This is a genomic window from Bacillus sp. 205(2023), assembly GCF_037027485.1.
Lineage (GTDB): Bacteria > Bacillota > Bacilli > Bacillales > Bacillaceae > Bacillus > Bacillus halotolerans.
Window position 1 is genome coordinate 113,887 of sequence record NZ_JAXCHF010000002.1, and the last position, 230,686, is coordinate 344,572.

Here is a 230,686-nt window from a genome sequence, read left to right on the forward strand (position 1 = left end):
GTCACGCCGGTGGAGGCGCAGACTTTTGACAGTTCCTCCACCGCTATGACATAAGCCAGGTAGTCACTTCCGATTCCGCCGTAAGCTTCAGGCCACGGAATCCCCGTTAATCCTAAATCCGCCATTTCCCGAAACAGGTCACGATCGAAGCGTTCTTGTTCGTCACGTTCTGCCGCTGTGGGTGCAACCTCATGCTTCGCAAAATCACGAACCAATTTCCGAATCATTTCGTGTTCTTCTGTTAATGAAAAATTCATCGCTTTTCCCCCATTGTCATATCAGCGCCCAAGACAGATTGAGCCAGAAGCTCCGCGACGTCATACGTTTTGACACGATCTTCCGCTTCTTTTGCCTTTGTGCCGTCCCCAAGCATCGTGAGGCAGTACGGACAGCCGGAGCTGATTACCGACGGATTGACTGCCAGCGCTTGCTCTGTTCTGGCGACATTAATCCTGTTGCCTGACTCTTCCTCCATCCACATCAAGCCTCCGCCAGCTCCGCAGCACATGCCGATTTCCCGGTTTCTCTCCATTTCAATAAGCCGCACACCCGGAATGGCTTTTAAAATTTCTCTCGGCGGATCATAGACTTCGTTGTACCGTCCCAAGTAGCACGAGTCGTGGAAGGTGATCGTTTCATGAACTGGGTGCTGCGGTTTTAGTTTCCCGCTCTTCACAAGATCGGCCAGCACTTCCGTATGATGATACACTTCGCCTTCAAAGCCGAAATCAGGATATTCGTTTTTAAATAAATTGTATGCGTGCGGATCAATCGTAACGATTTTTTTCACATTATTTTTTTCAAATTCCGAGATATTCTTTTCGGCCAGTTCTTGAAATAAAAATTCATTTCCGAGGCGGCGCGGGGTGTCCCCTGAATTTTTTTCTTTGTTGCCGAGGATCGCAAAGGTCACACCTGCTTGGTTCAGCAGTCTTGCAAAGGAGATGGCGATCTTTTGGCTTCTGTTGTCGTATGAACCCATGGAACCGACCCAAAAAAGATATTCGAATTCTTTTTCCTCTTTTTTTAATTCTTTTACTGTCGGAATATCGGCATCTGGGGCTGCGTCGCGCCAATTTTCACGTTCCTTGCGGTTGAGGCCCCACGGATTTCCCTGCCGCTCAATACTCGTCATCGCCCGCTGTGCGTCACTGTCCATTTTTCCTTCAGTCAGCACGAGATAGCGGCGAAGATCAATGATTTTATCAACATGCTCGTTCATGACGGGGCACTGATCTTCACAGTTCCGGCAAGTGGTGCAGGCCCAAATTTCTTCTTCGGTAATGACATCGCCGATTAAGCTCGGACTGTAATCAAGCGCGGCGGCGGCTTCCTGTGATCCGCTCCCAGAGGCTGCCGCAGCCAGCTGGTTCCCTTTCGTATGCCGGAATGCTGCAGCCGGCACCCATGGCGAGCGCGAAGTGACGGCAGCGCCTTTTTCTGTGAGGTGGTCCCTGAGGCGTAAAATTAAATCCATCGGCGACAGCATTTTTCCGGTGCCTGTCGCAGGGCACATATTGGTGCAGCGGCCGCACTCGACACACGCATACAGATCAATCAACTGGGACTGCCTGAAATCCTCAATTTTTCCCGCTCCGTAGCTTTCTTTCGTTTCGTCTGTGAAATCAATTTTTTCGAGCTTTCCGGACGCTTCAAGCCTGTTGAAAAAGACGTTGGCAGGACCGGCAATTAAATGAGCGTGCTTTGACTGCGGCACATACACTAAAAAGCTCAGTAAAAACAGCAGATGCACCCACCATGCGATATAGAAAATCACCGTAGCGCCCGTCTCCCCGACGCCGCCAAGCAAAAACGCGATGCCTGAAGCGATCGGCTCGCTCCAAGAAAGCCCGTGATCATGCCAGATCAGATTCATTGCGTTCCCCAGTAAAACCGTCAGCATTAAACCGCCGATAAAAATGAGAACAAGTCCAGATTTAAAGCCTCGTTTCAGCCTGACGAGCTTTTCGATATAGCGTCTGTAAAATGCCCAGCCAACCGCAATTAAGATCAGAAACGTAACGATTTCCTGAAAAAAAGTGAAGGCGGGATAGATCGGGCCAAGCGGCAGATTTCGATCTGGGACCAGCCCTTTGATGATAAAGTCAATCGCTCCGAACTGAACCAATATAAAGCCGTAGAAAAACATGACGTGAATGATGCCGCTTTTCTTATCCTTGAGCAGTTTTTTCTGCCCGAATACATTCACCCATATGGCCTGAAGCCGTTCCTTGATCCGTTTATCGAACTGTTCCTTTTGGCCAAGCCTGATGTAAGCAAGCCTTGTTTTGACCAAATAGACAAACAAATAAACAGCGTAAGCGGTTACAATCAGAAATAATAATGCATTGACAATGAGAAAGCCACTCATTCCAATTCCCCCTTTTTACTGATGAAGACCGTGATCCCCTGCCCCAAAATCTGTATAAGATTATCTTTATGATAAATAATGAATGAGTGTTCAGTCAATAATTAAATTCCTGCTGTTCGGGCACACTACCTACAACTACGGAAAGGAGTGCCGGGATGAAGGTATTTTTCGTGATTCTCATCGTTGTCATCATACTATTGGCTTTAATCCTGCTGGATATCTTTAAGGGCCGCGCCGCATACAAAAAGAAAGCGTACGAGCCTGTTTTTTCAAAAAAGAAAAGTGATATCGAATTGATTCACTGCGGCGCTGATCTTGTTGAACGGATGATGGAGGATATACGCGATGCCGTCTCTTCCGTTCACGTGATGTTTTTCATTATGAAAAACGATGAGGTCAGCCACAATATGTTCACACTGCTGAAAACAAAAGCCCAGGCCGGCGTATCGGTTTATTTGCTTCTGGATTGGTCGGGCAGCCAAAAAATTAAAAAACCGGCGCTGGAGACGATGAAAAACGCCGGCGTTCACGTTCATTTTCTGAATCGGCCCCGTTTCCCTTATTTCTTTTTTCATATACAAAAACGAAATCACCGGAAAATTGCTGTGATGGATGGAAAAGTCGGCTATGTCGGCGGGTTTAACATTGGTGAGGAATACCTTGGGAAGAAGGCGAAGTTCGGCAATTGGGAGGATTATCATCTGCGTATGACGGGAGAAGGTGTCCGAGATCTTCAAACGCTTTTTACAGCCGACCTGAAACGAAATACCGGATCAGCCGAACTGGGTCCGGATGTTTGGCCTGAGCTTCCCCAAGGGAATATCCCTCATAAGATTTATGCGACTGACGGCTATTCTCTTGAAAAAACGTATTTGGCAAATATCGCACAGGCAAAAGAGCGCATTACGATTTGCACGCCATATTATATTCCGACTAAACCGCTTCAGCAGGCTTTGGTCAAAGCAAGAAAAAATGGTGTAGACGTTACGTTGATTGTGCCGATGAAATCAGATCACCCGCTGGTCAGAGAAGCTGCTTTTACATATTATTCGGACCTGCTGGATGCCGGCTGTCTCATCTACCGTTTTTACCAAGGGTTTTATCATGTGAAAGCCTTGATCATTGACGATCACTTCAGCATCATCGGCACAGCCAATTTTGATCAGCGCAGCCTGTTTTTAAATGAAGAGGTAAACGTTGAAATTGATGATGTTGCATTTACAAAAGAAGTCTATGCCACGATTGAAGAGGATATTAAAAAGTCGGAGCTGCTGACAAAAGAAAATTTCAAAAAGCGCACGTTCAGGCAGCGACCGGCGGAATGGCTCGGTAAAGCATTATCTTATTTTTTATAAAGGAGAGTTCCTATGATTTTCAGATTCGGGTTCGTCTCAAATGCGATGAGCCTTTGGGATGCGTCTCCCGCCAAAACACTGACATTCGCCCGTTATTCAAAGCTGCCCGAGGATGAGAGAAAAGAAGCCCTTTTGGCTGTGACGAAAGCCAACTTGCGCAATACCATGAGAACCCTTCACTATATCATCGGCCACGATATTCCAATGTACCGTTTTTCCAGCTCAATTGTGCCGCTGGCTACTCATCCTGACGTGATGTGGGACTTTGTGACGCCGTTTCGCAAGGAGTTCCGTGAGATTGGAGAGCTCGTGAAAAAATACAATCTGCGTACAAGCTTTCATCCTAACCAGTTTACCCTGTTTACGAGCCCTAAAGAATCCATTACAGCAAATGCAGTAACCGATATGGCTTATCACTACCGCATGCTTGAAGCGATGGGGATTGCAGACCGCTCAGTTATCAACATCCATATCGGCGGCGCTTACGGAAACAAAGAAAACGCTCTGAAACAATTTCATCAAAACATGAAAATGCTTCCGAAAGAGATCAAACAGCGAATGACGCTGGAAAATGACGATAAAACGTACACCACGGAAGAGACGCTTCAGGTCTGTGAACAAGAGAATGTTCCGTTTGTCTTTGATTTTCATCATTTTTACGCAAATTCGGATGATCATGCGGACCTGAATAAAGCACTGCCCCGGATGATCAACACATGGCAGCGGATCGGATTGCAGCCGAAGGTCCATCTTTCCTCTCCAAAATCGGAGCAAGCGGTGCGCAGCCATGCGGAATATGTAGACGCCAACTTTTTACTGCCGCTTTTGGAGCGCTTCAGACAATGGGGAACCAATATTGATTTTATGATCGAGGCGAAACAGAAGGACAAGGCGCTTCTCCGGCTGATGGATGAATTGAGCTCAATCCGCGGCGTGAAACGGATTGGCGGCGGCACTCTGCAATGGAAATCATAAGTGTGCAAAAACAGGTTTACAGTTTGTACACATTGGGAACATACGCTATATAAGACAAGAATCAATGGAGGAGAAAGAACATGAAAAACATCAAGTCTCTAAAAGTAGCCGCACTGGCATTTACTTTAAGAAATTTGATTCACCTATATAAAATGTGCCATTCCGGAAGCCACGAGGTTTATATTTACTCAAAGAAAACGATGTGCAAAATCAAAAGCTTAATCGAGCTGGAAACGTTCCGTATGGCTCATAATGAAAAAGAATATCTGATTGTGGTGGAAGGAACAAAAGCGTCTCAGCTGGTTGAAAAGTTTCAGAATATGATTGAGCCCGCTGAGAGAGAAGCGCTCTAACTTACATAAAAAAGGATAGACAGTGATGTCTATCCTTTTTCTTATGCTCGTTTATAATGCAGCTGCACCGCCTGTCCAAATCGTTTCATATCGGTTAAACACAGCTTTGTTTCGGTATTTTGTTCATGAAACAGCGGAATGCCGCTCCCTAATACAACCGGGATGACAGTGATGATGTATTCGTCGATGGCGTCCTCTTTCATAAAGGTATTCACCAGCTCTGCCCCGCCCGCGATCCAGATGTTTACGCCTTTTTGCTGTTTTAAGCGGCCGGTGAACGCTTTGATGTCTTCATCGATAAACGTCACGTGTTTATCATGATAGCTGTCGGGCGTTCCCGTAAACACGTAGCATGTTTTATCCTGGTACGGAAAATCAGGTGTGAGAATTTTGATGTGTTCGTATGTGCTCCGCCCTAATATGACGGTATCAACAGTCTGATAAAATTCACTGTACCCGTTATCACCCTCGCCTTCAAATTCATCCAGCCAGTCGACGCTCCCATCCTCTCTCGCGATCATCCCGTCTAACGAAACAGCTATGTACAGCACATTTTTTCTATCCATACTCTCCTCCTATTGCTGCACCATCTCTCCGAACTGTGCATGATGCAGTCTGCTGTAAATACCGCCGGCTTCGATCAGTTCCTGATGCCGCCCTTGTTCCTCGATACCGTTTTTTGTCACGACGACAATTCTGTCCGCGTGTTTGATCGTCGCCAGTCTGTGGGCGATCACCAGCGTCGTGCGCCCCTCCGACAATTCTTGAAGCGCCTTTTGGATCGCCGCTTCTGTTTCTGTATCAAGGGCAGAAGTTGCCTCGTCCAGAATCAGGATAGATGGATTTTTCAAGAACATCCTCGCAATTGAAAGGCGCTGCTTTTGCCCGCCGGAAAGTTTTACGCCGCGTTCTCCGATGACAGTGTCCAATCCATCCGGCATGTGACTGACGAGTTCTTCCAAGTGAGCCTGCTTCACAGCCTGCCAGATTTCCTCTTCTGATGCGTCCAAACGGCCATATGCAATATTCTCTCTCAGTGTGCCCGAGAATAAGAAAACGTCCTGCTGCACAACGCCAATCTGCCCGCGCAAGGAAGACAGCGTCATGTCTTTAGTGCTGATGCCGTCAATGGTAATGTCGCCTTCTGACGCTTCATAAAAGCGCGGAAGCAGACTGCAAAGTGTTGATTTCCCCGCTCCGGACGGACCGACAAACGCTACCGTTTCCCCCGCCCGAATGGTCAGGTTAATGTCATGAAGGACATGTTGATTCTCATCATAGCCAAACGAAACATGCTGATAGCGGATATCGCCTTTCAGCCCGGAAACGTCTCTCGCCTCAGGGGAATCCTGAATATCCGGCTCTGTCTCCATCAGTTCCATGTAGCTTTTAAAGCCGGCAATTCCCCGCGGATACATTTCAATAATGGCGTTAATTTTGTCAATCGGCCGAAACAGGACATTCGTTAATAGCACAAACGCCACAAATTCTCCGTATGACAAGGAGCCTCGGATGACAAACCACGTACCGCACAAGAGGACAAACAGCGTGACAAACCGTGTCAGCATATAGCTGATGGAGCCGTTTTTCGCCATGATTTTATATGATGACAGCTTAGTGATGCGGAATCGCTGATTGTTGACAGCGAAGCGCTCTTTTTCAAACGATTCATTGCCGAACGCCTGAACGAGCCGGATGCCGCCGATATTATTTTCTACCCGCGCACTGAAGTCTCCGATATCCTTGTTCAGCGTCGTAAACGCTTTGGTCATTTTTTTGTTGAAGTAAAGCGCAAGCCAAATGACAATCGGCATGATAATAAACGTCAGCAATGCCAGCTGCCAGTTAATAAACAGCATAACCCCGAACGCCCCGAGAATCGTCATAATGGCGATGAACAAATCTTCTGGACCGTGATGGGCGACTTCGCCTATGTACATTAAGTCGTTCGTCAGCTTCGACATTAACGTTCCCGTCTTGTTGTTGTCGTAAAATTTGAAGGACAGCTTTTGCAGATGGTCAAATAGCGACTTTCTCATATCGGTTTCAATATTGATTCCGAGCATATGCCCCCAATACGTAACGACATATTGAAGAGCCGAGCTGAGCGCGTAAACCGCGAACAATCCGATTGAGGTCGCGATGATCAGGCCCCAGTCTCTCCCCGGAAGCAAGGTATCAATAAAATAATTGACGATCAAAGGAAAACTCAGCTCCATTAAGCCTCCTGCAATCGCCGAGAAAAAGTCGAGAAAGAACAATGTTTTATATGGTTTATAATACGCAAAAAATTGCCGCAGCACCTTATCTTCCCCCAATGCACTAATAACTGATAAGATTTCTCAATTATACTATACACTGGCTGTTTTGAAAGACAGTATTTCTTTTTTCTTACAGAACACTTGAAAAGAGACGGGCAACTGATTCCTTTGTCCGGTCGGCCATTCCTCTTTTATAAAAGCCGACAGGGCTAAGCTTCTCACTTTCCAGCATATCCTCTTCGAAATGGTCTTCCAGGGTGCGGATCGCTTCGGCATCCGTGAAGAAAACGTTCACTTCAAAATTGAGCTGAAAGCTGCGCATATCCATGTTTGCGGTTCCGACCGAGGCGAGATCGCCGTCAATGATTATCACTTTTTGATGCATGAAGCCTTTTTGATAGGAATACACCTCAATCCCTTCTAGAAGCAGCTCAGGGAAATACGATCTCGACGCGTATTGCGTTAAAAAGCTGTCATTCGTCTCCGGCACCATAATCCGCACCTGAACCCCTTTTGTCGCCGCGGCTTTCAAAGCCGTACGGATGGATTCATTCGGGACAAAATAAGGCGTGGCGATCCACACAGATTTCTGCGCTGCAGAAATCATTTCATAGTAGAGGTCACTCATGCTTTCCTTCATGTCAGGCCCTGTCGCGACAATTTGATAAATGCCTCCTCCCTCCACGGGGACTGGCGTATTGTATTCTTTTTGATCAATTAACACTTCATTAGAGACATATTCCCAATCCAGCATAAAGATGGCGTGAAGCGTTTGCACAATTTCTCCTTCCAACCGCAGATGAGTGTCTCTCCAAAAACCGATAATCGGGTCTCGACTGATATATTCCTTCCCAACATTCAATCCGCCGACAAAGCCGATTTTTCCGTCTATGATCACGATTTTACGGTGATTTCGAAAATTCAATTTCTGATTGAAGAACCCGTATTTCAGCGGAGAAAAAGGAACGATGTCCACGCCCGCTTTCTTCATTTTCATAATATCTCTTCCTGCCAATTTGATGCTGCCCGCAGCGTCATATAAAAACCGCACCTCGACACCCTGACGCGCCTTTTCCATCATAATCTCCATCATGCCGCGGCCAAGCATGTCCGATTTGAACATGTAGTATTCGATATGCAGATAAGATTCCGCTTTCCACATTGCTTTGAAAATATCAGGAAAGGTTTGTTCCCCGTTTTTCAAAACCTTCACCTTGCTTTTCGTGTTGATATTCATATGTGAAGCCCTGATGGAATAGGTAAAAAACCTTTCCTGATTGTCCTTCAATCCGGTCACTTCAGGCGTTTCCTCCATGTCAAACTGCTTTCGAAGCTTCTCCCTGTTGTACATTCGTTTTGTTTTAAACAGCTTTCCTTTTACATACAGCTGTCCGGAAAACAGATAAAACATGTAGCCCGCGATCGGAAAAAAGACTAGAATATGTATCCATAACAGCGTGTGCTGTGACGTTCGATTTTCAAGGATTAACGAATAAATGCTGAACAAAATAATGCCGGCATAGCAAAGCAATCCTCCGTAAAACTCAAGTCTGGAAACCGGAAAAACCCATATGATGTATGCCCCGATGAGCATGATATATAAAAAGAAAAACTCCAGTCTCCTTTTCAGCATTTGTCCCCTCTCCATTCCGATCCGATTACCTTCGTATTTCCTCTTATTTCTAACCTTTAAACCTTTCTATGAAAAAAGCCTCTCCGCGCACGGGGCGGAAAGGCTTACGAGGAGGCTTCCTGTGATTGGCCGGAAGTAAAGTTCTTGAGCAAATCTGGCTTCAGCGAGTAGCTGCTTTTGATTTTATGTTTAAAGAAGCCGACAGCCAATCCCGTGATGGCAATGGACAGGATGGAGCAGAGGCCTTTTTGCAAACCGACGGAAAAAATCCCGGCCAGCACAACGGCTAAATCGAAGGCGAAATTAACCGTCCCCGGATTCCACCCGTATCGCTTTTGCATAAATAAAGCGAGAATATTGGCGCCGCCAAGGGATGCCTGATGATAAAACATGAGCGACAGGCCGAACCCGATCAATGCTCCGCCGCAAATCGCGCCGGCAAACGGGGAAAAAGAGACGGGCGGAAGCCAGTGATCAGCGCTTGTAAAAAGGGTCAGTGCTGTTACTGCAAATATGGTGGATAAAGTGAAGCTGGCACCCATTCTGATAAAAGAAAAGACATAAAACGGGATATTAATCAGAAAGAAGATAATAGCAAACGAGGAATGAAACACGTACGTCAGGCTTAGAGAAAGGCCGGCTGTGCCGCCGGTTAATACATGAGAATGTCTGAGAGTCAGAACCCCGGCGCTAGTGATGAGGCAGGCCGTTAAAATGAGGAACATCCGTTTCATTCTTCACTCTCCTTTTTCGAACATATTGTTATTTCCAAATACAAAAATATCAGTATTCCTTGCCGCCATGCAATTGTCTTGTAAGAAAATATCTTAGGTTTTTATTTTTTCCTATAATGTAAAGAGAAGATGAGAAATCCCCCTTTTTGGCAAAGGGGGATGGTTTTACGGATGCTGTATGTGTCGTTTCGAACGCTTGCGATATACGACATAGCTGCGGGTCAGGTATTTGAGCGGCAGGCTGAACACGTGAACCAATCTCGTAAATGGCCACATGATAAAAATGACGTATCCCATGAGAATATGAAGCTTAAACCATAGCGGAACACTCTCCATTAAAGAAGCGTCCGGCCTCAACAAAAAGATCTGCCTGAACCACGGCCCGACTGTTGTCCGGTAATCGAATCCTTTCGAATCAACGTTGAGAAATGTGGCTGCAACCCCCGAGACCATCACAAACAGCAGCAAAAACAGCGTGAGAAAATCGGAGGGCGAGCTGGTTTTGCGGATTCTTTTATCAAACAGCCTTCTGTATGTCAGGATGAAAAGTCCAATTACTGCAGCAATTCCCGCCGGCAAGCCGACGCCAATCGCCATTTTGTGATACACGTGTTCTGTGATGCCGATTGCACGATATACACCTTCGGGGATGAGAATGCCCATAACGTGTCCGCCGATAACAAACAGCATCCCCCAATGAAAGAGCGTGCTGCCCGCCGCAAGCTTTTTCTTTTCTAACAGTTCGCTTGATTTGGCGGTCCAGCCAAACTGGTCGTGCTGATAGCGGTAAATATGCCCGCCGATAAATATCGTCAATACCATATACGGCATGATGACCCACAGGATCTGCCCGCTCATGTCCGAACAGCTCCTTCGCTGCTTTCACACAAGCCGATTTCCTCAAGTGCGGTAAGCAGTGCATCCAGCAATACGGCATATAAACTTTGGTTTTGATCTAAACGGGATGTCAGCTCCCGCAAATTAGACAGATACTTCTCAAATATGCTCTTGGCTTCCTTCATCTCCGCAATGGCGGCGAATTCCAGCATAAGCGGCAGGTAATCGGGAAGCTCTTTGTCTGTCGGGAGGAAGCCGGATTGCTCATAAGTATTCTTTAACTGCAGCAATTCAATGCCACGTTCCCTTTGCTCACCTGAGTTAAAGTAGGTGACATACATATTCGTTTTTTTCCCGAAGTCAAACGTGTATACATAATGTTCAATCAGGGCCTGCGGGGAAAAGCATGCTGATGACTTTACAAAGTGAAGCAGTTTCTCCCGGATATGCTGATTTTCGATTTCATTGATCAGATCTTCCCATTCGGGATGTTCCGCTCTCCACTCTTCATCCGGATACGAAAGAAGATAAGAAAGAGCCGAGAATGTGATTTGTCGGTCTGTGGTGTTCATCGTGTTACACCTCATTTTTCTTTGGTTATATACAAGAGCCGGGACCGCCTGAAAATGATAAGCCGCAGCTCCCTTGTTCAGCGTATAAATCAGAAATGTCTTCACGGTGACTGCTCGGAATCACAAATCGGTCATCGTATTTGGCGATCGCAAGCAGCCGATACATGTCTTCAATTTGCTGTTCTGTTAAGCCGACACTGGAGATCAGTGCCGGGTCGATGGATTTATTCGTCTGGACCGCTCTCATATACTGGCGCATGACAGACATTTTCTTTAATGTCGACCGAATATGATCTGTATCACCGGCCGTTAATAGCTGCGCCAAATAGTCAATCGGAATCCTCATTTGGTCGATAGCCGGAAAAATGTCTTCCGCTGTTTGCCGGCTTCCCTCTCCTTCAAAGAGATTCATGATCGGACTCAAAGGAGGAATGTACCAAACCATCGGCAATGTCCGATACTCCGGATGAAGCGGCAGGGCAATTTTCCAGTCGATAATCATCTTATAAATGGGCGATTGCTGTGCAGCCTCTATCCATTCTGTCGGGATGCCCTGTTCTTTTGCTTGTTTAGCAACCTCGGGATCATTCGGATCAAGAAACACTTCTAATTGAGAATGATAGAGATCCTTTTCATTTTCTGCAGATGCCGCTTCCTCCACCTTATCCGCGTCATACAGCATGACGCCCAAATAACGGATTCTCCCCACACATGTCTCTGAACAGATGGTCGGCAGTCCCGCCTCCAAACGCGGAAAGCAAAGTGTGCATTTTTCCGCTTTGTTCGTTTGCCAGTTAAAATAGACTTTTTTATAAGGACAGGATGAAACACAGTATCTCCATGAACGGCAGGCATTTTGATCCACGAGCACAATGCCGTCTTCCTCGCGTTTATACATGGCGCCAGACGGGCAGGACGAGACACAGGCCGGGTTGATGCAGTGCTCGCAGATGCGCGGAAGATACATCATAAAGACTTCATCGAATTCTGTTTTGATAGACTCCTCCATCTTTTGAACGTTCGGATCTTCAAGTCCCGTAATATGTCCGCCCGCCAGATCATCCTCCCAGTTCGGCCCCCATTCAATATTCATAAAATCTCCTGTCAGCGACGATTTTGGCCGCGCTACGGGCTGATGTTTTTTCTGCGGACTGTTAGTCAGCGTTTCATAATCATAGTTCCAAGGCTCGTAGTAATCATCAATGGTTGGCTGATTCGGATTATAGAAAAGATTTGCAAGACGGTTGGTTTTCGGGCCTGATTTCAGCTCGAGCTTTCCTTTTTTTAAGGTCCAGCCGCCTTTATATTTGTCCTGATCCTCCCATTGCTTCGGATAGCCGATACCTGGCTTTGTTTCTACATTATTGAAATACATATATTCGGCACCGGAACGGTTTGTCCATGTGTTTTTGCAGGTCACGCTGCACGTGTGGCAGCCGATGCATTTATCTAAGTTCATGACCATTCCGATTTGCGCTTTAATCTTCAAGCCAATCGACCTCCTTCAGCTTGCGGATGACCACATTCAGATCGCGCTGATTCCCCGTAGGGCCATAGTAGTTAAAGCCGTAGCTGAGCTGAGCATAGCCGCCGATCATCTGTGTCGGCTTGACGTGAATCCTTGTCGGACTGTTATGGGTGCCTCCGCGGTTATTGGTCAGTTTTGTGCCGGGCACGTTGATGTGGCGGTCTTGGGCATGGTGCATAAACGCCATTCCTTTTGGTATCCGGTGAGACAGAACCGCTCTGGCTACGACAACACCGTTTCGGTTAAAGCATTCAATCCAATCGTTGTCTTTGATATCCGCATCTGCTGCATCATCTTTATTCATCCATACTGTCGGCCCGCCGCGAAATAGCGTAAGCATCGGCAGAGAATCAAAATACATGCTGTGCACGGACCATTTATTATGCGGCGTTAAATAATTGAGAACGATTTCTTTGCCCTCTTGATCAGGCCGTTTGCTTAAGAAAGGGTGATGCTGGAGGATCGGTTTAAAGGTCGCCATCGTTTCCCCGAACTCCATCATCAGCTCATGATCGACATAGTAAGACTGTCTGCCCGTCAGCGTCCGCCAAGGGATTAATTTTTCCACATTTGTCGTAAACGGCGAATACCTGCGCCCGCCTTTTTCCGAGCCTGTAAATGCCGGAGATGTGATCACCGTTTTGGGCTGAGCCGTGATTTGTTCGAACGTAAAGCATTCTTCCTCCCGCTCTTCAGCCAGATCTTTCAGCTTCAGATTGGTGATGTCTTCAAGCGATTCCCATGCTTTTACGGCAACTTTTCCATTCGACGTGGACGAAAGGGTTAAAACGGCTTCTGCCGCCTGCTTGGCCTCGCTTATATTCGGACATCCCTTTGCGACACTGTCTGAGGTGACTTCTCCCAGCCTTTTTTTGAGTGATTCGTATTCATCGGCAATCGACCAGCTCATTCCTTTTGTTCCGCTTGGTTTTAAGGCGGCGTTTGGGCCGAGCGCGGTCATTTTATGAAAGATTTGCTTGTAGTCCCTTTCAACGACTTGAATGTTCGGCATCGTTTTCCCCGGGACGGCTTCGCATTCGCCTTTGCTCCAGTCCTTAATTTTTCCGAGAGGCTGCGCCATTTCCTGCATCGTGTCATGGAGGAGCGGTGCGGCGACAGCTTCTTTTACCGGCTTCATATCAACTTCGTCCGCGAGATCGGAGACGGCTTTTGATAAAGCCTTGAAAATATCCCAGTCTGACTTCGATTCCCAAGGAGCCGAAATAGCCGGGGCAAAGGGGTGGATAAACGGATGCATATCAGTGCTGCTGAGATCGTGTTTTTCATACCATGTCGCCGCCGGAAGCACGATATCGGAATACAGCGCGGTACCGGCCATTCGGAAATCGAGATTGATTAACAAATCGAGCTTTCCTTCCGGTGCCTGCTCGCGCCACTTGATTTCTTCAGGACGGATGCTGTCGCTGTCGTCATTCATCAAGCCGTTCGTCGTTCCCAAGAGATGCTTGAGAAAATATTCATGCCCTTTTCCCGAACTGGAGATCAGATTCGCCCTCCACACGAACAGGTTTCTCGGAAAATTCGCTTCATTGTCAGGATCTTCAATGGCAAATTTCAGTTTTTTCTCTTGAAGCTGGCGGGCCACATAGTCAGCAACATCTTTTGTTGTCTCCGCCCCCGCTTTTTCAGCTTCTTTGTACAGGTCAATTCCGTTTTTATCAAATGTCGGATAAGACGGAAGCCACCCGAGTCTTGCCGCCAGCACATTGTAGTCGGCGTGATGCTTGTAGCGGGAGGATGCCGCGATCGGAGATGCTAAGTCACTGACCGGCTGATCCTCGTAGCGCCACTGGTCAGTCGCAAAATAGAAAAAGGAAGTGCCGTTTTGCAGCTTTGGCGCCCCCTCCCAATCCTTAGCGTTGGCGATTGTCTGCCAGCCTTCAGCAGGGCGGAGTTTTTCCTGTCCCACATAATGAGCCCAGCCTCCGCCATTAACACCTTGGGCGCCTACTAATAACACAAGATTTAACACAGCGCGGTATATCGTATCGGAATTGAACCAGTGATTAATGCCCGCTCCTACAATAATCATCGAACGGCCCTCTGTATCGATCGCATTTTGGGCAAACTCTCTGGCAATGTTAATGACCATCTCTTTTTTGATCCCTGTCACCTGCTCCTGCCAGGCTGGCGTAAACGGCTCAGGGTCGTCATACGAGCAGGCTGATTTTTCCCCGATCCCCCGATTCACGCCGTAGTTAGCCAAAATCAAGTCAAATACGGTTGTGACATACACATCTTCATTGTCCAGAGCCAGTTTTTTTATAGGCAGATCTCGCTCTAGCACTCTGTTTTCCTCATTTGAGAAATTAGGGATTCGAACCGTGCCGATTTCGTCCTCTATGCCGAGCACCGAAAGCCGGGGTTCAATCGATTCGCCTGTTTCTTCATCTATCATGTGCAGGTTCCATTTCTTTTGGCCGTCCCAGCGGGAGCCCATTGTTCCTTGCGGGATCGCGAATGCGCTTGTACGTTCATTCCATACCGCAGGCTTCCACTGATCATGCCCCGTCTGCCGCCCGATGTCCTTTGCATGAAGAAAACGCCCGGCCGTATACATGCCATCCTCTTTAGTTAGAGTGACATAGAACGGGAAATCCGTATATTGCTTTGCATACTCTATGAAACGCTCTGTCTTCTGATTAACGTAAAACTCCTGCAGGATCACATGACCCATCGCCATCGCAAGCGCGCCATCTGTTCCTTGGCGGATGCTCAGCCAGTCATCTGCAAATTTAGAGGATTCCGCGAAATCCGGGCTGATTGAGATGACCTTAGCGCCTTTATAGCGGGCTTCTGCCAAAAAATGCGCATCCGGCGTCCTCGTTAACGGCACATTGGAGCCCCATGTGATGATATAGCCTGAGTTGTACCAATCACTGCTTTCCGGGACGTCTGTCTGGTCACCCCAGATTTGCGGGGATGCCGGGGGAAGATCCGCATACCAATCATAGAAACTGAGCATAGGGCCGCCAATCAAAGACATAAACCGCGAGCCTGACGCATGACTGATCATGGACATAGCCGGAATCGGAGAAAACCCGATATTCCGGTCAGGGCCGTATGTTATAACCGTATACAGCAGAGAAGCAGAAATCAGCTTCAGCACCTCCGGCCATTCAGCGCGCACAAAGCCGCCCTTTCCCCGCGCCTGTTTATAGGACTTCGCTTTATCCGGATTTTCAACGATCGATTTCCATGCTTCCAAAGGGTTTTGATGAGCCTGCAATGCTTCCCGCCACAAATTGATCAGGACACCGCGCACGTATGGGTATTTCACACGGAGCGGGCTGTAGATATACCATGAAAAACTGGCCCCTCGCGGACAGCCTCTCGGTTCGAAATCAGGCATATCCGGTCCGGTTGATGGGTAATTCAAGTTTTGCCCTTCCCACGTGACGATGCCGTTTTTCACGTATATATTCCAGCTGCAGGACCCTGTGCAGTTGACACCGTGGGTGGAGCGGACGACCTTATCGTACTGCCATCTGTTTCTGTATACATTCTCCCAATCACGATCTTCATAGGTTGTTTGGCTATGTTTATTTGATTGATGCTCAATAGGAGAGAAATAGTTTAATCTCCTAAACAACGGACTCATTTTCTTTTTTTTCATGAATATTTCACTCCTTCCGAGTCAGGTATTCTAAATTCACTATATACAGAGGCAGGATGTTTCCTTGTGAACTATGTCACACACTCCCCTTTTTTCACAGAAAGTTCACATGAGGAAGAAGGAATGGAAATACCGAACAAAAAACCCGGTTCCTTTTAGGAATCGGGCTCAGCGTTTTCGTCCTGAGATCTATGCATGTATCGCAAAAACAGCTCATAAGAGAAAAAGACATTTTGCTGGAGCATCACCAGAAAATTCATCTGCAGCTGCGGATAATAGGACATGATTTTCTTTAATATGTAAAAAGGGATATTGAGCATAAGAATGTCTTCGGATGTTCGGACTGAAATGAATGGAGATAAGAACATCCCGCCTTTTTGATCAATGGGAAACACATCGCCTTTTTCCCACAGCGCCACGGTTTGCGACCCTTCAGGCAGCCTGCTGTCAATAAAACGAATACTGCCTTTTAATACAATATAAATGGATTGAGAATGGAGAAAAGATGGATCCTGATCACATGAACCGCGGATAAACGTCCCGTTATTCAGCAATGTTTCGACAATGGATAGAGGCACTTCATTAAACATAGGAAGTTGTTTCAAAAAAAATAAATAGTCACACTGATTCATAGGGAAGCCTCCTGTGCTAAGGATAGCTTTAGTGTAGCCCGGCCGATCCATGACAGCAGTGATATATTTCACAGATGATATGATGAATGTCACTTATTGGCGTATTTTTGCTTTTATAATGAAACAAGAAAGGAGTGTTTCGATGAAGGCGCTTATTCCGAAGCAGCACGGCGCTTGGGCCATGCTGCTGATTCCGTTTTGCCTCGGTATGGTGAAGGGAGGAGCGGTTCTTTGGCATATCCCCCTATTTTTGGGCTGGCTTTTTCTTTATTTGGCTGTTTATCCTGTTACGCTGGCATTAAAAAAGAAACAAATCAAACCCTATCAAAAGTGGATAATTTCTTACAGTTTTCCAGCCTGCAGCTTTTTGCTTGCCGCCGTCATCCATAAGCCGTCTTTTATCTGGCTTGCCTTTTCTTTGCTGCCGCTGTTTCTCATTCATGTGTATTATGCCCGGCAAAAAAATGAACGAGCGCTGCTGAATGATTTTGCGGGCGTCTTATTCTTTTGTACAGGCGGACTCGCCAGCTGCTGGCTGGGGACGGAGACTCTTGACGGCTGGGCATGGTTTATTTTCGCACAATCTGCTTTGTTTTTTATCGGAAGTTCATTTTATGTGAAGTCGGTGATCCGGGAGAAGAATAATAGAGTATTTGCTTACTGGTCGTGGGGCTATCACCTGATCCTCCCCTTACTTTCCGCAGCTCTCGGAGGTGGATGGGCCGTTCTCGCCTTTATCCCCAGCAGTTTGCGTGCATGGTTTTTTCATGGAAAGAAGTGGCCTGTTCAAACGATCGGCACTCTTGAAATCGTCAATGCGTGCTTCTTTTTCGCCATCATGTGTATTTGGCTGACAAGATAAAAACAAGGACATATTGCTGTCCTTGTTTCCTCTTAATCAATATTACAAATCTCTAACGGGCAATTTTCGCACTCAATCTCACACCGTAAATAGTCCCGCTGATGCAGTACTATCTTTCCGGAATCCTCTATTGAAATAACCCCTTGTTTGCGGAGATCCCCCAGCATGCGGTTGACGCTCTCTCTTGCAGCTGCGCAAAATTTTGCCAAATCCTGGTTTGTCAGGGCAATGTTAATGAGAATGCCGTCACTCCGGTTCACCCCATAGCTGTTTGACAAGCGGATAAGGGTGGAGTAGAGCGCCCCTTTTTTGCCATGAAGAAGAAGGTCTCTGATTTTGGATTGAATTTTGCGCAAATGGGTGCTCATCCATTTCATAAATTCAAATGTCAAAGCACCGTTGTGGATAAGTTCCTTTTCAAGTCTGCTCTTATTGATGACGAGCACTTCGCCATCCTCCAGCACTTTTGCACTGAGCATATATCTCGGTTCTTCTGTGAAAAGTGTTAATTCACCGACAATATCATTTTTTTGGCAGATTCTAAGCGTCAGGTCTTTGCCGTCAGCCGTCAGCTTCCCGATTTCAATGAGTCCTGACTGAATCAGATAAAGCTCTTCTGCATCCATTCCTTCTCGAAACAGGTATGTGTGTTTTTCGATTTTTCTTTTTGTGCTGATGGATTCCAGCAATTGATGAAGATCACTGGAAATAAGATCCTTATCAGATGTTCGAACAGAGAGAAAGTTCATGAGCTCACCTCGAAGAAAAGTCACGTTGTGTATCTATTGTAACGTGAAATCATTTGCGCTTTTCAGAAAAAACTTACAATCTCGTGAATTCCCCAATCGCCGGCAGCCCGTCAGTTTACGCTGTGCCGGCTTCTCTCTGTGTGTGTTTTCATTCTTTCCTGCCAATACATCCATATGACAATGACAAAGCTTGCTAACGCGACTTCCGAAAGCGCCATAAATCCGATGGCGTATTGTCCCGTCGCCTGAAATACACTCGCCAGGATCAGCGGAGGGAAAAAGCCGCCTAATCCGCCCATGGCAGACACAACTCCGTTGGCGATTCCCGCCTGCTTAGAAAAATAGAAAGGAACCAGTTTAAAAACCGTCCCGTTTCCAATCCCGGAGCACACCGCAACCGTTAACGCCCCAAAGGCGTAAATGCCGATCGTCGGCGAAAACGACAGGATGACGCCCGATAATGTCAAGCCGGCAAAGACAAACATCAGGATGCGGAGCGGACTCACTTTATCAGCCAGCCACCCGCCCGCCGGCCTGAGCAGCGTGGATACAGCAATAAAACCTGCCGTCCGCAGCCCGGCATCCGCAGGACTCAGATCAAACTGCTCAACAAGAAAGTTTGGCAGATAGATTGTAAAAGCGACAAAGGCGCCAAACGTAATAAAATAAAAGAGACTCAGAAACCACAGCACATGATTTCGGTAAACGGCTTTGATTTGAGTCTTTACGGACACCTTCACTTTCTTCTCATGCCGGTCACCGAAGAAAAAGTGCAGCAAAGCAAATAAAGCCAGCAGAACCATATACATTTGCACCGTACTTTTCCACCCCGCCGCTTGAGCAATCACGGGAGCTGCAAATGTAGTGATCGCGGTTCCGATATTCCCGGCACCGTAAATACCGTTTACAACGCCATGTTTTTCTTTAGGATAGTACTTCGGAAGAGATGTAACCCCAATGGAAAAAACGGCTCCCCCAATCCCTAAGAAAAAACCGCCCGCGATTAAATCAAACAGGGAATCTGCAATACTGATCCAAAATACAGGGAATAAAAGCAATATAAAGCTAATCATAAAAATGATCCGCGCGCCAAACCTGTTGGTCAAATACCCCAGCGGAATGCGGAGAAGCGATCCTAATATAACGGGTATGGCCGTTACCAGGGAGATTTCGCCTTTGCTCAAATGAATATCTAATGTGATTTGGGAAATAAGTGACGAAATCAGCACCCAAACCATAAACCCTGCCACCAAGCTTAATGACTGCAGCGATAATTGAAAGTGTTGACGGTTAATCATTCGGCTTGCCCCTTTCACTGATTCAATAATCAGCCTTATCATACAAAAACTCGGCGAAGAAGATTGTGAACTATATCACACGATTTTTTAACAAAAAAGGACAAAGCCCTCAGGCTTTGTCCTTTCAGCTTGATTACATTTTTTCAGGAGCCGATACGCCGATCAATTGAAGCGCGTTGTTCAGCGTGATTTGCGTTGCTTTCATTAAAGCTAAGCGCGCACGGCTTTTCTCTTCGTTTTCAGGATCGATGACTTTCTCCGCATTGTAGAAGCTGTGCAGAGCTGAAGCCAAGTCATAAATATAATTCGTCACACGGTGCGGAATTCGTTTTTCCGCCGCTTCCGCCACTGCCTCCGGGAAACCGCCGATTGTTTTCAGCAGATCATATTCTTTTTCTGATTGAATAGGGCTGAAATCAAGATCTGCCGCCGGCTTAAGTCCTTGCTCTTCCCCTTGGCGAAGCATGCTGCAAATGCGGGCATGTGCGTATTGCGCATAATACACAGGGTTTTCGTTAGATGTTGATACAGCAAGATCCAAGTCAAAATCCATATGCGTATCAGCGCTGCGCATCGCGAAGAAATAACGCACGGCATCAAGGCCGACTTCGTCAATCAGGTCGCGCATCGTTACCGCTTTCCCCGTTCGTTTGCTCATTTTCATTTTCTCGCCGTTTTTGTAAAGGTGCACGAGCTGAATGATTTCTACTTCCAACGTTCCTTTTTCATAGCCAAGCGCTTCGATTGCCGCTTTCATACGCGGGATGTAGCCGTGGTGGTCGGCGCCCCATACGTTGACCAGCTTATCAAAGCCGCGGTCAAGCTTGTCCTTATGGTACGCGATATCAGGAAGCAGGTATGTGTATGTGCCGTCCTTTTTGATCAGTACGCGGTCTTTGTCATCTCCGAACGTTGTGGAACGGAACCAAGTCGCACCGTCTTCCTCATAGACATGGCCTTTCTCACGCAGCGCGTCCAGCGCCTTATCGATTTTTCCGTTTTGGTACAGTGATGTTTCAGAATACCACACGTCAAACGGCACGCGGAAGTTTTCCAAGTCTACGCGAAGCTTCTCCAGCTCGTATTTCAAACCGTACTCACGGAAAAATGCGAGGCGTTCGCTTTCTTCTTCGTTGACGAAACGGTCGCCATATTCCTCAGCGAGACGCTTTCCGATTGAAATGATATCCTCACCGCGGTAGCCGTCCTCCGGCATCGGTTTTTCCAGTCCAAGCGCTTCAAAGTAACGGACTTCTACAGAAAGCGCCAGGTTGTTAATCTGGTTTCCAGCATCGTTAATGTAGTATTCGCGGCTCACATCGTAACCCGCTTTTGCAAGCACATTGCACAAGGAATCGCCGACAGCCGCACCGCGCGCGTGGCCTAAGTGAAGGTCCCCCGTCGGATTTGCAGATACAAATTCCACTTGAACGCGTTCGCCGTTTCCGATGTTTGTTTCTCCATACGCGTCTCCCGCTTCCAATACAGACGGGATCAGCTTCGTTAAATATTGATTGTTCATATAGAAATTGATAAAACCAGGACCGGCGATATCAAGCTTTTCAATAGAAGCCTTTCCTTTATCAAAAGTAGCGACAATTTCCTCAGCGATTTGGCGCGGCGCTTTTTTAGCGATTCTCGCGAGCTGCATCGCCATATTTGTTGAATAATCGCCGTGTGTTTTATCCTTCGGTGTTTCTAAAATGACATTTGGAATCTGGCTTTCATCAGCCAGCCCCGCTTTCAGAACGGCTGCTTTGATTTCTTCTTTCAGCACGTCCTTCATCTGTTCCGCAATGTTCATGCGTGAGTTCCTCCCTCATACGTGATCGTCATATTATGTAAATGCTGCTGCTCGTCTCCGACATGCATATCATATGCGATACTGATACGGCCTTGTTCTTCGCCGAGATCAGATTGAATCGATTTTGTGCTCGTTTTCAGCTCAAGCTCACCAAATGACATTTTATATTTGGCGATTGTGGAAGCTCCAGTTACGAAACGCTGGTTCATTTTGACAGCGCCTGATCTCATGACAAGCACTTCGCCTTCGCTTACTTTTACAATCGTTTTCACTTTGCCTAAGTCGTGTTCTTCATAATAAGATAGATACACTTTATTCTGTTTCACATAGTAAAATCCGGCGGTGCGGAATTCGATCACTTCTTCGTTTCCGTCATCCTCGATCACAGATTTCACATGGATTGTTATCGGTGTCTCTTGCTTCATTCTGACACGTCCTTTTCATCTTTCCACTTTGACTTGAATAGTATAATCATTCGGTTTGTAAACTTCAACTGCTTCTATCTTACCATCATTGCTCATCAGATTTGAAGATAAACCTCAGAAAAAGCAATTCCTTTATAGAAGAGAAAATCATACCACTGATTACCTTTAGGAAATATTACATTTTTCCGAATTCTACCGTTTGTAATTCACATTTTCTTCAAAATATATGTATTGAAATGGTAATTTGATAGTTTTAATATAAAAGTACATCAAAGATCTGCTAGAAAAACAAAAAAGGGAGGATTCAATTATGAAAAAAGCTGTCATTGTAGAAAACAAAGGTTGCGCGACATGTTCAATCGGAGCCGCTTGTTTAGTGGACGGACCTATCCCTGATTTTGAAATTGCCGGTGCAACAGGTCTATTCGGTCTCTGGGGATAAGGTTCTCCGGAAAAGGGCATAGTAAATTACTATGCCCTTTTTAACTAAAATACAAATTTTAACTAAAATCTACATCTTGGTTATACATACACAGTGATTTTTATATTTGAATCATATGTATAGGGGATGGTATTTTGTTTATAGAGCAGATGTTTCCATTTATTAATGAAAGTGTAAGAGTCCACCAGTTGCCTGAGGGCGGCGTGCTGGAAATTGACTACTTGCGTGATAACGTCTCGATCTCTGATTTTGAATACTTAGATCTCAACAAAACGGCTTACGAGCTTTGTATGCTGATGGACGGTCAAAGAACGGCTGAACAGATTTTAGAAGAGCAATGCGCAAAGTATGATGAGTCGCCGGAAGACCATAAGGACTGGTACTATGACATGCTCAGCATGCTTTTGAACAAGCAGGTCATTCAGCTTGAAAACCGGCCCCGCTTTCACAAAATCGCCACCAGCGGAAGCAATGAATTTCCGATGCCGCTGCATGCCACCTTTGAGCTGACGCACCGCTGCAATTTAAAGTGCGCCCACTGCTATTTAGAAAGCTCGCCGGAAGCGCTCGGCACCGTATCCATTGATCAATTTAAGAAAACGGCTGATATGCTGTATGATAACGGCGTTTTAACGTGTGAAATCACAGGCGGCGAAATTTTCGTCCATCCAAACGCCAATGAGATTCTTGAATATGTGTTAAAGAAATTCAAAAAAGTCGCCGTCTTAACCAACGGAACGCTGATGCGAAAAGAAAGCTTGGAAATGTTAAAAGCCTATAAGCAAAAAATCATCGTCGGCATATCACTGGATAGCGTACAGTCCGAAGTGCATGATTCATTTAGAGGGAGAAAAGGCTCTTTTGCCCAAACCTGTAAAACGATAAAATTGTTGAGTGATCATGGTATTTTTGTCAGAGTCGCCATGTCGGTTTTCGAAAAAAACATGTGGGAAATCCACGATATGGCCCAAAAGGTGCGCGATCTCGGGGCGAAAGCGTTCTCTTACAATTGGGTTGATGATTTCGGAAGAGGCAGAGATATTGTCCATCCGACGAAAGATGCCGAACAGCACCGCAAATTTATGGAGTACGAGCAAAATGTCATTGATGAATTTAAAGATTTGATCCCGATCATTCCGTATGAAAGAAAACGTGCGGCGAACTGCGGCGCCGGCTGGAAATCTATTGTGATCAGCCCGTTCGGAGAAGTACGCCCGTGCGCACTCTTCCCGAAGGAATTTTCATTGGGAAATATATTTCATGATTCATATGAAAGCATTTTTGACTCCCCTCTTGTCCATAAATTGTGGAAAGCGCAGGCGCCGCGGTTCAGCGAGCATTGCATGAAAGACAAATGCCCGTTCAGCGGCTATTGCGGAGGCTGTTACTTAAAAGGGCTGAACTCCAACAAATACCACAGAAAAAACATCTGCTCCTGGGCGAAAAATGAACAATTAGAAGATGTGGTCCAGCTTATTTAGGAGGGAAACAATTTGTCACCAGCACAAAGAAAAATGTTACTGTATATCCTTTCATTTATTTTTGTCATCGGCGCGGTCGTCTACTTCGTAAAAAGCGATTATTTGTTTACGCTGATTTCTATCGCCATCGCCATTATTTTCGGTATGCGCGCGCGGAAGGCTGACTCGCGATGAGCATTTTGGATATACACGATGTATCCGTGTGGTATGAGCAAGACAACGTCATCTTAGAAAACGTAGATTTACATTTAGAAAAAGGCGCCGTTTACGGACTGCTTGGGGTAAACGGCGCCGGAAAAACAACGCTGATCAATACGCTGACAGGGGTAAACCGCAATTTCAGCGGGCACTTTACGCTGTGCGGCATTGAAGCGGACGCCGGCATGCCGCAGAAAACATCAGATGAGCTGAAGATCCGCCGCTACTTTGCTGCCGATTATCCGCTTCTATTTACAGAAATTACGGCGAAGGACTATGTTTCTTTCGTTCATTCTTTGTATCATAAAGATTTCTCAGAGCAGCAATTTAACAGTTTGGCAGAGGAATTTCACTTTTCCCAATACACAAACCGGAGAATTTCCGAGCTGTCCCTCGGCAACAGGCAAAAGGTTGTGTTGATGACCGGGCTATTGCTCGGGGCTCCCCTGTTTATTTTGGATGAGCCGCTTGTCGGCTTGGATGTGGAGTCAATAGAAGTTTTTTATCAGAAAATGCAGGAGTATTGCAAGGCAGGCGGAACGATTTTGTTTTCTTCCCATTTGCTCGATGTGGTGCAGAGATTTTGTGATTATGCGGCCATCCTTCATCACAAACAGATCCGGAAGGTCATTCCGATTGGAGAGGAGACTGATCTTCGGCGTGAATTTTTTGAGGTGATCGGCCATGAATAACCTGTTTCCGATTCTGTCATTGCTGTTCAAACAGCTTTACGGCCGCCAAGGAAAAAAAGACGCCATTCGCATCACCGCAGGGCTTGCCGTTCTGGCCTTGTTTGAAATCGGGCTGATCCGCCAGGCAGGCATTGATAAATCAACCTTAGGAAAAACATACATCACGCTCGCGCTTCTGTTTATGAATGCGTACATGGTGTTTCTCTCTGTTACATCCCAATGGAAGGAATCTTACATGAAGCTGAGCTGTCTATTGCCGATCTCTTCCCGGAGCTTCTGGCTCGCTCAGAGTGTGGTTTTGTTTGTTGATACTTGCTTGAGAAGGACGCTCTTCTTTTTCATATTACCGCTGTTCTTATTCGGAAACGGAACGCTGTCAGGAGCACAAACCCTGTATTGGCTCGGCAGATTTTCGTTTTTTACTGTCTATTCGATTATTTTCGGCGTTTTGTTAAGCAATCTTTTCGTCAAAAAAAGGAGAACGGCACTCCTGCTGCATGCGGCGGCATTTACCTGCGTGTGCTTCAGTGCGGCTTTGATGCCTGCCGTAACAATCCCGCTATGTGCGATTCATATGCTCTGGGCTATTGTGATTGACTTCCCTTCATTTTTGCAGGCGCCTCAGCAGCAGAGCAAAATGCATTCTTTTATGCGGACATCAGAATTTTCATTTTATAAAAGAGAATGGAACCGGTTTATTTCCTCCAAAGCGATGCTGTTAAATTATATCGTGATGGGAGCATTCAGCGGCTTCTTTTCGTTTCAGATGATGAACACCGGCATTGCCGATCAGCATGTCGTCTATATCGTAATTAGCGCTCTCCTGCTGATTTGCTCACCGATTGCTTTATTGTATTCTCTTGAAAAAAATGACCGGATGCTGCTGATCACACTTCCGATTAAACGCAGAACGATGCTTTGGGCGAAATATCGCTTTTATTCCGGTTTATTGGCCGGCGGGTTTATTTTGATTGCCATGATAATGGGCTTGATCAGCGGCCGACCGATTTCACTTTTGACTTTTTTGCAGTGTATGGAATTGCTGCTGGCAGGGGCTTATATTCGGTTAATTTCAGATGAAAAAAAGCCGTCCTTCAGCTGGCAGACGGAGCAGCAGCTCTGGAGCGGTTTCTCTAAATACCGTTCCTATGTATTTTGTATTCCTCTTTTTTTAGCTACTTTAACAGGCACTGTTATTTCCTTGGCAGTCATTCCGATTGCCGGGCTGATCATTGTCTATTTACTGCAAAAACAGGATGGTGGTTTCTTTGATACAAGCGGAAAAAGAGAACGGCTTGGAAGTTAACCTGCTGACGACTGATCAATTTTCAACCATCTCGATTGCCGCGAGCTTTCTGAAGCCGATCGAAAGCGCGGCGGAACCTGAAGAAGAAACGATCTATTTTTATGGCGCGGCTGCACACCAGAAGCAAAACATCATCGACACTTTCGGCTATGCCGCCGGCCGCCGCTTCATGTATTCAGCAAATCTCTTTTTTGACCGGCAGCTGAAAACGTACGGGACCCGCATGATTCATCCGTTATATGCTGAGGGATTTCATACAGATGCCGTTCTGAACACCTTTGTTAACATGTCCTCCTTTCCGGCTTCTCTTTCTGCCAGCGCAGCGGAAAAGGCAAAAGCTGAACTGCTGCTGAAAATGGAAAAGACATTCGCTGACCCGTTCTCCTATTCAGCAGCCCGTCTGGCGGAGGAAGCCTTTGGAAACCCGATGTACGGCACTGCCATGTTTGGCCGGAAAGACAAGCTTATGGCTGTGCATCCTAAACGTTTTCTGGATGCGTCGGAATTTATCGCTGATTTATTTTCTCAGCAGAAACAGCTGAACATATTAGGAAACATACAATCCTGTGATGTTCAGAGTCATGCCCCACAGGCGTCCGCCATGTCTGCTGTAAGAAAACCTGTGAATCAGCATATTTTCGAAACAGAGACACGCAGCACAGCAGGTCCGTCCGTTATGACACTTGGCTTTGACTGCGGGGACATGAAAGATGTCCGCGATTATTTAGCCATCCAGCTGATAGACGGATTGCTCGGCAAGTACGGCCATTCCGCTTTATTTCGGCATTTTCGCGAAAAAGATCTGGCCGTTTATCATGTGATCACCCGCTATGACATTATGAGCAATATGCTGCTTGTTTCCGTATGCACTGACCAGCTTCATGAAAACGAGATTCCTCCAAGAGTTTTGGAAGCTGTATCGCGCTTCCACGCGGATGAACCGGAATTAAAAAAGGCACAACAATTTTTAATCAATGAAATCCTGCTGCAATTTGATTCTCCTGAAGGACTCTTAGCCTATATGGGAATTCTGCGCCGTTTCTCTTGCAAAAAAGAAGACTTGCTGGACAGCATCTCAGCGGTCACGTGCCGCGATTTGCTGCAATTCATCAAAAATCTTACATATATCGGAGCTCATGTAGTAAGGGGATGAGAGATATGGAAAAGGAAGCCTTTTTTCAACAGCTGGATGAACGAACCGATATCAGATACACAGACAAGGGAATGAAAATATTCAGGTTACAGTTTCCCCGCGCCCATTTAAGATTGTGCAATGTCAAAACCGGCTTTGGAAGCCGGGATATCCGTTTACAGTCAGAAACCGGCGGCCGGATGCTGCCATATGGCACAGCGCACTTTTTAGAACATCTCCTCTTTTGGCATAACGGCCGGAACCTGTATAGTGATTTTTTTGAACACGGCGCGCTGTTAAATGCGTTTACCACTTACACTGATACAAATTTCATGTTTACCTCATTGCCGGATCGGCTCAGACAAACCATTCCAATCCTGCTTGACGCTTTATGGAACCACTCGTTTGACGAGCAGATCATTGCTCAGGAAAAAGCCGTGATTACAAGTGAAATCGAAACGGCGCTTCTCAACCACCGGCTTCATTACCATTATCAGCTGATCCAGATGCTATCTCCTGCCTCACCAGCCGCAGTCTTCCCCGCAGGCAGAAAAAAAGACATTGAGGCTCTGACGATCTGTGATCTGCAGGAAGCCTATGCTGCCGCCTACCAGCCCCATCGGATGACGCTGTTTCTGATTGGCGGCCCAGAAGATGCGGAAAGTCTTTTGCCTTCTCAGCTCAGGCTGGAAAAGCGTTCTGGCAGCCGCTCTGACAGAAAGATCGTCCCTGCGTGCCCTCCCCTCTCACCAAAAGAGGTAAAGGGTGATCTGGAGCGGCCGGAAGACACTTGGACCGGAATACAAATCGGGGCGCTCCCAGGAGAAAACGGACTTTTGACCTTGAAGCTGTACTGGGACATTGCCTCTCGCATCCTGTTTCACATGGATTCGCCGTTTTTTCAAGAGATCCGGCAAACGTACCGCTTGAATATCCAAAGCCTATCAGCGGATGTTCACTTATCAGAGGATGGCGGCTTTTTGATCCTTCACAGTAAAGGGGCGCATTCTTCCGCATACATCGATGCGGCATCTTACTATATCACGCAGCAGAAAAACCGTACCGAAGCCTGGCTTGAGTACGGCAAGGATTCTTTAGTCAACGCGATCATCTATGACAGTGATTACGCGCGTAAATGCTTTGAATGGGCGGCAGAGTGTGAACAGTACGATTGCTCGTTTCTCGGCCTTTACCGCACCATTCAGCAGATGAATTCTCATGATTTCTTGGCTCTCATTGAAGCAATGGTTTCTTCTCACAAAGCAGTCATTCATGTACCCCAGAAAGAAGTGATGAGACAATGAAAAAAAGCACTGTCTTTACTTTATTATTGCTGCTTGCGGCCATGGCGGCTTATTCCTTCGGCTGGTTTCACTCAGGTGCCGAAGCCGCGGGCCAATATGTACAGCTGATCAAAAATGACGCTGCCCGCCTTGGGCTGTTGGCTTGTGCAGCTTCCGTACTGATGCTGCCCGCCTTTTTGTATCTTCACTACGTGACGCAATCTGTCAAAAACATGACAGCAGCTTTTCAGAAACTCACACAGTCTCATCAAAGCTGCTGTGACTTTCAGCATCGCAAGCTGTGCAGCCGTTATGCCGACGATGTAAAATCGCTGCGCGACAGCTATAAGGGCATCCGCCAATCATATGTGATGGCTGCTGTATTGTATCAGGTTATCGTTTTCGGCTGCATGTTTGAAATCGTCAAGGCCGTTCCCTTCAGCTTTCACACTGCCCCTGCCGTTACAATGGGGCTTGCGGTGTTACTGATTTTGTATTTATTGTTTTATATGCGAACGTACTTGCTGCAGCTTTTTCAGCATGGAAACCTGTTCAGAAAAGTGCTGGTGGGAGTGCTGACAGGAGCCGGGATTTGGTGGATGCTCAGTTTTACTATAAGTGAACTGGTGTTTCTGATCATCTTAGCTGCCATCCAGCAGATCGGATCTTTTGTTTATAAACGATTCTCTTACCGCAGCCCTACTTCTCTCGATCTATAAAAACATCTACATTGCAATCGCGGACGGACCGGCGCCAATCGGAATGACCGTCACGGCTGACTCATCACTCGTGCGGTACACGGTCACTCATTGTCGCCGGGCTTTGTCGGATGTTACTGTTAGGTCATAGACATTAGGAAGAGACACGTTTGCAATGATCCTTTGTGCAGCAGTATTAACGACATATACATTGTTAATGAGAAACGGTTCACTATAAGGCTCTAGAAAATAAGCCCTAGTACTATCCAAGAAAATACAATTGTCCTCAAAGTTTCAAATAGACGGTCAAAGTCACCTCCCCTGCTCAAGGGTGACAAACTGATCTCTGTTACACCCTTCGGCCCCAGTTCACCATTCATTACGTCTGTACTCCATGTAACCGCAGCGACTGCTTCCGCAGGATCAACGACAAACCCCTCCGGAACTTCAATCGGCACTTGAAATAGCACTTCACTGCTGGCATCTTCATCATAAAAACAGAAACAATTTTCCTGTAAAACAGAAAAATCATTCTTTTTCATGATTTCACATCTCTTTTTAGAAATGCATAGTTGATTAAATCGCAATGTCACTCGGTGAAACGCCAAGCGATATGACAGTTTCCACAGAATAATCATCCGTGTTGTAAACAGTGATGCTTTGCTCTATAAAATTTGTTGCATACAGAAATTCGCCATTCGGGGTAAACGCAAAGTCTCTTGCCGATTGCGGAAGATTTCCTATTACGCCTGCACCACTTGGGCTGACGGAATATAGATTGTAAGTGAAACCATCAAACAAATACACCCCTGATCCGCTCTTAAACATTCGATATTCACCTTCATACTCCAGCTCTTGGGTGCTGCTGATCGTAAATGTATTTAAATCAATCACCGTCAAATAATTGAAAAAGAATTCTTGTTCTAATACATAAAGGTAACGTTCCGGCCAACCCGTTTCTAGGGCATTTACGATAAGATCCCGCTCAATGATTCCTGTCACTTCACCTGTGTTTAAGTCCAATCTTTGCACTGAACCGAAACCAAGCAGATACGCGAACAATCCATTTGGATCAATTGCAACATCAAAGCCTTCAAAAGGAATAGACCTTTCAATAGTTAAGGTATCAATCCCTATCACATCTATGGCACCACCGGCGACAACATAAAAAAATTCGTGTCCAGGTATAAAAGATATGGATTCCGGCGGCTGATCCAGCAAAATAGAAGCTGTAACACTCAATGTGTCTTGATTGATGACAGAAATGACACGATCATAGTAATGCAAAACAAACACAGAGGTGTTATCTGGCGTCTTTTCTACCCTTGTAGGTTGGTATGGAAGAGAAATCGTCGTCACAACAGTATGAGTGTTTGTATCAACCACAGAAACCGACTGATCATCTGGATTCGCTGTAAACGCATAAACAGGCTCCGGCTCAGGCTCCGGGGCGAGCACAATCGTTCCCGTCACCGATAAAGGACTGCCGTAAAATGGCGGGACGACAACAAGGTTCTCGATCGTAATGTCACTGACATCCGGACAATCATCCGGTTCATCAGAATAATAGACAACTTGATCGATCTCTGCATTGTGAATGACAGAAACAGCCCCCTCCCCTTGTCCATATTGGTTTCGCACAGGTGAGACACTGACAAGAAGCGTAACGGTTCCCTGCAGGCGGACTGCAAATTGAACACCGATTTCATCAGGCTCAGGCCCCGTCTCAATTAAGCAACGTTCACTGACACAAGAAAGGCTGTCTGCATTCCACGTGACGTTTGCAACAGCTTCAGCCGGATCAACGACAAACCCCTCAGGCAATTCAATCGGCGCTTGAAACATGGCTTCACGACTGGTTTCTTCCTCACAAAAACATAAACAATCTTGTGCAGCTTCTGCTTTTTCTTTAAAGGAAAGCTTGTTTTTCCTCATTTCATCACTTCCTTTTCAGACATACACTGCTCACGCAGATACAACAGAATATGGAAGGTGAATGTGTTTGCTTGTACAAACAGCCGAGGGTAAAAGCTGTTTTTGAAGAAATTCCGGCCACCATGCGGTGTAACGAAAGAAAAGATTGCGGTTTTTTTGCGCTTCTCACAAGAATGATGATGATAAAATATGACATATATAGAATAATGAAGGGAGGGATTTTCAAACGTGACAAGTGTCATATCTTCTTCTTCCGTTGGAGAAAAGATTAATGAATGGTATATGTACATACGCCGATTCAGCATACCGGATGCGGAATATTTACGAAGAGAAATCAAACAAGAGCTGGATCAAATGGAAGAAGACCAGGATCTTCATTTGTATTATTCACTGATGGAATTCCGGCACAACCTGATGCTTGAGTATCTTGAACCGTTAGAAAACATGCGGATAGAGGAACAGCCGCGACTGTCCGATTTGCTGCTTGAAATCGATAAAAAACAGGCTCGTTTAACCGGACTGCTTGAATACTACTTTAATTTCTTCAGAGGTATGTACGAACTGGACCGCCGGGAATATATATTAGCCATTCAATTTTTTAAAAAAGCAGAGAGCAAACTGACTTTTGTGAAAGATAAAATTGATAAAGCTGAGTTCTTTTTCAAAATGTCAGAAGTTTATTACTATATGAAGCAAACTTATGTGTCCATGGACTATGCACGTCAAGCCTTTGAAATATACAATGAACAAACTACATATGATATCAGAATGATTCAATGCCAGTCCCTGTTTGGAGCTAACTTTTTGGATCTGAAACAGTATGATAAAGCAATTGCTCATTTCCAAAAAGCTTATACACTTGCTGAGGCGGCGCAGCAGCCGCAGCTAATGGGAAGGACGCTTTATAATATTGCACTTTGCAAGCAAAACCAACACAGTCTTGAATCAGCGATAGAGTATGTAAAAAAATCTATTCATGTATTTGAAGAATCGAAAATGCTTCCTTCACTGCCACAAGCTTTTTTCCTAATTACACAAATTTATTTTAAATTAGGTAAGATTGATAACGCTTGTGAATATCATAAAAAAGGAAGAGAATATTCAATAGCTGCCGGAGACACTGTGTACGTAATGGAGTTTGAATTTTTGGAATCTTTATACTTGTCTGGACCTGATGAAGAAGCAATAGAAAAATGTTTTGTTTTCCTTGAAAGTAAAATGATGTATGCTGATATTGAAGACTTTGCACTCGATGTTGCTAAGTATTATCATCAGCAGGAAAATTACAAAAAAGCATCTACTTATTTTTTAAAGGTTGAAGAAGCAAGACAGCACATTCAAGGGGGGGTGAATTTATATGAAATGGAAGTATAAATTATTACTCGCTTGTTTAGCTGTGAGTGCTGTGTTTGTCACAGTAGAAGTATCAAATTCATCTACAGAGCATTTTGATGTTGCACAACGTGCTATGATCTAAGACCGCCTTTATCGGCGGTTTTTTTCGTCCCCTCTTTCCACCTTGTATAAGATGTTTGCAAATCATGGGAATAAAAAACATCCAGACAAAGTCTGGATGTTTCTCTTATTTCACAAACCCAAGCAGCATTTCACGAATGATTTTGCTGGCTGTGTTTGCCGTTTGCTCTGAGTGATCGTAAATCGGAGCTACTTCCACTAAATCTGCGCCCTTCACGTTTACTTCTGAGCGCGCGATTTCATGCACGGATGCAAGCAGTTCTTTAGACGTGATGCCGCCTGCGTCAACGGTTCCTGTACCCGGTGCGTGAGCAGGGTCTAATACGTCAATGTCGATTGTGACATATACCGGACGGCCTGCCAGCTTCGGAAGAACCTCTTTCAGCGGCTCAAGCACTTCAAACTTAGAGATGTGCATGCCGTTTTCCTTTGCCCATTCGAACTCTTCTTTCATACCGGAACGGATTCCGAATGAATACACATTTTCCGGGCCGATTAATTCCGCCGCTTTACGGATCGGCGTTGAGTGAGAAAGCGGTTCTCCCTCATAGTCGACGCGAAGATCCGTATGTGCATCAAAATGAATAATCGCCAGGTCAGGAAATTTCTTGTACATTGCTTTCATGACAGGCCATGACACGAGATGCTCCCCGCCCATACCCATCGGGAATTTTCCTTTTTCTAAAATGCTGTCTACATATTCTTCAATCATATCAAGACTTTTTTGCGGGTTGCCGAATGGCAGCGGAATGTCACCGGCGTCAAAGAAGTTCAGGTCCGCCAGATCACGGTCCAGATACGGGCTGTATTCTTCAAGGCCGATTGACACCTCGCGGATTCTTCCCGGGCCAAAGCGTGATCCCGGACGATAGCTCACCGTCCAGTCCATCGGCATGCCGTAAAGGATGGCGTCCGCCTCTTCCCACTCTGGACGGCTCGCGATAAATACTTTTCCTGAATAAGCTTCATCAAATCTCATCTATAAAACCCTCGCTTTCCTTTAAAAAAGCGCAAGATTCGCTCCTGCGCCATACATTCTTTATTTAATCAGGTCACTCACAAATTTCGGCAGAACAAACGCCGCTTTATGAATATCTTTTGTGTAATATTTCGTGTCAATATCAAAGAAACGGCTGTCTTCCACTGCAAGCGGATCATATGTTTTCGAACCGATTGTAAATGTCCACAAACCGCTTGGGTATGTCGGAATGTTCGCCGTATACAGCTTCGTAATCGGGAAGATTTCCTTCACGTCACGCTGTACATTTGTGATCAATTCCGGTGTGAACCATGGGTTGTCCGTCTGCGCGACAAAAATGCCGTCTTCTTTCAGCGCCTTCGCGATTCCGGCATAGAACCCTTTTGTAAACAGGTTTACCGCAGGTCCGACTGGTTCAGTTGAATCTACCATAATGACGTCGTATTGATTTTCAGATTTCGCAATGTGCATAAATCCGTCATCCACCTGCACGTCAACACGCGGATCGTCAAGTTTTCCCGCAATAGAAGGAAGAAACTTTTTAGAGTATTCGATAACCTTGCCGTCAATATCAACAAGTGTCGCTTTTTTCACGCTCGGGTGCTTCAGAATTTCTCTGATGACGCCGCCGTCACCGCCGCCGACTACAAGCACATGCTCCGGATTCGGGTGCGTAAACAATGGCACATGCGCCACCATTTCGTGATAAACGAATTCGTCTTTTTCAGATGTCATCACCATGCCGTCCAAAAACAGCATGTTGCCGAACTCTTCTGTTTCCACCATTTCTAAATGCTGAAACTCAGTTTGTTCTGTATGTAATGTTTTATTAACCTTCAATGTAATGCCAAAGTTTTTCGTCTGCTTCTCTGTGTACCAAAGTTCGCTCAATTGTCATCTCCCTTTCAAGGCTGTATTCATTTATTGTAAGCGTCTTTTCAGCTTTTATTCCCGGTTGAAATCGCATTTTCACCTAAGGAAAAAGTATAGAGGATGGCGGGAAAAAAGTAAAGATGCGTCCTGTCACGCGATGTTTAAAAACAATCTTTTTTTCTCATAATAGTAGAAACATAAAAAAAGGGGGAACCATTGTGGATGCAATGACAAATAAACGGCTGAGACTGACGCTCAAAACCGTTCGCGCCTTTATCTTTCTTGGGGCTTTCGCGTGCTTAGCGGCAGCTGCTGTGTTTATGACTGTCATTTTGATAGCCAAATACCAGGGCGCTCCCTCGGTTCAAGTGCCGCAATCCACGATTTTGTTTGCGAGCGACGGCTCAAAACTCGGGGAGACGAACTATGGCGAAAAACGCTATTGGGTCCCCTTAAAAGACATGAATCCGACGATTGTAAAAGCGACGGTGGCGATTGAAGACCAGAACTTCTATGATCACCATGGCTTTGATTATAAACGCATGGCCGGTGCGGCGCTGGCCGACTTAAAAGCGCTGGCCAAGGTGCAGGGCGCAAGCACCATTACCCAGCAATATGCGAGAAACCTGTATCTTGAACACGACAAAACGTGGAAACGCAAATGGAATGAGGCATTCTATACCATTCGTCTGGAACAAAACTATTCTAAGGACGAGATATTAGAAGGCTATTTAAATACGATCTACTACGGCCACGGCGCCTATGGCATCGAAGCAGCGTCCCGCCTCTATTTCGGCAAGCATGCCAAAAACCTGACAGATGCGGAGGCGGCGCTTTTGGCCGGTATTCCGAAAGGCCCTTCCGGCTATTCGCCTTATGTCAATGAAACAAAGGCCAAGGATCGCCAAAAAACAATTGTGCGGATGATGGAAAAGCAGCGGATGATCAGCCGCAAAAAAGCGGACGAGCTGATCAAAGAGCCCCTTTCCTATCAGCCGTTGAATAAACACGCCATCAGCAGAAAAGCGCCTTATTTCTATGATAATGCGATGAGAGACCTGGAAAAAAAACTCGGCATGACGCGGGAGCAAATTGAAACGAGCGGGTTAAATGTGTATACAACCGTGAATAAACGGCTTCAGCGCATTGCCGAGGAGACCATTACCGAAACGGTTAACGCCGGTTCTGACATTCAAGTCGGATTTTCAGCCATTGATCCACGCACAGGAAACGTTCTCGCTCTTGTCGGCGGCAGGGATTATCAAAAAAGCCCGTTTGACCGGACGACACAGGCGAAACGCCAGCCCGCTTCGACAATCAAACCGTTACTTTATTATAAAGCGATTCAGAGCGGGTTTACGCCAGTGACACTGATGAAAAGCGAAGAAACCGAGTTTCAAATCGATGCAAAGGGAGAAACCTATTCTCCAAGCAACTATAACGGTTACTACGCAAACAAACCGATCACGCTTCTTCAGGCCCTGGCGCTGTCTGACAACATTTATGCTGTGAAAACCCATCTCTTTCTCGGAATGAACAAGCTCGTTCAGGCGGCAAAGGAATTTGGCATCACCGCGCAGCTCCAAGCGCTGCCATCCTTGGCCCTCGGCACGGAGCCGGTGCGCCCGATTGAGATGGTCAACGCCTATGCCATGCTGGCAAATGGCGGAAAGAAAATCGAACCGACCTTTATCACGAGGGTGACTGATGCGGCCGGACATGTACTGTACGAAAGCCCGAATCAGCAGAAACAAGTGCTGGATGAAAAAGCTGCCTTTGTGACCGCTAATATGATGACAGGCATGTTTGATACAGATTTAAACGGCTATACATCCGTGACAGGACGGACAATCGCGGATCGCCTGACTAGAACCTATGCGGGAAAATCAGGCACAACAAGCGCAGACAGCTGGATGATCGGCTTCAATCCGAAGCTGGCTGCGGGTGTATGGACGGGCTATGACAAAAATAGCACCATCGACTCAGTCGCAGAAAAAAACTATGCCAAAACCATTTGGGCGGAGTTTATGGAGGATGCGCTCAAAGGAGAACCAGAAACAGCCTTCAAACCGCCAAAAGGCGTGACCGGCGTCTATATCGATCCGGCAACAGGCTACTCCTCCGGCCCCGGCTGCGCAGCCAAGCATTACACGTATTTTGTGAAAGGCACAGAGCCAGCGAATGTGTGCTACGGCTCAGAGCCTGTCAAACAAACAAAAGACCAGCATCCAGTCAAGGAAAAGCACGCTTCCCCGAAAAAGTGGTGGGACAAATGGCTGGGACGGAATCATTAAAAAATAACCCGGCTGCCTGAATGCCGGGTTATTTAATATGGTTCTTCCATTATCCATGGGAGCAGCGTCACGCAGTCAAGCTGGAGAACGGGTTTCGGGAATCCTTCGGGGATAAAGTGGTCATATCTCGGCACTTCAAATGATATATACCAGTTACGGTCCGGATCCCATTCTTTTTTCCCTTCTACAATACGTCCGACCATAAAATAGCTGGCCACATAAAGATGACGGTCACCCTCCTGTCCAAATTCATTAATATCCGTACAAACAGACGGCTGAAGACCAAAATCCTCAAACATTTGCGCCTTCTCACGCGGCAGTGTTTTCATTACTTCCCGGTAATTTTCACAGAGAAGACACCCGCACATATCTTCAATATCTTTCGCATACTGCCTTCTCGTTTCCTCCACGTCCGCTTCAATGACCCAATCCTCATGGTTTGAAACATGATATCTCTCCTATCTGCCAAAAAAAATGAAAAACCCCGAGTCTTGGTTCGGCTCGGGATTTTCCATGTCCTATTTCTGTATCACCAGTTTACTCAATGTTCACAGAAAATAATTCAAATTTTCTAAAAGTTCACAGAAAGTTCACAAATTAATTTTCTTCTTGAAGCAGGCCTTTTTTCAATTCATCAGAAGAGCGTTCCCACAAGCCTTGGTCATGGTTTTTCAGAAATTCGCCAAGCACTTGCTTCGAGCTGTCATCCATTTTATCAATGATAATGTTCCGTTTCATCGATTTATCCATCAGATTCACATGCTCCGGGAGCGATTTGTAGCCTCTTCTGATGCTTCTGTCGACCGTCAGTTCACAGGCTGTTACCCCTGCGTAATAAGGGCCCTCTTCTCTTCTGTCAATCGTCACCCACACAAGCCAGTATGGTTTTCCGTTTGGAACATCTTCTTTATTAGGCAGAAATTTAATGCCTTTTTCAACGACGCTGCGGGCGTGCATCGCGCCGATATCAACGAACGCTTCTTTTTCCTCTACATCAACGAATACAGGTGAAATATTATCCAGGCTGAGTGCGCCTACGCCAAAGCCGCCGTGTCCGTCTGTCGGATCACTTTTGATAATATTAAACCCGATTGATTTTTTCTTTTTTTCTTCCATGAGTTCTACCTCCTACAAAAGCGGTTGAAATATCGCTGAAAACAGCTGTAAAATCCGATCTCTTCCGGCATTTAGCATTGGCCAAAGCACGTAGGATCCGAGCGGTGTCACAAACAGTACCAAAAAGACGATAAAGCCGTAGCTTTCCGCTTGCGTCATCTTGGCACGCGCCCCCGGCGGGACGAGATCTTCAATAATACGATAGCCGTCGAGCGGCGGCAGCGGCAGCAGATTAAATAAAAACAGAACGAGGTTCAGCTGTATCCAGATTGAAAAGAACTGGTCCAGTCCTGTACTGAATGCCGCAAGCAGTTCCATTCCGTAAGCATGCATCAACACTAACAAAGAGAAACCGATAAACGCAAGAATCAGGTTACTGATCGGCCCGGCAATGGATACGAGTACGCCGGCCAGACGAGGCTTCTTAAAGAAACGGCGATTGACGGGAACAGGACGAGCCCATCCAAAGCCGGCCACCAGGATCAAAATGGTTCCGAACGGATCAAGGTGTTTGATAGGATTAAGCGTCAGTCTTCCTTCTTTTTTCGCCGTATTGTCACCAAATTTATATGCGACATAGGCGTGAGCGAGTTCATGTATTGTAAACGAAACAATTAAGGTAATGACCAAATATGGCATTAGAGACAACGGGTAATATAAAAAACGGTCCAAGTGAGATGATCCCTCTTTCTAAAAATGCAAGAATTTACTTTATTCAGTATACTATAAGAAGCCTCTTTTCCTAAAGAGAGGAAACGATATAAAGGAGGATTCACACCTATGCCATACGTAACCGTCAAAATGCTTGAAGGCCGTACAGACGAGCAAAAACGCAATCTAGTTAAGAAAGTAACAGAAGCCGTGAAAGAAACGACCGGTGCCTCTGAAGAAAAAATTGTTGTCTTTATAGAAGAAATGAGAAAAGACCATTACGCGGTCGCAGGCAAACGCCTCAGCGATATGGAATAATCTGATATTAAGCCGGCGCTTCGCAAGCCGGCTTTTTCATCTCTATTTCGTCATTTTTTCAATAATAGCTAAAAACGCTGCCTTCTCTTCAGCAGTCAAACGTTCAAACATGCCGTCAATCAGCTGCTGGCGATTTTGAATCATCTGAAGAGCCGCTGCCTGCCCCGATTCAGAAAGCGTAATCCAAACGGTGCGGCGGTCATTGTTATTTCTGGATCTCTTAATAAACCCTTCCTGCTCTAAGTGATTCAGAGCGGTTGTGGTGGCAGACGGAGACAGCGTGACCTCTTTTAGAATGTCCTTTATGGTGCAGCTCCCGTGTCGATATATAATCCGCAGAATAAATCCTCTTACATTATTCACATGTTTCGGAACGGTGGCTTCATCTAATAGTTTCGTGCTTTTCAAATATTTTGTTAGTGCGTGATCCAGCAAATTTGCTTCCAGTTTGTCATGATCCATGTAGATTTCCCCATTTCGAGATGCATTCATAACATACGAACGATATGATTACTTATTATTTTACTGATACCAGATAGGGAAAGTCAAAAAAGCAAACAGCGAATTCGCAACTTTTCTCCTACATGCTTCGATTTTTCACCTGTTCGACAATATTCTCTTTAAATACCTGAAAAGGAACTTGTTCACTCTTCTGATGTCCGAATTGACGGACGTTTACCGCCTTTTCACTCACTTCCTGGTCCCCAAGCACCAGCATGTACGGGATTTTCTGCATCTGTGATTCTCTGATTTTGTAGCCAAGCTTTTCATTGCGTTCATCAATATTGGCTCTTATCCCGAGCCGCTGTAGCTCAGACTGCACCTTTTCGCAGTAGTCCAAATGAACGTGAGAAACCGGTATAATTTGGACCTGCACCGGCGCAAGCCAGACTGGAAAAGCTCCGCCAAAATGCTCGATCAGAATGCCGAAGAAACGGTCAATTGAGCCGAATACCGCTCTGTGAATGACGACGGGACGAACCTTTTCATTGTGCTCATTAATATATGTTAAATCAAATTTTTCCGGCATTTGAAAATCAAGCTGGATTGTGGCGCATTGGTGGCTCCGCTTCAGAGCGTCTTTAATATGAAAATCGATTTTCGCTCCGTAAAACGCTCCATCCCCTGCGTTTACTTCATAAGGAAGACCCAGATCCTCAAGGACGTGTTTCAAGGCGTTTTCAGACATTTCCCACACGCTGTCTTCACCTGATGAATCCTCCGGGCGAGTGGAAAGCTCAACCGTATACTCGAAACCGAATGTGCGGTATACCTCGTCAATCAGCCGAATGGCTTCTTTAATTTCACTCTCGATTTGATCCTCCCGAACAAAGATATGCGCGTCATCCTGGCAGAACGTCCGGACGCGGAGCATTCCGTTTAGAGCACCGCTGTATTCATGGCGGTGCACCTGGCCGAACTCCGCCATACGAATCGGCAGATCACGATAGGAGTACAGGCTGTTTTTAAAGATGAGCATATGGCCGGGACAGTTCATCGGCTTCATTGCAAATGCAGTCTGATCTACTTCCGAAAAATACATATTGTCGCGATAATGGTCCCAGTGCCCCGACTGCTCCCATAACCGCTGATTCATCATAAACGGCGTACGCACCTCGGCGTAGCCGGCATTTGTTTGCAGTTCACGCGAAAAGCGTTCCAGCTCATTGCGGACAATCTGCCCTTTTGGCAAATAAAACGGCATTCCCGGAGCTTCTTCCGAGAACATAAACAGCTCTAATTGTTTTCCCAGCTTGCGGTGATCCCGTTTCGCTGCTTCTTCCAGCACATGCAGATGCGCCTCGAGATCTTTTTTCTTTTGAAACGCAACACCGTACACCCGCTGAAGGACTTCATTTTGGCTGTCTCCTCGCCAATAAGCACCCGACACCCGTGTTAATTTGAACGCCTTGATCATTCCTGTTGAAGGAAGATGCGGCCCGCGGCACAGGTCAACAAATTCTCCCTGCTGATACAGCGTCATTTTCTCCCCGCGCGGAATGTCTTTCAAAATCTCCAGCTTAAACGGCTCGCCTTTTTCTGCAAAAAGCGCTTCAGCCTCCTCGTAAGAAACCTCTATTCGCTTGATATCCATATTTTCGTTTATAATATGCTTCATCTCTTTTTCGATGGCCTCTAAATCTCCGGAAGTCAGACTCCGATCAAGCTTCATATCATAATAAAATCCGTCTTCAATGACAGGCCCTATTCCCAAGGACGCTTGGCCGTACAGCCGTTTCACTGCCTGAGCCAGCACATGCGCTGATGTATGGCGAAGCACCTGCAAGCCTTCTGGAGAATCCAGTGTGATAATTGAAAGCTCAGCATCTTCCTCCAGCTTGAAGCTGACATCAACGAGCCGGCCATTAACCTGTCCCGCTGCTGCTTTCTTTTCCAAACTGGAGCTGATGGACGCAGCCGCCTCTTTGACTGTAGTGCCTTTCGGATATTCCTTTACCTGTCCGTCCGGAAGCTGAATACTTACATGTTTACTCATTTCAAACACTCCTTATTAATTGTTGTATATAAAAAAACACACCCGTCCCTCTGTAAGGGACGAGTGTGTGATTAACCCGTGGTTCCACCCAAGTTCCCAACGAACTTTCATGTTCATCGGCTCGGTGCTGTAACGCAGCATAAACGGCATTGGATACTGATTGTTCCCCAATGCTGCTCCAAGGCGGTAAATGATATTCCTAAGCTGGGAAGCTCGCACCTTTCCTCCCCTCTCTGAAAACCGTAAATATCATTCATGTCCTTTTCATCGCATTTCTATATGTATATAAAAAAACACACCCGTCCCTCTATAAGGGACGAGTGTGTGTGATTAACCCGTGGTTCCACCCAAGTTCCCAACGAACTTTTATGTTCATCGGCTCGGTGCTGTAACGCAGCATAAACGGCATTGGATACTGACTGTTCCCCAACACTGCTCCAAGGCGGTAAATGATATTCCTAAGCTGGGAAGCTCGCACCTTTTCTCCCCTCTCTGAAAACCGTAAATATCATTCATGTCCTTTTCATCGCATTTATTGACTCATATAAAAAAACACATCCATCCCTCGCAAGGGACGAATGTGTTAAAATTCGTGGTTCCACCCAAATTCCCAACAAACATACATGTTCGTCGGCTCGGTGCTGTAACGCAGCATGACGGTATCAGATACTTAATTTCCCCGATACGGCTCAAAGGCGGTAAGCTGCTTTCTCTGCGTTAGGAAGGTTTCAGCTGATCCTTCCCTCTCTGGAAACCGTAAAAAGCATCTCGTGTCCTTATCAGTGCCTGTTTGAATAATTTCATATATCTTACTATATATTCCTTGAAAAGACAATGGACGATTTTAAGATGATGCAGAAGCGGACGTTTCTTTATGAAAAGTCAGAAACCGCCACACAAGGAATGCGGCAAGACTGTATGCCGCGCCCATCATCAAAAACGTAAACCCAGCTCCGGTGTACCAAGTGGCGGACAGATGAATGACCACTCCGGAAACCGCTACGCCAACCAATGCCCCGATTTGCCGGTTGGCATTTAAAGCTGCTCCTGCGATATTGGCATGCTCCTGTCCCGCTGTCTTCATAATCACAGCCGTCATGGCAGGAACCGTAATGCCGACACCAAGATTCATGACAGATGTCAGAACCGCAAGCTGCCAGTAAGGCAAATCCGGAGAAACCAGGACAAATAACAGCAATGCCATGATGCAGCTGACAGCCATTGAAACAAACATAAGAAGCCCCGCTTCAAAACGGTTCGCCAGCCGGGCAAACAGCAGATTTCCGACCACAAAGACAGCCATCATCGGCAATAGTTCGACTCCCGCTAAAAAGGAACTTGCGCCTCTTGCTTCCTGCAAAAATAGACTCAGCATAAACATACCGCCGAAAAGAGCAAAATTCAGCAAAAACCCAACGAACTGCGCTGCCGAGAAACGTCCATTCTTATATAATGACGCAGGAAGAATAGATGTTGCCGAAAAAATTTCTCTCAGAAGAAAAAGCACAAACGCCAAAACCGCCGCCGCGAAAGCACCGAGAATGGAGAGCGAACTCCAGCCTATTGAAGCGCCCTGTATCAGCGCAAATGAAAGAAATCCGAGAGCCGCCATTCCAAGCAGATGCCCTGTGATATTCACCCGGCTGCCTTTTCCCGGGAAACTGCTGAGCGTTCGATAGGCGCAAATAAGCGCCGCAACCCCTAACGGCACATTGATCAGAAAAATACTCTGCCACCCTGCCGCATTCACCAGAACACCCCCGATAAAAGGCCCCAGTCCGGAGGCGGCGGAGACGAGAGCGGCCCACAAGCCAAACATTTTGGCCCGAACCCGTTCATCGGGGTAAGAGGCAGCCAAAAGGCTGAGTGAACTCGGCATAAACAAAGCCGCGCCAAGACCCTGCAACAGCCGGCCTGCGATCAGCATTTGGCCATTTGCTGATACAGCGCATAGACATGAGGCAAGAACAAAAACGGCCAAACCCAGCATATAAATGGTCTTTGAGCCGTAACGGTCAGCCAGCGCACCGCCGGCCAGCAGAAGCGAAGCAAATGTAAGCATGTACCCGTCTACAACCCACGTCACACCTGAAATTGAAAGAGAAAGAACGTTTTTCATATCAGCAATTGCAATATTCACCACGGTCACATCAAGCGTAGCCATGAGAAAACCGAGAGCGAGCACGATTAACACTGAGATGCTTGTTGATCCTGATTGATGTAAAGGCCCGCTGTTTTTCATTGCCATTGCCCTTTCAGCTGATGATGTACCCAATCATCGATTTTTTCGAGGTCATAAAGTTTCCCGATTCTGTTCATGACACCCTGCAAGGTTTCTTCCTTCATCAGCGAAGCCCATTTATCCTCAATGTCGCCCATTACCGTCTCCAGCACACAGGGATTTCCGCTCTCAAATACAGATGGCAAAAGGCCTTTTCCTTGATACATGGAACCTCTTCCTTCAACAGCTTGATAGACATCATAGAGGGTAATATCCGTCAAAGGCTTCGTCATCGTAAAGCCTCCCTTCGTACCTGGTATAGACTCTGCCAAACCAGCCTGCACCAAAGTTCTCATCAGCTTTTTCAGATAAGACGGAGACATGTGCAAGCGCTGGCTGATCGCCTCTGATGTTAAAGAAGCCTGCACGGGCAGCCGTGACAGTAACAGAAGTACAGAAACTCCCTGCTCCATTCCCGATTTCATTTTCATTATGTCCCCTCCCGATTCATTATGGATAACTATTATCCACAATAGATCCATTAGCAGGTTTTGTCAATAAAAAAAGCAAAAGAAACGATTCATTTCTTTTGCTTGGTATGGTTAACAAATCTGCTTCAGCTCTTCTATGTATTGAAGCGCTTCGTCATATTCTTCATTGGTATACTTTTGCTTGCTTTTGATTGTAAATACTTTCTCTTTCTTTTCCTCAGCCTCAAGCCCGTCAAAGTAAAGAATCGTGGAGACCAGCTCTAAAAACCGTGATGAACGGTTGTTTACACTGTCAATATAGTGCTTGATATCAGGCATATCAAGATCGGCGTGGTCTAAAAACGCGGAGCCCGTCTCTGTCAGCGAATAACGGTATTGAAAGTAGCCGCCCTTTTTTTCCTTTACCTCATGCAGGAATCCAAGGTTGCACAGCTCTTCAATTTGGAGCGTCAGTTCCTCCGAATACGGCCCGTAAAAGTGAAAATCATATTTCTCATAGAAAGGAAACTGCATTTTCTTCGCAATATAAATCATTTTTTGCAGCTTCTTTCGCCCGATGATTTCTCCAGAATCCGAGAACACCTTCATCAGTTTTGCATGTTCTTTCAACAAATTCCCGACATCTCCTTTTTCCTTCTTTACCAATTTCTATGTCAGTCCCAGCAGCTGCCGGATTTTCATTTTCGCTTCCGGGTGTTCAGTGCCGTCACAAATCAGGTCCTTCGGATAGTACAGTTTGTGGTCCGTCCGCCGCTTACCGGAGATGGATTCCACAATGGCCGACTGTCTGGACAGCTCTTTAATTTGACCGTTTTGCGTCAAGAGATGGATCGGCAAACGCTCCTCTTCCTCTCCTGGACGGTAAAAATCGTATGGCAGATCTGAAGAAGAATCCACGACCAAATAATAGCTCGGATCGATTCCAGCCTCTTTGAATAATGAGGTCAGCTCAAAATAGGCCGACATCTCTTCATTCGGATTAAATTCAACGTATTGGAACAGCTGGCGGTTAATGAATCTGCGGCACAAATCGGATAAAATCGGGTCTTCTTCATCCTCCCAGGCCTGGAAATAATACAAAATAATAGATTCATCCAGCCTCAAATAATCCTCCAGCGTCAGTTTCCCTTCAAAAATAGAATAGAAATGAACCGGAGCATGAGTGAACACATAACCTTCATCATGGAGCTGCTTCGCTCTGTGGAGAATCTTCGTTAAAATAACCTCCGCACTTCTCGTCACAGGGTGGAAATAGACCTGCCAGTACATTTGGTAGCGGCTCATAATATAGTCTTCTACAGCGTGCATTCCGCTTTGTTTAATGACGATTTGATCCTCACGCGGGCGCATCACCCGGAGAATCCGCTCCATGTCAAAATGGCCGTAGCTGACGCCCGTATAGTAAGCGTCGCGCTGCAGATAATCCATGCGGTCCGCGTCAATCTGACTCGAAATCAGGCTGACCACTTGTTTGTTTTTATATGTTTTGGCAATGACTTCAGCAACATCCTGCGGGAAACGCGGGCTCACCTTTCTGAGCACCTGATTAACCTCTGTGTCTCCCAAAATGATATCTCTTGTAAAATCTTCGTGGTCAAGATGAAAGACTTTTTCAAATGAATGCGAGAACGGCCCGTGCCCGAGATCATGAAGCAGCGCCGCGGACAAACAGAGTTCGCGCTCACTGTCATCCCATTCAGGACGGCCTTTAAAGACATCATCAACCATTCTCCTGACAATTTCGTAGACACCGAGAGAATGGTTGAACCGGCTGTGCTCAGCGCCATGGAACGTCAAGTACGTCGTGCCGAGCTGCTTGATTCTGCGGAGACGCTGAAATTCGCGGGTTCCGATCAGATCCCATATCAGCTTGTCCCGTACATGGACATAGCGGTGCACCGGATCTTTAAACACTTTTTCTTCTGATAATTTTCCATTTGGATACGCCATCGTCATTCCCTCTTTTTTTTAGCCGTGTTTCTATTATATCGACTCTATTCTTTGAAAACATCCTTGAATTTGTCCGGCGATTTGTTCCATCTTTCCGAAAATCACATGATGTGAAGCAAAAAAGCCTGACCAGAGGGCCGAGGCTGTGAAAAAATATGTTTTTACTTTTTTAATTTCTTTTTTACTTTGTCAATCAGCTCATCCTCTGTCGGAGCTGACAGCGGGCGATTGTTCACAAAAGCAAACGATTTTTTCCGTCCGGGCCCGCAATAAGATTGGCACCCTACCTCAACCTTTGCGTCCGGGTCTACTTCTTTTAAACGCGGCAGCAATGTTTTGATATTAGTGGCTTGGCAATCATCACACACTCGAAATTCATTAGCCATGACGTACGCTTCCCTTCATTTCTATGTTCATCTATGTTTTAAACCTAAAATCGCTTTGTCGAAAAAATCACATCACTCCTCATTGTACAAGGATTCGACTGTTCCTGCAAGCCGCTTCAGCCTCCGTATCTCCTATTCTTCCAGCCAATTTGTATAAATATTTTCCAATCTGGACATTCTAATATCATGAAAAGAAAAATGGGAGTTGAGATAAATGACAAAACAGCGCCAGGACGCTTGGTCAGAAGAAAATGATTTGCTTTTAGCCGAAACTGTGCTTCGGCATGTAAGAGAAGGCAGCACTCAGCTGAATGCCTTTGAAGAGGTCGGCGATAAATTAAATCGGACGTCCGCAGCCTGCGGATTCAGATGGAACGCGGTGGTGCGCCATCAATATGAAAAAGCGCTTCAGCTTGCAAAAAAACAGCGGAAACAGCGCATGAGAGCCCTCGGAAACGGGCAGCCTGCGAAGAAAAGACTGTTATATCAGCCTCCTGCGGTTGATCCCGAAACAATTCAAGAAACTGCAGTACAGGAGGAGCAGGTGAAACCTGAAACCCCGACTGCCGAAAATGAGAAGCAGGCTTTGATGTCAGGCGAGCACATGCCTTTTGTGGATGACAGCTTTAAGGAAGAGTTAGCTAGTCTATCACACTTATTGTCTCCTCAAACGTCTGCGCCTGAGATGACGATGAATGATGTCATCAGATTCCTGCAGAATTACGAAGGCAACCATGAGCAATCCTCAGCTTTAAAAATGGAAAATGAGCGTTTAAAGAAAGAAAATCAAGAATTACAAAGCAAAACAGAACAGCTGGAAGCAGAGGTTCAAAAACTTGAAAAAGATCAAAAAACGATCCAGGAAGATTATGAAACCTTGGTAAAAATCATGAATAGAGCCAGAAAACTAGTTTTATTTGAAGATGATGAACATGCCTCTCCGTCCTTCAAAATGGACCGGAACGGAAATTTAGAAAAAATGGCGGAATAGCTTTTAAAAACCCCAAAACGATGTCATGTTTTGGGGGTTTGCCATTAAAAAATCCCCTTTTCCTTTTAGAAAAGAGGATTTTCTGTTTTTGCGGCGGCTCCGTTAGTCTTGTAAAATGAGCCCAAGCTTATGCTAATCTATTAAGACACATGAGCCGCTTCAGCTGGCTTTTGCTTGCGAGGCGCCCCTGAAATGACCAGAAGCCCTAACAGCATCAGCACGATGCCGAGCCATGAGGAAAGAGAAAGCATTTCACCTATGAAAAACACACCCAGCAGTGAGGCGGTCAGCGGCTCAGCCAGGGACAGTGTAACCGCTGCCGAAGCCGGAACTCCGGTGAGCCCTTTTGCAAACAAAAAGTAGGCCGCGCATGTCGCAATTAACCCGATGTAAAGGCTCGTTCCCCATCCTTTTGGGGTCAGCATCCAAGAGAGATCCGACTGCCACAATAGCGGCATCAGCAATATGGCGCTGAGCATAAAGACAACAGCTGAGGTAGCTCTCGGCGGCTGTGTTTTCATCATTGATTTACTGATCAAGGTATAACCCGCAAAAGATGCACCTGCTCCAATCGCCATGAGAACCCCTGACACATCAATCCGAACATTGGAGCCGTCTGAAAACAGGAGCCAGCATCCCGCCAAAGCCAATACAGTTGCAATCCACCAGGAATTTCGCGGACGTTTTTTCAAAACGGCCCATTCTAAGCTCCCGGCAATAATAGGCGCACTGCCGATGGCAATCACTGTCCCAACTGCAATCCCTGTTTCTTTTACGGCAGTGAAAAAAAGCGGCTGATAACAGGCCATACAAATCGCTGCTAAAAACACGGGAGGCCATGACCAATTTTTCACGTGAAGCTCTCGGCTGATCCAGACCACAAGAAGCATTGCGCTGCCGCCTACCAATAATCTGACCGCTCCGAATGCCAGCGGGGTGGCGCTTTCTGGAGCCAGCGCCTGAACAGTGCCGGTTGTTCCCCAGAAAAAAGCCGCGATCAGCACAAACAGGCTGTAAACATTCCCTTTCATTTGCCTCTCCCCTTTGTATGCAGATGCTGCTGTTATTTTATCGCTTTTTTTGCTGCAATTGTTTTCTGTTTATAAGAAAGATTTATCTGAAAACAAGATGATAGGCGAAAAAAAAGCATGCCAGCCGTATCGGCTGACATGCAAACGGCGTTCATCCAAACACCTTTTCATTCCGTTCTGTCATCCGGACAAGATTTTTCTCAAATTCCAATTCCTCGTCAATGGACAGTCCGGCTGAGTAGAGGTGGGTGCTTAACGCTTTTAATTCCGTAAGCAAAGCAAGCATTAAATCCTGTACGGAGATATCGGTATGCAGAAGCTCACTTAACGATGCCATGGTTTCCGGACGTATATCCGGGTAGACGCCTTTTTTGTCGTTTTGTTTATCCTTCAGGGCGGCTTGATAGAATCGTCTGATCAGATCTGCCCTCTCGCTGCCGCTTTTATCTGCACAGAGATAAATTTGAACGGCTGCACCGCCGCGAAGACGTCTTTGAGAAATGCCGGCGAACTTTTTGCCGTCAATGCTGAGATCATAGCTGCCTGGACAATAGGAGCCCTCAATTTCATAGGCTTCAATCTTTGCCCCGTACGGCTTGAGCATCCGTTTCATCAGTTCCACCATTGCTTCGTATCCTCTGTCTATATCGATGCCCTTCTTTTGGTCCTCGAATATGAGAGAAATATTTAAAACGCCTTCATCCAAAACAACAGCCAGACCGCCGGAATTGCGGACGATGACGCGGTATCCCTCATTTTCCAGCAGGGCAATGCCGTCCTGCAAAAACGGGAGCCGCGTATCCTGGATACCGAGGACAATCGTGTCGTGGTGCACCCAAGAGCGTGCTGTCGCCGGCGACACGCCTTTTCCTACAGAGGCGCACAGCGTATCGTCCATAGCGAAGGAATGCTTCGCGTCAAATAAAGGGCCGAGACTGGATTGGTCAATGACTCTCCATGTCGGCTGCATCAGTAAATCAATCGGTTGGTTTGCCATCTATGTAAAACCCTTTCATGTTAGGCTTATGAACGAAAACTATTATATCATTTCAGCCGTGATGATTGAAAATTGCTTTTCAGCATCGTAATGAAAATTTCTTTATTTTTTGTATTCTCCATGAGAGGAGAATGAATATAAGACAGCTTGCGCTTTAATGAGAAATCTTTAATGTAGAGAATTGAAATGTCACGGTGGATCAAATCCTTATGCAGCACGCTTCTTGATAAGACCGATAAACCCATACCGCTGATCACCGCTTCTTTTACACCTTGATTGCTGCTGATGGTGAACATCGACTTCGGCCGCAGTCCGTTCGAGCTGAGCACATGATCGAGATATTCCCTTGTGCCGGAGCCTTTTTCCCTTGTCACCCACGCTTCATTTTGCAAATCGCTGATTGAAATGTCTCTTTTTCCGGCAAGCGGATGCTGGTTCGGCGCTGCGATGCACATTTCATCCTCCATGAACGGTTCAATTTCCAGTTCATTCTCGTCCGTATGTCCTTCAATCAGCCCGATATCAGCCTGAAGCATTCGGACACGTTCGCTTACCTCCTTTGTATTGCCAATCATGACGTCCAGATTCAGCTCAGGATACAGCTTTTGCAGCTGGGCAAGAAGCGGCGGAAGAATATACTCTCCGATTGTAAAACTGGCGGCTATTTTCAATTCACCTTTTACATAATGATGGTGCGCGTAAATTTCAGCCTTGGCCTGCTCGTAGAGAAATACCATTTGCTTTGCCCTTTGATACAAAATGTCCCCTGTCGGTGTTGTCGTAAAATGCTTCGGCGACCGATTCAGCAGAGCCGTTTGAAATTCTTTTTCAAGATTTTTAATATGCAGACTGACGCTGGGCTGGGAAATCATCAGCTTTTCTGCTGCTTTTGTGAAATTTTTTTCTTCCACCACTGCGATAAAGGTTTTCAGCACGTCGTAATACAAAGGCCCCACCCCTGTCATGAATAAGATTTATAATGATGATCAGTTTTCTTTATTTTACTCATATCATCTGTTCTGGTAAAGAAGGCGCAAAAAAAGCAGCCCTCTGCGAGAGAGCTGCCATCGCTTTTCTTACAGTGCTTGTGCCGCTGTAATTAATGCAAGATTGTAAACATCTTCAGCGTTACAACCTCTTGAAAGATCGTTAACAGGCATATTTAAGCCTTGCAGGATTGGTCCTACAGCTTCAAAGTTGCCTAAACGCTGAGCAATTTTGTAGCCGATGTTTCCTGCTTCCAAGCTTGGGAATACGAATACGTTCGCGTCTCCTTTGATCTCGGAATCCGGCGCTTTTTTCTCAGCTACAGATGGAACGAATGCAGCGTCAAATTGGAATTCGCCGTCAAGCGTTAATTCAGGCGCTTTTTCTTTCGCGATTTTCACAGCATCCGCTACTTTTTCTGTTTCATCAGATTTTGCTGAACCTTTTGTAGAGAAGCTGAGCATTGCTACGCGAGGATCAATGTCGAACATTTTTGCCGTATTGGCGCTTTCGATCGCGATTTCTGCAAGATCTTGGCTGTCTGGTGCAATGTTGATCGCGCAATCTGCGAATACGTACTGCTCATCGCCGCGTGCCATGATGAAGACGCCTGAAGTCTTTTTCACGCCTTCTTTTGTTTTGATGATTTGAAGAGCCGGACGGACAGTGTCAGCGGTTGAATGAGCCGCTCCGCTCACAAGACCCGCTGCAAGGCCTTTGTACACAAGCATTGTGCCGAAGTAGTTCTCGTCTAAGAGCGCTTTTCGAGCCTGTTCTTCTGTTGCTTTGCCTTTGCGGCGTTCCACGAATGCCTGTACAAGATCTTCCATGCCTTCATATGTATGAGGATCATAAATATCAACGCCGTCAAGCGTCACATTCAGTTCTTTTGCTTTTGCTTGGATCTCATTTTCATTGCCGATCACAATCGGATTCAGCACTTTATTGTCTGCAAGCTTGCTGACCGCAACTAAAATACGTTCGTCCAAGCCTTCAGGGAATACAATTTTAACGCCTTTTCCAGCTACTTTTTCTTGCACTGTTGAAAATAAATCTGCCACAATAAACCCTCCTCAAAAAGTTACAAAAACGCTTTCTTTTACTAGCATACTCTTCTTCCAGTCAAATTCAAACAGCCAACTTTTATTATAGCGCTTTCATCGAAAAATCTTATTTTTCTAACTAATTTAAACAACTGATTCTTTCCTTATATGTTCTCTTATTTTTGAGGAGATATACGAATCGGATGTTCAAGGTTTCTCCACAGTAGAATCGGATAAACTATGATATAGTGAAGGCATTAACGAAAAGATAACAGGAGTGAAGATAAATGAGTGAACAGCAAATGACAAATGAAGCGGCTAAAACGCTGGACGGCTGGTATGCGCTTCATGATTTCCGCACAATGGACTGGACTTCCTGGAAGCTGCTGTCCAGTGACGAGCGCCAGTCTATCATTCATGAATTTACAGGATTGCTTGAAAAATGGGGAGTCGCCCAAAAAGAAGGGAAAGGCTCGCAAACCCTTTACAGCATCGTTGGCCAAAAAGCTGATTTTATGCTGATGATTCTTCGCCCTACAATGGAAGAATTAAATGAAATTGAGCTCGAATTCAACAAATCAAGACTTGCTGAGTTCACCATTCCGGCTTACTCCTACGTGTCAGTTGTTGAACTGAGCAACTATTTAGCGAGCGGCGACGGCGACCCGTATGAAAATCCGCATGTACGTGCGCGCCTTTACCCTGAACTGCCGGAATCAAAATATGTATGCTTCTATCCAATGGATAAAAGAAGATCCGGCAATGACAACTGGTACATGCTTTCTATGGAAGAACGAAGAAACTTGATGAGAAGCCACGGCTTAATCGGACGCAGCTATGCTGGCAAAGTGAAACAGATCATCACAGGTTCAGTCGGCTTTGACGATTACGAATGGGGCGTTACGCTGTTCAGTGATGATGTGCTTCAATTCAAAAAGCTTGTATATGAAATGCGTTTTGACGAAGTCAGCGCGCGCTACGGCGAATTTGGCTCGTTCTTTGTGGGCAACCGCCTTTCGCTTGATACACTTCCTCAATTCCTATATGTATAATTTCTCCTCCCGCCGCAGCTGGCGGGAGTTTTTCGATTCCTCTTTGTCAGAATTTAAATAAAATTTGCTATTTTCTCCGTTTTTTTTTACGATGTAGATAATAATCCAATTTTTTCAAAGGGGTGCAGTTATTTGTCAAAACGAACCGCATTTATTATGGGAGCCAGTCAAGGGATCGGAAAAGCAATTGCTCTGAAATTAGCAGACCAGCATACCGTCGTCATCAATTCGCGAGTCTTGGACAATATTGAGCCTGTCAAAGAAGACATTTTGGCCAAGCATCCTGAAGCGAGTGTCATTGTCCTTGCGGGTGATATGTCTGACCAGCAAACGAGAGAGGAGATTTTTAAAGAAATCGAATCTCAATGCGGACGGCTTGATGTTCTGATTAACAATATCCCGGGCGGCGCGCCTGACACATTTGATAACTGTAATATAGAGGATATGACGGCCACGTTTACACAGAAAACTGTTGCCTATATTGACGCTATCAAGCGTGCCGCCTCTCTGATGAAACAAAACGAGTTTGGCAGAATCATCAACATTGTCGGAAATCTGTGGAAAGAACCCGGCGCCAATATGTTTACAAACAGCATGATGAATGCCGCTTTAATTAACGCCAGTAAAAATATTTCCATCCAGCTTGCTCCTCACAACATTACTGTCAACTGCCTGAATCCTGGTTTTATCGCTACAGACCGTTACCATCAATTTGTGAAGAATGTGATGGAAAAGAACAGCATATCCAAACAAGAAGCCGTAGCACAGATTGCTTCTGGCATCCCGATGAAACGGGTCGGATCAGCCGAAGAAACCGCAGCGCTCGCCGCGTTTCTCGCTTCCGAGGAAGCCTCCTATATCACCGGTCAGCAAATTTCCGCTGATGGCGGCAGCATGAAAAGCATATAAAAAAATCCCGCTTTTTAGCGGGATACTTCTTCTAATGAAGCAAACGGCAGGTTCAGCTTTTGAATCCTCATGACAAATTCCCGCAGATCCTCCTGCTTCGATACCATTGATATTCTGACATGACGTTTTCCGTTGCTGCCGAAAATCTCGCCCGGCGTTACGACAACATGGGCCTGCTCCAGCAGGTAGTCAGAGAATTGGTGAGAAGACTCAAACATTTTTGGAATTTCAGCCCATACATAAAATGTTCCTTTTGGTTTTTCTATCTTCCAGCCCAGTTCTTTTTCACAAAGCTCCGTAAAAAAGTCAATCCGTTCCGCATAGATGCGTTTCAAGCGATCTGTTTGTTCCGGATCTCCTGACAGCGCCGCACTGGCCGCCTGCTGCAGTCCGCCGAACATGCCGACAAAGACGTGATCCTGAAATTCATTGACCGCTTGAATGATCTTTTCATTTCCGACGGCAAACGCCATTCTCCAGCCGGCCATGTTAAATGTTTTTGAAAACGAATAAAGCTCCGCGCCCACAGTTTTTGAGTCCTCCGCCTGCAGGAAACTGGCCGGTTTTTTATCAAACTCAAATGCGCCGTACGCAAAGTCATGGATCAAATGAATCTGGTGCTCTTTTGCAAATGCGGCCGCTTTTGCATAAAAAGCCGCATCCGCCACAGCTCCCGTCGGGTTATTCGGATAGTTCAAAAACATCAGTTTCGCTTTTTGTAACACAGCGGGTTCTATTTTCTCAAAGTCAGGCAGATAGCCGTTTTCTGCGTGCAGCGGCATTTCGTGCAGCTCTGCTCTTGCCATTGTAATACCCGAAAGATATTCAGGATAGCCCGGGTTCGGGACCAAAGCGATATCTCCCGGATTGAGCAGGCATTGTGTCAAAACATACAAGCCTGCTTTTCCCCCGCCAAAGAGCGCCACTTCTGTTTCAGGATTGATTGTCACTCCGTATTCTCTTTTATAGAAAGCGGCAATCGCTTCCTTCAGAAAGGGATAGCCTCTGAATGGCCCATACCCGTGGAAAGAAGGGTTCACAGCCGCCTCCTGCAATGCCTGCACGATATGCGGCGGAGTAGGAAGGTCAGGGTTCCCCTGTCCAAGATTAATGACTTGCGCCCCCGTTTTTTCCATTTCTTTTACCTTTTGAAAAACGAGAGAAAATTCTTGCCTTGGAAGTGTCTTGATGACGTCGGACGGTGTTATTTCCATCTGAAAGACTCCTTATAAGTGAATTTGCTCAGTTTTTTTATCCCGTTCCAAAAAAGATTTGTTCACCAGCTTCGTATGCAAAAACAAACCGCTTACCATGATAACAATCAGCCCCATGATGACAGGAGCCTCTAACACGTTGATAAGCATGGAACCAATCGAAATGCACAAACCAATGGACGCTTCAGCCACCGAAAAAATACGCCCTTGAATCTGGTTCGCCGCGTTTTCCTGAACTTTAACCTTTGCAAGCACTTCCCCATATTCCATGGCGATGAAAAAGAGAATGGCAGCAATGACAGATACAGCGAAAATGGGCGTGAATAAAAACAGCGCCAGCGAGACGATTGATAAAATGGTAAAGTACATCAAGCCTTTATTGTTGTTAAAGCCCCACTTGCTGACAAGCGCCGCTCCGATGAAACCGCCGAAGCCGATACAGAAGGTAAGGATAAAGTTGCCGATCTCCCCGTCACCCAAAAAGCGGCTGACAATCGGAAAATAGCTGTACACGATCCCCCAAAGCATTGCCATCGTAATCATCGTAAACATGGCGTTTAACACGAATGAATTGGTTTTGATTTCCTTCAGCCCTTCTTTAAAAGACTGAAAAGCTTCTTTTATATTTTCAGACTGAATTGGGACAAATTGCAGCTTAATTGGCCTGATAAAAAACGCTGAAACCAGGTATGTCACACCGTTAAAGGCAACAGCCATCTCTACAGACCCGGCTAACAGGAATAACCCCCCGGCGGCCGCCCCGACAATGATAGAAATGGTCGTGGCTTTAGCGAATAAGGTATTGATATTTTTAATATCTGATTCCAGAGAAGACATGACCGCGAGACGCGCCGGATTAAAAAATACGCCGCTCCCGTAAGAGACAAACAGCAGGGCAAGAAAAATCAGCGGATACTCGCCTTTCGGGAGAAAGGTGAGCCCCAAAAAGATGATGCCCCTGATGATATCCGTCCACAGCATAATTTTAATCCTGTCCAATCGGTCAACGAGCACTCCTAAAAATGGCTGAAACACCATCGGAATGCTTCTGACCGCGATGACTCCCGACGTCACCCAATAATCGTGATAATATGTAGACAAAATGAGCAGGGCCGGGAGAACACAATAGTCTCCCATAAACGAAAGCGCCTGCCCGTAAAGCAAGTATTTAGAATTTGGCTTTAACTGTTTCATACCGGCAGCACATACTTCGCAGTCAGCTTTGCATGCTGCTGGATGTGTTTAATTGAATCGGCTACATCCTGTGAATTGCTGCCTTTCAGTTCAAATGCGGCAATGGAATTGAAGGCTTCAAACAGGCGCAAATCAACAGACGTACCTGGTGCCGCAGCCGAGAAAGAAACAAGTTCCGTATCTCCCTTCAGCAGCCCGTCCGGAATGTTGATGGATTCAACGATCATATCCTCCGCCGCTTCAGGAAGCTGCCCGTTTTGTTTGAAATGCTCCGGGTACAAATGACAGTCGGCGATATAGCAAGGTTCTTGCTCCAGCAATCCATCCGGAAGATCGGCGTCTTTTCCGAAACAGAGAACATCCAGCAATAATTGCGCCATGTCGACGCCGAAGACCTTTTTAATATTCGGAATCATATTCCATCCGGCGAACCTGGCCGCAGACTCTATTAAACCGGCTTCTCTATTTTTCATTAACTTGATTTCTGTATGTGTCGCGCAGTTTTCCAGCCCAAGCCCTTCATTTGCTTTTTTGGCCGCTTCAATAATGATCTTTTTCGCTTCATCATCCAAGATGGACGGCGTGATATGCGATGTTTCCGTAAATCCGATTTGCGGTGTTTTGTCATGAATCGCGACTGGAAAATATTCTCCGTCCGCCATGATCCCTTCTATGCTGATATAGTCGGAGTATCCCTCGGTTTGATACCAGTCCGGGTATTCTCCCTGTAAAAATTCCTCCGCAATAAACGGGGCTTCAAACGTAACCGCCTTCGGCACATTAATGGATTTCAGGTAGTCATTGACTTTGTTAAACTCGGCTTCTGCTGTTTTGGTGTCCGTAATCAGCGTCACGCCGATTGAACTCGCCAAATATGTCGGTTTTAAGATGAGCGGCGTGCCGATCTCTTTCAGCGCGGCGCGGAAATCTTCAAGGGTTGTGACGCGTTTGTTTTTGATTGTTTTGACCCCGGCTTTATTAAACGCTGACCTCATTTTATTTTTATCTCTGGCATTTTCGGCAGCTTGTACACCCGCTCCTCTTAAGCCGAGACGTTTACAGGCTTTCGCCATCGGAGCGATGAATAATTCATTGTTTGTTGTGATGGCTTCCGCTCCAAACATTTCGGCAACCTTGACGATTTGCTCGACTACCTCTTCTTCGGGTTTGTCATGATCCTCATGCGCCCAGTAAATGGAATCGGGATGCTCGAAATCTGTGATACTCTGAAAATAATCTTTATCCTTTATGACCGCGACCGAGTATTTTTCAATAAGTGCCGCATGGGAAGCTGTAATGGCAAATGGTCTCGGAATAAAGCTGACCAGGTTATATTTTTCAGCAGCGCTTTGATAAAACATATGCGGCGGGCAGCCTCCAAGATCAGCGATAACCAAAACTGTTTTTCTCTCCATATGTAAAACACTCCTTCTCTCTCTATTGTGCGGTATATCCTCCGTCTGCGGTGATGGCGCTTCCGGTCATGTAGCTTGATAAATCAGAGGCTAAAAACAGCATAACGTTTGCTATTTCTTCAGGTTTTCCGAGTTTTAGCATCGGATTCACCTTCGCCTTTTCTTTCTTGATTTCTTCAAGTGTGCCTTCGTTATTTTCCATAAAGGATTTCTCATTTAATGGCGTATCAATAATCCCCGGACATACACAATTAACGCGGATTTGATGTTTGGCGTAATCAACAGCCATTGACCTTGTCAGCTGCAACACGCCGCCTTTGCTGGCGTTATATGCCGGGATATCAGGCCATGCCACGACTCCGCCGACAGAGCACGTATTAATGATATTGCCCTTGCCGGCAGCCAGCATATGCTTGAGTGCGTGCTTGCTCATTAAAAACATGCCCGTCAGATTGACTTGGAGCACCTTATTCCAATCGCTCAGCTCCATCTCATGAATAGGCGCCACGATTTCGATCCCCGCATTATTAATTAAAATATCTAATCCTCCGAATGTATCGATTGCCGATTGAACAGCGTGCTGGCAGGCCGCTTCGTCTGTTATATCTGTTTGCACAAAGTGCAGCCGGTCATTATTTTCTTGCCGGACCATGACTTCTCCCTGTGCTGCATCAATATCCGCCACAACCACATTTGCCTGCTGGTTCAAAAAAGCTTGAACCGCGGCATAGCCGATGCCTGATGCCCCTCCTGTTATGAGGACGGTTTTATCGGTGAGGTTCATGATGATTCATCCGCCTTTATCTTTTTCGTTTTTGCTCTGTTGTAGCGCGGCGGAAAGAAGATGTTAATGGATTGAGATTCTTTTTCAGAACGGTTGATGGCACCGTGGTCTTCACGAGGTTCACAGAAATAGGCGGTGCCGAATGTCATATCCACTGTGCAGCCTTCAACGGTCATATCATATCCGCCGCCGATGCAGATGCCGATTTGTTCATTGCGATGTTTATGGAAAGGCATTTCGCCGCCGTTTCCAGGAATCTTGGCCAGCATAATTTCTATCCAATCCTCAACAAAGAACGTGACTTCCATGCCAGGCAATAAATCTCTCGTTTTGAAAATATTCAAAAAGTAGTCTTCAGGACTTGTATACGTTTCATCAGCTTTATACCGTTTAATATCAATGGCAATGACTTCTTGGTCTGTTTCATTTCTTGCTCCGTGAGGCACATGCGGCGGCGCGATATATGCTGATTCCAAGGCTGTCATTTTTTTTGTGACGTTTCCGACAGTCATGGACAGCTCGCCTGAAACGACCATGCCGATTTGGACTTCCTTGTGGTGATGCGGTTCAACGTTAGTATGCGGGGGAACGTAAGACATTAGCACTTCAGTATCGCCGCGGACGGTGGAATACTGTCTTACTCCGTTCTCCCACTCTATTAATTTTGGTGTCGGGAAATAAATCTCCTTCACATCTTGTTCAGTTTTCATAATCAACGTCTCCTTTTCCGAATAATGACCAGCTCATAGGAATGCTTTTAAATGTCTTAACAAATTTGAGCCCGTATTTTTGTCTTGCCAGTTCATTGGTTAAAGCAATGTCAGAAAGACCTTCTTGTACTTTTTTTGCTGCGGCGCTGGTTGAGTTGACCAGCTCGAACCTGACGTCTTTGCGGGTAAAATATTTAATTAAATTGATAGGTGATGGGTGTGAAACAATAATAGATGTGTCAAGCATGTCGTCGCTGAATGTGAAATCAGGACGGACAGCCAGGCCGTACATCGGTGTATCGCACCTGAAGATTTGCAAAAGCTGCAAATCCGGCCTCATGTAGAAATGTTTAATGCCGTCATAAGCATGTGGAACGATGGTGTATTCAAGCGGGCTTTGAAGAGTCCTTTCGATGCATGATTCAAATGTATCATGCAAAGATAATTTACTGTTTAGCCCTTGGAGAAGAGTAAAATTAGAGATGAAATGTTTTGCTGCGTACTCACTGCTTGTCCCTTCTGGGCCGAGCGTGTTGACTGTAATCAGTTTTGATATTGAATAAGCTTTGTTTTTTGTCTGAATGCTATTATCCAATATAATCATGAGCACCAACCAATCTTTTAAATTTTAAGTAAATTTTATCCAGCGGCAATCGAACTGTCAACATTTTTTGAAAATACTGATAATTATTCCCATACAAACAGAAAAACCCTTAAGAAAGGGTTTTTTGTTATAGGAATTTAGAAACTTTGTTTATTGGGATAAGGAATGATCTGCTTTCTGCTCATGCTTTCCGTACTTTTTATATGCGAATACACTGAGCACAAAACCGAGCACTGTAATGATGGCGCAAATCAATCCGACAGCTGCATACCCGTATCCCACATATACAGGTCCCATCAAAGCAGAACCTAATGTCACAGCCAAATTTGAGGCAAGGCTGTAAAACGCCATAATTTTCCCGCGATGACGCTCTGAGCAATCACTCAAAATGGTGCTGAGCAGCGTCACCGTCAAGCTTTGCATTAACCCCCAGATGAATAGACTGATGATTAGCAGAGGCATTGATGCGGGCGCATACGCGATACAAGCCAGCAGAACGCTGATGACCGCCAGCGCAATGATCAGGGAGCGCATTTTTCCAATGCGGTCGGCAATCTTACCTGTAAAGACACTCATGGAAAACCCGATGCCATAAATCATAATAAATAAGCCGGCAGCCGTATTGCCTCCGGTAAAAACGTCCTGTAGGTAAGAGCCTAAAAACGAATACATACCGTAAAAACCAATCATATTGCACAAAGTGATTATGATATAAACGGGAACACGCGGCACTTTAAGCGCGTCTCGAAATGTCCCCGCCGGCTCGTCTTTTTCCTCCTGGACGGCGTTTTTATTATCGTTATGGCGGCGCATTTCAAATAGGACGAGCAAAACAACAAGTGCACCCATCAAGGCGAAAATCCAGAATGTCCATCTCCAATGTAAGACGCCGCCTATAAATGATCCGATCGGCACACCGAAAATCAGTGCAAGCGACCAGCTTGATACGATCAGACCCATCACTTTGCCCCGATATGTATACGGAACACGATCCCCGACAACTGCGTAAGCGGTCGGGACAAACGCACCTGCCGCCAACCCTGAAAGCGCACGGCCTAAAAAGAAGAAAAAGATATTTTGCGCCAAAGCGCATATCACGGTTCCTATAATAAAGATCACAAGTCCCAGCATTAAACTCAGTTCTCTCGAGTATTTATCCCCTAAAGGCACCAGCAGCGGGGCACCGATAAAGATCATGATCCCATATATACTGATAGATAGCGCAAGCACGCTGACATCTGAGTTGAAGGCATCTGCTAAATCAGGCAGCAGCGGTGAAATGACAAGCTCTTCAGATCCAGCCGCAAATACGCCCATTGTTAAAGCCAGCGCAAGAAATAGCGGAAAATGATGTTTTGATTTGATGTGATTGTTTTGTTTACTGTTCATTCTCCCTTAACACCTCTTCCGGAATCTTAAAATAAAGTTGAATTATAGTTTAGCATCCTTTATTTACAATTTACAATTCGAACGAAAATAATTTTCTTTTTATTATTTTCATTCAAATATGAATAAGGGATTTCTTGTTTCAAATTTAAAATAAAACAAAAACATATCTTGGGATATGCTATAGTAATGCATTTGTTAAGGCGGGTCAGGTGATGAATCAAGGTTATTCAACAGTTAGCCCGATTTCGGGAGGATTCATCCTTCCATTTGCTGACTGGTCAACTGTGTTTATCGTGCTGGCCGGGATCGGGTGTTTTTATTTTTGTCACGGTTCTGACCGCATTGCCTGAATCACTGCCTGAAAGCTGACCACATTTCGGCACTTGCTTGGCGGCCGGGCGTTTATGGGTTTTGCCTTCAGCCAGGCCTTTATCGGGACCGGCATGTTTGCGTATATTTCCAGTTCGCCGTTTGTCCTGCAAAACATATACGGTGTGTCGGCTTAGATGTTCAGCATGCCGTTTGCCATCAACGGCGCTCGCCGGTGTAGCCGGGGAAGAAAACGCGTGGCCGATGGCGTTGAGTATATTCGGCTTTGATGCGCTCGCGATATTGTCCTATGTGTTTCTTGTCAGACGTAACGCGTAAAAAAGCTCTCCGGTCTCCCGGAGAGCTTTTTCTATTGCGCTTCTGTTTGCTCTTTTTTCAGCGGTTCATTTTGTAAGCGCTTCTTGATGCTCAGATGATAGTACGCATAGCAGAAAATAATGATTGGTACACCGCAGTACAAGCCGATTCTTTGATCTGGGATGAATATAAGGCTTATCAATACGCATCCGTATAATACAAACCCAAGAATCGGCACCAACGGATAAAGAGGGGTTCTGAATTCCAGGTCGTTCACGTTCCCGCCTTCAGCGAGGAACCGCCTGCGAAAGAAAAATTGCGAGGCGCAAATGGACATCCACGCGACAACTGTCACCATACCCGAGATTGATATGCACCATAAATACACGGTTTCTGCAGCCATGACGCTAGTCAGCAGCGAACAGCCGGAAATCCCAATCGTAACCAGCAGGGCATTGATCGGCACCCCTTTTTTGGTCAGTCTCGTTAAAAGGGCGGGGCCCATTTTGTTTGTTGAAAGCGACCACATCATACGTGAGGCTGCATATAAACCAGAATTGGCAACAGATAAAATCGCCGTTAATATGACAAAGTTCATCACATCAGCCGCAAATGGGATGCCGATTTGATCAAGCACCGCTACAAACGGACTCTCAATCACCCCAGCCGTTTCATACGGAAGAATGGCAACCAAGACGAACATAGCCAGCACAAAGAAAAACAGCGTTCGCCAGATGACATTTCGAATGGACTTTGGCAGTGTCTTTTCCGGACTTTCACTCTCCCCTGCCGCAATTCCGACCAGCTCCGTCCCCTGAAATGAGAAATTGACCATAACCAGCGTAAACATAACAGCCAGCACGCCATTTGGAAACAGTCCTTTATCAGTCATGAAATGAGATAGAAAAGGCGTTTCCTGACCGCCTTTAAAATCAATCAAGCCAAACACGGCGCACCCGCCGATCACGATAAATAATATGATCGCTGTCACTTTGATGCTCGAAAACCAAAATTCCATTTCTGCAAAGCTTCGGACAGACAGCGCATTAATCAAAAAGATGATGACACCGAAAACGAGACACCATATCCAGATCGGCACGGAGGGCAGCCATCTTTGCATCAAAATGCCCGCTGACGTTAGCTCCAAGCCGACTGTATTCGCCCAGCTGAACCAATACAGCCAGCCAATCATAAAGCCTGTCGACGGCCCCAAAAACTTTGTGGCGTAGGCTTGAAACGATCCGGCCACCGGCATGGCGACAGCCAGCTCCCCTAAACAAAGCATGACCAGATACATTAAAAATCCGCCAATCATATAGGCAACAATGGCTCCGAGAGGACCCGCCTGGCTGATCGTAAAGCCGGAACCTAAAAACAGACCGGTGCCGATGACGCCGCCCAAGGCAATCATAAACAAATGCCGGCTTTTCATACTGCGCTGCAATTCATTTTTATGATCCTGCATCATCCTTCTCCCTTCGGCTCTTTTGTGCTGATATTCATCCGATAGCTTTGCAAAAGGTGAACAGTGGTCTGCTGTATCAGATCAGGCAATACATGAAATGTGTACGGCTTGTATACTCTTTCAGTCCATTTATGTCCGTCTTTTCCGTATACACCCATGTTAATGGAAGGAATGTTCAGTTTCCGTATGTCTTTAAACGGAATGGTTCCAATCATCTCCCATCCCGGGAAGTTTCTGATAAAGGAATCAATTTCGTCATCGGTTTCATGCAGCGATAAAAAGCTGCCGTCTGCCAAGTAAGGGAAAAACTTTTTGAAAACAAAGGTTTCGCCTGTCGTTTCGGCGATTTTGTCCACCGCTTCTTTGATCACATGCTGCAATAGCTGGTCTCTTGTGCTTTCTTCTTTTAAATAGTTATGCGGTAAATAAGGAGGAGCATAAAACAGAATGACTTTTGCGCCCTGATCGGGATCAAGCTTTTGGAGTTCTTCAATTGCATGAAAACATCTCATGCGCAGTTCAAGGTGCTCATTGGCTTTGAATGCTTGCTCTATACACTGCTCAGGATCAACGCCGCGGCTTCTTAGCTTTTCCATGTATTGATCCAGACTGAAGACTTGAATATCCCAAGACAAATGTCTCTTCGGAAGATTTGTTCGCTTCAGATATTCTTCATAATACTCTGATAATTTTCGTTCTGTGTTCCGGCACGCCTCCTCAGCGACTTGGGTAAGCTGGTCCATGACTTCCTTTGCTGTTTTTTCATAGATAAAATAATTGAAATACAAATAGCTGCTGACGGCGGTTTGGACGTTATAGGATTCTTTGTTATCACGCTGGTACAAGCAGGATGGGGGCAGAACCAATTCGCCTTCAATCTTTTCTGCTAAATGAATATTGTTGTGGATGCGTCTTGTGATTTCAGAAGAAATGAGATTTGGATCGATGCCCGCAAGCGTGTCTCCGACATGCACTTCCCGGCCGGATATATAAAAGCAAGGCAGCAGCTTTCCCGCGGCTCCGGTATAGATATATCTTGTTGAATCACCATCGTACAGCGGCGTAATAAAATCGGTATTAATGGCAGCCAAATACTGAATCTGTTTCTCCTTTTTTAATCGGTTCAGCTCAGAAATACTGGCGAGAATACCGGCATGCTGACTTTCTTCATCCGGGTTTGCCATAAATAATAGATTTCCCGGCAATGCTTTGGGGTTCTCTGAAAAGTGCAGGAGATTGGACAAATGCACCGCGATGCCGCTTTGCATGTCGACAGAGCCTCTGCCGAACATCCACTCACCCGACTTGGCGTCCCGCTGAACGTCTTCATCAAAGTCATAGTTGGAGAAATACTCAGCCAATTTTCCAGAATCAAAAGCGATATCCTTAAGCGGGCCGAAATCTTCAATTCCCACCGTATCCAAGTGGGCGTGATAAATGACAGTATTCCGGCTTTCCCCGCTGCCTTCCACAAACGCAAAAATATTTTTCCGGTTGTACGGGTCATTAGGAATAGCCTGTTCCCATACATGGCAAGGATGTTCCTGAAAGTAAGGATAGCTCATGATGACTTCTTTGATAAAATCTGCTTTCGTCCCTTCGCCGATGGTGCCGTTTACACTGCTGAGGCTGACCAAAGACTTTGTCAGTGTCTCAACCCGTTCTGCCGGCGGCATGTGACTGATTTTTGTATAGAGCATACATCATCCCCCTCATCCAAACATGTAAATAGTGCGATCTAAAAACAATCGCACTATTTCGGTTTTCTCAATTAATACGCTTCGGACGTTGTTTTCGCCTGCATATGAAGAATTAAATAATCCGGACCTCCTGCTTTTGAGTCTGTTCCGGACATATTAAACCCGCCGAATGGCTGATAGCCGACAATAGCTCCGGTACAGCCTCTGTTAAAGTATAAGTTTCCGACATGAAAATCCTCGCGAGCCCGTTCAATGTGCGCACGGTTTTTCGTCAGCAGAGCGCCTGTCAGTCCGTATTCTGTATTATTTGCAATCTCAAGCATATGGTCGAAATCACGCGCTTTGCAGATGGCAGCAACCGGACCGAAGATTTCTTCCTGCATGAGACGCGCATGTTCATCAACATCTGCAAAGATCGTCGGCTGAATAAAGTAGCCTTTTGAATCATCGCCTTCTCCGCCGGCCAAAAGCTTGCCTTCAGACTTGCCGATTTCAATATAGCTCATGACTTTATTGTAGGAAGCTTCATGAATCACAGGCCCCATATACGTATCAGGATCTTCCGGACTTCCGACTGTCAGCGTTTTGGTCAGCGCAACTGCTTTTTCTACGACTTCATCATAGACATCCTGATGAATCACTGCACGGGAACCCGCTGAACATTTTTGCCCTGAGTACCCGAATGCGGAGTAAACGATAGAAGAGGCAGCAAGATCCAAATCGGCATCTTTGTCGACAAGCACTGTGTCTTTCCCGCCCATTTCAGCAATCACTCGTTTCAGCCATTTTTGGCCCGGCTGCACTTTTGCGGCACGCTCATAAATCCGGCAGCCGACCGCACGGGAGCCTGTAAATGATACAAATCTTGTTTTAGGGTGTTCTACTAAGAAATCACCAATTTCCGCTCCGTCTCCCGGAATGTAATTGAGAACGCCGTTTGGCAAACCCGCTTCCTCCATTACCTCGACAAATTTAGCAGCCACTACTGGCGCAGCATCTGCCGGCTTCAACAGGATCGTATTCCCCGTGACAATCGCAGCCGCAGCAGTCCCTGCCATAATGGCAAGCGGGAAATTAAATGGCGAAATGACAATGCCGACGCCAAGCGCTTCATAATGATATTGATTGTACTCGCCTGCCCGGCTCTTTACAGGAGCCCCGTCCTTCAGTTTTAAGATTTGGCGCGCGTAGTATTCTAAAAAGTCTATTGCTTCCGCTGTGTCAGCATCTGCTTCCTTCCACGGTTTTCCCGCTTCCTTTACAAGATAGCTTGAAAATTCATGCTTTCTTCTGCGCAAAATGGCCGCAGCTTTAAAAAGAATATTCGCGCGGTGCTCCGGTCTTTGTTTTTTCCACGATTCAAATGCCTGTAACGCCGATTGCATCGCTTTTTCAGCAAGCTCTTGATTAGCCGTTGAGGCGTAGCCGATCACTTCTTCCTTATTGGCCGGATTAATCGAAACAATTTTACGATCCGTTTCGATCTTTTCTCCATTAATGACAAGCGGATAATGCTTGCCGAGCTGAGTATTTACAAAGTCCATTGATTCTTGAAAGGCTGTTTTATTCTTTGCTTCCTTAAAATCAGTGAATGGTTCGTGCGCATATGAAACGGTCATATGTAATCCCCCTCGTTATGTAATATGTCTTCCTACGAAATATAAAAGCAAGATTCGTACCAATATTTCGTCTTTTCACAAAAAAACTTGTAGAATCACAGAGAACTTTGTCAGAAATCTAAACATTTTTCCTTTTATGAATATAACGTGCAAAATCACTTTGCGATTTTCATGCCATACGCAAACAAAAACGCAAAATAATTTTGCGGAAGAAAGGGGGATTATCCCCCCTAAACCCATCCGCGGAATTGAGACGCCTCTGCAGATTTTCTGATGCCCGTCATGTAAGCCGCCAAGCGCATATCGACTTTGTGTGCGGCCGCGGTCTGATAAATCGTTTCAAATGAATTGACCATCACGTTTCTCAGCTTTTCAGCAACCTCTTCTTCTGCCCAATAGTATCCTTGGTTGTTTTGAACCCATTCAAAGTAAGAAACCGTTACGCCGCCGGCACTCGCCAGTATATCCGGCACCAGGAGTACGCCTTTTTCATTCAAAATCTTTGTCGCGTCGATTGTCGTCGGCCCGTTAGCCGCTTCGACCACAATTGAGGCCTTAATGTTATGGGCGTTTTTGGCTGTAATTTGATTTGAAATAGCCGCCGGCACTAAAATATCGCATTCTTGTTCGAGCAGCTCTTCATTTGTGATGACATCTGTAAATAAATTGGTGACCATTCCGAAACTGTCCCGCTTATCGAGCAAATAAGGAATATCGAGGCCCTCCGGGTTGTACAGACCGCCGTGGGCATCCGAAATCCCGATAACCTTGGCGCCGGCATCATGCATAAATTTAGCCAGAAAACTGCCGGCGTTCCCAAAGCCCTGTATGATGATTCGCGCGTTTTGCAGCTTGATTCCTTTTTTCTTAACCGCTTCTTCTATACAAATGGTTACGCCTTGAGCGGTTGCTGTTTCCCGGCCCTGTGAGCCGCCTAAAACGAGCGGTTTTCCTGTGATAAAACCCGGGGAATCGAATTCCCGAAGCCGGCTGTATTCGTCCATCATCCACGCCATAATTTGCGAATTGGTGTATACATCGGGAGCGGGAATATCCTTTGTCGGGCCGACTAACTGGCTGATGGCGCGGACATACCCCCGGCTCAGCCGTTCCAATTCTCCAAACGACATCGTCCGCGGATCACAAATAATGCCTCCCTTTCCGCCGCCGTACGGCAAATTCGTGATCCCGCATTTGAGCGTCATCCAAATCGATAACGCCTTTACTTCCTCTTCATTCACCTCGGGATGAAAACGCACGCCCCCTTTTGTCGGGCCGACCGCGTCATTGTGCTGTGAACGATAGCCTGTAAACACTTTCACACTGCCGTTATCCATTTTCACCGGAATTCGTACAGTGAGCATTCTCATCGGCTCTTTCATTAATTCATACATTCCGCTCGGATAGCCCAATTTCCGCAGGGCTTCCTTTATGATCGCTTGCGTAGACAGAAATAAATTGAGAGCTTCTTTTTCTTCATCCTTTGTGATTTGTTTTTCTGACATGTTTTTTCACCTCATCATATTTTTATCTTCAGAAAAATGTAAGCGCTTTTAAAATAATGCAATAGATCAATTCCTTTCTTGATTGGGTTCACCCTTATCTACATGCAAGATTCGTACCAATTTTTTAACCATACAAAAAAAAGAGGCTGATATCACATCAGCCCCTGATCATTTCTATTGATATTAACGAGGGTCGATAACTAGCTGTGTTTCAGCATAAAAACTGCCGATTCCCAGACCGTTTACCACATCCCCTTTAATCGTGTATGTGCCTGCACGCGGAAGCGTTTTGCGCACCATGACGAGATCGAATTCAGACGTCCCTAACAAATCAAGAGTAAGCGGGAGCCTGACCGTTTTTCCATCGTTTAAAATCTGTGTTTCTTTCAGTGTTCTTCCATTCACAGAATCTCTTGTTGTCGCGTGGAATCCGTCAGGAAATTGAAACTCGACTGCCCCCAGAGAAAGCACTGCGTTTGGTTTATAAGTCACTTCAATATCTGAAGTCGTCCATTCTTTTGTACTGTTTACGGTTTTTGCCTCAATTGATGCAGACTGTGCATGCGCTTGGCCTGAAGGAAGCAAGATTGATAGCAGGACAGCTGAACTGATGAAAAATGAAGATACGAATGAAGTTCTTTTTAACATGACATTTCCTCCTCAAATCACGGTTGGAATTTGGCCAGAGCGTCCTCTGCAGAAAAAGCGTTTTACCGTAACTCGCGAATTACCATTTCTTTTTCTTAAAAGTTAATCTATCACCATTTTCCATGGAAGTAAATGTTTTTTAAGGAATATTAACACTTTGAATGATGTAATAAATTCATCCTATTTACACAAGATTCTAATAGACTGTTTCTGATCCGTATCTAGTAAAATATGCGCCTGTTACCCCTGTCTTTTGTCCTGATATCAAAACAGGACAAAAAAAGTCGAAGATGCCTGATGATCTTCGATGGATAACTGCTCTATGATTTATTTAAATTCGGTATTCCAGTTAAAACCGATTGTCTCATCATTCCATGGGATTCTTTTTTCATCGGGCTGATCAGGGTTATACGAGGTTGTCGTAAAATAGATAATTGTCAGCGGCGTTTCGCCCAGCACTCTGTATCCGTGAGCGACGCCTTTTGGAATCAATAACAGCATCGGGTTATCTTCTCCCATATAATAGACATCGGTTTCTCCTTTTGTTTCTGAATCCTCCCGCAGGTCGTAAAGGACAACCTGAGCGTGGCCTGTCGGGAAGAACCAGAGATCATCCTGCTTCTCGTGATAATGAAACGCTTTAATCACACCCGGATAGCTTTTGGACCAAGACGCCTGCCCAAAATGCTCAAGAAGGTTCTCATCATCGCGAACCAGTTCGGCAAAAAAACCTCTGTCATCACAATGCTTTGTCAGTTTCTTAACCTTGACTCCTTCAATCACGCGCACTGCTCCTTTCCTGCAAAAATTCCCGTAAAGCTTCCCGCCAATGGCGCGGGCGTATGCCGGCTTCTTCAATGGCCCGGTGGCTCAGCACAGAGTAAGCCGGCCGGGGTGTCGGATTCCCGTATTCCTCTGTCGTCACGGGCGTAATCGTTGTGTTCAGCCCGCTTTCTTCCATAATGGCCTTTGCGAACTCATACCAGCTGCATATGCCTGAATTGCTGACATGGTAGATGCCCGGCGGATGACTGAACAGCTTGATGACCGCTTCCGCCAAATCCTTCGTATAGGTCGGCGAGCCGATTTGATCGTTCACAACCCGCAGCTCTTGTTTTGTTTCTGCGAGCTTCAGCATCGTATGAACAAAATTGCTGCCGCTTTGTCCATACACCCACGATGTTCTGATGATCGTGCTGTCGGTTCTTGCTAACTGGATCAGCTCTTCTCCTAGTTTTTTACTTTTACCGTAGATGGTGTTCGGGTCAAGGTGGCCGTCTTCCCTGTATGGCTGGGTCCCCTTCCCGTCAAATACATAATCCGTGCTGATATGAACATATTGCGCTCCGATGCGGGATGACTCCAGGGCAGTGTAATAAGCGCCAACTCCGTTGATCAAGTATGCTTTATCCAGCTCCGTCTCGCATTTGTCGACGGACGTAAACGCGGCGGTATTGACCACGATATCCGGCTGATAATGCCCCAACGAATGCCGTACAGAACGCTGATCGGCGATGTTCATCATCTGCTTTGTTAACGCAATGACCTCATATCCGGCTTGCTTCAGCTGGCGGCACAGCTCCAAGCCAAGCTGTCCGCCCGCGCCGGTTACCAATACCTTTGTCAATCGAATCACCTTCTCATCGGTCATTGTCTGTATACCAGCGAATCGTGCGCGCAATGCCTTCTTCAAACGGTACTTCCTGCCGCCAGCCAAGCTCATTTTTCAGCTTTGACGCATTGATCGCGTAGCGCCGGTCATGCCCTTTTCGGTCTTCGACGTGAGCAAACAATTCCTCACAGCCCAAATGTTTCATGATGATACTCGCCAGCTCTTTATTCGTGCGTTCATTTCCGCCGCCGATATTATACACCTCACCGTCGGTTCCTTTTTCTAAAATAAGCTTGATGGCGCGGCAATGGTCCTCTGCAAAAAGCCAGTCTCTGATCTGAAGCCCGTCGCCGTAGAGCGGAACCGGCAAGCCTTGTTTTGCATGGCGGATAATCGTTGGGATCATTTTTTCACTATGCTGATATGGTCCGTAATTGTTGCTGCAGCGTGTAATAATAGCCGGCAGTTTGTGTGTTTTCACATACGATAGAACAAGAAGGTCAGAGCTCGCTTTGCTCGCGGAATAAGGGTTGTTAGGAGAAAGCGGCGTGGTTTCCGTAAATGCGGGATCATTCGCTTCTAATTCCCCGTACACCTCGTCTGTTGAAATATGAATCAGCTTTTTGGCTTTTCCTTGTAAGACTGCCTCAGCCAGACGATATGTGCCCATGACATTCGTTGTGATAAACGGCTCTGCTTGGGAGATGCTTCTGTCTACATGCGATTCCGCGGCGAAATGAATCACGGCGTCATAGGTCTCGTCAAACGCCCGGTCGATATCCTCCTGAATGCTGATATCCCCTTTTACAAACCGAAACCGGCTGTTTCCCTTTAGTTTTTCGATTTCCTGCGGGTGGCTGGCATACGTTAATTTATCTAGAACGGTAATGCGCGCATCCGTTTCCTTCAGCATGAGCTTTGTAAACGTGAGCCCTATGAATCCGGCCCCGCCTGTAATGAAATATGATTTTGCCATAGCTATTCGTCCTGTCCTTTCTGTAAAGCCTGATGTACCAGCCGGGAGGCGAGATAAAGCGATTCGTGTGTTCCTGCATCGACCCACCAGCCCGATAACACATCATACGTAAGCTTGCTGTTTTCAATGTATAAATTATTTACATCAGTGATTTCCAGCTCGCCGCGCTTGGATGGTGATATTTGTTCAATATACGAAAACACTTCTGCATCATACATGTAAATGCCGGTTACACAAAGGTTGGTCGGCGGATGTGCAGGCTTTTCAATAATGGATCGAATGTGTTTGTTTTTCTCATCAATCTCAGCAATCCCAAAACGTTCTGGATCATCCACTTCTTTCAGAAGCACTTTCGCCCCTTTTCCCTGCTGTTGAAATCGCTCCGTATAAGGCTTTAATGAATCTTCGAATATATTATCACCTAATAATAAAATGAAAGGCTCCTTTCCGGTAAAGCGTTTTGCATATGATAACCCATCTGAAATTCCCGATGCAGCGGGCTGCACTTGATAAGTGACGGAGACGCCAAGCTCCTCCCCGCTTCCCAGCAGCTTATAAAACTGCGGCATGTGCTCTTTTTGGCTGATGAGTAAAATCTCTTTAATTCCGGCTTCCTCAAGCTTCATTATCGACCAGTAAATCATCGGATAAGGGCCTACAGGAAGCAAATGCTTGTTGACGGCTTTGGTTAAGGGCATAAGGCGTGAGCCGTTTCCTCCGGCTAAAATGACACCTTTCACATTAACACTTCCTTACGTGCATTTTTATATCTTATCATCAAGCAAATCATAAAGAATGGCTGATACCCGTTTCATTCCTTTTCCATCTACGAGCGGCCTTCCTCCCTCGTGCAGAGAAAGACGGAGAGGATAGCTGCTGAATATTTGAGACATATGATAAGCAAGCTTTTCGACGGATACATTCTCTCCCAGGCCGAGATCAAGAACGGCGCCATGTTCCGCAAATTTTGCAGCGGTTGCGGTTTGATGGGCAACCTGAGAAAGCACGAGGCACGGCACGCCGATACAGATCGCTTCATAAAGCGAGATGCCGCCGGCGACAATGGCTGCATCTGCTTGTTTCATAAACACAGCCATTTCATTTGTCTGCTCGATTAGTGCGTATTGGGGTTTGTTTTGAATCAATTTACGGACCGCCTCTTGATGCGGTGAAGCGCTGCCCATGATAAAAATCATTTTCTTGTCTTTCCTGTCCGGGAGCTGACCGGCCGCTGCTATCACTTTAAAAACAAGCTGCTTTGGATCGCTTCCTCCTAATGCAACAAGGATATTGCGGCAGTCTTCCTTAAGTGCGTAATCAGCTCTTGCGGCTTGAAAGGCAGGGTGGAGAATAAGATAATCCGGGCCTTCATAGACACGGGCGTTTCCCTGATCGTAAACCTTGCTTCTGACATCGCCGTAAATTCCGTTAATGACCGCATCACTTTGACCTATCGCTTTCTCATTTTTTTCTTCGAACAGAACGATTTTGGCATCTGTTCCTGCTTTTATTTTTGTTAATAAATCGACAGGTGCACCAAGGATATCGAATAAAAGCAGATCGAGCTTTTTATCGTTTATTTCCCGGAGAATACATTCATTTTGCTGAAGCTCCGGTTTTACGATGACCTGCCAGTACTCTTCTTGAAGAAATTGTTCAGACTCGTCATTTGTGTAAAACGTAATGGAACAGCGTTGTTTGAGTTCTTCCGCAAGCCTTTTCATTCGAACGACGTGCCCCATTCCTTTCTCGAACCCGCCGTCTGCGAATATCCCGATATGCATGCTACTCAACCTCTTTTTGCTTTGTCATACCGTTCATCGCCGCCAGATCAGGGTGCTGGTTCAGCAGGCTGATTAACTCTGCAGCCGAGACATCAGGGCGCTCGCCTGCTTTTTGATAGAGGGCTGAGACCAATTGATAGTCTTCCTCCGTATCGACGGTCAGCCGATATTGAGGAGCGCAGAGCTGTTCCGGAGCCTCTAAAAACTGCAAACGGTAAAGATGGGGATGTTTCCGGACATACAAGGTGACATGCTCTTGGTATTTATCCTCCAGCATTTTGATGCCGCTGATATCGAGCAAAAGCTTGGCGCTCACCGCTTCACCGCAAATGCCTAACGGCGTGTTCAGGATATACGTATAATCCGCACCTTGATCAAGATGAGCTGAAATCATCATATCGAGCAACTCTGGATCGACAAATGGATTATCCCCCGTTAAGCGGATGACGACTTCCGGTTTCGCAGCCTTTATGACTCGCGCAAATCTGTCGAGAACCCGTTCCTCACTGCCGCGGAAAACGCGAATGCCGTTCTTGATGCAGTGTGCCTCTAATACATCGTCGGCTTTTTTGTCAGATGTAGCGATGACAAGATTATCGCGCTCCTTTTGATAGAACGCGCTTTGCCGTACGCGCTGCACGAGAATATCGAGTAAATGCTCCGAGCCAAGCGGACGCAGTACTTTTCCAGGAAGGCGTTCCGATCCCATTCTCGCCTGCACGATAAAAAGTATGTCATCCATGGGACGGGCTGTCCTTCGTTAAAATATCTTCCCATGTAATGCCTGTGTCTGCCGGGATGTCCCTTACCGCACGCACGCCGCCGGTCAATAGCTCAAAAAATCTCGGGTGCAGCCCCTGAGGCTTTTGTCCGGGGCGGAGCACGGCAATATTGTCTTCGCTGAAGGCATCCCCTTTTTGAATCGGAGCCGTTGTGAAAATTCCCCTGTATGCAAATTTTCTGATCTCACCCTCAATGGCAGTTGTTGTTTTGTATGAACTGCCCAGCAGCTTTTCAGAAACTGGCTTCCTGATGCCTAGTTTCAGCTCGGCTTCTGTTTCCCTGATGGCCTTGACCATTTCCTTTAATTCATCCGGATTTAATGCAAATGAATGATCAGCCCCCGGCAGGTTTTTATCGATAGTAAAATGCTTTTCTATCAGTCTGGCGCCGAGCCGGACCGCGGCACATGGCGCTTCTGTCGGGTGCTCGCTATGATCCGAAAAACCGATGGGCGCATCCGGAAAAGCGGCGGCAAGCATCGGGATCACACTGAGGTTGCTGTATTCAGGCGGTGCAGGGTATTTCGCCACACAATGCATAATGGCAATTTCGTGGTTGCCCTCTGCTCTGATGGTGCGCCAAGCCTCATGAATATCAGCAATTTCCGCTCCGGCTGTCGAAAAAATCATCGGCCTGTTCATGCGGGCGACGTACTTGAGCAGCGGGAGATGGTTAATTTCATAGGATGCGATTTTAAAAGCACTTGGAGAAGTGGAAAGCAGCAGATCAGCTGATCCTTCATCACACACCGTGCTTAAAAAAATCACCTGTTTCTTGCGACAGTAGTCCAAAAGCGGATCAATCCACTCCGCGGGCAATTCCATGGACTGAACGAGAGAAAAAATTGATACATCATTGCCCGCAGCTGTTTTGTATAATCCAGGATCTTTCTGATACATCTTATCAGCTTGGAACATTTGAAATTTAACGGCATCTGCACCCGCTTCAGCCGCGGCATCAATCAGTGCAAAGGCCTGATCCAATTTTCCGTCATGATTAATTCCTGCCTCAGCAATGATAAAAACGGGAGCATCTTTGCCGACAGTTTTGTTCGCGATCTGAAAATCCGCCATTATTTCGCCTCCTTGCCCGGCCAAATGTGGTAATAGTAATATGATTGAACAGCGGTGAAGCCCATTCTTTCATATAGGCGGATCGCTCTGACATTATGAAGCTGCGTCCCCGCTGTTACCGTTTTATGCTTCAGCGTCTCCGGTTGTTCTATGAGATGCGCCAATAAATGAAACGCGATACGCTTGCCTTCATACCCCGGCTTCACAGCCATCAAATCAAGCACATACTCATCACCTTTTGATAAACCTTGCAGGTAGCCGATTATTTCCCCATTATATTTAGCGGCAATATTGATATCCGCTCTCCCCATCAGATTGTTTCGTGTCCACTCTTGAAAGATTTTGTTCGCCGCCTCACGGCTGAGATAAGGATCTTGAAAATATCTGCTTTTCGTAAATGCGTCGCTGGCTAACCGGCAAATCTCTTCGGTGTCTCCAGGCTCAGGCTGAACCAGTTCAAAAAATGGCGGCGTTTTTTCATATATAGACGGGGTCTTCGCCAGTTTAAGCAAACTGCCGACAAAATAAGAGGACGGCTGCTGCTGAATGACATGTACTGCCCCGATATCCTCTGCCGGTACACGCACAAACACAAAATCCGTTTCATCCGTTTGCCGAACAGAATAAAAGGCCTGAAATAGCCGTTTCAGCTGTCCTGTGCTGTTAGCCGCGAGAAGCTTTACATTCATGACTTTTTTCTGAAGCATTTTGCTTTCCCAAAGGGCATCTTCATACAGCATCACGCCTTGAAGCTGGCTGTTTTCAAATAGGCCGAGCGAAAATTGATACGACCCGTCAAGTGTCATCTGTTTGCTTTGGAGAAATTCCATAATCGCCTCTTTGGAAACATTCTCTTTTATCGTATACACCTAACCAGCCCCTTTTGCGATGTCCCGCACGGCCTCTATCACGTCGTTGACATCTTCGTCAGACATTGATGGATACAGCGGGAGTGACAGGGTGCGTTTGTAATACTTCATGGCGAGCGGGTAGTCTGTTTCCTCAAATCCGAATTCCTTTTGATAATACGGATGAATATGCACTGGGATAAAATGAACACTGGTCCCGATATTGTATTCATCCTTTAGAGCCGTAATCATTTCATCCCGAGTGACGCCGGCCTGTTTTTCATCAACTTGCAGGACATATAAATGCCAGGCGTGCCGTCCTTCGTTGTGAACAAACGGCGTGATCAGCCCCGGGATTTGCTGAAAAGCGGCTTGATACTGACCTGCAATCTCTTCTCTCCGTTTTTGCATGTCATCCAGCCGTTTCAGCTGATGAAGCCCGAGCGCCGCCTGCAGATCAAACATGTTCATTTTGTAGCCGGGCGACTCGACCTCATAGTACCAGCTGCCATTTGAAGAATAACGGTTCCATGCGCCTTTGCTCATGCCGTGAAGGCTCAGAACCCTGATTTTGTCGGCAAGCTCCTCATCATCCGTCGTCAGCATGCCGCCTTCCCCTGTCGCCAGGTTTTTGGTCGCGTAGAAGCTGAATGCTGTCGCATCCCCGATGGAGCCGATCATTCTCTGCTTATAAGTGGTGTATACTGCGTGCGCCGCATCCTCGAGCACAAATAGACCGTGCGTTTGGGCAATGGCTAAAATTGCGTCCATGTCACAGGACTGCCCGCCAAAGTGGACGGGTACAACGGCTTTCGTCCGCGGCGTGACCGCCGTCTCAAGCTTTTCCGGATCAATGTTAAGCGTCTTTTCATCTATATCCGCAAACACCGGCGTTGCTCCGGTATGAATAATCGTATTGGCGGTTGAGCTGAACGTCAGTGGAGTGGTTATGACTTCATCACCCGGTCCGACCCCTTTTGCTTTTAAAGCCAAAAATAAAGCAGCGGTACATGAATTCAGCGCCACGGCGTGCTTAGCTCCGACAAACGCGGCAAACTCTTTTTCAAACTGCTGAACCTTCGGGCCTTTGGAAAGCCATCCGGATTCAAGCGTTTCTGTGACCTCCTGAATTTCTTCCTTTCCGATCAGCGGCAAGGAATAAGGAAGAAAATGATTTCTCTTTTGCACCATTTCTTTGCGCTCCTATCGTTTTATTCAGAATGATCCCGCCTGTAATCAACCCCTGTTTTTGCTTTCAGTTCCGAAAACAAGGCGAGCGTCGACTCAGTAACCGGGTAATTGGAAGCCGTAAATGACAGACGCGCCGCTTCTGCCTTCTGATACATGGCGGGATTTTGAAGAACCTCAATCAGGGTGCGCGCTAATTCCTCCGGTTTTTCAAATATAAAATCGCCAAGAGACTCGTAATACGGATACGTGCGGTTTCCGGTCGATTTCCCGATCAGTGCGGGCTTTTGAAACAGCATGGCCTCAAGGCCCACCGTTGAGGTTTGTGTCACAGCGGCGTCAGCATACGCCAGAATATCGTACAGATCCATCTCTTTTTTGATGACTCTGCAAGCTTTATGTTTTTTTGCCGCCGCATGATACAGATCCAGCTTGTTTTTTCCGATTTCCCATGGGTGAGGTTTAATGATGATTTGCAGCTGTTTTTGCGTGGTAAGCTCCGCTAACACACTTGAATAAAATTCCTCGGAAAAGGGCTGTGTCGCGATCAAAACGATTTTTTTAGACGGGTGAAAGGCCAGCTTTCGATAAAATACTGACATGTCCATAGGTGTCCTGTTAAAGATTTCGTCAAAGCGGGGATGTCCCGTTATGAGAATCTGTTCTGGTTTGCAGCCTTTTTGCTGATACCAACCAGCTTCATATGCGCCAAAAACAGCCTGATAGGTTGTAAAAACGGGCAAGAAGGCTTCATCACCCATCAGCGCTCCATGCTGAAGGCAGATGCTCACGGCCCCTCTCCTTTCGCACATAAGAGCGAGCACCCTGCTGTAAATGTCTTCTGTCGTTCCTACAACAGCAGCAGAAATGTTCTCTTTCTTGAATAAAGCATCTACTGTGTCAATGGCTTCCATGAACAAAGGAATATCCTTGAAAAGCCGTTCACGAAATGCTTGATCACCGAATGCCGGGTGGTCATCATAAGCCGAAAGTATCGAAAAAGCCTTTTCAAGATACGGCTTCGGATCGCCTTTTTCACATGAAGCAGCCACTTCAGGCTTGCTGATCACAGGCAAATCGCAATAATTTGGCATACTCCATCTTGCCAAAACAGCTGTTTTTTCAGGATCAAATTGGTAGTAATTAGCGTTTACAAAACGAAGGTGATCAAAATGCAAGATCACTTTTCCCTTAACAGGCGCGTCATTTGTTTTGGCAATGCTCTGTTTTTTCTCTTCAAAAAACGTCTGAATCTGACTTTCATCGATATGCTGATCCGCAGGCCCGAATAATTCCGGTTCTTCTTCCATCATCACTCTCAGCTCAGGGCTGATGTATTGGTAAAAATTACTAATAAGCCCGAGCGGAATCCCCTTGTAGCGAAGCCTGTCAAAAAGCTCCGCATACTTCCGGTACAACACCCAATAATTGCTTAAATAGGCCGACAAACTCTCACCCCATTCCAAGCTTTTTTAATGATTCACGCAGTTCGCGGCAGTTGCGCTGCGGAGGAAGATTCCGAACGAACTCGTTTTTTTCTGACTCAAACAGCTGAAAATGAATGGATTGGTCTGTAATATAGTTCAGATCAAGCTCCTCGGCCAGCGGGTAAAACGGATAAAAATGATTGACTCTCCAAAAGAACCGGGCATCACCGATCCGGTAAAACGCCGGGCTTTCATCCCAATAAGAGCCAAACGCCTCCTTCACCTTCTCAAGCACCGAATACCTGTGCATCACCGAGCAATGGTCAATTGCGCACGGAGCGTTCCACGTTACTTGACTGGCGGGCCTGACAGTTTCTTTTATAATGTCTCGATTCTGGTTTAAGTGATAGGTTTTCGAGCTTGAGTAGATCACAGCCTTTTCCGGGTGATCATCGAGTTCACGCACCATCTTTAACAGCCGATCCGGCATATAGATGTTGTCATCCGTCGCATAGGTGATATATTCACCCTCTGCCATCTCAATCGCTTGATTGATCAGGGCCGCGTATCTCGTTTTTTCCGTTCTTTCCTTCACTCCAGATACATCGCTTTGATAGAAATGCACACGGTTATCATTCAAAAAGGGACGGATTTCATTCAGCGTCTCTTCATTTGAGTTGTCATCCATAATAAACAATTCAAAATCAGAAAAAGTTTGTGAGAGTATGCTTGAAATGGACTTTGCCACATAATCGCTTTTGTTATAGCTCGTCATAATCACTGAAACTTTCGGCAAATCCTACACCTCCTTCTTGAATTTTCACACCTGAAACTAACGTTATCTTATGTTGCTTAAGCGCAAGTTGCGCTAGGAATACAGACCAATATGCGAAAAGATTGTGTACGTCCATTGAAAAAACAGTGATCGGCCAGAGAAATCGGCACGCTCACTGTTCTTTTTTTCAGCATATTCCAAGCTTTGGCCTCATAAGGTGAAAGAGATAAAAATCGCACTAGCGACTAAGATCGTTTGTCATCGGAGGTGAGTCATCTCGGATCGTTTATTTATACATCCAGAACATGTTCTGAATGGTTTTCATAAAAAGGAGGAACGATATGAAACCGAAAAAAAATCAATATCAGCAAATGCAGGGATATGATATGCAGGGGTATTCGCCTCAATTCGGCCCAAATCCGTACCCGCAGCCGCAAGGGCAAGGCCCGCAAATGCAAGGCCCACAAATGCAGACTATGGGACAAATGCAGCAAATGCCTATGCAGCAGGGGCAGCAAGGCTTCGGATTCCCCACTCAGCAGCAAGGCCAGGGCGGCGGGTTTCAAATTCCATCGGGGCCGACGCCATCGGGCGGCCAAAACATTCCCGGCATGCTGCCTGTCGAGGAATCATATATCGAAAATATACTGCGCCTGAACAGGGGAAAAACGGCTACCATCTATATGACATTTGAAAACAGCAAAGAGTGGGGATCAAAGATTTTTCGCGGCGTCATCGAGGCTGCGGGCCGGGATCACATTATTATCAGTGATCCAAAGACAGGAACCCGCTATCTTCTGCTGACGATCTATCTTGATTACGTTACCTTTGATGAAGAAATTGCATATACGTACCCATACTCGATGTCATCCTATTCGCCAAGATAAAGAAAAAAAGCCAATCACTCATAATCATGAGGATTGGCTTTTTTATTTATAGATATTTGACGGCTGCGACAACGATCATGATCCAAGAAATAATGAACGCCACACCGCCAAGCGGCGTGATTGCCCCGAGAATGGAAATTTGCGTCACGCTGAGGATGTATAAGCTTCCGGAAAACAGCACAATCCCCGCAAACATCAGCCAGCCGGCTGTTGTGACGCTGCCGATGCCAGACAGTTTATCCGCAAGAAACGCGACAACAAAAAGCCCCAGCGCGTGATACATATGATACTGCACGCCTGTGTGCCAAACCTGAAGATATTTATCAGGAATTTTCCCTTCTAATCCGTGTGCGCCAAATGCCCCAAGGCCCACGGCAAGCATGGCATTAATAGCGCCTAATATGATAAATACTTTCATCTATTCTCTCCCGCCTTTTCGTTAAACTCATATCAATTATCATATCGCACCTGTATGAAAATTCAATGTTTGTTCTCTGATGACACGAGATTGTCGGATTTTCTCCTGCGCCATAGCTGAAACTGATCCATCGCTATTGCAGCAAGCGTCCCTAAGACAAGCCCGTTGCTTAACAGAGAAATAAACACCGGATGCATATCCTTTAATGCACTTTCTGGCACAAACATAATGCCGACACCTGTAAGCAGTGAAATGCCGATCACAGCCCGCACTCTTTTCAGCTCTGATTTCTCATAGGAATCAAATTCAGTAAACGCCAAACCAACCATTGCCGAGAACACAACAAAGTTTACCGCGAATCCAACGGGTGACGGCAGACTCGCAAACGCATTCATAAAAAACGGAATCACGCTGATGAAAACGACCAGCATACTGCCGAGGACAAACGGCTTTTTAGAAGGCATCTTTGTCGTTTCAATAAAACCCGCGGCTCCCGAAATCGGAACCGGTGCAATGGCTCCAGACAAACCGCTCAGCAAATGGCTGAATGCAGCCGCAAAACCGGCAGGGCGCTCATGACGCTTTCCATCTGTCTGTTTGCCGAATTTTTTCACCGCAATGTCCACAACCTTCATACTTGCCAGCATGTTAACGATCAGCAGGATCGTAATAAAAACCGAGGTGATGGCTAGGCCGCTGTTAAATAACGGAGCACCGAACGGAAACAGAGACGGCAGCTGAAACAGCCGATCCGGCATTTCGATCGGTTTCGCAACGCCCGCAGCCGCAAACAGCACCCATCCGCCGAAAAGGGCTAATAAAATAGAATATTGCTTTAAAAAAACGATATTAGAATTTGACATGATAAAAGCTGCGGCGACGACAACCAGCGCGAGGACAAATACAAGACCGTCCACGCTGTCTTTTAGATAGCCGATGCCGAGAAGCCCTTTTATTATCGGCTGGCTCAGCTGCATGACGAGCAGCAGCAAATAGACCCCTGTCACAACCGGAGTAAACAAGGCAGCAAGCCGATCAATGACCTTGAAGACACTTAACAAAAAGAAACATACAGCGCTTACAAGAAGCGCCCCCTGCAAGCCGCGCAATGTTTCGCCATATGTCGCAAACACCGTTCCGGTCAGGCCGCCGTAGATCGTATACACTCCCCACCACAAGCCGGCAGGGCTTTCATTTATAGGCAGCCGGTGTCCTTTCAAACACTGAATAACTGCGGCAATTCCCAATACAAAAAAAGTGCTTTGAATCAGCCGTGCAGAATCTGAATGATCCAGATGAAACGACTGGGCAACCGCCACCGGAACAACAATCGCCGCGGCAATCATAAACGCTGTCCATTGCAGAGCGCCAAGAACCAATTTCACGTAAGCTCAACCTTTCTGATTAAAAATCAAATAAAGACTCTCCGTTTCCATCCTCTTCTTGCTTATCTTTTTCCTGCTTCCGATATTTGTTTAATCCCGCGCTGCCCATCATCTTTTCCATCAGCAGCTGGTCTGTCGAAGGCGGCGCCGAAGGACTTGCCGTGACACTCGGCTGAATGCGCGGCGTGCTCCCCGTCTCCGGCTGATCCAGCACGACGTCGCACAAAGAACGAACGACCGCCACGTGACGCTTCAGCTCCTCATCACCTTCAGCCGTCTTTGCTTTCTTCAATTCCTCTTCCATCTTCTGAATCAAAGCGGATATATGAATGTTCATAAAAAATCCTCCAAAAATAAAATGTAGTCTCCCTGCATTTTATCAAATTCCCGCGGCAAACGCAGACAAGAGTTTGTTATTTTTTCTGACAAGCGCCTCGCATTTGACAAGCAGAAGACATTTTTCACATAATGAATCACCATGACCTGCAGGAAGGAGAGAGAATATGAACAGCATCCCCTCTATTGTCAGCAGCCATCAAGCATTTTTCGCGGCAGGGCATACGAAATCAATTGACTCAAGACTGGACGTCTTAAAGAAATTGAAACACACCATCAAAGCGTATGAAGCAGACATCACAGCCGCTCTCTATCAGGATCTTCACAAATCTGAACAAGAAGCATACTCAACGGAAATCGGCATCGTTCTGGAGGAAATCAGCTTTGTGATGAAACGGCTGAAAAAATGGGCCAAGCCGAAAAGAGTCAAAACGCCATTGACCCATATCGGTTCCAAAAGTGTCATTATCCCCGAGCCGTATGGCACCGTCTTGGTGATTGCGCCATGGAACTATCCCTTGCAGCTGGCGCTTTCTCCATTGATCGGAGCCATTGCGGCCGGAAACACGGTCGTTCTCAAACCCTCAGAATATACGCCAGCTGTTTCGGCTGTTCTTTCCGATCTCATCCGCGACGTTTTTCCGGATCATTATGTCGCTTTGGCGGAAGGCGGGCCGGACATCAGCACAGCTTTATTACAGCAGCCGTTCGACTACATATTTTTTACGGGAAGCGTCGCCATAGGAAAAGTTGTCATGGAAGCGGCGGCCAAACAATTAATTCCTGTCACCTTAGAGCTCGGAGGCAAAAGCCCCTGCATCGTGCATAAGGATGCTGACATCAAGCTTGCCGCCAAACGCATCGTCTTCGGGAAATTTACGAATGCGGGCCAAACCTGCATCGCACCGGATTATTTGCTCGTTCACGAAGACATCAAAACAGTGCTTGCGGAAGAAATGAAGCGTGTCATTGGCGAGTTTTACGGACCGCAGCCCGAACTGAATCCGGCTTATGGCAAAATCGTCAGTGAACGCCACTATCAGCGGCTGCTGAGCTTTCTGAAAGACGGCGTCGCGCTAAGCGGCGGCCAAGCAGATCACAGGCACCACAAAATAGCGCCGACCATTCTCGATCAAGTCACAGAAGATTCCCCTGTGATGCAAGAGGAAATTTTCGGGCCCATTCTTCCGCTGTTTACATATCGCGGCATCGATGAAGTCATTGAGAAAATCAAGTCGCGTCCCAAGCCGCTCGCCCTGTATGTGTTTACGAAAAACCAAACAACTGAACGAGAGGTATTAGAAAACCTGTCGTTTGGCGGCGGCTGTGTCAACGATACGTTAATGCATGCCGCGACACCGTATTTGCCATTCGGCGGCGTGGGAGAAAGCGGAATCGGCAGCTATCACGGATTTGACAGCTTTAATACATTTACGCATAAGAAAAGCGTCGTCAAGCAAACGAACCGCTTCGACTTCGCTTTCCGTTATCCATCCTCCAAAAACGGCTTGCGTTTGATTCGAAAAATACTCAAATAAAAAAGCGCAGGCCATCTGCGCTTTTTATAAATCCTTTATACACCAATCAATCGGAGCCTTACCCATTTTCTCCAAGAAGGCATTTGCCCGTGAAAATGGCCTGCTGCCAAAAAATCCGTTTCTTGCTGAGAACGGGCTGGGATGCGTCGATTCAATGATAAAATGCTTGGACGTATCGATCCGTTCTTTCTTCATTTGGGCATGCCGGCCCCACAATATAAAGATGATCGGCCGCTCTCTTTCATTCAGCACGTCAATCATCCGGTCAGTCAGCCGCTCCCAGCCTTTTCCCTTATGGGAATTCGCCTGTCCGCGCCGCACCGTAAGCACGGTATTCAGCAAAAGAACCCCCTGCTTCGCCCAGCTGACGAGCGACCCGTGATTCGGTATGCTGCAGCCGATATCATCCTGAAGCTCGAGAAAGATATTTTTCAATGAAGGCGGCTGCTTCACGCCCGGCTTTACGGAGAAGCTTAAGCCTTGCGCCTGTCCAGGCCCGTGATACGGATCTTGGCCGAGAATGACCACCTTGACATCATCGTACGGCGTATAGTGCAGCGCATTAAAGATATCGCGGCTGTCCGGATAGACCGTCTCCTCCATGTATTCCCGCTTCAGCATTTCTCTCAGCTCTTGATAATACGGTTTTTCAAACTCTTCCTTCAGCTGTTCCCACCAGCTGTCCTGTAAAAGCTGTTTCAAGATGCAAACCTCCTTACGAACGATGAAGTCTGGAATAGACAGGTTTGCCATCCCAAACAATCTCACTTTGTGCTTCCCGCCTCTTCATCTCAGGCTCTTCAAGCAGGACGGCAAAGTTTTTCGTCGGCAGTTCCCCTAGTCCGTGCTTCTCGCTTAAACGATCCAAATATTGCTTCCTCTTGGCGCCAAGGTCTGCGGACTGATTGTCTCCCGCGTCACTGAATGCATATATCACACTGGCACAAGGCACACGCTTGACCCGGTAATCCTTCGCTGCACGCAAGTAAAAATCCCAGTCCCAATAATTATGCACATCAGCATCGAAATACCCGATCTCATCGTGCAGGAAACGTCTGTACATGCTGCCCGACGGCACGTAGGTCGAGAACACTCTCATATCCTCATAATCAGCGGTATACGCAAATAACTTCCGCGAAACCGGATATCTTGTCCCTTCTCTCTCTTCAAACGACACAATTTCGGCATCAGAATGAACGAAATCTGCCGTTTCCATTTCTTTCGCCATTCTTTCCAAATGGCCCGGCGTGAAGAAATCATCATCATCACAAAGCATGATACAGTCGCCTGACACCTCTTTGACACCCGCATTTCTCGCGGCCACATGGCCTGAGTTCTTCTCTAAATCAATCACAACAATCGGCAGCTCCGGATACAGTGCTTTGGCCCGCTCAACCGATTCCCCGGCATCATTGACAATAATGACTTCATACGGCTTCATAGTCTGCTGCGAAATCGACTCCAGCAGCTCGCACAAAGCCGGAATCCGATTATAGGTCACAATTACGATAGAAATCTTCATGATGCTCTCCTTCTCATTTTCATAGTCATGTACTATTAAAACATATATTGGACGGGAGATCAGTGGGAAGATCCTACCGAACTGTGAAATGGAAACTACAGAAACAGCAAAGTGACGCCTACCAGAAGCACCATAATCAGCATCAGATCTGCGCATACACGAACGGCATCTTTCAGGCGGACGCCATTCGGCAGGACGAGATGCCACAGCTTCGATTGATAGACCGGCAGCAGCACCAATGCGTAAGAAAGGCACAAAAAAGTGAATGCCGGCGGAACAAAAGCACAGCCTGCATCGTCCCAATCCCTCACAATTTTAGAAACACTCGTTCCATCTGATAAGAACAAACCAATCAGCAAGGCCAGCAGAACAAAGGACCCCAATTGAACATCAAACAGACGCATGCGTTGGTAGCAAGCAAGCCTGAGCGCCCAAAACCAGCCTATAGAATAAAAGAATAATAGAAAAATGATTGCACCAGCAGTAAAAACAACATCTGGCAGCCTATCGAGCAAAAAAACAAGCGGTACGGACACAGCCATAACCAAAAGCATGGAGGCACCCACAAACAAAAATACAGCCACATGAATAACAAAACCATATAAACAAGAGCCGAGTCTCATGACAATCCCCCTTACTACATAGAAATTCTATGTATATATCTAAAAAATCAGGCAAGCTGGCGCCTGCCAAAATAACAGCCTATTCGTCCGCACGCCGGAAATAACAGCGTAGCACAAGCACACGCCCCTATAAACCAAGGTGTCAGCAAAGATTGAAACAGCGCAGCAGGAACGAGATCAAACAGAAAAACAAACATAAAAATAACGTTCGGCACCATGGAAATAAGAATCGTATGCAAAACAAGCCGTTCACCCCGTTGCCCGAACTCCCTGACGCCTTGGTACCCAATCAGCACCCAATAGAGAATATAAGCAGCTAAAATCAGCCACATAGAAACAGAAATGCCTTTCCACACTGCATGAACAAAGGGAGATTCTAACCATGCATGCAATGCCGTAATGGTAATACCTGCTGCAAATAAAGCACTATTGCAGAAAAGATGGAATAATAAAAACGTACGGGCGGATACAGGCTGTTCTTTCTGAAAGGAAGACACAATCTCATCCGGTGTGCCAAATTCCCGAAGCAAACATTCCATGGCTTCCGCCTCATTCTTCCCCTCTTGAATGGAGTGAAACAAGTGGTGTTCAATATGGTTTTCGATCTCTTCGATCATCGCTTCACAATCAGAAACCCCTTTAAGCCCGTTTTTCACTTTATATAAATAAGTCTCTTTATCCATTCTGTCCGCCCCGCTTCAGCATTCGGTCCATCATGGCTGAAAACATGCTCCATTCCTTTGTGCGCTCTGCCAGGATCTCTCTGCCGTCTTCTGTAATCCGATAATACTTACGATCCGGGCCTTTCTCCTGCTTCTCCCAATAGGAAGAAATATATCCTTGCCGTTCAAGTTTATGAAGGGAAGGATACAATGTTCCCTCTTTCATCTGCAGTTCATGATCGCTGCGGCTTCCCATCTCTTTTACAAGCTCATAGCCATACATCGGCCTCTCACTCAGGAGCGTTAAAACCAATATCACGGTGCTGCCTTTAATCAGCTCACGATTTAACATGACAAAACCCCTACCTAGTTTTCTTATGTAGCATTTTACGAAATCACCCTGATATTGTCAATTGATTCCTATAAACCTTTCATATTGTGATAAGCAGAAAATCTAACTATAATGAGATATAAAACATTGATGGAGGTTCAACACATGTCTATGCATAAAGCACTCACGATTGCCGGCTCCGATTCCAGCGGCGGCGCGGGAATTCAAGCTGATTTAAAAACATTTCAAGAAAAAAACGTATACGGGATGACGGCCTTAACGGTGATCGTCGCGATGGACCCAAACAACAGCTGGGACCATCAAGTCTTTCCGATCGATCCTGACACGATTCGCGCCCAGCTCGCAACGATTGTAGACGGCATCGGTGTGGACGCCATGAAAACAGGAATGCTGCCAACCGTTGAAATTATTGAGCTTGCGGCGAAAACAATCAAGGAAAAACAACTGCAAAACGTCGTGATTGATCCGGTTATGGTTTGCAAAGGGGCAAATGAGGTCCTTTATCCAGAGCACGCGCAAGCCCTGCGTGAACAATTGGCACCGCTCGCTACCGTGATTACGCCAAATCTGTTCGAAGCCAGCCAGCTCAGCGGCATGGGCGAATTAAAAACGATTGAAGACATGAAAGAAGCGGCGAAAAAAATCCACGCCCTCGGTGCTCAATATGTTGTGATTACAGGCGGAGGCAAGCTGAAGCACGAAAAAGCTGTAGACGTTCTGTATGACGGAGAAACAGCGGAAGTCCTTGAAAGCGAAATGATTGATACGCCTTATACACATGGCGCCGGCTGTACGTTCTCCGCAGCGGTGACAGCAGAACTCGCAAAAGGTGCGGAAGTCAAAGAAGCGATTTACGCGGCGAAAGAATTTATTACTGCTGCGATTAAAGAGTCCTTCCCGCTGAATCAGTATGTCGGACCTACGAAGCATTCTGCATTGCGCCTGAATAAGCAATCATAAGCGTAACAGGCTGCCTTATAAAGAGGCAGCCTGTTTTTATGTTCAATCTTACATATTGGGACGCTCTGTCGCATTCCATTTCACATCTTCGTAACCGCCCGCCTCAAAAATGTCTATATCACAAGAGTCTTCGTGCGTTTCATCTGCCGCTTCCATCCTTTTATTCGGTGCAAGAAAGTAGTGCTCTTTAGCAACAGAAAAAACTGCCGATCACATCGGCAGCCTGTTTATTTGGTTTTTAAATTGTTCGCAGATGACCTCAAAAATGTTTCTATCGACTGAACAAAAAGTGCATATTCCTTCATTTGTTCATATGCCCGTGAAAGGGTTTCTGCCGCTTCACTATGCGGCGATGTTCCCCTAAGCATTTTTTTTAGCTGAAGAAGCACATCCTTATATTCTTCCCGCTTATCCTCAACATGATCCGCAGCCTTTTCTAAACATTCCGGTGTTATCTTCTGTTCATGTATATTCAAGAAAACAACTCCTTTTACAGAAAAAAATAGTAGGTTATCGTTGAAGAATAGCACAGATGGCACAGATTTCACATAAGAAAATAGGAGGATTTTCTACATAAGTGTCCAAATTCCGACTTTCATTTCAGATTTTCCATTTGATCTCGCTGTCACTTCATCATTTCCCGGGAAAGGAAAATATCTCGCACTGAATACCTGTTCCCCATGATTGATAAAGACTTCCACAGATGACGCGTCGATAAACATGTGCACTGTGTGCAGATTGCTGATTCGGCAATGTCTCGCTTCTGTTTTTGTACCGTCAAAGCTTGTGCGCGTTAGCGTGATAAGCCCTTCTTCCTTCTGGAAAGAGAATGTGGCAGTGGCGCGGATATCGATTTCAAAACCAGACTCCGTATTAATGTCTTCAATCAAAATCTCAGCTCTTTCAGGATTTTCAACTGGCAGTGTACCAGACGATCCATACATATTGATTTGAACTTCCTGCCCATTTTTCCGCATCGCTTTCAGCTCGGGAAGCGGCTGCTGAATCAGCTTCTCCCCTGATAGCGCCAGCTGTCTCGGCAGCGTCATACAGTGAATCCAGTGATAATCTTTCGTCGGATGATCCTTCTCATCCTGATCAGGTACAGCCATCCACGCAAACAGTATCCGGCGTCCCTGATCGTCTTCAAGTGTTTGCGGCGCGTAAAAATCAAAGCCTTGATCAAGCTCCGTAAACGCAGCATGCATCAGCCCCGTTTTTTCATAATCGAGCCGGCCTACAAAATATCCAGATTGATACACATTTTGATAATGATAGCCGTCAGCTTCAAGTCCTTGGGGCGAGACAATCAGCACTTCGGAGCCTTGAAGAGAAAACAGGTCAGGGCACTCCCACATATACCCGAAACCGTTCAGTCCGTTGAGCCCGGCACCTGTTATCGGGCCGAGAAACACCCATTCTGTCAGGTTATCGGAAGTAAACAAAACAGCTTGGCCTTTCATGTTCTCCGTTTGTGCACCGATCACCATATACCATTTTCCTTCATGCTCCCACACCTTCGGATCGCGAAAATGAGCTGTATAGCCTTCCGGAAGGCGGGCGACAACACCTTTTTTCTCAAAGGTCAGGCCATCATCCGATACAGCAAGGCACTGATACGTTTCCCGATTCCCATCCTGATCCCTGACATTTCCTGTGTAAAACAGATAGAGCCGGTCATCTTTGACAACAGCGCTGCCCGAGTAGCAGCCGTTTTTATCAAACCAATCACTCGGAGCCAGCGCAATCTCTTCCCGCTTCCAATTCACAAAGTCGCGTGTCGTATAATGCCCCCAAAACTTTGCGCCGTGCCCCGTCTGAAACGGCTGCCACTGAAAAAACAAATGATAGACTCCTTTCCAATACACAACGCCATTTGGATCATTCAGCAAACCAACCGGAGGCATGATGTGAAAGTGCTGGCGGTGCGGATCGCTGTCAGCGATATGTTCTTTTTTCTCAACTTCTTCATAAGCCCGGCGACGCAGCTCCTGATCATGTGCTGTCATTTTTTTCTCTCCTCATCTTCGTTAATTTTCATGACAAACGCCGCAATAAATGCTGATACTGCTGCAATAACCATTCCAATCATATAGTTTACTAGATTTCCAAAGCCAAACGGTGCTGCAATGGCGATCATCGGAATGCCTGTTAACCCGTAAGCGTTTGCAGCCACATGTGTAAATACGACATACGCGCCTCCCAACGCGCCCCCGATCATCGCGGCGATAAACGGCTTCCGGTATCGAAGGTTCACCCCGAAAATGACGGGCTCTGTAATGCCTAGAAAAGCAGAAAATGCCGCCGGAAGAGCGATTTCCTTTGTTTTTGCCTTTTTCGCTAAAAAGAAGACGGCAAGGCCTGCCCCGCCTTGGGCGACATTCGCCATAGACCAAATCGGCAATAAATAGTTCCTGCCAAGATCTGAAATAAGCCCCGCCTCAATCGCATGGAAGCTGTGATGAACACCTGTCAGGACGATCAGTGAATAGGTGCCGCCGAAAAGAAGGCCTGCGACAAAACCGGCATGATCGTACACATATGTTAAAGCAACAGTAATACCGGAGCCAAGCGCTCTTCCTAGAGGACCGATGGCAATAAATGCGACAAACCCGGTGACAATGACAGTAACAAAAGGCGTAACAAGCAAATCGACCGCATGCGGAACCGCTTTTCTTGTCCATTTCTCTACCTTGCTCATGACGTAAACAGCCAGCAGAACAGGGATGACAGTTCCCTGATAACCGAGAAGCGCGATATCAAACCCGAAAAGATGCATATAATCAGGTGACGCTTCCGCCAGACCCCATGGATTCAACAGAGTGGGGTGTATCATGATTCCCCCGATGACCGCTCCTAAATACGGATTGCTTCCAAACTCTTTTGAAGCGCTGACCCCGATCAAAATCGGCAGAAAGATAAATGCCGCGCTTGAAAACATATCGAGGAGCTGCAGCAGCGCAGAGTCCTTACTCATCCAATGAAAGGCATTGACCATTCCCAATAACCCCATTAACAGGCCGCTGGCTACGATGGCTGGAATGATCGGCACAAAAATATTCGAAAGCGTTTTCGCAAATCTCGCCGCAGGGTTCAGTTTCTCTTTAGCAGCATCCTGGTGATTCACATGTTCTTCACGCTCTACATCGGCTTCCTTAGAAAAAGCGTCATACACTTTATTGACAAGGCCTGTTCCAAAAATAATCTGGTATTGGCCTGAACTGCTGAAAGCGCCTTTGACGCCTTCAAGCTCTTCTACTTCCGATTGGTCAATCTTTGATTCATCCCTGATCACTAAACGCAGCCTTGTCGCACAATGAGCCGCGCTGATGATGTTTTCTTTTCCTCCGAGAAGCTCAATGAGGCGTTTTGCAGTCTCTTTTTCATTCATCTATTTCTCCCCCTTTTATAAACAAAAAAGACCTAAAATTCGCCAACGAATAAAGGACACAGCGATCCTTTTTCATTTACGCAAATTTTAGGTCTTGCCTGCTTTACCAGTCACAATCCCGCATATTCGAATGAAGAATACGCTTTCATCATAATTGATGACAGCGTTTTCGTCAACTGTTTTTTTAGATAAAAAGTGATGTAAAACATTTAGACAAAAAGTCGTAAATATTAATTGTGAAACATTTCACAATACCGTGCTATACTATGCTCATCTATCAAAGAAAGCAGGAAAAGACAATGGAAACTCAAGCATTGCAAAAGGTTGAACAGTATGCTTTAAGAAAACAAAACATATTCGTTTCAAGCAAAATCCGTTATTTGCTCAGATCCATTTTAGCCAGCATGTTTATCGGTTTTGGCATTACAGCCGCAAGCAAAACAGGCAGCTATTTCTCTATTGCTGACTCACCGTTTGCCTTTCCGGCTGCCGCTGTGACATTTGGAGCTGCTATTGTATTAATTGCCTACGGAGGCGGGGATTTATTCACCGGCAACACCTTTTATTTCACTTATACCGCACTCCGGAAAAAAATCCGCTGGCGCGACACCCTGTACCTGTGGGTTTTCAGCTATACCGGCAATTTGATCGGAGCCGTTTTGTTTGCGATTCTTATCAGCGCAACCGGGCTTTTTGAGGGGGCATCCCATTCCTTTTTGATTCATTTGGCAGAGCACAAGATAGAGCCGCCTGCCTCAGAGCTGTTTTTCCGAGGAATGCTGTGCAATTGGCTTGTATGTCTCGCTTTTTTCATTCCGATGTCTCTCAAAGGAGAAGGGGCAAAGCTGTTTGCCATGATGCTTTTCGTTTTCTGCTTTTTTATTTCCGGTTTTGAACACAGCATTGCCAATATGTGCACTTTTGCGATCTCACTTTTGATCGATCACCCTGATACAGTCACACTGGCGGGAGCAGTGAGAAATTTAATTCCTGTTACACTCGGCAATCTGGCCGCAGGAATTGTGATGATGGGCTGGATGTATCACACGCTGAATGCCGATCAATAAAAAAACTTCCAGAGATCACTCCCTGCAAGTCAAAACGGTTATTCCGAGAGATCTTGAAGACGCTGGACATGCAGCGTGATATAGCCGGCCTCGGACTCCGGCAAATGTACTTGATATTCATTTTTCAGAAACTCCGCCAGCTCCAGCGCACATTGATAGGCAAATGAATACTTTTTTTGGATGAAATAAAGCATCTCTTCGTCCATGACATGAAACGCTTCATTTGATTCCAACCGGCTGACCGCGTATCGCAAATGCGTGACAAGGCGTTGATAGGAAATGCTGTTTTCATCCACCTTTCGATTAAAGTAGTTTTCTATTTTCTCTATCATTTCTTTGATCATCGTCGTATGCTTCAGCGCTGAATACATACTCTCTGCATCCATCTTTGCCGTATGGATGTGAAGGGCAATATAACCCGCTTCATCTTCAGGCAGAGACACGCCCAATGTCTCTTTTACATGTCCGATCGCCCACAGGCCGATCTCGTATTCTTTTTTATAGAGCGCCTTTATCTCATGCAATAATTTATTTTGCACAAGCAGCCCATTTTGAATCCTTTCGATTGCAAAGGACAAATGGTCAGAAAGCGCGATATGAATATGGTCGCTCAGCGGCGCCGCGAGCTCCCCTTCCGCATAGCTGATGATATCCTCAGCTATGTCAATATGCTCCTCAGGCAGTGTTTGCAGGATTTGCTTGAATTTTTCATTCTCGTCGTGCACGACAAAAATCTTTTCTGCTTTATTCATAGGGATGAGATCATTTTTCTTTTTTTGAAAAGCGATGCCCGGACCCATAACGATTTTTTCCTGATCATCCTCTTTGATTAAAGCCGCATTGTTGTTTAATACCTTATAGATTTTCAAGAGGCTCTCTCTCCCGCCAATTAGCTTTTATGACTGGGATTTTACCTCCTTTTGACCGCCATGTAAAGATGCGGGCCGGCCCTCTCCTGCTTTGGCGATTCCTTGAAGGCTTGCAGACATCTTCTTTTATAGAGAGCGGCGGCTTTCGCTTTCTGTTTTTCTTCGTCATTAACAGCCATCCGCCATTCATAAAACGAAACCAGTCCTGCGGCTTGGACCGCCGCTTTTCTTTGATATGTACGCTGAGCCGAATAAATAGCGGCAGTCGCATGTTTTCGGTCCGGCGCCACCCAGTTCATCAAAAAGACCATCCACACCCGTAAAGATACAAGCAAACGTTTCATAAAAAAACATCCCTCCGCTTCTTTTTGGTAGGCAGCCTTTTTAGCAGCCCGTTTTTTCAGCCGCAGCTCACAGGAAAAGACGGCCGATTTCTTTTCTCGCAAACTAGCAGCTCTAGCAAAACTCATGACTCTATGATAGACCGTGGAAAGAGAATTCTTTGTCACAATATGAGTGAAAAAACAAACTAGTTTTAAGAAGTTTTGTTGAAAGCTGAAAGAAATGAAATGAAAATTGGAGAACCGCTTTAAAAAGCTTATACACAAGTTATCCCAAAGATAAGAACAACTTAATCACAAGAGATATCCACATGTCCACAAACCCCATCTATATTTTGTATAAGAACATATATTCCCAACTATATATATACACAGCTTTATTCACTTATACACAGGGTTCTGTGTATAACTCCTTCCTTATACACAACCAAAATCCAATAAATGGTCCAAATGACACAAGGATTTTTTTGAATTTTCAAGAAATATATACTAGATCATCACCATTTTTTCTAAACACAAAGGGGGAAACACATTGAAAAACGGGATTATTCGTTTTCTGCTTCTAGGTTTGGTTTTATTCTTTACGTTATCCACAGGCATTACAGGTGTACAGGCAGCACCGGTTTCTTCAAAAGGATCGGCGGATCTGGAAAAGGCCGAGGTATTCGGTGATATTGACATGACAACAAGCAAACAAACAACGGTGATTGTGGAATTAAAAGAAAAATCCTTAGCAGAGGCGAAAGAAGCGGGAGTAAACCAAACGAAAAGCAAGCTCAAAAACGCCCGCTCAAAAGCAAAAAATAAAGCCGTGAAAGCGGTGAAAAACGGAAAAGTAAAACGAGAATATGAGCAGGTATTCTCCGGATTTTCTATGAAGCTTCCAGCTAATGAAATTCCAAAACTTCTAGCAGTAGATGACGTTAAAGCTGTGTACCCGAACGTCACTTACAAAACAGACAATATCAAGGAGAAAGACATCACCATCTCCGAGGACGCTGTCTCTCCGCAAATGGATGACAGCGCGCCATATATCGGAGCAAATGATGCATGGGATTTAGGCTACACAGGTAAAGGCGTCAAAGTGGCTGTTATTGATACAGGGGTTGAGTACAATCACCCTGATCTGAAGAAAAACTTCGGACAATATAAAGGATACGATTTTGTAGACAATGATTACGATCCGAAAGAAACACCGGCAGGCGATCCAAGAGGCGGAGCCACTGACCATGGAACACACGTGGCCGGAACTGTCGCTGCAAACGGTACGATTAAAGGCGTAGCGCCTGATGCAACACTTCTCGCTTACCGCGTTCTCGGACCGGGAGGAAGCGGCACAACAGAAAACGTCATCGCCGGTGTAGAACGTGCAGTTCAGGACGGAGCAGATGTGATGAACCTGTCTCTCGGAAACTCGTTAAACAACCCGGATTGGGCGACGAGCACAGCGCTTGACTGGGCCATGTCAGAAGGCGTTGTCGCCGTTACATCAAATGGCAACAGCGGACCAAACGGCTGGACAGTCGGATCGCCAGGCACATCCAGAGAAGCGATTTCTGTCGGCGCAACGCAGCTTCCGCTCAATGAATACGCCGTCTCATTCGGCTCTTACTCTTCAGCAAAAGTCATGGGCTATGACAAAGAAGAGGACGTCAAGGCGCTTCACAATAAAGAGGTTGAGCTTGTCGACGCTGGCCTCGGCGAAGAAAAGGACTTTGAAGGAAAAGATCTGAAAGGCAAAGTGGCACTCGTCAAACGGGGCAGCATTGCTTTTGTGGATAAAGCAGATAACGCAAAAAAAGCAGGCGCCATCGGCATGGTTGTGTATAACAACCTGTCCGGAGAAGTTGAAGCCAATGTGCCAGGCATGTCTGTGCCAACGATTAAGCTTTCATTAGAAGACGGCGAAAAACTCATCAGCGCCATGAAAGCAGGCGAGACAAAAGCAACATTTAACTTGACGGTCTCAAAAGCGCTCGGTGAACAGGTTGCCGATTTCTCATCCCGCGGCCCTGTGATGGATACTTGGATGATTAAGCCGGATATTTCCGCGCCAGGCGTCAATATCGTCAGCACCATTCCTACACATGATCCTGACAATCCATATGGCTACGGGTCAAAACAAGGAACAAGCATGGCATCACCTCATATTGCCGGAGCGGTTGCCGTCATCAAACAAGCTAAACCGAAATGGAGCGTTGAACAGATCAAGGCTGCCATCATGAATACCGCCGTCACATTAAAGGATGGCGACGGAGAAGTATATCCGCATAACGCTCAAGGCGCAGGCAGCGCAAGAATTATGAACGCGATCAAAGCCGACTCGTTCGTCACACCGGGAAGCTACTCGTACGGCACATTTTTGAAGGAAAAAGGAACCGAAACGAAAAAAGAAACCTTTACAATTGAAAACCAATCTTCCATTAGAAAATCATACACGCTAGAATACTCAATTAACGGAAGCGGCATTTCCACATCCGGCACAAGCCGTGTTGTGATTCCGGCTCATAAAACCGGAAAAGCCACTGCAAAAGTAAAGGTCGACACAAAGAAAACAAAAGCAGGCACCTATGAAGGAACAGTCATCGTTAGAGAAGGCGGAAAAACCGTCGCCAAGGTTCCTACATTACTGATCGTAAAAGAGCCGGATTATCCGAGGGTAACGTCTGTCTCAGTTAATGAGGGCTCTGAACAAGGCACCTATGAAATTGAAACCTACCTTCCTGCGGGAGCGGAAGAGCTGGCATTCCTCGTCTATGACAGCAACCTTGACTTTGCAGGCCAAGCAGGTATTTATAAACATCAAGATAAAGGCTATCAGTACTTCGACTGGGACGGCACGATCAATGGGGGCACAAAGCTTCCAGCCGGTGAATATTATATGCTCGCCTATGCAGCGAACAAAGGAAAATCAAGCCAGGTTCTGACCGAAGAGCCGTTTACTGTTGAATAAAAAGCAGCCCTGCCGAGAAACATCGGCGGGGCTTTTTTCATGCAGGCTTTAGCGGCTTCATGCCTCAGCAAACGCCTCCTGTAAAAGGCGATAAGAATGAAGTTTATCCTCAAATCGGTTCGTAATGGTCACCGCCATGATTTCCTCTATACCATAAGCCTTACTCAAGGACACCAGCTGTTCCTTGACCTGTTTTTTCGTACCGACAATCATTCGGTTTCTGTTATCAGCAATTCTTCTTTGTTCATAAGGAGAGTACGTATTTTGCCGGACAGCTTCATAATCAGGAACGCCTTCTAAAGGTATGCCCTGCTCACCCGCCAAGAGAGTAAAATCAAGCACTGCCCCCAGCTGCTCCGCTTTCTCCTCTGTATCCGCACATAGAACAAAAACAGCAACTGCCGCCCGAGGTGTTTCTCCTAACACAGACGGCTTAAATCGTCTCATATATTGTCTGACCGTATCCTCCCCGCCCTCGCCATTGATAAAATGGGCAAACATATAGCCGGCACCCGATTCAGCGGCGAGCAGCGCGCTTTCTCCAGATGAACCGAGCAGCCACACATCAGGCGCAGTTGAAATATGCGGTGCAGTCGTTAAATTAGGAAACCGGTGACTGTCATCCGCCAAATCATGCAAATACATGGTCAGCTCCTTGATTTGCTGCGGGTACTGATCGGCATTGCGTTTCCCGCCGTCATTCAGCGCCCAAGATGCAATCGGCATTCCTCCCGGCGCTCTGCCTAGGCCGAGATCAATTCTTCCCGGTGTCAGCCCCTCCAGCACACGGAAATTCTCCGCTACTTTATAGGCACTGTAGTGCGGCAGCATGACACCTCCTGATCCCACCCTGATCCGGTTCGTTTTCGCCGCAATGTGGCTGATCAGCACCTCTGGACTGGACCCTGCCAGACGCTTTGAAAAGTGATGCTCTGAAACCCAAAATCTCTTATACCCAAGATCCTCAGCCGCCTGAGCAAGCTCAACAGTTTCCCGTAATGCCGTTTCTGCAGAGCTTCCCTCGGACACCGGAGATTGATCTAATATACTTAATGATAACATCCCTACCACCTCGTCCTCATCGTATCACTGATCCATTATTTTTTCTTCTAAGCCGCTCACACTGTTCCTCAGTGTCCCCCGATCAATCGTCATTTATTTGGTTATCTTGTCTCTATTTGTCGGAATATGTTACACGTGAAACATAAAAACCTCTCCGCCAGCGGAGAGGTTTCACATTTAGTTCTTATTAAAGCCTTTTTTCTTCACATATTCATTTAAGTACGTACGCGGTTTCTGCTTCATAAAGTTCAGAATTTGGTCAGACCACGTTTCCACCCGCTGACCGTTTGTTCTTTCTCTATAATAATCAGAAATGGTTTTGTCATATGCACTCATATGTTCACGAAAATCATCGTCATTCACGTTATACGTATTTTCATGATAGACAGCCTGCTTCGGCAATCTCGGTTTTTTGCCAGATAAGTTGGCAGGATGTCCTACAGCCAGGCCAAAAAGCGGGAGCACATGGTCAGGCGTTTTCAGCACCTCTGTCACCTTGTCCAGTTCATTCCGAATGCCTCCGATATAACATATGCCAAGCCCCATTGATTCTGCGGCGATGCTCATATTTTGAGCCGCAAGCGCAGCATCAATTAAACTGACCATAAACATTTCCGTATTTTCCAGCAGCTCAGAAATAGGTTCGCCTTTTTCTTCAGCCAGTTTTTGATGACGGTACAAGTCCGCACAAAACACAAAAAAGTGCCCGTTATTTTCTACATAAGGCTGATTCCCCGCAAGCACAGACAGCTCACGTTTTTTCTCCGGATCGGAAACACCGATAATCGAATAAGCCTGTACATAGCTGGACGTAGGCGCAGCCTGCGCGCTTTTCACTAATGTATCAATTTCCTCAGCTGTCAGAAGCTGATCAGTAAAAGATCGGATCGACCGATGGTTTAAAATGGTTTCAATTGTGTTGTTCATCACAAGGACCTCCTTATCTGTTTATCATATCCCAAAAAAAGTGAAGTCAAAAGTGAAATGCTCTGAAACAAAAAAGACAGCCCTTTAAAGGCTGTCTGCATTTTATGAATTAAACAAATAACTTCTGTATCTCGTCAACTGAACACTCGCATTATACACAATGCCGAAACCGATTAACGTGGCAAGCGTCGAGCTCCCCCCATAGCTGACAAACAGCAGCGGAATCCCGGTAACAGGCATAATACCGATATTCATCCCGATATTCTGGAATGTGTGGATAACAATTAACGCCGTATAACCTACGCAAAAGAAAGAAGCAAAACGGTTGAATGGATGGATCTTGTCAATCAAAACGACAAGTCTATAGATTAAGAAGAAGAACATGATAACAACAATGGCACAGCCTAAAAATCCGAAGCTTTCTCCTAAAATAGCAAAAATAAAGTCAGTTTGTCCCTCTGGTACATAAACCTTCAAGTTATGAACACCATTTCCGATAATACCGCCTGAGCCGATAGCCATGACGGCCTGATCAACCTGCCAGCCGCTATTTGCATCTTCCTGAGTTGTTCCATTTGAATCAGAAACCCAAGATGTAACCCTGTTAATTTGATACTCTTGAATACCCACTGACTTAGCGACATCAGGAAAATTAATCATGACTAACAACGCAAGAGAAATAAGTAAGATACCTGAACCGCCAATGATCGCGATCAGCTTCCAGTTTACTCCTGACATAAAGACCATGACAATCACAATGAACATACAGATCCCAGCTGTACCAGCATCCTGCAGAAGGATAAGTCCGATTGGCACTACTGCAACGCCTGCTATCTTCAACAAAAGATAGACATCATCTCTAAGTGAACGAACTTTTTTAGGATTCGCCTTAGATATAACCGAGGCCACCATCATCATGAGCCCTATCTTCATAAATTCAGAAGGCTGCAACGTAACAGGTCCAAATTGGAACCAGCTCTTTGCACCATTTTTCACAGGGGCGATAGACTCAGGGCTGATTCTTAATATCAACAGCAATAAGATTCCAAATATAAACACATATAAACTAAGTTTTTCTAACTGCTCTAAATCGAAATAAAGTAGTGCCGTTATTGCAACAATGCCCAATACATAATAGACGATTTGTTTCTTCCAAGCACCGTCTCCATACTGCCCAAACTGACCGGCAGCATAAATTGATACTACGCTTATGATAAAAAACACACCTAATATAAAAATCAAATCCCCCTGGTAGAAGGGGCTTTGCTGTTTCTTATATCGACTCATTCTATCCCGCCTTACATTTTCATCGGAAAATCACTAATGTTTATTATACATGAACCACGTTCAAGATGACACGTGAAGCTCGTTTCCTTTTTTGTTTTTTGCGCGCATTTGCGGCGCTTTTTCAGCTACACGAAATATGACGTATCATAAACCGAAATGTTTCGATTGACACAAAACTTTTCAAATGAAAAAAACCCTTTGTAAAAAGGGATTAAAAGAAATCCATTAGAAATGGAGACTTTGGCTGTAAGACGTCATCAAGCCTTTTAATTTCTGATAGTGGTCCTTTTATCATGCCTGTTTCGTAAAGGAAACGAGCACTACGTGCGCCGAGGAAGAAGGCGGTTAAAGAAGATATGTTGCATTCTATTAGATGGCCAGACGAATCTTCGGGGATATTCTGCACCCGCTGAGAGTCAATGCGGAAAGTTTGTTGATTCCACGGCGCCCATTGATCCGTTACCTTAAAGTCAAAGGGCGCGGTTAACCGAGATTTTGGATACTCCCGCAAAAAACCCTCAACATCAACAATGCGCGCCATACTGTAAGGATATATCTCTTGCTTGATCCGGGGCTCCGCGGTTAAAAAATCAAGCTCTTCTTCCACTCTTACAGTCAATTCCACTTCATTCAGCATCGAATCGTGCTGGCAAATAAAATTCCACAAACCTCTCTGTGCTTCTCTGTTCAAATAGACAAATTCCACTACTCGCATCGTTTTGTTTTTGATGTCATACACAAGATATCCACAAGGCACTCCCTCTCCGGAGAAATACACAGCCTTCATTCCATGGATCTTCTCTTTCCAATGCTCCTTTGAACGCTTCAACAACCCATTGTGCGTTTTTCTGTATTGATTGTAGATGGCATTCACTGTATCTGTTTCATCTTTTTGAATCCTTCTCATGCACCCTGGGGCGTCGTCTAACTTTTGCAGCTGTCCTTTAAGATAGGTCAGACGTTTTTGATAGAAACAGAGCTCCCAGCCAAACTTGCGATAAAAAGAGATCAGGAATGGATGCAAAAAACTGATGGTTTGGTTTTCTTTCTTCATGATCGATAAAGCGTTTAGGATTAGCTCCTTTACGGTTCCTTTTCTTCTGTCTTCAGGCCAGGTTGCCACCCCGGCAATACCGCCCATCTTTATCTCCTGCTCCTCCAGCATGACAGAAAAGGGAACCATGTGAAGCTTAGAGAGGAGCTTCTCTTGTTCTTTGATTCCAATGATGTAATGGTTCTCTAAAGCTTTTACTTTCTCTTCTCGTTCCTCATCACTGAGTTCTTTCTGAAAAGCATATTCAGACATACGAATCACTTCTCTCCAGTCTTCTCTTTCAAGCTTTATTACATGATACATCTACATCCCCCCTGTTTTAAAAAGAAAGCTCCGTACATTCTCCTATCATACGAACCTTTAAAAATAAGACGATAGTTCTAACACATTTTTACGAAATCACGTATCAATTTCTGGAAAACATGGTATAATAATTGTAACAAAATGTTCACAAAACAACCACAAAACAGACACAATTCATTTCCTCTACTTCATTTTTGTAAACGCTGTCACAAAATGAAAGGAGACGGGTATGATGGACATGTTTTTTGCTTATTTATTGGTTGCCAGCGCTACTCCCCTCTTTATTTGGCTCGATAACAAAAAAGTCGCACTCTCTGCTATTCCGCCAATTATTTTAATGTGGGTATTCTTCTTCTTTTACGCAACAGAAAGCCTTTCTCCACTCGGACACACTCTCATGATTATCCTGTTTGCCGTCAACGTCATTGTCGCTCATATCGCGGCCTTTATCATTTATGGCCTTCCTTACCTTCGCAGAAAGCGAAGCAGCAGCTGAAACAGCAAAAACCCTCTTCGGACGAAGAGGGTTTTTGCTTATTCGTTGTGGCCTGAGTGCTCTGAGTGTTCAGCGCCTCCAGGAGGATTTCCGTCCATATGGTCACCGTGATGATAGTGAGCCGCGAAAATCCAGATAGATCCAAGCACGATAACGATCGCGCCGAAGAATCCGAACAGCGTGTTTCCGACTTGGATACCGCCGTTTTCGCTCTCTGTCATGTGCATGAACATGAGAAGCTGGAGCGCCGCCTGAATGAAGGCGAAGCCGAAAATGATCCAAAGTTTTGCTGATGGACTCAATTCAGTATACACTGCAACCCATAGAGCCAGCAGGGTCAAAACAATAGACAGTGCAAAACCTACAATGTGCTTCCATGGAAAGTGACTGTGTTCAGCAGATTTGTTTGCCATTTTACAGACCCCCCAATCCCATGAGATAGACACCTGTAAAGATGAAAATCCATACAACATCTAAGAAGTGCCAATACAAGCTTGAGATAAAGATTTTAGATGAAGTTTGCGGAGTTAAGCCGCGTTTCTTCAACTGAATCAGAATTCCTGTAATCCAGAAAATACCGATTGTTACGTGAGTTCCGTGAGTTCCAAGTAAAACAAAGAATCCAGACCAGAACGCACTTGTACCGAGAGATGCTCCTTCATGTACATAGTGGACAAACTCGTTGATCTCACAACCGACGAAGCCGGCGCCGAGAAGAAGAGTAATAATTGTCCAAATGACTACGCCTTTTAAACTTCCGCGGCGCATTTCATGAACAGCGATCCCGCAGGTAAAGCTGCTGATAAGCAGCAAGAACGTCATAATCATTACCAGATTCACTTCAAACAGTTCGTCCGGTAAGACACCTCCTGCTGTTCTGTTTTGAAGAACGAAGAAGGTTGCAAATAGTGTTGAGAACAACACAATTTCTGCCCCTAAAAAGATCCAAAACCCGAGAATATTAAGTCTGCCGGTTTCAGATTGATATTCCATAGGCGCGTTAGAATTGCCGTGTTCTGCATGTTCCATAACTCACGCCTCCTTATTCGGAAATCTTTCTTTCCGTCTCTTTTATTTCATCAACACTAACGTAGTAGCCATTGTCGTATTCGAATGAACGCAGAACCATGCAGAGCAGGACTCCGATCAATCCGACTACGCCCATCCAGTACCATTCAAAGACAAGTCCAAAGCCGGCGATACCGAAGGCAACAGACATAAAGAACGGTCTGCCTGAGTTGCTTGGCATATGGATTTTCTTGAATTTGCTTTCAGGGTATAATTCAGTTTTTTCTTCTTTCATATGCAGGAATGCATCTTGAGATTTGACTTCAGGAAGCACCGCAAAGTTGTAGTGCGGCGGAATCGCAGATGAAGTCGCCCAATCAAGCGTACGTCCCACACCCCATGAATCTCCGCTGATTTCCCGAGTAGAGTAACGGAAGCTGTAGTAGATGTTATAGCAAAGGATTAAGAATCCTACACCCATCATGAAAGCTCCGACTGTTGAGATAAAGTTCAATGTTGTCCAGCCGTCATTCGGTCCGTATGTGTAAATACGGCGAGGCATGCCTTGAAGCCCCAAGAAATATTGCGGGAAGAAACAAATATTGAACCCGATCATAAAGATCCAGAAGAACCATTTTCCGATTTTTTCGTTCAGTTTGTGGCCGAACATTTTTGGATACCAGAAAATAAATCCAGCGAAACAAGCAAATACAGTACCCGCGATCAGCACGTAGTGGAAGTGAGATACCAGGAAGTACGTATTATGGTATTGATAATCCGCTGCTGCCATCGCAAGCATAACCCCTGTAACCCCGCCGATAACGAAGTTAGGAATGAACGCAAGCGCCCACAGCATAGGCGTTGTAAAGCTGATTCGGCCTTTATACATTGTAAAGAGCCAGTTAAAGATTTTAACCCCGGTCGGAATCGAGATTGCCATTGTCGTAATTGAGAAGAATGAGTTAACGGACGCACTGTTCCCCATTGTGAAGAAGTGGTGAGTCCAAACTAAGAAACTCAATACGGAGATGGCGATAATAGAACCGACCATCGCTTTGTAACCAAACAGTTGTTTTCTTGCAAAGCTTGAGATAATTTCTGAGAAAATACCGAACGCCGGAAGAATAACGATATATACTTCAGGATGTCCCCAAATCCAGAAAAGGTTGGCCCAAAGCATCGGCATACCGCCTGCTTCCAGTGTGAAAAAGTGAGCGCCGAACAAACGATCAAATGATAATAGTGCTAAAGCTACTGTAAGCACAGGGAAAGCAAACACGATAATAACCATTGTGATCAGTGTTGTCCATGTGAACATTGGCATACGCATCAGTGTCATGCCTTTTGTTCTCATTTTTAAGATTGTGACCATAAAGTTGATCCCTGTCATCAGGGTACCGATACCGGCAATCTGAAGTCCGAGGAGGTAGTAGTTCTCACCCGGCCCAGGGCTCATGTCGTTACTTGCAAGCGGCATATAACTTGTCCAGCCTGCGTTCGGAGAACCTCCGATAACGAAAGAAATATTGAAAAGCATAGCCCCTACGAAGAACGTCCAGAAGCTCAGGTTGTTCAAGTAAGGAAATGCAACGTCGCGAGCACCGATTTGAAGAGGTACAACAACGTTAATAAGACCGATTAAAAACGGCATCGCCATGAAGATAATCATGATCGTACCGTGAGTCGTAAAAATTTCATTATAGTGGTTTGAGTCTAAAAAACTGTTATTCGGAAGCGCTAGCTGGGCACGCATCATTAAACCGTCGACACCGCCGCGGAATAACATAATTACAGCAGAGATAATATACATGATTCCGAGTTTTTTGTGGTCAACAGTTGTTATCCATTCAGACCAGAGCCATTTCCATTTCTTGAAGTAGGTAAGTACAACAATGATGGCGATGGTAGATAGTGCAATGGAAACTTGTGCGCCCAGAATTAATGGGTCACCTGTTACAAAAAATTCATCCCATTTAAATTTCATGCGGGCTTCCTCCTTTCCTGATCAATATCATTCTTCTGTATCATCAGACTTCTTAAATTCATTTTCCTTTACGTTTTCAAACGGATCTGTTTTAGAGTGCGGTGAAACGGCTTGATAGCCAAGGCGTTTGCGGGCCTCCATCGCGTATTCTGCGTCTTGTCCGTGATCAACGTATTTTAAGTGAGTAGAAGAGAACGTTAATTCGTCCACATTTTCAGGAAGCATCAATTGATCATACTTCTCTTTTGTCAGCTTAGGAGCCTCATTTTGAGTCTTTTTCACCCAGCTGTTAAAGTCTTTTTCTGTTACAGCATTCACATCAAACTCTTGGTCGGCAAAATGTTCACCTGTGAAGTTCGCGTTGCGGCCTTCATAAGTTCCCACTTCATCAGCCTGTAAGTATTGATCCATCAGCATTCCTGCCATCGCGTATTTTTGTCCTCCAAGCTGAGGAATCCATAGCGATGCCATTGAATCTGCAGATGAGATTTTAAACAAGATCGGGCGGTCGACAGGAATGTTTAAGTAGTTGACCGTTTCAATATCCTGTTCAGGGTAGCTGAATACCCATTTCCAGTCTACCGAAGTAGCGTAAACAACAAGAGGCTCTTTATCCTTTGTTGCTTCAGGAGCTTTTTCTAACGAATATATCGTCTGTACGGTTGGCACAGAAAGTGCGATGACGATTAAAATTGGGATCACTGTCCAGACTACTTCTAAGAACGTGTTACCGTGAATTTCTGGGTTATAAGATCCATTATCTTTGCCTTTACGGTCGCGGTATTTTACTAAAATAATGGTAAATAGAACAAAGACGACCCCGACAATAAACAGCATAAATCCGATAGATAACAGGATTAAATCACTTTGCTGATCAGCCACAGGCCCTTTCGGATCTAGTACTGAAGCATTGCTGCATCCCCCAAGGACGAAAACCACAGTTAACAGCGCTAATACAAGTAACGGTTTTATTGCTCTGAACAAGAAGATCACCATCCTTCCTATTGATGTAATAAATCTGAAGTGCATACTTCCTCAAAATCTTTTCTCTACTTTGTTATGCTATCAAAAACTTCACTTATTAGCTTTATTTTTTTATAAACTTCAGCCCATTTTCGCTTAAATGTCATAAAATCGACAAAAATTGCTCCAACTTTATTCATATCTATCGCTTAAGATGAAAAGTTTCTAGTTATTTCCGCATATAAGTAAAGAAAGATGATGAAGAACTAATTCTACTGACAAATAAAGGTTTACCACAATAAAAAACCAAGGTCAATCAAAAATTTCATTTTGTTAAACTTTCTACAAGGGAATTAATTTTTCCTTGCCTAGCATCTTTTCACACGATTACCATTTTAACGCAACCAATATTGAAAGAAAAGGCTCAATAGACCGGCGATATGCTCTGAACTGATCCCGCTTTTTTATTAGCACATTCAATTGTTTATCTTATACAAAAAGGAGGAATGATATAAGCAAATAAATTTAAAATAGGATGTGTTGCATGATGAGTTTCATAATTTCACTTATCGTCGCTATTATTATCGGATGGGTTGGCAGCCTGTTTGTAAAAGGAGATATGCCCGGAGGAATTATCGGGTCGATGATCGCAGGTCTTATCGGTGCCTGGATCGGCCACGGGCTGCTTGGAACATGGGGACCGCACCTTGCCGGATTTGCCATTATCCCGGCGATTATCGGTTCAGCCATTGTTGTATTTCTAGTAAGCCTCTTAGCAAGAAAAAGAGGATAAGAGCGACAGAGCCCAAAGCGTCACGTTTTGGGCTCTTTTTTCAATAGTAAAAAGCCTCTCCCTTAACGGTTGAGGCTTTTTACTTGTTTGACGCCTAAACAATGGATAAACCTGTTGAAGGCCTGTTTTCCTTCGGGTGTCTGTTTAAATACGCCGGCATGTTCAAGAATGCGTGCAAATACATGGCCAAGCTCTTCTTTTATAACCTGTTCCGCATTCTCTTTTGTTATGGTTCTTCTTTCCATCAGACGAAGAGCCCAATCCTTATGTTTAGCCGTCAGCTCATTTTCTTCTAATGCTGTTTTCGGATCAGCAGAGCACAGGGACGCTGCCGTTGCTTTCATTTCTTCCTGTAAACGGCCCGGCAAAATCGCTAAGCCCATAACCTCAATCAGGCCGATATTTTCTTTTTTAATATGATGAACCTCCTGATGAGGATGGAAGATTCCTAATGGATGCTCCTCATCCGTCCGATTGTTTCTCAGCACGATGTCGAGTTCATATGAGCCTCCCCTGCGTCTTGCAATCGGTGTGACCGTATTATGTGGCGTATCCCCTGTGAAGGGGACTATGCCGGCTTTTTCATCTGAATATCGCTGCCATGCACGGAATATATGGTCCGCTGCGTCAGCCACAATATGCGGATCGTCTCCCTGAAGCCTGAGCACAGACATCGGCCATTTCACTAAGCCCAGTGACACGCCGGGATAACTGTTTAATTCATATCTGTCCGTCATTTCGGCACGCGCCATCGGAAAATCGTGCGCCCCGCCCTGAAAATGGTCGTGGCTTAGAATGCTGCCTCCGACAATCGGCAGGTCTGCGTTTGATCCGATAAAATAATGCGGATATTGCCCGAGGAATGAGAGCAGTCTTTCAAATGTCTTTTTGCTGATCTCCATCGGTTCATGCTCACCCTTTAAAACGATGCAATGCTCCGGATAATACACGTATGGCGAGAACTGCAAATACCATTGCTCGTCTCTGAGAATAACAGGAATCATTCTGTGATTCTGCCGGGCCGGATGGTTCACACTTCCCTCAAAGCCGACATTTTCCTTACAAAGCACACACGGCGGATAATCCGTCTGCGTCTGTTCTTTGGCAGCCGCAATCGCCTTCGGGTCCTTTTCGGGCTTTGACAGGTTAATTGTCATTTCCAGCTCGCCATATTCGGTCGGCACCGTCCAATGAACGTTTTTGGCGATTCTGTCAGACCTGATATAATAGACATCCTCTGCATACTGATAAAACTCTTTTGTCGCCTGTTTCGGTCCGTATAACGCCTTTGTCTCTTCAAACTTGCGGATGACCTCAGACGGAGGCGGGACAAAACAGCCCATCAGCTTTGCACTGAGCAAATCTCGATAGATGTCTGTATTTGCTTCTATACGGCCGGTTTCTGCCGCCCACTTGTAAATGGGAGAAAGCAAGTCAGGAAGACGCTTGCTCTGCTTAATGAGTGTGCTTGAGACCGGCTGGGGATGTTTGATGTCCAGCGCTTCATAAAGTCGGTTTCTCGTATATTCCTGATCCCAAATCGATATCAGCTTTCGTTCCAGCCCATACTCTATCAGCTGTTCCAGATGTTCAAAAATGCTCATGTGTCACTCCCCCTTTAATTCTCTCGCTCCTTCTCCAATATCAGCGACATAAAAATCCGCTTTCAGTCCTGTTTTTTCTTGATATTTGTCTCCAACCTTTTGGATAAAGTCATCAACAAATTCATCCTTTACAATACTGATCGTGCAGCCGCCGAAACCCGCTCCCGTCATTCTTGAGCCGATCACTCCTTCTTGCTCCCACGCTGCAAATACGAGCTCATCAAGTTCCGGGCATGTCACCTCGTAATCATCCTTCAATGAAAGGTGGGATTCCTTCATTAACCGCCCGATTTCGTGAATATTGTTTTCTTTAAACATGTCGGCTGTCTTGATGGCGCGGTGGTTTTCATATACGGCATGCTTTGCGCGGCGTCTGTTCGTTTCATTTTGGATCAGGCCAGAGTGAGCGTCGAAGTCAGAAGGCTTGATGTCGCCAAGTGATGTAATGTCGAGCTCCTTTTGCAGATCCAGGAATGCGTCACTGCACTCTTGGCGTCTCGCATTATAGCTTGAGTCCGCCAATGTCCTTTTTTTGTTCGTGTTCGCAATAACCAGCGCAAGCCCGGAGACATCGAGTTTGCTATATTCATAGTCCAGCGTATCGCAGTTCAGTAGGATCGCATGATGTTCTTTCCCCATTCCGATTGCGAATTGATCCATAATTCCGCAATTGACCCCGATAAATGTGTTTTCCGCATGCTGTGCCATTTTGACAAGCTCCAGCGCCTCGAGTTGAGGATGAAAATAGCTTTGGAGCACGACCGCCATCAGCAGCTCAATGGAAGCGGAAGATGAAAGCCCTGCCCCGTTTGGAATATTCCCTGAAAACACGATGTCAAAGCCATGCGGAATCGAATAACCCCTTTGCTGAAATTCATATATGACGCCTTTCGGATAATTGGCCCAGTCATCTTCTTTTTGATAACGGATGCCGTCAAGACTGCATTCCTTTATGCCGGTTTCCTGAAAGTTGTCCGAATACAATCTGACCAGCCCGTCTTTTCTTTCTGCAACAGCAGCATATGTACCCATGGTCAGCGCGCACGGAAACACGTGCCCGCCGTTATAATCCGTATGTTCTCCAATCAGATTCACTCTTCCCGGTGCGAAAAAAAACCGTAATCCCTCTTTCTCTCCGAATACACTTGCAAATATCCCCTTCAATTCTTCCCGCATGTGCATCACCTTTCATGGTTTTTATTATTTGTTTCCCGGTCTTTCTGTAACGAAAACGGAAGATCATATGCTGCCGCCCTTGTCATACCCCTTCTTCTTTTGTCTTTTTAAAGACGAGCCATTTGCTTGCGACATAGTTGACGACAACAATCACCGCATTGTCGAGTATTTTGGCCAGCGTTTCATTTGTATGGAACTGTCCGACAAGGATGATCATCATGCCAAGGTCTATGCCGAGAGACAGCACCCGAACGCTGCAAAAGGCAGTGAGCTCTTTCAGCAGGCTTTGCAGGTCATCTGTCTTCTGCTGAAACACATATACTTTATTTGTGATGTAAGCAAACAGAACAGACAAAATCCAAGCAGCTACTGTTGCAGCTTTATAATCCACATTCATGATCTCTACCAATATATAAAAGCTGGCGATATTCACGATTGTCGTGAAAATCCCCATAATGATATACATAATCATTTCTCTATACTTCACCGATGTTCCTCGCTTTCTGAAAAACTTTTCAAATTTCTTAGCTTTGCGTATTCGCGGTTAAAAGTAACAAAAACGGAAAGCGCGTCAAAAAAGCTGCGGAATGTGGCCGGATGGCCCAATACACGCGATTGTTTGATGATTCCGTCGAGCACCGCACATATTATTTTAGCCGTATACTCAGGATCAATACTGTCGTCAACCAGCTTTCTCTCCTTCAGCCAATGAATATATGACGTATTTTCTTCCACCCACAATTCGTATAGCCCTACATAAGCCTTGCATTTTTGGACAGCTTTAAAGGTCGGCATATTCATTGCAAACGAGGTGATGTCCCATGATGGTTTATTTTTGTAGTAAGAAAACAGCAGCTCTGCGGCATGTTTTGCAGCCTCATGCAGCGTCAGCGGTTTCACAGATGTCCGCTCGATTTCATCCAGGTAGCCGCTGATAATCTGTTTTTTCATTTGATGATTTTCGAAGATATGCTGCAGGAAGTCTTCCATGTTGTCAAAATGAACATAAAATGCGCCTTTACTGTACCCGGCAGCTCTGCTGATTTCTTCCACAGACACAGGGTCATACGCTCGGTCAATCAATAGATTCAGGCCAGCCTCTATAAATTTTTCAAATGTTTGCTCTCTTTTAATTTGAAATTTGTTTTTTTTCATATTTTTCTCCAGCCGGTATGATTACCCTTATCTTACACCGGATCAATCTTTTGCGGTATTTATTTCTTTCCAGAGGTATGCTATTCGGTTGTTAAGGGGTCATATTTAATAGGCAATAGGATTTATTTTCATTTACATACTATCCAGTCAGTATTTAATTGTTTATTATTATAAATAAGGTCCATTGGTTATATTAGTCAATTTTTTAGGGAATAGGTAGGTGATTTTTCCTTCAGTTTGTGAACACCGAGCAACTATGTGTGAAATTTGTTGTACTCGCCTCATCATCGCACCGGCTTGTCTTTTATTGCCAGGATGTTGCAGGAAAACATTTTATACAATTGGAGGTTACTATGAAAACTCAAGTTAAAAAAGATTTGGACAAAGATTGGCATATGTTGATTCAAGAAGCTAGATCCCTTGGGTTAGGCATTCATGATGTGAGGCAGTTTTTAGAATCTGAAACAGCGATGAGAAAAACCAATCACAAAAAAACCGTCCGCCAAGACTAATCCGGACAGGCGGATCTTTTACCTCTGGCTTTTCTATCATCTGATCTGAGTTTTCACCATTTCCTCTATTCGATAGCTTATATACTGCGCCGATTTTGAGGACAAACGGTGTTTCAGCCTAAAATATGACAGACAGCTGGTGATGCGGTCACCTCTTGGCACATGCATTGTCATAAAGAGGTGATGCGAACATGAAACCGGACTTTAGAAAAAGAGCAGCTTTGCATAGGCTGCAATTGGTGAGGTTTTGAAAGCAAACTTGTTTATATGCGGCAGCTGGAAAACCTTCGCCCGTTTTATACCCCCGCGTCTTATCTTCACGTTTCCTGCTTTTTTCGTCCACTTTATGATCCTGAAGAATAAATCAGACTTTCTGTACATACCTATTGGTGTACCTTTATGCTTATTTTTCAGCAGAATAAAAGGAGGAAAGCCATGTACAGATCGCAAGCTGATTACCAAAAGATTGCTGGGTCTCCATCTTTTCAAGCCTTTTTGAAGCAGAAACGGGCCTTTATTGTTCCAACTGCGATTTTCTTTTTTGTCTTTTATTTTTCACTCCCTGTTTTAACGTCTTATTTCACCTTTTTGAATACTCCGGCAGTTGGTGCTGTTTCATGGGCTTGGCTGTTTGCCATCGCTCAATTCGCTATGACGTGGACACTCTGTACGGTGTATTCCCGAAAGGCAGCTCGTTACGACCGATTTGTAAACGCTTTAAAAGAAGAGCTGAAGGGTGAACAGACATGAACCTGACAGCGTTTCTGTTATTTGTAGCGATTGTCGGTCTAACGCTTGTGATTACGTATTTTGCCGCGAAACAAACAAAAACGACGAGTGAGTTTTATACGGCCGGCGGCGGGCTCACCGGTGTTCAGAATGGACTGGCAATTGCCGGCGACTACATGTCTGCCGCGTCGTTCCTCGGCATTGCCGGAATGATTGCGTTATATGGGTTCGACGGATTTTTTTACAGCATCGGTTTTCTTGTCGCTTATCTCGTTGTCCTCTATATCGTGGCGGAGCCGCTTCGGAATCTCGGAAAGTATACGATGGCGGACATGATTGCGGCGCGTTTTAAAGAAAAGAAGATCCGCGGTGTCGCCGCTCTCAATACCATCGCCATCTCTACCTTTTATATGATCGCTCAGCTCGTGGGGGCAGGGGCGCTGATTAAACTGCTGCTCGGGCTCGATTATACCGCGGCCGTTCTGATTGTCGGAGTGCTCATGACCATTTATGTCGTGTTCGGCGGAATGATCGCGACGAGCTGGGTTCAGATTATCAAAGCCGTTTTGCTGATGGCCGGCACCCTCGTCATCTCCATCATCGTTTTTTCTAAATTCGGTTTTAACCTTAATACAATGTTTGAGCAAATGAAAACCGCTACTCCGCTTGGCGCTGATTTTTTAAATCCAGGGAACAAATACAAGGTCCCGCTTGAAACCCTGTCGCTGAATTTGGCACTTGTGCTGGGGACCGCCGGCCTTCCGCATATCTTAATTCGCTTTTATACAGTTAAGGATGCCAAAACTGCCCGGGCATCAGTCGTTTCAGCAACATGGATCATCGGTGTGTTTTACATTATGACGGTATTTCTCGGATTCGGCGCGGCCGCGTTTGTCGGTTTTGACGCGATTACAGCGGCCGATCCAGCGGGAAACATGGCGGCGCCGCTTCTGGCTAAAGCACTCGGGGGAGATTTCTTGTTCGCGTTTGTATCAGCCATCGCCTTTGCCACGATTTTGGCAGTGGTGACAGGCTTGGTGCTGTCTGCCGCTTCAGCGTTTGCCCATGATATCTACAGCCAGATTATCAGAAAAGGAGAAGCAACTGAGAAAGAACAGATGAAAGCGGCCAGATGGGCATCTGTCGCCGTGTCAGTGCTGTCTATCATTCTTGCGATTTTTGCTCAATCCTTAAATGTCGCCTTTCTTGTCGCATTGGCATTTGCCGTTGCCGCCAGCGCAAACCTTCCGCTGATTGTGTTTACTGTGTTTTGGAAAAGATTCAATGCCTCAGGCGCATTATGGGGCAGCCTGACTGGGCTGATCAGTGCTCTTGTCCTCGTGTCGATGAGCCCGAGTGTGTGGGACCCGGCCGGAGGTGCTATTTTTGTAGGCGAGCCGCTTATCCCGCTGTCTAATCCGGGCATCATTTCGATTCCGCTCGGCTTCCTCGGTGCGTGGCTTGGAACGCTTATGTCTTCTGATAAAACGGCTAATGAAGATACATTTGCAGAAATACAGGTGAAGGCGCATACGGGAATTCATATGGATCAGGATTAAAAAAGGCTCTCTAAACAGATTTTTGTTTAGAGAGCTTTCTTAGGTTACGTTTTCTGTTGTTCCTGAGAAATCGCGTTTTCAAATACTTCCTTGCCGGCTGCTCCCGGAATCACGGTGTCGCCGATGACAAAGGTTGGTACGGCTGTAATGTCAGCTTCTTCATAGGCGTGCTTCAGAGCTTGCCGCTGAACGTCCTGATATGTTCTTGCTTCCAGCGCAGCTTTGAATAATGCTCCGTCTAAGCCAACTTCCTCCGCCAGCTTCGTCAAGATATCAATCTCCCCGATGTTTTGGCCCTCTTGGAAAAATGCTGCAAATACACGGGTATTGTACTCATGTCCTTTGTTGTATTCTTTGGCAAAGTGAAAGCCTTCAAAAGCCAAGTCTGTATATGGGTGAGGCGAGACGTTTGGAAATTTGATATCGACTCCCAATTTCTCCGCCATCGGTCTGATCGAGGTTTGCCACATATACTTCTTGGAAGGGTCGTTTACAGGATCAAGCTGCGGTGAAGGACTTGGACGCAATTCAAACGGCATCCACTCGACTTCAACATCCTTTCCTTTTATCGCCTCTTCAAAAGCGGCTTTTCCAATGAAACAAAATGGGCAGACGTAATCTGAATAAACTTTTATTTGTACTGTCATGATTGTCTCCTTTCGTATAGGTTGATTTTAAACTGTAACAATAAAAGTTACAACTGTTTTTTAAAAAAGAAGCCTGCATGGCTTCCTTTTACGATTCAAGCAACCGCTGAGCGATATATTCTCCTTTTTTACACCCGCCGGGAATTGCATATAAAGCAGAACCAATCGTTTGCGTATATTCATTTAACGCATCCTTTGCCGAAAGTGCCTTCAGCATGGGAATGAACTGATTGTCGGGATTTTTTTGAAAGCTGATAAACAGGAGACCTGCATCCATATAACCGGTTTTGGAGTCAATGCCTTCCGTGTAAGAAAAAGCTCTTCGCAAAATTTGTTTCCCTGTAGATTTCGCAAGGCTGACGTGCGAATTTGACGGAATTTGATTCAGCTTGACGGGGTCTGTTTCCTTTTTTTGGCCAAAAGGCGCCCCGGAGCTTTTTCTGCGGCCGAAAGTATCCTCTTGATCCTTCAGGGAAGAGCGGTCCCAAATTTCAAGGAACATTTTGATTTTCCGAAAAGCCATATAAGTTCCGCCTGTCATCCAGTCAGGCTCGCCAGACTGAATCCACACGATCGAGTTCATCAATGTGTCATCCTTGGTGCTTTGGTTCCCTGTTCCATCTTTAAACCCAAATAGATTGCGCGGCGTTTCTCCATTTTTGCCCCCGCTTAAAAAGCCTTTGTTTATAAAGCGGACTTCACAGGTTCCCACCGCTTGATTCAGCAGGTTTCGCAGCGCGTGAAACGCCACTTGTTCATCATCTGCGCATACTTGGATGCAGATGTCTCCGTTTCCCTGCTTCGCATCGAGATTGTCATTCGGCATCGCCGGAAGAGCAGCAAGGTGTTTCGGTTTCTTGCCTTTCAGTCCGAAACGATCCTTTCCATCTTTTTCGAAAAAGTCAGGCCCGAAGCCAAAAGTAACCGTTAAGTTGGAAGGCGGTAAATCAGCCGATTCACCCGTATCCTGCGGCGGCAGATATTGATTTTTCTGCTCGCTCGACATTTTGTTTCCTGACGTCAGCATTTGTGTCAGGCTGGTCCAGTTTCTGAATAACGTGATGATAGCGCTTTTCTCCTTCGCCGTCACATCAAGCGCGGCAAAATACACGTACGTCTGATGGGCAGTGGTGATTCCGGCCTGATGCTTTCCGTAAAATGGAACAACCTGGTCATCCTCTTTTTCGTCCTTCTTCGATGGCTTAGCCGCGGTCTGAACAAGCGGAGCGAGACCGCCGAGGCCGCTGGCGCCAATCGCCACGGCCGCCCCAGCCATCGCTCCCCATTTTAAAATGTCCCGTCTGTGAATTTGTTCTGGCTTTTTCTGTTCATCGCTCATGCTGTTACAAAACTCCTTTTATAGCACATTCGCAATCTTCGACATGGTTTCAGAAAGAGTCGTCAGCTTTGTGCTCAGCTCTCTGATTTGATCTTCACTTAATTTATCATAAGACGTATAGGCCTGATCATTCGTTTTGTATTTTGCCATTAAAACTTCAAATTCGCTGAATTCGGTATCCAGCTTTTCCGTCAGATCAGAGTGGTCTTTTACGAGCGCGCTTTTCACAGTTTGATACACAGTCTCGGAGCCTTCAACATTTGCCATAAGATCGACTAAATCGATTCGTGAGTAGCGCTCCTCTTCACCCGTAATTTTAGAAATACCTGCTTCGTTCAGAAGCTCCATCGCGCCAGCCACAATTTGTTCAGGCGTTAAAGTCAATGATTCAATCGAACCGTCAAGCTCTTTTACATCCTTGACAAGCTGGTCAGCCGTTGCCTTTTCCCCGGAAATATTTTTATCCTTCCAAATGGCTTTCTCAAGCTTGTGGAACCCTGTCCATTTGTCTCCTTCTTCTACATCGTTTTCACGGGCATCAATTTTCGGATCAAGATCTCCGAGGCTTTCGGCAATCGGTTCAATTCTTTCGTAATAGACGCGCGCTTTCGCATATAACGTCTTTGATTTTTCAATATCGCCTGCATTCACAGCAACTGTAAATGCTTCCGTCGCCTTCACAAGCTGATCGCTCTGCTCTTTGACGTAGTCTTTATATTCATCTGCCGCTTTTGCCAGCTGATCGCTTGCCTTTTTGCTGCTCTTCTTCGCTTCTGTCAGGTCTTCTAAGGACGCTTTCAGTGACTCGGATTCTGTCTTGATTTTGTCTGTATCCGGTTTGGATTTTTGTGCTTCTGTGTAGATTGGCTGAAGATGCTTTTCGATTTCTGTGTATTCGAACGGATAGTCGCTGCGAATATCATTTTCAAAAGAAAGCCAGTAGCTGTTTAATTCTTTCCCCTTCTTTTGTATCTCTTTTTGATCGGCTTTTTCAGCTGATTCATTCAGTTCGGAAATCATGTTCTCCATTTTATCAACGGAAGCTGCGATCTCTTTGCTTACTCCGCTTTTATCAGATGACGCTTTTTCTTTAGTTGACGAAGTGTCATTGGCTCCGCATCCCGCACACAGTGCAAGGATGCATCCGGCTGTTACAGCAATCTTTGTGATATTCATTTTGTCAGTTCCTTTCCGTTTGTATAATGTTTTGCCGCTTCTGAGATAAGCGCAATCAGTAAAAATAGCAAAATCAGCAATTGCGGAATCGTACTGTACACGGACGGATAAATTCCGAGAACGGACACAGACGGCAGCCAGCTTTCTGCGTCAGACGGAAGAATCCCCGCGAGCTGCAGGCTGTGGACGCCCGTTCCGAGAAATTTCACGCACATATACAGGACAACCGCCATTGACAGCAGAAAAAACGGCTTCAATGGAATGCGCATTCCGAGCTTCATCATAAGAACACCGACGATGACGAGAACGACAAGCCCCGCGGCTGTCCCGCCGATCAGCTCAGTGAGAGAGAGCTTTCCAACAAGGCCGATGAAAAAGATGACTGTTTCGAGCCCTTCCCTCACGACTGCCAGAAATGCAATGAGCGCAAAGGAAAGCAGGCTTCGTTTTTTCAGCGCCTGTGATTTCCGGATATTGATTTTTTCTCTCCACCTGTCCATCGAGGCGTTTCTATGCAGCCACACCCCGACATACAAAAGCATGACAGCGGACAGCAAGCCGGTGATTCCGCCTAGCAAGAAATTGTTTTCTCCGAATACATTCGAGGAGAACAGGAGGGTGACGCCGATTCCGGCTGCTAAGGAAACGAACATGCCTGCTGACGCGCCGCCCCAGATCCAAGCGGAAGAACGGGTGACACGGGCTTTTTTTGTCATGGTCAAAAGCGCCCCGATGACAAGCAGCGCCTCCATTCCTTCTCGAATTGGGATCAAGGCCGCGTCCCACCAGCTGTAGCTGCTCGAAGCAATCGGCTCAAGCAATTGAATCATTTCGTCAATCTGTTTTATGACCTGATCGGGATGGCTGTCGATTTCAGCCTTCATGAGTGCCAGATTTTCCTCCGATATGGTATACGCTTCTTTGGATTGAGATACGACGTCTCCTTCTACGGCCAGCCAAGATGTGATTAAGTTGTCGATAGCGGCTGACGCTTCACCCATCTGTTTTTTTTCTATCAATTGTTTTGTGTCTTTTAAGCTTTGAATATAGGCTGTTAAGGACGTCCTTGATTGACCCGAGGATGCCTTCTTCAGTACAACAGCCTGCTGGTAGGTTTCTAAGTGAGAAGAAAGCTCTTCAAGCTGTGTTTCGAGTTTGTTCGCGTCTTGATTAATGAAAGAAAGAGAAATCATAGCGGTATTCGAGTCCATTTTGCTGTGGGATGAAAGGTTTTCCTTCTTAATAGATGGTTCTTCCTTTTTCCACGCCGATTTGAAGGTCTCAAATGTTTGCTGTGCGGCATCTATATCTCCGTCTCGTACAGATTTGATCATTTGCTTGTTTAATTCAAGCAGGGAAGCAATCGGATCATTTTCCGCATGCACCGCCGAACCGAAAAACATCAACAAGCTGAGTAATATAAGTGTCAGCCCCCGTGCCATCATGTTCCTCCTATAATTGAAAATGATTATCATTGTATATCATAATCATAGCCAGTTCCCGATCTTTGTCAATGAAAATTTGAAGGTCTGAAAACCTTGGCGGAACAGCAAAAAGGCTGCCCTTTATAGGACAGCCTTTTGAAGGCAAATCGGGTTATCTTCCGGTCTTATATGTGTGAATAACATCGTAAAATTTGCGTGCGGCTTCTTCCGGATCCTCCGTCAGACTGATTGCGCTGATCATACTGACACCATCAGCCCCCGCTTCGATGACGGGAGCGGCATTTTCTATTGTGATGCCGCCGATGCCGACAATCGGAATGCTGATGCCTTGACGTCTCACCGCTTCAATCAGAGACACACCCTGTACAGCTCTCGTATCCTTTTTCGTTTCCGTCGGATAGATCGGCCCGAGACCGACATAATCTGCTCCATCCTCCTCGGCTTGCTTCACCTCAGACATCGTATGGGCGGACACGCCAAGAATCATATCGCCAATGGCGTCACGGACTTCTTTTGCTTTCGCATCCTCTTGGCCGATGTGCACACCGTCTGCCTTCAGCATCAGTGCCAGCTCCACATCATCATTGACAATAAAAGGGACTCCGGCTTCACGGCATGCCGCCTGAACCTTTGCGGCGAAGGCAATCCTTTCCTCTCCTGTCAATGCGCCCTCGCCCTTTTCACGAAACTGGTACAGAGTGGCACCGCCTTTTAATGCGTTTTGCACGACTGCCACAGGATCGGCTTTCGTATTGTTTGAACCCATAATGAAGTAAACAGATAATAGCTCTTTCATCATTTCCCGAGAAATACGTGTCATGAGACTGTCACCCTTTCTATTGTCGCTAGCTCTAGTACATCCTGTTCAGAGACAGAAGACAGCTTGTTCAGCAATTCTATCTGAAAACTCCCCGGACCTTTGTCAGCTGTCTGGTGCGCGGCAAGCTGAGCCGCAACACCATATGAGGAAATCGCAGCGATGGCAGCGAATAACGGATTTTTTTCCACTGCACAAAATGCACCGACAACTGAAGTCAGAAGACATCCAGCGCCTGTCACCTTCGTCAGCAGCTTGTGGCCGTTATGAAGAGTGTATACGTTAGATGCGTCGGCAATTACATCGACTTCCCCAGTAATCGCAATGACCGTGTTCAGTTTTTGCGCCGCCTGTTGAGCCAGACGGATGCTGTCGCCTCCGCCTTCACCGGCATCGACTCCTTTGATCATCCAATCCGAAACACCGACGGTATGTGCAATTTCCGCGGTATTTCCCCTGATCGCAGAGAGGCGCACCTCACGAATCATCTCACGTGCCGATTCAGTGCGGAACGGTGTCGCTCCAGCACCGACGGGATCAAGAATGACGGGTACGCCATGTTCATTCGCTGATTTACCCGCAATGATCATAGCTTCGACGGTTTCTTTGCTTAGCGTTCCGATATTTAAAACGAGCGCACCCGCGATTTTCGCCATGTCGGCGACCTCTTCCTTCGCATAAGCCATTACGGGTGATGCACCGAGGGCGAGCAGGCCGTTCGCTGTAAAATTTGTCACAACATTGTTTGTTATACTGTGCACCAGAGGGCTATGCTTCCGGACGGCTGTTAGACGTTTTGCTGCTGATTGTGCATCCATATTAGCATCATCCTTTACTCTCTCTTTTTTTCGGATCCCACAAATACGATTTCGTATGTTCAAGCCAAGCTCTTGCCGCAAAGGACAAATAGCGGTCCTTTCTCCATATAATCGCAAGATGCCAAGGGATGACCGGATCGACAAGCGGAATGACTTTGACCTTTTCCGGATCAAGGCCGCGGCATATGCGTTCCGGCAAAAGTCCAATCCCCAGGTTGGCTGACACCATCTCACTGATAAAATCCCATTGTGAGGTTTCGTAAATGATATGGGGCCGGAATCCGGCCTTGATACATTCCATCATAATTCGATTGTGGAGAACAAAATCCTCCCTGAAGAAAATAAAAGGCTCTTCCTTCAAATCCTGTAATCGGCTCTCTTTCTCACCCGCCAGCCGGTGGGAAGGGTGTACGACAAGCATTAATGTTTCTTTTACGATCGTAAATGAATGAAAAATGTCTTCGTTTGCGGGGAGAACAACAACACCGATGTCAAGAGAACCGTCCCCAACGCCTTCTTGGACTTTGATAGAGCCGTCCTCAACAAGCTGAAAGGTCACATTCGGATAATTTTCCCGAAAATCGCCGAGCACTCTCGGGAAAAAACCTGAGCCGATCATCGGCGGCAGTCCGATTCGCACATGCCCCTTCTTGACCTCCATAATATCATTTAACTCGGATGTCAGGTTTTGAAATGATTTAATGATTTCCTGCGCCTGCACATACATGCTATGGCCGGCGTCCGTCAGCTCCACCTGTCTGCCGTTTCGGTAAAAAAGCTCGATCCCAAGCTCTGCTTCTAAATTTTTGATCATTTTCGATATCGTCGGCTGGGAAACATAAAGTGATTGGGACGCCTTCGTAAAACTTTTCAGACGGGCGACCTCCAGAAAGTATGTTAAATGGCGGATATCCATGAACTTCACCTCTTCTATAGACAAAAGGAATACTTATTATGCTTTATATATATTTTACCTATAGAGAGACCTTATGTACAATATGAATATAAGGGAGGCATCAATATGAAAAAACTGTTGCTAACCGTTATTCAAATCGCTCTGTTATTTATATTTGCTCGGCTGATTAATTGGGTGACAGCCCTTCTTCATATAAATATTCCCGGCAGTATAATTGGGATTGTGATTCTTTTCACATTATTACACTTTAAAATCATCAAGCTTGAATGGATAGAGCTTGGCGCGGCGTGGCTTCTTGGGGAGCTGCTTTTATTTTTTATCCCGTCTGCCGTCGGAGTGATTGAATACGGAGACATTATGTCAAAATTCGGTGTCAGCATTTTGCTTGTTGTCATCATCAGCACGTTTGTCGTGATGGTGTCCACAGGAACGCTTACACAAATCATTGCAAAAAGAAAGGAGAAAAAACATACGTGTTCATCGGAATTGTAAGTTTGTTATTAACGGTTTTGGTGTATGTAGGAGCAAAAAAAGTATATTCGCGTTTTCCGCGAGTCTATACGTCGCCGCTATTGGTGACGCCCGCTGTGTTAGTCGGTCTGCTGCTGCTGGTGAATGTCCCGTACGAGACATATAATCTCGGCGGTGAAGTGCTGACCGATATGCTTCAGCCGGCTACCGTGGCATTTGCGATCCCGCTTTATAAATATTTCCCTGTTTTAAAGAAATACGCAGTGGAAATTATTTTAAACGTCGCCTTCGGCTCATGCATCGCGATTATTTCTACAGCTCTTATTGCGAAATGGCTTCACCTCGGAACCGGCTTGATTGACAGCCTCGTTCCAAGATCAGTGACAACGCCGATCGCGATGAACGTATCTGAAATGATCGGCGGAATGCCTGCGGTCACAGCTATATTTGTCATTTTGACTGCATTGTTCGGCACCGTCATCGGGCCGATGGTCATCCGCTATTTCCGCATTGATAACGAAATTGCGCGGGGCGTGCTGCTCGGCACAAGCGCACATGGAGCGGGCACATCCAAAGCATTTGAGCTTAGCTCAGTGTCCGGCACGATTTCCAGTGTGTCGATGATCTTAGCTGCGATCATGACGCTTTGCGCGGCGCCGTTTTTGCTTTCATTTATGTAGGAAGAAAAAACTGTCCTGGCAAGGGCAGTTTTTTTGTGTCTCCTTCCATTGAAAAGCTGGGAATTTACAATATAATGTAATTTGTGGATACTAAAGGAGGAGCCCTCATGCGCAGTTTGCAGGTGAAACGGCATTACGCCGCATTAAAAGGATTTTATTTATTTGCTTTCCTGGGCACAGGCAGTATCTTTCCGCTGCTCAGTATGTATTTAACAAAGGAACAGCATGTAAGCGGCTCACAAGTCGGCTTGATTATGTCACTCGGCCCGATTGTGATGATCTTTTTCCAGCCGTTTTGGGGTATGCTGAGCGATTATACGCAAAAAACAAAAAGCCTGCTTGCGGTTTGCACCTCGGTAACAGGTGTCATCGGGCTCGGCTACATCGCATTTGACGGCTTTCCGCTGTTTATTCTGATTGCGGCCTGCTTTGCAGCCTTTCAGAGCACAATCATTCCATTGTCAGACAGCATTTCTTTACGCTACACACAACAAACAAACGGAAACTACGGCGGAATCCGCCTGTTTGGTTCTCTCGGCTTCGGCACTGCGGTGTTTGTCATGGGACAGGTGACGAATCAGCTGTACCCCATCCACGTCATCTTTATCTTTGGCTGTGCCTTTCTGTGCATGGCAGCCATATTGGCCTCACAAATGCCGGGCCAGCAGAAAACAAAAACAAAGATCAATATCCGCAAAGGGTTCCGGGAGCTGGTCAGCAACAAAACGTTCCTCATCTTTATGATCATCACCTTTACGACATTTGCACCAAATTTAGCGAACAATACATACTTCAGTCTGTTTCTCGACAAAAGCGGCGCGTCTCTTTCCGTCATTGGCCTTTTATTTTTTATCGGAGTGATCTCAGAAATTCCGTTTATGAGGTTTGCGCAGAAATTCATAGATAAAATGGGATTGCTCAATGTCATCATACTGTCCGGCGGGGTTTCATTATTCAGATGGACGCTTTACTTCACAGAGCCTTCGTTATGGATCATTTATGCGACGGTATGTCTCCAAGGCGTTTCTATTGGTTTATTTATTCCGGCGGCGCTGCAATACGTCAAAAAGATTACCCCAAGCCATGTGGAGGCGACAGCGCTAACCATGTACGCCGCCATCGGCAACGGATTCGGCAACTGGTTCTGTACGTTTGTTGGCGGATACATTTTTGACTACGTTTCCATCTTCGCGGTCTATCTGCTCTTCGCCATTCTCAGCATAGCGGGTGCAGGGCTGACATTATATTTAATAAAAGCAGAAAAAAATAAACATACGCTTCATCAGCCGGCTGTTACTTTTAAACCATAACGACTATAATGAATAAAAAGAAAGGAAGTGTGCTATGAACGGGCAAGAGCGGAGCAGCATTTCGAAAGGATTACAGGTTGATATTGTCTTGAAAGCGGATCAAAAAACAGGAAAACTGACGCGAGGCACAGTGAAGGATATTTTGACGAAATCAAGCTATCACCCGCACGGCATTAAAGTCCGTCTGGAAGATGGCCGTATCGGACGCGTCCAGCAAATCATTTCTACATAAAAAGCTGCCCTGAACCGGGGCAGCTTTTTTCTTTTTATTTTTTCTGCAGAAAGACAACTTTTAAGTAATTGCCTTCCGGATATGCTGACATCGTTTTAAAGTCCTCCGGCAATGTAAATTCCTCTATGATCGTATAGCGTTCATTTGTTTCTTTGAACGCGGCATCGATAAAGCCTTTGAATTTCTTCATTCCGAAGGCGCTGCTGTTTGTAGAGGCGACAATGATGCCCTTGTCGGCTGTAATGGCAATCGTTTCCTTCAGCAGATTTTTATAATCCTTGGCCGCGCTGAAGGTGCGTTTTTTTGTGCGGGCAAAGGATGGCGGGTCGAGAACAATCAGATCAAAGCGCAGATCCTTTTTCGCCGCATATGAGAAGTATTTAAAAACATCCATCACTTTAATATCGTGCGCCTCGTAATCCAGCTTGTTCACGCTGAATTGCTCGATCGTTTTGGCCAGGCTTCGATTTGCCACGTCCACGCTTGTTGTTTTCTCCGCTCCGCCTAACGCTGCCGCCACTGAGAACGCACCCGTATAAGAAAACGTGTTTAAAACGTTTTTTCCACTGGCATAGCGGTCTCTGATCGCTTTGCGCACATGTCTTTGATCTAAAAAGATGCCTGTCATGGCGCCTTCGTTTAAATCTACCGCGTATTGTATCCCGTTTTCTTGAATGATGATCGGGAACTCGCCTCTTTCTCCCTTCACGAAGTCATCATCCTCGACATACTGTCCAGCTGTATCGAAGCGTTTCTTTTCGTAAATCGCTTTATATTCAATATCCAGTTCATCCAGAGCGGCAATCAGCGTTTCTTTAAAAGTGTAAATGCCTTTGCTGTACCATTGGAGCAGCAGGTACCCGTCATAATAATCAACGGTTACGCCGCCGATGCCGTCGCCTTCACCGTTGAAGAGACGGAAAGCCGTTGTATCAGGCGCCGCAAAAAGGTTTGCACGCGCTTGTACCGCTTTTGTTAATTTGCTGAGGAAAAATGCTTGATCGATTTGTTCATTTTTATTGCGGGTAAGCGTCCAGCCGACCCCTTTGTTTTGCAGGCCGTAATAGCCCCTTGCGAGAAACTCGCCGCTTTCAGACACGACATCAACGAGGTCGCCTTCTTTGACGTGCCCCGCACTGCCGGTGAGAGCTTCCTTTTCGATGAGCGGATAGCCTTTTTTGATTTTTGCAGCATGTGCTTGCTTTAGGGTGAGTAGCTTCATATATGTTCGTCCTCTTTCTGTTTGCTTTTTCTTATCGTACCACAAAACGCCAAGATGTCTTCATTGACAGAAAGGAAAGGTTTTTCTACGATAGACAAAAAGAGTTTCTAGGAGGAACAGCATGGCAAAACGAATTGACCATACAGGCATTATGGTAAGAGATATTAACGCGTCCATTTCATTTTATGAAGAGGTTCTCGGCATGAAATTGAAGGACCGCATCACTCATACGAACGGTATTATCGAGCTTGCTTTTCTTGGCTTTGAAGATGGTCCGGAAACAGAAATCGAACTGATTCAAGGCTACAGCAGCGAGCTTCCCGCCGAAGGTAAAGTGCATCACATTGCCCTGCTGACTGATGACATCGCGGCCGAATATACAAAAGCGGAAAGAATGAATGCGAAATTTATCGACGAAGAGATCACAACACTTCCAAACGGGTATCGGTATTTTTATATCGAAGGTCCTGACGGCGAGTGGATTGAGTTCTTTCAGCGGTAAGAAAAAAGAACGTGTCTCTGTTTGAGGTACGTTCTTTTCTTATCTATACCAATTCATATACGTAGTTTCATCGCAAAACATGGCCTCCCAGCCCATACGCTGAACCATGTCATGAATGTTTTCATCTTTCGCAAGAAAAACATTCATGAATGAGTCGTATACACTCATAAACACAAAATCCATTTTCTCATCAGTCAAAATGAGCTCTGCGGCGGCTTCATCAAGAACTTTCCGCAAGTTAGCCTCAGTTGTGTCCAGAAAGCCGCTGTTTTCCACAATTGGTTCTGAGTAATAAAACCGATTGGACCCGTTGTAACGAAGCACTTTTACCAAACCGGGAATATGAAAATTTGAAATATGGTCCTCACTGGGATAAAAGAGATTTCCTTTTAAGTTCACATGTAAAAGTTCAGCCAAATCCTCTCTCGCGTACTCATCCCTTAAAGCAAATATCGATGTCTTCAAAGCCAGCGCCAGCTCTGCATGTGTTTGGAATCCGCATGAAGACATGATCTCTTTCCATGTAACTGCTTTTCCTTTTTCCCTTACTTCTTGATCATTTGGATAAATATGCTCATACTCATTTTTTCTCTTAGCTTTTTCCCACCCTTCAGGCATTTGAATAAAAGGAGAAAATAAAATAGCAGCTGATGTATATTCAACTGGTATTTGTTTTAAGATTGGTGATTCGTCATCTAACCATATGTATTCTAGCATGGGCACCCCCTTTACATATTCTAACATTTACTTATAGTTGATAGAAGATCATCAGCCCTTTAACAGCTGATGATCTATTACAGCTTACATCACGTCACATTTTTATCCCCGGATTCAACCGCACTCTCTTCCTTCCATTTTTGATGATCCCATATTCTGAAAAACGGGTAGTAGATCGCACATGTAATGAGCAGGTTCACCAGCTGCATGACCGCTCCAGATACTTTTCCGCCTGTCGCCAGGTACCCTGATATGAGCGGCGGCATGGTCCATGGCACGGCGATTCCGGCGGGCCTTGCCACCAGTCCGGTGCTCATGCCGATATAAGTGGCGGTAATTGTGAGGAGCGGGGCTATGATGAACGGAACGATAAGGAGCGGGTTCATCACAATCGGCATGCCGAAAATGATCGGCTCGTTGATGTTAAATAGCGCAGGACCAATCCCTAATCGGCCGAGCTGCTTCATCTGTTTGCTCCGGGACCGCACAAGCATTGTGAGTACAAGCGCCAGCGTTGCTCCGCTTCCGCCGACATTGATCCAAATTTGAAAAAACTGAGTCGTAAAAATACTCGGCAGCGCCTCGCCCGCTTGAAACGCGAGACGGTTTGCATCCATGGCGCCATACCAAATCGGCGCCATAATACCGCCGATGATCGAAGCGCCGTGAATGCCGCACGCCCAAAGCAGCATTTGCACGAATTCAGCGATCAGACTCCCGCCGAGGCTGCCCCCAAGGATGGAAAGCGGCGTACCGAGCAGGTCTCCGACGACATTGTGCAGGCTTTCAAAAGGCGTCATTTCAATCAGAAGACGCGCCAGCCATATAAGAAATACGATAATAAAGCCGGGAATCAGCGCGACAAATGATTTGCTTACCGCCGGCGGCACGCCGTCAGGCATGTTAAACACAATATTTTTTTGAATGATGTACCGATAGACTTCAGTCGAAAACAAGGCGATGATCATGGCGACAAACAGTCCCTTGCTGCCGAGCAATGTAATGGGAATTCCGCCTCCGACCATGATTGATTCTGTTGAGCCATCCGGCGTAAAAGGCACCTCGAACGGCGTTGCCAATAAGAAGGCTGCAATTGAAATCGCTCCGGCCGACAGGGCATCAACACCGTAGCTTTCCGCCAGCCGATAGGCGATCCCGAAAGCCGCAATCATTGCCATAATATCGAATGAAGCATTGACAGGATAGCCAAGCTTATCCGCCCACTGTTCCCCAAACACACTCGTCATAAAATCAGCATAACCGGGAATCGGCAGACTGGTTAATATCAAAAAGACAGAACCGATAATAATCAGCGGCATGGTCAAAACAATTCCGTCACGCAAAGCGCTGAGATGCCGCTGCCCGGCAATTTTCCCAGCGACAGGCATGATTTTTTCTTCCATCACCCGAGTGAACGCGCTCATCTGAAAAGCCCCCTTTTTTCACTGCTTTGTAAACAACCTTTGCAATGTTTTCTTTATCTTATTTTGAAAACGCTTACAAATTCATGCGGAAAATTTCCGCTTTCTGCGGAAAAAATCTGCATTCTTCTGAACAACCCTGTCAATGAAAAAATCTTTCCTTCTTATTATCAAAATCACATTTTCCTCCGATATATATATCAAACATCATAGAAAAAGGAGAAGAACCATGAAAAACACGTTTTGCAAACTTGTTGTATCAGTCACTCTGTTTTTCAGTTTTCTCGCCCTAGGACCTCTTGCACATGCAGAAACCAGCAGCGAGAAAGAGGTCATTGTGGTCTATAAAAACAAAGACGGCAAGGAAACCGTTCTGGACAGTGATGCTGAGGTTGAGCAGCAGTATCAGCATCTTCCGGCGGTAGCTGTCACAGCAGATCCAGAGACAGTAAAAGAATTCAAACAAGATCCTGATATTTTGTATGTCGAAAACAATGTCACGTTCACTGCAGCGGACAATACAGACCTCAAAGTACTGTCAGAGAACGCCGACACCTCTGACAACTTCGAACAATGGAATCTTGAACCGATTCAGGTCAAACAGGCTTGGAAGGAGGGGCTGACAGGCAAAAACGTCAAAATCGCTGTCATTGACAGCGGGATCTCCCCCCACGACGACCTGTCGATTTCCGGCGGGTACTCAGCTGTCAGTTACACCTCTTCTTACAAAGACGATAACGGCCACGGAACACATGTCGCCGGGATTATCGGCGCTAAGCATAACGGCTACGGAATTGACGGCATCGCACCGGAAGCACAAATATATGCGGTTAAAGCGCTGGATCAGAACGGCTCGGGAGATCTTCAAGGTCTTCTCAAAGGGATCGACTGGTCGATAGCGAATGGAATGGATATCGTCAATATGAGCCTTGGCACGTCTTCAGACAGCCAGATTCTTCATGACGCCATGGACAAAGCATATGAAAAAGGCGTACTGCTCGTTGCCGCAAGCGGAAATGAAGGAAACGGCAAGCCAGTAAATTACCCGGCGGCATACAGCAGTGTCGTTGCAGTGTCAGCGACAAATCAACACAATCAGCTCGCAGCCTTTTCAACAACAGGAAATCAAGTTGAATTTTCAGCACCGGGAACAGACATCACGAGCACGTATTTACATCAATATTATGCGACGGGAAGCGGCACATCCCAAGCGACACCGCACGCCGCTGCCATGTTTGCGTTATTAAAACAGCGTGATCCTGGTAACACGAACGTGCAGCTTCGCGCCCTCATGCAGAAAAACATCGTTGATCTCGGAATGACGGGCCGCGATCAGCAATTCGGCTATGGCCTGATCCGATATAAAGCCCAGCAGGCAGATAAAGCGTACGCGGCGGCTGAGCAAGCGGTCAAAAAAGCCGAACAGACAAAAACACAAGCCGATATCGACAAAGCGAAAAAACTCGTCAGCAAGCTGCCGAATTCCAGCGCCAAAAAAGCTTTGCAAAAAAGACTGGATAACGTTCAGGCATACAGAAATGTAAAAGACGCGAAGGACAAAGTGGCAAAGGCAGAAAAGTATAAAACCCAGCAAACCGTTGATACAGCACAAGCCGCGATCAACAAACTGCCGAACGGCACGGATAAAAAGAACCTGCAAAAACGGTTAGATCAGGTCAAGCGCTATATCGCGTCAAAGCAAGCGAAGGACAAAGTCGCCAAAGCGGAAAAAAGCAAAAAGAAAACAGATGTCAGCAGCGCTCAATCGGCAGTCAGCAAGCTTCCGACAGGCTCAGAAAAAACGTCCCTGCAGAAGCGTCTCAACAAAGTGAAAAGCAGCAATGTAAAAACGGCGCAGCAATCAGTCGCCGCAGCGGAAAAGAAATCAACTGACGCAAACGCGGCGAAAGCCCAAAAGGCCGTCAATGAACTTCAGTCCGGAAAAGACAAAACGTCATTGCAAAAACGGTTAGATAAAGTGAAGAAAAAAGTGGCGGCAGCTGAAGCCAAAAAAGTCGAAACAGCCAAAGCCAAAGTGAAAAAAGCAGAAAAAGACAAGACAAAAAAATCAAAAACAGCCGCTCAGTCCGCAGTCAATCAATTAAAAGCATCCCATGAAAAAACAAAGCTGCAAAAACGGCTGAACGCCGTTAAGCCGAAGAAATAATTAAAAAACCTTTAAGACATTAACACTCGTCTTAAAGGTTTTTTCGTCTGTTAAACTATGTACGCAACCTTTTTCCCATTTGCTTCACAGGCTTTTCATACTATTGCTATCCTGCTGTGAACAGCATAAAATGAACGTTATTACAGATATCAACTGCATATTGCGGGATTGTGACTGGCAAGCAGGCAAGACCCAACGATGCAAAGGGAGTATTAGTGCCTAGAAAAAGAAAGGCATTTTAACTCTTCTTTTCGTGTTGGGCTCGTAACGGCGCCAATGACATTTCTGCTTTATATGTTTCGTAATGCCCCGTCACCCGACGAGGGCATTTTTTGATGGCTCTGCATGCTTTACATTTTTCTCACTTTTTTCATTTTGATTGTCAACTTTTCATTTGATACGATGAACAAGCCGACTTTTCTTCAGCAGAGGAGGTTTTTATTGTTTGCAAAAAGAAATTGCGAAAGAATTATTGCTCCTCGCAGGAGGAAAAAGCAACATTATCAGCATCAGCCACTGTACAACTCGTCTTCGTTTTGAAGTAAAGGATGAAACGAAAATCGCCATACGTGCTATTGAGAATCTGCAAGGTGTGCAGGGCACCTTTTTCAGATATGGCCTGTTCCAGATTATTTTTGGGGCGGGTATCGTCAACAAAATTTATAAAGAAGTCGTTTGTGTGTGGGAGGCATCGCCTTCTGAAGAGGCTGTTCAAGAGAAACATGCCAGACGCAAACTGAACCCCGTCACAACATTTGCTAAAACGCTGTCCGATATTTTCATGCCGATTATCCCGGCGATAACAGCAAACGGTTTGCTCATGGGGCTGATCGGCATGATTCAGGTCTTTCACTGGTTCTCTGCCGACAGCCCGTGGATCAAAATGCTGGATCTCGTGTCCAGCACCGCCTTTATTCTGCTGCCGATTTTGGTTGGCTTCAGTGCCGCCAGACAATTTGGCAGCAACCCATTTTTAGGGGCATTGATAGGAGGGCTTCTGACTCATCCCGATTTGCTTGATCCATCCATGCTCGGCAGCAAAACCCCCGCTTCCTTGGACATATGGGGGCTGCACATTCCATTGATGGGCTATCAGGGCGCCATTATACCGATTCTTCTCTCCATTTATATTATGAGCAAAATTGAGAAGCTTTTAAAAACGATTGTGCCCAAGTCACTTGATGTCGTGATCATTCCCTTTATCACTGTGATGGTGACAGGATGTCTCGCGCTGATTGTGATGAACCCCGCCGCAGCTATCATCGGCCAGGTCATATCACAATCGATTGAATACATTTATCACCACGCGGGCATTGCTGCCGGAGCTCTTTTCGGGGGCATCTATTCCACTATCGTTCTATCAGGCTTGCATCATAGCTTTTATGCGATTGAAGCGACTTTGCTTACTGACCCTCATGTGGGTGTGAACTTTTTGGTGCCGATATGGTCAATGGCGAATGTGGCGCAAGGCGGAGCGGGACTGGCGGTTTTCTTCAAAACGAAGCAGTCAGGCCTGAAGAAAATCGCGCTCCCCGCTTCCCTTACCGCGTTTTTAGGCATTGTGGAGCCAATTGTTTTCGGAGTAAATGTGAAGCTGATCCGCCCCTTTATCGGAGCCGCTATTGGAGGCGCTCTCGGCGGGGCGTATGTAGTTGGGGCACACGTCGTTTCGAATTCCTACGGACTGACCGGCATCCCGATGATTTCAATCGTGCTGCCGTTTGGCATTGCGAATTTTGTTCATTATATGATCGGTTTTTTGATCGCGGCCGTCTCTGCTTTTATAGCTACATTGTTTCTCGGGTTTAAAGAAGAGACAGAATAACTGGATTTATTCGATTTCATTCATAAAACGGGGGATGAAAGGACAAAAAGCTATGAAAATTAAAAGAATATTAAATCATAATGCAATCGTCGTAAAGGATCAAAATGAAGAGAAGATTCTCTTGGGTGCAGGAATTGCGTTCGACAAAAGAAAAAATGATATTGTCGATCCGTCTAAAATCGAAAAAACATTCGTCAGAAAAGATACACCTGACTATAAACAATTCGAAGAGATTTTAGAAACATTGCCGGAAGACCATATTCAAATCTCCGAGCAAATTATTTCCCATGCTGAACAAGAACTGAACATCAAAATCAACGAACGGATTCACGTTGCGTTTTCAGACCACCTCTCATTTGCGATCGAACGCCTGAGCAACGGAATGGTGATCAAAAATCCGCTGCTGAATGAGATCAAAGTTCTTTATCCGAAGGAATTCCAAATCGGCATGTGGGCTAGAGCGCTGATTAAAGAGAAACTGGGCATTGAGATTCCTGAGGATGAAATCGGCAATATCGCCATGCACATTCACACAGCGAGAAACAACGCCGGCGACATGACACAGACACTTGATATTACAACGATGATCCGTGATATTATCGGCATTATTGAAACCCAGCTGTCGATCAACATTGTGGAGGATACCATTTCTTACGAAAGGCTTGTGACCCATTTGCGCTTTGCCATTCAGCATATCAAAGCAGGCGAAACCATTTACGAGCTGGATTCAGAAATGATCGCTATCATTAAAGAAAGATTCAAGGATGCTTTCCTATGCGCCAAAAGCATCGGCACATTTGTGAAAAAAGAATACGGCTTTGAATTTCCTGAAAAAGAATTGTGCTATATCGCCATGCATATTCAGCGCTTTTATCATCGGTCAGTGGCCCGCTGATAAACAAAAAACGCTTTTGATCATCTCAAAAGCGTTTTTTTCATATATAGATTATTGATTGATAGCCGGGTTTCCGATCGTATTCCACTTTGTATAGGACATGTAATGGAAATACTCATCGCGATACGGATGTTTTGTATTGGAGTTCCAAGGCTTTTCTCCGCCGCAGAAGTGGACGATTGCCGGGTTTTCTCTCGTTTCATTATATTGCTTCCGTCCTAACAGTGTCGGAGGTGTTTTCAGTTTTAACATGATGTATGTTTGAGCGTTCCAGCGCGGATGAAGCTCATACCACTTATCATATAAGATCGCGTTCAGCGCATCTTGATCATGTAACACAAGAAAATCTTCAGAACCGTTTTCATTGATAAAATTGAGAACTTTTTCTGTGATGTTTTGCTTTCTCCAAGGTTCCATATCAATAACCATAATACCTGAGTTAAAATATTTTCCCGTGTCAGTGATATTCATTTCTTTCAAACGTTCATGCTGCCCCGCATCTTCCACAGCAGCAACGGTGTATGGAGCGATGTCCAAGTCCCATAGCTTCGAAATATCCTCAAGGACAAGTGCATCACAATCGACATAAATCATCCGCTTAATGCTCTCATCCTTAATTAAGTCAGGAATCGAAATGCGGTAATACGCCGCTTTTGTAATGTGGCTGCTTTCCACCGCATGTTCATACTGGTTGGCATCCACTTCTAAAAACTCAATCGGCACGCCGAACTTCAATGTCGTTTCTTCCAGCCTTTTTTTGTTATCAGGCTCAATTCCCCCATCAATCACATATAGCTTTACTTTTCTGTTCTGGTCCATGTTTGTCAATAAAGAAACGAACATCCCACCTAAATGACGAGCATAATTATCATCTGCGCATGATACGATATGCATAATTTCATCTTTCTTCAATGGTATTCATCTCCCTTTGTGTTGTACAAGTTACATTCCCTTTTTCAGAAAATTAAACACTAATCTCCATTATTTTTTTAAATAGAATGTGCTATACAACAAAAAAGGTGTTATTTTTTGAACATCCGATAAAGCCAATAAAGGATGAAAAAGCTCGCGATCGTAATGGCTTCAGCTGAGGCGATATACCAAGGCCAAGGCCCGAGAACATCCAATAGCGAAGAACCGCCCGGCTTTTTCGTTAAATACATATAATTCGCTTTCAGCCAGCGGTCAACCAGATAAATGATTCCTCCGTACAGATTGACAATCAATACAGTCACCCATAAAGAGCGCTGTCTGAGTCTGTACGTGCCAATCACCGCCATAAGCAGACAGGACAGAAACACGGACCCGTGCGAAATAAAAAAGAGAATATACCGCACATGCGGAAATGAGAACATACCAAGGTCTGGGGTCAGAAGCGCCTGAAGCGAGCTTCCGATGCCGACAAAATACAAAAACACAAACAGCTTTCTGCTCTTTGTCACCAGCATAATAGCTGATAAATACACAGACAAGTCACTCAGCTGAAGGGGCAGAGAAGTCCGCACCGACCACCTGCCCGCGGCGATCATCCATATTTGGTAACCAATTTGTGAAGCAAGCAAAAGAAACACAAACAAATAGCGCAGAAATGTACTGAATGCCGGCCGGCTGACTGGCCGGCGGAACAAAAACAAAAGAATGGCAAGCATGCCGATCACGCCTAATGTCATTGCATGCTCTGTCGAAAACAGATGAAACGGATCGTGTTTATACACGCCTTGAACATATTTTTGCACAACTGCACCCCCGTCTGCGGGTTTTTCTTTATTGTGGTGTTCTTTTGGCTTTTTTTATGCAAGCGAAAAATATAGGCTTGAAGTTCACCATCGTCTCTGCTACAATTCATTTCATAGCTAATGATTCTGATAATTTAAGGCGGCGACAAATGGAACGTTTAGATAAACAGCAGCAGCTTCGCAAAGAAGAGCATGACACACTCAGCAAGCTTAAACAAATGCCCGTTGAGTCACTCAACCTGGAAGCCATTTCGATCGCGACGAACCTGTATCGGTCTGCGCAAAGACTCCGTGTCAAAATGGAAACTGAGGTTCTTTCTTCTTACAAATTATCTTGGACCGCTTTCTCCATTCTTTACGATCTATGGATATGGGGCAAACTCGAAACGAGAAAAATCGCTGAGCTGTCAGGCATTTCAACAGCAACAGCAAGCAACGTGATCAAAACGCTCGAAAAAAAGGGCTTTTGCTCCAAAAGCATCGATACCAGAGATCGGCGACTTGTTTTTGTCACAATCACTGAATCCGGCAAACAAGCGATCGAAGCACTCTACCCCGAGTTTCACAAAGGGGAAACGGAATTGATTACGGGCATGACAAAAGAGGAGCAGAAAACCCTGACAGGACTGCTTAGAAAAGTAGCGGACAATCTTCATACATCATAAGCTTTGACGGGAATCCAGTAGCGGTTTGTCTCCCTGTTTCAGAGAGCCGGCGGAAGGTGCGAGCCGGCACACAGGCAAACGCGAATTACCTCCCCGAGCTTTCTTTGTGAACGTTAGTAGCAAAGGACGGGAAACCGTTATTCGAATGAGCGGAAGACAATGTCTTCAACCAGGGTGGTACCGCGTGCATTGAGCCACGTCCCTTATCGGGATGCGGCTCTTTTTGTGTTTCTAAAAAAGGAGGAAGAACAATGAAAACATTTGATCAGCTCACAGCAGCACAGCAAAAAGAAGTCGAAAGACAGCTTGATCTATATATGACAGGCGCCCAAGAAGTCATACCGCCGGAGGAATTAAAGGCCAAGCTTGTCAAATCGATTGCGGCAGGCACACCGCTTAAAATTAAGCTCGGATTAGACCCTTCTGCACCGGATGTTCATCTGGGACATACGGTCGTTTTAAACAAGCTTCGCCAATTTCAAGAAAACGGCCACATTGTGCAGCTCTTGATTGGCGATTTCACAGGAAAAATCGGTGATCCGACAGGCAAGTCCGCGGCCAGAAAACAGCTGACTGATGAAGAAGTCCAGCACAACGCCAAAACATACTTCCAGCAATTCGGGAAAGTGCTTGATCCAGAAAAAGTCGAGCTGCACTACAACTCGAAATGGCTGAAAACATTGCATCTGGAGGACGTTATTGACTTGGCAGGCAAAATAACAGTAGCCCGCCTGATGGAACGCGATGACTTTGAAGAACGCATCGCCATGCAAAAGCCGATCTCCCTGCATGAATTCTTTTACCCGTTGATGCAGGGATACGATTCCGTCGTTCTGGAAAGCGATATTGAATTAGGAGGAACAGATCAGCATTTCAATGTGCTGATGGGGCGGCATTTTCAAGAACGATACAACAAAGAAAAACAAGTCGTCATCCTGATGCCGCTGTTGGAAGGCTTGGACGGTGTTGAGAAAATGTCGAAATCGAAACACAACTACATCGGCATTGACGAACATCCGAACGACATGTACGGGAAAACAATGTCACTGCCCGACAGCCTGATGAAAAAATACATTCATTTGGCAACGGACTTGGAGCTTGAAGAGAAAAAACGGCTCGTGAAGGACTTAGAAACCGGCGCCGTTCACCCAAGAGATGCCAAAATGCTTTTAGCCAAAACGATTGTCCGAATGTACCACGGATTAGAAGCCGCTGAAGCAGCCGAACAATCTTTCAAAACAGTCTTTCAGGAAAACAGCCTGCCTGAGGATATTCCGGCTGTGAACTGGAAAGGCGAGAAAACGATCGCGATGATCGATCTGCTCGTCACTCTTGATCTTCTCTCCTCGAAAAGCGAGGCGCGCCGCATGATTCAAAACGGCGGTGTCCGGATTAACGGAGAGAAAATAACAGACATTCACGCCGATGCAGAGATAGAGGAGAATATGATCATCCAGGTCGGCAAACGCAAGTTTTTAAAACTCCGATAATTTGATGTCCTGACGCTTATGAAATCGGCTTTCATAAGCGTTTTTTTTGCAGGTATAAAGAACTGTCTTTTCAAAAATGCGCTTCAGTTTGCAGGAAAATCCTTTAGCATCCCGAAATATTCCCCATCCAAACATTAGGGGAGGTTCATGTTTATGAAAAAGCTTTTGACTGTAATGACGATGGCCATTTTAACGGCCGGCACGGTTCTCTTGCCGGCACAGAGTGTCACCCCTGCTGCGCATGCTGTTCAAATATCAGATAGCCAGCGGGAGCTCCCATTCAAAGCAAAGCGCGCATACTCAACCATTTCTCAGCTTAGTGAAACAATCGGCCCCAGAATAGCCGGGACATCTGCCGAAAAAAAGAGTGCCTTATGGATCGCTTCATCCTTGAAAAAATTAAAACTCGATGTGAAGGTTCAAACGTTTGGCATTCCTGACCGACTTGAAGGAACGCTATCCTCAGAAGGCCGTGAGATTCTCATTCGGGCGGCATCCGGCTCTACACCAACTGAAGAAAAGGGCCTCAACGCTCCGCTGTATCACGCCGGTTTAGGATATCCTGATGATTTCTCCGCTGACGCCAAGGGGAAAATCGCTTTGATTTCAAGAGGAGACCTGACATTTTATGAGAAAGCCAGGAATGCCGAGGCGGCCGGCGCAACGGCTGTGATCATTTACAATAATAAGGAAAGCCTTGTGCCTGTCACCCCAAATCTATCAGGAAATACAGTCAGCATTCCTGTCGTCGGAATTAAGAAAGAAGACGGTGAAACTCTTATCCAGCAAAAAGAAGCAACCTTACAACTAAAAGCATTCTCAAACCAAACCTCCCAGAACATCATCGGTATCAAAAAATCAAAGAACATCAAAAATCCTGATATTGTGTACGTTACAGCCCATTATGACAGTGTTCCTTTCTCGCCCGGCGCAAATGACAACGGATCAGGCACATCTGTCATGCTGGAAATGGCACGCGTCTTGAAAAGCATTCCTTCTGACAAGGAAATCCGCTTTATCGCCTTTGGCGCTGAAGAGCTCGGCCTGCTCGGCTCCTCTCATTATGTAGATCATCTATCAGAAAAAGAGTTGAAACGAAGCGAAGTGAACTTCAACTTAGACATGGTGGGTACAAGCTGGGAGAATGCGTCTGAGCTGTATGTCAACACATTGGACGGACAATCTAACGATGTTTGGGAATCCAGCCATACGGCCGCTGAAAAAATTGGATTCGACCGCCTGTCTCTGACACAGGGAGGCTCATCCGATCACGTACCGTTCCATGAAGCCGGCATAGATTCCGCTAACTTTATTTGGGGAGATCCGGAAACAGAAGAAGTAGAGCCGTGGTACCATACCCCTGAAGACTCTATCGAACATATCAGCAAAGAACGCCTTCAGCAGGCTGGCGACCTTGTGACAGCCTCTGTCTATGAAGCTGTGAAAAAAGAGAAAAAACCAACCGGCAAGAAGGCACATATCAAGGCAAAAGCCTCTGATATTTATGAAGATATCAAATAAAAAAAGACGGCACATGCTGCCGTCTTTTCTAATCCACTTCTTTCTTAATCCCCAGCATTTTTTCATCTAAATAGTGGGCAATCTCCGCCGCTTCCTTCAGCTCATCGGTTAAATGTTTAGGGACGTCGTTGTTCAGTTTATAGTAGATTTTATGCTCCAAGCTCGCCCAGAAATCCATGGCGATGGTGCGGATTTGAATTTCTGCTTTGACGTATTCCACTCTGTTCGTTAAGTTCACAGGCATTTCAATAATCAAATGCAGGCTTCGGTAGCCGTTCGGTTTCGGATTCTGAATATAATCCTTTACCTTTACGATCCGCAAATCCTCATGCTGCTTCAGGACGTTCACGACATTATAAATATCAGAAATAAAGGAACAAATGATACGCACACCGGCAATATCGTGGATGTTTTCCTTCATTTCCTGTGTCGTAATCTCGCAGCCCTTTCTCATGAGTTTATTTACGATGCTTTCAAAGCTTTTCACACGTGATTTTGTATGCTCAATCGGATTGTGGCCGTGAATTAAATTATATTCCTGACTGATAATCGAAAACTTTGTATCAAGTGCATCTAGCGCAAATTTATAAACTAACAGTTCGTTTTTCCAGTCTTCCATGACGGTTTTTAAATCGTCCATATGTGTTACAGATAAATCCATTTTCGTCATCTCCTTTAACGGATCTTTATCCGCTGTCCATGTACTAGACGTGCCTGCCTGCTGCTAGGTTCTATGAATTTTTTTACAAAATCCTGTCGAATGTAACAAAAAAAGACCGCACGAAAAAGCGGTCTTCTTTCTTACCGGAAATAGCTGATCAATAATCCAATTGACAGCAGGAATCCGAAAAATGTATTGGTTTGCGCTGTGGATTTCATCGCCACAATCATATTCATCGGTAATTCTTTTTTGACGAAGCCTTTCACCGCCTGAACCGGCTTAGGCACGCTCAAAAAGACGACAAACAGCCATGGGCTTGCAGCTCCGGTAATAACCAAGCCGACAACCCAAATATAAGCGACAGCAAACGATGCAGCCAGCAGAGTGACGGCTCCTTTATGCCCCATCAGGATCGCCAATGTTTTGCGTCCGCCTTTTTTATCCTCTTCGATATCACGAATATTGTTCGACAGGTTGATCGCGCCGACAAGAATCGCAATCGGAATCGAAATCAAAATGCTTTGCATATTGATCTTATCTGTCTGAATAAAAAACGAAATCAGCACAAACACCGAACCCATGCAAATGCCTGAGAATAACTCACCGAACGGTGTATATGCAATCGGCAGAGGCCCGCCTGTATACAGGTAGCCGATCGCCATTCCAACGAGACCGATGGCAGCCAGCCACCAGCTGCTGCTCATGCAAATATAAACACCGAGTAAAATGGCAATGCCGTATGAAGCGAGAGCTAATTGCAGAATCGTTTTGGGCTTCATACCATGTCTGACAATTGCGCCGCCGATTCCGACAGATTCAGCTGTATCTAACCCGCGTTTAAAATCGTAGTATTCATTGAATAAGTTCGTCGCGATCTGGATCCATAAGCAAGAAAACAGCATAGCCAGAAACAGCAGCAAATCAACCTTCACATAAAACATCGCCAAAACTGTTCCGAGAAGCACAGGAACAAACGACGCCGTTAATGTATGCGGACGCGTTAATTGCCACAGGATCTGCCCCATACTTTCTTTTTCCGGGGCTGTCTGACCCTCACCCTTATTTGTTTGGTTCATCTTCCTCTTCCTTTCTATTAAAAGGCTTACTTTTTTTCAGCCGGCCACTTGATGAAACTTGCGTTTTGCTTCCTTATCTATCATAATGACTTCTCCACCATTTCACAAGATACCTTAAGCGGGCGTTTTCCTTCTTATTATACGCTTTCTGCCCTGATTTCATTAGAGTTCTGCCTGCGCCTTTACAAATAGGAGCGGAAAAATTTTTTTAAATCATTTACGCTTTTTAAAAGTTAAAAAGTTCTCTTCATAACATTTATTCTTTCCTTTATAATGAATCAGTCAGAGAAACTTCATTCATACTCTTTCAAAGATAAAAATTCACTTCTGAAGGCAGAAGCCGATATATAAATTTGAGGGATATTAGGGAAAATATGAAACTTTTTGCGCATCCGCTCGTCATATACTCATGTAATTGTCGAAAAAACGGGAAGGGAATTTGAATATGCTGCAATTGATGAAACAGCTGTATGAAAAACCCGCTGTCAAGTGGACATGTCATACAGGCTTTTATTTGTTGATACTGCTTGTTTTGTTTTTTATGTATGGTTTTCACACCGCGAATACCGGTTCTTATATTTATAACGATTTCTAATTGGAGAGAGAATAACAATGAAACTTTTAGATGCTATTCAAACACATGCGGAAACTTATCCGCAAACCGAAGCCTTCCGCTCTCAAGGCCAGTCGCTCACATATCAGGAACTTTGGGCGCTGTCTGACCGTGCGGCTGCCGCGATCAAAAAACGCGTTTCTGGAGAAAAGGGTTCTCCTGTTCTGGTGTACGGACATATGGAACCGCACATGATTGTCTCCTTTTTAGGAAGCGTCAAGGCGGGACATCCTTATATCCCGGTTGACTTGTCCATTCCGTCCGAGCGGATTGCGAAAATCATTGAAAGCTCGGGCGCCGAATTGCTGATTCACGTATCTGGTCTTCCTGTTGATATTGACAGCGGGCTGATTCAGACAGTATCAGCGGAAGAACTGCTGGAAAACGAAGGCACTGTCAGCCGTGATCAATGGGTGACGGAACACGAAACGTTTTATATCATTTACACTTCCGGAAGCACGGGCAATCCGAAAGGCGTGCAGATTTCTGCCGCAAACCTTCAAAGCTTCACAGACTGGATTTGCGCGGACTTCCCGATCAACGGAGGCAAAACGTTTTTAAACCAAGCGCCGTTTTCATTTGATTTATCCGTCATGGATCTTTATCCGTGCCTTCAGTCAGGCGGTACTTTACACTGCGTGACAAAGGACGCCGTGAATAAGCCGAAGATCTTATTCGAAGAGCTCAAAAAGTCTGGGCTGAATATATGGACATCGACGCCATCCTTTGTGCAAATGTGCCTGATGGATCCTGGATTTTCACAAGATCTGCTTCCTGAGGCGGACACATTTATGTTTTGCGGAGAGGTTCTCCCGGTTTCTGTAGCCGAAGCGCTGCTTGAGCGTTTCCCGAAAGCGAGAATCTTTAATACGTACGGTCCGACTGAGGCGACAGTCGCTGTTACGTCCGTTGAAATTACAAGTGACATCATCAGCCGGCACGAATCTCTGCCAGTCGGCTTCGCCAAACCGGATATGAACATTTTGATTATGGATGAACAGGGGAACCAGCTCCCGGATGGAGAAAAAGGCGAAATCGTCATTGCAGGCCCGAGTGTAAGCCGCGGCTATCTCGGTGAGCCTGAGCTGACAGATAAAGCATTCTTCTCTTATGAAGGCCAATGGGCATACCGAACTGGCGATGCTGGTTATACACAAGATGGTCAGATTTTCTGCCAAGGCCGCTTGGATTTCCAGATTAAACTTCACGGGTACCGGATGGAGCTGGAGGAAATTGAGTTTCATGTGAGACAGTCTCAGTACGTGCGCTCAGCTGTTGTGATTCCGTATCAGCCAAACGGAACTGTCGAATATCTGATAGCTGCAATTGTTCCTGAGGAGCACGAATTCCAGAAGGAGTTCCAGCTGACGAGTGCGATTAAAAAAGAGCTTGCCGCTTTCCTGCCGGCTTATATGATTCCGAGAAAGTTCATTTATCAGGATTACATTCAAATGACGGCTAACGGCAAAATTGACCGGAAACGCATCCGCGAAGAGGTTCTTGTATGACGCCTTACAGCTCGTTTTTATTCTTTATATTGCTTGGCATTCTTCTTCTGCCGACCATCATTCTCGGCTTGAACGGAAAAAGATTTCAGGCATACAACATGTTTATATCCATTCTTATATTGGCTCTGATTTTCTCGCATGACTTACACGGCGTCATCGCCCTGTGTCTGTTTACCATATGGCAGGTGCTCCTGATCAGCGGCTACCTGGCGTACCGGCAGAAAGCGAACAGCGGAATTGTCTTTTGCTCTGCTGTTATCGCGTCTATTCTGCCTTTATTCTTGTCAAAAATATGGCCGTTTCTTTCTCATCCGCAGCCGCATCATCCGACGCATAACCTGATCAGCTTTTTAGGGATTTCGTATTTAACCTTTAAAGGCGTTCAGCTGATTATGGAAGCGAGAGACGGGCTGCTGAAGGAACAGCTGCCGCTTCACCGCCTGCTGTATTTCATCCTGTTTTTCCCGACGATTTCTTCCGGTCCGATTGACAGGTACCGCAGATTCGTCAAGGATGAGCAGAAGGCATGGACAAAAGAGGAATATGCCGATCTGCTGTATACGGGGATTCACAAGATTTTCATTGGGTTCCTTTACAAGTTCATTATCGGCTATGCGATCAACACGTATTTCATCATGAACCTTCCCGCGATCACGCACAATAAGATCCTCGGGAATCTGTTATATATGTACGGCTACAGCATGTATTTATTCTTTGATTTTGCCGGCTACACGATGTTTGCCGTCGGGGTCAGCTATATTATGGGGATTAAATCGCCGGAAAACTTTAATAAACCGTTTATCAGCAAAAATATTAAAGACTTCTGGAACCGCTGGCATATGTCTCTGTCATTTTGGTTCAGAGACTATGTATTTATGAGATTTGTATTTTGGATGACAAAGAAAAAGTGGATCAAAAACCGTATGGCCGTCTCAAACATCGGGTATTTCCTGCTGTTTATGCTGATGGGGGTTTGGCACGGCCTTGCGCCGCAATATATCATCTACGGCCTCTATCACGCCGTCCTGATGACGTGTTACAACTTTTTCGAGAAGTGGAATAAGAAATATAAATGGCTCCCGTCCAACCGCTGGACAACGATTCTCGCTATTGTGATCACGTTCCATTTTGTTTGCTTTGGGTTTTATATTTTCTCAGGAAAGCTATTTCATCACCATCATTAAAGGAGATTAGAAAACTATGGATTTTAAACAAGAGGTATTAGACGTTTTAGCAGAGGTTTGCCAGGATGACATCGTAAAGGAAAACCCTGATATTGAAATTTTCGAAGAAGGTTTGCTTGATTCTTTTGGAACAGTAGAATTGCTGCTTGCGATTGAAAACCGTTTTGATATTCTGGTGCCGATCACTGAATTCGACCGGGATGTATGGAATACGCCTAATCACATTGTAAACCAGCTGTCTGAGTTGAAATAATGAAAAAGCGTTTTTTCGGTCCAATTATTTTGGCGTTTATTCTATTCGCAGGCGCCATCGCAGTTCCATCTTCATGGCTGACAGGCTTCATCACCGATAAGCGGGTGAAAGAATCAGCAACAGCCTTGAATCCGAGTATGTTTCAAGGGCTATATTTACAAGATCAAATGCTCAAAGATCCGACATATCTTCCTATTTACGGGTCTTCTGAGCTTTCCCGGCTGGATGAGTTCCACCCATCCAATTATTTTAAAGTAAACAATGAGGGATTTACGCCTTACCTTGTCGGCAAAGGCGGGTCCCAGTCATTGATACATTCCTTAAACTTCGCTGCCCATATGGATCAGCTGAAGGGCAAAAAAATGGTTTTCATCGTTTCTCCGCAGTGGTTTATTAAGCGCGGGTCTGATGAACAGCATTTTGCGCCGAACTATTCCGCGCTTCAAGGGCTGGATTTGGCTTTTAACGAGCAGATCGACCCTGACGTGAAAAAGAAAATGATGAAGCGTATGCTGCGCTTCAAAGCTGTTCAAAACGATGCTGTACTTTCCGAGCTTTATAAGGCGATAGTGAATGGCCAGACATGGAAAGTGAACGCGCTGAAACCGGCGGCAAAAGTATATTACAAGATGCTAGAAAAGAAAGACCTTTATTATTCAACGACGGAAACCACGGGACCAAAGCGTTATATCTCACAATCCGTGAGGGATAAGTCATGGTCTGAATTGAATAAACTGGCCGATGAATCAGGCAAACGCCACTCCGGGTCTAACGATTTTCACATCGACAATCCTGTTTATAAAAAGCTGAAGCCGAAAGTGCCTAAGCTGAAAGGGAAAAACAAAGGCAGATCGTATGCGAAGTCACCGGAATACGGCGATTTTGAGCTGATGCTTAATATCCTGAAAGACGCGGGCGCAGAGCCTATGTTTGTCACCATCCCTGTTAATGGAAAATGGTATGACTACACAGGCTTCCCGAAAAAAGGGCGCACTGACTATTATGAAAAGGTCAATAAACAGATTAAAGCTAAGGGCTTCCAAGTCGCTGATTTTTCAGGTCATGAATATGACCCTTATTTTATGAAAGATACCATCCACATCGGCTGGAAAGGCTGGGTGTATGTGGATAAGGCAATTGATGAATTCTATAAAACCGGAAAGGTTACTTCATCGTGAGCATCTATTAGGACGCGGCTGCATATTTCCTGCTAAGATTTGAAATAGTAAAGAAATCACAGCCAGCTTGATAAGAGGTGTTACATCAATGAAGATGACAGGCAATACGGTTTTGATCACAGGCGGTTCAGCAGGCATCGGGCTTGAACTGGCCAAACGGCTGCTTGAGCTCGGGAATGAAGTGATCATTTGCGGACGCAGCGAAACGCGTCTTGCAGAAGCGAAAAAACAGCTCCCCGCCCTCCATACAAAACAGTGCGATGTCGCAGACCGCACGGAGCGTGAGGCATTGTTTGAATGGGCCCAGAAGGAATTTCCAAAGCTGAACGTTCTCGTTAACAATGCGGGCATTCAAAAGGAAATCGACTTTAAAAAAGGGACTGAGGAGCTCTTTGTGGACGGGGATGAAATTGAGCTGAATTTTCAAGCGCCTGTCCATTTATCAGCTCTTTTTACGCCTCACTTGATGAATCAGCCGGAAGCGGCAATTGTTCAGGTAACGTCCGGGCTCGCGTTTAACCCGTTAGCTGTTTATCCGGTGTACTGTGCAACAAAAGCAGCGCTCCACTCCTTCTCACTCACGCTCAGATACCAGCTTCGCGATACAAGCATTGAAGTGATCGAGATGGCGCCGCCTATGGTTGACACGGGATTAAATCAAAAATCACGCGATAAGCAAGGTCTGACGTACCGCGGCATGACACCTGAAGAATATGTTCAATATTTCTTAGACGGCTTAAAAGAAGGCAAACAAGAGATTACAAATGAACGTGTCGAAGGTCTGCGGAATGCAGTCCGTGCCGATTACGACAGAGTATTTGAACAAATGAATGCGCAGGAGAATTAATTTCTCCTGCTTTTTCTTATAAATTTTTTACAAATTTGAGCAAACCTATTGCGATTATTTGGTGAAGGTATACAATAGAATATAAAATATTTTCAAATAAGTTTGATTATATAAACAATTTAACAACAGGGAGATTGACCATGACTAAACAAACGATTCGAGTTGAATTAACATCAGCCAAAAAACCGAAACCAGATCCAAATCAGCTTTCTTTCGGAAGAGTGTTTACAGACCACATGTTTGTAATGGATTACGCATCTGATAAAGGCTGGTACGATCCGAGAATCATTCCTTATCAAGCCGTTTCAATGGACCCGGCCGCAATGGTATATCACTATGGCCAAACGGTCTTTGAAGGCTTAAAGGCTTACGTCACAGAGGATGACCATGTTCTGCTTTTCAGACCGGAAAAAAATATGGAGCGCCTGAATAAATCAAATGACCGCCTCTGTATTCCGCAAATTGATGAAGAACATGTTCTTGAGGGTTTAAAACAGCTGATCGCTATTGATAAAGACTGGATTCCGAATGCGGAGGGCACGTCCCTTTACATCCGTCCATTCATTATCGCAACCGAACCTTTCCTTGGTGTCGCGGCATCTCATACGTATAAGCTCTTTATCATCCTTTCTCCGGTCGGCTCCTATTACAAAGAAGGCATTAAGCCTGTCAAAATTGCTGTGGAAAGTGAATTTGTCCGTGCGGTAAAAGGCGGAACGGGAGATGCAAAAACCGCAGGAAACTACGCTTCAAGCTTAAAAGCGCAACAGGTAGCAGAGGAGAAAGGATTTTCTCAGGTTCTCTGGCTGGACGGCATTGAGAAAAAATACATCGAAGAAGTCGGCAGCATGAACATCTTCTTTAAAATCAACGGTGAAATTGTGACACCGATGCTGAACGGCAGCATTCTGGAAGGCATCACGCGCAATTCCGTCATTACCTTGCTTAAGCATTGGGGGCTTCCGGTATCAGAACGAAGAATCGCCGTTGATGAAGTCATCCAAGCCCATAAAGACGGCGTTCTTGAAGAAGCCTTCGGAACGGGTACGGCTGCTGTTATTTCTCCAGTCGGCGAACTGATCTGGAATGACGAAACACTGATGATCAACAACGGTGAAACGGGAGAAATCTCTAAAAAGCTGTATGACACGATCACAGGCATTCAAAAGGGTACAGTTCCTGATGAATTTGGATGGACGACTGAAGTCGCTACGCTCACTGAAAGCAAATAAACAAAAAACCGGCCCAAAACGGGCCGGTTTTTTTATGCTTCAATTTTGTTAAAGAATTGTGGCAGATGTGCTTTGTGCGCCTCCAGCATTTCGTCTAAGATCTGTTTGGCGACTGTGTCGGATGGTACGAGAGGGTTAATCGTCATGGCAAGCAGCGCTGTTTGGTAGTCGCCTGTGACAGCCGCTTCCGCCGCGACACGCTCAAATGATTTGATTTGCTGGACGAGACCGCGGACAGATACTGGCAGATCGCCTACGGCGATTGGCTTAGGGCCGTTTTTCGTCATCACGCAGTTTACTTCAACAGCGGAATCATCTGGAATGCTTGCAATCGCACCGTTATTGACCGTGTTCACCGGCTGAATGTCGTGTTTATCATTGTAAATGGAGCTGATGAGATTGCACGCTGCATCGCTGTAGTAAGCACCTCCGCGTTTTTCAAGCTGCGGCGGCTTGATCGCCAAATTTGGATCTTTATAAAGCTCGAACAGCTCTTGCTCTACCTTTTGCACCACTTCAGCACGGGTGCCTTCCGTTTGTGATGCTTCAAGCTCGTGCTCGAACATTTCTTTTGTTTTGAAATAGTAGCGGTGGTAGCCGCAAGGGATCATGTCGAGTGCTTTTAAGAATTCTGGCTCCCACTCAGCGCCGGAGATGTTTTTCATTGTCATCGCGTTTTTCGGGTCACCCATCGCTTCAATGACTTTATCCTTCACGCTGACGCCGTCTAAGAAGACGTCCATTCCGAACACCATATGATTCAATCCGGCAAATTGAACCTCTACCCGGTCAACATCTACATCGAGCGCTTTCGCTACGCCCATTTTGATGCCGATCGGGACATTGCAGAGACCGACGACTTTCTTCAGGTTGGAGTAGCGAAGCAAGGCCTCCGTCACCATACCTGCCGGATTTGTGAAATTGACGAGCCATGCGTTCGGACAAAGCTCCTCGATGTCCTTCGCAATCTCTAGGATGACCGGAATGGTGCGCAATCCTTTAAAGAGTCCTCCCGGGCCGTTTGTTTCCTGGCCGATGACGCCATATTTTAATGGAATGCGCTCATCCTTGGCTCTCGCCTGCAGCAGTCCGACCCGGAATTGAGTCGTCACAAAGTCTGCATCTTTCAGCGCTTCCCTCCTGTCCAAAGTGAGGTGAATGTCGATCGGGACACCGGCTTTTTCAACCATTCGCTTGGCGAGCGTGCCGACAATGTTCAATTTTTCCTCTCCTTCTGGAATATCAACGAGCCATAATTCACGTACAGGCAGCTCTTTGTACCGTTTGATTAAACCTTCCACAAGCTCCGGTGTATAGCTTGAACCTCCGCCAATCGTTACAATTTTCAATCCTTTTGTCATATGCTTGCTCCCCCTTGCACGGTGATTTTTTCATATAGCTCAATGAATTCAGCCGCCAAATCCTTGACTGTCATGGCATTCATTAAATGATCCTGTGCGTGGACCATCAGCAGTGTCATTTCTGTTTTTTCTCCGCCTGCTTCACTTTGGATCAGTTCTGTCTGATAATGATGGGCTTTTGATAATTCATCCGCAGCTTCTTGAAGCTTACTCCGCGCCTCTTCGCTGTCGCCATTTTTCGCGGCGGCGATCGCTTCCATTGCGGAGCTCCTTCCGTTTCCTCCGTGAAGAATGATTTGAAAAATAATTTGCTCCATTTTCTCATTCACGCGACTCACTCCTTTCTTTACAAAGCCGCCTCTTTGTCGTCTGAAACAGCAGGCGTTTGAACGAGCTCTAATTCGTTTTCTTCTTTCAGTTTCTGTTTATCCCACATTCTGAAGAACGGGTAGTAGACAACAAAGGAAACGGCGATATTAATGGCTTGCATGACCGCGCCTGATATTTTGCCTCCTGTCGCCAAGTAGCCTGAAAAGATCGGCGGCATGGTCCACGGGACTGCGATACCCGCAGGTTTGGCGACAAGTCCGGTGCTCATTCCGATGTATGTGAATGTCAGTGTGATAAGCGGCGTGACGATAAACGGAATCAAGAGCATCGGGTTCATGACGATCGGCATTCCAAAAATGATCGGTTCGTTAATATTGAAGACCGCCGGGCCGATCGCAAGCTTTCCGAGCTGCTTCATTTGTTTGCTTCGGGCGCGAAGGAACATCGTGACAACCAGTGCAAGAGTGGCACCGCTTCCGCCGATATTGACCCAGATATCGAAAAACTGCTGGGTGAAAATCTTAGGCAGCTCCTCACCGGCCTGGAACGCGATCCGGTTGGCATCCATGGCGCCGTACCAAATCGGTGCCATAACGCCGCCGACAATGTTGGCGCCGTGAAGACCGCAGGCCCATAAAAGCATTTTGACGGCTTCTGCGATAAGGCTGCCCCCGAGGCTTCCGCCAAGAATGGAGAGCGGTGTCCCCAGTAAAACGCTTACAATATTATGAAGGCTTTCAAATGGCGTCGCTTCAACAATCAGTCGGGCTGCCCAAATCAGGAAGATGACGGCAAAGCCGGGGATTAAAGCGACAAATGACTTGCTGACCGCCGGCGGAACACCATCCGGCATTTTAAAAACCATATTGCGCTGGATAATGAGACGGTAAATCTCTGTTGACACCATCGCGATAATCATGGCGACAAACAGGCCTTTACTTCCCATCAGCGAAAGCGGAATACCGCCGCTGACCATCATCTCTTTCGTCGAGCCATCCGGCGTAAACGGCACTTGATACGGTGTCGCTAAGAGGAAAGCCGCAAGGGAGATGGCACCGGCCGACAAGGCATCGACCCCATATTTCTCCGCCAGCCTGTAGGCGATGCCGAATGCGGCGACAAGCCCCATAATTTCAAAGGTGGCGTCTACCGGGTAAGCGAGCTTCTCAGACCAGGCGCTGCCGAACGTTTTTGCCATAAAATCGGCATATCCGGGAATCGGGAGGTTGCCGATGATGAGGAAAAAGGAGCCGATGATAATAAGCGGCATTGTTAAAATGATACCGTCACGGAGCGCCTGCAAATGACGCTGCCCCGCAATTCTTCCCGCTATAGGCATGACCTTCTCTTCTAACAACTGATTGACTTTATTCACATAGCCCGCCCCTCTCTATGACGCGTTTCCAAGCTGTTCAGCCGATTTCAGCACTTCCGCTCCGTTGCATGTCCCATAATGGACTGTGTTAATGACGTCTACCGGAACACCCTTTGATTCTCCTAGTTTTTTCAGCTGAGGAAGCATGTAACGGACTTGCGGGCCGAGGAGCAATACATCCGCTTTATCGATATGATTTTGTACAGAATCACCTGATACTGCCCAAATGGTATAGTCTTTTCCTTGTTCTTGCGCACTTTTTTCCATCTTGCTGACGAGTAAGCTTGTTGACATGCCTGCTGCACAAACGAGTAATATATTCATGTAAAAGACCCCCTAAGAGTTTGATAGAATTTGTATGTCCTGCTGTTGATAACATCATATTATGAAATCGCTTTCATAAACACTCAAGGTTTTTCCGCAGGAAACGGAAAAAAGGTATATCCAGGCTGTCAGTTTATCGTTTTTTGTCAAACACATCGAAGAGCTCTTGGTACGTGCGGCTTTTTAACATCTGGCTTACCGCTGCCGGATCATCCAAAATGCTGCCGAGCAGTTTATACATGCTTTGCAAATCCGCTTTGTTTTCCTTTTCGACACAAAGCAGGCAAACAAATTGAACCCGTTTATTCTCCCAGTCTATCGGCTTTTTGAGCGTACAGACGGCCCAAAATGTCGTTTGCGTCTGCGGGACGAGCGGATGCGGAATGGCCACGAGGTTGCCGAAGCACGTTGGCGACATCTCTTCTCTATCAAATATAGAATCTATGATTTCCTTATTCGCATAGCCGCCTTCCACTGCTTTCTGACCTAAAAATTGAATCACTTCTTCTTTCGAACGCAGATCCTTCTGGAAAAAAACGAGATCCTTTTTGAGATAACTGACAGCTTGTTCTTTCTCATCATTCAGGATGGATTCTATTTTTGTAAAATCGGTTCCGCCTAAGATGGTGTTTACCTTCAGTACAGGCACAGGGAGTTCTTTTTTGATCGGAATGGTGCTGACGACAAAATCAATCGATTCATAAGACAACTGGTCAAGACTGTAATATTCAGCCGTGCCGAGAATATCGATCCGTTTGCCGAAATGGGAGCGAAGTTTTTCCCTCAGAAGCTGGGCGCTTCCCGCACCTGATGCACAAACGATGATGCAGCGCTTCGGCGGGCTTTCTGTTTTCTTCCGTTCAATTGCGGCGCCGAAGTGCAGCGCTAAATAACCGACTTCATTTTCATGAATATCGATGCCCGTTTTTTCTTTTATGACGATTCCGGCGATGATTCCGGCCTCAAAGGCGAGAGGATAATTTTCTTTGATCGCTGCCAGCATCGGATTTCTCAGATTCATGCCATACCGGTTGCGGGTGACGGCGGGTTTTACATGCAGTGCCAAGCCAATTTTCAGCTCTTGATCATGCAGGATGCCGAGCTTTAATTCTCGGTCGACCGCTTCGATCATGGCGGCAGTCAGCCGATCTGTTTCTTCATCGATTGAAAATTCGCCTTCTCCGCACTGCGGCTGTGTCATTCGTTTCGTGCCGAGAAGATGCATGGCGATATAAGCCGTTTCATTTTCCGGAAACGTGACGCTAAGGGCTGATTCCAGTTCTTTCACAATTGCTTCAGCAGCCTGGTATTCTTTTTGATGCAGAATGTGATCCATATCTTCCGGGAAAAGAGAAACATAATGTTCCGTTCTGATCCGCTTACAGGCGATGGCGATATGAATGATGAGGTTATTCAATCCAAGGTTAGACAGAGGAATCCGGTCGTTTTTAATCTTTCTCATAATCACAGAATGGATGATCTCAATTTCTTCCTTTGGCAAAATATCAGCCTTTTCATTCAGAAAATCAATCTCTGTTTCTCTTTCATCAACAATGTACTCCGCCATACAGTACCTCATCTGCACCTCGTCTCCGCGCAGCTTGAAGCCGTAATTCGGGCGTGTTTCCATGACAATGCGGTAAGGAAGCAGCCGTTTCTTCACTTCCTTTAAATCGGTTTGGAGTGTAGATTTTGAGATAAAAAGTTCTTCGGCCAGCTCATCCAGCTTGAGATAATGCTCCGCCAGCAGCAGCCGTTTCATGAGATATGTAATCCTCTCCTCGGGAAATACCGGCAGCCCCTTTTTCTGCTGAAACGCGTCTTGCAGCAGCGTTCTAAAGGTCTGCTCGTCATGAATGCGCAGCTTGTATCCCGAGCCTCTTACCGATTGAACCAAAGCGCCATGGCCGCTTATCACATCTTGGAGTTCCTTTATATCATTGCGGACCGTCCGCGTCGTCACATGTAAATGTGCGGCAAATACCGAGCTTGTCACCGGAGCTTCTGCCGCCATCAATAAGCGCAGAATTTCACGAAGTCGCCCATGCAGCATGAGAAAAACCTCCTATCAAGATAGATGCAGGAATTACATAAGTAGGCAGAAAGGATGTGGTGAAGGGAAAGCGAAATGTATATAAATTCTATAATGGGGAGAAATGCAAGTCAATGAACATCGGGAGGACAAGAGGGAAAACAGACCCATAAAAAAACAGCCGGGATCAGCCGGCTGTTCGGGATGCGGACATGTTCTTTTGTTTAGACGCCTTGCGGTCCTTCATGATTTTTCGAACAACCGGGTAAATGACCGGCGCCCATTTGATAACGGTTTTGATCATTTTTTTCAAAGCTCCGATTCTCCCTTCTTTTTCTCAACCATTCCCCTGATTCCCCTTTGTTTAAACATGCTAACGCGACACGTACCTGTTTCCCGTCACCCAGAAACGCCACGGATAATCACGCGCCTCTCCGCTGTTGTCGATGCCGATCCGTGGGCCGGTTGATATCTCTTCCGGTGTGTACCCGCTTTCAATGTAAAGCGGCTGTTCCGTGATCCAGCGTCCGTAGTCATTCATCGTGACGCCAAGCGCTTTCGTTAACTTTCCGGGGCCATTTGTCCATTCTCTCGGACGCCGGCCCGGCCTTCTTTCCTCCATTAACAGCTGGCCTTCATGAGGCTCAATCGCCCTGATTAATACCGCTTGCGGAACATCCTCTTCTGCGGCAACGACGTTCAGCAATGTATGGGTGTGCATCACATACGTATACACACGGCCAGCTTCAGCAAACATAATCTCAGTCCGCTTCGTCCGGCGGTTGTTAAAGCTGTGGGCTGCTCTGTCCCCGGCTCCCATATAGGCCTCTGTTTCCACAATAAAACCTGAAGCTGTCCCTTCATCCGTTTCCTTTACCAAAAGACACCCGAGAAGAGAAGGAGCCAGTTCTAGGGCCGTTTTTTGATAAAACGTGATGGGCAGCGGATTTCTTTTTCTGGTCACGAATGTCGTACTCTCCTTTTTTCGTTTTGGTAATTGTACCATTCCCGAAGCAGCTAAATAAAAACTTCAGTTTTAAAATTCTTCCATTAAGGGAATATTGTTACCGTTCAAAAAGGAGGCTCAACCAATGAAAGATGATCATCAAAAAGAGTATCACGGCACAAATGTCGAAGGCAGTGAGGATGCGCTTTCTCATAAGACATCCGGGAAAAACGAGTCAGAGGATACCTTGACGAACAGACAGGGTCATCCTGTCACAGACAACCAGAATGTGAGGACGGTCGGGAACAGAGGGCCGACAACGCTGGAGAATTACGATTTTCTCGAAAAAATCAGCCACTTTGACCGGGAACGCATTCCCGAACGTGTTGTGCATGCCAGGGGTGCAGGCGCACACGGGTATTTCGAAGCCTATGGCAGTTTTGGAGACGAGCCGATTTCAAAGTACACACGAGCGAAGCTTTTTCAGGAAAAAGGCAAGAAAACGCCGGCATTTGTCCGTTTTTCCACGGTGAATCACGGAAAACATTCACCTGAAACATTACGGGACCCGCGCGGCTTTGCCGTTAAGCTTTATACTGAAGACGGAAACTGGGATTTGGTCGGGAACAACCTGAAAATCTTTTTTATTCGCGATCCGCTGAAATTCCCGGATCTTGTACACGCGTTTCAGCCTGATCCGGTGACCAATATCCAAGATGGTGAACGTATTTTCGACTTCATTTCTCAATCTCCTGAAGCGACACATATGATCACATTCTTGTTTTCGCCTTGGGGCATTCCTGCCAACTACCGGCAGATGCAGGGTTCAGGCGTTCATGCCTACAAATGGGTGAATGAGGAAGGTAAGGCCGTTCTTGTGAAATACCATTTTGAACCGAAACAGGGCATTCGCAACCTGACACAGAAGGAAGCAGAAAAGATTCAGGGGAAAAACTTCAACCACGCGACACAGGATTTGTATGAAGCGATTGAAAACGGTGATTATCCGGAGTGGGAGGTGTATGCCCAAATCATGAGTGATGACGAGCATCTGGAGCTCGACTTTGATCCGCTTGATCCGACTAAGCTGTGGTATAAAGAGGACTTCCCGTGGAAGCCGATCGGCAAATTAGTGTTAAACAAAAACCCTGAGAATTACCATTCTGAAGTAGAACAGGCTTCATTCGGTACAGGGGTCCTTGTCGACGGGCTTGATTTTTCTGATGACAAATTGCTTCAAGGCCGGACGTTTTCCTATTCCGATACGCAGAGGTACAGAGTTGGCGCAAACTACCTGCAGCTGCCAATCAACTCACCGAAAAAACACGTCGCGACCAACCAGCAAGGGGGGCAAATGCAATACCGCGTGGATATCGGCGAAGGTCAAAATCCGCATGTCAACTATGAACCGTCAATTATGGGCGGGCTGAAGGAAGCGAAGCAAGATGGTAAAGACCACACCCCGCATGTCGAAGGTAACCTGAAGCGGGAAGCGATCGACAGAACGAACAATTTCGGACAAGCCGGTGAAACGTACCGGAGATTCACTGAGTTTGAGCGTACTGAACTCATCACAAATCTGGTCAATACGCTTTCAACCTGCAGAAAAGAAATTCAGGAGCAAATGATTGAGAACTTCACAAAAGCCGATCCGGACTACGGAAAACGCGTTGCGGAAGGGCTGAAAAAGGCTTCAGAAAAAAACAGCAACGGACCGATCGGCACGACAGAAACGGCTCAAGCCGCCGAGCAGGCTGAACAGGAAAGCCATCCGTCTGATCCGTATTAACACCAAAAACAGGACTTTTTGAAGTCCTGTTTTTTATTTGCCTATTGAAACGTTTTCACTCATTGTGTTGTACTGGAATAAAAGAGGTGGTGAGAGCATGGAAATACAGCGGCCGCTGATTTCTCAGCAAAAAACAATCGGCGCTTTAGATCACGCCGTTTTCTTATGCATGGTATTTTGTTTTTGGTTTTCGGGCTATATTTACGTTCCTGTTTTCAGCCTGTATTTGGAGGATCTGCACTTTTCATACGGAGCGATCGGCATGATTCTCGGAAGCTATGGGGTGACCCAAATCCTGCTGCGGTTCCCGCTTGGGCTTCTGTCAGAAATTCTTTTTTCTCTGCGCAAGCCATTGTTAATCGCCGGCTTTGGATGTTCCATTCTCAGCAGCGTGCTTTTTCTTGCGTTTGATTCTTTTTTCTTCGTCCTGACAGCCCGGCTTCTCGCGGGGATTACAGCATCCATGTGGGTGATGGCGACGATACTATACGCTCATTATTTCAAAGATGGCAGTGCCTCAAAAGCAATGGGCATCATGCAGTTTTTTACCGTCATGCCTCAGTTTGTCAGCATTGTGTTCTGCGGGCTTGCAGCAGCGCATTTAGGCAGGCAGGTTCCGTTTTGGATGGCACTGGCTGCTTCGGGCATCGGCCTTGTGATATGCTGTTTTATTAAAGATCCGTCGACTTTTCCCGCTAATCACAAGACGGTCCGTATGCCGCAATACATCAAAGACACATTGCGGCTGCCGAAGCTGAAGCTTTTCACGATTCTATCTATGACTGCACATGCCGTGCTATTTATGACGGTGTTTGGTTTTACGCCGCTTTACACGAACCAGCTCGGAATGGGAGACATCGAACTGCTTTGGGTGATGACCGCCTTTTTTCTCCCTCATGCAGCGGCTACCCTGAGCTTTTTGTTTTTGCGTTTTACCGGAAGAATCGCCTATGGCACCTTGCTGACCTGTTTTGCTGTCATTGGAGTCTGTTTGATGTTCGTTCCTTTTTCAGCTTCATTGCTCACGGTCTGCATGACCCATGCTTTCATCGGTCTGGCGCTTGGCTTTGTGTTTCCCCTATTGTTAAGCCGGGTCGTCGATATCAGCTCAGCGCGTTTAAAAATGTCAGCCATGGGATTTTATCAATCGTTTTATGCGCTGGGCATCTTTACCGGCCCCCTTCTCGCCGGAAAAATCGCACAGATTTTCGGTTTGGCCGAGGTATTTTATGGAGCCGGATTGATGGCATTGGCCGCTTTGATGATGATGCTGGCCACAAAGCGGAAACTGCTCAGTTAATAGCTTTCATACCGGCGGAAGCGCCACACAGAAAAAACGGCCAGAAGCATGATGCACAGAATGGAGAATGTGAGCGACCATCCGAAAAAGTCCGCCCGCTCTCCATGAAGCAGAATATGCTCCGCCTGCTTGCAAAGCTCAGCCGGCAGCCATTTCGCACCATCAGGAAAAAGCGAGACAGCAAAGGAAACGGCAGCCGTCAGCCCAATTCCGGCTGCCGCGGCTGCTCCGAGAGACCGAAACATCGTGCTTCCGGCAAGCCCTGCAGTAACAATAAACATCATCCAAAGAGAGTAGAGGCCGAGGCTTGCTGCAAAGCGGCTGAACGATGCGTGCTCAAACAATATCCGGACGTAATAATAAGCAAGTCCGTACCCAGCTGCAAACGACGCGATCCCGATCATGCTTTGGGTGATCCATTTGTTCAATATATACTGGGCTGCCGTCACTGGCCGCGACATAATCAGAGCCGTTACACCTTGATTTCTTTCATTCGCCACACTGCCCATGACACTGAAGATGATCAGCGCCATGCCAAGCGTGTTGAATTGGGAAAGCGTGCTCACCATCACCTCAGATCCGGAAGGCATGGTAAAACTGATTTTCATACCGTCTGGAAGATTCCCCCCATGCGCAATGATTTCCGGCATATAATAAATGGTCAGCGGCTGCGTCAGCCCCACGATCATCATCGCAATGGGCAGCCAGATCAGCTTTCCGCTTCTCCAGCCTTCCAGCCATTCCTTTTGTAATAGCGTCATCATGACATTCATGCGTGCACCACCTTAAGATAGACATCTTCGAGAGACTCCGTTTTCTGTTCAAAACGGGTGACTGTCAATCCCATTTGGATACAATCACTCAGCAATATCCTGCCAGAGCCTGTATCGCTTAGCTCAAAAACAGCTTGGGACGGATTCATATAGACAACGTCGGATATATAAGGCTTCTCTTCAAGCCAGCCCTTCAGTTTCTCTTTTACAGTAAGAGTGAAAACATTCGTTTGATGCTGTTCTTTGAGCTGCTGTAAAGCGCCTTTCCATGAAATCTCGCCGCTTTTCATGATCACGACTTGATCACACACCTGCTCCGCATCGTGCAAAACATGAGTAGAAAACAGAACAGCCATATGTTTTTTCAGCTCCCGCATCATATCCAGCACCTCGATACGCCCTGAAGGGTCCAGGGCAGAAACCGGTTCATCCAAAATCAAAAGCTTCGGTTTATGAAGCAGAGCCTGAGCCAGACCGAGCCTTTGTTTCATGCCGCCAGAATAACCGCCGATTCTTTTGTTTGCCGCGTCCTGCAAACCGACAAACTCCAGCATTTCGCCTATTTTCTCTTGGCATTTTTTCTTTGAAAGGCCAGACAGTCTCCCGGCAAAGGTTAAAAATTCATTTGCCGTCATCCATGAATAAAAAGCCGGGTACTGCGGAAGGTAGCCGATCATACTGCGATCTGCTTTTTGCTCCCCGTACAGCTTGACCGTCCCGGAGGTGGGTGACAGCAGTCCGGACAGCATTTGAAGCGTTGTGGTTTTACCAGCCCCATTCGGTCCTAATAGAGCGACACACTCGTTCTCCATGACTTGAAAGCTGACATTCCGTACAGCTTGATGATGCCGGTATGATTTGCATAATGACTCAATAGATAGCATGCTCGCTCACCTTTGCTTTCTGCCGACGGTAAAAAATAAAATCGGCCCAATAATATTGATGCATATAATGACTGCTGCCCACATCCATTTCGGCCCGTTTGTCCGCTCTTCTTTCACACAGCTGATCAGGGCAAACACTGCCAGCACGGCCTGTAACACAATCAGCGGTACAATCATTTCCCAAGAAATATTCATTAGCTGATCCTCCTATTTTTTCGGTCAGGCCTTATCACAAAAAAGTAATAGCAAATCAGAGGCATCGGCACTTGAATCAGTCCGACAATTCCCCACACCCATGCCAGACGATCCCGTTTTTTCGCATCAATGAATAAAAAGATTCCCTGTGCCAATGCAATCAGATAAGCAAACACAAAAATCGTCAAATCTGTTTGGGACATCAGTGTTTCACCTCACGTTCGCCAAGGTATCGTTTTTTCTCAGCTGCAATCAAAATCGGCAGGACAGCCAGCGCACAGACCTGAACCACGACAAAAGCAGCGGGAACTTGAGTAAATGCCAGAGTCGCCGCGCTTACCACCATCAGGGCAGAGAACACAAATAAGATAACTTCTTTCAGCACGCTTTTTCTTCGTTCGGCTTTCATTTGTGACAGCTGATCAAGCAATTCTTTTTGACTCGGTATATTCGGGTTGGCGCATTGGTCAATTTTCTGCAATTCCGATTTTAAATGAACAGATTGCTTTTCTTTATTCATCAGTCCACTCCTTTCTGATTTGCTGGAGCCCTTTATGGACTCTGGACTTTACCGTGCCTTCTTTGATATGCAGCATCATCCCGATATCAGCATAGGTATAGCCGTAATAGTGCCTTAATAAAACGGGCGTGCGCAGCTTCGGGTCAAGCTGAGAAAAGAGATCAAGCGTCTCGCTCCACTCAGAGCCTTTCGTTGACACGTCCCACTTGATCTTGCGTATCGTTTCCTCTGTAACAGCCTGATTTCGTTTCCATTCTCTCTTTCTCTTTTTCTGGTGATCAAGGTAGAGTCTTGACGCGATAGAGATCAGCCAAGTGGAGAATTTGGACCGGCCTTGAAAACTCCCCAGATGGACGTACCCTTTCAGAAAGGTTTCCTGAACTAGATCCTCGCTGACGTCAGGGTGAAGGGAAAGCTTTAACAAGTATTTATATAGAAAAGAATAATAATGCTGAAAAAGGGCTGTAAACGCCTCGTCGCTTCCCTCTTTCGCCTGCTGAATCAATTGCTGTTCTTCATTTGTATCCAACGGCCGCGATCCCCCCTTTTTTTGTTATCTTGCCTTATGAGACGACACCGGATTCCAGAGCGTTCAACTTTTTTTATAATTCTTTTGATCTATTGACTTCACTGGCCTCTCATCAGTTTTCGTGAACATCTAAATTTGTAAAGCGAAGTACAGTCTGTTAAGCTATGTTTTTATGTCTATTTCAAAATTTCATTATATATGGAGGACGATGCATTGAAAGTAGAAAGGCGAACGATTGAATATATTCCGAATGAAGAAAGACATGGTAAAGCAAAAGATTTATTTCCCGTATGGTTCGGGGCCAATATGCATATCACCACGTTAGTGACCGGTACTCTTCCCGTTGCAATGGGACTTAATCTGTTTTGGAGTGTTGCCGCTATTATTTGCGGAACCTTAATCGGTGCCATATTTATGGCTTCTCATTCCGCGCAAGGACCCCAGCTCGGCATCCCGCAAATGATTCAAAGCCGTGCCCAATTCGGCGTAATCGGAGCGATTCTTCCCCTCTTCTTAGTCATGTTTATCTACCTTGGTTTCTTCGCAAGCAGTACAATTCTGGCGGCCGGGACCTTAAGCAGCTTTGTTCCCATCCCGGGATCATGGAGCATTATAGGCTTAAGCGCCGCATGTTTTTTACTCACCATTTTCGGTCATGATTTGATTCACAAAATGCAAAAAATCCTTTCTTGGACCTCTTTTGCCGTATTTTTTGCTGCAACGATACTCATTTTCCAATTACCGATTCCGGCAGGCAGCTGGATGCCCGGGACGGTCGACTTGCCCGTTTTCTTGGTGGCAGTCAGCGCCGTAGCAACTTGGCAGCTTGCCTATGCGCCTTATGTCGCGGATTATTCCAGATATCTGCCAATTAAAACACCGGCGTCCCAAACGTTTTGGTACAGCTATGCAGGAACATCTGTCAGCTCCATCTGGATGATGCTGCTCGGCGCGCTGCTGACCACAGCACTTCCTGATTTTACGACAAACTCAGGGACCCAGATTGTGCAATTGTTCGGTCCCTTCTCGTTCATTATGCTGATCATTGTTTTATTTGGCCAGATGGCGATTAATGTCTTTAACTTGTATGGAGCTTTTATGTCCACGACGACTACGCTTGAGCCGTTTCTGAAATTAAAAGTCACACCGAAAATCAGAATCATCATGATCCTTGGCGTCACCGTCGTCGGAACAGTCCTAAGCCTTCTCGGGCAAAGTAATTTTATGGAGCTGTTTTTGAATTTTATCTTTTTTATCAGTTATTTCTTAATTCCATGGACGGCGATCAATTTAGTGGATTACTACTTCGTCCGCCACGGGAACTATGAGGTCAAAGCGATGTTTGATGTCAACGGGCCATATGGAAGAGTCAATTGGATCACAACGATTGCTTTCATTCTGTCCATCTTGTTAGAAATTCCGTTTATCAATACATCCTTTTACATCGGGCCATTGGCAAAAATGTTTGGCGGCGGGGATATCGCATGGATTATCGGCTTAGCTGTGCCTTCTGTTCTATATTATGTACTCATGAAACCGCGCCTGAAAAAACGAGCGGGCTATCAAGAAAAGCTGTCTTCCCTATGAAGACAGCTTTTTTCATTCAAATCGTTTCCACACACGAGGCAACATGTCAGAAAGCTCGTGGGCGAGCAGCGTATGGGCAGAGTGTTCGTCAGTCCAAAGCTCGGCGCATGCACCGTGCAAGTATACGGCATTTAATACGGCATGTTTCGGGTCTTTGTGGCAGCAAAGCATGCCCAATATCATTCCCGTCAGTGTGTCGCCGGTTCCGCCTTTGGCGAGTGCCCCGTTTCCGGTCGGATTGCTCCAGCAGTCGCCATCGGGAAACGCGATGATGGTTTGATTTCCTTTTAACACGATCACCGTTTGCAGCTGAACCGCCCACTCCTTGGCATATTCCGCTCTTTTATTTTGTAAGTCTTTCACCGGAACCCCTGTCATTCGGGAAAACTCACCAGGATGCGGCGTAAGGATGACGGGCGCCTTCCGTTTCGGATACGTGCGCTTTGTCAGCGCCCCGGCATCCAAAATAACGGGGCAATCCTTCTCAAGAATATGATCAACGGCCTGCTGCACCCTCTCTGTTTGCGGAAGCCCCGAACCGATCGCAATTGCCCGGTACGTCTCTTCAAGCCGAGAGCCCGCCGCTTTTTCCCAGCCGTCACGCCAATACGTGGCCTCCGGCAGAACCGGAACGATCAGCGGGATCACGCTTTCAGACGTGCCGATGACAAGCTTGCCGAGACCGCTCCGCATGGCACCAAGCCCGGCTAAAATCGCAGTGCCCGGCATGTCGTCGCTTCCCGCCAGCAGCAAAGCCGTACCGTACGTGCCTTTATGGCTCGCCGCATCTCTTTCAGGGAGCGCTGCCCTCACATGCTCTTTCGTCCAAATCGGAACATTCATATCCATACCTCCTCTTATTTCTCTTCTTATTTTTCCTGCACTTCTTCTTTTTCAAACAAAAAAAGACAGCCTCAAAGCTGTCTTTTATTTTACAGGAACGTCGAGATGATAAAGCCGGCGATACCGTTCGTTCGTCGCCAGCAGTTCCTCGTGTGTTCCTTCCATTTCTGTTTTTCCGTTTTCCAGAAAGACGATTTTATCGGCCGCTTCCACTCCCGCCAAGTGATGCGTAATCCAAAGAATCGTTTTACCTTTCAGCACCTCAAACACGGTTTCCATCAGTTCGCGTTCCGTGATAGGGTCCAAGCCTACTGTAGGCTCATCAAGTATAATGATCGGCGTATCCTGCAGCAAAATCCGGGCGAGCGCGATCCGCTGCCGCTCTCCTCCTGAAAATCGGATGCCGGTTTCCTGAACTGAAGTATGATATCCGTCAGGCAGCGACTCAATGTAATCATGCAGCTTCACCTGCTTTGCGGCGCGGCGCACATCCTCGTCGCTCGCCTTTCCGTTTCCGAGCCTGATGTTATTCAAAATGCTTGTATCAAACAAGTGAGGCTTTTGATTTAACACAGCCACCGCATCAGCAATCTGATCCTTTACAAGCGCTGTTTCCACTCCGTTTAACGTTACCGAGCCTGAGTCAGGTTTCAATGCACCCTCAATTAATGCGAGTGATGTTGATTTTCCTGAGCCGCTCCGGCCGAGCAGCGCCATTTTTTCTCCTTGGCGCAGCGTAAAGGAAAAATGGTTCAGTACTTGGCTGCTGTTGTCATAAGAAAACGTCACATCGCGAAACGCCAAAGTGACGTCTTTGAGATCAAGCCTGTCAGCCGCAGACTCTGTTTGTGAAGCTTCAGGCTGAGGAGCCACCTTGTTCATTCTTCTGATAGAATCCTGATAACCCGGCACTTCACCCAACGCATCAGAAAGCGGCAGAAAAGCTTCTGTCAGCGGGAACACAACAAGCACAAAGGCAGCAATCATCGTTTTGGCGAGTTCGCCATTTGCATGCTGCCCCGCCGTCCAAAACAGCATCAGCAAAATAAGGCCGGCGACAAGGCATTGCGCGGCAAAATCCCGCCATCTTGTAAAACGATGTTTTTTGCGTTCCAGCTCAAACCAAGCGTTTTCTTCTCTTTCATAGGAATCAATAAAAGCATGCCGGCGTCCGCTGAACATCCAGTCGCTGACACCCATCACGGCATCTGTGAGACGGCTGTACAGCACATTTCGCCCGCTTTTCAGCTTGGCATTCTTCGCTCGCGTCACAAGCAAAGACACGACCGGAAACAGCACAACCAGAACAAACAAATAAAGCGCCAGCAAAATGGCAAACGGCCAGGAGAAAAAGCCGAGCGCAATCACTGAAACAGCATACAAAAGCAAGGCTGAGATGGCAGGGAAAATGGTTTTTAAGAAGGCATCCTGCAAATGCTCAATATCCTCAGACAAAATGCCGAGCATATCTCCTGTGCGAAAACGCGACCGCAGCATCAAAGCGTCAGGCTCAAGCATGTTGTAAAGACGGACGCGCATGTCTGATACGATTTTCAAAATGATATGATGCCCGATCAGGCGCTCCACATAACGTGACACAGACCGGGCGATCCCAAAGGTTCGAACGGCGACAATCGGCACATAAATGAGCAGGATGTTCTCCGGCCTTGTCGCCGCCTTTGAAATTAAAAACCCTGAAGTAAACATGAGAAAAGCAGCGGAAAAAATCGTCACCGCACCCAAAAAGACAACAAGAACAAACAGACGGGCATTTTGCTTGATATACGGCAGAATCCATTCTTCTTTCTTCATGCTCTCTCCCCCAGTTGTGCCTTCACGAGTTTGGTGTACACACCGTTTTTCGCCAGCAATTCATCGTGAGTCCCGATTTCTGCTACCCTGCCTCCGTCCAGCACGATAATTTCATCCATATCAAGCATCCAATGGAGGCGGTGTGTCGCGAGAAAGACGAGCTTGTCATCAAATAAATCCAGCATCGTTTCTTTTATTTCATATTCTGTTTCGATATCCAGATGGGCGGTCGGCTCATCCAGCAGCAGAATCGGGCGGTTACCCAAAAAGGCGCGGGCAAGCGCGACACGCTGAGCCTGACCGCCGCTGAGCGCCCGGCCGCCTTCTCCGATCCGTCCCTCTAATCCTTCAGGAAGAGTGTTTACAAACTCCGTCAATCCCGCTGAGGAAGCAGCGCGGGCTGTATCTTCAGCAGAAGCGCTTGGGTGATAAAACCGAATATTGTTCGCCAGCGTATCATCAAAAATATAAGGATGCTGCGGAATATAGAGAAGGTTTTTCTGCCAGTTCCCGTCCTGCAGGTGCGAACGGCTTGAACCGTTCATACTGATAACACCGTCATCCGGCTCCAAAAATCCTCCGAGAATATCGATTAAAGTTGATTTTCCGGCACCGCTTGCACCAATGATGCCGATTTTTTTCTTCCCTTTAAATGAAAGAGTAATATCAGACACCGCTCGGCCGGCTGAGACGCCTGACAGCTTCAGTTCATCCTGATTGGACCATGTTTCAAGCTGAAGCGGGGCCTCTTCTTTGAATCCCGGCTGAGATAATATGTCTTGAATCGTCTTGCCCGCTTCCTGTCCATTAAGCGTCGCATGATAATCATTTCCCACTTCCCGCACCGGCAGAAAATATTCAGGTGCCAGAATAAGCGCTGTTAAAGCGGGGCCAAGCAGAATATCGCCGTCAATTAAACGCAAGCCTAAAAACACAGCAACTGTCGCCACCGACAGCATCGTGAAAAAATCGAGAGCAAATGAAGATAAAAACGCCACCCGCAGTGTGCTCATTGTTGCTTTGCGATACCGCTCACTGACGTGGAAAATGTTTTTGCTATGCGATTTGCTCAATCCTAAAAAACGCAAAGTCTCCAATCCGCGAAGAGAATCAACGAAATGGTTGGACAATGTCTGGTATGATTTCCACTGGCGATCCGCTTTTCGCTGTGCGACAAGGCCAAGAAGAATCATAAAAATAATCAGAATCGGCAGGGCCGCGACTAAAATAATCGCAGAAGTCCGATCCTGAAAAAACACGTAGATGACAACCGCAGCCGGCACAATCGCCATGCTGACCATTTTCGGCAAAAACAGTTCAAGGTAACGGCGGAACTGGCTGATGCCTTCCATTGCCAGCGTCACCATTTGCCCCGTCCCCTCTTTCTTTGCAAAGCGGGGGCCTAAGCGGAACAGCTGATCGAGAAAGCTTTTCCTCAAATCAGCTCCCGTCCGGGCGGCATAATGATAGACGATTTTCTGACGCGCCACTGTCACCCCGTGCCGCGCGACAAAAGCGATGAGGAAAAAGCCGATCACCGGAAACAGGGAGGCAATGCTCTTCCCGTTGAAAAGCCCGGTTACAGCTTCACTCAGCCACTCTGCCTGCATGATAATAGCGGCTGTCTGAATCAGCGTTAAGCAAGTAATCACGGTGAGAATCCGCTTCATTCCTTTATATCGAAACAGGTCTTTTCCCATTAATAAGTCATAGGCTCCTTATGACTGACGCGCTTCCGGAAGACATAATAGCTCCAGATCTGACTGCCGATGACAAACGGCAATAGCGTTAATGCTGCAATTGACATGACTTTAAGCGAATAATCACCGGAAGAAGCGTTAGCTACTGTTAAATCGAACGCGCTTTGAATCGAGCTGACCATCACCCGAGGGAATAATGAAATGAAAATCATTCCTACGGTCAGAGCAAGCCCCGCGCCTGTCATCGCAAATGTCCAGCCGTCTTTTTTCTTGCGGATGAATAAAGCTGCAAGCATAAAGCAGATGACAATCAAAACAACAAGCGGTATTGTAATCTCGCCGCGGCGTGTAAACATGTCTGTCTCATAAGCAGAAAGGGCCGCGAAAGCAAGCACCGCCACAAAAACAACACCCATTATCTTTTGCGCCATTTGTCTGGCGCGCTGCTGCAAATCACCAATCGTACGCAGCGTGATGAACATTAATCCATGCTGGAAGCAAAGAAGTGTTACGGTCACGCCGCCTAGTACAGAATATACATTTATATAATCAGATAAGTGCGCGTGAATGTTCATATCGGCATCAATCGGCATACCGCGGAATAATGTCGTAAATAACACACCGAGCACAAACGGAGGAATCAGACTGCCGAAGAAAACCACCCAGTCCCAAACCTTTACCCATTTCAAATGATCAACCTTGCCGCGGAATTCAAACGCGACCCCGCGGCCCATTAACGCAAGCAGCACAATGACAAACGGAATGTAATAACCGCTCAGCATCGTTGCATACCAGTTTGGAAACGCCGCGAAGATAGCACCCGCACCAGTCAAAAGCCATACTTCATTCGCGTCCCAGAACGGTCCGATCGTGTTGATCAGCACTCTGCGCTCTAATTCATTATGGCCAAGAAAACGGGTCGCCATGCCGACCCCAAAATCAAATCCTTCCAAAAAGAAGAAACCTACAAACAATACAGCAACGAGTATAAACCAAAGATCATGAAGAGATGCCATGGTATACCTCCTGACTAAATGGATCTGTTGATACAGGAACATCATGATGATCATCATGCTCCGCGCCTTTTTTAATTTCACGGATAAACAAGAAGACGAGCAATGCGCCCAAAATCATATACATCACACCGAACGCGATGATTGAGAATAACAGGGAGCCCGCCGTTACGTTAGGCGACACGGATTGAGCCGTTGTCATCAAACCCATGACCGTCCAAGGCTGACGCCCGATTTCTGTCATAATCCAGCCCGCGGAGTTTGCAATAAACGGGAAGGAAATCAATGCGATCATGATGCGCAAATACCATTTGCTGTTTTCCAGCTTTTTGCGGCGGTTTAGCCAAAGGCCGCCTAACGCAGCAAGAATCATGACAACACCTGCTCCAACCATAATGCGGAAACTCCAGAACGTCGTTTTGACAGGCGGAATATAGTCGCCTTTTCCGTACACTTTTTCGTACTCTGCCTGAAGTGTTTTTATTCCTTTGACACTGCCGCTGAATTTTTGATAAGCCAGATAGCTCAATGCGTAAGGAACTTTGATTTCATTAGAGCTCTTTTCATTTTTCGTATCAATTGTGGCAAAGGCCGTCCAAGCAGCAGGGTCGCCGCTGTCTTCCCAAAGCCCTTCACTGGCAGCCATTTTCATTGGCTGTGACTCCATCAAGTGTTCAGCCTGCATGTGTCCGCTAAGACCGACGCCAAGGCCTGCACAAAGCCCGACAATCATTGCGAGTTTGAAAGATTGTTTAAAGAATGGCACTTCTTTTTTCTTTAATAGTTTAAAAGCACTGACACCGGCGATAAAGAAAGCCCCGGTGGCAAGCGCACCGAAAATGACGTGCGGGAATTCAACCCAAAGCTGCGGATTTGTAATCAGCGCGCCAAAGTCATTCATTTCCGCGCGGCCGTTTTTGATCGTAAAGCCGACCGGCTCCTGCATAAAGGAGTTCGCTGTTAAGATCCAGAAAGACGACATAATCGTTCCGAATGACACGAGCCAAATACAGAGCGCATGAATTTTTTTAGGCAGGCGGTCCCACCCGAAAATCCATAATCCGATAAAAATAGATTCCATGAAAAACGCCAATAATGCTTCAATCGCAAGCGGTGCGCCAAATACATCTCCGACAAAACGGGAATAATCAGACCAGTTCAGTCCAAACTGGAATTCTTGCAAAATCCCCGTAACAACACCGACTGCGAAATTTATTAAGAATAAGTGTCCCCAAAACTTCGCCATTTTGAGGTACAGCTCATTTTTCTTCACAAGATAAAGAGTCTCCATCAATGCAACCATAAACACAAGCCCGATAGACATTGGCACAAACAAGAAATGAAACAACGTTGTTGATGCAAATTGAATGCGGGCTAATACTAATTCACTCATGCTTTATCCTCCATTTCCGGTTGAGAATGTTATATTGTTCACTACTTCACAAGCAGAACCGAAACTTTGATCAGTATTTCACAAAATAGACGAAAAAAATATTGTTCAATATTTCACAAATACGTCAAAAAGTCGTCAAATATGATTCAAGATTGCCAGACTGACGAATGGCACGATCTCTAAATGGTTCATATTAAGTACTTTACAACGTTCTGCTTCAAAAATAAAGCCCGAAATACCTAAAAAGTCCCACACTATGTGACGGATTATTGTCTATTTTGTTGCTGATTTATGACGGCTGCTAGGATAAATGACCCTTTATTATCGTACATCAATGCCTCGCTCCTTGCGAATAAAATGCTTGACCGGCATCAGCACTCGTTTCTCGGCACTCCGGCACATCCGGAATTTAGTCAGAACGTCTCTTTTCATCTGAATCATAAAGAAGAAACAGTTTGAATAGTAAATTTTTAATATATTAATAATTTCAATTTTTTAGTATACTTAACATAGTGAACAATTTCACTGCAACAAGAATAGGGGAGGTTTTTCAATGGGAGAGCTTCAAACTCAATTGCAAATGCAAACGGATACAATTCACGAAGGGGTTCGAAAAGAGAATTGGTTTGCGAAAGCTATGAATATAAAAGTAGGCATCATACCGCTTCCTGTTTATGCCCTGCTGTTTATATTAATTACTATTTTTGTATTGCATCACGATGTGAAAAGCGACATCTTGACATCCATTGCCGTCATGGCGTTTTTCGGATTTACCTTTGCCCAAATCGGAAAATCGATACCGATTGTGCGCTCTATCGGCGGCCCGGCCATCCTTGCTACTTTTATTCCATCTGCTGTCGTCTACTATCACCTGCTGCCAAATGATATTGTCAAATCCACCACAGAATTTACAGAAAACTCAAACTTCCTTTATTTGTTTATTGCCGGAATTGTTGTCGGAAGCATCCTCGGCATGAAAAGAGAAACACTTGTAAAAGCATTTATGAAAATTTTTATACCGCTTATCGCCGGTTCTGTCGCGGCCGCCATTGTGGGACTGGCTGTCGGTACATTGCTCGGCCTCGGATTTCAGCACACCCTTCTGTACGTCGTGATTCCTATTATGGCTGGCGGCGTCGGAGAAGGCGCCATCCCTCTATCCATCGGTTATTCCGATATCATGCCGATGTCTCAAGGGGAAGCGTTTGCACTTGTTCTTCCATCGATCATGCTCGGCAGCCTGTGTGCGATCATCTTAGCGGGCCTGCTCAACAGAATCGGCAAGAAAAAACCGGAATGGACCGGCAACGGTAAAGTTGACCGTTCAGAAGATTCACCAGCGCTGGAGGAATCGCAAAACGGCCAGCACATGTTCAACCTTTCTCTGTTTGCGTCCGGCGGAATCCTTGCCGTTTCCTTGTATTTGGTCGGTATGCTCGCCCACGATTTTTTCGGTTTTCCGGCCCCTGTTGCCATGCTGCTGTTAGCTGTTTTGATCAAGCTGTTCAGACTGGTCCCTGCCTCAATTGAAAACGGCGCGTTTGGCGTGTCCCGCTTCTTTTCAACGGCAGTCACCTATCCGCTGCTCTTTGCAATCGGCGTGTCTATGACACCATGGGACAAGCTTGTTGCCGCCTTTAATCTCAGCAATATCATTACGATTCTGTCTGTCGTAGTCACAATGATGACGGTCGGCTTTTTCACAGGAAAATGGCTGAACATGTATCCGATCGAAACAGCCATTATTAATGCGTGCCATTCAGGGCAAGGAGGCACCGGTGACGTTGCGATATTAAGTGCCGCTGAAAGGCTTGAGCTGATGCCTTTTGCCCAGGTGTCTACTAGGATCGGCGGGGCCATCACAGTGTCCTTGACCTTATTGCTGTTACACCAGTTTTATTGATACGCTGCAAGCAAGTTCTTCGTATAACGAAAGAGCTTGCTTTTTTGCATTTCCGTGTTTTTACAAGTTCCTGCCGCATGCTATAGTAATAGTTGGAAAGATTACGATAGAAAGGACTCTAGCATGCCTATGGGAACCAGTCTTTTTCTCTTTATCATTCTCGGGCTGGGCATTCAGCTGATATCAGCCCTTGCAGCAAAGCTTCTTCCGGCATTAGAACTCTGGATTGATATTGTTCTATGGATCGGTGCTGCTAGCTTTATCTTCTCTCAACAGTCTTTCATAGATGGCATCGTCTCTCTGGCATTGATGTTCACCAGTTACTGGACCGCATTGGATCTGACTGTCCCCAGCCGTGTTGAAAAACCATCAGGCGAATGGCAGGAAATTGAGCTTGCAAGAGACCACACACGCCTCCTCTCGGACATTGCTCTGACTGTCATTGTGTTTGCGGGCGCTATTGTTTTCTTCATTTACGGGCCTGACACCAGTGTTCTAAAATATGTGATCCTGTTCGGTTTCATCTCAGGCGGCGCGGCACTGGTAAAACGCATATTAAATTTTCTAAGTGTAAAAGTCTTTTATTCATCGTCTTTAGAAACATGGCATATTAGTTCACAATATGAAACCCGCACCTACCCGCTTTCAGACCTGAAAGACATCCGGCTTGAATCGACGGCAGATCTATTAAAGCTTCATCCGCTTTTGACCATGTATTCATCCCGGCTCGATATGACAACAAGCTTTCAGCAAGTCATAAGGCTCTCTCTTCCCGGAGAAACGCTGTTTCTGACCGTGAAAGACCCTGAAAAGTGGAAAGCGCTTCTCGGGGAATTTCTAGATTCCGAAACCAAAGAGGAAACTATTATTGCTGTCCTGCCGATTTATCATCGGAAAAATGTGAAACGGCTTTTAGGTAAATTTTATTTTGGCGCAAGCGTAAAAGGGATATCTGTTTACGCCATATTGGTGCTCGCTTTATATGCCTTACACGCCTCCCCTTGGGTTATGGCTGGTGCCGTGATGTTGTACTGGGTTTTGAATATGTATCTATCTGACCGGGTGCTGCGGACGGCAATGGATGCCAGACCTTGTCTGAATTCAGACGTTCAGGCAGCGGCAGATAAGATTTTTAGAAAAGCAGGCATTTCGCATGTGGAGATATACGAAACGGATAGCGATGAATATAACGGCATGGCCGTAGGAATGAATGTAGGAAGATCAATGGTGATTCTGACAAGCGCTACATTAACCCTTCCGCCGCATGTCATTGAAGGTATTCTTGCCCATGAGGCTGTTCATATTAAAAAACGTGATGTGCTGTCCATGCAGCTGTTGCGCTTTTTATACCTTGGGGCAGTCATCGGGATCATTCTTTTACTTGAGCATTACATCGCTCATCCCGGCGCTTACAAAATTGCACTTTGGGCGCTGATCATGGGAATCATCATTCTATTTCAGCTTTATCAGTCATTTTGTTCCCAATGGATGGAGGTGCGCGCCGATCACCTTGGCGCTTCATTGCTGGAGGGCGGATACAGGCAGATGGCCGAATCCTTAAAGATCCTGGCGGTTCGCCAGGATGAAGATCTGCAAAAACAAAACACCTACTGCTCTGATATAGATGAAGACGAAGTTAAGGTGAACTCTCTCACCCGGGATAACAGCTGGCTTTTCAGAATCATAGATTTTCAGTTTTCTCCTCATCCGCCTATGTATTGGCGTGTCAGCGCATTGCTTTCAAACAAAGGACACGGCATGGTCAAGCGCTGGCTGAGAGATCGGCTGAAAGAATCCATCTCACTTAAATGAAACTTTTCAGGCTTCAAAACGTATGAAAAATAACTGTTTAAAGGGGGACGCCATATGATTGTGATTCTTATCGCTTTGATCTTCGGTATGATCGTCATTTATCAATCGGCTCGATCAACCGCTTCAGAAAACAAAGGGCGCCAGCGGGCGGACAGCGGTTTTTTCGGATTTTCCGATGGCGATTCCCGCCATGATGGATGCAGCAGTGACGGAGGCTTCGGGGATTCCGGCTGTGACGGCGGAGGGGGCGGCGGCGATTAATCGCCGCCATTTTTATTTCATCGACTCGATGTACGCGCCAAATGACGCCCCTGACATTCCCGGGGATACACGTACGCGATGGAGGGCGTACATCCCCTGATCTCTGGAGGCTGCTCCCGGTTCAGTCGTCACTCCCATTTGATAACCGATTTCTTCAGCGGCCTTCAGCGTAGCTTCGTTGTAGCGCCCAACCGGATAGCTGATGATGGCCGTTTGCTGATCGAACATCCTGTCAAACAGCTTTTTTGAATCTGCCATTTCGCTATGCTGCTGTTCTGGCGTTAAACCGTTCAGTTCAAGGTGGTCAATCGTATGGCTTTCAATCGATATGCCATGGTGCGACATTTCTTTCATTTGATCCTCTGTCAGATGATGTTTATGTCCAATCGATTTGCCGATCATAAAAATCGTCGCCTTCATGCCATACTTCTTTAATACCGGATACGCGTCTTTGTAATTATCGGTGTATCCGTCATCAAACGTGATCAGCACACATTTCTCACTCGGCTTCTTATCCTGAGTCAGCATGAGATACGCCTCTTTTGGGGTTAATGTCTGGTAGCCGTTATCGTGCAGCCATTTCATATGTGCCTCAAATTCTTTCTTTGGCACACGGAGGCTGTTGCCTGAAGAGATGCTGTGGTACATCAAAACCGGCAGCTTTGCCGGTTTCTCTGTTTTGATCCATGCGGATGTATCATCTTCTTTTTTCTGCACATGTACTGTCTTTTCTTCCGGTTTCTTTTGTTCCGCTTTTGGCATCTGCTGCTCTGCGTTTGCTTCTTTTTCAGCGCAAGCGGCAAGAGTCAAACAACTAGCCAAAAGAAAACTGCTTAAGATAAAACGTTTCATCGGTTTCCTGCTTTCTGTCTATTTCTTCCTCCTTTTCATCGGTTGATTTGCGGGATTTTCAAGTGAAAAAAACAGACATGTAGCCATGTCCGGTGCAGATTAGGAAAACTGATTCAAAATCAAAGACGTTAAAAGACCAAGAGCAGCAATTAACCCTGTCATCGGACCGCTGTCTTCATACGCCTCGGGCATCATCGTGGATGCAATCATTGCGATGATTCCTCCGCCCGCAAAAGCGGCGATTGCCGACATCATCTCCTCAGGAGCGCCATCTAGGAAGTAATATCCTGACCATGAGGCAAAAATAGAAATTATCAGTACCGCCGCCCAAAGCAGCAAGATTTTCGCCTTTGAATATCCGCTGTTCTTCATGCCGGCCGTGCTGGACAGCCCTTCAGGTATATTGCTGATAAAAATCGCGATCACCAAAAGAAAGCTGACGGATTGTGTTTCAAGAAGGCTGGCTCCAATCATAATAGATTCGGGGACAGCATCCATGATGGTGCCGATAAAAATCGCGATCCCCCCGCTGCCTTCAGCTGCTTGTCCCGATCTTTTTCTTTGAGACGCGCCTCTTTTCGAAACCGCGTAATCAAATAGGGTAAACACGACAGCGCCTGCTATAAATCCGGCTCCTGTCGAGACAATTCCGCCATCCTTCACCGCGTCCTCAAGAAGTTCATAGGCGGCAGCGCCGATTAATACCCCTGTGCCAAAAGCCATGATATAACCGATGATACGCTTGCGAATCGGGAGAAACATAGACGCCAGCGCACCCAGCAAAACAGCAGAGCCGGAAATCCCGCCCCACATCGCCGCATTCCACATTTCTATCTCTCCTTTCTACAAACCACTACCCGCCGCGGTTTTTGCTGTAAACCTTGAGATAGAGAGGGAATGCAAAAAACCGGACATCGCTCCATGTCCGGTTCTCCAGCTTAACGGATTCTGATTTCAGTTTCACTGTCAAAGAAATGCCCTTTATTCATATCAAACGCAACTGTCAGCTCATCCCCTGACTGAATATCGAGACGGGCGTCGATCCTCGCAATAAAATCCTGGTTATCGATTTGCGAATAAATCATGATCTCAGACCCCAGCAGCTCCGCAACATTGATTTTCGCTTTAATTGAAGAGCTCTTATACGATTCCACGACAATCAATTCATCATGAATATCCTCAGGGCGGATGCCGAAAATGACTTCTTTGCCAATGTAGCCTTTTTCACGAAGCACCTTCATTTTCCCCTCCGGCACGCTCAGCACCGAAGAACCGATTTTGATTGTGCCGTCAGACAGCTTCCCTTTGAAAAAGTTCATCGCTGGTGACCCGATAAAACCGCCCACGAATACATTTTCAGGGAATTCGTATACATCCTTCGGCGTCCCGATCTGCTGGATTTTGCCGTCCTTCATGACCACAATCCGAGTCGCCATCGTCAATGCTTCTGTCTGATCATGCGTGACATAAATCGTAGTGGTTTGCAGCCTCTGGTGGAGTTTAATGATTTCCGCTCTCATTTGCACCCGAAGCTTTGCATCCAGGTTCGACAAAGGCTCATCCATCAAGAATACCTTTGCATCCCGAACGATCGCTCTTCCCAGCGCAACCCGCTGTCTCTGCCCGCCTGAAAGCGCTTTAGGTTTGCGGTGCAAATATTCTTCCAACCCGAGAATTTTAGCGGCTTCCTCCACTCTTTTTTTGATTTCAGGCTTGGGCATTTTGCGGAGCTTCAGTCCGAATGCGATATTATCGTATACCGTCATATGCGGATAGAGCGCGTAGTTTTGGAACACCATCGCGATATCCCTGTCCTTTGGCGCCACATCATTTACCCGTTTTCCTTCAATATAAAAATCGCCTTTCGAAATTTCCTCAAGTCCTGCGACCATCCGCAGTGTCGTTGATTTTCCGCAGCCGGACGGGCCGACAAATACGATAAATTCCTTATCCGCAATGTGAAGATTAAAGTCGTCTACCGCCGCTTCCTTCTGATCATAATATTTATAAATGTGCTCCATCCGCAATTCAGCCATCTAACATCCCCCTTTGTTATTGTAAACGCTTTCTTAAATCAAGTGTATCAGCATTTATCCGACACTGAAATGGGCAGCATTCATAAAATCACACGGCCGTTTTCGTGCATATTTCCAGTTTATTCTGAACCTTCGCTTTGCAGGCAGATAAAATACGCAAGCAGAGCGCCTGTATATGTTTTAATGTCTATTCCTGACCGCTCGATAAATTTATCAATCCGGTACTGCAGGCTGTTGCGGTGCAGATGCAGTTTTTTCGCTGTTAATGTCACGTTTGAGTTGTTTTCGATAAACAGCTTGATTGTTTTTCTCAGCTCAGGTTCATTTTCAAATAATAGCTCGGCTTCTTCACTAAGCAGTGATTTCAGCTGTTCCTTTTCTTCTTCTAATAATAAAAAAGGGAACATGATATCAAACGTCACACGCTGAACCTGCGGCAGCCGCTTTTCAGCGAATAGAAAATACGTTTGTTCACGGGCATAATGTTTTCGTAAGCGCTCATCTGTTTCATAAAACCTTCCGGCGTAAAAACGGACACTGAAGTAGAAATCACTTTCAAGAACCCTGGCGAGCGACTCCAATTCGTCTTTCCCGGCTGCCGCTTCACTTTCCTGCTCGACAATCACGCCTCTGTCCTCATGCATCCAAACAATCACAAAAGACACCGGCCAAAAATGGCGCATCGCTTCCGCAAATGATGCCCGTTCAGTTTTGCCGATCAAATGAAAATGAATGAACCTTGTCCTCTTCTTGATATTCGGCGGCACTTCTCCTTTCGAGAATAGAAACGCAAACCACCTGTTTTCTTCCGGCGATTTGAAAGACATGTGATCTGCCTCTTCCGCTAACGTTAAAAATGACTGGAGCAGCAATGTCTCCTTTTGGCTGATCTCCGTTTTTGGGATCGAGATATATTTCTGACTGTTTTCATCAAAAAAACATAAGCAGTCTTCCTTTGTATAAAGCTTGTCAGACACAATCGAACCGGGATAAATAGCCAGCAGCGACTTCATATGGTCTCCTCTCCTATGTAAGGATATGTATTTTCAGTATAAGGCGAAATGCACATGTTCTCCAGCTTCTTTTCGTATTAGATGGCCCTCTTTCGTTTACAGCAACGGCAATAAAGAGGATATGCATGAACTGAAACGTGATACAGAAGCAATGGTTCTAAACAAATAGATCCCTCTGCGTCTGTGCAGAGGGACCTCCTTATTTTGAAATATCCACAAACCCTTCACCAAACACATCGCGCACATCATGAACGATCACAAACGCTTTTTTGTCACAGCTTCTGATGATTTTCTTCAGCATCGAAAGCTCCTGTTTGTTAATGACGATATACAAAATCTCTTTTGACTCGCCCGTATAGTTTCCCTTTCCTGATAAAATGGTGACGCCCCGGTCCATCAGCGTATTAACCTGCTCGGCAATTTCACCTTTATTTTCCGATATGACAGTAATCGCTTTTTTTGTATTCAAGCCTTCAATAATGAAGTCCATCACTTTTGTTCCGATATACAGCATCACAATCGTAAACATCATTTTTTCCGCACCAATAATAAAATAAGAGCTGAAGACAACAATTAAATCAAAAAAGAGCAGGGCGTAACTGATATTCCAATCTAAATATTTATTGGCAATTCTGGCCAGAATGGCGGAACCGGCTGTTGTGCCGCCGACCCGAATGATCATGCCGATCCCGACACCCGCAAACACCCCTGCGAAAATCGTGTTAATGATCAGCTCATCAGACGGTGTGCTCCACCCGTGTGTCAAATGCAGAAAAAGCGAGTTTGCTGCCACGGCGATAATCGTATAAACCGTGGTTTTCCCGTCGAGAAATTTATATCCGATCAATAGCAGAAAAGCGTTTAATATAAAGTTTGTCACCCCGGGAGACCATTGAAACACATAATACAAAATCAGCGTAATCCCCGTAACGCCGCCTTCCCCAAGATCATTGGGAATCGCGAATAAATTCACAGCAAGCGCGAAGAAAAAAGCGCCAATCACAAGCATCAGCACATCAAGCATTTTCTTTTTCATCACAGAACACTCCTTCTTCAGATAGTATCAACAAAAAAACCCAGGAGTACGCTCTCGCAAAAGAGCAGAAACTCCTGGGCTTTTATCCCACCGTGTCATAACAGCCAGACTGTTATGTGTTTTCTCTCGGTCACAGGCCAATATGCATTGCGGAACCCTAGAAAACCAATGTTTTAGCATATCCTTTTCACTTTCCAATATTAGCATTATAAGGGACTGAGCAAATAGGTTCAAGGGGTATTTGCGGAGATTTATGTGCAAATTAAAATTCAAGAAAATACAAATTAGCTATTAACATATGAATGATATAGACGATAAGAAAATAAGCATGTATTTTCATAAGAAAATATAACTAACAATGATAAATAATATAATAAATTCATAATTTTGTATTGACTAAGTGAAATAATATAGGCATTATAGTACATATATTTTGTGTATTTAATGACATAGGAGGAAATATAATGGCAGGAAAACTAGTCCCTTGTAAAGCTTGCGGTCAAGAAATTGCAAAAGGTGTAAAAAAATGTCCTAACTGTGGTAAGGATCAGCGTAACTTTTTTATGAGACATAAAATCATTACGTTTATTCTCGCAGTTGTTGTCATCATTATTATCGGTAATGTTATTGGCGGCGGAGGCGATTCAGAAGCCACTTCCAAAACATCAAGCAGCAGCAAAGCTGAAACTGAAAAAACATACAATATCGGTGATACTGTTAAGACTGAGAAAACTGAAGTGACAGTTACAAAAGTAGAAGACAGAGATTCTGTTGGCACTCAATATATTGAAAAGAAAGCATCTGATGGAGGTACTATTGTAGCTGTTCAATATACAATTAAAAACGTATCCAAAAAGCCGATAAGTTCTTTTTCAATTCCAACTGTTAAATTAGTTGATGGTGATGGCACTTCTTATGATTCTGATATTGATGCTTCTTCAACCTATGCAACTGAGACAAAAGTTGATAACTCTAAAATATTGAGTGATCTAAATCCTAATATTAAAGTAACAGATGTGAAAGCTTTTGAAGTCGACAAGGAAGCTTATGCAAAAGGAACTTGGAAACTCAAATTCAGCAATGATGTGATTGTGAAAATCAAATAATAACAGACAAGGGTGCCTTAACAGGCACCCTTTTTCTCTAAAAAAGGCCTTCTCTGTTGAGAAGGCCTCCATTCTTATTTCAGACTCTTGTACCCATTCACATTCGAAGACTGCCATCTCCAAGAATCGGCACACATTTCTTCAAGGCCTCTTTTTGCTTCCCAGCCCAGTTCCCGCTTGGCTTTTGCAGGATCTGCGAAGCAGGTTGCAATATCTCCGGGACGGCGGTCCGCAAATTGATAAGGAACCTCTTTCCCTGATACTTTTTCAAAGGCCTTGACCATTTCAAGCACACTGTAGCCCGTGCCTGTTCCGAGGTTGTATGCATCAGCTCCGGTGGAGTTCAATACTTTTTCCAGCGCTTTGACGTGGCCTTCTGCGAGATCGACGACATGAATATAATCGCGCACGCCTGTCCCGTCTTTGGTCGGATAATCATTTCCGAATACGCTTAACTGCTCCAGCTTGCCGACGGCTACCTGCGCCACATATGGCATGAGGTTATTTGGAATGCCGTTCGGATCTTCACCGATTCGTCCGCTCGGATGCGCGCCGAATGGATTAAAGTAGCGCAGCAGGGCAACGCTCCACTCATTGTCAGCCGTATGCACATCACGCAAAATTTGTTCAAGCATTAGCTTCGTCTGTCCATAAGGGTTTGTTGCACCTAATGGAAAGTCCTCCGTAATCGGTGATGTTTCCGGTACGCCGTATACCGTTGCGGAAGAACTGAATACGATTTTTTTGACGCCGTATTTCTCCATGACCTCACATAAAATAAAGGTTCCCGTGAGATTGTTATGATAATATTTGAGCGGAATCGCAACAGACTCTCCGACTGCTTTTAACCCCGCAAAATGAATCACAGCCTCAATCTCGTTTTCTGCAAAAACCGAATCTACCGCTTTCCGATCCAATAGATCCGCTTCATAGAACGTTAACTCTTTTCCCGTAATCTCTTTGACACGATTCAGCGCCTCAGCTGAACTGTTGGACAAATTATCGAGAACGACAATCTCATAGCCGCTGTTCAATAACTCCACACATGTGTGGCTTCCGATGTATCCGGCGCCGCCTGTAACAAGTATCGCCATGATGTAAACCCTCCTAAAAAATGACCTGATTTTATTATATAGTGTTTAGAACCGGGCTACATCCATTTTTAAGAAGTTTAATCGTTTATTAATGGTTTTTTCATATTTCATCTTAAACCCTTGCGATTAATTCGGTAGATCTTTCAGCGAGAATATGCCCTTTCATTTTTTATAGAGCTGTCCATATATTTTTATTGTATTTATTCTTATTATTAAATCGATGTACCGGGAAAAGAACTGTAAAGCCCAGGAAACTGCCCGCTGTTGCTGTTATGTCCAAATGCCGTTCTGCTCAGGTATCGAAGCGGCGAAAGACATTATGTCCATACCCAGATACAAAGATCGTCATTTTAACGACCTTTGACACTGAAGAATACGTATTTGAGGGCATCCGCTAAAATCATCAGTGAGACATTCCGCGCAAAGCAACAGCCTCATGCTGAAGAGCTGGCAGAGCCATTTATCAAAAGAGAGCTTGGGGTTCTTCAGCAAATGGCCTATGGCTTGAGAAATGAGGATATTGCCGAAAAGCTTTTTGTCAGTGAAAGCACCGTCAAAACCCACGTGCATCGAATTCTGCAAAAATGCAATGCCCAAGACCGGACTCAGGCAGTCGTTTTTGCCATTCGAAACGGCATTGTGAAATAGATATCTCTCATCCCGGCATGGTAGAATAAAACAAAGGAGATGATTGGAAATGAAACAAGATATCATTGAACGGTTTACTACATACGTAAAAGTCGACACGCAGTCCGATGAATCAGTCGACACCTGCCCTTCCACACCCGGCCAATTGACGTTAGGAAACATGCTTGTTGAGGAATTAAAGTCAATCGGCATGGAAGACGCTGCTATTGATGAAAACGGCTATGTCATGGCGACTCTTCCTTCCAATACTGAAAAAGACGTGCCGACGATCGGCTTCCTCGCCCACGTCGACACCGCCACAGACTTTACCGGCAAAAATGTGAATCCGCAAATCGTTGAAAGCTACGATGGAAAAGACATCACGCTCAACGAAAAGCTGCAGGTCATCCTATCGCCTGATCAATTCCCTGAACTGTCGGGCTACAAAGGCCACACCCTGATCACCACAGACGGTACAACCCTTCTCGGCGCTGACAATAAGGCTGGCATCGCCGAAATCATGACAGCCATGGATTATCTCATCAAACATCCTGAAATCAAGCACGGCACCATCAGAGTTGCATTTACACCTGATGAAGAAATCGGCAGAGGCCCGCACAAATTTGATGTTGGGCGATTCAATGCCTCCTTTGCCTATACCGTTGACGGCGGCCCGCTCGGCGAGCTTGAATATGAAAGCTTCAATGCTGCCGCGGCGAAAATCACGATCAAAGGCAACAATGTACATCCCGGCACGGCAAAGGGCAAAATGGTCAACTCTGCGAAGATCGCAATGAAGCTGAACAGCATGCTGCCGGCAGATGATGCACCTGAATATACAGAGGGCTACGAAGGCTTCTATCACCTGCTTTCCATTCAGGGAGATGTAGAAGAGACCAAACTCCACTACATTATCAGAGACTTTGACAAAAACATCTTCCAAAACAGAAAAGAAACCATGCAGCGCATCGTTGAAGAGCTCCAGAACGAATATGGGCAAAATCGCATTCAGCTTGATATGTACGATCAATACTACAACATGAGAGAAAAAATTGAGCCTGTCATCGAAATCGTCAACATTGCCAAACAAGCGATGGAAAACCTCGGCATCGAACCGAAAATCTCTCCGATCCGCGGCGGCACGGACGGTTCGCAGCTTTCCTATATGGGACTCCCAACGCCGAACATCTTTACCGGCGGGGAAAACTTCCACGGAAAATTTGAATACATCTCAGCCGACAACATGGTCAAAGCCGTAAATGTCATCGTTGAGATTGCAAAGCTATTTGAAGAACAGGCGTAAGCTGAAAAACCAGTCCAAAAAAGGACTGGTTTTTTTGCGTGAAAATGAAACATTTTAAAAGCTCTGTCCGTAAAACAACTATCAACGGATGAGGAGGATATGAAAAGATGAAGAACACAATTGCCGCAAAAAGCCTGTTCAAAAAATGGATGATTTCCCGCCCGCTCAAAATGCAAACAAAACGATCAAACCCATTTAAAAAAATAAGAAGAATGTTCAAACGCTTTTTCTGACCCTTCGCCGGACTCCCCTCAAATCAGCCAACCATTCCAATTTTCCGCCCAAATGCTCCGTAATTTGGGTTTTTTGTGTTCAATTCCTCAAAATAGGGTATACATCAAACAAAGAAGAACACATTATCCATATATAGTTAATTTGAATTACAGAAATTTAGGTTAAAAGTTATATAAAGTAATTCATTTTAACGTCGATAGTAACTATAGAACCAATCAAAAGGAAAAACACCAGCTTAATGTAAGACTATTTTCAGGTCATCGGCGAAAAGGACTTTTGAGGGATACGCACTTATTATTAGTGGATTTAGAATTTTTTGAATACTTTTAGACGTTTTATCCGTACAATAGATAATACCAAAACTTTTTTTGGGAGGTATGTAAAATGATCCTATTTATTATCATCGCATTATGTGGCTATCTTCTCTTTTCATTCAGCAAAGACAATAGACGAAAACCGCAAAAGACAAGCCCTCTTCCTGCACCCGTTCCTCATCATAATAACCTAATCGACCTTGACGCCATCCGCCAAAAACGCCGGATGCATCTTTCCTAATACTATATTTCAAAAGAAAGGCTGCTGAACGATGCAGCCTTTTTTTAATTTAGAAACATTAATTACTCGTAAAAAACGGCCAGCGCGTTTCTGGTTACTAGATTTGGAACTTGAAACCTTTTTGCCCCCCTGTCCGTAATCTCTTACAAGGCAAATCAAAAGGAGACTTCAGCAATGATCGAATTTTTTATGAAACAAAAGATGTTCTCGTTTAAAGATGCATTTCACATTTATGACCGGGATGAACAAGAGACATTCAAGGTCGAGGGCCGGTTCTTTTCGTTAGGGGACTCGCTGCAAATGACAGATTCATCCGGAAAAACACTCGTTTCCATAGAACAAAAAGTAATGTCTTTATTGCCGCGATATGTGATTTCAATTGGCGGGGAAACAGTTTGTGAGGTGACGAATAGACTAACATTTTTCAAACCAAAATTTGAAATTTCTAAGCTCAACTGGGAAATTGACGGTGACTTGTGGAAGGATGAATTCCAGCTGACAGACGGGGAGAATGTCCGAATGTCAGTGAGTAAAAAGTGGCTCAGCTGGGGTGATTCCTATCATTTACAGATTGCAAACGAGGAAGATGTGCTGATTTGCACGGCCATCGCTATCGTGCTGGATATGATATTATATGACGATGAAGATGAAAGTATTTTCTAAAAAGTGTTGACAATTCATGCAAAAATAATAATATTAAGATAATTGAAAATCCAATAAGAAGATTTACCTTATCAAGAGAGGTGGAGGGACTGGCCCTATGATACCCGGCAACCGCTGTTTTATACAGAATGGTGCTAAATCCTTAAGAACATCGCGTTCTTGCAGATGAGGCAGAGATTTGATCGTTCAAGCTCTTCCTTACACAAAGGAAGAGCTTTTTTTATGCAGCAAACATTTTAGAAAAGAGGCGAATGATATGGCTCAACAAGTAAACCTTGCAGCACAGAAATCAGAAAAACAGAAGAAAGCCCCTTTCCGCGCCGATCATGTCGGCAGTTTATTACGATCCGCCCCAGTAAAAGAGGCGCGGCAAAAACAAGCGGCAGGCGAGATAACGGCTGAACAGCTTCGTGATACTGAAAATAAAGAAATCACCCGCATTGTCGAAAAGCAAAAGGAAATCGGCCTAAACGTCGTAACAGACGGAGAATTCCGCCGTTCTTGGTGGCATTACGATTTCCTGGAAGGGCTCGACGGAGTGGAACCGTTCATCCCGGCTGAAGGAATTCAGTTCCATAACGCGAAAACAAAAGCACGCAGCATCAAAGTGACGGGAAAACTTGATTTTACGAGCCACCCAGCGCTTGCCGATTATCAATTTTTACATGAGATTGCCGGTGACGCGACACCAAAGCTGACGATTCCGAGCCCGAATATGCTGTTTTTCGGTGAAAAGGCGGATAAAGGGATTTATGACGATCAAGAGGAATACTTTCATGATCTAGCCCAAGCGTACAAAAAAGCAATTAAAGCCTTTTATGACGCTGGATGCCGCTATCTTCAGCTGGATGATACGTCATGGTCTCTTTTCTTTGAGGAAAAAGGCAGAGGGGTTGTCCGGGCGCTCGGCGGCGATCCAGAAACATTGCCTGCCTTGTTTGCCAAAACGATTAACGATGCAGTGGCAGACCGCCCTGATGATTTAGCAATCACGATGCACATTTGCCGCGGCAACTTCCGCTCGACTTGGGCCGCATCAGGAGGCTATGACGCTGTCGCGGAAACGATTCTTGACGGTTTAGACCTTGACGGCTTGTTCCTGGAATACGATGATGACCGCTCCGGAAACTTTGACCCGCTCCGTTTCGTGAAACGCAAGGATCTGCAAATTGTGCTTGGCTTGATCACATCGAAATACGGCGAGCTCGAAAATCCTGATGATGTGAAACGCCGAATCAATGAAGCTGCGCGTTTTGTCAGCCTGGATCAGCTGTGCCTCAGCCCGCAGTGCGGTTTCGCCTCTACAGAAGAAGGCAATCTTTTGACAGAGGAGCAGCAATGGGCAAAGCTGCGCCATGTCGTCGACATCGCCAACGATGTGTGGAAATAATCTATCATTGACAGAAAAGAGAAATGTGTGAATAATAGATACTATCAGAAAATTTCATAAAAAGGTTTTCCTTATCAAGAGAGGTGGAGGGACTGGCCCTGCGATACCCGGCAACCGCTGTTTAACAGAATGGTGCTAAATCCTTTAGAGCAGATTTTTGCTCTAGAAGATAAGGTTGAGATTGTTCACGCAAGCTCTTCCTTATCCAAAGGAAGAGCTTTTTTATATTCGAATGGAAAGAAGGAATGAACAACATGTCACAGCAAACAACACCCGCAGAACAAAAACAATCGCTTCAGAGAAAAAAAACGCCGTTTCGAGCGGATCAAGTCGGAAGCCTGCTGAGATCTGAGCCCGTCAAAAAAGCGCGGCTGCAAAAGGCGGCCGGCGAAATCACTGCCGAACAGCTTCGCCAGATTGAAAACGATGAAATCATCCGCATTGTGGAAAAACAAAAAGAAACCGGCCTGAACGTCGTGACAGACGGGGAATTCCGCAGAGCGTGGTGGCATTTTGATTTCCTTGAAAATCTGGATGGCGTTGAGCCGTTTATACCTGAACAGGGTATCCAGTTCCATAATGTGCAGACAAAAGCACGCGGCATCAAAGTGACAGGCGATATTGATTTCTCAAATCACCCAATGCTCGAAGATTACTCATTTTTACATGGCATCGCTGGTGATGCAACGCCAAAAATGACAATTCCGAGTCCGAATATGCTCTTTTTCCGCGGCAGATTGGAAAAGGATGCATACAAAAACGATTATGCTCTTTTCCAGCATGATGTATCAAAAGCGTATAAAAAAGCGATTCAAGCGTTTTATGACAGAGGCTGCCGCTACCTCCAGCTTGATGATACGGCATGGGCTGTTTTCTTATCTGAAAAAGGCTTGAAACAAGTGGAAGCATTCGGAACAACGCCTGATGAGCTTCGCCAGCTGTTTGCGAAGTCGATCAATGACGCAATTGCCGACCGTCCGGATGATATGACCATTACCATGCATATTTGCCGCGGCAACTTCCAGTCCACTTGGACAGCTGAAGGCGGTTATGATGCGGCGGCGGAAACCATTTTTGACGGCTTGAATCTGGACGGGCTTTTCTTAGAGTATGATGATTCACGCTCAGGCGGATTCGAACCGCTTCGTTACGTGAAACGCTCTGATCTTCAGCTTGTCCTAGGCTTGGTGACATCTAAATTCGGTGAGCTTGAACATCCGGACGACGTGAAACGCCGTATCGAAGAGGCATCCCGTTATGTCAGCCTAGATCAGTTGTGCCTGAGCCCGCAATGCGGATTCGCTTCGACTGAGGAAGGCAACAAGCTGACCGAGGAACAGCAATGGGCGAAGCTGCGCCATGTTGTTGAGATCGCTAACGATGTTTGGAAATAAGGAACAGAAAAACACACTTGATTCCCTGGCGGGGCAAGTGTGTTTTTTTATGCCTGCTCAATTTGATAGGCTTTGCATTTTTCATATAAGCTTGTTTTTCCTATGCCTAATAGCTTTGCTGCCTTTATTTTATTGCCGTCTGCTGCGGCAAGCGCCTCGATGATCGCGTTTTTTTCCGCCTCAGCGATTGTCTCTTTTAATGGCTGTATAGATTGATATTCTCGGATTTTGATTGTTCTTTGGATGGGTTGATCTTCAGGAGTGAGATTCAGGTGTTTCGGTTCGATTCGTTTGCCGTCGAGGACGTTGACAGCCCGTTCCAGGACATTTTCCAATTCTCGTATGTTGCCCGGCCAAGAATAGCTCTGAAGCACTGCAATTGCTTCTTTAGAAAGCTCCAAGCCATCAAAGCCAAATTTCCGTTCAAGTTTTTTTAATAGAAGCCCCGCGATCGGCATTACATCCTCTATGCGCTCTCTTAAGGACGGGATTTGAATGTTGATCACATTCAGTCGGTAATAGAGGTCTTGCCGGAAGTCTCCTTCCCGGACCATTTCTTCGAGGTTTCGGTGTGTCGCCGCAATCACTCGTACATCTATTGGGACCGGGCTTCTTGCGCCGATCCGCTCTATCTCTTTCTCTTGCAGTACGCGAAGGATTTTGCTTTGCATATGCAGCGGCATATCACCTACTTCATCAAGGAAAATGGTTCCTTGATGCGCAAGTTCGAATTTTCCTTTTTTCCCGCCTTTTTTTGCCCCCGTAAAAGCGCCGTCTTCGTATCCGAACATTTCTGATTCAAATAAATGCTCTGGGATCGAGGCGCAGTTGACGCGCAGAAAGGGAGCATACCTGCGGCGGCTGTTCTGATGGATGGCGTGGGCAAACAGCTCTTTTCCCGTGCCTGATTCTCCTAAAAGCAAAACGGCCGATTGGCTGTCAGATACCCGTTCAGCCAGCCGTTTGGCTTCCATAAAGAGAGGGCTGTTTCCGATCAAGTCGCCAAAGTGGTATTTACTGAAAAGCTCTTTTTCGTATCTATTTTTGTAGTAATTGAGTTCATTGAGGAGGGGTTTAATTTTTCTTGAATAATCCATCCATTCCTGCGGATTGCGGAACATAACGGTTCCGACCGCTCCTACAAGCTGCCGGTTCACATAGAGCGGATACCGGTTGGCGATCATTTCGCTGCCGTTAATCGGGTGAATAGCGGCAGCCTCTGTCCGCCCCGTCTTCGCCACGATGTGCATTCTCGAGTTTTCAATCACGTCCTGAACGGGTTTTCCTATCGCTTCTTCTTCTGTTTTTTTTAGAAAGTCACAGTACGCCTGATTGATATAGAGAATGTTCCCCTCATGATCAACCACAACAATACATTCCGCCGCAAGGTTGATGATTTCATCCAGCCATTCAAAGGGTAATCTTTTAATAGAATGTTTCATCTCCCTGTCGCTCCCGTCACATTTTGTAATCGCTTTCAACCTTATAATAAACGAGAGCCTCCTATGAATACAAGAATCTATTATTGAGCTGTATAGCCTCCATCCAGCACGACCGCCTGCCCTGTGACGCCTTTCGCCTTTTCACTCGCCAAAAATACGGCATAATCAGCAATTTCTTTCACCGATAGAAGACGCTTTTGCGGCACAAGCGGAAAAATCACCTCTTCCAGAACCGATTCATAGGGAACATTTCTTGTTTTAGAAAGATCGCTCAGCTGATTGCGGACAAGCTGTGTGTCCACATATCCCGGGCAGAGTGCATTCACCGTAATCCCGTGGGGCGCGCCTTCCAGCGCCCCCACCTTTGTCAGCCCAATGACGCCATGCTTTGCGCTGTTATAAGCGGCTTTTCCCGCAAACCCCACCAGTCCGTTCACAGACGCGATATTGATGATCCTGCCGAACTGCTGTTTTTTCATAAGGGGAAAGACATGTTTCATCGCGATGAATGGCGCGGTCAGCATGACGCGAATAAGCTGTTCAAACCGTTCTGTCGGAAACTCTTCAATCGGCGCGACATGCTGCATGCCTGCGTTATTCACCAAAGTATCTAAACGTCCGTATCGGGTCTTGATAGTATGGACGATATCAGCGATTTGCTCTTCCTTTGTTACGTCACATGGAATGCCCGTGGCGCTAAAGCCTTCCTCGTTCAGCTTGGTGGCGGCCTCCCCGCACGCTTTTGGATTTACATCTGAAATAATGACATCGGCGCCTTCCCGGGCGAATTCCTTTGCGATTTCAAATCCGATTCCGCCAGCTGCGCCTGTCACAAGAGCGACTTGTTTTTTCATGTTATACACCTTCCTGCTCAAGATTTTTGCCGGATAACTGACTGGCTTACGGCGAAGTCAGCTTCAGTTTTCTCATATACCTCCTCCAGCGTGACGCCGTCCTGGAGCTCAGTCAGTGTCATATGTCCCTTATCAAAATCAAAAACAGCTAAATCAGTAATCAGCCGATGAACGACTTTCTGTCCTGTCAGCGGGAGGGAGCATTGTTTTTTCACCTTCGATTCCCCATGTTTATTGACGTGCTCCATAATGACGATGATTCGCTTAGCCCCGTTGACCAAGTCCATAGCGCCGCCCATTCCCTTCACCATTTTGCCCGGAATCATCCAGTTCGCCAAATCCCCTTGCTCAGAAACTTCCATACCCCCAAGGATGGCCAGGTCGATATGCCCGCCTCGTATCATCGCAAAGGATTCCGCGCTGTCAAAATAGGATGCGCCTGTTACGGCGGTGATCGTTTCTTTCCCCGCATTTATCAGATCCGGGTCTTCCGTTCCTTCCAGCGGATACGGGCCGATCCCAAGCAAACCGTTTTCTGATTGAAGCATCACATGCACGCCCTCCGGTATCTCATTTGCGACAAGTGTCGGCATCCCTATCCCAAGATTGACGTTCATACCGTCTTTTATTTCCTTTACAGCACGTTTGACCATTCGTTTTCTGGCTTCCTTCATTGTGCCGCCTCCTTTCCCTTCGCTTGCCGAACGGTTCGTTTTTCAATCCGCTTTTCATGTGTGCCGAGCACAACATGCTGTACGTAAATGCCAGGCGTGTGGATGTGGTCGGGATCGAGCTCTCCCGCCTCAACAATTTCTTCTGCCTCGGCAATTGTGATCTTTCCCGCCATGGCGGCAACCGGATTGAAGTTTCTTGCCGTTTTCCGAAAAACTAAATTGCCCATGGTGTCCGCTTTCCACGCTTTTACAATGGCGACGTCCCCAGTAATTCCTTTTTCTAACACATATGTGCGTCCGTCAAAGGTTTTATGCTCTTTCCCGTCAGCGATGGTGGTTCCGACGCCTGTGGCTGTATAAAATCCCGGTATGCCTGCTCCTCCTGCTCGGATTCTTTCAGCGAGTGTCCCTTGGGGAACCAATTCCACTTCCAATTCTCCGCTTAAAAATTGCTTTTCAAAAATTTTGTTTTCGCCGACGTAGGAGGCGATCATTTTTTTGATTTGCTTGTTTGCCAGCAGCAGGCCGAGCCCCCAATCATCAACTCCGCAATTATTGCTGACGACGGTTAAATCTTTTACCCCTTTATCCCTTATCGCCAGAATGAGCTGCTCGGGAATTCCGCACAGGCCGAATCCGCCCGCGATCAGTGTATCCCCCTCCCGAATGAGTTCTGCGGCTTCCTTACTCGATGACAGCACTTTTCCCATATCTGATTCCCCTTTCGTTTTGTCCTATACAAGGCCCGTCAAACTGTAAATCGCGATAATCACAAATACGGCAGCGGTTTTGATGAGAGTAATCGCAAAAATATCCCGATACGATTGGCGATGGGTCAGACCCGTCACAGCCAGCAGGGTGATCACCGCCCCATTATGCGGAAGCGTATCCATGCCTCCTGACGCCATCGAAATGACCCGGTGCATCACTTCAGGCGGTATGTGATAGGTCTGAATCGCTTTCAAATATTGATTAGACATCGCGCTTAACGCGATTCCCATTCCCCCTGAGGCCGATCCGGTGATCCCTGCCAGCGTTGTTGTCGTCACAGCTCCGTTTACAAGCGGATCCGTAAACGTATGTGAAATGCCGCTGCTCAGCTTATGAAACCCCGGCAGCGCAGCAATGATGCCGCCGAAACCATACTCGGCGCCTGTATTCATCGATGCAAGCAAAGCGCCGCCGATCCCTTCATTCAGCCCTTCCTTTAGCTGTCCAAACACTTTTCTCCAATCAAACAAAATGGTTGCGATGATTCCGATCAGGAGGGCCAGCTCCACTGACCAAATGGCAACCGCGGAGGAGATATCAAGTTTTCCGAACTCTCCCAATCCTATGGCGGAAAAATCAAATTCATTCGGATACCACTTGGGAAGGAACGTGGTGAAACATTTATTCATCACACCAACGAGAATAAGAGGAACAAAAGCGAGTGCGTGCCGGACCTTACTTGTGTCAGGCTCTAAGACCGTGGGGCTTTGTTCCGGGGCAAGATCAGATGGCTCACGCGCGACAGAAATCTCCGATTGAAAACCGGCGTAGCCTTCGCCCGTTTTCTCTGCTTTTTTGCGCCTCGATTCCAAGTAGAACATACCCGCCGCCAGCACAAACACCGCACCGATCATACCAAGCCAAGGGGCGGCGTAAATGTCTGTTTTGAAAAACGTCGTAGGTATCACATTTTGGATTTGCGGTGTACCCGGCAGTGCGTCCATTGTAAAGGTAAATGCCCCGAGAGCAATCGTTCCCGGTATGAGGCGCTTCGGGATGTCAGCTTCTTTGAACATATTTTTCGCAAAGGGGTATACAGCAAAGACGACAACAAACAGGCTGACTCCGCTGTACGTTAAAATGGCGCCCATCAATACGATAGCGAGTGTCGCTCGTTTCGCCCCGACCAGTCTGACAATAGTCTTCGCAATGGAAGCCGCCAAGCCGGACATCTCGACAACCTTTCCGAAAATGGCGCCAAGCAGAAATACTGGAAAGTACAGCTTAATAAACCCCGCCATCTTTTCCATAAATATGGTTGAGAAAAAAGGAAGCACAAAGCTTGGATCTGTCAGCAGCACAGCAAATAAGGCGCAAATCGGAGCAAACAAAATGACTGAAAATCCCCGATAGGCGACAAACATCAGCAAACCCAAAGCCAAAAGAATAATAATAATGTCCACAAACATCCCTCTTTTCCGCTTGTCTGAGAAAAGGAAAGCGTTTACAAAATCTCCCCTCCTTTTCCGTCATTTCTAATGCAAGTTCTGTGCCAGTTACCAGAACACCATTTCAAGCCTTTCCTCTTCCATATTTACGGAAAATGAGAGATAACTATTCCAATCCGGTGGAAATTTCCGTTTTTACGGAAAACAAGAAAGGAAAGCTCCTTTTTGGGAGCTTTCCTCTTTCACTCATTTCGTTCCGATTAATACATCGACATCAACTGTCAGCTGAGCCGATTCCATTTTTCGAAACTGGTTGATGTTTTCAGCCGATGCGGACCAGGCTAACGGTGTCATGTTCAGAAGCCATTCTATGCCTTGCTGATGAAGCGTTTTGGCATAACGCAGCCTCATCAGATGATCGAGCTGAAAATGTGTTGTAAAGCGCTCAATTGCAGGTGTATTGGAATAGGTTCGTCTTTCTGAATCTGCATATAAAACCTGCCTTAGTTCTGTTAAATAATTCTTTTGAGGAACAACCTTTATAACCAAACCATCTTTTTTCAGCAGTCTGTGAAACTCTGCATAATTTGAAGGTGAGAAAATCGATAGAATGACATCAAATTGCCGGTCTTGAAAGGGCGCATTAGCTACATCGGCTACGGCCCACAGCTTTCCGCCACTATTTTTTGAAGCCCGTAAAATGCCATCCTTGGCAATATCAATCCCAATTCCGTGAACTGTTTTCTTCTCTTGAAGCAGATCGCAAACCGCTTTCAGGTGGGTCCCCTCACCGCATCCGCAGTCTAAAATGGTTAACGTCTCTTTTTCAGACTTCCGGTCACTGATCAAGTCAGCTATTGCCTGATGAAGCGGTGCAAAAAAATGATACTCTGCCATCAGCCGGCTTCTTGCTTCGAAAAGCCCCGCCCGATAGCTGCTTTTGACCGGCTTTGTCAGGAAATTCACGTACCCGTGCCGGGATATATCAAACGTGTGCCCGCTCGTTAAACAAATCAAACTTTTCCATGATGTGACTTTCATTGAAGAATCGCAAATCGGGCATCGAAATTGAGAGACAAATTGATTCATATAAGCAGCATGCTTCTTTATGTTTGACACAAAAAACACCTCATTCATTCGTTTTTAAATAAATGAAAAAGGCATAGACAAATAAACCTGGGCCTATCTCACTTTTTGGCCAGGTCTGGAAAGTCGTCTATACCTGTCATTATCTATAACGAATGAATTGAATAATCATAAAAAAGAACTCCTTTTTGCTGCATAGAGGGTTTCCCCGCTATTATGATACAACAATCATCCAGGAATAGGAACCAGATTCTCAATGACAGGCGGCTGCCCGAACTCCTCGCTGTTTAGAAGGTCAATTAATAAGCGGGCTGTTTCTTCAGCAGACTGCAATCTCCCTTCTTTTTCTAACTGAATGAATTGATCAACATAAGGAAAATCCTCTTTACGAACGGACCGGATTTCAGTTTGCAGCCGGGTATCAATCACCCCGGGATACACCGCTGCGATTTTAACCGGATACAGCTGATCCGCCTGCTCCAGACTGATGCTTTTAGAAAATGAATCCAGACCCGCTTTTGACGTGCTATAGCAGCTTTGTGAAGGCAGTTGATATTTGGCTGAAGCTGACGAGATATTCATGATTCGCTTATCCGTTTTGATGTGCTTCGTGTGCTTCACAAAATAGGAAGTGATCACCATAGGTGCAATTAAGTTGACCTGCAGGTTTTCTATCATGTGCTCCGTTTTATTTTGTTCAATCGGCCCAATTGGCGCCAGTACACCGGCATTATTGATTACATAAATGCCTTCCGGCTCCGTATCAAGGCTGATGTGCTGAAACAAATCATCAAAGAGCGCTTCGATCCCGCGGCTATCTCTCAAATTAAATGAGTAATATTGCAAGCTGCTGTCCAAGTCGATCAGCCTTTGATTAGGCTGTCTTGAAATACAGTACAGCCGATGGTCAGCATGTATTAATTTCTGAACTAATGCTTCCCCAATCCCTCTTGACGTGCCTGTGATAATGATATGCTTCATTTTTTTCCCTCCTAATCACAATTTCAGCATAGCAATCCAATATGATTTTCCTTTATTTTCTCGACTTCGAAATATAAATTTATTATTTTGAAAATAGTTAAAAAGGTTGATTTTCAAAAAGTGAAAGGATAAAATACTGCTATCATCTTAGAAAAAAGACATTCTTGTATATAATCAGTAATAAGGTCTGATTGTTTCTACCTAGTAACCGTAAAAAACTAGACTACAAGAAAGTTTGAATAAATTTGAACGAGTTGAAAAGGACAAGTTCTTTTCTGTTTGCTCTTATTTTTCACACTTTCTGCGCTTCCAGAATTTGTGAAGGATAAGGGCTTTTTTCATTTCCATAATAAACCTCATAGGAGTTGCTATCATGTACTTTTTATTAAACCTTGTCGGTCTCATTGTGATTATGGCAGTTGTGTTCCTATGCTCCCCGCAGAAAAAGAAAATCCAGTGGCGTCCGATTATTACGTTAATTGTTTTGGAGCTTTTGATTACTTGGTTTATGCTGGGAACAAAAGTCGGCAGCTGGGCCATCGGACAAATTGGAAATTTCTTCACTTGGCTGATTGCTTGTGCCAGTGACGGGATCGCGTTTGCCTTCCCTTCTGTGATGGCAAATGAAACGGTAGACTTTTTCTTCAGCGCACTTCTTCCAATTATTTTCATCGTCACATTCTTTGACATTTTAACATATTTCGGCATTTTGCCATGGCTGATTGATAAAATCGGCTGGGTGATCTCAAAGGCTTCCCGCTTGCCGAAATTAGAAAGCTTTTTCTCTATTCAGATGATGTTCTTGGGAAATACAGAAGCTCTGGCAGTCATTCGCCAGCAGCTCACAGTATTAAACAACAACCGCCTGCTCACATTCGGCTTAATGAGCATGAGCAGCATCAGCGGCTCCATTATTGGATCTTACCTGTCAATGGTGCCGGCGACATACGTGTTTACAGCGATTCCTTTAAACTGCTTAAACGCGCTGATTATCGCAAACCTGCTGAATCCTGTCCATGTGCCGGAGGATGAAGACATCATTTATACGCCGCCTAAAGAAGAGAAGAAAGACTTTTTCTCTACGATTTCTAACAGTATGCTTGTCGGCATGAACATGGTGATCGTTATTTTGGCAATGGTGATTGGATATGTGGCGTTAACGTCAGCAGTCAATGGCATTCTTGGTGTTTTCGTACACGGCCTGACCATCCAGACGATTTTTGCTTATCTCTTCAGTCCGTTCGCATTTCTGCTTGGGCTGCCGGTACACGACGCGATGTATGTCGCTCAGCTGATGGGAATGAAATTGGCGACGAACGAGTTTGTTGCGATGCTTGACTTGAAAAACAATCTTAAAACACTGCCGCCTCACACAGTTGCGGTAGCGACGACATTCCTGACGTCATTTGCCAACTTTAGTACAGTCGGCATGATTTACGGAACGTATAACTCGATCCTTGACGGCGAAAAGTCAACCGTGATCGGGAGAAACGTGTGGAAGCTGCTCGTCAGCGGAATTGCGGTATCTTTACTAAGTGCTGCGATTGTCGGCCTGTTTGTGTGGTAGAAACATTGAGCCATATCCCTTTTAAGGATATGGCTCTTTTGATTATTGATAAATAGAGGAAGGCACCTGCACATCCCGGATTCCGGCTGCATATGGTCCTAAGTCATATTGGCCGAAGACGATGGCGATCCCGTTTTTCGTAAAGTAAAACGTTGTGTCTTGGTTAAGGGTAATATCTTCTTTCTTTACATCAGGGAAAAACAGCGTGTCATGTTTTTTGATATAGCTGTATAGGTAATCTTTCGTTTTGCTGACTTTTGTTTTGGTATTCAGAATCTGATTCAGTGTCACCCGCTTTTGTGTTTTCAAGTCATAGTTGAAGGACTGAACAGACGTTAAACCATGGGCGCCGCCTGAATAGATATAATTGAGCGTCTGAATGCTAAGCTTGCCCGCCGCATTATATTTGACGCTGAAAGATGTTTGATATTCCGCGTTGAATCCCTGCTGTTCGCCTGCTTTTTTGTTTTTCAGGTATTCCTGATACGATTGTTCAATATAGGCTTTCAGCTCTTGATTGATGTTCTTTTCAAACGCGGCATTCCCGATGTGATGCACCTGAGGATACTTTAATTCCTTGATCTTTTTGTACGTATGGCTGCTGACAGTCGGCGTTTTCGCTTGAACCGCTTGTAAAGATGGGGCCGCATATGCAAACACACTAAAAAGCAAAACAGCAGCAGCTACCGCGAATTTCATCATTTTGTTCCATTTCATACAATCTCCTCCTTTTTGATCTTCTTTGTTTATCATTCCCTTTTTTCTGCAACGCACACTTTTATAGACTGATGAAGTGAAAAGAAGTTTCTAGGTCTATCTGCTCGATTTTCCCCAATAAAAAAGAGACAATATATTGTCTCTTTTTTACTATTTACGCCCAGCAATCACTTCGTGAACCACTTGTGCCAAATCAATATTCCCAAACATCTCCAACACCGCGATGACGGTCTGGTCAGGTATGTGCTCTGACTCGTTCTTCGGCACGATCAGTTCTTCCACTGTTTTTTTCAGGCTTTCATTCAGCTTTTGCTGCGGATATGCTTTGGCATATAGCTCCAACGGATCAAGATCTTGGTTCACACACCATTGGGCGAACACTAATATCATCATATTTTCGTCGCGCTCGTAAGCCTCTGCGAGCTGTTTTTCGTTCATATGTCATGCTCCTTATGAAAAGTATCTTCCTCTAAGATACAGGAGCGAATCAAATTCGTCTATCCCAATGGCGGTGGGCGGCAACTGCTTCGATAAACGCTTTGCTGAAGCCGGTGTAATCATCTTCGTCTTTTGCTGTCACAACGCCCGGCCCCTCTGTTGTGCCGACAGCTGATTTGAGGAGGTCAACTCCTTCGTTTGCCGCGCCGACCGCCTTATAGTGATTGTAGGCTTCTCTGATAAACGCCATCGCTTGTTTATCTTCTTTTAATTCAGGTCCTCCTGCGGCATAAACCGCGTCATACAGAACAGAGTCTGTGGTCAGGAATGTGCCGCTGGCCTCAAGCTGCTGTCCGGCGCCGCTTGTGATGTACCCCAGCGTTTGACTGATGATATCCGCTGTGATCCCTTCTTGTTTTAAGGCGTCCAGCACTGTTTGCAGTTCTTTTTCATCAAAACCATTGCCGGCGAGAACCGCGACTTTTCTCGTTGACGCTGTTTTCACTGTACGGGCTTGGCTTAACGCAGGTGAGGTAAGGATTTCTTTTGATGCTTTGCGTTTCGCCGGCGGCGCCACACCTACTCCTTTGGCGATTTCTTCTGCCAGGACAGTATCTACGTTGCTGAAGACATCTACGACCTGCCGCTGCACATCTTTGCTTTTGACCTTCCCGACCTCGAAACAAAAGGCGGAAATGATGTGCTTTTTCTCAACCGGTGACATGCTGTTCCAGAACAGTTTTGCCTGCGAGTAGTAATTATTGAAACTGTCGCTCCGCTGGCGGATTTTTCTGCCTTCTACTTTCTCCTGATAGTGGACGTAACCGCCTTCTTCGGCTGACGCAGGAGACGGGTCATTGTTCTGCAGAGAGTTTTTATGATAAGCGACCGGCCCCTTATTGATGGTCATCCGGTGATAACCATCGTACTGGTTGTTATGAAACGGACATACCGGGCGGTTAATCGGAATCTCGTGGAAGTTCGGGCCGCCGAGACGGATCAGCTGTGTATCCGTATAAGAGAAAAGCCGTCCCTGCAGCAGCGGATCATTTGTGAAGTCGATGCCCGGCACAACATTTCCGGGGTGGAATGCGACTTGCTCAGTTTCAGCAAATACATTATCCTGATTGCGGTTCAGTGTCATTTTCCCAATGATCTTCACCGGCACAAGCTCTTCCGGCCAAAGCTTCGTCGGATCAAGAATATCAAAATCAAATTTGAATTCATCTTCTTCATCTATCATCTGCACGCCTAGCTCATATTCAACAACGTCGCCGTTTTCAATCGTTTCCCACAGGTCGCGGCGGTGGAAATCAGGGTCTTTTCCGGCAATTTTCTGCGCTTCATCCCATACGAGAGAATGTACGCCGAGCACCGGCTTCCAATGGAATTTCACGAAACGCGCCTTTCCTTGTTCGTTCACAAAACGGAACGTGTGAACGCCAAAGCCCTCCATCATCCGGTAGCTGCGGGGAATGCCTCTGTCAGACATCGTCCACATCACCATGTGAGCCGACTCTGGATTATTGGCGACAAAGTCCCAAAACGTATCATGAGCTGTCGCGGCCTGAGGCATTTCATTGTGCGGCTCAGGCTTAAACGCATGCACCAAATCCGGGAACTTGATCGCATCCTGAATAAAGAACACCGGAATATTATTGCCTACTAGATCATAGTTTCCTTCTTCGGTATAGAATTTCGTCGCAAAGCCTCTGGCGTCACGCACCGTGTCAGCGGAGCCTTTGGAGCCCGCAACTGTTGAAAACCGGACAAATACCGGTGTCTTCACCGAAGGGTCCTGAAGAAATTTCGCCCGGGTGAATTCTGTCATCGGCTCGTAAACCTGAAAAAAGCCATGCACGCCATACCCGCGCGCATGCACGATCCGTTCAGGGATTCTTTCATGGTCAAAATGGGTCATTTTCTCCCGAAAGTGAAAATCCTCCATCAACGTCGGGCCGCGAACTCCGGCTTTTAACGAATGTTCGTCCTCAGACACCCGTACGCCTTGGTTTGTCGTCATTTTCTTTCCGCTGTTATCGACCCTGTACTGTTCGAGCTGCTCGTCTTTTGAGTGTTCATTGACTCGTTTGTTTTGATCATCACTCATGTCTGCTCCCCCTTTTCCTATTCCAGATCTCAAAAATAAACATTCTACAGCACATTTACCCGTGGCGATCTGCATATAAACTGCTCATCTGCTCTCTAGGTTTTTAGGTCTACTTGTCAACATGAGGTCATAAATATTTGAAATAAGCCTTCTCGAAGGGTGGAAGCGCTTACTAAAATTGTGCTGTTGAATGGGGGAGGTCATATCGTGCTTGCCATACTTGGTTTTGTGATGATCATTGTCTTCATGTATCTTATTATGTCTAACCGGCTTTCCGCTCTTATTGCCTTGATTGTCGTTCCTGTTGTGTTTGCCCTGATCAGCGGATTCGGCAAAGACCTGGGCGATATGATGCTTCAGGGTGTAACAGGCCTCGCTCCGACAGGCATCATGCTGTTATTTGCGATCCTGTATTTCGGCATCATGATTGATTCAGGTTTGTTCGATCCGCTCATTTTCAAAATCTTATCCCTTGTCAAAGGAGATCCATTAAAAATCGCTGTCGGCACAGCGGTGCTGACGATGACCATTTCGCTGGACGGAGATGGGACAACAACGTACATGATTACCATTGCTGCGATGCTTCCGCTATACAAACGGCTCGGCATGAACCGGCTGGTGTTGGCGGGAATTGCAATGCTCGGGTCGGGAGTCATGAATATTATTCCGTGGGGAGGGCCGACTGCAAGGGTGTTGGCTTCGCTAAAATTGGACACGTCAGAAGTCTTCACTCCGCTGATTCCTGCTATGATCGCCGGCATTCTTTGGGTGCTTGCCGTAGCCTATATTCTAGGAAAAAAAGAACGGAAACGACTCGGCGTCATTTCAATTGAACACCAGCACGCGTCCGATCCGGATACAGCGCCGCTCAAACGCCCCGCTCTCCAGTGGTTTAACCTGCTGCTGACTGTCGTGCTGATGGCCGCTTTGATCACCAGCCTGCTCCCGCTTCCTGTTCTTTTTATGATTGCATTTGCTATCGCCTTGATGGTGAACTATCCGAATGTAAAAGAGCAGCAAAAGCGGATCTCAGCGCATGCAGGAAATGCGTTAAACGTTGTCTCCATGGTGTTTGCCGCCGGCATTTTCACAGGCATTTTGTCGGGCACAAAAATGGTAGACGCCATGGCGCATTCTCTCGTATCACTCATCCCTGACGCCATGGGCCCGCATCTGCCCTTGATTACAGCCATCGTCAGCATGCCATTTACCTTTTTTATGTCGAATGACGCCTTTTACTTCGGTGTTCTGCCGATCATCACAGAAGCCGCCGCTGCTTACGGAATAGATGCCGCAGAAATCGGCAGAGCCTCTTTGCTGGGTCAGCCTGTGCATTTGCTCAGTCCTCTCGTTCCCTCCACTTATTTATTGGTCGGAATGGCGGGCGTCAGCTTTGGCGACCATCAAAAATTCACGATCAAATGGGCCGTGGGAACAACCATTGTGATGACGATTGCGGCACTGCTGATTGGGATTATTTCGTTTTAACGTGAGAAAAGGATTTCCGCTGCCGGAAATCCTTTTTTGGTCATTTAATTGATATATTTTATGACAGGCAAGCTTTCAGCACCTGAAGCATAGTAGTAATTTAAAACACTGAAAAAGTCTATCGCTTTGCCGGTTTTCAGATCAACGATCAATATATGGTCCCCATAGTTCTGATCATCCGCATCCAGCCTTCTAGGTGTTTTTTTACCTAACGTATCAAGGAAAGAATCATCATAACCTACCCCGGTCTGATAAGCTGATACATGATGCATAAAAAGCGTGCCTGTGTCTAAGTAAACCATGATGGCTGAGCTTGAACTTGCATAACTCGAACGATAAGTGACAGGGTCAGAAATATTTTTAACCTTCACATCAGAAATGGAATGGGTGCGCTGATTATACCCGCCTCCATAGGAAAAATAATATTCTCTTTCCCAGTCTAATGAAGATGTTTTCGTATTAGAATTGTACAGCAGTGTACCATTAGCATAAACGGAACCGTCTCCATACTCAGCAACAAAGGCTTGTAAATTAGACGTTACCGATTTTACACTTGAATAATTTGAAGGGTTTTTCGCATTTAACTGAATGTTATATGAATCTCCCGTCGTTCCTTCAGAGTAAACCCGGATCATATAATCGCCAGCGGGAAGCTCTTTTAAAAGCACTAAGTTCCCTGCTGCCATTGATATATTAGACGGCTGGGCTTCTCCTGTATCCCAATTGACAACATACAATTTCAGATGGTAATCGCTGTTGTCTGAAAGAATTCTTGTGATAAGGGTTCGATCTGACGAAGTACTGAAAAAGTACATATCATCAGGATTATTTTCATCAAGGACAGAGGTTGTATTGAAAACCTGGTCATCGGAGTTGTACATGGAACTTGTTTTAAAAACATTCTCATTCGAAGGCTTCTTCACTTTCATCTTTTCTGTTTTATTGTCCGTTTTAAGGCTTACTTGCTTCGCTTGATTTAATGAAACACCCTCAGTTTCCTTTTGTTTTTTCAGTTTTTCCTGCTGCTCCATGATTGATTTATCTTTTAACACACTTTGCGCTGAGGCAGCATTTGAACTCATACATAAACTAAAAACAACAAGCAACACAGTACACAAAAAAGGCAGTGAAACAATTTTTTTGTTCTTCATATACAAACCCCTTTCCAATTTTATACTATACATATCGGCAAGGAGCTCGGATCATTTACATAAATATATTTATTTTCATAAATTGTTTATTTTTTCTATCGGTTCAATGCCCCGCCATTCGAAGCAATCAGCTCTTTATACCAATAAAAGCTTTTCTTGCGAATACGGCGTAGGTCTTTCAGGTCGAATTCATCCCGATTGACATAGATGAAGCCGTAGCGTTTAGAACAGCCCTGGTGAGTGGAAATTAAGTCAATCGCAGACCACGGTGAATAGCCGAATACGTCAACGCCGTCTGTAATCGCCCATTGAATTTGTTCAATGTGCTGCTTTACATAATCAATCCGGTAATCGTCATTAACCGTATCATTTTCTTCGAGTTGATCGAAAGCGCCTAGCCCGTTTTCTGTGATGATCAATGGCAGCTGGTAGCGGTCATAGATTTCACGAAGTGTGGAACGGAATCCAACCGGATCAATTTCCCAGCCGAAATCGTTTTTCTCCAGGTTCGGGTTGGCGCTGCCGCGGTAGACGCCGTCTTCCCCCGTTTTCAAATGCTGGTCTCCGCCGCGCGCTGCTTCGTCCGAGCCGTCGCCTTTGCTTGCTTCCGCCGTTTGAGACGTGTAGTAGTTAAATGCGATAAAATCAGGCTTCGCAGATCGCAGAATCTCCATATCACCATCTTCAATGACTGGCGTATAGCCTTTTTCTTTCATATATGCCCAAGCTGTCGTGTTATAACGCCCGTGAACCGCCATATCTAAATAGAGCCAGTTGCGGATTGCATTGTAGTTGAAGGCTGCGACAACATCTTCCGGTTTTGAAGATGCCGGGTAAATCAGCGCAATGTTTGGAGCTGGCCCGATCTTGGCTTCCGGCAGCATCTCATGGCATAGATTCATAGCCTTCGCCTGTGCCACCAGCATGTGGTGATTTTGCTGATACAGTTCTTTTTTCGGGTTTTTCAGATTCGGATCAAGTGTGCCCAGCGCACTTCCATGCAGGATCATCATGTTTTGTTCATTGATTGTCAGCCAGTACTTGACACGGTCACCGAAGTGTTCAAACAGCACCTTCGAATACCGTTCAAAAGCGTCAATTGCAGATCGCTTTGACCAGCCTCCTTTTTCCTGCAATGCATTCGGCAGATCAAAGTGATACATCGTAACGATCGGTTCAATCTTATATTTGAGCAGCTCATCAATCAGATTGCTGTAAAATTCAATCCCCTTTGGATTGATGTCTCCGTCGCCATCAGGAATAATGCGCGTCCAGGCGATAGAAAAACGGTATGCTTTAAAGCCCATTTCAGCAAACAGCGCAACGTCTTCTTTATAACGGTGATAATGATCGCTGGCTACCTTAAAATCAGTCGTTCCCTCAGGATAGCTGTCGCGGGCGTCAATCACTGAAGGTCCCTTTCCATCTTCGTTCCACGCGCCTTCAACCTGATAAGCAGAAGTTGATGCTCCCCACAAAAAGTTCTCCGGAAATGCCGCAAGTTTGTTATAGTTCATCGTCTGTTCCTCCAATGTTTTAGTTTAAAGAAAGAATTCTTTCTTCTGTTTTGACTTGCTTTTGATCAGTTTGAATGACGTCGGTATATTGATCTGTGTTTGTGATGATGATCGGCGTGTTCATATCAAACCCTGCCTTTATTAACTCCTCTAAATCAAATTCAGCCAGCAGATCGCCTTGTTTGACGGCTTGCCCCTGCACCACTTTAGGATAAAAGTGTTTTCCTTCCAGCTTCACCGTATCAAACCCGAGGTGAATCAGGATTTCTGTTTCCTGATGGGTGATCATGCCGAATGCATGGCCAGTCGGGAAAACAGTCGTTATCACGCCATCTGCCGGAGCCACCAGCCGGCCTTTCTCCGGCAAAATCGCAATCCCCTTTCCAAGCGTCTCCGATGCGAACACCTTATCCTTCACTTCCGCTAACGGAATCACGCTTCCTTCTAATGGACTGCTGATCTGCTCATAATGTGTGGCAGGTGCTGGCGGTTCCGTTTTGGCAGCTGCTTTTTCCGCGGGATCTTCAAATCCGACAATGTACGTTAGGATAATTGAGAGAATAAAAGATACCGAGATTCCCAAGATAAAGCCTGCAAACCCCTGTCCGTAGAAAATTGGGATGGTCAATAGACCCGGCGCACCTGAAGCGATGGCCACACTGTGAGCCTGCCCGATAATCGCCCCGCCAACAGCCGCACTGATGACACCGCATACAAAAGGTTTTTTCAGCCTGAGCGTCACCCCATAAACGGCAGGTTCCGTAATGCCGAAAATTCCGGTGACAGCGGCGGAGCCCGCAAGCGCCTTCAATTTTTTATTTTTCGTTTTTAACATGACCCCGATGGCGGCACCTGTTTGGGCAAACACAGCAGCTGCTGTAGCCGGTTTGATAGAATCCTGCCCGTTAACCGCGATATTGTTTAAAATAACCGGCACGATGCCCCAGTGAATGCCGAAGATGACAAGGATCTGCCAAAGGGCTGCGATCACGGCACCGGCCAGCATCGGATTAAAATTAAAGATCGCCAGAATCACAGCCGCGATGCCATTCCCGGCATTTACGCCAATCGGCCCGAACACGATTAATGTGAGCGGCACGACCGTCACTAAACAGATCAGCGGCGTGATGAAGGTTTTTACACTGTCATGAATCAGCCTGTTTAGAAACTTCTCCATGCAGCTCATCACGAAAATCGCCAGGATGATCGGTATAACGGTTGATGTGTAATTCATTAAAACAACAGGAATGCCAAAAAAATCGGTATCCGCATTGCCATTCTTCAGTTCAATAATGGTTGGATAGATGAGCGCCCCCGCAACCGTGACAGACACAAACACGTTTGCGCCGAATTTTCGGGCAGCTGTAATGGCAAGCAGCAATGGCAGAAAATAAAACAGGCTGTCCGCGGCGGCGTACAAAATCGTGTAAGTTGTATCATCAGTTTTGAGCCAGCCGGCATTTGTACAAATCATAAGCAAGCCCTTTAAAATTCCCGCTCCCGCCATCACGCCAAGCAAAGGCGTAAAAATGCTCGATACGATATCAACCAGCCGGCCGAACAGATTCCCTTTCTGAGCAGAACGCTCTGTTTGGTCATCCTGCAGTACACTTGATATCTTTCCAATCTCGCGATACACCTCGGAAACATGATTACCGATGACCACCTGAAACTGCCCGCCGCTTTCCACAACAGTCACGACATCGTCTAAAGCTTCTATTTTTTCTTTGTCTGCTTTTGAGCGATCGTCCAGCGTAAAACGCAAGCGCGTCGCACAATGTACAAGCGAACGCACATTTTCTTCCCCGCCGACCAATTGTAAAATGTCTCTGGCTGCTGCCTGAATCCCCATTTCCCCTCATCCCTTCCGCTGAAAAATAAAAAACCTAAACTACCCCTGCCACAATAGGAACAAGTAGTTTAGGTTTTGCCTGCTGACCAGTAACAATCCTATAAAACTTCATCATTCGATTTTTCTTCAATTTTGCTCCATCATCATCCCCTGAAAAAAATAAAAACCTAAATTACCACCAGCGCAGACAGAGATTCTCCGCACTCATCGTAATTTAGGTTTTGCCTGCTTATCAGTAACAATCCTAAAATCATAATATATTGATGTAAGAAGAAATTAACACACGAAAATAAAAATGTCAACGCTTTCATCATGTTTGTTTGACGACCCTTTCAATATGAATCGTTAAGTACAGCAGCTCGTCCCTGGTGAGTTTGTGTTCATATTCGTGTTCCATATACGCTTTGATTTTCTTCGTGCAGTCATACGCGCGATGATATTTTTCTTTCACCGTTTCCAGCAAAAAATCGTCCTGGCTTTCCAGGTAGGTTCCGTTAAAAAGACGCTGCGCGAAAAACTTCAGGTGAGTGACAAACCGGTAATAATGCAGCGATTCTTCATCAAATTCAATATTAAAATGATATTTTACAATACTTAAAATCTCTTGCATCACTTTTGTAATGTTCATGATATTGGGCATCTCTTCATTGAGTTCGGCATTCACGATATGGAGGGCAATAAAACCTGCTTCATCCTCCGGCAGGGAAACACCTGTCTTGTTTTTCACCATGTGCAGCGCTTCTTTGCCGATCGCAAACTCATCTTTGTACAGCCGTTTGGTTTCCCACAGCAAAGCATTTTTGATATCAAGGCCCTTTTTATTGCGCTGTATGGCAAAGTTAATATGATCGGTCAGCGACACGTAGATGCTGTCGTTCAGCTTTTTGCCAAGCTGTAATTTCGCATAGCTGATAATGTCCTCACACACTTCCATACACTCAAGCGGTATTTCATACAAAAGGGTTTTAAATTTCTCTGATACATCCTTGTTATCGAGAGTGAACACCTTCTCAATGCGTGCTTCATCGACCTCGTCGCCGGACTTTTTTTGGAACGCGAGCCCTCTGCCCATGATGACCAATTCGTTCCCTTGTTCATTGACCACACTGATCACGTTATTGTTGATCACCTTCGCAATCTTCATGACATGTCCCTCCAATCAGCTAAGAACAGACTACACCTTGATTGTACATTCTTTTTGTACTAGGTCAATATCTTCAGGGAAAGAGCAGCGATCGGTCAATATACTTCACTCAGCACCGTCTGCCCGCTCTGTTTCTGAAGCAGCGCCTCAAGATGGCGTTCAAAGGATTCCTTATCTGCCCCCTGCTTCTTGACTATGCCATTCATTAAGTTGATGCTCTCGGCATTATATTTCGTATATTGTTTTTTCAGCTGATCCAGCTGTTTTCTTGTTTGTTTAGCGTTTTTCGGTGTGACCTGATTGATGAGCGCGATCATGCTGCCGGTAATCTCAAAAAAGGTGTCTCTATTGTCTTTAAGCTGTTGATTCTCATTGCGGCTCTTTTCTTGATTGCGGGTTTTTTGAAGCATTGCGAATGCCTCGCTGTTTTGTTTTTTGAGCCGGCCGTTTTCGAGTTTAATTGATTCAAGATTTTTCTTCGCTATATCTGCTTCCTCTTCTGTCATGCTGCTGTGAATGAAATATTCAGGGTTGCCGATCCCATAATCAAACGTCTCGCTTACGTGTACCATAGAACTGAAAACAACCGCCAGCTGCATATCGTTTGATAGGGTCTGAAAGTCTTGCTTTTTCTTGCTGCCTAGTGATTTTATCATGCTTTGTTTGATCGTCTTTTGATCATGATGGGCGGCGTTCTGAACATTGCTTTCGCTTTCACATGCGCTCATCGCAAGAACAGCGACCAGCAGGCTTATCAACAAGCCTATTCGCCTCATGCTCTGTCTCCTCTCTGCTGAAACTCTTCTGGAAAATGCGGCAAAATATAGTTAAATCGTACCAGATATATGATGTGCCAGCAATAAACCAAAAGTATTATTTGACCTTTATAGAACATAAACATTTTGTAAAAATTGACCGCGGTTCCATCCTTTTCTATGCGGTTTCTCGTACAATAGAAGTATCGTTACTGGGGAGGGGCTCTGCAGATGAAACGTTTTACGAAACAAGAAAACAGCTGGGTTGTATATGACTGGGCAAACTCTGCTTATTCCATTGTCATCACAACCGCGGTATTTCCGTTGTTTTATAAATCAGCCGCTGCGGAAGGCGGTGTCAGCGCTGCTCAATCAACTGCTTATTTAGGTTATACGATAGCGATTTCTACCTTTATTCTCGCCATGCTCGGCCCGATTTTAGGAACCATCGCCGACTATGAAGGCTGCAAAAAAAAGTTCTTCGGCTTCTTTGTGTCAGCGGGTGTCGCCAGCACCGCGGCGCTTGCCTTTATTCCAAGTGAACATTGGCTGCTTTTGCTGCTGTTCTACACCATATCGGCTGTCGGTTTTTCCGGCGCCAATGTATTCTACGACGCCTTCCTCGTTGACGTCACGCCTGAGGAGCGAATGAATCTCGTCTCCGCCCGCGGCTTTGGCTTAGGCTATATCGGCAGCACGATCCCATTTATCCTCAGCATCGCCGTCATCCTGCTCGCACAGGCAGAAACGATTCCGATGTCTGTGTCTGGCGCAAGCCAGCTGTCCTTTTTTATAACGGCCGCTTGGTGGGGGCTGTTTACCATTCCGATGCTGAAACACGTTCATCAGCGCTATTACATCAAAAGAGAACCCCGCATCATAGCCAACAGCTTTAAACGCCTCGGACAAACGATGAAACGGATCCGGCAGTACCGGGCGCTGTTCCTCTTTCTGCTCGCTTATTTCTTTTATATCGATGGAGTCGGCACCATTATTACGATGTCGACCTCCTACGGGTCAGATTTGGGCATCAGCTCCACAAGTCTCCTGATCATCCTGTTTGTCACTCAGGTCGTCGCCGCGCCGTTTGCCATTTTATACGGAAGACTGGCGGAGCGCTTCACGGGGAAAACAATGCTGTACGTTGGCATCGTCATGTATATGATTGTCTGCGTATATGCGTATTTTCTGGAAACGACGCTTGATTTCTGGATTCTAGCCATGCTTGTCGCCACCTCGCAGGGCGGCATTCAAGCATTAAGCCGCTCCTATTTCGCCAAGCTCGTCCCGAAACACCATGCAAATGAATTCTTCGGCTTCTACAACATTTTCGGAAAATTCGCCTCGATTATGGGGCCGCTGCTCATCGCCGTTACCGCCCAGCTTACCGGAAAATCATCGACCGCGGTGTTCAGCCTGATCATTTTGTTTGTGATCGGCATTGTGGTTCTTGCCTTTGTGCCGGAAGAAAACAGCACCAATGTCAGCCATCACGAAAATGACCTGCCCCTTTGACTGGAGCAGGCCGTTTTTTTATTTATTCGCTTTATTCACCTTAAGCTTTTTCCCTTTGACGGTTGTATTCTTCATGGCTTTGAGAACATGAGGGCCTTTTCCGTTTAAAATTTCCACGTACGAGGCGTTATCCATGATCGTAATGATGCCAATGTCATCAGCAGAAACCCCGTCGATTTTAGCGATCGTTCCGACAAAATCAACGGCTCTGATTTTCTTTTTCTTTCCGCCGTTAAAATACAGCTTCATAATGTCTTTATTCAGCTCTTCGCTCTTGTCTTTTTTGATCGCCGGACGGTCTTTCAGTTTAGCGAGAAAATCCGGTTTCTTTTTTGCGACATCCTCTCGGGATGGGGCTTCTAATTTCTGAATCCCAAATCCGATATAGTCTTCTATTTCATTCAGGAACCGCTTTTCAAACGGTGCCACAAATGAAATCGCTTTTCCCTGATTTCCGGCTCGCCCTGTCCGTCCTGTACGGTGTACGTAGCTTTCTTTCTCAAGTGGCAAATCATAGTTGATGACAAGGGCGATATTTTCGATATCAATCCCCCGCGCGGCGACGTCTGTCGCGACTAAATAACGGTACTCGCCTCTTTTAAATTCATTCATGACGTCAAAGCGGTCTTCCTGAATCATCCCGCCGTGAATTTTATCGCATGGATATCCTAAGTCATCCAATTCATCGGTCAGCTGATTCACATGCTCTTTCGTCCGGCAGAAAATGATGCAGCTGTCCGGGTTCTCAGTAATGAGTACATCCTTCAGCAAAGAAAATTTGTGCTCTTCTCTGACTTGAATCACCGCATGTTCAATATTCCTTGTGGTAAGGCCGGCCGCTTTGATTTCGATATGCTCCGGATTTTGCATATATTGACGGCTCAGCTTCTCGATATCCTCCGGCAGCGTAGCTGAAAACAGCATCGTCGTACGCTCAGTCGGCAGATGCTTGATAATCGCCTCCACCTGATCGATGAAGCCCATATTCAGCATCTCATCCGCTTCATCAATGACCAGATAAGATAGGCGATCCAGCGGCAGCGTTCCTTTTTCAATATGATCTAGAACGCGGCCCGGTGTGCCGACAACGATATGGCTTTTTTGCTTCAGCTCGGCTTTTTGTTTATCAAAAGATGATTTTCCAAATACAGCTGTCGCTTTGATTCGTTTAAATCTTCCGATGTTCGTGATATCCTCTTTTACTTGCACGGCAAGCTCACGGGTCGGCGTCAGCACCAGTGCCTGCGGTTTGTTTTCATCCCAATCCGCCAGCTCGCAGAGAGGAATGCCAAACGCAGCCGTTTTCCCGCTTCCCGTCTGTGATTTGACGACAAGATCTTTTCGTTCAAGAGCTGCCGGAATCACGTTTCGCTGCACCTCGGTCGGTTCTGTATACCCCAGTCCTTCCAATGCTCGTAAAATGTCTTGACTGATTTGATAGTTTTTAAAATGACTCATGTATAAACTCCTGTCTCTTGCAGATGTTCTCATTATACTCTAATTAACGGCGGCGTATGTGTTTTGCTGAAAAATGACGTTTTAGAAGCCATCAATTCCCTGTCTTTTTAGTTCCTGAACGGCCAATCGCGCCAGTGCATCGGCCCCCGATCGGTTCGGATGAAGCGTATCGCCATCCATATAAAGCGCGAGCGTTTTTTCCGGACCGATCGATGTAAAGTAAGATGAACTGAGGACATTCAGGTCAATAAGCCTTGTTTTTTCTTCTTCGGCCAAAGCCAAAATAGAAGCCCTGTACCATCGGTTTACAGAGGAATGGATGCCTTCAGAAGTAAAGTCTGTCGCCCGGCCTTGCGGTGTTGAAAGAATCACGTCCGCGCCCTTCGCTTTCACCTGGCGGATCATATCACGCATGATGTCCTTAAACTCAGCTTCAGATTCATTATGCTTCGGGTTTGTATCGTTAATGCCGAGCTGCAAAATAAAGTAATCTCCCGGTTTCATGTACTTCAAGATCGCCTCAAGCTGTCCGTCATTTCGAAACCCTCTCGCAATCTGCCCGCCTGACGCCATGTTTCTCACTTGAAAGGTATGCTTGTCGACATAGTGAGGCAGCATTTGCCCCCAGCCCGCCTGCTTGCTGCTGTTGAGCGGATAATAATTGCACACCGTCGAATCGCCGCCGACATAGATCGTTCGGTTTGTCACCGGCTGATCAGACAATTTCTTGATCTTCAAGGCGCTGAGCGTAAAAGCCGTACCCGCCTTGCCTTCAGTCACCAGCAGATTCAGCTGCCCGTCGGTGACAGGAATTTGGAACGTATCCTCCGCACCGCCTCCCGTCATATTGATGACCTGATACACGCCTTCCGCCGCCACGCTTGCCCTCGCCGTATTGCCCAGCGTCACCTTCACCTCATACAGGCCATTCGGAAGATCCACATTAAACGTGTTATCGCTTTTCGTCCCATACGCCAAAAATTGAACCGCATCACTTTTCACGCCCGTCCCGGATGCCGCCACATCCTTCATATGTTCCGGCGTTTGAAAACCGTAGCCCTTTGACGGGTTATAACGGTCAGACGCCCTGACACCAATGTAATCAGGCTCAGCCGAACCGCTCCCAAAGTCAAACTGATACACCTTCGGCTCAGACGCCTTCAAACTCTCCGCCCCGCTGAAACACAACATCAACATCATCACAAAACCCGCCGTTATCCATTTTTTCATGAAGAATCCCCCTCTATGAAAACGCATTCATTAATGCATACTCGGTGATTGTTTCTTTATGATGACTGAACGCAGAAAAAAATTGCATTGACAAAAGAAAAGGAAGATTTTATTATATCAATAAATGATATATCATTTATTGATATAAGAAATGAGGTGACCGCTTGCCAAAGCAACGTCCGCAGGAAATGGATCAGCTTACCGATCCAGCCTATTATATTGTCTTAACCTTGCTGGAGCCAAAACACGGATATTCGATCATGCAGGAGATTGAGGACATGACCGATGACTCCTTTACGATCGGCCCAGCTACCTTATATACATTGTTAAAGAAATTATTGCAGGAAGAGATCATTGAGCTTGTCAACAATGACAACCCGCGCCGCAAAGTGTACCAGACAACCCTGCACGGCCAAGCATTACTCAAAAAAGAAATGCAGCGCAGAAAAGTGATGGCTGAACACGGCGAACGCGCTTTTCAACAATTGAAAGGGGATTCATCATGAAACAGAAAAAATATATGATGTCCGAAGGCTTGGCTTTTTCAGAAGAAAAAGATATGAAGAAACTCAGCGATATGGCCAGCAAAGGCTGGTTGCTCGATTCATTTGCGGTTATGGGGTATAAGCTTAGAAAAGCTGAGCCGCGGAAGTTGATCTACAGTATTGATTATCATGATGTTGGGGAAGAAAGCTTGGCGGAATACACCGAGATGTTTGAAGCGGCTGGATGGGAACGTGTTTGCTCTTCACAAGGTATGCATATCTTTTCGGCTGAGTCTGGGACTTCGCCGATATACAGTGATCAATCCACCATGAGAGAGAAATATAAAAGAAGCGAAAAAGACGTTCGAAACGTCACCTGCACCTTGACTTTCCTGACTCTCTTGTCAATTGCACTCCATTATTTGACCGGATTAACAAATTGGGTGCCTGTGGCTTTTCTGGTTGTGACTTTTCCGTTTCTCGTGACATATGCGGCAACAAAAGCAAGAACGCTTGGAAAGTGGGGAAAATCAGTGTGACTTCTTGTCACACTTGATTACATCCCACCCTCCGCAATAGAAACTCATTTGGTTTTCTTGATCATACACATAATAACGGAGCCTTTCCCATTGATCATCAGTCGGTAAAATCTCCAATTCAATCGAATCGATGGATTCAAGATCATCCAGCTTCGATGCACTGATGTCTTCAAACCGTAAATGAATGTCACTGGTTTGAGCAGATAGTTTTAATTCAAACACAGGTATATGAATATAACGATCATCTTCTTTCATAACACATCATGCTAATGGATATCCTGCTTATAAACACCAGAAGAAGTCACTGCGTAAACAGCGTTACTTGTCAGTTTCAGCTGTTGAACGTCTAGGGCTTCACTTTTCGAGTCACAGCATGTTATCTCTTCCATCTCTTGACTCACATCGGTAGAAATCAAATAAAGAGACGGCTTAAGGTCTGCTCTGTAACAGTTGACCGTCCCGATCCAAAAACCTTCTTTAGTTACTGTGAGCTGATCAAACGCTTCTGATTTAGGTACTTCATCCGACAGAATCCACACCCGTCTCACAACCTTTTCATCAAATGCAGCGACTGCATCTCCGTAATACAGCATATAAATCAATCCGTTTTTTTCTGCAAGCCCATAACATTCATCTACAGCCGGTGCATCCATTTCTTCAAGCTTTCTATCAATATACATTTCCTTCTGCTTACCATCTAACGTAAAACACCACACACTATCACCCTTGGGATTTTCATCATGATAAATACCTTCATCACATAAACCGACCCAAAGGTGTTGCTTCTCATCAAGAAGACAGCAGGAGACCCCTGAAGGCAAACAAAAAGCACTTCTCACTCTTCCCTCTTCTGAAAAAACCTTTACTTTCGGCTCATACGATTCGTAATAAACGAAGACATAGCCATTTGCACATTGTTGAAATAAATGAATATCGCTGTATGCCATCTGCTCTTTCACTTTAAAATCCCGAACTTCACCAGAAGGATCATAGATTGAAACAGTGATATCACCTTTCTCACCTTTTCCAATGTAAACACGCCCCTGTGCATCGGCATGGAAAAAATAATCTTGGATGTCCGTGTTGATGATTTTATTCATTTTTATTTTTTTCATTGGTTATACTCCCAAGTTAGAAATTCTTTTACTCGTTAACCTTATACGCATGAAATTGTTTTGAATCAAAAGAAACAAACTCAGCCTCTACGGATATCAATCTTCTGTTTATGTCAATGAGAAAATTAGCATTTGATTGATACTCTGGTATCATAAGATTTGATAGGTTTCCGATTCCTTCCGGGTGATAACTAATCTCAAATATTTGCCAATTGTATTCTTCTGGAACAATTTTCTCCAATCTGATATCACCGTCACCTGCATTAAAATAAACAGAAGCTACATTTTGAAAGAGAATGTTATGAGTATATTTATTATTGTTTTCAAAAACTTGAATATCGAGTGAGAGTTCTTTTTTAAAGAACTGATAATCGACCTTTAAAACATTGCAACCCCCGTCAATGTAATCTATCCATTGTTCAATTGTTTTGTACATTCTTCCTCTCCTGACTAATCTCTGTTTATATACCAACAAATCCTTATATAAAAGGGGCTTGATGATAATCATAAATTCTCCAAATTTAAAAAAAGCAAGCCTGTACTTAATTAATTAGTACAGGCTATATTGTTCACACCTTTATTTATACATATAAAAATCAATAAATTTATTAAGTTTATTTCTAAATGATGTGATTTCCTCATTATAGAGATGCAACTCTTTGAAAATTTCCTCCTCATAGTCAATTTCAACGTATATAAATTTCATTGTTAAATGGTTATGTTGATTATTAATATTTAATCTAAGTCTTCCATCCAAAGAAACTAATTCTTTTTTTGAAGTGCTATAGATAAATTCCAGCCAATCTTTGAAGAACCTAAGATTTAACTCAATTTCCTTTATCTCAACTAAAAGGTTTTCTTCTGATATTGTTAAGTAACTTATAAAATGGTATCCTCCATCAAATTCATCTGATTGATCGACCTGTAAAATTCTAAATTCAATTTTAGAAAAATTATTATTGGTAGTGAGACTGTTCAATATATCCCTCCTTAAAAAACAGATAGAAAGTCGTTAATATTATTTTTTAATAGATTTACCAAATAAGAATCTGCCTTTTGTTTAAAATTAAGAACAGATAACCTATTACCTAGAATCCCTTCTAAAATGATTTCGATTTCAAAAGATTCATTCAAATCTTTAACTGAAATTGTAAAGTTTTCTTTTTCATCTTTTAAAATACAATTATTAATCTTCCCATTTAATAACTCCACTAGATCATTTTCAAATATTTTCAAAACAGATTGAGTGTAACAAATATTTTCAAGGAGTAAACATATATTTAGAGAGTTATATTTTATTTCGCAGATAAATTTGGTATTTTCCCTCTTTTCATTAAAATCTTTTAATTCAATAGAGAGTTTGTAAGGCTCCATCTCGATTAAAAGCAAATTCAAAATAACAATCCCCTTCACCTTTTCTTTTTATAGTAGTCTTGATAATGATAATGTCTTACTCTCTTGGTTCTCTTATTGTAAACGACTTTAAAACTATATTTTTTACCATTCTTATACATCGTCGAATAATAAGCACTATACCCTCTAGCACCATCTCGTTTTCTTTTTCCATATACAATAGTACTAGCTATATGATGCCTAGGAACATATCTATTATTTTTAGCATGTTTATATGCAGTGGAATCATATTTAAATTTCTTCGCTATTCTTTTAGTTTTCTTTGCCCTATATATATTTCTTATACTCCTGTAGGCTCTTTTTGCAAGTTTGAATCTACCTCCACCTACAAAACCGAATGCTGCAGCTTTAGCAACACCTCGCCAGCCCTTTCCAGACTTATATGCTTTATAAGCATCATAAGCCGCAAATCCAGCATTAATCGCAAGCCAAACCCAATGCCCATCCGGATCAACATTCATCACCGGGTTATTATTTCCATAAGCATACCCATTCTGATCCAATGAGTCTCCGTCACTGCCCGGGTCCGGGTCGAGCGATAAGAACACGCCGTTTCTTGGCTCGTAGTAGCGGGCCATGAGATAGTACAGGCCGGTTTCTTCGTCGTATTGGTAGCCTGCGTAGCGGTAGCGGTTGTCTTTTACTTCGTCGCTAGCTTCGGTTTTTGTTGGATTTCCCCATGCGTCGTATTGATATTTGGCAACGGTTTTTCCGGTGCTGTCTGAGATCGCGATGACGTCTCCGTGTGCGTTGTAGTGATAGAAATATTTCTTGCCATTCTCCGTGTAGGATAACAGCTGGCCGCTGTCACCGTACGTGTACGATTTTGTGACTTTGTTGTCTGCGTCTGTTTCATACAAGACGTTCAGGCTGTCTCCGTCGTAGAAGTAGTTCGTGACTTTTCCGTTGACGTTTTTTTGGATTCTGTTTCCTTTTTCGTCATATTTGTATGTTGCGAAAGGCTTGTCTTCGCCTTTTTTTGTAACAGCAATCAGGTTATCCTCTGCATCCCACGTATATGTGAATTTGCCGTCGGATGTGCGGTTGCCGTTTTTATCGTAAGAGATGCTTTCATCATTGACTTTTGTCAGCTGGTTCATGATGTTGAAAGAAGCGTTCACCGTTTTGCTTGATCCGTCTTTTACAGTTGTAACGGTTTTCCGGTTGCCGAATCCGTCATATGTGTATTCAATGACAGTTCCGTCTTCATGGGTTTCCTTGATAAGCTGATTCAGCTTTCCATACTCATATTTCACCTTGCCGCTTGCTGAGCTGTTTATGGTTGTGCGGTTGCCGTTTGCATCGTATTCATAGCTTTCCGTCAGAATGCTTCCGCCATTTTTGTCGCCGATATGCAGCGAGCTTACAAGGTTTCTTTCGTCATATGAAAAACTTGTTCCGCCGCCGTTGCCCGTAATAAAGGTTTGGACATTGCCATTTTCATCATAATCAAATGAATATGAAGATGTACTGTCTTTCATCTCAATCATTTGGTCCAGCTTGTTATACGTAAATTGATTCGTTCCTTTTTGGTCCCCATGGCTCCATGAGAAGGTTTTCAGCTTATCGGAGTCACTAGGATATGTCCAAGTTTGGCTGCCGCCGCGGTCAGTCAATTCGGTTAAACGGTTTTTGTTGTCAAATGTCCGTTTCTTTGTGGTGTTCTGCTCTTGATTGACGACCGACGTTTCATTTCCATTTTTGTCATACGTGAAATTGTACTTTTCTGTACCGTTATACGATTTTGATTTCACCCGGTCTGTTCCATCATAAGAAAGAGACACTTCGTTGCCATTCGGTGAAATGGTTTTGGTTAGATTGCTGTTGGCATCATATTCACTTGCTAGCACATTGCCCAGAGGGTCAGTTGTTTTGACAAGCTTGCCCATGACATCATATTCGTATTGATAGGTTTGATCTGCTCCCGCCCGAATGGTTTTGCTTACCTCATTGCCTTCCTTATCATAGCTGTGAAGGATAGACGTGCCGTTAGAGAGCGTCATGTTTGTCAATTGGTCTGCCTGATCATACGTATAGGTTGTTTTTTCACCTTTTGCATCCGTTTCAGCCGTTTTCTTACCCGTTTCATCGTAATCAGTTGAAGTAGAGTATCCTAGTTCATCTTCTTCCTTGGTCACATAGTTTCCATTGCTGTCATACGTGCTTTTTGTTAAAAGGCTTCCTTCAATCAGACGGATATCATCAAACCACGCTGTTCCTGTCGCACTCTTTTGGAACAGTATGCTGATATCGACTTTATTAATCGGCTTTGTTTTTGGTATAACCACAGCTGCGCGGTTCCATTCCTGTGTTCCAGAAGGGAATTTCGCATTGTAGACGCCTGTGCTGCCGTCCGCGTAAGTGACATTAGCCTGCAAAGAATAGTCTTTTTCATCTGTGAACTTGACACTGCTTGCTTTCGACATGCCTGTCAGTGTGAGATAAACCGGTTTGTCGTTTGCGCTTTGCCCTAAGACAACGGTTTGTTTTGTTACTGATCCGGCTTGGGACGCACTGGTCCGGGCAGCTTTTAATGATACTTCATCATTAAAGCCTTCTTCAGAATCAACGGATGCCCCGCTTGCGCTCCAGTTTTCCGTTGCTGCTGTGAAACTGCTGTTTTGAACTGGGTTATAGCTTGACGATACTTCGCCTTTTTCCAGCTGGACTTCATCAAACCATGCTTTTCCTTTGCCATCTTTATCTCTATGATCGACTTCCATATACACAACAGCTTTTCCTGCATTTGCTGGAGTCGTAAAAGTGATTTGCCGTTTTGTCCAGTCATTTTTCCCGGCTAGTGCACTGTATTCATTGTGAATCCATTGAATTCGTTTTTGATCTTTGTCTCGCAAATCAATGTTAAAGTAGGCTCTTGATTTCACTAGATCTGTTTTGATTTTCCCGCTTAATGTATATGTTGTATTCGGCTCCAGTTCCACTGTTTGTGTCGCTGACGAATACCCGAGATCTGTTCCGGCAGACGTTGATTGACTCAAGACTTCCAATGCCTTTGATCCAGATAGAACTCCGCTTTTATCGGCGATGACTGAGATTTTGCCGCTGTCTCTAGATGCGGTCAGATTCCAGCCGGATTTTTGCGCTTCAAAGCTTCCATCTTTCAGGATATTGGTTGAGGCTGATAACTCTTTGCTGGATTGAATCTGATTTCCGTATTTATCATAAACGGCTGCTGAAGATGATTTTCCGCTCTGATCGGTTTCGGATACAGCATCCAGTCCGTCATAGGCTATATCCGTGACATTGCCCTCGGTATCCTTCATCTTTGTGACATCGTTGTTTTTGTTGTATTCGTATGTCTCAGTTCCATATGCGTCTTTAACAGACGTAACGTTGCCATCTTTGTCATATTGATAGCTTTCCGTTGCTTTTCCTGTTCCGACGTCGTTTGGATCTACATCTTCTACGACATTGTTGCCTTCATACTTTGTATTCGTTGTAATTTTTAACCCTTCCGCATCATCAATGACCTGAATCGGATTTCCAGCTTCATTATAGCCGTACTGTACTTTCCGGCCATTCGGCTGTGTCATGAGAAGCGTCTTTTTATCAGCATCATAGCTATAGACATATGTTTCTTTCTTAGCATTGATCGCTTTATCGAGACGGTGCCCGTTATACTGATATTCGGTAAAGACAGGCTTTGCTTCGGTACTGTTGGCTGAATATTGTTTGACAAGGCGTCCTTCGCCATCATAGTCATAGCTTGTGACAGTCCCATCTGTATCCGTGACTTTCTTCAGCAAATCATTTTCATATGAGTAGGTAACTTTCTTATCCTTAGGTCCGGTGGTGGAAGTCACATGGCCATTTTCATCATATGTGAATGTGAGCTTGCGGCCCGATGCATCTGTAATGGCTGTCAGTTGATTTTTGTCATTGTAAGTGTAGACAGTTGCATTGTTGTGGCCATCCACTACCTTTTGAAGCTTGCCGCCTTTTTTATTGAAATAAGCGTTTGTTTGATCCTTTGTTTTTAATATGAACTGATCAGCTGTTTCTGTTAATTCAAGATAGACACCGGTCGGCGGCTGATACGTGCCATCGGCTTTTTTAGTAAAGCGATGTGTAGTAGCGTCTTCATCAATATACATTGCCCCGCCGTCCGTCGAGATGACAGATGTTTCTGCATCAGCATACCAGCCTTGTCCAAATAAGTGATCAGAGCTGTCAAGACTGTTGTAGGTTCTTGATAAGCCAAGTCCCGGTCCGCGCCCGTCAATTGACAGATCTTCTTCATTCACGATGACATTTCCTGTCGCACCATTTAACTGGCCGCTTGGGATATCAATGATAGACCAGTATTCTTCTGTTCCAAGGAATTCTGCGCCTTCATGGAACGTTGGGTTAAAGGGTGCTGTCGGGATCGTTTCACCATTCGCATCATAGGCGGAAAGAGTGAAGGAATAATTCTTCTTCCCTTTGTAATTTCCATTTGCATTGTTATAGACAGGTGACGGGTCAAGTGCCAATTCACGGCCTTTTCCGTCTGTATGCAGCTTGTAGCTTCCGGCTTTTATTTCCTCAGAAGTCGGCCAAATGTTTTTATTTTGGGTTGTCCAATGATCCACGTCCCCAACATCATAGGACTGATATTCTTTGCCGTTATAAATATTAATTTTATAGCCTTTCGCTTTTTGAACCTTTTCCCATATCAAATTCACATAACCGGTTTGGCTTGATTTTGTGTTTGTATACACATAACCGGATAAGTTCTTTGGTTTAGCGATATCAGGAAGTGTCGGGTTGGCAGCCGGTGATGCAATGGCTTCGCCGTCTTTGTTATAGGCGATTATTTTAAATGAGTAATTTTTTTTGGCTGTATCCCCACCGGCGTTTTTATAGGTTGGTCCGGGATTGATCGGCAGCTCTGCTCCGCTTCCATCCTTTAGGTGAAGAGCATATTTTCCCGCTTTAATTTCTGCACTTGTCGGCCAGATCTTTTTCCCCTTGGTGGTCCAAGACGTCTGATTTCCGAGATCAAGTGTTTCAAAGCCTTTCCCATTGAACACCTGAACTTTATAGCCAGTTGCACCGGAAACAGCTTTCCAAGAAAGATCGAAGTATCCTGTGGCATTCCCATTATTAAATCCCTTTGTTGACGGTGCTTGTGCTTTCCCTACATTAGGGATAACAGGCTTTGCCGGTGCGGACATCGCCCCTTCTCCCTGATCAAAAATCGCGCTGACCCCGATCCAATAGTTTTTGCTTGTGGCATAGCTTCCGCCGGAGTTCTTATACACTGGAGATGGATCTAGCGCTAATTCAGTTCCGCCTTTTCCATCAAGGTGAAGCTTGTACTTACCGGATGAAATTTCTGCACTTGTCGGCCAAATGTTTTTCCCTTTTGTGCTCCAGGATGTCGTGTTGCCGACTGAGATCGCTTGATATTCTTTACCATTATAAATCCATACCTTATAGCCTTTTGCACCCTCGGCCTTTTTCCAGCTGATATTGAAAAAACCAGTGCCGTTCCCGTTATTGTATGCCTTAACAGCAGGTGTGCTCGCCTTCGGGATGGTGTATGTCACTTCAATATAAGGCTTATTGTTTGAGTTCGCTGAGGAAATTAGTTTTTTCCAATATTCCTTACCGTTTCCGTTTGCATGAAGCTTAAATCCATAATTGGCCCCGCCGGAGTTCCATGACTTTACAGCGGCGGTCACATCGTAACTCGCCCACTGTCCTTTATGGACGTCGGCTTTTCCGATATTTTTAGATGCCGGTTTGGTGTTCCATGTTACTTTTGCATTATCATAATTGCTGTTGACTGTATCCAGCCAAAGACCAGTTGCCTTTGTTCCATAATAGGAATGGGCTACGTATGTTTTTAATGTAGCTTTGCTGACTGTCATATTTTGAATCGGTTTTAAATTGTTAAATTTCATAAACGCATAATTGGTGCCTGTTGTTTTGTCGTAATAACCCGTTTTCAGCACATAGGCCTTCAGATTAGCATCCCATTTCTGTGAAGATGCCGAATAGTTGGTCGTCGGGTAGGCACTCATGACAAACGTATCTGATGAAACAGATAAAGACGTTGACGGGTCGATAGACACTGGATACACGCGTTCAGGGTCTTTCAGCCAGTTCTCGTCTGCCGTGAGATGAAGCAAATACCCTTCTTTATTCTTTTCCAGCTTATAGGTGACTTTTTCTGAACGCCCCACCTCGCCGGAAAGTTCATCCAGTTTTGAATCAGTCATAAAAGGTTTAGGCACAGAAAAAACAACTTTTCCTTTTTCATCAGAAAAATCTATGGATCCATCCTCTTGTTCTTTTGCCTGCAAATCGGTTTTCACCTGAAATGTAAATGTGTTGTATCCATCATACTGATGAAGGACTAAATCTTCTTTTATGTTTTCGTTGAATGTGAAAGTCTGAAGATCAATGTTCGGAAAAACATCCGGATAAACAATCTCATTACTATCAGTCTTATAATCTGCTGGAGTATCTTTCGGAGTAAGTGAAGTTTTATTTGGACCTTTTACTTCTACAAGTGAATATGTAAGCTTGTGATCATTGTGCTCAAAAGTCGCATAAAGTCCGTTCTTCATTTGCTTTTGAAAATCTGAATTCAAAACAGCATTTTCAGTTTCAACTTGTTTGCTTGTCGTTTCTTTTAATTCAGGAGAAATCTCCTCCCAGTCTGCATTCGATGTTTCCTTTGTATGAATAGGATCAAGGTATACTTCCTGTTTATAAACACCGTCCCCTTCATAATAAAGCTTTGTGTTTTCCGTTCTTTCTGAGGTGATTTCTCCCTCTTTGTTTATATCCTTCTCATTAAATGGTACAGCTTTCTCTGTTTGATCATTCTGAAGGGTTTCTTCCGGATCAGCAGTTGCGACACGATTTCCGGACTCTTCTTCTGAAGTTTTTGCCAGTACATCTACTGGCAATAATGAAATCATTAGTGCCAACACTAAAAATACGGCAATCAATCTCTTAACGTTCCGCCTTTTTCTTTTTTTCATTTTCTCTCTCCTTTTGTAATAAAAGTAATATTTACTCAACAATGTTAACGTCACTGAAATATTATTACAATATTTTTCTAGAAAATTTATCTTATTTTAAGATTTAAACAGAGCAAAAAGACCCAAAAACCAAAAAAAGGCCCATTTAAGGCCTTTACACTTTTTTCTATCATGATTGAAATTGTTCTAAATCCTTTTCTTCAGCAGCTGCATCCGCCTTCCCCTGCCTCCTGACAAGCGTCAAAGCCATACCCGCAAAGATCATTGCAATGCCGAGTGTCTGAAAAAGATCCGGGCGGAATCCCGTAAACACGGTATCGAGCACGATCGCGACAGCGGGGTCGAGGAAGACAATGACCGAAATAAATTTCGTTGATAAAAATCGCAAACTGTCAAAAAACAGCAAATACACAATACCTGTATGAATAATACCAGTGGAGACGACCATGATCCAGTTTCCCTGAGACAGGTTTACAAAAGCGCCGAAGTGAATAAACGGAATCAGGATGATAACCCCTAAACCGGTTTGCAGGAAGGTGGTCGTGTAAGGGCTGAGGTTTTGAATGCCTTTTCCCAATAAAGTGGTGAACGCATAAAACAGTGCGGCGAGAACTGCCCAAATGATTCCTGATCCCATCAGCTGTGTCAATGAAGTGCTGCCGTTAATCCCGGAAATCAGCGCCGTTCCAAGAAAGCAGATGATAATGGAGCTGACGGAGATCACATTTAATTTTTCTCTATAGATAATACTCCCCAGGAGAAGAACAAGCACAGGTGCAAGGTGGTATACAGAGATAGCAATTGTAACTGACGTTTCTTCAAAAGACTTAAATAAGAAGACCCAGTTGAATACCAGAAAGAAACCGCATGCTAATGTTTGAAGGACTTCCCGCTTGCTCCATTTTTCAGTTTTATGCTGACCGGACACCAGCCAGCAGAAGCTTAAAAATAACGTCGCGCACAGACAGCGAACGAATACCAATTCAAACGACGGCAGATTGGTATGCTCAGAGAAAAAGCCGATAGAACCGAAAATCACCATGGAGATGACCATTTTCAGCACGGCTGTAGATTTTTGTTTTTGTAATATGAGATTGTGCTGCATCAAATGCCCCCCAGTATAGCTATCTAGCAGATATAAGAGAAAATCCTCTTTTTTACATATTGATACTATTATAAAGGAAGCAGTTCCATAAATCACCCAGAGTTATTTTACGAATCTATACATAAAAAAAGCGCCTTGCAGGCGCTTTTTTCTTCTTATCTATCGGACAATTAATACAGGACAAGTTGATAATTGAGACACTTTATGGCTGACGCTTCCAAGCATCATTTCTTTCAGGCCGCTGATGCCCCGGCTTCCTACTACGATCAGGCTGACGCCTTTCTCTTTTGCGGTATTTAAAATTTCATATGCCGGCTCTCCCTGTGCGTAAATGATGTCGGTTTGAACGCCGCTTTCGGCCGCTTTCGCTTTCGCGTTCTCAAGGATGTGTAAGCCTTCTTTTTTCACTTCTTGCCTGATTTCATCAATAAAATGTTCTGGTACATAGACAATCCCGGTCAGAGAAGAAGTTGCTACGACGGCTTCTCTCCCCACATGAAGGATGCTTAGTTCTGCCTGCTGTTCTTTTGCCAGATGCACTGCGGCATCAAGGGCTTTTGCACTCATTTCTGACCCGTCAATCGCAACTAACATTTTGTTAAACATACGCTTCCCGCCTTTCGGACTGTGGGTGGTTCATCTTTCTCTTTTATTGTCCGCCTGCTGTCTGTTATTGTCAATTGCGGTGTATGTTTTTTCATAAAGTTGTCAGAGACTTTCTCCGTTTGTGGCAATGACCTGCTGATACCAGCCGAAGCTTTTTTTCTTGATGCGATTCAATGTTCCGTTTCCTTCATTGTCCCGATCCACATAAATGTAGCCGTAGCGCTTTTTCATTTCCGCAGTAGATGCGCTGACAAGGTCAATCGGTCCCCATGATGTGTATCCGATCAGCTCAACGCCGTCAGCAATCGCTTCGCGCGCTTCCATTAAGTGGTCCCGCAGATAGTCAATTCTGTAATCATCGTGAATGGAGCCGTCCTCCTCAACTTTGTCTGCCGCGCCAAGGCCGTTTTCCACGATAAACAGCGGCTTCTGATAGCGGTCGTATAACGTGTTGAGCGTGATGCGCAAGCCTTTCGGGTCAATCTGCCAGCCCCATTCTGATGATTTGAGATATGGATTTTTCACACCGCCCAGCAGATTGCCCCCTGATTTCGCAAGATCTTCAGGATCGGTGCTCGCCGCCATGGACATGTAGTAGCTAAATCCGATGTAATCGACCGTATGTTTTTTCAACAATTCCTCATCGCCTTCAGCCATTTCAATCGTAATATTGTTTTCGGCCAGATAGCGTTTCATATATCCCGGGTATGCGCCTCGTGCCTGAACATCTGAGAAGAAAAGTGTTTTGCGCTCATTCTCCATTGCCGCGAAAACATCCTCCGGCTTAGAAGTCATCGGATAGGTTGTCGTTGCCGCTATCATACAGCCGATTTTCGAATCAGGAATGATCTCGTGTCCCGCTTTGACAGCAAGGGCACTGGCGACAAATTGGTGGTGTGCCGCCTGGTACATCGCGTTTAATTTGTTTTCTCCTTCTTTAAAAACAAGGCCGCCCCCGGTAAACGGCGCATGGAGCACCACGTTAATTTCATTGAACGTCATCCAATACTTCACTTTGTGCTGATAGCGTTTGAAAACCGTTTTGGCATAGCGTTCATAGAACTCGATGACTTTGCGATTTTTCCAGCCGCCATAATGTTTCACAAGACCGAGCGGCATTTCATAATGAGAGATGGTCACGACTGGCTCAATATGATGCTTTAACAGCTCATCAAACAGATCGTCATAAAATTTGAGGCCTTCTTCATTTGGCTCCTCTTCATCGCCATTCGGAAAAATTCTTGTCCACGCAATCGATGTGCGGAACGCTTTGAAACCCATTTCTGCAAATAAGGCAATATCCTCTTTATAACGATGATAAAAATCAATTCCGGTATGATACAGATTTAAAGAAGTCATCGATTCATCAAATGGAGACATGATGCCGTTCGGTGATACATCAGCTGTCGAAAGTCCCTTACCGCCCTCGTTATAAGCACCCTCCACTTGGTTGGCAGCGACCGCGCCGCCCCATAAAAACCCTTCTGGAAATCGTTTTGCATTTGCACTCATTACAGTTCACCTCATCAGTTTATTTTTTAAGATAAAGCAAGCAATGCTTCTTTTATTTGAACCCTGCCGATTTCTTTTACCGGCGAAAATGAATATTGGTCTGTGTTAGTGACGATAACCGGAGTGATCACGTCATATCCAGCTGCTTTAATCTGTTCCAGATCAAAGGAAACGAGCGGATCTCCAGGCGCGACCTTGTCGCCTTCTTTGACATGAGACGTGAACCATTGGCCCTCCAGTTTGACAGTGTCCAATCCAATGTGTATGAGGATTTCAGCTCCCTGATCACTCGTAATGCCAATGGCATGTTTTGTTTTAAAAATGGTGGTAACGCTTCCATGAACAGGTGAGACAACTTCTCCTTCTTCAGGCTCAATGGCAAACCCTTTTCCCATGATCCCGGCAGAAAACACTCCGTCATTGACTTCGCTTAATGCTTTCACTTCCCCTTTAATCGGACTGCGAATGATTTCTCCGCTGCCCTGATGACCATTTGTCACAGAAGGCTGCTGATCACTTTCAGACGGTACATCCTCGAATCCAATAAGATAAGCTGCCGCTGTTCCCGCAACAAACGCAATCACAAGACCGATTATCGCGTAGATAAACGTTGGGCCGATAAAGACCGGGATACTCGGCAGCCCTGCGTTGCCTCCGACAATATAGGAAGCAACACCCGTAACGCCGTAAAATGCGCCGCCAGCCGCACCGCCAAGCAAAGCGGCCGCAAACGGTTTTTTCAATCGCATATTAACGCCGTACATCGCGGGTTCTGTAATCCCCATCAGCGCCGTCACACTTGTGGTAAGCGCAAGCGATTTAAATTTCTTGTTTCTGGAGCGAAGAAAAACCGCAAAAGATGCGCCGGCCTGCCCCATATTCGCCAAAAACATGGCGGGCAGCAAATAATCGTGGCCGTTTTGCGCAATGTTGTTAATCATAATCGGCACCAATGCATAATGCATGCCCGTCATAATGATCAAAGAGAACGTTCCCGCAAGCAAAATCATCGCCACAAGCCCGGCATGATCAAATAAATAGTTTACGCCGACAGACAAGTATTCTCCTAAAATAGCACCCAGCGGACCCACTGTAATCAATGTCAGCGGCACGACGATCAACAATGTCAGGGTCGGAACGACAATCAATTTGAGAGAAGAATGCGTGATTCGGTCAATCCACTTTTCCACATACGATGCGATCCAAATCGCAAGCAAAATCGGGATGACCGTTGATGAATAAGTGGCAGCGGTTACAGGAAGCCCGATAAAGGAAATGCTTTTCCCTGAACTGAGCAGCGCCGTCAAATCCGGATGCAGAATCGCCGCTGCAATCGCCGCCGCTACATACGGATTGCTTCCAAACTTTCTCGCCGCACTCATCGCAAGCAGGAGCGGAAGAAAGTAGAACGCACCGTCACCAACAGCTGACAGAATGACATGGACCTGGCTCTTTTCCGCCATCCAGCCGAATGTGACCGCTAACGCAACAAGCCCTTTGATCATCCCCGCTCCCGCAATCGCAGGCAGAATCGGTGTAAACACACCAGAAATCACATCAAAGACCGCACTCAGCACATTCTTTTTCTGGCCAGATGCCCCGGCGCTCTTTTCATCACTGAGGCTGCTGTTTTGCAAAATCGCCTGATACACCTTCGGCACATCATTTCCGATGATAATTTGAAACTGCTCGCCGCTGATATTGGTGCCCATCACACCCGGCAGCTGCTCCAATTGACTCCGGTCCGCTTTCGAATTGTCATAAAGATTAAAACGCAGTCTCGTCATGCAATGAATCACGCGCTGAACGTTTTCTTCACCGCCTACGAGTTGTAATATGTCTCTCGATAATTTATCATAATCCATGTGTATACCTCCTTTTTTTGGGGGAACTGGCTGGATGAAAGGTGGCCGCCTTTCTCCAGCTTTTTTTGTATTTAATGCTGCATCACCTCCAAAATGAGAATAAAAAAAACCTAAATGACACAGATTGCGAGAGTCTCCTCCTGCACCTGTACCATTTAGGTTTTGCCTGCTTTCGCAGTAACAATCCTGACGGGTCGCTGATTTGTTTGTAGGTATACTTTAGCACTAGATTTATGTGATGTCAACGCTTTCATTTTTGGTGTTGACTAAAGGGAATGGACTATTTTGTTTATAGCGGTAAGCCATTTTGTATATTTTGTTTTTCTTTTACTAAAAAGTCTTGAAACAAATTGCATAATCTATTTATATTTTTTTCATAGGAATATAAAAGCGGATTACATCCGTTATTAGAAGGCTGATAATAAATAAAACCCTTCATATCTTCAGGATAATTCATATCTGCATAAACTTCTGCAAGCTTGCCCAAAAGCTCGGTTGCATGATCACTATACTTTGATTTTACTTCAAGAAGAATAACATATCTCCATTTTCTTTTTTCAATAGCATAAAAACTATTCTCTTCAACTCGTATTATATTCAAAATGGCTTCTTCAATCTCATCCTTGTCTCCCCAAGCCAGTTCTAGAATTTCTTCTTGTTGTACAACGGGATGGTTCATCAAATATTCAACAGCATAATTCATTACTTTAATCTTGTTTATCCACCCCTGCTTCAATCCAACGTAAAGAGTTTTCCAATCGTAATTTACATGATGTACTTTGAAAGTATTTAACGTGATTTTCAATTTCTAATATCCTTGCATTTCATATCTGTCATTAATGAAAATAGTTCCAAGCTGCTTTTTAAATATAACCTTTACCTTTGGTTCGTTATGAATATATATAAATAGTTCAGAATTACATCTCTTTAATTGAGTAACATTTACAAACTTAGATTCAAAAACAAGCAACTCATTGAAGGCGAGACTTAGATTGCACTCCAAAGCATATACATCTATTGTCAGAATCAGTTTAAAGCCTTTCATATCTTGGATAGAATACATGAATACTTCTGCAAGGGGATCACTCGACACGCTTATTGGCTCACTTTCAAACAGTTCTAATAAATCATATTCATTGTAAGTAGTGAACATTTTAAACTGCCCCTTAACTTTTTATTTGTTGTTGCTAGAAAAAGATGATAATTGTCAAAAACCTTGAAAGGTTCACCCTTCAAGGTTTTTCTTTATTATTATTTTAATGCCTGTTCTAATATGTTGATTTCATTATCTCCTACATCGTTTATAATGACACCACAAAAATTGTCATCACTATCCAAACAAAATAACACGTGATTATTTTCTATAAGAGATTCTACCTCATGAGCTGAAAATTGAATATAAACTGTCTTATCTGATATATATACGTTTAATATTCCCTTTTCATCAATATACATTTCATTCTGTTGTCGGTCTACGCTAAAAACAGGAACCCCTTTTATTGGTTCAATGTTTTCAATATTCCATTCTTTAGATTTATAAACACTTTCACACAGAGTTAATGTAATGGAACGAATTTCTCCTTTTTTTTGTGCAAATCCTATTTCGATTAATGATTTTTTAAAATCTCCGGTTCTCCAGTATACCGTTTTATCTTCTGATATATTCCAGTTTCCAAATTCTATATTAATGGGTGTATAGACATCAAATTCTATTTTCATAGGCTTTTTATCTCTACATTCTAATGTTTTTAACATGATTTCGAAATACCTGCTAATTACTTAAAAATTCTATGCTTATCCTGTCAACCTTCATCTCAACATTTTTCCCAATTAAATGAGGATATTCATAAAAATACTCATCTTCATCAGTAAGAACGATTCCAGCATCAATTGAATCCTCTTGCAAAACTCCCCTAATATAATATTGATATCCTAAACCAATTCGTTCTAATTCTATTGTTTTTTCTATACTTTCACGAATAACTAACTCATCCAAAATCGTAAAACCAACTAACACAGGATATTTTTTTCCCACTTCAATTTCATAAGGACAGACAGAAGAAAAACCTGTGAATTCAATACCATCAATTTCGAGTATCACTTCCTCTTCTATATGTGGATCAAGTCCTTTAACATGTGCTTTATATATCATAGGAGAACCTCTTTGATTTTTTTATTATATTGAATGAGATAGAGATTGTTTTTATACATTAAAATCTTGAAAGGCGTTTTGCCAATCAAGGGTTTTATCATAGGCTAAGACTCAAAAGCTGTTTTTTCTGGAAATACACCGCCTTCACTTACTAAACAAACAGCTAATCTTTGTGCAGCTCGATCGAAATAAAATGTTGACGGGAGATCTTTATCAGGAATTTTTTCTAACTCTGAAAACTTCCTAGTTATTTTATTTAATTTCATTTTGCCCATAGTATTTTCATTAGGCCCGAATTTGTAAACCACACTTTCATCATCTTCATAATCTTTTAGTAATAAAACGTATGAAGCCAATGTTTTTTCCTCATTTAATAAAATCTAATTCACTGCACTTTTCTTTTATCCATTCTATTCTTTCATCAGCTTCCTCTGTTGATAAAATACCTCGTTTGTTTTTGTACTTAATATTTTCTTTTGCCCAGATTAAAATGATCTTGGTATATTCCACTGTCTCTATTGTGCATATACTATTTTCTTCTTCGTCTGCGAAAATATCTTCAATCACAGTTTTATGTTTATCAGAACTAATTAGATTTACATTCCCTCCACTTTCGCATATTGTCAATTCCCCAGATAATACTTTTATTAATTGTTCAATTTCTTCCTTTATGCTATCGAAATCACTAAATATATCAGATCCTAATGAATTACTAATGAGGTAACCATTTTTAAGTGATTCTTCTTTTTCGAAATCCAAAATGACTTCATCATAATCATCTTTATATTCAATCGTATACTTATACTTGAGCAATTAAACTTTCTCCCATCTGTTTTTAATATACAGGGTATGCCGATACTACCTTACCATTTTTTACAATTATCTCAATCGTCATACCATTACTAGCTGTTCCTCTATATCTGTTATTCTTATATAAAACTTTATTATCAAAAGCTAAATTTATTTCATTAATTACTTGTTGTGGAGTCCATTCTCTCGGAAAAAAAGTAGATTTTGCTTTTTTTGTTACCCCATTCACTTCTATATTCGCTCTATAAACACCATATTTATTTGGCGGATCTACATTTCCAATAACTTTACCATGACTTTTTGAAAGGCCCTCGTAATGAAATCCAACTGCTTTATCTTTCACTATTTCACCATCATAAATATGATTTAGTGCATTACTTTTACTACCTTTTTTGAATTTATCTGTTGCTGCAAGATCCGATATTTTCCAACTTGATTGATATGAATTTTTCTTCTCAACACTCGGAATTCTAGTAAGTGCTTTCTCTCCCTTACTCCACACAAAAACATACTTTCCAATCTTAGCAATAGGAATAATAAAAAGAGTACTCAATATTCGTTCATCAACCGAAACTTTTTTATTAGTTTTAGGATCTTCGCCAGTTGTTGCCCTAATTCCATCATTAACAACAAAAAACTCACCTATTGTATCCGTTACTTTCCCTAAACCAGGTACTTCTTTATCAATACTTTTAACTCCGCCAGCACTTCTGCCTTCTGGAATCTTTTTAACAATTTCTATACTAGGTTTACCATTATTAAGATATCGTCGAACGATTTGGCCATTTTCGTAGATACTGTATACTCCGCCGATATAGTTTATATCTGATTGATTCCTCACAGTTTCATCAGCAACATCTACTCTTTGGACCACTTTCCAGCCTTTAACGTTATAAAGTTTACCATTTATCACTCGAATATCTCCAGCTACTTTTGGAGATATCATAGCTGCTTCTTTCTGCAGTACCGTCAAGTTACTGTCATCACCATAAATCTCACGCTCGACCTTTTGTTGTTTGTCATCCATTATCACAGAATCAACGTTTGATTGCTTATGTTTCTCCAGTTTCTTCAGCATCAACTCCATCGGTGAATCATCCGGCTGTTTCATTTGCGGATTGATGGCGCCGAAGGTTTGGTTAATGTTTTCTTCTTCCTGCGATTTCATGATGGAGCCGCTTTTGTAGCCTGTGATTTCAATTTTCGGACCGGTGTACATCGTTTCGAGCTGATCGATATATTTTTTCATCGTTTGAAAATCTGATTTTGCGGTTTCTAGTGCTTGGGTTTGCTGGCCGTCAAATTGAAAGAGCTTATTCAGGGTGTCCGAAATCAGTCGCTCAGCCTGTTCTGTTTCCATCCGGAAAAAGGAGTCATTGACTGTAGGCAGGCTGACGATGTGATCAACGGCTGATGTCTGGTGATTGACTGCGTCTGTGAGCTGCTCTGTCACTTCTCGTGCATGCTTGACCCCGTGTCTCGCGTCGTGTGAGAGAAAAGCCTCTGCGATCATGCCGTGGGAGTCAGATTCTACAGAGGAAATCGCATGCTGTGTTTGTTTCAGCACTTTTTTGTATTCGTCGATAAACATGCCAGAGAAAAGGAGAAAGGGTTTATGAATTAGCTTTATAAAAGATTATTTTTATTAAAAAACCTTGAAAGGCACTTTGCCAATCAAGGTAAAACAGTTACCACTACACTACTCTAAAGCTACTCACTAGGAAGCAAACCAGAGGGTCCTCAAAACCATTTAATTAAAATAGTTATGACGTGAGATTTTTATAACCAGGAATCTCTTCTAACATGAAAAACCTCTAGTTGTTTATCATATAACATGTGTATTAAATCCGAAATTGATTACAGTTCCGATATATTCGTATTCTTTTAGTATAACTATAAGCGACTAGCCAACAACTCTTTTGGTGTTATCCTTGTAATTTAAAGTATTGAGCTAAATTATTCATATACTTATCATAGTCATCGTCTTTACATTTATTCATGATAGTCTCTACAGTAGAATTGACAGTTTTTATATTAAAATCTCTCATTATGAGATATCCATGACCTAATTCAATTTTTGTACTTTCAAGTATCTTATCCAATCTTTTAGGGCTAATAATATTAAAAGTAAATAAATCAGAAGCACCTGGTATATCAGGCAATCCTACGTCAAGTTCAAATGAAACGTAGAAATCATCAGCGTCCTCACCCCAATTTTCATAGTCTTTAGTTAAAGCTTTAATTTCTAACATAATTATATCCCACCTTTTAATCTAAAATATCAACATGTACATTTCTTAATTCTGTTTTTGATCCTACAACAGTAATTTCATTTTCAGTGAAGTTCGCTCTCCACATTTTTTCCTTTGGTTTATATTGCAATCTGAAAGCTCTCATTTTATCTACACTTTTGTACCCTAAAAAATTTCCTGCTTTATCATACATTTTTTCCGCTCCTTGACCAACCCAGCCTTTTCCTGCATCTAGTGCATTCTGACGTGTTGAGCTACCAAGAGTTGATAAACCTTTAGGGGAATTTTTTATTCCTATAACCGTTTGGGAAGAGCTTAAATTATCTACATATCCAGGATGCCACCACTTACTATTAACACTGCCTTTAGAAGGTTTCTTTTTTACGTCTCCCTTTATATCCTTCTCCACTACATGTTTAGCCACATCTGTGACAACACGCTTCCCGCCTCGGACCGCCAATTTTTTAACAGCACCCTGAGGGCTTACCCACTCAATAAATTCATATTGAGTTCCGGCAAGAAACGAATCAATTGGCTTAGCTCCGCCTACTTTATCCTCTGGAATGTAAGACACTTCTTCTAGCCGCTTTTTCCCTCCAGCGTAGAGTTCTCTCACAATTTGGCCGTTTTCATATACATAATATTTGCCGCCGACGTAGTCGATGCTTGCAGTATCACGAGTTAGTTCGTCAATCACTTCTATCGTATCTATCTTTTTTAATCCTTTATGATTATATAGTTTATCATTTATCACCCGTATGTCTCCATAGACTTTCGGGTGGGCTGCTGCTTCTTTCTGCAGTACCGTCAAGTTACTGTCATCACCATAAATCTCATGCTCGACCTTTTGTTGTTTGTCATCCATCATCACAGAATCAACGTTTGATTGCTTATGTTTCTCCAGTTTCTTCAGCATCAACTCCATCGGTGAATCATCAGGGTGCTTCATTTGCGGATTGATGGCGCCGAAGGTTTGGTTAATGTTTTCTTCTTCCTGAGATTTCATGATGGAGCCGCTTTTGTAGCCTGTGATCTCAATCTTTGGCCCTGTGTACATGGTTTCGAGCTGGTCTATATATTTTTTCATCGTTTGTAAATCTGATTTTGGCGTTTCTAGTGCTTGAGTTTGCTGGCCGTCAAATTGAAAGAGCTTATTCAGGGTGTCCGAAATCAGTCGCTCAGCCTGTTCTGTTTCCAACCGAAAAAAGGAGTCATTGACTGTCGGCAGGCTGACGATGTGGCCGATGGCTGATGTTTGCCGATTCACTGCGTCAGTGAGCTGTTCTGTCACTTCTCGTGCATGCTTGACTCCGTGTCTGGCATCGTGTGAGAGAAAAGCCTCTGCAATCATGCCGTGGGAGTCAGATTCTACAGAGGGAATCGCATGCTGTGTTTGTTTCAGCACTTTTTTGTATTCGTCGATAAACATGCCAAAGAAAAGGAGAAAAGGCTTGTGGCACTCCTCGTAGAAGGTCCGGATGGCATCTCCGCCTTTTCCTTTTAGCGCATCCTTCATGCCTGCCAGATGTTCAACACTTTTTTCCAGCTTCTCCAGCTGCTGTTTTTGCTTGGCCAGTTTCTCTATCGTATGCTGAATGCCCTCGTGAAGAGCGTGGACATCTAATGTTTTCAATCCCTTGTCCTCCCGCGCTTTATTTCATGGAAGATGATATGTTTTCGTCCGTTTCCTTCATGGCGTTTACCGCGCTTTCCGTTTGTGCGATATGCTTGGCCAGAACGGACGCATATGCTTCAGTGAGCTCTTTGATGTCCTCATTTAATTGCTCGATGGACTTTACAACGTTTAAATGGTTTCTGCCTGAGATATGGCCTGGCAAGGAGGACTTGAGTGCAGCTGAATTCTTGAGCTGAGAAAGCCCTTGCTTCACTGTGCCATAGACCATTTTGATTTCCTGTGCCAATTGTGCTCACCTCACTATTTATGTTTTTCCTTCTCTATTTCATGCTCTATTCTCGTGATTTGGCGTCTTATGGAATACACATCGCCCTCTAATGAGTGGATTTTTCCTTCTATGCTTTCGATGATTCCGCTGACCTGTTCGCTTTTGATTTGACGATATGCTTTGTTCATTCCTTCACGAATATCTTCAAACCGCTCAGCATGTGTTCCTCTCCATGCCTCCCGGTTAAGATGAGGCCGGTGAATGAGATGCTGGGCCTCGGAAAATTCGTGTTTGATTTGTCTGACTTCGTGCAGCACTCGTTTTAACTGATGGATCTGTTCCTGTTTTTCATGTAAGTCGGCTTTTACCGAATGTAACAACATTTCACTATGCATGCCGCAACACCTCGTGTTTCTATCAAACTGTGTAAATTCTTTACAATACAGACTATTTTCATATTACATGATGGGTCATATTGGATAAATAGGCAAAAGGGTTTGTCTTGAAAAGAGTTACACCGGTTCTAAATTGC

General features: G+C 45.3%; 220 protein-coding genes, 9 pseudogenes, 4 riboswitches and 4 other annotated features (1 of these 237 cut by a window edge). Of the genes and pseudogenes, 69 read left to right on the forward strand and 160 right to left on the reverse strand.

Annotated elements, in window-relative coordinates; all coding sequences use genetic code 11:
• Positions 1–257: the beginning of an acyl-CoA dehydrogenase AcdA gene (gene acdA / locus WA325_RS08100; protein WP_336183432.1), read on the reverse strand. The gene continues 883 nt to the left of window position 1, outside the view; the window shows 257 of its 1,140 coding nt (coding positions 1–257); the start codon lies at positions 255–257; its stop codon lies beyond the left edge, outside the window.
• On the reverse strand, positions 254–2,371 hold the full coding sequence (locus WA325_RS08105) for a heterodisulfide reductase-related iron-sulfur binding cluster (RefSeq protein WP_336183433.1): 2,118 nt from the start codon (positions 2,369–2,371) through the stop codon (positions 254–256). The genes acdA and WA325_RS08105 overlap by 4 nt, the downstream gene beginning before the upstream one ends.
• A 155-nt stretch (positions 2,372–2,526) precedes the next feature.
• On the opposite strand from WA325_RS08105, the gene cls (WA325_RS08110) reads away from it, so the two are divergent.
• The 3 genes from cls (WA325_RS08110) to WA325_RS08120 all read left to right on the forward strand — a co-directional run bounded on the left by cls (WA325_RS08110) (position 2,527) and on the right by WA325_RS08120 (position 5,054).
• Positions 2,527–3,726 (forward strand): cardiolipin synthase, encoded by a 1,200-nt coding sequence (gene cls / locus WA325_RS08110; protein ID WP_202852762.1) that lies wholly within the window; start codon positions 2,527–2,529, stop codon positions 3,724–3,726.
• A gap of 12 nt (positions 3,727–3,738) precedes the next feature.
• Positions 3,739–4,701, forward strand: a complete 963-nt coding sequence (gene uvsE, locus WA325_RS08115; RefSeq protein WP_336183434.1) for a UV DNA damage repair endonuclease UvsE — start codon at positions 3,739–3,741, stop codon at positions 4,699–4,701.
• A gap of 80 nt (positions 4,702–4,781) precedes the next feature.
• A complete protein-coding gene (locus WA325_RS08120) occupies positions 4,782–5,054 on the forward strand; it encodes a hypothetical protein (protein WP_336183435.1) in 273 nt (90 codons plus the stop codon).
• Positions 5,055–5,095: 41 nt separating this feature from the next.
• Here the strand turns inward: WA325_RS08120 and WA325_RS08125 are convergent, their stop codons facing one another.
• From WA325_RS08125 to WA325_RS08165, 9 genes are all read right to left on the reverse strand, one after another.
• Positions 5,096–5,620 (reverse strand): dihydrofolate reductase family protein, encoded by a 525-nt coding sequence (locus tag WA325_RS08125; RefSeq protein WP_105990803.1) that lies wholly within the window; start codon positions 5,618–5,620, stop codon positions 5,096–5,098.
• Between the two features lie 9 nt (positions 5,621–5,629).
• Positions 5,630–7,357, reverse strand: a complete 1,728-nt coding sequence (locus tag WA325_RS08130) for an ABC transporter ATP-binding protein (protein WP_336183436.1) — start codon at positions 7,355–7,357, stop codon at positions 5,630–5,632.
• A gap of 88 nt (positions 7,358–7,445) precedes the next feature.
• Complete coding sequence (gene cls, locus WA325_RS08135) at positions 7,446–8,948, reverse strand: cardiolipin synthase (RefSeq protein WP_336183438.1); 1,503 nt, start codon at positions 8,946–8,948, stop codon at positions 7,446–7,448.
• A gap of 104 nt (positions 8,949–9,052) precedes the next feature.
• Positions 9,053–9,682 (reverse strand): YitT family protein, encoded by a 630-nt coding sequence (locus WA325_RS08140; protein WP_305934303.1) that lies wholly within the window; start codon positions 9,680–9,682, stop codon positions 9,053–9,055.
• 165 nt (positions 9,683–9,847) lie between these two features.
• Positions 9,848–10,540 (reverse strand): respiratory nitrate reductase subunit gamma, encoded by a 693-nt coding sequence (gene narI, locus WA325_RS08145; RefSeq protein ID WP_101859809.1) that lies wholly within the window; start codon positions 10,538–10,540, stop codon positions 9,848–9,850.
• The gene (gene narJ, locus WA325_RS08150) at positions 10,537–11,091 is read right to left on the reverse strand and encodes a nitrate reductase molybdenum cofactor assembly chaperone (protein ID WP_095712798.1); all 555 of its coding nucleotides are present in this window, start codon (positions 11,089–11,091) and stop codon (positions 10,537–10,539) included. The genes narI and narJ overlap by 4 nt, the downstream gene beginning before the upstream one ends.
• Before the next feature lie 25 nt (positions 11,092–11,116).
• Positions 11,117–12,580, reverse strand: coding sequence for a nitrate reductase subunit beta (gene narH, locus WA325_RS08155; protein ID WP_127696383.1), 1,464 nt, complete (start codon positions 12,578–12,580; stop codon positions 11,117–11,119).
• Positions 12,570–16,256, reverse strand: coding sequence for a nitrate reductase subunit alpha (locus tag WA325_RS08160; protein WP_336183439.1), 3,687 nt, complete (start codon positions 16,254–16,256; stop codon positions 12,570–12,572). The genes narH and WA325_RS08160 overlap by 11 nt, the downstream gene beginning before the upstream one ends.
• A 155-nt stretch (positions 16,257–16,411) precedes the next feature.
• Positions 16,412–16,888: a Crp/Fnr family transcriptional regulator gene (locus WA325_RS08165; RefSeq protein ID WP_024123206.1), complete on the reverse strand. Its 477-nt coding sequence runs from the start codon at positions 16,886–16,888 to the stop codon at positions 16,412–16,414.
• Positions 16,889–17,030: 142 nt separating this feature from the next.
• Here WA325_RS08165 and WA325_RS08170 point away from each other — a divergent pair, with 142 nt between their 5' ends.
• The gene (locus WA325_RS08170) at positions 17,031–17,750 is read left to right on the forward strand and encodes a YwiC-like family protein (protein WP_336183440.1); all 720 of its coding nucleotides are present in this window, start codon (positions 17,031–17,033) and stop codon (positions 17,748–17,750) included.
• A gap of 32 nt (positions 17,751–17,782) precedes the next feature.
• Here WA325_RS08170 and WA325_RS08175 read toward each other — a convergent pair whose 3' ends face one another.
• From WA325_RS08175 to WA325_RS08190, 4 genes are all read right to left on the reverse strand, one after another.
• Positions 17,783–18,499, reverse strand: coding sequence for a Crp/Fnr family transcriptional regulator (locus WA325_RS08175; protein ID WP_101864901.1), 717 nt, complete (start codon positions 18,497–18,499; stop codon positions 17,783–17,785).
• 110 nt (positions 18,500–18,609) lie between these two features.
• Complete coding sequence (locus WA325_RS08180) at positions 18,610–19,797, reverse strand: nitrate/nitrite transporter (protein WP_326324426.1); 1,188 nt, start codon at positions 19,795–19,797, stop codon at positions 18,610–18,612.
• A gap of 133 nt (positions 19,798–19,930) precedes the next feature.
• Positions 19,931–21,601, reverse strand: coding sequence for an arginine--tRNA ligase (gene argS, locus WA325_RS08185; RefSeq protein ID WP_105954402.1), 1,671 nt, complete (start codon positions 21,599–21,601; stop codon positions 19,931–19,933).
• Positions 21,598–22,026 carry a DUF1934 domain-containing protein gene (locus WA325_RS08190; RefSeq protein WP_105954403.1) on the reverse strand — a complete coding sequence of 143 codons (429 nt, stop codon included), beginning with the start codon at positions 22,024–22,026 and terminating at the stop codon, positions 21,598–21,600. Before WA325_RS08190 ends, argS begins: the two co-directional genes overlap by 4 nt.
• A 310-nt stretch (positions 22,027–22,336) precedes the next feature.
• On the opposite strand from WA325_RS08190, the gene sboA reads away from it, so the two are divergent.
• The 9 genes and pseudogenes from sboA to WA325_RS08230 all read left to right on the forward strand — a co-directional run bounded on the left by sboA (position 22,337) and on the right by WA325_RS08230 (position 29,279).
• Positions 22,337–22,468 (forward strand): subtilosin A, encoded by a 132-nt coding sequence (gene sboA, locus WA325_RS08195; RefSeq protein WP_003222002.1) that lies wholly within the window; start codon positions 22,337–22,339, stop codon positions 22,466–22,468.
• Positions 22,425–22,565: pseudogene (locus WA325_RS21440) on the forward strand (bacteriocin-like protein SboX). Before sboA ends, WA325_RS21440 begins: the two are co-directional and overlap by 44 nt.
• 37 nt (positions 22,566–22,602) lie before the next feature.
• Positions 22,603–23,949, forward strand: a complete 1,347-nt coding sequence (albA, locus tag WA325_RS08200; RefSeq protein WP_105954404.1) for a subtilosin maturase AlbA — start codon at positions 22,603–22,605, stop codon at positions 23,947–23,949.
• Between the two features lie 12 nt (positions 23,950–23,961).
• Positions 23,962–24,123 carry an antilisterial bacteriocin subtilosin biosynthesis protein AlbB gene (gene albB, locus WA325_RS08205; RefSeq protein ID WP_024123213.1) on the forward strand — a complete coding sequence of 54 codons (162 nt, stop codon included), beginning with the start codon at positions 23,962–23,964 and terminating at the stop codon, positions 24,121–24,123.
• Positions 24,120–24,839 (forward strand): ATP-binding cassette domain-containing protein, encoded by a 720-nt coding sequence (locus tag WA325_RS08210; RefSeq protein ID WP_305934299.1) that lies wholly within the window; start codon positions 24,120–24,122, stop codon positions 24,837–24,839. The genes albB and WA325_RS08210 overlap by 4 nt, the downstream gene beginning before the upstream one ends.
• Entirely contained in the window at positions 24,832–26,145 is a 1,314-nt protein-coding gene (locus WA325_RS08215) for a bacteriocin biosynthesis protein AlbD (protein ID WP_336183441.1), read from the forward strand. Before WA325_RS08210 ends, WA325_RS08215 begins: the two co-directional genes overlap by 8 nt.
• Positions 26,135–27,298, forward strand: coding sequence for an insulinase family protein (locus tag WA325_RS08220; protein ID WP_336183577.1), 1,164 nt, complete (start codon positions 26,135–26,137; stop codon positions 27,296–27,298). Before WA325_RS08215 ends, WA325_RS08220 begins: the two co-directional genes overlap by 11 nt.
• Positions 27,299–27,303: 5 nt before the next feature.
• Positions 27,304–28,581: a M16 family metallopeptidase gene (locus WA325_RS08225; RefSeq protein ID WP_336183442.1), complete on the forward strand. Its 1,278-nt coding sequence runs from the start codon at positions 27,304–27,306 to the stop codon at positions 28,579–28,581.
• Entirely contained in the window at positions 28,578–29,279 is a 702-nt protein-coding gene (locus WA325_RS08230) for a bacteriocin biosynthesis protein AlbG (RefSeq protein WP_336183443.1), read from the forward strand. The genes WA325_RS08225 and WA325_RS08230 overlap by 4 nt, the downstream gene beginning before the upstream one ends.
• A 6-nt stretch (positions 29,280–29,285) precedes the next feature.
• On the opposite strand, the pseudogene WA325_RS08235 reads toward WA325_RS08230, so the two are convergent.
• The 3 genes and pseudogenes from WA325_RS08235 to WA325_RS08240 form a co-directional block, all read right to left on the reverse strand.
• Positions 29,286–29,641 (reverse strand): annotated as a pseudogene (locus WA325_RS08235) (YncE family protein); the annotation flags it as partial.
• Positions 29,633–29,800, reverse strand: a pseudogene (locus tag WA325_RS21445) (YncE family protein); the annotation flags it as partial. The pseudogenes WA325_RS21445 and WA325_RS08235, both read right to left, overlap by 9 nt.
• A 34-nt stretch (positions 29,801–29,834) precedes the next feature.
• Positions 29,835–31,193 (reverse strand): YncE family protein, encoded by a 1,359-nt coding sequence (locus tag WA325_RS08240; protein WP_336183444.1) that lies wholly within the window; start codon positions 31,191–31,193, stop codon positions 29,835–29,837.
• A gap of 228 nt (positions 31,194–31,421) precedes the next feature.
• On the opposite strand from WA325_RS08240, the gene WA325_RS08245 reads away from it, so the two are divergent.
• On the forward strand, positions 31,422–32,567 hold the full coding sequence (locus WA325_RS08245) for a response regulator aspartate phosphatase (RefSeq protein WP_105954410.1): 1,146 nt from the start codon (positions 31,422–31,424) through the stop codon (positions 32,565–32,567).
• Positions 32,551–32,670 carry a PhrC/PhrF family phosphatase-inhibitory pheromone gene (locus tag WA325_RS08250; RefSeq protein ID WP_024123223.1) on the forward strand — a complete coding sequence of 40 codons (120 nt, stop codon included), beginning with the start codon at positions 32,551–32,553 and terminating at the stop codon, positions 32,668–32,670. Before WA325_RS08245 ends, WA325_RS08250 begins: the two co-directional genes overlap by 17 nt.
• A gap of 105 nt (positions 32,671–32,775) precedes the next feature.
• On the opposite strand, the gene speB is transcribed toward WA325_RS08250, so the two are convergent.
• Both speB and speE read right to left on the reverse strand, forming a co-directional pair.
• Complete coding sequence (gene speB, locus WA325_RS08255; protein ID WP_105954411.1) at positions 32,776–33,648, reverse strand: agmatinase; 873 nt, start codon at positions 33,646–33,648, stop codon at positions 32,776–32,778.
• A 60-nt stretch (positions 33,649–33,708) separates the two neighbouring features.
• Positions 33,709–34,539, reverse strand: coding sequence for a spermidine synthase (gene speE, locus WA325_RS08260; RefSeq protein WP_059335162.1), 831 nt, complete (start codon positions 34,537–34,539; stop codon positions 33,709–33,711).
• Positions 34,540–34,739: 200 nt separating this feature from the next.
• Between speE and WA325_RS08265 the strand changes: the two genes are divergently transcribed.
• The gene (locus WA325_RS08265) at positions 34,740–36,815 is read left to right on the forward strand and encodes a transglycosylase domain-containing protein (RefSeq protein ID WP_336183445.1); all 2,076 of its coding nucleotides are present in this window, start codon (positions 34,740–34,742) and stop codon (positions 36,813–36,815) included.
• Between the two features lie 32 nt (positions 36,816–36,847).
• On the opposite strand, the gene WA325_RS08270 is transcribed toward WA325_RS08265, so the two are convergent.
• From WA325_RS08270 to WA325_RS08280, 3 genes are all read right to left on the reverse strand, one after another.
• Complete coding sequence (locus WA325_RS08270; RefSeq protein WP_336183446.1) at positions 36,848–37,225, reverse strand: hypothetical protein; 378 nt, start codon at positions 37,223–37,225, stop codon at positions 36,848–36,850.
• A 187-nt stretch (positions 37,226–37,412) separates the two neighbouring features.
• A complete protein-coding gene (locus WA325_RS08275) occupies positions 37,413–37,931 on the reverse strand; it encodes a YwhD family protein (RefSeq protein WP_105954414.1) in 519 nt (172 codons plus the stop codon).
• Positions 37,932–37,943: 12 nt separating this feature from the next.
• The gene (locus tag WA325_RS08280; RefSeq protein ID WP_336183447.1) at positions 37,944–38,603 is read right to left on the reverse strand and encodes a site-2 protease family protein; all 660 of its coding nucleotides are present in this window, start codon (positions 38,601–38,603) and stop codon (positions 37,944–37,946) included.
• 108 nt (positions 38,604–38,711) lie between these two features.
• Between WA325_RS08280 and WA325_RS08285 the strand changes: the two genes are divergently transcribed.
• Positions 38,712–38,900 carry a 2-hydroxymuconate tautomerase gene (locus WA325_RS08285; RefSeq protein ID WP_227598567.1) on the forward strand — a complete coding sequence of 63 codons (189 nt, stop codon included), beginning with the start codon at positions 38,712–38,714 and terminating at the stop codon, positions 38,898–38,900.
• A gap of 42 nt (positions 38,901–38,942) precedes the next feature.
• On the opposite strand, the gene WA325_RS08290 is transcribed toward WA325_RS08285, so the two are convergent.
• From WA325_RS08290 to WA325_RS08325, 7 genes are all read right to left on the reverse strand, one after another.
• Positions 38,943–39,362 carry a MarR family transcriptional regulator gene (locus tag WA325_RS08290; RefSeq protein WP_024123229.1) on the reverse strand — a complete coding sequence of 140 codons (420 nt, stop codon included), beginning with the start codon at positions 39,360–39,362 and terminating at the stop codon, positions 38,943–38,945.
• Between the two features lie 118 nt (positions 39,363–39,480).
• Positions 39,481–41,397, reverse strand: coding sequence for a threonine--tRNA ligase (thrS, locus tag WA325_RS08295; protein WP_336183448.1), 1,917 nt, complete (start codon positions 41,395–41,397; stop codon positions 39,481–39,483).
• 52 nt (positions 41,398–41,449) lie between these two features.
• Positions 41,450–41,674, reverse strand: a binding site (T-box leader).
• A 32-nt stretch (positions 41,675–41,706) separates the two neighbouring features.
• Positions 41,707–41,933: a binding site (T-box leader), on the reverse strand.
• A gap of 31 nt (positions 41,934–41,964) precedes the next feature.
• Positions 41,965–42,189 (reverse strand) — a binding site (T-box leader).
• A 52-nt stretch (positions 42,190–42,241) separates the two neighbouring features.
• The gene (locus WA325_RS08305) at positions 42,242–43,639 is read right to left on the reverse strand and encodes an MFS transporter (protein WP_336183449.1); all 1,398 of its coding nucleotides are present in this window, start codon (positions 43,637–43,639) and stop codon (positions 42,242–42,244) included.
• Entirely contained in the window at positions 43,636–44,109 is a 474-nt protein-coding gene (locus WA325_RS08310) for an Rrf2 family transcriptional regulator (RefSeq protein WP_326324399.1), read from the reverse strand. Before WA325_RS08310 ends, WA325_RS08305 begins: the two co-directional genes overlap by 4 nt.
• 111 nt (positions 44,110–44,220) lie before the next feature.
• Positions 44,221–44,721 (reverse strand): YwgA family protein, encoded by a 501-nt coding sequence (locus WA325_RS08315; protein ID WP_024123233.1) that lies wholly within the window; start codon positions 44,719–44,721, stop codon positions 44,221–44,223.
• 36 nt (positions 44,722–44,757) lie between these two features.
• A complete protein-coding gene (locus WA325_RS08320; protein ID WP_202852779.1) occupies positions 44,758–46,059 on the reverse strand; it encodes an HD domain-containing protein in 1,302 nt (433 codons plus the stop codon).
• Between the two features lie 161 nt (positions 46,060–46,220).
• A complete protein-coding gene (locus WA325_RS08325; RefSeq protein ID WP_024123235.1) occupies positions 46,221–46,445 on the reverse strand; it encodes a DUF1450 domain-containing protein in 225 nt (74 codons plus the stop codon).
• A gap of 214 nt (positions 46,446–46,659) precedes the next feature.
• On the opposite strand from WA325_RS08325, the gene zapB reads away from it, so the two are divergent.
• Positions 46,660–47,436: a cell division protein ZapB gene (zapB, locus tag WA325_RS08330; RefSeq protein ID WP_024123236.1), complete on the forward strand. Its 777-nt coding sequence runs from the start codon at positions 46,660–46,662 to the stop codon at positions 47,434–47,436.
• Positions 47,437–47,576: 140 nt separating this feature from the next.
• Here zapB and WA325_RS08335 read toward each other — a convergent pair whose 3' ends face one another.
• The 4 genes from WA325_RS08335 to pta form a co-directional block, all read right to left on the reverse strand.
• Positions 47,577–48,467: a carboxylate/amino acid/amine transporter gene (locus tag WA325_RS08335; protein ID WP_105990782.1), complete on the reverse strand. Its 891-nt coding sequence runs from the start codon at positions 48,465–48,467 to the stop codon at positions 47,577–47,579.
• A 151-nt stretch (positions 48,468–48,618) separates the two neighbouring features.
• On the reverse strand, positions 48,619–49,464 hold the full coding sequence (locus WA325_RS08340) for a lipoate--protein ligase family protein (protein ID WP_105954421.1): 846 nt from the start codon (positions 49,462–49,464) through the stop codon (positions 48,619–48,621).
• Between the two features lie 47 nt (positions 49,465–49,511).
• Entirely contained in the window at positions 49,512–50,411 is a 900-nt protein-coding gene (cysL, locus tag WA325_RS08345; RefSeq protein WP_105954422.1) for a cysJI operon transcriptional regulator CysL, read from the reverse strand.
• Between the two features lie 129 nt (positions 50,412–50,540).
• Positions 50,541–51,512 (reverse strand): phosphate acetyltransferase, encoded by a 972-nt coding sequence (pta, locus tag WA325_RS08350; RefSeq protein WP_024123241.1) that lies wholly within the window; start codon positions 51,510–51,512, stop codon positions 50,541–50,543.
• A gap of 269 nt (positions 51,513–51,781) precedes the next feature.
• Between pta and hemQ the strand changes: the two genes are divergently transcribed.
• Positions 51,782–52,546 carry a hydrogen peroxide-dependent heme synthase gene (hemQ, locus tag WA325_RS08355; RefSeq protein WP_003235942.1) on the forward strand — a complete coding sequence of 255 codons (765 nt, stop codon included), beginning with the start codon at positions 51,782–51,784 and terminating at the stop codon, positions 52,544–52,546.
• Between the two features lie 132 nt (positions 52,547–52,678).
• Complete coding sequence (locus tag WA325_RS08360) at positions 52,679–53,455, forward strand: SDR family oxidoreductase (protein WP_105990780.1); 777 nt, start codon at positions 52,679–52,681, stop codon at positions 53,453–53,455.
• 14 nt (positions 53,456–53,469) lie between these two features.
• Here the strand turns inward: WA325_RS08360 and WA325_RS08365 are convergent, their stop codons facing one another.
• The 7 genes from WA325_RS08365 to WA325_RS08395 all read right to left on the reverse strand — a co-directional run bounded on the left by WA325_RS08365 (position 53,470) and on the right by WA325_RS08395 (position 60,765).
• A complete protein-coding gene (locus tag WA325_RS08365) occupies positions 53,470–54,669 on the reverse strand; it encodes a pyridoxal phosphate-dependent aminotransferase (protein WP_105954424.1) in 1,200 nt (399 codons plus the stop codon).
• Positions 54,670–54,681: 12 nt separating this feature from the next.
• On the reverse strand, positions 54,682–55,863 hold the full coding sequence (bacE, locus tag WA325_RS08370) for a bacilysin exporter BacE (protein WP_336183450.1): 1,182 nt from the start codon (positions 55,861–55,863) through the stop codon (positions 54,682–54,684).
• Positions 55,860–57,278 carry an ATP-grasp domain-containing protein gene (locus WA325_RS08375; protein ID WP_326049870.1) on the reverse strand — a complete coding sequence of 473 codons (1,419 nt, stop codon included), beginning with the start codon at positions 57,276–57,278 and terminating at the stop codon, positions 55,860–55,862. Before WA325_RS08375 ends, bacE begins: the two co-directional genes overlap by 4 nt.
• Positions 57,279–57,300: 22 nt before the next feature.
• Positions 57,301–58,062: a dihydroanticapsin 7-dehydrogenase gene (gene bacC, locus WA325_RS08380; protein ID WP_142391716.1), complete on the reverse strand. Its 762-nt coding sequence runs from the start codon at positions 58,060–58,062 to the stop codon at positions 57,301–57,303.
• On the reverse strand, positions 58,059–58,772 hold the full coding sequence (locus WA325_RS08385; RefSeq protein ID WP_105954427.1) for a cupin domain-containing protein: 714 nt from the start codon (positions 58,770–58,772) through the stop codon (positions 58,059–58,061). The genes bacC and WA325_RS08385 overlap by 4 nt, the downstream gene beginning before the upstream one ends.
• Positions 58,762–59,376, reverse strand: coding sequence for a bacilysin biosynthesis protein BacA (locus WA325_RS08390; RefSeq protein ID WP_105954428.1), 615 nt, complete (start codon positions 59,374–59,376; stop codon positions 58,762–58,764). Before WA325_RS08390 ends, WA325_RS08385 begins: the two co-directional genes overlap by 11 nt.
• A 150-nt stretch (positions 59,377–59,526) precedes the next feature.
• Positions 59,527–60,765: an MFS transporter gene (locus WA325_RS08395; RefSeq protein ID WP_105954429.1), complete on the reverse strand. Its 1,239-nt coding sequence runs from the start codon at positions 60,763–60,765 to the stop codon at positions 59,527–59,529.
• Between the two features lie 239 nt (positions 60,766–61,004).
• Here WA325_RS08395 and WA325_RS21450 point away from each other — a divergent pair.
• A pseudogene (locus WA325_RS21450) lies at positions 61,005–61,268 on the forward strand (MFS transporter); the annotation flags it as partial.
• Positions 61,269–61,287: 19 nt separating this feature from the next.
• Entirely contained in the window at positions 61,288–61,413 is a 126-nt protein-coding gene (locus WA325_RS21455) for a hypothetical protein (RefSeq protein WP_277988430.1), read from the forward strand.
• A gap of 31 nt (positions 61,414–61,444) precedes the next feature.
• Here the strand turns inward: WA325_RS21455 and WA325_RS08405 are convergent, their stop codons facing one another.
• From WA325_RS08405 to spsA, 16 genes are all read right to left on the reverse strand, one after another.
• A complete protein-coding gene (locus tag WA325_RS08405; RefSeq protein WP_202852784.1) occupies positions 61,445–62,857 on the reverse strand; it encodes an amino acid permease in 1,413 nt (470 codons plus the stop codon).
• Entirely contained in the window at positions 62,857–64,557 is a 1,701-nt protein-coding gene (locus WA325_RS08410; RefSeq protein ID WP_336183451.1) for a M20 family metallopeptidase, read from the reverse strand. Before WA325_RS08410 ends, WA325_RS08405 begins: the two co-directional genes overlap by 1 nt.
• Before the next feature lie 71 nt (positions 64,558–64,628).
• Positions 64,629–66,176: an L-glutamate gamma-semialdehyde dehydrogenase gene (pruA, locus tag WA325_RS08415; protein ID WP_336183452.1), complete on the reverse strand. Its 1,548-nt coding sequence runs from the start codon at positions 66,174–66,176 to the stop codon at positions 64,629–64,631.
• A 230-nt stretch (positions 66,177–66,406) separates the two neighbouring features.
• The gene (gene rocG, locus WA325_RS08420; protein WP_336183453.1) at positions 66,407–67,681 is read right to left on the reverse strand and encodes a glutamate dehydrogenase; all 1,275 of its coding nucleotides are present in this window, start codon (positions 67,679–67,681) and stop codon (positions 66,407–66,409) included.
• Between the two features lie 183 nt (positions 67,682–67,864).
• Positions 67,865–68,329 (reverse strand): biofilm surface layer hydrophobin BslB, encoded by a 465-nt coding sequence (gene bslB, locus WA325_RS08425; RefSeq protein ID WP_336183454.1) that lies wholly within the window; start codon positions 68,327–68,329, stop codon positions 67,865–67,867.
• A 327-nt stretch (positions 68,330–68,656) separates the two neighbouring features.
• Positions 68,657–69,112, reverse strand: coding sequence for a dTDP-4-dehydrorhamnose 3,5-epimerase family protein (locus tag WA325_RS08430; protein ID WP_010332322.1), 456 nt, complete (start codon positions 69,110–69,112; stop codon positions 68,657–68,659).
• Positions 69,105–69,956: a dTDP-4-dehydrorhamnose reductase gene (gene rfbD, locus WA325_RS08435; RefSeq protein WP_336183455.1), complete on the reverse strand. Its 852-nt coding sequence runs from the start codon at positions 69,954–69,956 to the stop codon at positions 69,105–69,107. The genes WA325_RS08430 and rfbD overlap by 8 nt, the downstream gene beginning before the upstream one ends.
• Before the next feature lie 13 nt (positions 69,957–69,969).
• Entirely contained in the window at positions 69,970–70,917 is a 948-nt protein-coding gene (rfbB, locus tag WA325_RS08440; RefSeq protein WP_336183456.1) for a dTDP-glucose 4,6-dehydratase, read from the reverse strand.
• A 2-nt stretch (positions 70,918–70,919) separates the two neighbouring features.
• Positions 70,920–71,657: a sugar phosphate nucleotidyltransferase gene (locus tag WA325_RS08445; RefSeq protein WP_059292292.1), complete on the reverse strand. Its 738-nt coding sequence runs from the start codon at positions 71,655–71,657 to the stop codon at positions 70,920–70,922.
• Between the two features lie 24 nt (positions 71,658–71,681).
• Positions 71,682–72,701 carry a PseG/SpsG family protein gene (locus tag WA325_RS08450; RefSeq protein WP_202852790.1) on the reverse strand — a complete coding sequence of 340 codons (1,020 nt, stop codon included), beginning with the start codon at positions 72,699–72,701 and terminating at the stop codon, positions 71,682–71,684.
• A gap of 1 nt (position 72,702) precedes the next feature.
• Positions 72,703–73,443 carry a cytidylyltransferase domain-containing protein gene (locus WA325_RS08455; RefSeq protein WP_024123261.1) on the reverse strand — a complete coding sequence of 247 codons (741 nt, stop codon included), beginning with the start codon at positions 73,441–73,443 and terminating at the stop codon, positions 72,703–72,705.
• A complete protein-coding gene (locus WA325_RS08460) occupies positions 73,436–74,557 on the reverse strand; it encodes an N-acetylneuraminate synthase family protein (RefSeq protein WP_305934284.1) in 1,122 nt (373 codons plus the stop codon). The genes WA325_RS08455 and WA325_RS08460 overlap by 8 nt, the downstream gene beginning before the upstream one ends.
• Positions 74,557–75,426, reverse strand: coding sequence for a GNAT family N-acetyltransferase (locus WA325_RS08465; protein WP_336183457.1), 870 nt, complete (start codon positions 75,424–75,426; stop codon positions 74,557–74,559). The genes WA325_RS08460 and WA325_RS08465 overlap by 1 nt, the downstream gene beginning before the upstream one ends.
• Positions 75,427–76,596 carry a DegT/DnrJ/EryC1/StrS family aminotransferase gene (locus WA325_RS08470; protein WP_336183458.1) on the reverse strand — a complete coding sequence of 390 codons (1,170 nt, stop codon included), beginning with the start codon at positions 76,594–76,596 and terminating at the stop codon, positions 75,427–75,429.
• A gap of 20 nt (positions 76,597–76,616) precedes the next feature.
• On the reverse strand, positions 76,617–78,041 hold the full coding sequence (locus WA325_RS08475) for a CDP-glycerol glycerophosphotransferase family protein (RefSeq protein ID WP_336183459.1): 1,425 nt from the start codon (positions 78,039–78,041) through the stop codon (positions 76,617–76,619).
• A gap of 4 nt (positions 78,042–78,045) precedes the next feature.
• Complete coding sequence (gene spsA, locus WA325_RS08480; RefSeq protein WP_095712753.1) at positions 78,046–78,816, reverse strand: spore coat dTDP-glycosyltransferase SpsA; 771 nt, start codon at positions 78,814–78,816, stop codon at positions 78,046–78,048.
• 320 nt (positions 78,817–79,136) lie between these two features.
• Between spsA and gerQ the strand changes: the two genes are divergently transcribed.
• On the forward strand, positions 79,137–79,682 hold the full coding sequence (gerQ, locus tag WA325_RS08485) for a spore coat protein GerQ (RefSeq protein WP_024123267.1): 546 nt from the start codon (positions 79,137–79,139) through the stop codon (positions 79,680–79,682).
• A gap of 46 nt (positions 79,683–79,728) precedes the next feature.
• Here the strand turns inward: gerQ and WA325_RS08490 are convergent, their stop codons facing one another.
• From WA325_RS08490 to WA325_RS08500, 3 genes are all read right to left on the reverse strand, one after another.
• The gene (locus tag WA325_RS08490) at positions 79,729–80,100 is read right to left on the reverse strand and encodes a DUF423 domain-containing protein (RefSeq protein WP_010332332.1); all 372 of its coding nucleotides are present in this window, start codon (positions 80,098–80,100) and stop codon (positions 79,729–79,731) included.
• Positions 80,101–80,162: 62 nt separating this feature from the next.
• The gene (locus WA325_RS08495; RefSeq protein WP_105954440.1) at positions 80,163–81,485 is read right to left on the reverse strand and encodes a purine/pyrimidine permease; all 1,323 of its coding nucleotides are present in this window, start codon (positions 81,483–81,485) and stop codon (positions 80,163–80,165) included.
• Positions 81,486–81,504: 19 nt separating this feature from the next.
• The gene (locus WA325_RS08500) at positions 81,505–81,822 is read right to left on the reverse strand and encodes a YwdI family protein (RefSeq protein WP_095712750.1); all 318 of its coding nucleotides are present in this window, start codon (positions 81,820–81,822) and stop codon (positions 81,505–81,507) included.
• Between the two features lie 166 nt (positions 81,823–81,988).
• Here WA325_RS08500 and WA325_RS08505 point away from each other — a divergent pair, with 166 nt between their 5' ends.
• Entirely contained in the window at positions 81,989–83,359 is a 1,371-nt protein-coding gene (locus WA325_RS08505; RefSeq protein ID WP_248338115.1) for an aldehyde dehydrogenase, read from the forward strand.
• 24 nt (positions 83,360–83,383) lie between these two features.
• Here WA325_RS08505 and WA325_RS08510 read toward each other — a convergent pair whose 3' ends face one another.
• The 5 genes from WA325_RS08510 to WA325_RS08530 all read right to left on the reverse strand — a co-directional run bounded on the left by WA325_RS08510 (position 83,384) and on the right by WA325_RS08530 (position 86,518).
• Positions 83,384–84,061 (reverse strand): uracil-DNA glycosylase, encoded by a 678-nt coding sequence (locus WA325_RS08510; RefSeq protein ID WP_322011329.1) that lies wholly within the window; start codon positions 84,059–84,061, stop codon positions 83,384–83,386.
• 13 nt (positions 84,062–84,074) lie between these two features.
• Complete coding sequence (locus WA325_RS08515; protein ID WP_105954442.1) at positions 84,075–84,881, reverse strand: glycosyltransferase family 2 protein; 807 nt, start codon at positions 84,879–84,881, stop codon at positions 84,075–84,077.
• 95 nt (positions 84,882–84,976) lie between these two features.
• Positions 84,977–85,504, reverse strand: coding sequence for a hypothetical protein (locus WA325_RS08520; RefSeq protein WP_105954443.1), 528 nt, complete (start codon positions 85,502–85,504; stop codon positions 84,977–84,979).
• A 47-nt stretch (positions 85,505–85,551) separates the two neighbouring features.
• On the reverse strand, positions 85,552–86,187 hold the full coding sequence (locus WA325_RS08525) for a permease prefix domain 1-containing protein (protein ID WP_105954444.1): 636 nt from the start codon (positions 86,185–86,187) through the stop codon (positions 85,552–85,554).
• Positions 86,180–86,518 (reverse strand): PadR family transcriptional regulator, encoded by a 339-nt coding sequence (locus WA325_RS08530; protein WP_095712745.1) that lies wholly within the window; start codon positions 86,516–86,518, stop codon positions 86,180–86,182. Before WA325_RS08530 ends, WA325_RS08525 begins: the two co-directional genes overlap by 8 nt.
• 144 nt (positions 86,519–86,662) lie before the next feature.
• Here WA325_RS08530 and WA325_RS08535 point away from each other — a divergent pair, with 144 nt between their 5' ends.
• On the forward strand, positions 86,663–87,478 hold the full coding sequence (locus WA325_RS08535; RefSeq protein WP_024123277.1) for a bifunctional hydroxymethylpyrimidine kinase/phosphomethylpyrimidine kinase: 816 nt from the start codon (positions 86,663–86,665) through the stop codon (positions 87,476–87,478).
• Between the two features lie 227 nt (positions 87,479–87,705).
• Here the strand turns inward: WA325_RS08535 and WA325_RS08540 are convergent, their stop codons facing one another.
• The 3 genes from WA325_RS08540 to scrA all read right to left on the reverse strand — a co-directional run bounded on the left by WA325_RS08540 (position 87,706) and on the right by scrA (position 90,869).
• Entirely contained in the window at positions 87,706–87,954 is a 249-nt protein-coding gene (locus WA325_RS08540; RefSeq protein ID WP_024123279.1) for a hypothetical protein, read from the reverse strand.
• 93 nt (positions 87,955–88,047) lie between these two features.
• Positions 88,048–89,487, reverse strand: a complete 1,440-nt coding sequence (gene sacA / locus WA325_RS08545) for a sucrose-6-phosphate hydrolase (protein ID WP_105954445.1) — start codon at positions 89,485–89,487, stop codon at positions 88,048–88,050.
• Positions 89,484–90,869 (reverse strand): PTS system sucrose transporter subunit IIBC, encoded by a 1,386-nt coding sequence (scrA, locus tag WA325_RS08550; protein WP_326324363.1) that lies wholly within the window; start codon positions 90,867–90,869, stop codon positions 89,484–89,486. Before scrA ends, sacA begins: the two co-directional genes overlap by 4 nt.
• Before the next feature lie 299 nt (positions 90,870–91,168).
• Between scrA and WA325_RS08555 the strand changes: the two genes are divergently transcribed.
• Positions 91,169–91,936: a formate/nitrite transporter family protein gene (locus WA325_RS08555; RefSeq protein ID WP_105954447.1), complete on the forward strand. Its 768-nt coding sequence runs from the start codon at positions 91,169–91,171 to the stop codon at positions 91,934–91,936.
• A 38-nt stretch (positions 91,937–91,974) separates the two neighbouring features.
• On the opposite strand, the gene sacT is transcribed toward WA325_RS08555, so the two are convergent.
• Together sacT and WA325_RS08565 are read right to left on the reverse strand one after the other, a co-directional pair.
• Positions 91,975–92,805 (reverse strand): sac operon transcriptional antiterminator SacT, encoded by an 831-nt coding sequence (gene sacT, locus WA325_RS08560; protein WP_336183460.1) that lies wholly within the window; start codon positions 92,803–92,805, stop codon positions 91,975–91,977.
• Positions 92,806–92,846: 41 nt separating this feature from the next.
• Positions 92,847–93,149, reverse strand: coding sequence for a hypothetical protein (locus WA325_RS08565; protein WP_336183461.1), 303 nt, complete (start codon positions 93,147–93,149; stop codon positions 92,847–92,849).
• A 529-nt stretch (positions 93,150–93,678) separates the two neighbouring features.
• Between WA325_RS08565 and WA325_RS08570 the strand changes: the two genes are divergently transcribed.
• Entirely contained in the window at positions 93,679–96,099 is a 2,421-nt protein-coding gene (locus tag WA325_RS08570; protein WP_336183462.1) for a S8 family peptidase, read from the forward strand.
• 57 nt (positions 96,100–96,156) lie between these two features.
• Here WA325_RS08570 and WA325_RS08575 read toward each other — a convergent pair whose 3' ends face one another.
• The 4 genes from WA325_RS08575 to WA325_RS08590 all read right to left on the reverse strand — a co-directional run bounded on the left by WA325_RS08575 (position 96,157) and on the right by WA325_RS08590 (position 100,732).
• Positions 96,157–97,161 carry an LLM class flavin-dependent oxidoreductase gene (locus tag WA325_RS08575; protein ID WP_336183463.1) on the reverse strand — a complete coding sequence of 335 codons (1,005 nt, stop codon included), beginning with the start codon at positions 97,159–97,161 and terminating at the stop codon, positions 96,157–96,159.
• Positions 97,162–97,338: 177 nt separating this feature from the next.
• Positions 97,339–98,088 (reverse strand): oxygen-insensitive NADPH nitroreductase, encoded by a 750-nt coding sequence (gene nfsA, locus WA325_RS08580; protein ID WP_105954451.1) that lies wholly within the window; start codon positions 98,086–98,088, stop codon positions 97,339–97,341.
• Positions 98,089–98,190: 102 nt separating this feature from the next.
• Positions 98,191–99,375: an FtsW/RodA/SpoVE family cell cycle protein gene (locus WA325_RS08585; RefSeq protein ID WP_059292274.1), complete on the reverse strand. Its 1,185-nt coding sequence runs from the start codon at positions 99,373–99,375 to the stop codon at positions 98,191–98,193.
• Positions 99,376–99,586: 211 nt separating this feature from the next.
• Positions 99,587–100,732: a GNAT family N-acetyltransferase gene (locus WA325_RS08590; RefSeq protein WP_336183464.1), complete on the reverse strand. Its 1,146-nt coding sequence runs from the start codon at positions 100,730–100,732 to the stop codon at positions 99,587–99,589.
• 229 nt (positions 100,733–100,961) lie between these two features.
• Here WA325_RS08590 and ywcE point away from each other — a divergent pair, with 229 nt between their 5' ends.
• A complete protein-coding gene (ywcE, locus tag WA325_RS08595) occupies positions 100,962–101,228 on the forward strand; it encodes a spore morphogenesis/germination protein YwcE (RefSeq protein WP_081638379.1) in 267 nt (88 codons plus the stop codon).
• Positions 101,229–101,266: 38 nt separating this feature from the next.
• Here ywcE and qoxD read toward each other — a convergent pair whose 3' ends face one another.
• The 4 genes from qoxD to qoxA are packed head-to-tail and all read right to left on the reverse strand — an operon-like array spanning position 101,267 to position 105,213.
• Positions 101,267–101,641 carry a cytochrome aa3 quinol oxidase subunit IV gene (gene qoxD, locus WA325_RS08600; RefSeq protein ID WP_024123290.1) on the reverse strand — a complete coding sequence of 125 codons (375 nt, stop codon included), beginning with the start codon at positions 101,639–101,641 and terminating at the stop codon, positions 101,267–101,269.
• 1 nt (position 101,642) lies between these two features.
• On the reverse strand, positions 101,643–102,257 hold the full coding sequence (qoxC, locus tag WA325_RS08605; RefSeq protein WP_003236031.1) for a cytochrome aa3 quinol oxidase subunit III: 615 nt from the start codon (positions 102,255–102,257) through the stop codon (positions 101,643–101,645).
• A 13-nt stretch (positions 102,258–102,270) separates the two neighbouring features.
• On the reverse strand, positions 102,271–104,220 hold the full coding sequence (qoxB, locus tag WA325_RS08610) for a cytochrome aa3 quinol oxidase subunit I (RefSeq protein WP_010332354.1): 1,950 nt from the start codon (positions 104,218–104,220) through the stop codon (positions 102,271–102,273).
• Between the two features lie 27 nt (positions 104,221–104,247).
• Positions 104,248–105,213 carry a cytochrome aa3 quinol oxidase subunit II gene (gene qoxA, locus WA325_RS08615; protein ID WP_081638380.1) on the reverse strand — a complete coding sequence of 322 codons (966 nt, stop codon included), beginning with the start codon at positions 105,211–105,213 and terminating at the stop codon, positions 104,248–104,250.
• A 517-nt stretch (positions 105,214–105,730) separates the two neighbouring features.
• On the opposite strand from qoxA, the gene WA325_RS08620 reads away from it, so the two are divergent.
• The gene (locus tag WA325_RS08620; RefSeq protein ID WP_010332356.1) at positions 105,731–105,976 is read left to right on the forward strand and encodes a GlsB/YeaQ/YmgE family stress response membrane protein; all 246 of its coding nucleotides are present in this window, start codon (positions 105,731–105,733) and stop codon (positions 105,974–105,976) included.
• Positions 105,977–106,038: 62 nt separating this feature from the next.
• Here WA325_RS08620 and galT read toward each other — a convergent pair whose 3' ends face one another.
• From galT to WA325_RS08640, 4 genes are all read right to left on the reverse strand, one after another.
• Complete coding sequence (gene galT, locus WA325_RS08625; protein ID WP_336183465.1) at positions 106,039–107,580, reverse strand: UDP-glucose--hexose-1-phosphate uridylyltransferase; 1,542 nt, start codon at positions 107,578–107,580, stop codon at positions 106,039–106,041.
• A 3-nt stretch (positions 107,581–107,583) separates the two neighbouring features.
• Positions 107,584–108,756, reverse strand: coding sequence for a galactokinase (locus WA325_RS08630; protein WP_336183466.1), 1,173 nt, complete (start codon positions 108,754–108,756; stop codon positions 107,584–107,586).
• 82 nt (positions 108,757–108,838) lie between these two features.
• On the reverse strand, positions 108,839–109,222 hold the full coding sequence (locus tag WA325_RS08635; protein ID WP_336183578.1) for a GtrA family protein: 384 nt from the start codon (positions 109,220–109,222) through the stop codon (positions 108,839–108,841).
• A 17-nt stretch (positions 109,223–109,239) separates the two neighbouring features.
• Positions 109,240–109,911 carry a TetR/AcrR family transcriptional regulator gene (locus tag WA325_RS08640; RefSeq protein WP_336183467.1) on the reverse strand — a complete coding sequence of 224 codons (672 nt, stop codon included), beginning with the start codon at positions 109,909–109,911 and terminating at the stop codon, positions 109,240–109,242.
• Positions 109,912–110,264: 353 nt separating this feature from the next.
• Here WA325_RS08640 and slrA point away from each other — a divergent pair, with 353 nt between their 5' ends.
• The 3 genes from slrA to WA325_RS08655 all read left to right on the forward strand — a co-directional run bounded on the left by slrA (position 110,265) and on the right by WA325_RS08655 (position 112,711).
• A complete protein-coding gene (gene slrA / locus WA325_RS08645) occupies positions 110,265–110,423 on the forward strand; it encodes a transcriptional regulator SlrA (RefSeq protein ID WP_105954455.1) in 159 nt (52 codons plus the stop codon).
• 435 nt (positions 110,424–110,858) lie between these two features.
• On the forward strand, positions 110,859–111,173 hold the full coding sequence (locus WA325_RS08650) for a DUF485 domain-containing protein (RefSeq protein ID WP_268510309.1): 315 nt from the start codon (positions 110,859–110,861) through the stop codon (positions 111,171–111,173).
• Positions 111,170–112,711, forward strand: coding sequence for a solute symporter family protein (locus WA325_RS08655; RefSeq protein ID WP_202853340.1), 1,542 nt, complete (start codon positions 111,170–111,172; stop codon positions 112,709–112,711). The genes WA325_RS08650 and WA325_RS08655 overlap by 4 nt, the downstream gene beginning before the upstream one ends.
• Before the next feature lie 44 nt (positions 112,712–112,755).
• Here WA325_RS08655 and WA325_RS08660 read toward each other — a convergent pair whose 3' ends face one another.
• The 7 genes from WA325_RS08660 to cidR all read right to left on the reverse strand — a co-directional run bounded on the left by WA325_RS08660 (position 112,756) and on the right by cidR (position 119,869).
• On the reverse strand, positions 112,756–113,358 hold the full coding sequence (locus WA325_RS08660; RefSeq protein WP_095712732.1) for a DsbA family oxidoreductase: 603 nt from the start codon (positions 113,356–113,358) through the stop codon (positions 112,756–112,758).
• An 88-nt stretch (positions 113,359–113,446) separates the two neighbouring features.
• A complete protein-coding gene (gene efeB / locus WA325_RS08665) occupies positions 113,447–114,697 on the reverse strand; it encodes an iron uptake transporter deferrochelatase/peroxidase subunit (protein ID WP_105954458.1) in 1,251 nt (416 codons plus the stop codon).
• 18 nt (positions 114,698–114,715) lie between these two features.
• Positions 114,716–115,873: an iron uptake system protein EfeO gene (gene efeO / locus WA325_RS08670; protein ID WP_202853342.1), complete on the reverse strand. Its 1,158-nt coding sequence runs from the start codon at positions 115,871–115,873 to the stop codon at positions 114,716–114,718.
• A complete protein-coding gene (locus WA325_RS08675; RefSeq protein ID WP_336183468.1) occupies positions 115,870–117,315 on the reverse strand; it encodes an FTR1 family protein in 1,446 nt (481 codons plus the stop codon). The genes efeO and WA325_RS08675 overlap by 4 nt, the downstream gene beginning before the upstream one ends.
• 154 nt (positions 117,316–117,469) lie before the next feature.
• Positions 117,470–118,138, reverse strand: coding sequence for a thiamine phosphate synthase (gene thiE, locus WA325_RS08680; RefSeq protein WP_105954461.1), 669 nt, complete (start codon positions 118,136–118,138; stop codon positions 117,470–117,472).
• The gene (gene thiM, locus WA325_RS08685) at positions 118,135–118,953 is read right to left on the reverse strand and encodes a hydroxyethylthiazole kinase (RefSeq protein ID WP_105954462.1); all 819 of its coding nucleotides are present in this window, start codon (positions 118,951–118,953) and stop codon (positions 118,135–118,137) included. The genes thiE and thiM overlap by 4 nt, the downstream gene beginning before the upstream one ends.
• 7 nt (positions 118,954–118,960) lie before the next feature.
• A complete protein-coding gene (gene cidR / locus WA325_RS08690; RefSeq protein WP_010332370.1) occupies positions 118,961–119,869 on the reverse strand; it encodes a cidABC operon transcriptional activator CidR in 909 nt (302 codons plus the stop codon).
• Between the two features lie 105 nt (positions 119,870–119,974).
• On the opposite strand from cidR, the gene WA325_RS08695 reads away from it, so the two are divergent.
• The 4 genes from WA325_RS08695 (at position 119,975) to WA325_RS08710 (ending at position 122,562) form a co-directional block, all read left to right on the forward strand.
• On the forward strand, positions 119,975–120,361 hold the full coding sequence (locus tag WA325_RS08695; RefSeq protein ID WP_003222205.1) for a CidA/LrgA family holin-like protein: 387 nt from the start codon (positions 119,975–119,977) through the stop codon (positions 120,359–120,361).
• Positions 120,343–121,020, forward strand: a complete 678-nt coding sequence (locus tag WA325_RS08700; protein WP_105954463.1) for a CidB/LrgB family autolysis modulator — start codon at positions 120,343–120,345, stop codon at positions 121,018–121,020. Before WA325_RS08695 ends, WA325_RS08700 begins: the two co-directional genes overlap by 19 nt.
• A 107-nt stretch (positions 121,021–121,127) precedes the next feature.
• On the forward strand, positions 121,128–122,330 hold the full coding sequence (locus WA325_RS08705) for an MFS transporter (protein ID WP_105954464.1): 1,203 nt from the start codon (positions 121,128–121,130) through the stop codon (positions 122,328–122,330).
• A 34-nt stretch (positions 122,331–122,364) separates the two neighbouring features.
• Positions 122,365–122,562, forward strand: a complete 198-nt coding sequence (locus WA325_RS08710) for a YwbE family protein (RefSeq protein WP_010332373.1) — start codon at positions 122,365–122,367, stop codon at positions 122,560–122,562.
• A gap of 34 nt (positions 122,563–122,596) precedes the next feature.
• Here WA325_RS08710 and WA325_RS08715 read toward each other — a convergent pair whose 3' ends face one another.
• Positions 122,597–123,784 carry a class I SAM-dependent rRNA methyltransferase gene (locus tag WA325_RS08715; RefSeq protein WP_105954465.1) on the reverse strand — a complete coding sequence of 396 codons (1,188 nt, stop codon included), beginning with the start codon at positions 123,782–123,784 and terminating at the stop codon, positions 122,597–122,599.
• A gap of 121 nt (positions 123,785–123,905) precedes the next feature.
• On the opposite strand from WA325_RS08715, the gene glxA reads away from it, so the two are divergent.
• Positions 123,906–124,286, forward strand: a complete 381-nt coding sequence (gene glxA, locus WA325_RS08720; protein WP_010332375.1) for a glyoxalase GlxA — start codon at positions 123,906–123,908, stop codon at positions 124,284–124,286.
• A 39-nt stretch (positions 124,287–124,325) separates the two neighbouring features.
• Here the strand turns inward: glxA and WA325_RS08725 are convergent, their stop codons facing one another.
• The gene (locus WA325_RS08725) at positions 124,326–125,003 is read right to left on the reverse strand and encodes a DUF2711 family protein (RefSeq protein ID WP_105954466.1); all 678 of its coding nucleotides are present in this window, start codon (positions 125,001–125,003) and stop codon (positions 124,326–124,328) included.
• Positions 125,004–125,092: 89 nt separating this feature from the next.
• A complete protein-coding gene (celB, locus tag WA325_RS08730; RefSeq protein WP_105954467.1) occupies positions 125,093–126,427 on the reverse strand; it encodes a PTS cellobiose transporter subunit IIC in 1,335 nt (444 codons plus the stop codon).
• A gap of 226 nt (positions 126,428–126,653) precedes the next feature.
• On the opposite strand from celB, the gene WA325_RS08735 reads away from it, so the two are divergent.
• The 3 genes from WA325_RS08735 (at position 126,654) to sacY (ending at position 131,311) form a co-directional block, all read left to right on the forward strand.
• Complete coding sequence (locus tag WA325_RS08735; protein WP_336183469.1) at positions 126,654–128,591, forward strand: S8 family peptidase; 1,938 nt, start codon at positions 126,654–126,656, stop codon at positions 128,589–128,591.
• 445 nt (positions 128,592–129,036) lie between these two features.
• Positions 129,037–130,416, forward strand: coding sequence for a sucrose-specific PTS transporter subunit IIBC (locus tag WA325_RS08740; RefSeq protein ID WP_336183470.1), 1,380 nt, complete (start codon positions 129,037–129,039; stop codon positions 130,414–130,416).
• Between the two features lie 52 nt (positions 130,417–130,468).
• On the forward strand, positions 130,469–131,311 hold the full coding sequence (sacY, locus tag WA325_RS08745) for a transcription antiterminator SacY (RefSeq protein WP_044160381.1): 843 nt from the start codon (positions 130,469–130,471) through the stop codon (positions 131,309–131,311).
• A 51-nt stretch (positions 131,312–131,362) separates the two neighbouring features.
• Here the strand turns inward: sacY and WA325_RS08750 are convergent, their stop codons facing one another.
• Both WA325_RS08750 and WA325_RS08755 read right to left on the reverse strand, forming a co-directional pair.
• Positions 131,363–132,223, reverse strand: a complete 861-nt coding sequence (locus WA325_RS08750; RefSeq protein WP_044159962.1) for a glycosyltransferase family 8 protein — start codon at positions 132,221–132,223, stop codon at positions 131,363–131,365.
• A gap of 110 nt (positions 132,224–132,333) precedes the next feature.
• Positions 132,334–133,047 (reverse strand): YwaF family protein, encoded by a 714-nt coding sequence (locus tag WA325_RS08755; protein WP_105954470.1) that lies wholly within the window; start codon positions 133,045–133,047, stop codon positions 132,334–132,336.
• A 149-nt stretch (positions 133,048–133,196) separates the two neighbouring features.
• On the opposite strand from WA325_RS08755, the gene WA325_RS08760 reads away from it, so the two are divergent.
• The 3 genes from WA325_RS08760 (at position 133,197) to WA325_RS08770 (ending at position 136,723) form a co-directional block, all read left to right on the forward strand.
• Positions 133,197–133,712 carry a MarR family transcriptional regulator gene (locus WA325_RS08760; protein WP_105954471.1) on the forward strand — a complete coding sequence of 172 codons (516 nt, stop codon included), beginning with the start codon at positions 133,197–133,199 and terminating at the stop codon, positions 133,710–133,712.
• Positions 133,707–133,919 (forward strand) — a binding site (T-box leader). Its footprint overlaps the gene before it by 6 nt.
• Before the next feature lie 44 nt (positions 133,920–133,963).
• Positions 133,964–135,202: a tyrosine--tRNA ligase gene (gene tyrS, locus WA325_RS08765; protein ID WP_024123320.1), complete on the forward strand. Its 1,239-nt coding sequence runs from the start codon at positions 133,964–133,966 to the stop codon at positions 135,200–135,202.
• Positions 135,203–135,355: 153 nt separating this feature from the next.
• The gene (locus tag WA325_RS08770; RefSeq protein WP_336183471.1) at positions 135,356–136,723 is read left to right on the forward strand and encodes a M28 family metallopeptidase; all 1,368 of its coding nucleotides are present in this window, start codon (positions 135,356–135,358) and stop codon (positions 136,721–136,723) included.
• A gap of 28 nt (positions 136,724–136,751) precedes the next feature.
• Here WA325_RS08770 and ywaC read toward each other — a convergent pair whose 3' ends face one another.
• Positions 136,752–137,384 carry a GTP pyrophosphokinase YwaC gene (gene ywaC / locus WA325_RS08775; protein WP_059292252.1) on the reverse strand — a complete coding sequence of 211 codons (633 nt, stop codon included), beginning with the start codon at positions 137,382–137,384 and terminating at the stop codon, positions 136,752–136,754.
• Positions 137,385–137,524: 140 nt separating this feature from the next.
• A complete protein-coding gene (locus WA325_RS08780) occupies positions 137,525–138,460 on the reverse strand; it encodes a 1,4-dihydroxy-2-naphthoate polyprenyltransferase (RefSeq protein WP_044159973.1) in 936 nt (311 codons plus the stop codon).
• 445 nt (positions 138,461–138,905) lie between these two features.
• On the opposite strand from WA325_RS08780, the gene WA325_RS08785 reads away from it, so the two are divergent.
• The 7 genes from WA325_RS08785 (at position 138,906) to WA325_RS08815 (ending at position 145,275) form a co-directional block, all read left to right on the forward strand.
• The gene (locus WA325_RS08785) at positions 138,906–139,055 is read left to right on the forward strand and encodes a teichoic acid D-Ala incorporation-associated protein DltX (protein WP_010332387.1); all 150 of its coding nucleotides are present in this window, start codon (positions 138,906–138,908) and stop codon (positions 139,053–139,055) included.
• 17 nt (positions 139,056–139,072) lie between these two features.
• Positions 139,073–140,581, forward strand: coding sequence for a D-alanine--poly(phosphoribitol) ligase subunit DltA (dltA, locus tag WA325_RS08790; protein WP_336183472.1), 1,509 nt, complete (start codon positions 139,073–139,075; stop codon positions 140,579–140,581).
• Positions 140,578–141,765 carry a D-alanyl-lipoteichoic acid biosynthesis protein DltB gene (gene dltB, locus WA325_RS08795; RefSeq protein WP_202853350.1) on the forward strand — a complete coding sequence of 396 codons (1,188 nt, stop codon included), beginning with the start codon at positions 140,578–140,580 and terminating at the stop codon, positions 141,763–141,765. The genes dltA and dltB overlap by 4 nt, the downstream gene beginning before the upstream one ends.
• A gap of 16 nt (positions 141,766–141,781) precedes the next feature.
• Complete coding sequence (gene dltC / locus WA325_RS08800; RefSeq protein WP_024123329.1) at positions 141,782–142,018, forward strand: D-alanine--poly(phosphoribitol) ligase subunit DltC; 237 nt, start codon at positions 141,782–141,784, stop codon at positions 142,016–142,018.
• Positions 142,018–143,196: a D-alanyl-lipoteichoic acid biosynthesis protein DltD gene (gene dltD, locus WA325_RS08805; RefSeq protein ID WP_202853351.1), complete on the forward strand. Its 1,179-nt coding sequence runs from the start codon at positions 142,018–142,020 to the stop codon at positions 143,194–143,196. Before dltC ends, dltD begins: the two co-directional genes overlap by 1 nt.
• An 88-nt stretch (positions 143,197–143,284) precedes the next feature.
• On the forward strand, positions 143,285–144,043 hold the full coding sequence (locus WA325_RS08810; RefSeq protein WP_248337923.1) for an SDR family oxidoreductase: 759 nt from the start codon (positions 143,285–143,287) through the stop codon (positions 144,041–144,043).
• A gap of 140 nt (positions 144,044–144,183) precedes the next feature.
• Positions 144,184–145,275, forward strand: coding sequence for a branched-chain amino acid aminotransferase (locus tag WA325_RS08815; RefSeq protein WP_336183473.1), 1,092 nt, complete (start codon positions 144,184–144,186; stop codon positions 145,273–145,275).
• 32 nt (positions 145,276–145,307) lie between these two features.
• Here the strand turns inward: WA325_RS08815 and licH are convergent, their stop codons facing one another.
• The 7 genes from licH to WA325_RS08850 form a co-directional block, all read right to left on the reverse strand.
• Entirely contained in the window at positions 145,308–146,636 is a 1,329-nt protein-coding gene (gene licH / locus WA325_RS08820) for a 6-phospho-beta-glucosidase LicH (RefSeq protein ID WP_044159985.1), read from the reverse strand.
• On the reverse strand, positions 146,633–146,965 hold the full coding sequence (gene licA, locus WA325_RS08825; RefSeq protein WP_024123334.1) for a PTS lichenan transporter subunit IIA: 333 nt from the start codon (positions 146,963–146,965) through the stop codon (positions 146,633–146,635). Before licA ends, licH begins: the two co-directional genes overlap by 4 nt.
• Positions 146,966–146,982: 17 nt before the next feature.
• Positions 146,983–148,341: a PTS lichenan transporter subunit IIC gene (licC, locus tag WA325_RS08830; protein ID WP_336183474.1), complete on the reverse strand. Its 1,359-nt coding sequence runs from the start codon at positions 148,339–148,341 to the stop codon at positions 146,983–146,985.
• Between the two features lie 15 nt (positions 148,342–148,356).
• Positions 148,357–148,665, reverse strand: coding sequence for a PTS lichenan transporter subunit IIB (gene licB, locus WA325_RS08835; RefSeq protein ID WP_024123336.1), 309 nt, complete (start codon positions 148,663–148,665; stop codon positions 148,357–148,359).
• 133 nt (positions 148,666–148,798) lie between these two features.
• Positions 148,799–150,718, reverse strand: coding sequence for a transcriptional regulator LicR (gene licR, locus WA325_RS08840; protein ID WP_202853717.1), 1,920 nt, complete (start codon positions 150,716–150,718; stop codon positions 148,799–148,801).
• A gap of 166 nt (positions 150,719–150,884) precedes the next feature.
• Complete coding sequence (locus WA325_RS08845) at positions 150,885–151,001, reverse strand: hypothetical protein (RefSeq protein ID WP_105991144.1); 117 nt, start codon at positions 150,999–151,001, stop codon at positions 150,885–150,887.
• Positions 151,002–151,070: 69 nt separating this feature from the next.
• On the reverse strand, positions 151,071–151,661 hold the full coding sequence (locus WA325_RS08850) for a DNA-3-methyladenine glycosylase (RefSeq protein ID WP_105990993.1): 591 nt from the start codon (positions 151,659–151,661) through the stop codon (positions 151,071–151,073).
• A gap of 127 nt (positions 151,662–151,788) precedes the next feature.
• On the opposite strand from WA325_RS08850, the gene katX reads away from it, so the two are divergent.
• Together katX and WA325_RS08860 are read left to right on the forward strand one after the other, a co-directional pair.
• Entirely contained in the window at positions 151,789–153,432 is a 1,644-nt protein-coding gene (katX, locus tag WA325_RS08855) for a catalase KatX (RefSeq protein WP_105990994.1), read from the forward strand.
• Positions 153,433–153,529: 97 nt separating this feature from the next.
• Positions 153,530–154,732 carry an MFS transporter gene (locus WA325_RS08860; protein ID WP_202853719.1) on the forward strand — a complete coding sequence of 401 codons (1,203 nt, stop codon included), beginning with the start codon at positions 153,530–153,532 and terminating at the stop codon, positions 154,730–154,732.
• Here WA325_RS08860 and WA325_RS08865 read toward each other — a convergent pair.
• Genes WA325_RS08865 through sigY form a run of 6 tightly spaced genes read right to left on the reverse strand, consistent with a single transcriptional unit; the run spans position 154,729 to position 157,633 of the window.
• A complete protein-coding gene (locus tag WA325_RS08865) occupies positions 154,729–155,505 on the reverse strand; it encodes an ABC transporter permease (protein ID WP_024123342.1) in 777 nt (258 codons plus the stop codon). The genes WA325_RS08860 and WA325_RS08865 overlap by 4 nt on opposite strands.
• The gene (locus WA325_RS08870) at positions 155,502–156,389 is read right to left on the reverse strand and encodes an ABC transporter ATP-binding protein (protein ID WP_105990997.1); all 888 of its coding nucleotides are present in this window, start codon (positions 156,387–156,389) and stop codon (positions 155,502–155,504) included. The genes WA325_RS08865 and WA325_RS08870 overlap by 4 nt, the downstream gene beginning before the upstream one ends.
• Before the next feature lie 6 nt (positions 156,390–156,395).
• Positions 156,396–156,584, reverse strand: coding sequence for a sigma Y negative regulator YxlE (yxlE, locus tag WA325_RS08875; protein WP_024123344.1), 189 nt, complete (start codon positions 156,582–156,584; stop codon positions 156,396–156,398).
• Positions 156,584–156,787, reverse strand: coding sequence for a transcriptional regulator (locus tag WA325_RS08880; RefSeq protein WP_185848467.1), 204 nt, complete (start codon positions 156,785–156,787; stop codon positions 156,584–156,586). The genes yxlE and WA325_RS08880 overlap by 1 nt, the downstream gene beginning before the upstream one ends.
• Positions 156,787–157,104: a YxlC family protein gene (locus WA325_RS08885; protein ID WP_105954486.1), complete on the reverse strand. Its 318-nt coding sequence runs from the start codon at positions 157,102–157,104 to the stop codon at positions 156,787–156,789. Before WA325_RS08885 ends, WA325_RS08880 begins: the two co-directional genes overlap by 1 nt.
• The gene (sigY, locus tag WA325_RS08890) at positions 157,097–157,633 is read right to left on the reverse strand and encodes an RNA polymerase sigma factor SigY (protein WP_095712702.1); all 537 of its coding nucleotides are present in this window, start codon (positions 157,631–157,633) and stop codon (positions 157,097–157,099) included. Before sigY ends, WA325_RS08885 begins: the two co-directional genes overlap by 8 nt.
• Positions 157,634–157,846: 213 nt before the next feature.
• Here sigY and WA325_RS08895 point away from each other — a divergent pair, with 213 nt between their 5' ends.
• A complete protein-coding gene (locus WA325_RS08895) occupies positions 157,847–159,220 on the forward strand; it encodes a purine-cytosine permease family protein (RefSeq protein ID WP_202853722.1) in 1,374 nt (457 codons plus the stop codon).
• A 12-nt stretch (positions 159,221–159,232) separates the two neighbouring features.
• Here the strand turns inward: WA325_RS08895 and WA325_RS08900 are convergent, their stop codons facing one another.
• The 5 genes from WA325_RS08900 to cydA all read right to left on the reverse strand — a co-directional run bounded on the left by WA325_RS08900 (position 159,233) and on the right by cydA (position 165,981).
• Positions 159,233–160,063 carry an NAD(P)H-hydrate dehydratase gene (locus WA325_RS08900; RefSeq protein WP_336183475.1) on the reverse strand — a complete coding sequence of 277 codons (831 nt, stop codon included), beginning with the start codon at positions 160,061–160,063 and terminating at the stop codon, positions 159,233–159,235.
• Between the two features lie 84 nt (positions 160,064–160,147).
• On the reverse strand, positions 160,148–161,875 hold the full coding sequence (cydC, locus tag WA325_RS08905; RefSeq protein ID WP_336183476.1) for a thiol reductant ABC exporter subunit CydC: 1,728 nt from the start codon (positions 161,873–161,875) through the stop codon (positions 160,148–160,150).
• Entirely contained in the window at positions 161,872–163,575 is a 1,704-nt protein-coding gene (gene cydD / locus WA325_RS08910) for a thiol reductant ABC exporter subunit CydD (protein ID WP_336183477.1), read from the reverse strand. The genes cydC and cydD overlap by 4 nt, the downstream gene beginning before the upstream one ends.
• A complete protein-coding gene (cydB, locus tag WA325_RS08915) occupies positions 163,575–164,591 on the reverse strand; it encodes a cytochrome d ubiquinol oxidase subunit II (protein WP_105954492.1) in 1,017 nt (338 codons plus the stop codon). Before cydB ends, cydD begins: the two co-directional genes overlap by 1 nt.
• Complete coding sequence (gene cydA, locus WA325_RS08920) at positions 164,575–165,981, reverse strand: cytochrome ubiquinol oxidase subunit I (protein WP_105954493.1); 1,407 nt, start codon at positions 165,979–165,981, stop codon at positions 164,575–164,577. The genes cydB and cydA overlap by 17 nt, the downstream gene beginning before the upstream one ends.
• 553 nt (positions 165,982–166,534) lie before the next feature.
• Between cydA and cimH the strand changes: the two genes are divergently transcribed.
• From cimH to WA325_RS08935, 3 genes are all read left to right on the forward strand, one after another.
• Entirely contained in the window at positions 166,535–167,884 is a 1,350-nt protein-coding gene (gene cimH / locus WA325_RS08925) for a citrate/malate transporter CimH (RefSeq protein WP_010332414.1), read from the forward strand.
• A gap of 123 nt (positions 167,885–168,007) precedes the next feature.
• A complete protein-coding gene (locus WA325_RS08930; protein WP_336183480.1) occupies positions 168,008–169,696 on the forward strand; it encodes a M56 family metallopeptidase in 1,689 nt (562 codons plus the stop codon).
• Positions 169,697–169,783: 87 nt separating this feature from the next.
• The gene (locus WA325_RS08935; protein WP_248337929.1) at positions 169,784–169,957 is read left to right on the forward strand and encodes a hypothetical protein; all 174 of its coding nucleotides are present in this window, start codon (positions 169,784–169,786) and stop codon (positions 169,955–169,957) included.
• Positions 169,958–169,969: 12 nt separating this feature from the next.
• Here WA325_RS08935 and WA325_RS08940 read toward each other — a convergent pair whose 3' ends face one another.
• The 5 genes from WA325_RS08940 to WA325_RS08960 all read right to left on the reverse strand — a co-directional run bounded on the left by WA325_RS08940 (position 169,970) and on the right by WA325_RS08960 (position 174,894).
• Positions 169,970–170,809, reverse strand: coding sequence for a polysaccharide deacetylase family protein (locus tag WA325_RS08940; protein WP_336183481.1), 840 nt, complete (start codon positions 170,807–170,809; stop codon positions 169,970–169,972).
• Between the two features lie 99 nt (positions 170,810–170,908).
• Positions 170,909–171,637 (reverse strand): ZIP family metal transporter, encoded by a 729-nt coding sequence (locus WA325_RS08945; RefSeq protein WP_336183482.1) that lies wholly within the window; start codon positions 171,635–171,637, stop codon positions 170,909–170,911.
• Between the two features lie 110 nt (positions 171,638–171,747).
• Entirely contained in the window at positions 171,748–172,845 is a 1,098-nt protein-coding gene (gene msmX, locus WA325_RS08950; protein ID WP_010332420.1) for a maltodextrin ABC transporter ATP-binding protein MsmX, read from the reverse strand.
• 119 nt (positions 172,846–172,964) lie between these two features.
• A complete protein-coding gene (locus WA325_RS08955; protein ID WP_105954498.1) occupies positions 172,965–173,858 on the reverse strand; it encodes a PucR family transcriptional regulator in 894 nt (297 codons plus the stop codon).
• A 199-nt stretch (positions 173,859–174,057) separates the two neighbouring features.
• Positions 174,058–174,894, reverse strand: coding sequence for a YitT family protein (locus WA325_RS08960; protein WP_003218811.1), 837 nt, complete (start codon positions 174,892–174,894; stop codon positions 174,058–174,060).
• Positions 174,895–174,963: 69 nt separating this feature from the next.
• Positions 174,964–175,066: riboswitch (guanidine-I (ykkC/yxkD leader) on the reverse strand.
• A gap of 391 nt (positions 175,067–175,457) precedes the next feature.
• On the opposite strand from WA325_RS08960, the gene WA325_RS08965 reads away from it, so the two are divergent.
• A complete protein-coding gene (locus WA325_RS08965; protein WP_142367090.1) occupies positions 175,458–176,000 on the forward strand; it encodes a DUF4352 domain-containing protein in 543 nt (180 codons plus the stop codon).
• A 74-nt stretch (positions 176,001–176,074) separates the two neighbouring features.
• On the opposite strand, the gene galE is transcribed toward WA325_RS08965, so the two are convergent.
• Positions 176,075–177,094 carry a UDP-glucose 4-epimerase GalE gene (gene galE, locus WA325_RS08970; protein WP_336183483.1) on the reverse strand — a complete coding sequence of 340 codons (1,020 nt, stop codon included), beginning with the start codon at positions 177,092–177,094 and terminating at the stop codon, positions 176,075–176,077.
• Positions 177,095–177,368: 274 nt separating this feature from the next.
• Between galE and WA325_RS08975 the strand changes: the two are divergent.
• From WA325_RS08975 to WA325_RS09005, 7 genes and pseudogenes are all read left to right on the forward strand, one after another.
• A pseudogene (locus tag WA325_RS08975) lies at positions 177,369–177,742 on the forward strand (response regulator transcription factor); the annotation flags it as partial.
• A gap of 49 nt (positions 177,743–177,791) precedes the next feature.
• Complete coding sequence (pepT, locus tag WA325_RS08980) at positions 177,792–179,024, forward strand: peptidase T (RefSeq protein ID WP_105954501.1); 1,233 nt, start codon at positions 177,792–177,794, stop codon at positions 179,022–179,024.
• A 107-nt stretch (positions 179,025–179,131) separates the two neighbouring features.
• On the forward strand, positions 179,132–179,257 hold the full coding sequence (locus WA325_RS08985; RefSeq protein WP_010332428.1) for a hypothetical protein: 126 nt from the start codon (positions 179,132–179,134) through the stop codon (positions 179,255–179,257).
• A gap of 277 nt (positions 179,258–179,534) precedes the next feature.
• Positions 179,535–179,813, forward strand: a pseudogene (locus tag WA325_RS08990) (hypothetical protein).
• Positions 179,814–179,987: 174 nt separating this feature from the next.
• Positions 179,988–180,476 carry an LURP-one-related/scramblase family protein gene (locus WA325_RS08995; RefSeq protein WP_336183484.1) on the forward strand — a complete coding sequence of 163 codons (489 nt, stop codon included), beginning with the start codon at positions 179,988–179,990 and terminating at the stop codon, positions 180,474–180,476.
• Between the two features lie 65 nt (positions 180,477–180,541).
• A riboswitch (SAM riboswitch) is annotated at positions 180,542–180,648 on the forward strand.
• 84 nt (positions 180,649–180,732) lie between these two features.
• On the forward strand, positions 180,733–181,866 hold the full coding sequence (locus WA325_RS09000) for a 5-methyltetrahydropteroyltriglutamate--homocysteine S-methyltransferase (RefSeq protein WP_336183485.1): 1,134 nt from the start codon (positions 180,733–180,735) through the stop codon (positions 181,864–181,866).
• A 68-nt stretch (positions 181,867–181,934) separates the two neighbouring features.
• Positions 181,935–182,042: riboswitch (SAM riboswitch) on the forward strand.
• 78 nt (positions 182,043–182,120) lie between these two features.
• Complete coding sequence (locus tag WA325_RS09005; RefSeq protein WP_059335375.1) at positions 182,121–183,260, forward strand: 5-methyltetrahydropteroyltriglutamate--homocysteine S-methyltransferase; 1,140 nt, start codon at positions 182,121–182,123, stop codon at positions 183,258–183,260.
• A 47-nt stretch (positions 183,261–183,307) separates the two neighbouring features.
• On the opposite strand, the gene WA325_RS09010 is transcribed toward WA325_RS09005, so the two are convergent.
• From WA325_RS09010 to WA325_RS09040, 7 genes are all read right to left on the reverse strand, one after another.
• A complete protein-coding gene (locus tag WA325_RS09010) occupies positions 183,308–184,702 on the reverse strand; it encodes a sigma-54 interaction domain-containing protein (protein WP_336183486.1) in 1,395 nt (464 codons plus the stop codon).
• Positions 184,703–184,782: 80 nt separating this feature from the next.
• Positions 184,783–185,556, reverse strand: coding sequence for a 3-hydroxybutyrate dehydrogenase (locus tag WA325_RS09015; RefSeq protein WP_336183487.1), 774 nt, complete (start codon positions 185,554–185,556; stop codon positions 184,783–184,785).
• Between the two features lie 17 nt (positions 185,557–185,573).
• A complete protein-coding gene (locus WA325_RS09020) occupies positions 185,574–186,230 on the reverse strand; it encodes a CoA transferase subunit B (protein WP_322012458.1) in 657 nt (218 codons plus the stop codon).
• Positions 186,227–186,940 (reverse strand): CoA transferase subunit A, encoded by a 714-nt coding sequence (locus WA325_RS09025; RefSeq protein ID WP_202853296.1) that lies wholly within the window; start codon positions 186,938–186,940, stop codon positions 186,227–186,229. Before WA325_RS09025 ends, WA325_RS09020 begins: the two co-directional genes overlap by 4 nt.
• A gap of 24 nt (positions 186,941–186,964) precedes the next feature.
• Positions 186,965–188,404 carry a GntP family permease gene (locus WA325_RS09030; protein WP_336183488.1) on the reverse strand — a complete coding sequence of 480 codons (1,440 nt, stop codon included), beginning with the start codon at positions 188,402–188,404 and terminating at the stop codon, positions 186,965–186,967.
• A 231-nt stretch (positions 188,405–188,635) separates the two neighbouring features.
• Positions 188,636–189,478 (reverse strand): methyltransferase domain-containing protein, encoded by an 843-nt coding sequence (locus tag WA325_RS09035; protein ID WP_336183579.1) that lies wholly within the window; start codon positions 189,476–189,478, stop codon positions 188,636–188,638.
• A 225-nt stretch (positions 189,479–189,703) separates the two neighbouring features.
• Positions 189,704–190,456 carry a (S)-benzoin forming benzil reductase gene (locus tag WA325_RS09040; protein ID WP_336183489.1) on the reverse strand — a complete coding sequence of 251 codons (753 nt, stop codon included), beginning with the start codon at positions 190,454–190,456 and terminating at the stop codon, positions 189,704–189,706.
• Positions 190,457–190,600: 144 nt separating this feature from the next.
• Positions 190,601–190,702: riboswitch (purine riboswitch) on the forward strand.
• 127 nt (positions 190,703–190,829) lie between these two features.
• On the opposite strand from WA325_RS09040, the gene WA325_RS09045 reads away from it, so the two are divergent.
• Positions 190,830–192,023 carry a NupC/NupG family nucleoside CNT transporter gene (locus WA325_RS09045; RefSeq protein WP_044160027.1) on the forward strand — a complete coding sequence of 398 codons (1,194 nt, stop codon included), beginning with the start codon at positions 190,830–190,832 and terminating at the stop codon, positions 192,021–192,023.
• Positions 192,024–192,065: 42 nt separating this feature from the next.
• Here the strand turns inward: WA325_RS09045 and WA325_RS09050 are convergent, their stop codons facing one another.
• The 3 genes from WA325_RS09050 to WA325_RS09060 form a co-directional block, all read right to left on the reverse strand.
• Complete coding sequence (locus WA325_RS09050; RefSeq protein WP_105991012.1) at positions 192,066–192,740, reverse strand: DUF3298 and DUF4163 domain-containing protein; 675 nt, start codon at positions 192,738–192,740, stop codon at positions 192,066–192,068.
• 150 nt (positions 192,741–192,890) lie between these two features.
• Positions 192,891–193,178 (reverse strand): hypothetical protein, encoded by a 288-nt coding sequence (locus WA325_RS09055; RefSeq protein WP_336183490.1) that lies wholly within the window; start codon positions 193,176–193,178, stop codon positions 192,891–192,893.
• Positions 193,179–193,227: 49 nt separating this feature from the next.
• The gene (locus tag WA325_RS09060) at positions 193,228–195,288 is read right to left on the reverse strand and encodes a catalase (RefSeq protein ID WP_326138923.1); all 2,061 of its coding nucleotides are present in this window, start codon (positions 195,286–195,288) and stop codon (positions 193,228–193,230) included.
• A gap of 207 nt (positions 195,289–195,495) precedes the next feature.
• On the opposite strand from WA325_RS09060, the gene citH reads away from it, so the two are divergent.
• Entirely contained in the window at positions 195,496–196,776 is a 1,281-nt protein-coding gene (gene citH / locus WA325_RS09065; RefSeq protein ID WP_336183491.1) for a citrate transporter CitH, read from the forward strand.
• Between the two features lie 44 nt (positions 196,777–196,820).
• Here the strand turns inward: citH and WA325_RS09070 are convergent, their stop codons facing one another.
• The 5 genes from WA325_RS09070 to WA325_RS09090 form a co-directional block, all read right to left on the reverse strand.
• The gene (locus WA325_RS09070) at positions 196,821–197,927 is read right to left on the reverse strand and encodes a hypothetical protein (protein ID WP_202853301.1); all 1,107 of its coding nucleotides are present in this window, start codon (positions 197,925–197,927) and stop codon (positions 196,821–196,823) included.
• A gap of 95 nt (positions 197,928–198,022) precedes the next feature.
• Positions 198,023–199,444, reverse strand: a complete 1,422-nt coding sequence (locus tag WA325_RS09075) for a glycoside hydrolase family 1 protein (RefSeq protein WP_336183492.1) — start codon at positions 199,442–199,444, stop codon at positions 198,023–198,025.
• 19 nt (positions 199,445–199,463) lie between these two features.
• On the reverse strand, positions 199,464–201,296 hold the full coding sequence (locus tag WA325_RS09080) for a beta-glucoside-specific PTS transporter subunit IIABC (RefSeq protein ID WP_336183493.1): 1,833 nt from the start codon (positions 201,294–201,296) through the stop codon (positions 199,464–199,466).
• A 310-nt stretch (positions 201,297–201,606) separates the two neighbouring features.
• Positions 201,607–202,440: a BglG family transcription antiterminator LicT gene (gene licT, locus WA325_RS09085; RefSeq protein ID WP_202853304.1), complete on the reverse strand. Its 834-nt coding sequence runs from the start codon at positions 202,438–202,440 to the stop codon at positions 201,607–201,609.
• A gap of 95 nt (positions 202,441–202,535) precedes the next feature.
• Positions 202,536–203,216 (reverse strand): hypothetical protein, encoded by a 681-nt coding sequence (locus WA325_RS09090; protein ID WP_336183494.1) that lies wholly within the window; start codon positions 203,214–203,216, stop codon positions 202,536–202,538.
• 210 nt (positions 203,217–203,426) lie between these two features.
• Between WA325_RS09090 and WA325_RS09095 the strand changes: the two genes are divergently transcribed.
• Positions 203,427–204,710, forward strand: coding sequence for an MFS transporter (locus WA325_RS09095; protein WP_227598510.1), 1,284 nt, complete (start codon positions 203,427–203,429; stop codon positions 204,708–204,710).
• A gap of 18 nt (positions 204,711–204,728) precedes the next feature.
• On the opposite strand, the gene WA325_RS09100 is transcribed toward WA325_RS09095, so the two are convergent.
• Entirely contained in the window at positions 204,729–206,168 is a 1,440-nt protein-coding gene (locus WA325_RS09100; protein ID WP_336183495.1) for a DEAD/DEAH box helicase, read from the reverse strand.
• A gap of 81 nt (positions 206,169–206,249) precedes the next feature.
• Positions 206,250–207,398: a rhamnogalacturonan acetylesterase gene (locus tag WA325_RS09105; RefSeq protein WP_336183496.1), complete on the reverse strand. Its 1,149-nt coding sequence runs from the start codon at positions 207,396–207,398 to the stop codon at positions 206,250–206,252.
• A 164-nt stretch (positions 207,399–207,562) separates the two neighbouring features.
• On the opposite strand from WA325_RS09105, the gene WA325_RS09110 reads away from it, so the two are divergent.
• Together WA325_RS09110 and WA325_RS09115 are read left to right on the forward strand one after the other, a co-directional pair.
• Complete coding sequence (locus tag WA325_RS09110) at positions 207,563–207,904, forward strand: PadR family transcriptional regulator (protein ID WP_336183497.1); 342 nt, start codon at positions 207,563–207,565, stop codon at positions 207,902–207,904.
• Entirely contained in the window at positions 207,901–208,422 is a 522-nt protein-coding gene (locus WA325_RS09115) for a DUF2812 domain-containing protein (protein WP_336183498.1), read from the forward strand. Before WA325_RS09110 ends, WA325_RS09115 begins: the two co-directional genes overlap by 4 nt.
• Here WA325_RS09115 and WA325_RS09120 read toward each other — a convergent pair.
• The 23 genes and pseudogenes from WA325_RS09120 to WA325_RS09230 form a co-directional block, all read right to left on the reverse strand.
• Positions 208,414–208,677 (reverse strand): annotated as a pseudogene (locus WA325_RS09120) (hypothetical protein); the annotation flags it as partial. The gene WA325_RS09115 and the pseudogene WA325_RS09120 overlap by 9 nt on opposite strands.
• Before the next feature lie 11 nt (positions 208,678–208,688).
• Positions 208,689–209,138 carry a hypothetical protein gene (locus WA325_RS09125; protein ID WP_336183580.1) on the reverse strand — a complete coding sequence of 150 codons (450 nt, stop codon included), beginning with the start codon at positions 209,136–209,138 and terminating at the stop codon, positions 208,689–208,691.
• Between the two features lie 72 nt (positions 209,139–209,210).
• Positions 209,211–209,537, reverse strand: a pseudogene (locus WA325_RS09130) (DNA-binding protein); the annotation flags it as partial.
• Between the two features lie 28 nt (positions 209,538–209,565).
• A complete protein-coding gene (locus tag WA325_RS09135; protein WP_336183499.1) occupies positions 209,566–209,973 on the reverse strand; it encodes a YxiG family protein in 408 nt (135 codons plus the stop codon).
• A gap of 141 nt (positions 209,974–210,114) precedes the next feature.
• A complete protein-coding gene (locus WA325_RS09140; RefSeq protein WP_336183500.1) occupies positions 210,115–210,516 on the reverse strand; it encodes a hypothetical protein in 402 nt (133 codons plus the stop codon).
• Between the two features lie 11 nt (positions 210,517–210,527).
• Positions 210,528–210,932 carry a hypothetical protein gene (locus tag WA325_RS09145; protein ID WP_336183501.1) on the reverse strand — a complete coding sequence of 135 codons (405 nt, stop codon included), beginning with the start codon at positions 210,930–210,932 and terminating at the stop codon, positions 210,528–210,530.
• Positions 210,933–210,946: 14 nt separating this feature from the next.
• On the reverse strand, positions 210,947–217,948 hold the full coding sequence (gene wapA, locus WA325_RS09150; RefSeq protein WP_336183502.1) for a tRNA nuclease WapA: 7,002 nt from the start codon (positions 217,946–217,948) through the stop codon (positions 210,947–210,949).
• Positions 217,949–218,117: 169 nt separating this feature from the next.
• Entirely contained in the window at positions 218,118–219,053 is a 936-nt protein-coding gene (locus WA325_RS09155; protein ID WP_336183503.1) for a DMT family transporter, read from the reverse strand.
• 159 nt (positions 219,054–219,212) lie between these two features.
• Positions 219,213–219,659 (reverse strand): universal stress protein, encoded by a 447-nt coding sequence (locus WA325_RS09160; RefSeq protein WP_227598498.1) that lies wholly within the window; start codon positions 219,657–219,659, stop codon positions 219,213–219,215.
• 102 nt (positions 219,660–219,761) lie between these two features.
• Complete coding sequence (gene bglH / locus WA325_RS09165; RefSeq protein WP_336183504.1) at positions 219,762–221,171, reverse strand: aryl-phospho-beta-d-glucosidase; 1,410 nt, start codon at positions 221,169–221,171, stop codon at positions 219,762–219,764.
• Between the two features lie 26 nt (positions 221,172–221,197).
• The gene (locus WA325_RS09170) at positions 221,198–223,036 is read right to left on the reverse strand and encodes a beta-glucoside-specific PTS transporter subunit IIABC (protein ID WP_336183505.1); all 1,839 of its coding nucleotides are present in this window, start codon (positions 223,034–223,036) and stop codon (positions 221,198–221,200) included.
• A gap of 289 nt (positions 223,037–223,325) precedes the next feature.
• Positions 223,326–223,841 carry a DUF2247 family protein gene (locus WA325_RS09175; RefSeq protein ID WP_336183506.1) on the reverse strand — a complete coding sequence of 172 codons (516 nt, stop codon included), beginning with the start codon at positions 223,839–223,841 and terminating at the stop codon, positions 223,326–223,328.
• A gap of 3 nt (positions 223,842–223,844) precedes the next feature.
• Positions 223,845–224,189 carry a hypothetical protein gene (locus WA325_RS09180; RefSeq protein WP_336183507.1) on the reverse strand — a complete coding sequence of 115 codons (345 nt, stop codon included), beginning with the start codon at positions 224,187–224,189 and terminating at the stop codon, positions 223,845–223,847.
• Between the two features lie 98 nt (positions 224,190–224,287).
• A complete protein-coding gene (locus WA325_RS09185) occupies positions 224,288–224,791 on the reverse strand; it encodes a hypothetical protein (RefSeq protein WP_227598493.1) in 504 nt (167 codons plus the stop codon).
• A 16-nt stretch (positions 224,792–224,807) separates the two neighbouring features.
• Positions 224,808–225,188, reverse strand: a complete 381-nt coding sequence (locus WA325_RS09190; RefSeq protein WP_227598492.1) for a hypothetical protein — start codon at positions 225,186–225,188, stop codon at positions 224,808–224,810.
• A gap of 104 nt (positions 225,189–225,292) precedes the next feature.
• On the reverse strand, positions 225,293–225,544 hold the full coding sequence (locus WA325_RS09195; RefSeq protein ID WP_326326599.1) for a hypothetical protein: 252 nt from the start codon (positions 225,542–225,544) through the stop codon (positions 225,293–225,295).
• A 10-nt stretch (positions 225,545–225,554) separates the two neighbouring features.
• Entirely contained in the window at positions 225,555–226,001 is a 447-nt protein-coding gene (locus WA325_RS09200) for a hypothetical protein (protein WP_227598490.1), read from the reverse strand.
• A 22-nt stretch (positions 226,002–226,023) separates the two neighbouring features.
• The gene (locus WA325_RS09205) at positions 226,024–226,500 is read right to left on the reverse strand and encodes an EndoU domain-containing protein (RefSeq protein ID WP_336183581.1); all 477 of its coding nucleotides are present in this window, start codon (positions 226,498–226,500) and stop codon (positions 226,024–226,026) included.
• Positions 226,501–226,515: 15 nt separating this feature from the next.
• A pseudogene (locus WA325_RS09210) lies at positions 226,516–227,634 on the reverse strand (T7SS effector LXG polymorphic toxin); the annotation flags it as partial.
• A gap of 289 nt (positions 227,635–227,923) precedes the next feature.
• Positions 227,924–228,250 carry an Imm8 family immunity protein gene (locus WA325_RS09215; RefSeq protein ID WP_014481380.1) on the reverse strand — a complete coding sequence of 109 codons (327 nt, stop codon included), beginning with the start codon at positions 228,248–228,250 and terminating at the stop codon, positions 227,924–227,926.
• Positions 228,251–228,266: 16 nt separating this feature from the next.
• Positions 228,267–229,883, reverse strand: a complete 1,617-nt coding sequence (locus WA325_RS09220; RefSeq protein WP_336183508.1) for a ribonuclease YeeF family protein — start codon at positions 229,881–229,883, stop codon at positions 228,267–228,269.
• A 19-nt stretch (positions 229,884–229,902) separates the two neighbouring features.
• Positions 229,903–230,172 (reverse strand): YwqI/YxiC family protein, encoded by a 270-nt coding sequence (locus WA325_RS09225; protein WP_336183509.1) that lies wholly within the window; start codon positions 230,170–230,172, stop codon positions 229,903–229,905.
• Between the two features lie 14 nt (positions 230,173–230,186).
• On the reverse strand, positions 230,187–230,549 hold the full coding sequence (locus WA325_RS09230; RefSeq protein ID WP_336183510.1) for a YwqH-like family protein: 363 nt from the start codon (positions 230,547–230,549) through the stop codon (positions 230,187–230,189).
• Between the last annotated feature and the right edge of the window lie 137 nt (positions 230,550–230,686).

What these genes read in the sequence shown, in the direction of transcription:
- WA325_RS08105 (WP_336183433.1), bottom strand. Translation starts at nt 2,371, where the DNA reads ATGAGTGGCTTTCTCATTGTCAATGCATTATTATTTCTGATTGTAACC.
- cls (WP_202852762.1), top strand. Translation starts at nt 2,527, where the DNA reads ATGAAGGTATTTTTCGTGATTCTCATCGTTGTCATCATACTATTGGCT.
- uvsE (WP_336183434.1), top strand. Translation starts at nt 3,739, where the DNA reads ATGATTTTCAGATTCGGGTTCGTCTCAAATGCGATGAGCCTTTGGGAT.
- WA325_RS08120 (WP_336183435.1), top strand. Translation starts at nt 4,782, where the DNA reads ATGAAAAACATCAAGTCTCTAAAAGTAGCCGCACTGGCATTTACTTTA.
- WA325_RS08125 (WP_105990803.1), bottom strand. Translation starts at nt 5,620, where the DNA reads ATGGATAGAAAAAATGTGCTGTACATAGCTGTTTCGTTAGACGGGATG.
- cls (WP_336183438.1), bottom strand. Translation starts at nt 8,948, where the DNA reads ATGCTGAAAAGGAGACTGGAGTTTTTCTTTTTATATATCATGCTCATC.
- WA325_RS08140 (WP_305934303.1), bottom strand. Translation starts at nt 9,682, where the DNA reads ATGAAACGGATGTTCCTCATTTTAACGGCCTGCCTCATCACTAGCGCC.
- narI (WP_101859809.1), bottom strand. Translation starts at nt 10,540, where the DNA reads ATGAGCGGGCAGATCCTGTGGGTCATCATGCCGTATATGGTATTGACG.
- narJ (WP_095712798.1), bottom strand. Translation starts at nt 11,091, where the DNA reads ATGAACACCACAGACCGACAAATCACATTCTCGGCTCTTTCTTATCTT.
- WA325_RS08160 (WP_336183439.1), bottom strand. Translation starts at nt 16,256, where the DNA reads ATGAAAAAAAAGAAAATGAGTCCGTTGTTTAGGAGATTAAACTATTTC.
- WA325_RS08165 (WP_024123206.1), bottom strand. Translation starts at nt 16,888, where the DNA reads ATGAATCAGTGTGACTATTTATTTTTTTTGAAACAACTTCCTATGTTT.
- WA325_RS08170 (WP_336183440.1), top strand. Translation starts at nt 17,031, where the DNA reads ATGAAGGCGCTTATTCCGAAGCAGCACGGCGCTTGGGCCATGCTGCTG.
- WA325_RS08175 (WP_101864901.1), bottom strand. Translation starts at nt 18,499, where the DNA reads ATGAACTTTCTCTCTGTTCGAACATCTGATAAGGATCTTATTTCCAGT.
- WA325_RS08180 (WP_326324426.1), bottom strand. Translation starts at nt 19,797, where the DNA reads ATGATTAACCGTCAACACTTTCAATTATCGCTGCAGTCATTAAGCTTG.
- argS (WP_105954402.1), bottom strand. Translation starts at nt 21,601, where the DNA reads ATGAACATTGCGGAACAGATGAAGGACGTGCTGAAAGAAGAAATCAAA.
- WA325_RS08190 (WP_105954403.1), bottom strand. Translation starts at nt 22,026, where the DNA reads ATGAAGCAAGAGACACCGATAACAATCCATGTGAAATCTGTGATCGAG.
- sboA (WP_003222002.1), top strand. Translation starts at nt 22,337, where the DNA reads ATGAAAAAAGCTGTCATTGTAGAAAACAAAGGTTGCGCGACATGTTCA.
- WA325_RS08210 (WP_305934299.1), top strand. Translation starts at nt 24,120, where the DNA reads ATGAGCATTTTGGATATACACGATGTATCCGTGTGGTATGAGCAAGAC.
- WA325_RS08215 (WP_336183441.1), top strand. Translation starts at nt 24,832, where the DNA reads ATGAATAACCTGTTTCCGATTCTGTCATTGCTGTTCAAACAGCTTTAC.
- WA325_RS08225 (WP_336183442.1), top strand. Translation starts at nt 27,304, where the DNA reads ATGGAAAAGGAAGCCTTTTTTCAACAGCTGGATGAACGAACCGATATC.
- WA325_RS08230 (WP_336183443.1), top strand. Translation starts at nt 28,578, where the DNA reads ATGAAAAAAAGCACTGTCTTTACTTTATTATTGCTGCTTGCGGCCATG.
- WA325_RS08240 (WP_336183444.1), bottom strand. Translation starts at nt 31,193, where the DNA reads ATGAGGAAAAACAAGCTTTCCTTTAAAGAAAAAGCAGAAGCTGCACAA.
- WA325_RS08250 (WP_024123223.1), top strand. Translation starts at nt 32,551, where the DNA reads ATGAAATGGAAGTATAAATTATTACTCGCTTGTTTAGCTGTGAGTGCT.
- speB (WP_105954411.1), bottom strand. Translation starts at nt 33,648, where the DNA reads ATGAGATTTGATGAAGCTTATTCAGGAAAAGTATTTATCGCGAGCCGT.
- WA325_RS08275 (WP_105954414.1), bottom strand. Translation starts at nt 37,931, where the DNA reads ATGGAAGAAAAAAAGAAAAAATCAATCGGGTTTAATATTATCAAAAGT.
- WA325_RS08285 (WP_227598567.1), top strand. Translation starts at nt 38,712, where the DNA reads ATGCCATACGTAACCGTCAAAATGCTTGAAGGCCGTACAGACGAGCAA.
- WA325_RS08290 (WP_024123229.1), bottom strand. Translation starts at nt 39,362, where the DNA reads ATGGATCATGACAAACTGGAAGCAAATTTGCTGGATCACGCACTAACA.
- thrS (WP_336183448.1), bottom strand. Translation starts at nt 41,397, where the DNA reads ATGAGTAAACATGTAAGTATTCAGCTTCCGGACGGACAGGTAAAGGAA.
- WA325_RS08305 (WP_336183449.1), bottom strand. Translation starts at nt 43,639, where the DNA reads ATGAAAAACAGCGGGCCTTTACATCAATCAGGATCAACAAGCATCTCA.
- WA325_RS08310 (WP_326324399.1), bottom strand. Translation starts at nt 44,109, where the DNA reads ATGAAAATGAAATCGGGAATGGAGCAGGGAGTTTCTGTACTTCTGTTA.
- WA325_RS08320 (WP_202852779.1), bottom strand. Translation starts at nt 46,059, where the DNA reads ATGGCGTATCCAAATGGAAAATTATCAGAAGAAAAAGTGTTTAAAGAT.
- WA325_RS08325 (WP_024123235.1), bottom strand. Translation starts at nt 46,445, where the DNA reads ATGGCTAATGAATTTCGAGTGTGTGATGATTGCCAAGCCACTAATATC.
- zapB (WP_024123236.1), top strand. Translation starts at nt 46,660, where the DNA reads ATGACAAAACAGCGCCAGGACGCTTGGTCAGAAGAAAATGATTTGCTT.
- WA325_RS08335 (WP_105990782.1), bottom strand. Translation starts at nt 48,467, where the DNA reads ATGAAAGGGAATGTTTACAGCCTGTTTGTGCTGATCGCGGCTTTTTTC.
- WA325_RS08340 (WP_105954421.1), bottom strand. Translation starts at nt 49,464, where the DNA reads ATGGCAAACCAACCGATTGATTTACTGATGCAGCCGACATGGAGAGTC.
- hemQ (WP_003235942.1), top strand. Translation starts at nt 51,782, where the DNA reads ATGAGTGAACAGCAAATGACAAATGAAGCGGCTAAAACGCTGGACGGC.
- WA325_RS08365 (WP_105954424.1), bottom strand. Translation starts at nt 54,669, where the DNA reads ATGGAAATAACACCGTCCGACGTCATCAAGACACTTCCAAGGCAAGAA.
- bacE (WP_336183450.1), bottom strand. Translation starts at nt 55,863, where the DNA reads ATGAAACAGTTAAAGCCAAATTCTAAATACTTGCTTTACGGGCAGGCG.
- WA325_RS08375 (WP_326049870.1), bottom strand. Translation starts at nt 57,278, where the DNA reads ATGGAGAGAAAAACAGTTTTGGTTATCGCTGATCTTGGAGGCTGCCCG.
- bacC (WP_142391716.1), bottom strand. Translation starts at nt 58,062, where the DNA reads ATGAACCTCACCGATAAAACCGTCCTCATAACAGGAGGGGCATCAGGC.
- WA325_RS08385 (WP_105954427.1), bottom strand. Translation starts at nt 58,772, where the DNA reads ATGAAAACTGAACAAGATGTGAAGGAGATTTATTTCCCGACACCAAAA.
- WA325_RS08390 (WP_105954428.1), bottom strand. Translation starts at nt 59,376, where the DNA reads ATGATTATATTGGATAATAGCATTCAGACAAAAAACAAAGCTTATTCA.
- WA325_RS08395 (WP_105954429.1), bottom strand. Translation starts at nt 60,765, where the DNA reads ATGAACAGTAAACAAAACAATCACATCAAATCAAAACATCATTTTCCG.
- WA325_RS08405 (WP_202852784.1), bottom strand. Translation starts at nt 62,857, where the DNA reads ATGCAGGATCATAAAAATGAATTGCAGCGCAGTATGAAAAGCCGGCAT.
- WA325_RS08410 (WP_336183451.1), bottom strand. Translation starts at nt 64,557, where the DNA reads ATGCTCTATACAAAAATCAGTCACATGCCGCCGGCAGAACGGGTTGAG.
- pruA (WP_336183452.1), bottom strand. Translation starts at nt 66,176, where the DNA reads ATGACCGTTTCATATGCGCACGAACCATTCACTGATTTTAAGGAAGCA.
- rocG (WP_336183453.1), bottom strand. Translation starts at nt 67,681, where the DNA reads ATGTCAGAAAAACAAATCACAAAGGATGAAGAAAAAGAAGCTCTCAAT.
- bslB (WP_336183454.1), bottom strand. Translation starts at nt 68,329, where the DNA reads ATGTTAAAAAGAACTTCATTCGTATCTTCATTTTTCATCAGTTCAGCT.
- rfbB (WP_336183456.1), bottom strand. Translation starts at nt 70,917, where the DNA reads ATGGCAAAATCATATTTCATTACAGGCGGGGCCGGATTCATAGGGCTC.
- WA325_RS08450 (WP_202852790.1), bottom strand. Translation starts at nt 72,701, where the DNA reads ATGCATATCGGGATATTCGCAGACGGCGGGTTCGAGAAAGGAATGGGG.
- WA325_RS08455 (WP_024123261.1), bottom strand. Translation starts at nt 73,443, where the DNA reads ATGGATGACATACTTTTTATCGTGCAGGCGAGAATGGGATCGGAACGC.
- WA325_RS08460 (WP_305934284.1), bottom strand. Translation starts at nt 74,557, where the DNA reads ATGGCGGATTTTCAGATCGCGAACAAAACTGTCGGCAAAGATGCTCCC.
- WA325_RS08470 (WP_336183458.1), bottom strand. Translation starts at nt 76,596, where the DNA reads ATGGTGCAAAAGAGAAATCATTTTCTTCCTTATTCCTTGCCGCTGATC.
- gerQ (WP_024123267.1), top strand. Translation starts at nt 79,137, where the DNA reads ATGAAACCGAAAAAAAATCAATATCAGCAAATGCAGGGATATGATATG.
- WA325_RS08490 (WP_010332332.1), bottom strand. Translation starts at nt 80,100, where the DNA reads ATGAAAGTATTTATCATATTAGGCGCTATTAATGCCATGCTTGCCGTG.
- WA325_RS08500 (WP_095712750.1), bottom strand. Translation starts at nt 81,822, where the DNA reads ATGAACATTCATATATCCGCTTTGATTCAGAAGATGGAAGAGGAATTG.
- WA325_RS08505 (WP_248338115.1), top strand. Translation starts at nt 81,989, where the DNA reads ATGAACAGCATCCCCTCTATTGTCAGCAGCCATCAAGCATTTTTCGCG.
- WA325_RS08515 (WP_105954442.1), bottom strand. Translation starts at nt 84,881, where the DNA reads ATGAAGATTTCTATCGTAATTGTGACCTATAATCGGATTCCGGCTTTG.
- WA325_RS08520 (WP_105954443.1), bottom strand. Translation starts at nt 85,504, where the DNA reads ATGAGACTCGGCTCTTGTTTATATGGTTTTGTTATTCATGTGGCTGTA.
- WA325_RS08525 (WP_105954444.1), bottom strand. Translation starts at nt 86,187, where the DNA reads ATGGATAAAGAGACTTATTTATATAAAGTGAAAAACGGGCTTAAAGGG.
- WA325_RS08530 (WP_095712745.1), bottom strand. Translation starts at nt 86,518, where the DNA reads ATGTTAAATCGTGAGCTGATTAAAGGCAGCACCGTGATATTGGTTTTA.
- WA325_RS08535 (WP_024123277.1), top strand. Translation starts at nt 86,663, where the DNA reads ATGTCTATGCATAAAGCACTCACGATTGCCGGCTCCGATTCCAGCGGC.
- sacA (WP_105954445.1), bottom strand. Translation starts at nt 89,487, where the DNA reads ATGACAGCACATGATCAGGAGCTGCGTCGCCGGGCTTATGAAGAAGTT.
- scrA (WP_326324363.1), bottom strand. Translation starts at nt 90,869, where the DNA reads ATGAATGAAAAAGAGACTGCAAAACGCCTCATTGAGCTTCTCGGAGGA.
- WA325_RS08555 (WP_105954447.1), top strand. Translation starts at nt 91,169, where the DNA reads ATGGAAACTCAAGCATTGCAAAAGGTTGAACAGTATGCTTTAAGAAAA.
- WA325_RS08565 (WP_336183461.1), bottom strand. Translation starts at nt 93,149, where the DNA reads ATGAAACGTTTGCTTGTATCTTTACGGGTGTGGATGGTCTTTTTGATG.
- WA325_RS08575 (WP_336183463.1), bottom strand. Translation starts at nt 97,161, where the DNA reads ATGTTATCATTAAGTATATTAGATCAATCTCCGGTGTCCGAGGGAAGC.
- nfsA (WP_105954451.1), bottom strand. Translation starts at nt 98,088, where the DNA reads ATGAACAACACAATTGAAACCATTTTAAACCATCGGTCGATCCGATCT.
- WA325_RS08585 (WP_059292274.1), bottom strand. Translation starts at nt 99,375, where the DNA reads ATGAGTCGATATAAGAAACAGCAAAGCCCCTTCTACCAGGGGGATTTG.
- WA325_RS08590 (WP_336183464.1), bottom strand. Translation starts at nt 100,732, where the DNA reads ATGTATCATGTAATAAAGCTTGAAAGAGAAGACTGGAGAGAAGTGATT.
- ywcE (WP_081638379.1), top strand. Translation starts at nt 100,962, where the DNA reads ATGATGGACATGTTTTTTGCTTATTTATTGGTTGCCAGCGCTACTCCC.
- qoxD (WP_024123290.1), bottom strand. Translation starts at nt 101,641, where the DNA reads ATGGCAAACAAATCTGCTGAACACAGTCACTTTCCATGGAAGCACATT.
- qoxC (WP_003236031.1), bottom strand. Translation starts at nt 102,257, where the DNA reads ATGGAACATGCAGAACACGGCAATTCTAACGCGCCTATGGAATATCAA.
- qoxB (WP_010332354.1), bottom strand. Translation starts at nt 104,220, where the DNA reads ATGAAATTTAAATGGGATGAATTTTTTGTAACAGGTGACCCATTAATT.
- WA325_RS08620 (WP_010332356.1), top strand. Translation starts at nt 105,731, where the DNA reads ATGAGTTTCATAATTTCACTTATCGTCGCTATTATTATCGGATGGGTT.
- galT (WP_336183465.1), bottom strand. Translation starts at nt 107,580, where the DNA reads ATGAGCATTTTTGAACATCTGGAACAGCTGATAGAGTATGGGCTGGAA.
- WA325_RS08630 (WP_336183466.1), bottom strand. Translation starts at nt 108,756, where the DNA reads ATGCGGGAAGAATTGAAGGGGATATTTGCAAGTGTATTCGGAGAGAAA.
- WA325_RS08635 (WP_336183578.1), bottom strand. Translation starts at nt 109,222, where the DNA reads ATGTATATCATTATGGGGATTTTCACGACAATCGTGAATATCGCCAGC.
- WA325_RS08640 (WP_336183467.1), bottom strand. Translation starts at nt 109,911, where the DNA reads ATGAAAAAAAACAAATTTCAAATTAAAAGAGAGCAAACATTTGAAAAA.
- slrA (WP_105954455.1), top strand. Translation starts at nt 110,265, where the DNA reads ATGAAAACTCAAGTTAAAAAAGATTTGGACAAAGATTGGCATATGTTG.
- WA325_RS08650 (WP_268510309.1), top strand. Translation starts at nt 110,859, where the DNA reads ATGTACAGATCGCAAGCTGATTACCAAAAGATTGCTGGGTCTCCATCT.
- WA325_RS08655 (WP_202853340.1), top strand. Translation starts at nt 111,170, where the DNA reads ATGAACCTGACAGCGTTTCTGTTATTTGTAGCGATTGTCGGTCTAACG.
- WA325_RS08660 (WP_095712732.1), bottom strand. Translation starts at nt 113,358, where the DNA reads ATGACAGTACAAATAAAAGTTTATTCAGATTACGTCTGCCCATTTTGT.
- efeB (WP_105954458.1), bottom strand. Translation starts at nt 114,697, where the DNA reads ATGAGCGATGAACAGAAAAAGCCAGAACAAATTCACAGACGGGACATT.
- efeO (WP_202853342.1), bottom strand. Translation starts at nt 115,873, where the DNA reads ATGAATATCACAAAGATTGCTGTAACAGCCGGATGCATCCTTGCACTG.
- WA325_RS08675 (WP_336183468.1), bottom strand. Translation starts at nt 117,315, where the DNA reads ATGGCACGGGGGCTGACACTTATATTACTCAGCTTGTTGATGTTTTTC.
- thiE (WP_105954461.1), bottom strand. Translation starts at nt 118,138, where the DNA reads ATGACACGTATTTCTCGGGAAATGATGAAAGAGCTATTATCTGTTTAC.
- thiM (WP_105954462.1), bottom strand. Translation starts at nt 118,953, where the DNA reads ATGGATGCACAATCAGCAGCAAAACGTCTAACAGCCGTCCGGAAGCAT.
- cidR (WP_010332370.1), bottom strand. Translation starts at nt 119,869, where the DNA reads ATGGATATCCGCCATTTAACATACTTTCTGGAGGTCGCCCGTCTGAAA.
- WA325_RS08695 (WP_003222205.1), top strand. Translation starts at nt 119,975, where the DNA reads ATGAAAAAACTGTTGCTAACCGTTATTCAAATCGCTCTGTTATTTATA.
- WA325_RS08705 (WP_105954464.1), top strand. Translation starts at nt 121,128, where the DNA reads ATGCGCAGTTTGCAGGTGAAACGGCATTACGCCGCATTAAAAGGATTT.
- WA325_RS08710 (WP_010332373.1), top strand. Translation starts at nt 122,365, where the DNA reads ATGAACGGGCAAGAGCGGAGCAGCATTTCGAAAGGATTACAGGTTGAT.
- WA325_RS08715 (WP_105954465.1), bottom strand. Translation starts at nt 123,784, where the DNA reads ATGAAGCTACTCACCCTAAAGCAAGCACATGCTGCAAAAATCAAAAAA.
- glxA (WP_010332375.1), top strand. Translation starts at nt 123,906, where the DNA reads ATGGCAAAACGAATTGACCATACAGGCATTATGGTAAGAGATATTAAC.
- WA325_RS08725 (WP_105954466.1), bottom strand. Translation starts at nt 125,003, where the DNA reads ATGCTAGAATACATATGGTTAGATGACGAATCACCAATCTTAAAACAA.
- celB (WP_105954467.1), bottom strand. Translation starts at nt 126,427, where the DNA reads ATGAGCGCGTTCACTCGGGTGATGGAAGAAAAAATCATGCCTGTCGCT.
- WA325_RS08735 (WP_336183469.1), top strand. Translation starts at nt 126,654, where the DNA reads ATGAAAAACACGTTTTGCAAACTTGTTGTATCAGTCACTCTGTTTTTC.
- sacY (WP_044160381.1), top strand. Translation starts at nt 130,469, where the DNA reads ATGAAAATTAAAAGAATATTAAATCATAATGCAATCGTCGTAAAGGAT.
- WA325_RS08760 (WP_105954471.1), top strand. Translation starts at nt 133,197, where the DNA reads ATGGAACGTTTAGATAAACAGCAGCAGCTTCGCAAAGAAGAGCATGAC.
- tyrS (WP_024123320.1), top strand. Translation starts at nt 133,964, where the DNA reads ATGAAAACATTTGATCAGCTCACAGCAGCACAGCAAAAAGAAGTCGAA.
- WA325_RS08770 (WP_336183471.1), top strand. Translation starts at nt 135,356, where the DNA reads ATGAAAAAGCTTTTGACTGTAATGACGATGGCCATTTTAACGGCCGGC.
- ywaC (WP_059292252.1), bottom strand. Translation starts at nt 137,384, where the DNA reads ATGGATTTATCTGTAACACATATGGACGATTTAAAAACCGTCATGGAA.
- WA325_RS08780 (WP_044159973.1), bottom strand. Translation starts at nt 138,460, where the DNA reads ATGAACCAAACAAATAAGGGTGAGGGTCAGACAGCCCCGGAAAAAGAA.
- WA325_RS08785 (WP_010332387.1), top strand. Translation starts at nt 138,906, where the DNA reads ATGCTGCAATTGATGAAACAGCTGTATGAAAAACCCGCTGTCAAGTGG.
- dltA (WP_336183472.1), top strand. Translation starts at nt 139,073, where the DNA reads ATGAAACTTTTAGATGCTATTCAAACACATGCGGAAACTTATCCGCAA.
- dltB (WP_202853350.1), top strand. Translation starts at nt 140,578, where the DNA reads ATGACGCCTTACAGCTCGTTTTTATTCTTTATATTGCTTGGCATTCTT.
- dltC (WP_024123329.1), top strand. Translation starts at nt 141,782, where the DNA reads ATGGATTTTAAACAAGAGGTATTAGACGTTTTAGCAGAGGTTTGCCAG.
- dltD (WP_202853351.1), top strand. Translation starts at nt 142,018, where the DNA reads ATGAAAAAGCGTTTTTTCGGTCCAATTATTTTGGCGTTTATTCTATTC.
- WA325_RS08810 (WP_248337923.1), top strand. Translation starts at nt 143,285, where the DNA reads ATGAAGATGACAGGCAATACGGTTTTGATCACAGGCGGTTCAGCAGGC.
- WA325_RS08815 (WP_336183473.1), top strand. Translation starts at nt 144,184, where the DNA reads ATGACTAAACAAACGATTCGAGTTGAATTAACATCAGCCAAAAAACCG.
- licH (WP_044159985.1), bottom strand. Translation starts at nt 146,636, where the DNA reads ATGACAAAAGGATTGAAAATTGTAACGATTGGCGGAGGTTCAAGCTAT.
- licB (WP_024123336.1), bottom strand. Translation starts at nt 148,665, where the DNA reads ATGAATATATTACTCGTTTGTGCAGCAGGCATGTCAACAAGCTTACTC.
- licR (WP_202853717.1), bottom strand. Translation starts at nt 150,718, where the DNA reads ATGCTGCATGGGCGACTTCGTGAAATTCTGCGCTTATTGATGGCGGCA.
- WA325_RS08845 (WP_105991144.1), bottom strand. Translation starts at nt 151,001, where the DNA reads ATGATCAAAACCGTTATCAAATGGGCGCCGGTCATTTACCCGGTTGTT.
- katX (WP_105990994.1), top strand. Translation starts at nt 151,789, where the DNA reads ATGAAAGATGATCATCAAAAAGAGTATCACGGCACAAATGTCGAAGGC.
- WA325_RS08860 (WP_202853719.1), top strand. Translation starts at nt 153,530, where the DNA reads ATGGAAATACAGCGGCCGCTGATTTCTCAGCAAAAAACAATCGGCGCT.
- WA325_RS08865 (WP_024123342.1), bottom strand. Translation starts at nt 155,505, where the DNA reads ATGAATGTCATGATGACGCTATTACAAAAGGAATGGCTGGAAGGCTGG.
- WA325_RS08870 (WP_105990997.1), bottom strand. Translation starts at nt 156,389, where the DNA reads ATGCTATCTATTGAGTCATTATGCAAATCATACCGGCATCATCAAGCT.
- yxlE (WP_024123344.1), bottom strand. Translation starts at nt 156,584, where the DNA reads ATGAATATTTCTTGGGAAATGATTGTACCGCTGATTGTGTTACAGGCC.
- WA325_RS08880 (WP_185848467.1), bottom strand. Translation starts at nt 156,787, where the DNA reads ATGTCCCAAACAGATTTGACGATTTTTGTGTTTGCTTATCTGATTGCA.
- WA325_RS08885 (WP_105954486.1), bottom strand. Translation starts at nt 157,104, where the DNA reads ATGAATAAAGAAAAGCAATCTGTTCATTTAAAATCGGAATTGCAGAAA.
- WA325_RS08900 (WP_336183475.1), bottom strand. Translation starts at nt 160,063, where the DNA reads ATGAATGTTCCGATTTGGACGAAAGAGCATGTGAGGGCAGCGCTCCCT.
- cydC (WP_336183476.1), bottom strand. Translation starts at nt 161,875, where the DNA reads ATGAAGAAAGAAGAATGGATTCTGCCGTATATCAAGCAAAATGCCCGT.
- cydD (WP_336183477.1), bottom strand. Translation starts at nt 163,575, where the DNA reads ATGGGAAAAGACCTGTTTCGATATAAAGGAATGAAGCGGATTCTCACC.
- cydB (WP_105954492.1), bottom strand. Translation starts at nt 164,591, where the DNA reads ATGGCATCTCTTCATGATCTTTGGTTTATACTCGTTGCTGTATTGTTT.
- cydA (WP_105954493.1), bottom strand. Translation starts at nt 165,981, where the DNA reads ATGAGTGAATTAGTATTAGCCCGCATTCAATTTGCATCAACAACGTTG.
- cimH (WP_010332414.1), top strand. Translation starts at nt 166,535, where the DNA reads ATGGGAGAGCTTCAAACTCAATTGCAAATGCAAACGGATACAATTCAC.
- WA325_RS08930 (WP_336183480.1), top strand. Translation starts at nt 168,008, where the DNA reads ATGCCTATGGGAACCAGTCTTTTTCTCTTTATCATTCTCGGGCTGGGC.
- WA325_RS08935 (WP_248337929.1), top strand. Translation starts at nt 169,784, where the DNA reads ATGATCGTCATTTATCAATCGGCTCGATCAACCGCTTCAGAAAACAAA.
- WA325_RS08940 (WP_336183481.1), bottom strand. Translation starts at nt 170,809, where the DNA reads ATGAAACGTTTTATCTTAAGCAGTTTTCTTTTGGCTAGTTGTTTGACT.
- WA325_RS08945 (WP_336183482.1), bottom strand. Translation starts at nt 171,637, where the DNA reads ATGTGGAATGCGGCGATGTGGGGCGGGATTTCCGGCTCTGCTGTTTTG.
- msmX (WP_010332420.1), bottom strand. Translation starts at nt 172,845, where the DNA reads ATGGCTGAATTGCGGATGGAGCACATTTATAAATATTATGATCAGAAG.
- WA325_RS08955 (WP_105954498.1), bottom strand. Translation starts at nt 173,858, where the DNA reads ATGAAGTCGCTGCTGGCTATTTATCCCGGTTCGATTGTGTCTGACAAG.
- WA325_RS08960 (WP_003218811.1), bottom strand. Translation starts at nt 174,894, where the DNA reads ATGAAAAAGAAAATGCTTGATGTGCTGATGCTTGTGATTGGCGCTTTT.
- WA325_RS08965 (WP_142367090.1), top strand. Translation starts at nt 175,458, where the DNA reads ATGAGACATAAAATCATTACGTTTATTCTCGCAGTTGTTGTCATCATT.
- galE (WP_336183483.1), bottom strand. Translation starts at nt 177,094, where the DNA reads ATGGCGATACTTGTTACAGGCGGCGCCGGATACATCGGAAGCCACACA.
- pepT (WP_105954501.1), top strand. Translation starts at nt 177,792, where the DNA reads ATGAAACAAGATATCATTGAACGGTTTACTACATACGTAAAAGTCGAC.
- WA325_RS08985 (WP_010332428.1), top strand. Translation starts at nt 179,132, where the DNA reads ATGAAGAACACAATTGCCGCAAAAAGCCTGTTCAAAAAATGGATGATT.
- WA325_RS08995 (WP_336183484.1), top strand. Translation starts at nt 179,988, where the DNA reads ATGATCGAATTTTTTATGAAACAAAAGATGTTCTCGTTTAAAGATGCA.
- WA325_RS09000 (WP_336183485.1), top strand. Translation starts at nt 180,733, where the DNA reads ATGGCTCAACAAGTAAACCTTGCAGCACAGAAATCAGAAAAACAGAAG.
- WA325_RS09005 (WP_059335375.1), top strand. Translation starts at nt 182,121, where the DNA reads ATGTCACAGCAAACAACACCCGCAGAACAAAAACAATCGCTTCAGAGA.
- WA325_RS09010 (WP_336183486.1), bottom strand. Translation starts at nt 184,702, where the DNA reads ATGAAACATTCTATTAAAAGATTACCCTTTGAATGGCTGGATGAAATC.
- WA325_RS09015 (WP_336183487.1), bottom strand. Translation starts at nt 185,556, where the DNA reads ATGAAAAAACAAGTCGCTCTTGTGACAGGCGCAGCTGGCGGAATCGGA.
- WA325_RS09020 (WP_322012458.1), bottom strand. Translation starts at nt 186,230, where the DNA reads ATGAAGGAAGCCAGAAAACGAATGGTCAAACGTGCTGTAAAGGAAATA.
- WA325_RS09025 (WP_202853296.1), bottom strand. Translation starts at nt 186,940, where the DNA reads ATGGGAAAAGTGCTGTCATCGAGTAAGGAAGCCGCAGAACTCATTCGG.
- WA325_RS09035 (WP_336183579.1), bottom strand. Translation starts at nt 189,478, where the DNA reads ATGAATCAATTTGTCTCTCAATTTCGATGCCCGATTTGCGATTCTTCA.
- WA325_RS09040 (WP_336183489.1), bottom strand. Translation starts at nt 190,456, where the DNA reads ATGAAGCATATCATTATCACAGGCACGTCAAGAGGGATTGGGGAAGCA.
- WA325_RS09045 (WP_044160027.1), top strand. Translation starts at nt 190,830, where the DNA reads ATGTACTTTTTATTAAACCTTGTCGGTCTCATTGTGATTATGGCAGTT.
- WA325_RS09050 (WP_105991012.1), bottom strand. Translation starts at nt 192,740, where the DNA reads ATGAAATGGAACAAAATGATGAAATTCGCGGTAGCTGCTGCTGTTTTG.
- WA325_RS09055 (WP_336183490.1), bottom strand. Translation starts at nt 193,178, where the DNA reads ATGAACGAAAAACAGCTCGCAGAGGCTTACGAGCGCGACGAAAATATG.
- WA325_RS09060 (WP_326138923.1), bottom strand. Translation starts at nt 195,288, where the DNA reads ATGAGTGATGATCAAAACAAACGAGTCAATGAACACTCAAAAGACGAG.
- WA325_RS09070 (WP_202853301.1), bottom strand. Translation starts at nt 197,927, where the DNA reads ATGAAGAACAAAAAAATTGTTTCACTGCCTTTTTTGTGTACTGTGTTG.
- WA325_RS09075 (WP_336183492.1), bottom strand. Translation starts at nt 199,444, where the DNA reads ATGAACTATAACAAACTTGCGGCATTTCCGGAGAACTTTTTGTGGGGA.
- WA325_RS09080 (WP_336183493.1), bottom strand. Translation starts at nt 201,296, where the DNA reads ATGGGGATTCAGGCAGCAGCCAGAGACATTTTACAATTGGTCGGCGGG.
- licT (WP_202853304.1), bottom strand. Translation starts at nt 202,440, where the DNA reads ATGAAGATTGCGAAGGTGATCAACAATAACGTGATCAGTGTGGTCAAT.
- WA325_RS09090 (WP_336183494.1), bottom strand. Translation starts at nt 203,216, where the DNA reads ATGAGGCGAATAGGCTTGTTGATAAGCCTGCTGGTCGCTGTTCTTGCG.
- WA325_RS09095 (WP_227598510.1), top strand. Translation starts at nt 203,427, where the DNA reads ATGAAACGTTTTACGAAACAAGAAAACAGCTGGGTTGTATATGACTGG.
- WA325_RS09100 (WP_336183495.1), bottom strand. Translation starts at nt 206,168, where the DNA reads ATGAGTCATTTTAAAAACTATCAAATCAGTCAAGACATTTTACGAGCA.
- WA325_RS09105 (WP_336183496.1), bottom strand. Translation starts at nt 207,398, where the DNA reads ATGAAAAAATGGATAACGGCGGGTTTTGTGATGATGTTGATGTTGTGT.
- WA325_RS09115 (WP_336183498.1), top strand. Translation starts at nt 207,901, where the DNA reads ATGAAACAGAAAAAATATATGATGTCCGAAGGCTTGGCTTTTTCAGAA.
- WA325_RS09135 (WP_336183499.1), bottom strand. Translation starts at nt 209,973, where the DNA reads ATGTACAAAACAATTGAACAATGGATAGATTACATTGACGGGGGTTGC.
- wapA (WP_336183502.1), bottom strand. Translation starts at nt 217,948, where the DNA reads ATGAAAAAAAGAAAAAGGCGGAACGTTAAGAGATTGATTGCCGTATTT.
- WA325_RS09155 (WP_336183503.1), bottom strand. Translation starts at nt 219,053, where the DNA reads ATGCAGCACAATCTCATATTACAAAAACAAAAATCTACAGCCGTGCTG.
- WA325_RS09160 (WP_227598498.1), bottom strand. Translation starts at nt 219,659, where the DNA reads ATGTTTAACAAAATGTTAGTTGCGATTGACGGGTCAGAAATGAGTGCA.
- bglH (WP_336183504.1), bottom strand. Translation starts at nt 221,171, where the DNA reads ATGAGTGCAAATGCAAAACGATTTCCAGAAGGGTTTTTATGGGGCGGC.
- WA325_RS09170 (WP_336183505.1), bottom strand. Translation starts at nt 223,036, where the DNA reads ATGGATTATGATAAATTATCGAGAGACATATTACAACTCGTAGGCGGT.
- WA325_RS09180 (WP_336183507.1), bottom strand. Translation starts at nt 224,189, where the DNA reads ATGTTCACTACTTACAATGAATATGATTTATTAGAACTGTTTGAAAGT.
- WA325_RS09185 (WP_227598493.1), bottom strand. Translation starts at nt 224,791, where the DNA reads ATGTTAAAAACATTAGAATGTAGAGATAAAAAGCCTATGAAAATAGAA.
- WA325_RS09190 (WP_227598492.1), bottom strand. Translation starts at nt 225,188, where the DNA reads ATGATATATAAAGCACATGTTAAAGGACTTGATCCACATATAGAAGAG.
- WA325_RS09215 (WP_014481380.1), bottom strand. Translation starts at nt 228,250, where the DNA reads ATGTTAGAAATTAAAGCTTTAACTAAAGACTATGAAAATTGGGGTGAG.
- WA325_RS09230 (WP_336183510.1), bottom strand. Translation starts at nt 230,549, where the DNA reads ATGCATAGTGAAATGTTGTTACATTCGGTAAAAGCCGACTTACATGAA.